Below are 230686 nucleotides of genomic sequence, written 5' to 3'. Positions count from 1 at the left end.
CCGCTGTGAAGAGGTCTGCCCGACCCGCGCGATTGTGCTGTCGCCAGAGTTTGAGTTGGCGGTGTTCAATAAAGCGGATTTATATCAACGCGCCACCTTTACGCTCACCTCTTGCCAGCAGTGCCAGAGACCTTTTGCGCCGAAAAAAGAGGTGGATTATGTCATGGCGCTGCTGATCCATTCAGGAGTGAGCGCGGAGGATGTCGAGCGGCAACGCCCCCATTTTGAAACCTGCCCTGAGTGTAAGCGCCAACACAATATCATCGGCAATAGCAATATCGCCATGAAGAGCAGTATCTCCATGAGTAACAGTATTTCCATAAATAACAGTATTTCCATAAATAACAGTATGATACCGAATCACCAGTGCGAAGGGGGGAGCCATCCATGAGCCAGCCACATTCATCAAAACCGGCTTGGGGGCATCATGTTAGCCAGCCGGTTGCGCTTGATCCTGCTATCGCGCAGTTAAAAAGTAAATTGCTGAAAGATATCAAACGCTCCGCCTATGTCTATCGGGTGGATTGCGGCGGCTGCAACGGCTGTGAAATTGAGATTTTCTCCTCGATTACACCGCTATTCGACACCGAGCGTTTTGGTATCAAGGTCGTCGCCTCGCCGCGTCATGCGGATATCTTGCTGTTCACTGGAGCGGTCACCCGCGCTATGCGCAGCCCCGCGCTGCGCGCCTATCAATCGGCACCAGATCCTAAAATCTGCATCTCTTACGGTGCTTGTGGCTGCGGCGGTGGCATCTTCCACGACCTCTATTGTGTCTGGGGCGGCAGCGATACCATTGTACCAATTGATGTTTATATCCCCGGTTGCCCGCCGACACCGGCCGCCACCCTTTATGGCTTTGCGGTGGCGCTCGGCCTGCTGGAGCAAAAACTCAAGGGGGAAGAGAGTCAGGAGGCCGCTGACGAGCGGGTCGCCCTAATTCACCCTGATGCGCCGCTGACACTACGTGTGCTGCTGGAGCGTGAAGCACGCCGCATGGCCGGTTATCGCCACGGGCGGGAGATCACTGACCGCTTTTTGTCACTGCTGGTCAATCAGCCCTTGCCCGGGCTAGAGCAGCGCTGCCAGCACTATCTCAGTCAGCAAGATGATCCGCGCCTGAGCGAGATATTTGCCAGCCTGCAACAGATCACGTTAATGCAACTGGCAGGGGGCCTCAGCTATGAGCGCTAAGGTGATTTTTTATGCGCTGAACCAGAAGTTTCTCGACAGTGACGATCAGATGCCCGAACAGGCGCAGCAGGTGATCTATTACTCACTGGCGATCGGCCACCATGTGGGGGTAATTGATTGCCTGAAAGCGATAATGGAGTGCCCGCTGGCCGAGTATGAGCAGTGGTTCAGCCAGTTGCCTGAGGGCGAAGCGCGCCGCAAAATGGCCGGCCTGCTGAAGTTTGGTGAAATCACCATCGACAGCACCCACACCCAGTTGCTGGCGAAGGCTTTTGCGCCACTGGCGGAAGATGCCGCCTCACTCCATCGGCCCTGGAGCCAACAACTGCTGCAAACCCTGTACGATATCGAGCAGGAACCGGCCATCTACTTAATGGTGAAACGCCGCCCATGAGCCATCTCAATGCAGTCACGAATCTAGTCTTAACCGTCGGCAACAGCATGATGGGTGATGATGGCGCAGGCCCATTGCTGGCTGAGCGCATGAGCCAGCAGCCCTTAGCGAATTGGCAGGTGATTGATGGCGGTTCAGCGCCGGAAAATGTGGTACATAGTATCCGCGCCTTACACCCCACGCGGCTGATTATCGTGGATGCGGCGGATATGGCGTTAGCCCCGGGGGAGATTCGAATCATTGAACCCGAGCGAATTGCTGAAATGTTCATCATGAGCACCCATAATCTGCCGCTCAATTTTCTGATCGATCAGCTCAAGGAGGATATTAGTGAAGTGATTTTCGTTGGCATCCAGCCGACACTGGTCGCGTTCTACTTTCCGATGAGCGATATCGTCAAACAAGCCGTAGAAACACTCTATCAACAGCTGCCCCACTGGCAAGGTGACGGCGGTTTTACCCATCTTTAATTGAGTGACGGTGTGACGTCGTCAAATTTGCCGACGTCACACCCACCGACAGTTTCCCGCATTTCGCCCAACCGCATAAAATCCCAACAAATTCCTTATAAAACAAATAGATTTATTCACTTTCACTTCACTCATTCAACTTGGCATAAACCATGCAATATGTAGGTGAATATCGCGGTAGGGCCATGTGTCCAGACTGCTCAATTTATACCCCATCGATTTCAAGGTGCACCAACACACCTGCAACTTGAAAGATGAAGGGTAAGGAGATTACACAATGAACCGGTTCATAATCGCCGACCCCAAAAAGTGCATTGGCTGCCGCACCTGTGAGGTCGCCTGTGTGCTGGCACACAATGGTGGCCGACTGGAGGCCATGACCAAGGCCAATTTCGCTCCACGGCTGAAAGTGGTTAAAGGGTTGAATGTCAGTACCGCCATTATGTGCCGTCACTGCGAAGACGCGCCTTGTGCCAATGTTTGCCCGAACGGCGCGATTGTGCGAGCGGCTGATAGCATTCAGGTGCTGCAAGAGAAGTGCATTGGCTGCAAAACCTGCGTCGTTGCCTGCCCGTACGGTGCCATGACAGTGGTGACCAAACAGGTCGAAGTGATGTTCAACGGCCTCTCGCAGGGCTTTTGTCTCAAAGCCGAAGCGCAGAAATGTGACCTGTGCGAAGGGCGTGCTGCAGGGCCGGCCTGTATTTCTGTTTGCCCAACTCAAGCGCTACATATGATTGGCCGCGACACCCTGCAAGCCATGCTGCGCAAAAAACAGATGCGCGCCGCGCTGGATGAAGCCAACGAGATGAACTTCTAAGCCGATACTGCGGCGACAAGAACGAGGGTAATTAATTATGCACAAAGCACTCACTGTCTGTCCTTACTGCGGCTCTGGCTGCAAAATCAACTTATTGGTTGAAAACGGCAAAGTCGTCGGCGCACAGGGCGCTAATGGGGTCACCAATCAAGGTGAACTCTGCCTAAAAGGCTACTACGGCTGGGATTTTCTCAATGATACCAAGCTACTGACGCCACGCCTGAAACAGCCGATGATCCGTCGCCAAAAAGGCGGCACACTGGAAGCGGTCTCTTGGGATGAGGCCATTGAGTTCGCCAGTAGCAAGTTGCGGGCAATTAAAGAGAAATATGGCCCGGAAGCCATTATGCACACCGGTTCATCCCGTGGGCCGGGCAATGAAACCAACTATGTGATGCAAAAATTTGCCCGCGCAGTGACCGGCAGCAACAACATTGACTGCTGCGCCCGTGTTTGTCACGGCCCGTCAGTGGCAGGCTTGCAAGTGACACTGGGCAATGGCGCGATGAGCAACTCAATCTGCGAGATTGAAGAGACCAAGTGCATTTTGGTCTTTGGCTACAACGCCGCCGACTCCCACCCAATCGTCGCCCGCCGGATCCTCAAAGCCAAGGAGAAAGGGGCGAAAGTGATTGTTTGTGATCCGCGCCATATCGAAACGGCACGTATAGCTGATCTGTGGCTACCACTGAACAACGGTTCAAATATGGCGCTGGTTAATGCCTTTGCCAACGTATTGATTAGCGAAGAGTTATACGATAAAGATTATGTCTCGCGCTATACCGAAGGTTTCGACGAATATCGCGAAATTGTCGCCAAATACACCCCTGAGTATGTCGAAGGTATCACTGGCCTGCCAGCGCAGACTATTCGCGAAGCAATGCGCATCTATGCCGCCGCGCCATCTGCCACCATTTTGTGGGGCATGGGCGTGACTCAATGGGGCCAAGGTGTGGATGTAGTTAAGGGATTATCAGGATTGGCGCTGCTGACCGGCAACCTCGGCCGCCCTAATGTGGGTGTCGGCCCGGTTCGTGGGCAGAATAACGTGCAAGGTGCCTGTGACATGGGCGCTCTGCCCAATATGTATCCCGGCTACCAGCCCGTTACCGATCCCGCCACACTGGAGAAGTTTGCCAAAGCCTGGGGCGTCCCTTCCCTATCCGGAAAAATCGGCTACTCACTGACCGATGTACCACACAAAGTGAAAGAGGGCAAAATCAAAGCCAACTACGTGATGGGCGAAGATCCGCTGCAAACTGAGCCAGACCTTTCAATGATGCGCGAAGCTTTCAGCGAGTTGGAGCTGCTGATTGTGCAGGATATCTTTATGACCAAAACCGCCGCCGAGGCGGATGTGATTTTCCCTGCCACTTCATGGGGCGAACATGAGGGGGTCTACTCCGCCGCCGACCGGGGTTTCCAGCGCTTTGAAAAAGCGGTTGATGCCCAGGGTGACGTGAAACCGGATTGGGAGATCATCAGTCTGATGGCGACCGCCCTCGGCTATCCGATGAAATATCACAATACCAAAGAGATTTGGGACGAGCTGCGCGAACTCTGCCCGCTCTATTACGGCGCAACCTACGAGAAAATGGCTGGATTGGGCTATATCCCGTGGCCATGTACTACCGAGGATAGCCCCGGTACGCCGTGGTTATATGCCGATAATAAGTTTGACCGCCCCGGCGGTAAAGGATTGCTGTTTGCCAGCGAGTGGCGGGCGCCAATGGAGCAGGTGGATGAGGATTACCCACTGGTGCTCTGTACCGTGCGTGAAGTGGGCCACTACTCTTGCCGCTCAATGACCGGTAACTGTTCGGCGCTGCAAACATTAGCCGATGAGCCGGGTTATGTGCAAATCAGTCCGCAGGATGCAGAGAAACTGCATTTGCGGGATCAACAGCTGGTCTGGGTTGAGTCGCGGCGCGGCAAGGTGATCACGCGGGTTTCCGTCAGTGAGCGCATTAATGTCGGCGCGGTATATATGACTTACCAGTGGTGGATTGGGGCCTGTAATGAGCTGACGTTAGACCATCTTGATCCCATCTCTAAAACACCAGAGTACAAATATTGCGCGGTGAAACTGGAGGCGATACCGGATCAGGGCTGGGCGGAGAACTATGTCCAACAGGAGTATAGCCAGTTAAAAGCACGGTTAAGTAGAGCAGCCGCCGTTAATTGAAATAGTGATGACTCACTACACGGCGTATAAGCTGTAGTGAGTCAAGATTGACCACGCCCTGGGGCAGTTCGGTGACTTACGCCGCTACAATCCCAACGGCGTGTTTCCCCTTGATTCAACTCTATTGGTAATCAGCACTGACAAAAACAGATTTACTCAGCTATCCCATCCTCTTCTTCAATACTTTTTACTGATATTCCTAATCGTTGCATACGAGATAACAAGGTGGTGCGTTTTAACCCCAGCTTAATTGCCGCTCCTTTTGCGCCAGCGACCACACCATTGGTCTCACGTAATACGCGAATAATGCGTGCGCGTTCAGATTCTGAAAATTCCGGCTCTTCGCTTTCAGGTAACAACGCTTTACGAACGACCCGTTCCGCTGCCGGTTTGGCGACCTCTAACGGCGATAAGTGATATTCCAACTCTTGTAACTGCAAATTCAGTGTTGTGCCCCGGCTGAGAATGACCGCTCGCTCAATTACATTCTCCAGTTCGCGAATATTCCCCGGCCAGGGTAAACGACTCAGTAAACGTAATGTTTCACTGGGAATAGTATCGATGACGCGATTCATGCGTTTGGCTATTTTCTTAGTGAAAAATTTCACCAGCAGGGGGATATCTTCTGGCCGCTCGCGAAGGGGGGGGATCACAATAGGAAAAACATTGAGTCGATAGTAGAGATCACTGCGATATTCGCGATTGACCATCATCAATTTTAAGTCACGATTGGTTGCTGCAATCAGCCGAACATCCACCGGAATAATTTTACTGCCCCCCAAACGCTCTATTTCCCGCTCTTGTAATACCCGCAGGAGTTTCGGTTGCAGCTCCAGGGGAATATCCCCAACTTCATCGAGAAAGAGTGTACCGCCATCGGCCATCTCAAATCGGCCAATACGCTGTGATGACGCACCGGTATATGCCCCCTTTTCATGACCAAACAGATCACTCTCCATTAATCCGGAGGGGATCGCCGCACAGTTCATTTTCACCATGCGCTTATTCTTACGCTGACTTAAATTATGGATCGCGCGGGCAATTAACTCTTTACCGGTGCCAGTTTCGCCGAGGATCAGTACCGTGCAATCACTGGACGCCACCATTTCGACCTGTTCCAGCACCGCTTTAATGCCAGCACTATGACCAATTATTTCGCCGAACTCCTCATTATGAATAATCTGATCCGTTAGATAGAGATTCTCATTTACCAGTGAGTCTTTCAGACGGCTAATTTCGTTATAAGCTAAGGCATTGTCCACAGCAATGGCAATGCGGGCGGCAATTTGCCGTAACAGTTTGAGATTACTGTCGGTGAAAATATCACTCTGACATTGCGCCAGTGTTAATATACCCAGCATCTTATGGCCGAAAAAGAGTGGTAACAGGCAAACTACCTGCAAACCATCATCCAACATATTCGCCAATTGTTTATCTTCAGGGGCCAAGAGAGAAATATCCGCCAAATTAACTAGCAATAATTCCCGGCTGTGTAAAACTTGCCCCGCTAAGGTGCCGGTGATATCCATCCTGGCTTGCTGATGCTGCACTGTTTTACCCGTTTGGTAGCGGGCCGAAAAGAGATGCAGTTTATTTTTATCGTTTTGGCTGCCGCATATCGCCAGACTGATATAATCGATATTGAAAAAGCGGTGTATCTCTTTCGAAACCTCGGCCGCTAAGACATCCAATTCTAGTTTAGAAATAACCGTATTAGTGACATCCACTAATATCCGGTAGTGATCCCGTTCAAAGCGCAGTTTTTCACGTTCAGAAAATGCCCGATCTATTTCAGCGATATTATCCACCGCAATAGCGACTACATCGGCCAATAATCCCAGAAAGGTCATCGCCTGCTCATCGAACTCACTGTCGTCAGTCTTAATAAACTCAACACAACCTGACCAGTGATTATCATGGCCCAAGGGAAAATGGCAGCCTGAATGTAGCCGCTGATAAGGCCCCAAATTACAGACAGACGCAAATTCCCTTTGCATACGCGGATGATCACTCTGCAAAGGTATTTGTTGCTGCCATGCCAGAGCGCCCGGGCCTTCAGCAAATAGGATATTTTGCGACCCTGTGACTGTATCGGTGACATCATCATGGGTATAAAGAGTTATTTGGTTATACAGCGGATTAAGCAGCAATAAATTGACACGTTGAAAACGCACTACCGAAAAAGAGATCTTGCTGAGCTCATTAACTAACTCGGTGATATCTCGGAGTAATAATAATTTTTTCGATACCGTGAGTAGTGTGTCTTGCCAAACCTGAGCCAATGTGGGACGGGGTAGTTTTTTTGCGCTATCCATATATTCCCAAAGTCATTAAGCTCAAAAATAGATGGTGGATACTTTAAGGCATTGAAATAAAGAAATATATATTAACCCGCGATAAGCTTGATCTGGGTTAATAAACAATTTAATCAAAATTTAGTGATCTCCCCGCCTATTGAAATCACTTCTCATTTACATCAAAAAGTAAAAACCAGTCAGGATATTCCCAGACTGGTTTTCATTTTTATCGTGGCTTTACGGCCAATAACTGATTATTTCTTCTTCGCGTATTTCAGTGAGTCCAGTGCTACCGCAAAGATAATGATCGCACCCTTGATAATGTATTGCCAGTAAGGGTTCACGCCGATATAAGTCAGCCCGTAGTTAATGACGGTAAAGATAATAACCCCAGTCACCACGCCGATAACCGTACCGACACCACCACTAAAGGAGACCCCGCCTACCACACAAGCCGCGATCGCATCTAGCTCATACATAAACCCGAGGTTGTTGGTCGCACTACCAATACGGCCAGCTTCCAACATCCCGCCGAATGCATAGAATACACCGGACAAGGCATAAATCATGATTAAGTTCAGTGGCACATTAACACCAGAAACTTTTGCCGCTTCTGGGTTGCCGCCGATGGCGAAGATATTTTTGCCAAAGCGAGTTTTATTCCACAATACCCAAACAAAGCCGATAGCAATGAGCGCATAGAAAGTAATGTAGGAGAGTTTGAAATCACCAAACCGTAAAAATCCTTGCGCAAAGGTTGAGAATGCAGGGTCAAAACCAGCAATTGGTGATGCGCCAACAAAGTCGTAATACAGGGAGTTAATACCGTAAACAATAATCATCGTACCCAATGTGGTAATAAATGGAGTCACATTCAGATAAGCGATGATAATACCGTTGATCAGACCAATAATCGCACCAATCAGACAGACGGTTAAGATAACAATTGGAATAGGCACAGTCTGTAAATCAGGGAAAACTTTATTAACGTTGTCCATGGCTTGCAGCATGGTTGCGGCAACTACCGCCGCCAAACCTACCTGACGACCGGCTGACAGATCCGTCCCTTGAGTCACAATCAGACCCGCTACACCCAGTGCGATAATAATACGCACGGAAGATTGGGTTAGAATATTACTTAAGTTCATCAGGCTTAAAAATGTCGGGTCCTTGACAATAATTATTGCCAGCAATACGAATAACACGACGTAAATCCCGCTCTCTTTAAGGTAAGTGAGCATACTTTTCTTATTTAACGCATTCATAATAAGAACCTTCGACTAGATTAGAGATGCAAGGATGCAAGGCGTAATATTTCATTTTGCGTGGTTTGTTTGGTTTCAACAATTCCTGCAACCTGACCATTACTCATTACCAAAATTCTGTCAGTGATCCCTAATAGCTCAGGCATTTCAGAGGAGATAATAATGATCCCTTTGTTTTTCTTCGCTAGTTCAGTCATTAACTGATAGATTTCAAACTTCGCACCGACATCAATTCCCCGAGTCGGCTCATCCAACATTAATATTTCTGGTTGAGTCAGTAGCCAACGGCCAATAATTACTTTCTGCTGATTACCACCTGATAATGAACCGATACTGGTACGGTGACCCGGCGTTTTTACTCGCATCGCATCGATAACCCATTGGGTATCGCTCTTCATGCGCGTATTATCCAGCAGCCCAAATTTATTTTTATAGTTACGAATATTAGATATTAGGGAATTAAAACCCACATCGAGATAAGCGTAAATTCCGGTTGAGCGGCGCTCTTCAGTCACCAGTGCAAATCCATGATTAATGGCTTCATTAGCACTGTGGTTATTAATACTTTTGCCGTGTAATTTAATGGTTCCGGAGACTTTTTCGCGGATACCAAATAAGGTTTCAACGATATCAGTACGTTTTGCTCCCACCAGCCCGGCAATACCCAAGATCTCGCCTTTATGTAAATCAAAGGAGATATCGCGGATAGAGGGTTGGCGCAGCGAGGTCAAATTCTTCACTTCCAGAATAACCTCACCGGGTGTATTCAGGCGGTCAGGAAAACGTTGGCTCAGTGAGCGCCCCACCATCATAGAAATTATCTGATCCATGGTCAGCCCTTCCAGCGGCTGAGTGGCAATCCACTGACCATCACGTAATATCGTGATTTCGTCGCACAGCTGGAATATCTCTTCCATTTTGTGGGAGATATAAACAATTCCGCAGCCACGCTCTTTTAATTTGCGGATAATCGTAAAAAGATGATTAACTTCTTTCTCGGTTAATGAAGAGGTCGGCTCATCCATAATGACGATCTTGGCATTGTAAGAAAATGCCTTGGCTATCTCGATCATTTGCATTTGCGATACTGATAACGTGGCAACTTTGTCACGAGGATCAATATCAATATCCAATTCATCGAAGATGGCTTTGGTATCTTTGTACATTTTATCTTGATCGACAAAAAAACCTTTGGTTGGGTAGCGGCCCAGCCACATGTTGTCCATCACTGTACGTTGTAACACCAGGTTTAATTCCTGATGCACCATAGAGACACCATGCTCTAATGCTTCTTTCGAACTTTTAAACTCTATTTCTTGCCCCTGAAAGATAATACTTCCGGAGTCTTTTTTATAGATACCAAACAGACATTTTAATAACGTTGACTTACCGGCACCATTTTCTCCCATTAAGGCATGGATCGAATTTGGCCGCACTTTAAGATTTACGTTATCTAACGCCTTTACACCCGGAAATGATTTATTGATATTACTCATTTCCAGCAACCACTCGCGGGGTTGTGCTGTATTAATATCGGCCATAATTATACCTGGCTAAGAACCGCCACCGACTTGCTGGATATATAGCCACCCACCAATAAGCGCGCGCTCTAAAATAGGGATCAATGCAACAAAAAAACCTTCAGCCCCGGTGCCAGGCTCCGTGTACCGAATTCTCGGTGCCGGGGCTAGAAGGTTAATGACTTTCTACCCTTAATACTTGGGTGTAAATCGTGTTTCGCCTGTTATTTAGTAAATTCAGCCAGGTTATCTTTATCGACGCCTACATACGGGATACGTACGATTTTGTTGTCGATTTTCCAGGTTGTGCCTTCAGCAGCAGGTTTACCGGCAGCCAGGTTTTTAGCCAGATCAAAGGTCGCTTTGGCCTGATTGTTGGCATCATTCAACACTGTACCGGCCATTTGACCTGATTTCACCATCGCTAACGCTTCTGGCAAGGCATCAACACCGAACACTGGAACGCTGGTTTTATTGTGTGCTTTCAATGCTTCTACTGCACCCATTGCCATCGCATCATTGTTGGCAATAACCACTTCGATTTTGTTTGCGTTAGGGCCAGATAACCATGCATCCATCTTATCTTTGGCCTGCGCGGTATCCCACATTGCGGTATCTAACTGCAATTGTTGAGTTGGAATACCTTTTTCATTCAATGTCTTAATCACGTAAGTGGTACGTGCTTCAGCATCTGGATGACCCGGTTCACCTTTCAGCAACACAAATTGAATTTTACCGTCTTTATTCAGATCCCATGCTGGGTTGGCTTGCCAATGTTTAGCAATCAGCTCACCCTGAATAACACCGGACTCTTTAGAGTCTGTGCCCACATAGTAAGCTTTGTCATAGCTATCCAAGGCTTTACGTGAAGGTTCTTTGTTATAAAACACAATCGGTACATCGTTTGCGCGGGCTTTATCGATAACCACTGGCGCTGCTGCTGGGTCAACCAGGTTAATTGCCAGCGCTTTTACCCCCTTAGCCAACAATACGTCGATTTGATCGTTTTGCTTGGATTGATCATTCTGGGAGTCATTCATCAGTAGGGTAACGTCAGGAGATGCTTTAGCATCTTTCTCTATCGCTTTACGGACCACGGACATAAAGTTGTCATCATATTTATAGATGGTGACACCAATACGGGTATCAGCTTGAGCAGCCGCGCCAAACAACATGCTGGCAGCCAAGGTTGCTAATGTGAAAACCTTCTTATTCATTTGTATCTCCGGGTTTATGTAGGGTAGTACAGGGTGATAACACCATCGCCTAACGAGAGAAAACTGTCGTAAAGCGGCTGACACTGAATATATATCGTCCTTGAGCGCACTCCACTCCGAAAAAGCCGCCTGAGTCGTCATAAACCATGTCATTTACAAACAAGTTGTTTGCGGAACACATGTCTGTAAATCGCTATTCTAAAACCCGCTACCGTCTGTTTTTTTATCCGGCAACCGATGACATATTGATACATTCAGGTAGAAAACAGCTAGAGCATAGACGGCTCGTTGTTAAGAATCTGTGAATTTTCTCACAGATTGAAAACGGTTACACAAGAATAAATATCTAACTAGTGAGCGCCGCCACAAATTGCGACAGAGTGCCGTGGCACCAGCGTCGGTGTAAAGCAGTAGGTCGCCTGAGGATCTAGGGGGTGATTTGCACCGGCCAGAGCCAATTCTGTGGCTAAAGTTGCCATAGAAACAATTGGATAGCGGATTGTGCTGAGTTTGGGGCTGGTATAGCGCGCAATGGGGATGTCATCAAAGCCCACCAGCGAGAACTGCTCAGGGACACTGATACCGTTCTCTTTCAGCGCAGCCAATGCGCCAGCAGCCATTGAGTCGTTATAGGCGAACACCGCACTGAGCTGTAAATTGCGCCCCAACAAATCAATCATAGCGCGCTCCCCCCCTGCCAGGTCTGGCGTGCCATAGGCGCGCCAACTATCGAGAGCAGTGATACCGGCAGCCTCAAGTGCATTCCGGTAGCCGGTCTGGCGCTGCATGACATCATCAATAGGGTGATTTGAACCGAGGAAACCAATACGTTGATGGCCCTGTTTGAGCAACAACCGGCACGCCATTTGCGCACCGCTAACATTGTCTAATCCTACACAGCGATGCTCAAACCCAGGAATAATTCGATTAATCAGAACCATACCGGGAACTTGCTCTAAAAAGCCGATTAACTCGCCGTCACTCAATGCCTTAGCGTGCACAACCAACGAGTTACACCGCTGACGGAGTAGCACCTCAATAGCATGACGCTCTTTGTCGGCCTGATGGTAACTATTGCCGATCAGCACGTATTTTTGGTGCCGTTGAGCAACAGTGTCTACCGCTTTCACCAAGGCACCAAAAAAGGGATCTGAAACATCCATCACCACCACACCAACCGTGTCACTAGTTTGTGTCGCCAGCGCCTGCGCATTGGCATTCGGGCGGTAACCCAGTTCAGACACCGCTTTCAGCACTGCGGCACGGGTTTCTGGCCGGATAGCCGCGCTATTATTGAGAACTCGCGATACCGTCGCCAACGAAACGCCAGCCCGTGAGGCCACATCGCGAATAGTAATACTGTTGCCAGATGAATGCAGAGCGGCCATGACCTTACCCTATCAATAAGTCACCATGCGCTTGGTGATCCACTGGGCATGGCAGGTGGCCTATCCTACCCAGTTTGTTGAATTTGCCACGTGAAATACGTCACAAGAAAGAAAACGTTTACATACAAATTTGTAACCCGCTCATCATTTTTATCTTGTGGACGTATTCAGGGCTTAGTGTTGCGAGGTTGTAACGATTGACCACAGGCATATGCAGTCAATTTTCGCCATAGCCATTCGACCGGCCCTTGGGAAAAATAACCTAGCCAAAACAGAGAGAAGAGAATGTTACACAGCCAGACCAGCGGCACTACTGCCAGCAACTGCAAGCGGTCAAGTTGCTGGTATAAGCCGAAGTGATAGAAGAGCAGCGTGCATATCAATGTTTGCAGCAAATAGTTGCTTAGCGCCATTCGGCCAACCTGTGACAGCCAATGGCTAACACGCAAGCCGGACAATGTCGGCCAGAAGCCATAGAGTAGTGCCAGATACCCCAGCGCCTGTAATGGCGCACCTAACTCACGGGGGACTTGCAGCAAAAAGCCCGTCCAGCGGTAATCCCAGCCGACAGCCCATTGCAGCGCCACTCCCGGTATCTGGATCAGCAATGAAAGCGGTATCAACCATGCTGCAATCAGCCGGTAGTGGTGTAAGCTGAACTCGCCGCGCAGCCAGCCGGAGCGCATTAATCCTGCACCAAATAGCATGGAGCCTGCCAGTTCCCAGCCATATTGCGCGCCGATGGCGATCAAATTGGATGACAACAGATCCAGCCGATTCTTCCACGCCTCCATCCCCCCTTGCAGCTTCCAGAATTGCTCATATTGCAGATCTGCTGGCCCCGGTTGCCAGAAGCGGCCCGGCTCTCCGCTGGTGACAAATCCCAGTAGCAATAGTACCGCGACCCCGAGCAGGTAAAGCACCGCACCAGTACGCAGTAAGCTGGCGGCATCTTTAGCATCACGGATCATTCGCCAACACACCAGGCCAATCAAACCATAAGCAAATAAGATGTCTCCATCCCAGAAGAAGATGCCGTGAATCAATCCCAGTAAGAGCAGCAAGGAGAGGCGCGCCCGTATCCAGCCCTTACCCCGCTTAAGCAGCAGTTCAAGGCCCGCGCCAAATAAAATGGCAAAAATGGACAAAAACTTCGCCTGCGCCACAATATCGAGAATGGCCCAACTCCAGCTATCAGACAGTGAGGGGAGACCCAGATAAGCGGGATTTAGATAAGCGGCCTTTGGCAGGCCAAAGGCGCTGATATTGAGCAGCAGAATGCCAAGAATGGCCAGCCCGCGCGCACTGTCTAACGTTGCGATGCGTTGACGCATACCCGACATCCTGTGCATGGGCACCCATTGGTGCCCGCTGTGACAAAAGGCTAATTAGCCGTGGTGATATTAGCTATTATGACGAACAGCGCGCAGGAATTCCTGGCGAGTATTCTGGCTGGATTTGAATAATCCGCCTAATGATGTGGTGGTGGTGGCACTGGTTGCATCACGGATGCCCCGTGCTTTGACACAATAATGCACCGCATCAATCGAAACAGCGACATTATTTGTGCCCAATAGCGTCTGTAACGCCAGCAGAATTTGCTGCGTCAATCGCTCCTGCACTTGCGGGCGCTGGGCGAAGAACTGCACGATGCGGTTGATTTTGGATAACCCAATCACGCTATCTTTAGGAATATACGCCACCGTGGCTTTACCATCGATAGTCACAAAATGATGTTCGCAGGTGCTGGTGAGGGTGATATCCCGTACCGTGACCATCTCATCGACCTTCATTTTATTCTCAATCAAGGTGATTTTGGGGAAATTTTCGTAATCCAGTCCGGAGAAAATCTCATCAACATACATTTTGGCAATACGTCTTGGCGTATCAGCCAAGCTGTCGTCAGTTAAATCCAGATTCAATAATTGCATGACTTGGGTCATATGCTCTTGAATCAAAGTCTTGCGCGTTTCGGCATCTAACTCTTGCTTGCGCAATGGGGTTTCGAGGCCACGAGCCAGCAGCGCTTCATGAACCAGCTCAGCTTCTTTACTTAGCGATGACATTCTTTTCTCCAACAGGCTACGCGTCCGGACGAGATAAACATGATGCAGATCACACCCAGATTTTGCACCACACTGTAGTTGAGAGCAAAATGATTATCCAGTGATTGTTATTCATATCCAATGGTTCTCTCTGTCATGATGAGCGCCAGTCTCGGCTTATCCCTTAGCCGCCAATCATCCCACCACCACCGCTTCACGGGCGCGAGCCGGGGTTTTAATCACCAGTGCACCGGCAATCACCAGCGCGACCACCGCCACATAGAGCGCCGGTTCCAGCCGATGGGTTAATGCGGTTGAGATAGCCGACAGTATCGGGCCGACCAACTGCCCAATGGCATAACCCGTGGTCAACAACCCAGCCATATAGCGGGTATGTTCTGGTGCCAACTCACGGCCATGCTGCAATGAGAGCTGAACCACACTGAGGAAGCCGCCGCCGGTCAATAGTGCGCCTAATGCCAACCCACTGACTCCAGGAACTAACTCGGCACAGAGTACGCCCAGCGCCTGAACCCATAATGTCAGCGCCAGACGCGTCTGTGCGGTCAAACAGTGGCGAGTCAGAATACCGATAGTGATCCCGATGACTGCCGCCCCGCCGAACACCGGCCAAACGAACTGAGCAAATAGGCTGTCGGGAAAACGCGCGCTGGCCATTTGTGACAGAAAAGTGGCGGGCAGAATATAGCCAAATCCCGCCAGACTGTAGCTCCAAACCAGACGTTTTAGCGCCGGGGTTAAGATCAGCGGAACCGCAGCAATATGGGGGCGATGCAGCTCCCCACTCCGTGGCAGATTGATACTTATGGCGGCAATAATAACCAGTGCCAATACGCCATACAGGATCCAGGCCTGTGCCGCTGATAACTCATAACTATGGATAAGCACAGCGAGCATACCGCTGATGAATATACCGGCCCCCGGCCCGGCAAATACGGCGGCGCTAAGTGCGGGGCGACCAAAATGCGCCAGACGTTCATTGGTCCAGGCCGCGATCAGCACCATCGACCAACCACTGGCCCAACCAATGGCAAACCGCACCACCCCATGCCACCACGGCCCGTCAACTACCGCCGACAGTAGCGTCAGGGCTACTGCCCCCCACAGCCCCAACCATAAGCGCCGTTCAACATGGCGACTGGCCCGCATAGCATCAAAGGCACCAAACAGATAGCCCAGATAATTAAAGGCCGCAACTAACCCCGCGCCGGTCAAAGTAAATTGATGCTCTGCAATCATCAGTGGCACTTGTGGCGTAAAAGCAAACCGCCCAATCCCCATTGCAACGACTAATGCCAGAAAGCCACTTATTGCGATTCTTAATGCCATCCACCCCACCTATTCATTACTCTGCCAGCGGATCACTCTGCCAGTCCGTTAAAAGAGAGTTGCCAATATCATGCCTGAGCATTAGAATCACAAAAAATGAATAATACTCATTAAGTTCATCACAAAAAGAGAATACATATGGATCTGACCCAGCTACGCATGTTTTGCTGCGTGGCGGAAACCGGTTCCGTTGCCAGAGCAGCGGAGCAGATGCACCGCGTTCCTTCAAATTTAACCACACGCCTGCGTCAGCTTGAAATTGAGCTGGGCGCAGACCTGTTTATCCGCGAAAAGCAGCGCCTGCGCTTGTCCCCCATGGGCCACAACTTTCTCTGCTACGCCAACCGAATTCTGGCGCTGAGCGAAGAGGCGATGCGCATTACCCATGCGGGTGAACCGGCAGGCAACTTCCCGCTAGGCTCAATGGAGAGCACTGCGGCAACCCGCCTGCCCAATTTGTTGGCGGCTTATCACCAGCGCTATCCCAAGGTCTCTTTGTCGCTGACCACCGGGACTTCAGGTGAAATCATTGAGCAAGTCCGTGCCGGAACCCTGGCGACAGCCCTGGTCGATGGCCCTGTTCAGCACGATGAACTGCACGGCTGCCGCTCTTTCGAGGAGCAACTGGTGATCATTTCTTGTCTCGATCACCCACCTATTCTGCAAGCTCGTGATGCCGTGGATGAGACGCTCTTCGCCTTTCGCCCCAGCTGTTCTTACCGGCTGCGGCTGGAGAGTTGGTTCCGTCAGGCCGGTGTCCTGCCGGGCCATATTATGGAAATTCACTCCTACCATGCCATGCTAGCCTGTGTGGCAAGTGGTGCCGGGCTGGCGCTGATCCCACACGCCGTATTAGCGCTATTACCGGGCTATGAACGAGTGCAAGTCCATCAATTACCAGCGGATATTGCCGACACCGCCACCTGGCTTATTTGGCGTAAAGACGCCTTTAGCCCCAATGTCCGCGCACTGAAAGAGCTGATCATCGAACAGATTGAAACCCATTGATTGAGCAAGCAAAACTGAAGTTTCCGGTCATAATACATACAATATAAGTTGCAGTTTTCCCGCAAGAACACGCGCAACATATATGATACATAACGAATATATTTATATAACACACATCATAAAGAAGCTATAGGAGCAACACCATGGAGATGATTAAAACCCGCGCTGCAGTCGCATGGGGGCCAAACCAGCCGCTATCCGTTGAAGAAGTTGATTTGATGCCACCACAAAAAGGCGAAGTGCTTGTACGGATTGTCGCCAGTGGGGTTTGCCACACTGACGCCTACACCCTATCGGGCAAAGATCCTGAAGGGATATTCCCGGTGATCCTCGGTCATGAAGGTGGCGGGATTGTTGAAGCCGTGGGTGAAGGCGTGACCAGTGTTGCTGTCGGTGATCACGTGATCCCGCTCTACACGCCTGAGTGTGGCGAATGTAAATTCTGCCGCTCCGGTAAAACCAACTTGTGCCAGGCTATCCGCACTACACAGGGCAAGGGCTTGATGCCGGATGGCACCACCCGCTTCTCTAAAAATGGCCAGCCAATCTTCCATTACATGGGTACTTCAACCTTCTCTGAGCTGACAGTGGTGCCAGAAATATCACTGGCAAAAATAAATAAAGAAGCGCCATTAGAAGAAGTTTGCTTATTGGGCTGTGGCGTCACCACTGGTATGGGTGCGGTGATCAACACCGCCAAAGTCAAACCCGGCGATACCGTCGCTATCTTCGGTTTGGGTGGCATTGGTTTATCTGCCGTTATTGGCGCACAGATGGCCGGTGCTAGCCGAATTATCGGCATCGACCTTAATACCAGTAAATTCGAGCTGGCTCGCAAACTGGGCGCGACTGACCTGATCAACCCGAAAGATTATGATAAACCTATCCAGGATGTAATTGTCGAGCTGACCGATGGCGGTGTAGATTTCTCATTTGAATGCATTGGCAACGTCAATGTCATGCGTTCCGCGCTGGAGTGTTGCCATAAAGGCTGGGGCGAATCAGTCATCATTGGTGTCGCCGGTGCTGGTGAAGAGATCTCGACACGCCCATTCCAGTTGGTGACCGGCCGTGTATGGCGTGGCTCTGCATTTGGTGGCGTAAAAGGCCGCTCAGAGCTGCCGGGCATTGTGCAGCAATATCTGGATGGTAAGTTCGCTCTGAGTGATTTCATTACCCATACCATGGGCTTGGATCAGATCAACGAAGCTTTTGACTTAATGCATGAAGGCAAATCCATTCGTACCGTGATTCATTTTGATCAATCATCACAAACCCATTCTCTGCAAAACAGCTAGAGCAAGGAGGCAGACAACGCATGAATACGTCACTTGAACTTCTCGAAGAGCACCGGATGTTTGGTGGATGGCAGCAACGCTATCGCCATGCCGCCAGCAGCCTGAATTGCAATATGACTTTCAGCATCTATCTGCCACCACCACGGGATGATAACCCACCGCCAGTGCTCTACTGGCTGTCGGGGCTAACCTGTAATGATGAAAATTTCACACTGAAAGCTGGTGCACAGCGAATTGCCGCGGAACTGGGATTGGTGTTGGTAATGCCCGATACCAGCCCACGTGGCGAAGACGTTCCTAATGACGATGGTTATGACTTGGGTCAGGGGGCGGGGTTTTATCTGAATGCAACCCAAGCCCCTTGGTCGACACATTTTCGGATGTACGACTATATCAGCCAGGAGTTGCCCGCCCTGATCCGCCAGCACTTTAGTGTTAGTGAACGTCAATCTATTAGTGGCCACTCAATGGGTGGTCACGGAGCGCTGATGTTGGCGCTGCGCAACCCGCTGCAATATAAGTCAGCGTCTGCTTTTGCGCCGATAGTGAATCCGTGTCAGGTGCCTTGGGGCCGCAAAGCCTTTACTGCCTATCTGGGCCGTGATGAGAGCCAATGGCTAGAGTACGATAGTTGCCATTTACTGACCCATGCAGCAGTTCAGTTACCTATGTTGGTCGATCAAGGCGATGGCGATCAGTTCCTTGCCGAGCAGTTGCAACCAGCAAAATTAGCCGAACTGGCGCGCCAACGTGACTGGCCACTGACTCTGCGTATTCAGCCAGGTTATGATCATAGCTATTTTACCATAGCGACATTTATTGAAGATCATCTGCGTTTCCATGCAGAGCATTTACACCCCTAACAGGGGGTAACTGACCGGATTATCTATATATAAATACCTTAAGCCCCTGCGGGGCTTTTTATTTAATAGTGGATGTCGAAAGTTATTCTCGTTACGTTAATAACCAATAAGTATTCAATGCAATAATAAAATTAATTAAGCATTATAAAACTCACTGCAAAAAAACGTTGATAAAATGGTGAAAAAGAATTACAAATAACTGGCTCAATAGATACCAATATTGAGCAGCATCTAAAGGAAACTATTTAAATGGAGAATTATATGTATACTTCACACCACACAGATAGAAAAACAAGCAATAGTAACTTAATGGCATTAAAAGCTAAGTTAGAATCGTTAGACCAATCATTTAAAAGTAATTTACTCTCTATTAGTGACCATGAAATTGAAAATCTAAAAAATAACAATTTCAATAACGAAATAACGGCCTGGAGCTGGTCAAAAAGCTTTACACAACAATAAAGTAGCCAATGAAATCATTTAGTAAAAATAGATTAAGATGCTTTTATAAGCATCTTAATCTTAATAGCACTCTTTTGAGATATTAAGCCATTTAAAAATTATACCTCGATGAGGTGACAACAATTAGTATAACCATTAACGATAAATAACATCATCACTAAAATTTATTAAGGCCAATGGATAAATCCCATGCTAACAAGTGAATTTTTCAATGACCTGAAGCTAAGCCCGCTATCAAGCCTGTTAGCAATAGTAATAACGGCTATTGGATTGATATCATCTTTTTTGGTATTACTTCTTTACCTAACAGATTATCGTATTGAAAAACACAATAATAACTATAATAATATCTATAGGGTAGAGACCACATTTAATCTACCTAACGGGGAAGAAGTTAAATCAGCGCAAGTCCCTCTACCACTTATTTCAGTACTAAAAAGTGATAAAAATATTAAGCAAGTGGATTATATCGTACGGATACTTACCCGTTTGCAGGTTAATGATAAGGCGTACTCAAATGTTGATATCTATGCAGTTAGCACTAATCTTCTCAGCACCTTAAACCTATATCAACAAAAAATCCCCTATCTGGCGAAGAATGAAATCATCATCACCCCTGAATTTAATCAGCAATATCTACATTTGGATGCCCCTAAAGGGCAGATAATTACATTAGGGGATAAAGAGCAATATATCATTAAAGATGTCGTTGAACTCAACGCATCTAGCCGTTTTAAAACCACTGCAGTTATTGCCTTCTCCTCCGAGATAATGGAAGGTTACCATGATAAAAGGCATGACTGGTATGATACACACGCCTATGCTTTTATCACGATGAAATCAGCTATAAAGCCCACTCCTGAACAATTAAATTCGCACATTATCCAACACGCACCTCAACTCCCCGGCGCCCCCTTTAGCCCTGAAGAGTTCATTCAACTTTCCGCCAGAAACATTACCGACATTCATTACGACAATGCATTGCCAGATGAAATAAGCACAGTAATTTCAGTCTCCTACTTAAATACTCTCTACGCCTCAGGTTTGTTTGTTTTTTTTGCGACTATGATGAATTTCTTCAATATCAACAATGTAATCAATACAAACAAGAGAAGCAGCTTTTATATAAAGAAAGCAGTTGGCGCATCCCATTATCAGTTACTCACTGAATCATTCTTTATCGCGACATTACAAACAGCATTTATGCTGTTACTTGTTCTTTTTATTTTAATCTCTCTCACGCAACTTTCAGATAGCATCAGGGAGTTGATGTTCATTCAAGGTGAGCGCGATTTCTTAACCGCATTGACCATAACATCAGTAGCAACTTATGTTGCTATTTTACTCGCTCACTGTATTTTTCTGTGTGCTTTTATTTTCCCCAACAACACCTATGATATCAGCCTCTATGCTCAACAACCTCGCTTGCGCTATATACATAGCATCATGTTTTGTATACAAATTATTATTGCCGGCACCATCATATATTTATGGGCAGGTATAATGACACAGATGCGTTTTATGCAAAATGACAACTTTGGCTATGAAAAAGAAAATGTAGTGACATTTGCATTAAGTGATGAATTGAAATCAAAAACCGTCATAAATAGTTTACAAGATGAATTAAGAAGCGCCATTGGAGTTGATAATATCGCCATGAGTAGCTGGCGACCATTTGATATGTCGCGAACTAATACCTCGGTATTCCATCACAATCAGCAAGAGAAAGACAAACTAAGTACAGTTAACTCACTCACCGCAGATAAGAATTTCATTAATACCTGGGGAGTAAAAATAGTGGCAGGTAAAGAGAACCCACTATTACCCAGCGACAACAACAATGTGTATCATGCTATTGTCACAAAATCGTTTATAACTTTAATGGGATTACGCTCCTATGATCAGGTACTGAACAATCTATTTTATATTAACGAAAATGGTTCCCAACAAGCAGTCAGAGTACTGAAAGTGATAGATGACTTTTATCTGGCAGATCGAGAGGATGCTCCCTCTCCCTTACTTATTTTCATTAAAAACAGCGCCCAGCGCTATGCAGCAGTGAAACTAAAAAATATACAAGACATGGTGGAGTTAGAGAGAATATTAGAGCGCTACAATATCAATACCACGCAGATAAAATCAGTTAACAACCTACATAAAGAGCACTTCAATAATAGTATACTAATGCAAGAAACAATTAACATCGTCACTTTACTCTCGGTAACATTGATATTTATAAGCACAGTAATTACGGGCATTTCAGAAACAAAACGACTTGATAGTACATTAAAAATAATGGAGTCCATTGGCGGCTCTATTTACACCAATATAATTTTCTTTATACAAGAAAATATTACACCTATCATTATAGCAATGGCAATATCACTCCCCATAAGTTTTTTGTTATTACAACGGTGGCTGAACCAATACAGCTTGGTTAAAGGGTTATCCTATATCCATGGAGCAGGTGCACTTATCACTTTCATTTTAAGCATCATTATAGTCATGGCTATCACACTCATTTTCAGCATCAACGTACTGAATAGAGAATCAAAGAAATAAAGATTATGGATATAAACATTGAGAAGAAGAGCATTGTGAACAAAACTGTTAAATTAATCATCTTTTGTATCTTACTTCTATTTATTGCTTGCTTTTATTATTTATCTACAACACAACGCACTTTACTTATTTCTCGAGATGATGCGATTTTCCATACTATTCAACCAGAAGTATATCAAGATTTATTGATTACTCGAGCCATCACAGTACCAAAAGAGAGCATAATTGTATCAAGTGAACGAGGTGGAAAAGTGACTGAAATCGTCAAGCAAGCTTTTGATACTGTTGCTAAAGGTGATGTCATCGCCCGTTTATCTAACTATGAGTTTATGCTAGAAACGACATCCAGAATAGCGAGCATTACCGAACAAATAAATAATCTACGTAATATGAAAATGCAGATGGAACAAGATAACCGAGACACGAAAATCAGTTTACAAGAGGCTCAACATCAAATAACCATCATTTCTAAAGGATTAATGAGACATCAAGTACTTGATAGAAAATCCATGATTGCAAAGTCAGAACTAGAATACCAAACAGACATGTTAAGAAATTGGAAAATAAAAAGCAATATATTAATGGAACACAACAATAAAAATAACGATTCACTCCCTTTACAACTTATAAATATAGATAATTCTATTTTATTACTTGAGAAAATGTTGGGGGTAATTGAAAAAGGTATGGAGCAATTAGTTATTACTGCATCTATTGATGGAACTTTATCCGTCTTGGATATTGAATTAGGTCAGCAAATAAAACCTGGCGAAAAAATTGCAGTGATAGACAACTTAGCATCATATTATTTCAATGTTTACTTCAGTGAGTATTATCTCGACAAAATCAAGCCACAAAGCCATATTACCTCTCCTATAAATGGTCAAGATACGCCACTACTTATTGAGTCGGTATCTACTATTGTTGAAAATGGAAAGTTCAAAGCAAAACTGATCCCACTGAAAGAAAGCAGCATACAACTTAAGAGAGGACAATCTATTGAAATACAAATCCCATTACAAGAAGAGAGTAATAATGTGTTACTAGCGCCCATTGAGAGTATTTTCTCAGATAAGCAAGGAGATAGTTTTGTCTATATTTATCAACCAGAACATGATCACGCGATTAAATCTAAAGTGGCCGTAAAACATCGCAATGCGATGAAAGTAGAAATCACATCTGGAGTGAGGGCAGGACAAATAATTGTAACGCCTCCTGCGGCCAATAATAATGAATATGATATCATTGAGTTCAAATAACATGCTAAACATGCAAAATGCTGAAAAATGTTACACCACCAAAACGATTAAAACCAAAGTTCTTAGAGATCTCAACTTTAGGGTAGAAAAAGGTGATTTTGTTTCGATCATGGGGCCATCCGGATCGGGTAAATCAACACTACTTAATATCATTGGTATGTTTGATAGCCTTGATAGTGGGTTCTTCTCCCTGGCTGGAGAGAATATTATCGGCATGAGCCAGTCGCAAAAAATAGCGTTAAGAAGAGTGCTAGTAGGCTATATATTTCAATCATTTAACTTAATTCCTCATCTGTCCATTTTTGACAATGTTGCATTACCACTTAAGTATCGTGGTGTGGCAAAAAAGGAGCGGGTTGAACGAGTAAATCAAGCGTTAAATCTTTTTAATATTGATAATCGGCGAAATCATAAACCTATGCAACTATCCGGAGGCCAACAACAGCGAGTGGCCATTGCCAGAGCAATGGTTTCAGAACCTGGATTATTACTGGCTGATGAACCTACCGGAAATTTGGATAGTAAAAATGCCCATCTGGTTCTTCAGCAATTAAAATATATAAATCAAAAAGGAACCACTGTCATTATGGTTACGCACTCAGATGATGCTTCAACATACGGAAACAGAATAATAAACATAAAAGATGGTAAACTCACATGACAAAATAGGAGTATATTATGGGGAGTGCAATACCGATAAAAAATATTGATTGCGTTCAAATAGCCGATGTAAATCCACAGGAATTGGAAAGACTCGAAAAATGTGAATACAAGGAACTATCAGCTTACCTTATTGGTAAAGTACCAGCAGAACAATTACTCGACACTATTGAATTGGATATCTTCAATGAAGAAATAAATAAAAATATTTCAGCAAAAACCATTAAAGCAAAAAAACTCGTCATTGTATTGAAAGCAACTCGACTATGTAACCTTCGTTGCACCTATTGTCATTCATGGGCTGAAGGTCCAAATCAAACAGTTTCATTTCAAACACTCGTGCGGACAGTTCGACAAATACTTGCCATTCCTAATATTAATAGATTTGAGTTTGTTTGGCATGGAGGGGAAATTACACTATTGAAACCCGCTTTTTTCAAAAAACTTATTTGGCTGCAACAGCAATTTAAGCGACCTGAGCAATATATAACTAATACCATGCAATCAAACTTAGTCAACGTCTCAGATGAGTGGTTAATATTTATCAAAGGCATTGGTATGAATGTCGGAATTAGTCTTGATGGCGTACCCACTGTGAATGATAAACGGCGCATTGACTATCGAGGGAGGGGGACATCCGATCGAATTGCAAAAGGGATAAAAAAACTTCGCCAACACAACATCTTATATGGTGCGCTCATTGTTGTTGACCGAGAAGTTTATCAAACTAATATGAAGGAGATGTTAGACTACTTTATCTCAATAGAGCTAACCAATATTGAATTCTTGAATATCGTCCCCGATAATAGGTTAGCTAAAGGTGATCGCATAGATAATAGCTTTATCAGCTATAGTGATTTTATCCAGTTCCTATCAAACTTGTTTAATATTTGGGTAAATGGCTACCAGGGGAGGATAAACATTGCGGTTTTTGACGATTTTATGAAAGTACTGAAAAACCCAAAAAACAAACCGGCGGCATGTTATTGGTCTGGTAATTGCTCACAAGAGATAATCACCTTAGAACCCAATGGTGATATCTCTCCCTGTGACAAATATGTCGGTGATAAAGACAGCATCTATGGCTCACTATTAGATACTGATTTGGCCGATTTATTAGCTTATTCATCACACAACCAACAAGCCATCAATGAGGAGATCGAGGCGACAGAAAAAATGCGCCATTGTAAGTGGTTTTCTATTTGCCACGGGGGGTGCCCCCATGATCGGGTGATTAATCGACGACATACCGAAGGATATAATGATACATGTTGCGGGACTGGAAAATTACTGGCAACCATTCAGCATTATTTAGTCAATGCTCACTAAGGCTATATGCATTGTGGCTATCGAATACAGCAGAAATTATTATTAACCGCATTCCACCTGTCAATTAAGAGGTGGAATGCCCGTTATGTTGACCTTTTTAAGCTGGCCTTTTCAGATTAAAACGCCGACCCCGGCTGTAATAGAAAAGCTTGCTCCTCAGCACTGGATACTCGCCCGAGAATATGATTGCGGTGCGGGTAACGGCCAAAACGATCAATAATTGCTTTATGGCGCAATTCATAATCTAGTTGGAGCTTATTGCCTAATTCGGTATATAACGTCAACGCTTGCTGGTAAATTAATGCTGATTCTGAATGCATAAAGGGCATATACAAAAAACCACGTTGTATATCAGATAGCAGACCGGCCTGACCACTGCTAACAGCCTCTTGTGCCAGCACTAACGCCATGCCATCACAGGAGAAAGATGCGGGAAGATCACGAAACATATTTCGGCTGAACTGATCTAATACCAGTATTTCAGCCAAACGCCCTTCGATATTTTGCCGCCAATGGGCCAGTTCCCCCTTTGATGCAGCCTGCCAGGCAGAACCAAAATGTTGGCGTAGATGGGCATCAAAATCCTCATCCTTTTTAAACCATAACGCCGAGTCCATTTCACTAAACCAGAATTTAAGAATTTTTTGATAGTCCATATTATCCCCCTGTTTTGTCAGACGACGATAAATGCCAATGAAAAAGAGCCGCGCCGATCAAGACAGTCTCAGTCTGTGGCCTCCATCCATTCACCCACTATACATTCTCTGCCATAATGGCTCTCTTATTTGGTAGCTCTGCATCCGCCATACCCTTAGCAGGGTGCACACAGACCACGGAGTTCAGCATGGATCACTGTAATACCTCGGATTTACTCTCTCTGGAACAAGCACTGACAAAAATGCTGTCACAGGTCACGCCATTGCAAGCAACAGAAATTGTCCCGTTAACCGATGCTGCGGGGCGTATCACAGCCCGTGCAATAACTTCCCCCATTGCTGTTCCCCCTTTCGCCAATTCGGCTATGGACGGTTATGCTGTGCGCTGTAATGAGCTTAGCAGCGGACTGCCATTACCGGTGGCTGGCAAGGCTTTTGCGGGGGCGCCCTTTAAAGATTCGTGGCCTGCCAATACCTGTGTCCGCATTATGACCGGTGCCCCTATTCCTGCGGGGGCTGATGCCGTCATCATGCAAGAGCAGGCCATGGTGAGCGAACAAGGTGTCACATTTAATGGCAGTGTGCATATCGGGCAAAATATCCGTTTAGCGGGGGAAGATATCGAACAAGGTGCGCCAGTGTTCCCCGCGGGCGTAAAATTAGGCGCAGCGCAACTCCCCTTGCTGGCATCATTGGGGATTGCCGAAGTCACGGTTTTCCGCACCTTGAAGGTCGCCATTTTCTCTACTGGCGATGAGTTACAGCCGATCGGGCAGCCGTTGGGCGAAGGGCAGATTTACGATACTAATCGCTTTGCGGTGCGCTTAATGTTGCAACAGTTAGGATGCCAAATCATTGACCTCGGCGTCATCCCTGATGATCAGCAGGCATTGCGTAAGGCATTTGAGCAAGCCGATGGTACTGCAGATCTGGTTATTAGCAGTGGCGGCGTCTCAGTCGGTGAAGCGGATTACACCAAACAGATGCTGGAGGAGTTAGGTGATATCGGTTTCTGGAAATTGGCAATCAAGCCCGGCAAACCTTTTGCTTTTGGCAAATTAGAGAATGCTTGGTTCTGTGGCTTACCGGGTAACCCGGTCTCAGCGGCCCTAACCTTCTATCAGTTAGTGCAACCGCTAATTGCCAAGCTCTCCGGCCACTCTGAGTGGCATCCGCCAGTGCGCCTGAAGGCAAAAGCAGTGACTAAATTGAAAAAATCTCCAGGTCGTTTGGATTTCCAGCGCGGGATTTTCTCTACCAACGCCAACGGCGAGCTGGAAGTGCGTACCACTGGCCATCAGGGGTCCCATATATTTAGCTCATTTAGTCAGGGGAATTGTTTTATCGTACTTGAGCGGGAGCGTGGTTCAGTTGAAATTGGCGAAATCGTTGAGATAGAGTTATTTAATGCGCTGCTAGGGAGCTGAGATGTTGCCTGAACTTTCCGATGCACAAACTCTGCGTTACAACCGGCAAATCGTCCTGCGCGATTTTGATTTTGACGGTCAGGAAAAGCTTAACGCAGCTAAGGTGCTGATCGTTGGATTAGGTGGCCTGGGGTGTGCGGCGGCACAATATTTGGCAGTGGCCGGGGTGGGCCATCTTAGCCTGCTGGATTTTGATAGGGTTTCTCTGTCCAACTTGCAACGGCAGATTCTGCATCGCGATAGCCGTATCGGGATGTCTAAAGTGGCCTCTGCGGCGCTGACACTATCAGAGATGAACCCCCATCTGACACTGAAAACAGTTGATGCCCAGTTAGATGATGAGCAACTCGCTACCACCATTGCTGAACACCAATTAGTGTTGGATTGCACGGATAATGTCGCCAGCCGCGAACAATTGAATCGTCTGTGCCATGCACAACGTAAACCCCTGGTTTCAGGCGCTGCCATTCGGATGGAGGGGCAAATCACTGTCTTCACCTATCAGGAGAATCAGCCCTGTTATCGCTGCCTTAGTCGATTGTTCGGCAATAATGCGCTCACCTGCGTTGAAGCTGGGGTGATGGCCCCATTAGTGGGTATTATTGGTAACTTGCAAGCAATGGAAGCGATAAAATTACTGGCCAATTATGGTCAGGTGATATCCGGCCGTATATTGATGTACGACGCCATGACCGCAGAATTTCGCAGTTTAAAACTAGCAAAAGATCTCAATTGCGAGGTTTGCAGCAAGATTTAGCGGAGTTCAGTGCAAAAAAAAGCTGATGCAATGCATCAGCTCTCTTATTATCACCCGATCAGATAATCAGGACTGGATACCCTGGCTACGCAGATAATCTTCGTAATTGCCGGTAAAGTCGATCAATTTGCTTGGTGTCATTTCAATCACTCGGCTCGCCAATGAACTGACGAACTCACGGTCATGGGAAACGAAGATTAACGTGCCTTCGTACATTTCCAGTGCCATGTTAAGCGCTTCAATGGATTCCATATCCAAATGGTTGGTTGGCTCATCCATTACCAGAATGTTAGGCCGCTGCATCATCAACTTACCAAATAACATCCGCCCTTTCTCACCACCAGACAAGACCTGTACTTTCTTCTTGATATCATCCTGGCTAAACAGTAAACGGCCCAGCACACTGCGCACAGCCTGCTCGTCATCTTTTTCCTGTTTCCACTGACTCATCCAGTCAAATACCGTCAGATCGATCTCAAAATCGCTGGCGTGATCCTGCGCGTAGTAACCTATCTTACTGTTTTCAGACCATTTTACGCTGCCAGAATCTGGCTCATAATCCCCTACCAAGGTTTTCAGCAAAGTAGATTTACCGATACCATTTGGCCCGAGGATAGCCACTTTCTCACCCACTTCCAGACGCAGATCCAGTTTTTTAAACAGTGGGCCGTTATCAAAACCTTTCGTCAGCAATTCAACTTCCAGCGCATTGCGGAACAACTTTTTATCCTGATCAAAGCGGATAAACGGGTTCTGACGGCTAGAAGCTTTTACTTCATCAAGCTGAATTTTATCAATCTGGCGGGCGCGCGAAGTGGCCTGCTTGGATTTAGAGGCGTTGGCACTAAAGCGACTTACAAAGGATTGCAGCTCAGAGATCTGGGCTTTTTTCTTGGCGTTATCAGAGAGCAGACGATCGCGAGCTTGAGTCGCAGCCGTCATGTATTCATCATAGTTACCCGGATAAACACGCAATTCGCCGTAATCCAGATCCGCCATGTGGGTGCACACCATGTTCAGGAAGTGACGGTCATGGGAAATAATGATCATGGTGCTGCTACGTTCGTTCAGCACTTGTTCCAACCAGCGGATAGTATCGATATCCAGGTTGTTGGTAGGTTCGTCGAGTAACAAGATTTCTGGGTCTGAGAACAGGGCCTGCGCCAACAAGACACGCAATTTGAAGCCGGGAGCGATTTCGCTCATCAAACCATAATGTTGCTCAACCGGAATACCGACACCGAGCAGCAATTCACCGGCACGGGCTTCTGCGCTGTAACCATCCATTTCACCATAGGCAACTTCCAGATCAGCCACTTTATAGCCGTCTGCTTCACTCATTTCAGGCATGGCGTAAATGCGGTCGCGCTCTTCTTTTACTTCCCACAATTCGCCGTGACCCATAATAACGGTGTCCAGCACTGTGTTGTTTTCAAAGGCGAATTGGTCCTGACGCAATTTACCCAAGCGCTCATTTGGGTCAAGGAATACGTTGCCGCCGCTTGGTGCCAGATCACCACCAAGGATTTTCATGAATGTGGATTTACCACACCCATTAGCGCCAATCAGGCCATAGCGATTACCGCCACCGAATTTTACTGAAATGTTCTCAAACAGCGGCTTGCTGCCGAATTGCATGGTGATATTGTTAGTACTTAGCACAGAGCTCGCTCTCGATTGGATTACTGAATAGGGATATTCAAGAATTATAGAAAATGTGATTCGGCGCGCATTATGCCACAAGATGGCAAGAGTATCGCCTGCAGTTTTGCACGAAATCTCAGCAGGGGGGATAAATCCGAAGATGAACCACGGTTTTAGCCGAGGTTGTTGCGAACTATCTACAGTAAAAAGAGGCGAAAACGCCCCTAAAGTCACCTCAATGGAGACCTAAGCTATCAGTGCTATGCCCCATCAATACATTGCAATGCGCGCTGCTTATCCAGCAAAAAAGGTCGCAAATAGCCCACCGCATTCGACATCGGTAACACCTCTTCGCTGAGACGAATATTCAGCACATGACAAATATAGTGACGCCGATGCACTATTCTTTGCCAAACCTCTGGGTAATGGGTCGCAAGGTCATGACGCAGTTGTTGATCCGCCAGCGCAATACACTCCTCAGCACTCACGCCGGCATAACCTTTTACCGCAGGAATAATATCAATTTGGAATAGCATACCACTGCTGATTATCTCTTCCGAATCACTATAAATAGGTGAACACAACCACTCTTCATCAGCCACTAAATGACCGGGATTTAATGACCAGTGATATTGCGATTTAGGGAGTACTGCCTCAACGAGCGAATAGATCTCTTTGCCCAACATGCCAATACGAATATTTTCTAACCAGGCCACTACAGTGGTGTAATAAGGGATTGCGACTCTATCGAGATAATCCCTTTCCGCTAAAGGCAGTTCATCTGCGTGATGGACAGCATAACCAGTTCGGCTACTCAGGCCGCCTTTAAACCCAGTGGTCAATGAAATCTTATCGCCAAGTTGCACCGCTTTATCTCCGGGATACAAATTAGCTTGTTCAAAACGAGCACCCGTCGCTGCAATCATCACCACGGTATTCGGTTGCCCTTCGTCAGCAAGATAACTGCCCAGCTGTTTTTCTGTTTTACCAATCTCTACCGCAGCCAGTGCCTTAAGAATACAATTAGATGCCAGATTCGCCCCATATTCATAATGAGCCAATTCATTAGCATTATTGGTGACTCTGGCCGCTGTATCACTGCCAATAAAAAGCGCGGTAGCATTAATCACCGCCGTGGTTGGTGAAACGGATTGCTTAATCGCATCCACAATAAAATAGGGAAGATCAAACAGCTGGCTATTATCGTCCCGTTTGCTGGTAAAGAGTTTCCATCCCGCCACCCCGACCTTTTTAGCTTGCTTAATACCGCTATCAGCCAATAACTCAACCAATGTTTTGCTGTTTTCCATTGGCTGATTTGGCAAAGAGAAATAGGGAACATGAATTCCGATATTCTCCACTCTGGCATATTGCGATAACTTTAAATTCTCGTTGCCCAGTAATAAATAAGTCTCCCCTGAGACATGCAGCACCATCGCTGCTTCTTCAAAGCGGGGGATAAACCCGGCAAGATACTCAAAGTTGCCACCATGCTCTTTGTCAGCATAAACGAATAGGTAATCGAGATCAGCCCGCACCATATTGCTGATAATTTTGGCTTTACGAGCAGCAATGGTGCTATCACTAATTGCGACCTTGGATACAGCGTTAAATCTTGATGGTGCGTCAATAGAGTTAAGTTTTACCTGGCGCTTAACAATCATCTTTTCCATAACCATCATGATCCTCGTTAGTTAATTTAAAATCAGCTGCCCGGTTATCTCCTTTGCGCTATAACCACTTAGCATCGCGGGTAAAGGAGATAGTTAACCAGCGATGGGGGCCGGACTCACCAATTGCATGGGAGATTTCATCACGTATTTTGTCAAAATAAGGTACACCACTATTTTCCATTTCAGGCGGTATAACAACATGAATTTCAACAAATAAGCCTCGACCAATACGAGTGGCGTAATGTGAATAGTCAATAAATTTATATTTCGCCATCAGCTCATCCATTAAGTTTTCCATGGACGAATCTAACGTATCTGGTGTCATTTGTAATACTTCGCGCACTGCCGCAATCACCGTTTTTATCGGAACAGGTATCAGTATCAAGGTTAACAGTGCTAATACGCTGGGGTCGGTATAAACAATTAAGTGCTCATAACGGGTGCCTTCCATGCTCCAGGAGAGTAAAAAGGCCACCAATAAAGCAGAACTAATGCAAGCTGACATCAGCCAGCTCTTGGTATCCAGCGCTATTAGCTCAGACTTAACGCGCTTATTCAAACGATGCTGTTTTAAGAAGATGGTGAAACAGAAAATGCTAACAACCAGAGCATAAACAATCGCCCAGCCGAGTTCTAACTCTCGACCACCATCAATAATACCTTTAATAGCATTAACAAATGCATACAGACAGAGGAAAGCCAATAAGCTGCCATTAAAAGCCAATACCAGCGGCTCTACATGCCAGAAACCATATTGAAAACGCCGGCTATTCGGTTGGCCTAGCAGTCGTGAAACCAATAAGGATAAACTGCACATGCCGGCATCTAAGGCGGAGAACATGCCATCAAAAATAATCGACATCGAACCACAAACAATACCGAAAACAATCCCCATGGTGGCAATAATCAAAGTACAAAAAATCGATCGCCGTAAAATCTGCTGTTCAAGTTTAGTGTCATGTAGCATAAGTGGAGCCTGCTCATTGAGTGTCGTCATGATTACAACCTACTGTTTATTATAATCTATTACTTTTATTTTAATGCAGCTTGATATGTGAATCACGATAAGAGCAGTGAAGGTAAATCAGAGCTAATAGTAGTTTGTCATATTATTCTATTTTTACCAGTAAATTAGTCTGCCATTTTCAACATGAGATCTTGTTAATCCCTTGTTTTTATTTATTTTAACTTTTATGCTTTTTGTTATCAGCGATTTTATGCCGTCAACTCTCATGCTGATAGTCTTAATAAAGGTTTCATTTTCATCTTTATCCTAGAGCCACCAGCCAGTAGTTCTTTATACTTAAAGTCTAATAACAGAGTTCATTAATTCTAATAACATACCTATCGGATTAGAAAAATAATTAGCACCAGTAAATGAGTAGAAGTTGTTATTCGTCAAGAATGCTATTTCTGCATGTAGATATTATCCAAGGTTTCGGTAATACCCGCTTCGGGGGAAATATGGCGACTAAGCTTAATATCCTATTAGTACATGGTGCCTGGGCTGATGGCTCACAATGGCGGCATATTATTCCAGCACTGCATGCCATGGGTCACCGGGTGATTGCCATTCAAAATCCGCTAACTTCATTGGCAGATGATGTAGAGTGTACTATTAAGCTAACTACCGCATTATATGGCCCAACACTATTAGTTGGCCACTCTTATGGCGGCATGGTGATTACTCAGGTCGGGCATCTGCAAAATGTGGTTGGGATGGTCTATCTCGCTGCTTTCGCTCCCGATGCCGGTGAAAGCTTATCCAGCCTCTTTGCCTTACGTAAACCCCCCATTGGCGCTGCTTACATTCGCCCCGATGATAATGGTTTTTTGTGGATCGACACTGATAGGTTCCATGAAAACATGTGTCAGGATATTGATGAAAACGAAGCATTGGTGATGGCTTTGGTGCAAAAACCCTTAGCAGCACGTGCTTTTACTGATAAATCTGCCCAGCCAGCCTGGCGGGTGAAGCCTTGCTGGTATCAGGTTTCGACCGAAGACCGGATGTTGCCGGTAGAAACACAGCGCGGATTTGCCGAACGAATTCAGGCACAAATTGTGATTGAATTGCCTGCCAGCCACGCCTCACATATCTCTCATCCACAGCAGATCATTGACCTGATTGCCGCTGCGGCAAACGCAGTGAGATAATCTTTGCGCTGAACTCATACTGAAATGAGTGCGGGTGCAAGGACAAAACGCATCACTGCCCCATGCCAATAGACGCAAAAAATCCGCCCGAGAGCGGATTTTTATCAAACACAGCATTTCAACATTAAAGCTGGATGCTGATACTCCTAAGCAGTTGCTTAGAAAGTATAACCTACGCCAGCAACCCAAGTACCAACATCAACATTGCGGATACGGCTCTGCTCGTAAGAGACGTCCAAAGCAACGTTTTGGATTGGGTTGAACTGCATACCCGCACCATAGGTGAAGCCGTAATCGCTGGTGCTGTTTTTGTCGTTAGCAGAAGTTGGGAAGTTCTGGCTGAAACGGCCATAACCCACACCAACCAGGCCATAGATGCTAGCCCAATCATTGATACGGTAAGCTGGACCAGCGGTGATCGCGTTATATTGCGCTTTGTTGTAAACAGAGGCGCTGTCACCGAAGCTGCTTTTTTCAGTGTGAGTGAAAGAAGTGATGTAGCCCAGTTGGGAATCGCTCCACTCATAACGGTATTTCAGGTTGAAACCTGAAGATTTGTTAGCAACACCTTGGTAATCGCTCTGGGCATAACCACCAGAAACGGTGCTTTGACCTGCAAAAGCTGAACCTGCAGATACTGCTAATACACAAGCTGCTACCGCTGAAAGACATGTAATTTTAATCATAACCACCTCGAAAGACGCAAATTTTTAGATGAAACAAGAACACCATGAAATTATAACAACAAATAGTAGGAAACTCTGCTTACTAATGATTGTCTAATCATTTATTTGGTGTAACAAACAATTTCAAGTATCTTCCATCTTACTAATACGCTTACGATTTTGCCCTATTCTACACCTTTATGTGACAGCCATCACCAAAAGCCATTTCAGACGACTCTTAATTTTCAAGCTCAAATAAGCAGCAAAAATAGCGTTAAAAAACAACAAGCGCAGAAATAATTATTTTTTTATCGCTTTTGGCGAGGTGTTGGTGATTTTCAAACACTCTGCTGACATTTCATTTACACTGCCAATGACTGATACCTAATACTTTTCTTTGAGGCTCAAAAGGATGTCTTTGTCTCCTCCATCTAAACATTCACTCCCGCTGCTCCCTATTTTCTTGCTGGTGATCGCCATGATCTCAATCCAGAGTGGCGCATCGCTAGCGAAAAGTTTGTTCCCGCTGGTTGGCGCTCAGGGGATAACCTCGCTGCGACTCGGCATCGGCACACTGATTCTATTTGTTATTTTTAAGCCCTGGCGGATGCGGTTTGAAGCCGGTAGCCGTTTGCCCCTGCTGGTCTATGGCGTGACACTCGGTGGAATGAACTTTCTGTTTTACCTGTCACTGAAAACAGTGCCACTGGGCATTGCTGTCGCGTTAGAATTCACCGGCCCTTTGGCCCTGGCGATGCTCTCCTCTCGCCGGCCGGTAGATTTTATCTGGGTAGGATTAGCCGTTCTGGGCCTCTGGTTCCTGCTACCACTAGGGCATAACGTCGGCACCATCGACCTATTCGGCGCCGCATGTGCACTGGGTGCGGGTGCCTGCTGGGCGCTCTATATTATTTCCGGGCAGAAAGCGGGCGGTGATCATGGCGCGGGGACTGTTGCTATTGGCTCGCTAATCGCTGCACTGGTTTTCTGCCCCATTGGGGTGGCGTATAACGGCATGGCGCTGTTCGACCCCGCCATTTTGCCAATTGCCTTGGCCGTCGCCATTTTGTCCACCGCACTGCCCTACTCACTTGAGATGGTTGCGCTAACCAATCTCCCTACTCGCACATTCGGCACATTAATGAGTCTGGAACCTGCATTGGCGGCAATTTCAGGATTAGTGTTCTTAAACGAGCATCTGACATTGATTCAATGGATGGCACTGGCATCAATCATCTGTGCCTCTATAGGCGCAACACTGACTATCAGACCCAAGCCACAGCTTGATAACATTACCTGAGAAGGGGCATAAGGTGGAGATTAGAGCTGCAACAACCGCAGATTTTGCTGAAATTTGGCCACTATTTCAGGCCGTGGTGAGTGGCGGGGATACCTATGTATTCAGCCCCGAGACACCGGAACAAGATGCCTACGACTACTGGTTTGGTGCGGGTGTCCGCTGTTTTGTCGCAGTACATCAGCAGCGTATTGTGGGGATGTATAAACTCATCAATAACCAGCGCGATTTAGGTGCCCATGTGGCGAATGCTTCATTTATGGTTGACGGGCAAGCGCGTGGCTTGGGGGTCGGCAAAGCACTCGGCCTTCATTGCATTGAGCAGGCGACTGCGCTGGGCTACCGGGCAATGCAGTTTAACTTTGTCGTCAGCACCAATACTCTGGCCGTCGCGTTATGGCAAAAACTAGGTTTTAAGATTATTGCCACCCTGCCAAAAGCCTTTAACCACCGCCAACTCGGTTATGTCGATGCCTATGTGATGCATCGGGTATTGGAAGCAAACCCGCACTAATTGCCCTTGTTACCCCCCAATATTATTTTTATTTATTGCACGCCAACCCAGTCATTTCGCGGGTTGGCGTTTTTTATAGCTTATTTTTCATTTTATTTGCATCCAAAACCACAAGCTGATTCGTATAGGTAGATGTGAGGCAAGACTTCACCTCAACCATCCTAAAAGGAATACATTATGAAAACGCTTATTCGTACCGCTATCTGTGCTTCCTTACTGTTCAGCACTGTTTCTATGGCCGCTATGATGTCCGAAACTGTCATGGTGGGTGGCGCTTCAATGTTCCCCAGCAAAAATATTATTGAGAATGCGGTGAACTCAAAAGATCACACCACCTTAGTGGCTGCGGTTAAAGCGGCGGGATTGGTTGATACCCTACAAGGCCCAGGGCCATTTACCGTGTTCGCGCCCACCGATGCCGCGTTTGCAAAATTGCCCGCAGGTACGGTTGAAAGTTTGGTCAAACCAGAAAATAAGGCCATGCTCACCCAAATCCTGACCTATCACGTGGTGTCGGGTAAGTACGATATGAAACAGTTAGAGAGTAAAATTAAAGCCGGTGGCGGGAGTGCCGAGCTGAAAACAGTCAACGGCCAATCACTATGGATTATGAATAATGGGCCGCATAACATTCAGCTTAAAGATGGCAAAGGTAACATCGCCAATATCAGCACCTATGATGTACAACAGAAAAATGGCGTTATCGATGTGATTGATACTGTTCTGATGCCTAAATAAAACCCGTCTATACTGGGTGCAGTGTCTCACTACACCTGACGGATTTTTAGGGATTGGCGCATGAATGAATGTTCTGTGGAACAACAAGTCGGACTGATAGATGCCATTGCTAAAGGCGATCAGTCCGCCTTTGAAAAACTTTACCGTTTGACCTCCCCCCGATTATTCGCGGTCGCCGTACGTATGCTACGCAACCACGCCCGTGCAGAAGAAGTTTTACATGACAGTTTTCTCACCGTCTGGAACCGGGCTGATAATTACAACGCTCAACTCAGCGCCCCACTAACTTGGTTGACCCATATCGTACGCAACCGGGCAATAGATCTGATGCGCGGCAGTGATAATCGTCTGCAAACACTCGACGACGATGCAACTGATACACTGACCGATAGCGCGCTGACACCACTGGCACAATTACAGCAAGATGGCGAGACTAAACAGCTGGCAGACTGCTTAGCACATCTGCCCGCAGATCAACGTCAAAGTATTATGCTGGCTTATTATCAAGGGCTTTCTCATGGGGAGATCGCGGTTCATTTACAGCAACCCCTTGGTACGATAAAAAGCTGGATACGTCGTGCACTGGACCACCTAAAGGGCTGTGTAGGCTTATGAAAAACAGACGCGAATATGACTCAGCACTGGCCGCAGAGTATGCACTAGGCACCTTGCGTGGCCTGGCACGGATGCGTTTTGAACGCCGCTTCCGTCGTGACCCACGGCTGGCGGCAGATGTTGCCAGTTGGCAGAGCCTGTTTACTCAACTGGACAATCAGCTCGCCCCTTTAGAGCCACCTGAGCGCGTTTGGAAACGCTTAGCGCTGGAGCTACCACAGGAAAATGTGCGCCACATCAAACGTCATCGCTGGTCGTATGCCGGTTGGGCGGTCGCCGCAGGCCTGGCGGCACTCCTCATCGTGCCGCGTCTATTGGTGGAACCCCCTACCGCGATACCGGTAGCCGTGCTATCAAATAGCCAGCAAAATAGCCAATGGGTGGTCAGTTTGGAAAAATCGACCCGCAATTTGACCTTAACGCCACTGAATCCAGTCGCGGTAAGCCGCAATAATAGCCTTGAGCTGTGGAGTATTCCTGCCGGTGAAAAGCCGCACTCACTGGGGTTGCTCAATAGCAGCGGGCCGACACAACTGATATTGGCTGAAAACCAGCTAACCGATAACTCACTGCTGGCGATTAGCCTTGAGCCTCACGGGGGTTCCCCGACCGGTCAGCCAACCGGGGCGGTGTTGTTTAGCGGGCCATTGCAGAATCTGTAACATGCCCTTTTATCTGGCGCGGCAACTCCACTGAATTGCTGCACCAGCGCTCTCCCCACGCCCAGCTTGTCGGCATTGATAACTCGATAGCAATGTTGGCGAGCGCGCAACAGCGCCTCCCTGATTGCGCTTTTCTTGAGGCAGATATCCGCCACTCATTGATGGCCGGCGTTTACTGGCATTTCCGCGCTTATTTATCATCGCCCGCGCCCGCCCATAATCCCACAATAAATGCCGGTTAATTTAATTAGCCGGTATATCGCACTGATAAAACAACAATAAAATAGTCAATGGTGAGAACTATTTATTTTCATAAATAATATCTCACCTTAGCGTCAGCATAAAATACTTAGCCAAGATATTGAAAAACATTTAAATAATAAAACAGATATAAATCACAGCGATAGTTATTATCAATTAGACATGAAAATAAAAGTGACACTATTTTATCAATGAAACACCAAATTACATTTTCAAACACTTTCGGCAGTTGGCTATTTAATTGATAGGCGCTATCTGACCTGCAAAATTAAATATCTTTGTTATACTTATTGCGGTGAAGAAATTGGCAATCAACTCAATAAAGGGATACCTATTATGAGTACAGCAAAACTGGTAAAAGCAAAATCTTCTGAACTAATCTATACCCGTAATGACGTTGATGAACATGATAAAACGCTGACGATTAAGCTATTAAACCAGCTGGTTATTCAGTTTATCGACCTGTCGCTGATCACCAAACAGGCTCACTGGAATATGCGCGGTGCGAACTTTATCGCAGTCCACGAAATGTTGGATGGCTTCCGCACGGCCATTAATGATCATCTGGATACTTTTGCCGAGCGCGCGGTTCAATTAGGTGGCGTAGCACTCGGGACTGCACAGCTAGTTACCGATAAAACCCCACTGAAGAGCTATCCGACCCATATTCATAGTGTGCAAGAGCACCTGAAAGAGTTGGCCGATCGCTATGGGGTGGTCGCAAACTTTATCCGCAAAGCCATCGCTGAGGTCGATGATGAGGCGAGCGCCGACATGTTTACTGCTGCATCTCGTGATCTGGATAAATTCCTGTGGTTCCTTGAGGCAAATATTGAGTAATCACCCCCATTGCTCTCCAACATACCGGCTATTTGTAAGATGAGCGGTATTTGAAAGATGACAGACAGGGCCGGTTAATCGGCCCTATTAGCGGAGGTCATATGGCAAGTGGATGGGCCGGAGACGGCGCAGTACAAGATCAAATTGACTCCACCCTTGAAGATGCGGTTCAGCGCGCCCGACAGGCTCTTGGCAAAGGCGAGAGTGAAATCTACTGCCTGGCGTGTGGAGCAGCCATTCCCGAGGCACGACGTACAGCACTGGCTGGTGTGAAGTATTGTCTGGCCTGCCAAAACCAATTAGATAAGCATCAGGCAAACCATGCCGGCTACAACCGCCGTGGTAGCAAAGATAGCCAACTTAGATAGCCCCCGCACGACTCACTCCCAAGCTGCACCCTTTTCAAGCAAAAACTCGATACAGTTAACAAGATTGTTGCATAAGTGTTATTTATCGATTGTTTCTTATTGATTGGCGAGTTAATAATAAGTAAATATATAGCTTGTTGCACCACAATGATAATCACGCACCATTTTGGTGAGTCAGAATGGTGCAATAAAAGCTTGCTAAGTAGTTTCAGGCTAACTACCCGCAGCAAACTCTTTATTTTTAAATAAGTTGCATTTCTGGCACGATCTTTTCATATTGCTCCCTGAAATATAAAAATGGATCTCTTTGCCCCAAGTTATTGCATCGCAGGTTAACTGCGGTGTCGGTACAAAAGGTATATCCACAAAAGCACAAAGGAACACCCACTTATGAAGTCACTTGTTAAAGTTTCATTGGCCGCACTCGCACTGGCCTTTGCCGTTAGCTCCCACGCCGCAGAAAAAGAGTTGATTGTTGCTACAGATACCGCTTTCGTTCCATTTGAGTTCAAACAAGGGGATAAATACGTCGGTTTTGATATCGACTTATGGGATGCCATCGCGAAAAAACTGGATGTGAAATACACCCTGAAACCAATGGATTTCAGTGGCATCATTCCTGCACTGCAAACTAAGAACGTAGATCTGGCACTGGCGGGTATCACCATCACCGACGAACGTAAAAAAGCGGTCGATTTCTCTGACGGCTACTACAACAGCGGTCTGCTGGTCATGGTCAAAGCGGACAACAACGACATCAAAGGCGAAGCGGATCTGCAAGGCAAAGTGGTAGCAGTAAAAAGTGGCACCGGTTCTGTTGATTATGCTAAAGCCAACATCAAAACCAAAGACTTACGTCAATTCCCGAATATCGATAACGCCTATCTGGAGTTAGGAACTGGCCGTGCTGATGCCGTATTGCATGACACCCCCAACATCCTGTACTTCATCAAAACGGCCGGCAATGGTCAGTTTAAAGCGGTGGGCGACTCCATTAAAGCTCAGCAGTACGGCGTAGCATTCCCGCAAGGTAGTGACCTGCGTGATAAAGTCAACGTAGCTCTGAAATCTCTGAAAGAAGACGGCACTTACGCTGCAATTTATAAAAAATGGTTCGGCGTAGAACCTAAATAATTAATTTTTTGCCGTTTTTAGACCAGGAGAATATCCATGCAGTTTGAATGGAGCGCTATTTGGCCCGCCATCCCAATCCTGCTTGAAGGCGCCAAGTTAACCCTATGGATTTCGGTCCTCGGGTTGCTTGGCGGCCTGATTATTGGGGTTATAGCCGGTTTTGCCCGCGCTTACGGTGGCTGGCTGAGCAGAAATATCGCATTAGTATTTATTGAGCTGATCCGTGGCACGCCAATTGTGGTGCAGGTGATGTTTATTTACTTTGCCTTGCCGATGATGATGCCAGTGCGCATCGATCCTTTCTCCGCCGCCGTTGTGACGATTATTATTAACTCAGGGGCTTATATCGCGGAGATCACCCGTGGTGCGGTGCTGTCAATCCACAATGGCTTCCGTGAAGCGGGTCTGGCGCTAGGTTTATCCAAACGCGACACTCTGCGTTACGTGATTGCCCCTCTGGCCCTGCGCCGTATGCTGCCGCCACTGGGTAACCAATGGATCGTCAGTATCAAAGACACCTCACTGTTTATCGTGATTGGCGTAGCAGAACTGACTCGTCAGGGTCAGGAAATTATCGCCGGTAACTTCCGCGCCATGGAGATATGGAGTGCGGTGGCGGTGATCTACCTGATAATCACCCTGGCTCTGAGCTTTGTTCTGCGCCGGTTAGAAAGAAAGCTGAAAATAATATGATTGAATTCAAAAACGTCTCCAAACACTTTGGCAAAACCCAGGTGCTCCACGACATCAATCTGAATATCACCAAGGGAGAAGTGGTGGTGATTATTGGCCCTTCCGGCTCGGGTAAATCTACCCTGTTGCGCTGTATCAATAAGCTGGAAGTGATTACCAGTGGTCAATTGATTGTCGATGGCCTGGATGTAAATGACCCCAAAGTTGATGAACGCCTGATCCGTCAGGAAGCTGGCATGGTGTTCCAACAGTTTTATCTGTTCCCGCATCTGACCGCGCTGGAAAACGTGGCCTTTGGCCCAGTCCGGGTCCGTGGGGCCTCGAAAGAGGCGGCGAATCAGCTAGCGATGGAGTTATTGACCAAGGTTGGGCTGGCAGATCGTGCTCACCACTTCCCGGCAGAGTTGTCGGGCGGTCAACAGCAGCGGGTGGCGATCGCCCGCGCTCTGGCGGTAAAACCCAAGCTGATGCTGTTTGATGAGCCGACCTCCGCGCTGGACCCGGAATTACGTCATGAAGTCTTGACCGTAATGAAAGATTTAGCCGAAGAGGGCATGACGATGGTCATCGTCACCCATGAAGTGGGCTTTGCCCAAAAAGTGGCATCGCGCCTGATCTTTATCGATAAAGGCCGGGTGGCACAAGATGGTGAACCAGACAGTCTGATCTCCAATCCGCCAAGTGAACGTTTGCGGGAGTTCCTGCAACACGTCTCCTGATGTGCGGTTTAGTATTAGCCTAAAATAAAATGGGCGGGCATCTTAGGATCCCGCCCATTTTTTATCTGATAAACCGCTCATAGATGGGGTTGCTGATTCTTGACCTGCGCAAATGCGGTCTTGAGCAATTGCCAGTGACGGCGATAGCCACCGCTAAGCACATATTGCGGATCACAAAACAGTAGTAGCCTCAAGGACGAAGGGTCAACCCAAAGTTATTGGAGTTGCAGCTAGGCAGCAAGCGAGCGAATCCCGATGAGCTTACACCAGTAAGTGATTCGGGTAAGTGAATGCAGCTAACACCCCTGCAGCCTCAAGGACGAAGGGTCAACCCAAAGTTATTGGAGTTGCAGGTAGGCAGCAAGCGAGCGAATCCCGATGAGCTTACACCAGTAAGTGATTCGGGTAAGTGAACGCAGCTAACACCCCTGCAGCTTCAAGAACGAAGGGTCCAGCGCTCAGACCTCCAAACAGCCTGCTCCTCTGGCGTCAGAAAAGTCCATGCTACAAAACGACTCACTTTCTGACCCTGTGCCATATCAATGGTGCGAACTTCAACTGCATTGGCGTAGCGCAGAGCATGATAGATAGCGGGTAACGTCGTTTTCTTGGAGATCAATGAGGTAAACCAGAAACAACTCTTCGCTTTAGTGGCGCTTTCCACCACCATGCGGCTGACAAAACCCTCTTCGCCGCCCTCACACCACAACTCGCTATTTTTGCCACCAAAGTTTTGCACCGGCTTGGCGGCAACCTCGCCTTTACCTAATTTGTGCAGCTTACGGCGTGTAGTGGCTGCGGCCTCTTCTGCCGAGCCGTGGAACGGCGGATTACACAATGTGGCATCGTAGCGCTCATTCGCCGCCAGAACCCCCTCGAAAATGGCCTGCGGATCTTTTTGATGTTTCAAACGCAGGGTATTTCTTAGGGTCGGGTTCATGGATACCACCATTTTTGCCGCGCTCAGTGCTTGCGGATCAATGTCAGTACCGGTAAAACGCCAGCCATATTCACGCTGACCAATAATCGGGTAGATGCAATTAGCACCGACACCAATATCCAGCAGCGCAATATTTTTACCTGCCGGGATCACTCCATCATTGCAACTGGCTAATAGATCAGCCAAATGATGAATATAATCAGCGCGGCCAGGGATCGGTGGGCATAAAAAGTCCGCGGGGATGTCCCAATATTCAATACCGTAAAAATGTTTTAGTAATGCCCGATTCAGCATTTTCACTGCCAAAGGATCGGCAAAATCGACAGAAATATCACCATAGGCATTAGGGGCCAAAAAAGGGATTAACTCTGGGCAACTCACTGAAAGCGCATCAAAGTCATAACGCGAGCGATGACGATTCCGGGGATGCAATCCACTTTTTTCTTTGGGGAATACTTTTTTGTTTTCCATCGTACTGACTCTCTAATCGGCATTTTCTGGCGCGTAAGATAGCATAAATCGCCCTAAAGCGGGTGTCATCCCGTGAGTGGGGCAACTGAGATGAGTTGAATGGCATTATGTGCCGCCCTCTCAACCAATATCAGCGGGCTACGTTCATCAACCACCTGCGGTTATCAACCGAACACTTAATGTCATTATCCCTCTCCATCATCTCTCCCTATGCTCACTCAGACGACCTAGACACGGCACCTGCAAAAGTGCATCGGTCTGGGGCGACCTTTTTTCCCTTCAGGAGAAACCAAAATGACCAATACTCACTTGTCTGCCCATCCCGGAGAGCCTGACAGCCGGCTTGATACTACTCTGCCGGCACCCGGACTGCGCGAATCCGCCGGGGGGCCATTCAGCTTAGCGAGCTCGGCACGAAAAAAACCGTCAATGTGGATATTCTTCCCTGGCCCGGAATGGCCGGAGGTCAGTATGTCACTCTGCGCTGGTGGGGGGTTCTACCCGACATCAATCTGTTGGGGCCCAACTATAATAAAGGCAAAGCCGTGTCGGCAGGCACCGTGGATAAAGTCATCACTTTCCCGGTCGATATCGCCACTTATCTGAAGCCCTATGCCGATGGAGGTACATTGTACCTGAGCTACGATGTAGATGGTGTCTACTCAGAGGAAGAGCACATTGGGGTGGATGTCCCGCCGGTGAGTCAACTGGCCGCCCCGGAGATTGAAGAAGCGCTGGCGGGTGAAATTGACCCGCTGGAGCCGGAACTCCTCACCCTGACCGTCCCACCCTGGCCAGGAATGGCAGCAAAAGACAAACTGAGTTACCTCTGGCGGGGTAGCCCCCCGTCGGGCGACCCGGTGACCCTGACGGACAGTATGCCTGTACCAAGGGCGCTGGTCGGTGAGCCAGTCAGTTTTGACTGCGAGGCGGCAGAGGGCGCGCAGCCGTTTGATGGCGGGACGGTAGAGGTCTGGTACGAGGTGGAGCCGGTGGCCGGTGGCGACACACAGGTGTCATTACATCAGACTTATCGGGTGGGCGAAGCCGCCCCATTGACTGCCCCGGTGATAGAGGAGGCAGACGGTGACCAGCTTGACCCGGAAAGACTGATCGGCGGGGCCCAGGTGCGTATCAGCTACCCGCTGATAGCCGCCGGAGACAGAGTACAGCTGGAGTGGATGCCCGTTGATGCGGTGGGGACTCCGGGGCAGGTATACAAGTCACCGGCCAATTTGGTGAGCACAGTGGACGTTGCCCAGGGATATATCCGCGTCCAGGTGCCGACCGCACAGATTGACCCCTATCTGGGGGGCTCGGTGGACCTGCGCTACGCGGTCAACGACGACAGGCTGTCGGCCATAACGCACTACGGTATCCAAAAACTGGTTCATGTCGGCAATCTGTGGGTGGTGGGGGCCAGAGGTAGTTCGGCCTCCTATCATCAGGGTTCGGGCTGTCTGGTGGCCCAGGACCAGACCACCCGGGCGCTGCTCAAGGCGCACTGGCAGTATGAGGGGCTGCCCGAGGTGAGCACTGACGTGCGCTTTATCGATACCCACCCAGAGCTGGAACTGGTCGTCAGCGTCGGCACCGAGGTGGTGCGGTTACGACCGCAGAACATAGCCCTGTCTAGTGGTGCCTGTGCGGTGGTGCTCAATGACGGTAGCGTGGCGGCCTGGGGGGGTTACGATTACCCGGGCGACGCAGCCACGGTGGCCAGCCTGCGCGATATTGTCCAGGTGGTCGGGGGTCAGTCTACCTTTGAGGCACTGGGCGCCAACGGCAGCGTGGCAGCCTGGGGGTATGACTTCGCCGGGGGCAAAGTACCACCAGCGGTAGCTAACCTGCGCAATATCGTCCAGGTGGTCGCGGGGGGGAGTGCCTTAGCGGCACGGTGTGCGGACGGCAGCGTGGTGGCTTGGGCGAAGGATGCCAATAATGGGGGCACAGTGCCGCCGGCGGTGGCGGGCCTGCGCGATATTGTGCAGGTGGTCGGGGGCTTGTCGGCCTTTGCGGCGCTGCGGGCAGATGGCAGCTTGGTGGCCTGGGGAAATCCCGACGATGGGGGTACTGTATCGCCGGCGGTGGCGGGCTTGCGCGATATCGTGCAGGTGGTCGGGGGTGATTATGCCTTTGCGGCGCTGCGCGCCAACGGCAGCGTGGTGGCCTATCCCTACTACGCGTTCGGTGGCGACACGAGCTCAGTGGCGGGCCTGACCGATATTGTGCAGGTGGTCGCAGGGGAGACTGCCTTTGCGGCGCTGCGCGCCAACGGCAGCGTGGTGGCCTGGGGGAGCTCAGACAGTGGGGGCACGGTATCGTCGGAAGTGGCAGGCCTGAGCGATATTGTCCAACTGGTCGGGAGTGGGAGTGCCTTTGCGGCGCTGCGGGCGGATGGCAGCGTGGTGGCCTGGGGGATCCTGCCCGTGGGGGGACGGTTTCCAAGGAGGTGGCTGGCCTGAGCGATATTGTCCTACTGGTCGGGAGCTCGTATGCTTTTGCGGCTCTGCGCGCCAACGGCAGCGTGGTGGCTTGGGGGAATCCTGACCTTGGCGGCACAGTGCCGACCGAGATTACCGCACTGCATAACCTACGGGCAGTCTACGGCGGTTACGGAGTCCTTGCCGTACTGGATGATGCCGGTGTTCCAACCTCCTGGTCGTCCGTGACGGGCAGCCCCCCAGCCGGGGTGGCGGGTAATGTAAGTTACACCCTACCGGAGCGGCCGAAACTGCGCCAACTGAAGTAACTGCTCTACAAGCGGGGGACAGCGGAAGTCCCCCGCTTTATCAGGGCCGTGGGTATATTCACTCAATAACCACACCGCTACCGTGACAGAGGCTGTAACGGTCAGTGATTACCAAACACGGTAAATTTTACCGCTCTCGATCCCTTCAATACTGCGCTGATACGCCATGGCCACCCGGCTGCCCGGAACACTTTCAAATCCCGGGAAGAAGGGGCCGTAGCTCTCTTCAGCTTCGGTCAGTATGGTTGGGCTAACCGCGTTAATCCGTAATCCCGGCAGCTCATTGGCTACCGCGCTGACAAAACCTTCCAATGCGGCATTCACTGTGGTGGCATTCACCCCATCGCGGATGGCATTCTGCGCCAGTATTCCGGTGGTTAGGGTAAAGGAACCCCCAGGATTCAGGTAGTCCTTGCCGATCATCACCAGTTGTACCTGCCCCATGAGTTTATCATGCAGCCCAGATTGAAACTGTGTAGCCGTCATCTCGCGAAATGGCCCAAAGTGAACATTTCCTGTGGCAGCCACAATGGCATCAACATGGCCGCTTTGCTTAAACAGGGCACGCACACTCTCCTCATCCCTGATATCAACCTGCAAATCGCCCTGCGTTTTTCCAACACAGATGATGTCATGCCTGCTCTTCAACTTTTCTACTATTGCACGCCCAATGGTTCCACTGGCCCCGATAATCATCACTTTCATTTTGATTTTTCCTGTTGTTAAGTTAGATGAAGAGAGTCAAAGAGTCCCCCCTCAGTCTGGCACTATCAGATCAGACAACAAACCACGAGCAGATCAGACAACCACGAGAAAAACTAGATCTTTTCAATCTGTTGCAGCGCTTGCTCAACAGAGTCAGCCCGCCCTGCCGCCACTAAGCAGCACGCCAGCTGTTTTTGAATCGCGTCAGGGATTGGAACCTCGCCCGCCAGACAGCGCTCAATCCAACCTGCGGTTACCGCCGCCTCTTTCGACGCGGGCAGCTCAGATTCCGTCAGCTCTGGTTGGCGATCGAGTAAAATCTGCTGTTCGCCCCCATTGATATAATGAATCGGCGAGCTACGTAATGGGCTGGCATAAACCTCCCCTTCAGTGCCTTGCTGCAACAGCGCGGGTGCATTGATCGCCTGGAAGAATCCCCCGACTTTTTGCATATATTCAGGGTGGGACACACTGGCTAGCCGCAGTGCTTCATCATGAATGAATGGCGTGGCCAGTTTTGCCAACGTGTGGCTACTGTTTCTCACCCCCATACGCCAGCGTTGCTGTAATTGATTATCCAACGGCGCGGAGAGTGCGGACACCGGGATAAACACGGGCAATCCGCTATCTAGCCGCTGTTGGGCTTCTGCTGCGGTGAGTGACCACGGGATATTCAGCTGTTGGAAAATCTCGGCACTGGTCACCCGGCTGCTGTCTTCGGTCACACCGTGTACCACCACCGGCAGACCAAGACGCGAGAGTAACAGCGCCAGTAAGGGGGTTAGATTGGCTTGCTTGCGAGCGCCGTTATAGCTTGGGATCACCACCGGTAACGGGTGGCCCGCCGGTGCGCGCAGTGCCATCACCTGCTCTTGCATCGCCTGATAAAAGCCCAAAATCTCCTGTTCAGATTCACCTTTGATCCGAAAGGCGATCAGGATGCCACCCAACTCCAGCGCCGGGACTTGCTCTGCCAACATGGCTTTGTACAGTTCATAAGCCGTCGGTTGATCCAGATCGCGGGCATGGTTCTTACCGCGCCCAATCTCTTTGATAATTTTGCTGTAATCCATGGTGCGGTATTACCCCTGTCATGATCTGTTAAATATAAATCAGGTTAAATATTAGCGAAACTCTATCACTGATAGTAATAGATATAGCCCAATAGTTACCACTCGGTTGTGATGTAACAGCCGCAACCAATGCATCAAGGATATCAATCGGCTATGTTGCTTTTAGTGACCTGTCACTGGTGGGTTTATGAGGGGGGTGACGTGAGAGCAGGCCACTGCTGAGATAATTACAGCAGTGGCCTGAAGATTAGTGCGGCTTACTCAGCTCTTCCGGTGGGCTGAACAGAACACGATAGATGGCACCGCCCAGCGCTCCCCCCACCAAAGGGGCGAGCCAGAATACCCATAATTGTTGTAAGGCAACCCCCCCGGCAAAGATCGCCACGCCGGTGCTACGTGCAGGATTTACCGAGGTATTATCCACCGGGATGCTAATTAAATGAATAAGTGTGAGACATAACCCGATAGCCAGTGGGGCCGCAGCAGCCGGAGAACGTGTATCGGTCGCCCCCATAATAACCATCACAAACCCCATGGTCAGCACCACCTCGGCCACCAGCACCGCTTGTAAGCTATACCCCCCCGGTGAGCGCTCACCAAAACCATTGCTGGCGAATCCGGCAGTGACATCAAAACCCGCTTTACCACTGGCGATTAAGTACAAAATTGTCGCACCCGCTAGCCCGCCTAGCACCTGCGCCACGATATAGGGGATCAATTGCGAACCAGAGAAGCGGCCACCGACCCATAAGCCCAGTGATACCGCCGGGTTAAAATGCGCGCCAGAGACATGCCCCAATGCATAAGCCATGGTGACCACCGTCAGGCCAAATGCCAGTGCCACCCCGAGAAATCCAATCCCCGCCACCGGGAACATAGCCGCCAAAACTGCGCTACCACACCCGCCTAACACCAACCAGAAAGTGCCAATAAACTCTGCCATTAGCTGTTTCATGCTGCTTCACCCCTGCCTGATAAATATGTCGATAGCAGTTAGCGCAACCGCTAACCCACCACCCGCTATTTACGCCGAAGGTACTACCAGACTTAACTTGTTAGGGTCAGCTCCCCAGCGGCTTATTTAATCTTAGTCACTGATTTTATGCCGATAGGGAAAGATTTCAGATGAAATGACTTTTTATATAAATAATTAGGTAAAAAGAGGGTTAGTGAGCCAAAAACCAAACTTTACCCCCGTTTCTTACGCCCTCTCTTCCCCGCTGGCTTAGCTGGCGGCGCTAACATAGGGGTAATTTCCCCCTCCGGCATATCGGGTTGCTCAATGGGGAAGATCGGTAGCGCGGCCAGTAGTCGTGACCCATAACCTTTGGTTAATAAACGCCGATCATAAATTACAATTTCACCGTGGCACTGATTACTACGGATCAGCCGCCCGACCTGCTGAATCAGGTTAAACGAGGCGCTTGGCAAACTTTGCACCTCAAATGGGTAGCGCTTCAGTGACTTCAGCCACTCCCCCTCCGTGAGGATCACTGGGCTGTCGATAGGCGGGAACGATATTTTGTGGATATGAACTTGAGTCAGTAATTCACCCTTCAAATCCAATCCCTCGGCGAATGATTGCAAGCCAATCAATACACTGGCAGTGCCACTATTGACCCGTTTACGGTGCTCCTCGACCAGCCGATAGCGCGGTTGATCGCCCTGTACCAGCAGCATCAGACGTAAATCCGTCACATGGCTGAGGAAAGTTTGCATTGCCCGGTGGCTACTGAACAGAATCAGCATCCCCTTATGCCGCCCACTGGCCTGCTGGGCGCGGAAAAAGTGCGCCATTTCAGCTAAATGTTCAGCCTCATGGGCCATGGTCGGCTCAAAGCGCATTTTGGGAATAATCAGCTTCCCTTGCTCAATATGGTTAAACGGCGATGACAGCGCGGCAAAGCGATCTCCAGCCTTTTCGCTCAAGCCACTCAGCTCTTGCAACCGTGCAAAGCTATTTAGCGAGCGCAAGGTCGCGGAGGTCACAATCACATGAGGCACTTTACGCCACAGCATTTTATCGAGTTGATCGCTGACCCGTATCCCCACGCAGTGAAAATAGAGGTGCGTTTGGTTTTCGCGATAATCGCGGGTGATCCATTTGGAAATAGGCGCATTCGAGGCTTTGGCCATCGCCGCCAGCCGCCAAAGCTTGCTCATGGCCTCCAGATAGCCCAACGTTCGGCTCATTTGAATAATCGCCCGATGCAAACGGACAATGTCGTGCTTACCGGTCTGTTCGCTCAAATCATTGAGCACAAACTCGGCCAAACCGCGTAAGGCATCTGTCAGCTTAAATAATTTGGCGCAATCCTCCGTCAAACTGCCCGGTAGCTCGCCCATCTCAAAACGGTACACCGCCGGGCTGCCATCGGCGGGTAGCAGTTGATTTACCTGCTGTTCGACACTCAACATCAGCTCGCGCAACTGCTCACAATGATCTTTTAGGCGCTCCGGATTCGATAAACTGGGGGGGCTTTTTGGCCGATACTGCACCATACATTGATCCACCAGTCGCACAATCATATCCAACTGCATATTGGCAAAAACGGCGGTAATTTCACCTTCAATTTCAAGGGCATCCCGCGCCACATCCGGCAAATGGTGGCCTTCATCCAACACCAATAGCAGCTCTTTGGGACTAGGCAACACCGATTCCGTTTCCAGCGCCGCCATCACCAATGCATGGTTGGCGACCACCACATCAGCGCTCTCTATCTCTTTGCGGGCAATAAAAAACGGGCATTCACGAAAATAGTGACAATTACGCCCCAGGCAGTTGGCTTTATCAGTGCTCAATTTGGCCCACAAGCTGTCACTGAGTGACAACTGATGATGGTCGCGCAGCCCGTCCCAGAGATGGCTATTCAGTGATTTAGTGAGCGCCAGACAGGTAGCTTGCTCTTCACCATTGGCGGGGGCCAGTTCATCACCGAGAAACAGCGAGAGATCCCCCTGCCCGGAAACATCGGTGCACATTGCCGCCAGATTACGCGGACACACATAACGCCCACGGCCAAAAGCACCGGTGAATTTAAGATCGGGAATAATTTTCTTCAGCAGCGGCAGATCCTTGCTGTAAATCTGATCCTGTAGTGCCACGTTAGCGGTACTGACCACCAACGGCTTGCTTTCTGCCCGACCAATCGCAATGCCGGGGATCAGATAGGATAAGGTTTTGCCGACACCGGTCGGTGCCTCAATGGCCAAATGGCGGCCAGCATCCCCCGCCAGTGTTTTCGCCACTTCGGCTATCATCTGGCGCTGTGGCGCGCGGGAAATAAAATCGGGGATCTGCTGCGAAAGCGCCTTATACCACTGACTTATTTGCTCTTTTACTGCTGGGGACAACGCCATGCATATCTTATCTAAACTGAGTGTTGCCCCATTGTCCCACACCATAACGCCCACGTCAGCCTGAAAGCACAGCAGCAGTAGTTGAAATCCGCGACTTGTGCCAATGACGGTGGAATAAAATTTACGCAATGTCGCAGTTATTTATGATTTGTCATAAATAGATCACACAGATGCGGTAAAAATTCTGCGCTGGACGAATTCAGACAGATATTGGATACAGCAAAAAATTTCACCATTCGTGTCTTTTCAAATAAGAGAAACAGGGCAAAATATGAAACGTAATATTCTGGCAATCCTGGTACCGGCTTTATTAGTTGCCACTACGTCACACGCAGCAGAAATTTATAATAAAGACGGCAACAAACTTGATTTATACGGAAAAGTAAAAGCATTGCATTACTTCTCTGACAATAATAAAAGTGATGGCGACAAATCTTATGTCCGTTTTGGTTTTAAAGGTGCTACCAAAATTACTGACGATCTGACCGGTTACGGCCAATGGGAATATAACATTGCGGCTAACTATGCTGAAAGCCAGGAAACAAAAGATAACAAAACACGTCTAGCTTTTGCTGGTTTACGTTACGGTAAATTAGGCTCCATCGATTATGGTCGTAACTACGGCGTATTATATGACGTCGCCGCCTGGACCGATATGCTGCCTGAGTTCGGCAATGACAGCTACACCAGAACCGATAACTTTATGACTGGCCGTACCACGGGCGTAGCAACATACCGCAATACAGATTTCTTCGGTCTGGTTGATGGCCTGAAATTTTCTCTGCAATATCAAGGCAAAAATGGCAGCGAAGCAGAAAGCAATAATGGCCGTGCCGATGCGACCAAACAAAATGGCGACGGCTTCGGCATCTCCTCTAGCTATGAAATTGGTGCGGGTGTGAGTGTTGGTGCGGCCTATGCCTCATCTAACCGTACCACCGCACAGAAGAACGGCACCTTTGGTAAAGGCGATAAAGCTGATGCCTGGACTACCGGTCTGAAATATGATGACAACGGCGTTTATCTGGCAGCAACTTATGCCGAAACCCGTAATATGACACCTATTTCTGGCACTGCGGTGATTAATAGTGTATCAACCAGCGTAAGTGGTTTTGCTAATAAAACCCAAAACGTGGAATTAGTCGCTCAATACCTGTTCGATTTCGGTTTAAAACCTTCATTGGCTTATGTTCAATCTAAAGGCAAAGATATCGAAGGTATCGGCGATACTGATTTAGTAAAATATGTTGATATCGGTGCTTCTTATTACTTCAATAAAAACATGTCCACCTATGTGGATTATAAAATCAACCAACTGAGTGACGATAATAAGCTGAAGCTGAATACCGATAACGTTGTGGCTGTCGGCCTGGTTTATCAGTTCTAATTACCCTATACCGGTATTATCCTCATTGCTTTACTGTTTGAATGCTTCATTGTGATTGGTAAGTTTAATTTGTTACTTGTCATTATGCCGGGATAATTCCCGGCTTTTTTATTTATCGGCAAACGACTATTTTATGTGCCAACAACCCTTTGCGAATGGACGATTAATCTGCGCTCACTGCCAATAGCCTTAGCGGGCATGGCGGTGAATGTAAATAGCAGTATTAGGCCGGCGAAGAAAGCGCCAAAAATGAGGGAGTTAATACCAAACTGCCGCCCTTTGCATAAAGAGATCACAGCCATAAATCATTCACCTTGTCTGATAATCAGAAATAACGGCAAAAACCATACCTAAAATAGGGATCTAACTTTATGCATCATGCCTGAAGCATTTTTAGCTTTCATGGGAAAGATAGATTTTGTCACTGCTTATGAAGCCAATCGCCACCAATTTCAAGAATAACCCCCTGTTTTAGCGTAAAATTTAGGCGAAAATTTAAAACATAAAAAAACGATAAAAACCTTTGCTAACCAACACTGTTCTCATGTTTACTGATGCATCTCTGTTTTACTGCCCTTTTCCTATTGAATAACTATGCTAAAGCAAAATAGCCGTAATCTGTGGTTGCTGGTCGGTTCACTCTTCACCCTATATTTCGTTTGGGGTTCAACTTATCTGGTCATCCGCATCGGGGTGGAGAGCTGGCCACCGCTGATGATGGCGGGCTTACGCTACCTGATCGCCGGAGTGTTACTGTTCAGTTTCCTTGCCATTCGAGGCCATGCTCTACCCACGTTACGTCAATGGATGGGTGCCAGTGCCATCGGCATCTTATTATTGGCCATCGGCAATGGGCTAGTTACCATCGCCGAACACCAGCACGTCCCTTCCGGCATTGCCGCCGTCATGGTCGCCACCGTACCACTATTCACTTTATGTTTCAGCATGTTATGGGGTATGCGCAATACAAAACTGGAGTGGTCTGGGATTGCTCTCGGTCTGGTCGGCATCATACTGCTAAATACCGGCAGCAACTTATTGGGTAACCCAATGGGTGCGGCCCTGATATTGCTCGCTTCTGCTAGCTGGGCATTTGGCTCGGTCTGGAGTTCACGTCTGGCATTGCCAAGTGGTGCGATGTCCGGCGCGGCACAGATGTTGGTTGCCGGGGTGGTGCTGTTAGTTGCCAGTACATTAAGTGGCGAAGAGCTAAATCAAATGCCAAGTATGAGCGGCATTCTTTCATTACTTTATTTGATTGTTTTCGGCTCAATGCTCGCCATCAGCGCCTATATGTATTTGCTGAAGAGTGTCCGTCCGGCGGTGGCAACCAGCTACGCTTATGTGAATCCGGTAGTTGCTGTGTTGCTGGGTATCGGCTTTGCCGGTGAAAGTTTATCGACCACTGAATGGTGTGCATTAGCCGTGATTGTTTCTGCGGTGGTATTGGTCACGCTGGGGAAATTTCTGTTTAAGTCGCGTTAATCTTTTCGCATCAAGAGTGCAACACAGTTGTTTCATTGAGTGAACAGGCTATAATTCCCGTTGGTTAGATAAAAGTGAAAATAATTATGCTAAGAAAAGCACTCATTATCCTGATTGCGATAATGGCTCTGAGTTCATTAGGTGGCGTTTTTCTGGCCGGGCTGAACATTTATACCCGTTCAACCACGCCACATGAAACTGAAACCACAGAATCCTCCCCACTGTCTGATATCGGCCCTGCGGGCTTATCCAACAATGGTCAAGAGTCCCCGTAGCACCCATTAATCACAGGGTATAATCACTCCCCTGTGATTAATAATCAAACACAGTCACAACGACTGCTTCAACACCCAGATAGAGTAGCACCCATCTTTCTGCTCGGAACCTTCCAAAATCTTCTCGAATCCGGGGAAATGCCGGCCCCAATCAGCAAGGCTTCGGATGTAGCGCAACCACGGCTCATCATCGCGCCCAAAACTCTCCCCCGGCATCACAATAGGAATACCCGGAGGGTAAGGAATGACGCCGACAGCAGAGATGCGCTCTGCCAACTTGTCTAGTGGTAGCAACTCACAACGCCCAGCCATATGTTCTTGAAAAGCCTGACGCGGTAAGGTTACCGGAGTGGGTAAATGACCGAATGCCTGCGCCTGCAACTTATCCATCTCACTGGTTTTCATATAAGCAAACATGGTGTCACACAGCTGTTTCAGACCAATATGCCCATATTGCTGCGGATAACCTTTAGCCAGATTAGGCAGACAGGTCGATACTGGCGTATTGCTGTCATAGTGCTGCTTGAACTCCAGCAGTACATTGATTAGCGTGCCCCACTTCCCTTTGGTCACCCCAACCGAAAACAGGCACAACACCATAAAGTCAGTGGTTCGCGAAGGCACAATCCCCCGCTGCCCGAGGAATTCCGTCACCACCGCCGCGGGGATCCCCTCGGCAAGCAATCTGCCATCATCCCCCATGCCCGGCACCATAATCCCAGCCTTGATGGGATCAAGCATGCACCAATCATCCTCCAATTGATCAAAACCATGCCACGACTCACCGGGTTTGAGCACCCAGCAGCCAGGATCGGTGGTTAACTGCTCTCTTGACGCTTGTGCAAAAGGAACCCGCTTACCACTTTTACGCTCCGTGATCTCCGGCGCATTCCAGGGTTTAAAGAACCACTCACCTTGTTGGGCAAAAGCGTCATGGGCGCGTGCTAGCGCTAAGCGAAAATCGACCGCTTCATCAATAACCTCTTGCGTTAACGCCCGGCCTTGATCCCCCTCCATCATCGCCGCTCCCACTTCATTGGCGGCAATAATGGCGTAGAGCGGCGAGGTGGTGGATTGCAACATATAGGATTCATTAAAACGTGAGTGCTCAATGGGTTTTTTACCATTTCTCACGTGAATATAAGAAGCTTGAGATAGTGCTGCCAGCAATTTATGTGTTGATTGCGTGGCAAAAACAGTCGGCCCCTGCGGATCATGATCTGTGGGGGCGCCGCGCATGGCGAAACGATCACGGTAAAGAGGATTAAAGCGCGCGTAGGCATACCACGCCTCATCGAAATGAATCTGATCGACACTTTTGGCCAATAGATCTTGTGCTTGTTTCGCGTTATAGCACATGCCGTCATAGGTACAATTGGTGATCACTGCATAGACAGGTTTAGCCTCTGAAATCAATGCCTTTAGCGGATTCTGCGCAACTCTCTCGGTAATGGCGGCGGGCTGAAATTGGGCTTTGGGAATAGGGCCAATAATGCCATAACGGTTGCGGGTTGGGATAAAAAATACTGGTAATGCCCCGGTTAACACCAACCCCTGCTCAATGGACTTATGGCAGTTACGGTCACATAACGCGATCTGCTTATCACCCACCACCGCCGTCATAATGGCGCGGTTAGAACCGGAAGTGCCATTGAGCATTGAGTAACTGATATGTGCACCAAAGATTTGTGCCGCATAGGCCTCGGACTCTTTTATTGGCCCGCTGTGGTCAAGTAACGAACCCAATGATGCCCGCTCGATCCCGGTATCTGAACGAAACAGATTTTCGCCAAAGAAATCCAGAAACTCACGCCCCACGGCACTCTTACTGAACGCCACTCCCCCCTGATGGCCCGGTGCGGCCCAGGAGTATTCAGGATTATCTTGCGTGTACTGCAACAGGGCTTTGGTAAAGGGGGGGAATAACTGCTGATAATATTTGCTAATCAATGCATTGGCGCGGGCAGCAATAAACTCAGCTGTATCTTCATGCATCCAGACAAACTCATTGACCAGCTTCATGGTATCTAAGTTCAGGCTATCAATACATGAATGCTCCGCCATCAATAACACCGGAATAGATTTATTACGGTGGCGAATATCTTGCAACAGAGCAAATGCCTGGCTGTGGGATTCATCATCGTTACCACCGGAAGTCCAATCGACAAAAATACAGCACAATGAAGCATCCGACACCACTGTTGCCCGGCCATCTTCAAATGTCGCGGCAGCAATGACATTGAAGTTGATATCATCCAACGCAATAATAAGTTCATTCACCGCCCGACCATTAGCCGTATTGAAATCACGAATATTACTGTCGACGACTAAAACGTTACGTTTTTTGTGGCTACTTAAGTCAATCATCGTATTGGTCCTTATTCGCTATGATTATCGCATCATAACAATGATGCCCAATCAATTAGCAGGTAACCCCATGATTACGAAGAACTCCTAGCAGAGGAGTCGAGTGGGAATGGGTTTTTATGGGTACGGTTATAATTGAATGTGTATAGGGCAGTGATAACCATTAGAGTGACGAATGACCACATCACCTCTTCTGCCCCCGAACCGACGACAGCCCAAATACAATAGACAAAAGCGATCAGTGTAATGCCGACATAGGTGTTTGCTCTTGATCCTAAATGACCATGCCCCACCAGCAATAACGCGGCGCAGGTATACAAATAGGGAACTAACGTAAAAATAACGGAGACAGAAGAGACTAAACCAAACTCTTTAGCGGCATTGGGCGAGATACTGCTGATTTGGAAGATCGTCATCAGAACCCCCAGGATCAGCAGCCCTGCAACCGGTGTCCCGGACTGATTAACCTTCCCAAATATCGGCGGGAATAATCCATCATCAGCGGCCGCTTTAGCCGTTTGCCCGGCAACCAGTGTCCAGCCCCCTAGCGAGCCTAAGCAACCTATTGCCGCACAGAGTGAAACTATTGCGCCAGCGGTGTCCCCTAAGGCAAGACGTGCCGCATCACCAAAAGGTGATGCTGAAACACGTAACTCCGCATTAGGAATCATACCCATGATGGCGCTACTGGAGAGGAGGTAGCAGACGGCAGCAATCAGCACGCCCCCGACAGTGGCAATCGGCACATTGCGCTTGGGATTCTTCACTACACCGGCAGCTACCGAGGCCGTTTCTACCCCAATAAATGACCATAACGTGACATTTAGCGTACTTTGAATTGCGCCAAAGGTGCCCAAACCGCTGACATTCCAGGCGGCCATATAAATTTCGCCTTTGAACCAGAACCAGCCAAATAGTGCGATACCAACAATAGGTATCAATGCTAGCGACGTGGCAATAGCTTGTACTCGGGTAATCATTTTAGGCCCAACAATATTTAGCCCAACAAATATCCATAGAACCACGACACAGGTAATAGTTAATACCATTGGCTCTTTCAATATTGGGAAGAAATAGCTGAGATAACCGACACCAATCACTACCATCGCAATATTGCCAATCCAGCAGGCTAACCAGTAGAGAACATTGGTCTGATAACCTAAAAATGGGCCAAAAGCTCGCCGCGCATAAGCATAGGAGCCACCCGGGCTATCATCTAAAGATGACATTTTGGCATAAACCATTGAAAGTGCTAAGGCACCAATAATTGTCACCAACCACCCCCAGATGGCTATTCCACCCGTTGAGGCTAAACTAGCCGGTAATAAGAAGACACCAGACCCCATTATATTCCCTGCAACCATAAGTGTTACCGGAATAAGCCCGACCTTTTGATCATCTGTAGACATAGGTAATCCTTACAAACGCCTATATAAGAGTAAAAATGAGAATAGATATTTTGTGCAACTATAAATGTAGCTGATATAAGGTATAAATAAAGAAAGTTTACAGTATGTAATAATGACATTTATATAATCTGACGCATTTAAATTATTATTTGACAAATTATTTATGATATAAATTATTTAATATGAAAACCCAACCCATATATTAACCATCAATATAATTACATGCATTGTGAATATATATTATCAAAGCATTTCTGCGCCCAATGTAAAAGCTGTGGCCTACATCTGCTTAATGATGCTCTAAGCCGCTCAAGATAATAAGCGGCTTTACTCAATATTTTATCTTTAGCTAACACGGCCTCAGACCCATTGAACACATCCATATATCGGGAGTGAAATCAGCATAACTTCCTGCTGCTCATGAGGACTATCAAAAATAGTCAGTCGTGCTTCACTACGGGAAACGTTGGTCATTCGCGCCAACCTGACAACCGCCGACTCAAACGTGAAAATAACATATCTGTAATTATCGCCAATAGTGCGACAACAACCGCCCCCTGAATAACATAGGCGGTATTAAAGCCACTTAGGCCAATAATGATGGGAGAACCCAGTGTTTTAGTCCCGACGGTCGAAGCAATAGCGGCAGTACCAATATTGATAATGACCGATGTTCGAATACCCGCCACAATAACCGGGGCGGCTAGAGGTAATTCAACCCGCCACAAAATCTGCCGGCTACTCATTCCCACCCCTTGTGCCACCTCGCGGATACCTCGCGAAACAGACTCAATACCGGTGATCGTTCCTTGTAAAATGGGCAATAGGCCATACAGCACTAGAGCGATAATTGCGGGTTTCTCACTAAACCCCATCACAGGTACTGCAATGGCAAGTACGGCGACAGGTGGAAAAGTCTGCCCCATCGCGACAACAGTTTCCACCACTGAACGAAACTCTTTCCCTGCTGGACGAGTCACTGCCACACCAGCACTAACGCCGATCAAAACAGCGATAATACTGGAGGCCACTACCAGCATGACGTGAGCGACGACCAGTGACCAGAAGGTATCTTGCAGATAAACGGGCCTATCAAGACTGGGAAATAGAGCAGCAAAAAAATCGTGTAGGGAGGTCATGCCAAAAACCAGCCCTGCGAGCAGAAGCACCGCCCAACAGAGCGGGTCTGTTAACCCATTCAGTAGCCAAAATGCTCCGCGCTTAGAGGTGGCTCTCTTTATATCACTGCTGTTGGTCGCCCCAAATTTCACACGCCCCCCTTATCTGCTATCAAATCAGCAAAATAGAGCACACCTAATGGCTGGCCATGTTCGTCGATTACAGGCAATTTATCTGTCTGACGTGACACAAATAGGGAGAGTGCTTCACGCAGACTGGTTGTGCCGAGTATCGGCAACCCAATCAGTGTTTCACCGCGCCTAACCCGTTGTTCAGCCCAGCCGAGTGATAGCAACTTGATACCGAGGTCACTACGACCAAAGAAATCACGGACAAAATCATTGGCGGGTTGAGTCAACATTTCAAGTGGTGTTCCTTGCTGGATAACTCGCCCCTCATCCATCAGGACAATGCGGTCAGCCAGGCTCAGCGCCTCATCAATATCATGGGTGACCAACACGATAGTCCGCCCCGATAGTTGGTGGATACGGCTAATCTCGACCTGTAATGCTGAACGCGTCACCGGATCTAACGCGCCAAATGGCTCATCCATCAATAAAACTTCCGGATCAGCGGCCAAAGCTCGCGCAACACCAACCCGCTGCTGCTGCCCACCAGAGAGCTGATGGGGGTAGCGATGGAGAAATTGTTCTGGCTCCAGATGTAATAACTCAAGTAACTCTTTCACCCGCTGGCGGATACGATCCTGTGGCCATTTTAGTAACTGCGGCACAGTGGCGATATTGCGCTCCACAGTCCAGTGCGGAAATAAACCTATGGATTGAATGGCATACCCCATCCGCCGCCGTATCTCTTCCGGCTTATAATTGCGGATCTCTTCACCGGCAAAATGAATCTCCCCTTCATCATGCTCAATAAGCCGGTTAATCATCTTCAATGTGGTCGACTTACCAGAGCCAGAAGTCCCAATCAATACGGTGAACTCCCCCCTGGCAATCTGTAACGTCAGGTTGTCTACCGCCCGTTTGCCGGCAAAATATTTACTTACCTGATGGAAATGAATCATCGATTTGAAGTATCCATAAAAATAACGATGAATTTAAACAGTGAGTCAACCATGACTGCCATCACTATCACCGGTATCACGCCCAGTAGCACTAAGTCCAATGCGCTACTCAGCAAACCTTGAAACATAATCGCCCCTAGCCCGCCGGCACCAATTAATGCAGCCACGACAGCAAGCCCTACCGTTTGCACCGCAATAATTCGAATACCGGACAAAATAAGTGGCATCGCAATGGGTATTTGTACCCAAAAGAATAGCTGGCTACGGGTCATCCCCATACCTTGGGCTGACTCGACAACACTGTCCGGAACAGACTCTAGCCCCGCAACCACACTGCGCACTAGCGGTAACAACGCATAAAGCACCAGTGCGATAATCGCTGGTGCCAGACCGATACCGCTAACACCGTGATCTGCTAACCATGGGATGATCGCAGCCAATCCCGCCAAAGGTGCAATGAGCAAGCCAAACAAGGCAATTGATGGGATAGTTTGGATAATGTTCAAGGTTGAAAAAATAGTGTTTTGAAAGCGGCGAGAGCGAAAACAGAGTAAGCCAAGAGGGATACCAATAACTACCGCAGGGAGTAGCGTAGCCAATAGAATCTGAATGTGTTGCCAGAGGGCATCATCAAATACGTCCTGGCGATTAACGTACTCTTTCATTAAAGATAGTTGATCAAGTTGCCCCGTAGCCAGCAATACCACGACCGGTAAAACCAGCAAGAGATTAGCTAAACTGCGCCAGAGAGGATTGGCAATGGCGCGGGACAAGCTATCCACCGCAATCAATATAGTTAACCCACTCATTAGCCAAAACCCACCGCCAAGTGAGGTGCGAGCAAGGCTATCTTCCCCCCCCGTAAGCTGTGTGGCCGTTCTCCCCGCTAGCAGCAGCAAGCCAAATAGCAGCAGTTCGGCAAATAAGAGTGTTGACCCATACAACACAATATTTTGTTTACAAAAAGCACAGGCAAACAGTAGCAATATAGGAGCTAACAGCCACCAAACCGAACCTGTTATCAACGACATTAGCGCGATCCCCTGTCCGGAAATCAGCCTATTCGGTGCGTGACTGACAAAAGAGAGCCCTAGCCCAGATAAAACTAGCAAAATAACCAGTGCTAGCAGGACTCGGTTTTTAACGGCCATAAAAATCCATCTCCATGACAGGTAACCTTAATCACAATAACGGATTAGCTGTGTATTTGAATGGCACTACAGATTGCAGCTATAGCACCATCCCTAACACACGCGGTTATCCTTTAATGAAACCTTTTTCTTTCAGGTAATTAGCCGCCACTCTCTTCGCATCCTGACCCTCAACCGCGATACGCGCATTCAGTTTTTGTAACGTCGGGCCATCCAGAGTGGCAAATACTGGGTTGAGTAACGCAGGTATCGTTGGATGTTCTTTCAGTGTGGCCTCACGAATAATCGGTGTTGGCGCGTAAATAGGTTGCACCCCTTTAGGGTCTTCCAGCGTTTGTAACCCTAAAGCCGCGACAGGGCCATCTGTGCCATAAGCCATCGCCGCATTAACACCTGAGGTTTGCTCAGCAGCGGCTTTAATGGTCACTGCTGTATCGCCACCCGCCAGTGATAACAGCTGGTCTTGATCCAATTTAAAACCATAGGCTTGCTGGAAAGCAGGTAAGGCATCAGGACGCTCAATAAACTCGGCAGAGGCCGCCAGTTTGAATTTACCCCCCGCATTAATCCATTTACCCAGATCATCCAAGGTTTTCAAATTATTCGCTTGAGCTAAATCCTGACGCACTGCAATGGTCCAGGTATTATTTGCTGGCGCGGGCGAGAGCCATACCAATTTATTTTTCTCATAATCCAGCGCTTTTACTTTCTCATAGCCCGCTTTGCTATCCTTCCAGGCAGGATCTTTCTCATCAGAGAAGAAAAAAGCACCATTACCGGTATATTCAGGATAGATATCAATCTCACCGGCAGTGATGGCACCACGCACCACTTTGGTAGTACCTAACTGTGATTTATTGGTGGTTTTTATCCCATTGGCATCTAGCACCTGCACAATAATATTGCCTAACAATGAGCCTTCGGTATCAATTTTTGAACCAACACGAACCGTATCTGCTGCGTGAGATACGCCACTGAATGCTGCCACCATCACGGCAAGCAGCGCAAAAATCCCGCTACGGGGTAGGGTCTTTGCCATGTTTACCTCTATATGCTTAAGGGTTAGTAAAAGTTCAAACGTGAATGTTTCCAGCAACTGACCGTCTGAAAGCATGAAGAACAACTGCCATTAACAAATCAGTAACCATATTAGATTTAGTCTAAAACAACCCAAATAACCAATTGATATTCAATATATTATTACTGCACACCAATCTAACGGGCTAATCTATCTTAGATACAACAGTATGATTGCTAAGTATTTAAGCAAAATTTTGTTACTCAGGATCATGAGTAAGATTACATTAATGACTGTATATAACAACAGTTAATTTTCAGTGACGAGAGAGATTGACAAGAGTTCACGGCCAAGACGTTAAATTGATGAGCCGCTTTCAATTGGCGAGCAATGACGGCCAATATGTAGGGTACTGGCGCAATAACTGGCGTGTCGGCAGTGATGGAGGGGCCGCCTGTTCCCGCGTCAGTGACTCTAAAAGGAGAGTTAACGAGTCAAATTTTAGACTTGTGCATTAATTCACTGCTGTATTATATGCACCAAAAAGCAATGCAGGGAAAGGCCCTACCAGTAAGCGGCCTTTCCCGAATGGCATCCTAACAACAGTGTTACAGCTCTTCACCGTTACTGGAGATCACTTTCTTATACCAATCAAAGCTTAATTTACGTGAGCGCGCCATGGTGCCGGTGCCGTCATCGTTTTTATCCACATAGATAAAACCATAACGTTTGCTGTATTCACCGGTGGTAAATGATACACAATCAATGCAGCCCCACGGGGTGTACCCCATTAAGTCAACACCATCTTCAAATACCGCTTTCTTCATCTGTTCAATATGCGCTTTCAGATAAGCAATGCGATAATCATCATGCACCATGCCGTCATCGGCCACTTTGTCGATCGCACCAAAACCGTTTTCAACAATAAACAGCGGTTTTTGATAGCGCTCATACAATACGCTCAGTGAATAACGTAAACCAACCGGGTCAATCTGCCATCCCCAGTCTGACGCCTTGACGTGCGGGTTAGGGACACTGCCTTCAAAGCCAGAAAGTGAGTTGCCACTCCCTGGATTGACCGCAGAAACCGCATTACTCATGTAATAGCTCAGCCCCATGTAGTCAGCACAGCCCTCACGCAGAGCCTCGAGATCGCCCTCTTCCATATGGATAGTGAATCCACGGCGCTCCCACTCATTTAGGATATATGACGGGTAGTAACCGCGCATATGGACGTCACCGAATAGATAACGCTCACGCATGGCTTCCACGGAGTACATCATGTCATCTGGATGGCAGGAGAAGGGATAGAGCGGCACCATCGCGACCATACAGCCAATTTTGAACTCTGGATTAATGGCATGACCGAGTTTTACCACTTTAGCACTGGCAACAAACTGATGATGCAGCACTTGGTACATGGTCTCTTCCGGGTTCTCCTGCTCGGTGAATATCACGCCCGAGCAGCAATAGCCGAACAATGGATATTTCCAGTTGCGCTGGTTATTGATCTCGTTGAAGGTCATCCAATATTTCACTTTGCTTTTATAGCGCTCCATCACCACTTCGCTGAATTTCACGAAGAAGTCGACCACTTGCCGGTTTTTCCAGCCGCCATACTCTTTCACCAAATGCCACGGCATCTCGAAGTGAGATAAGGTAATAACCGGCTCGATGCCATATTTCAGCAACTCATCAAACATGTCGTCGTAGAATTGCAGGCCCGCTTCATTCGGTTGCTGCTCATCGCCGTTCGGGAAGATGCGCGTCCAGGCAATGGAGGTGCGGAAACACTTAAAGCCCATCTCAGCAAATAACGCGATATCTTCTTTGTAATGACCATAGAAATCAACGGCTTCATGGTTTGGATAGCGGTAACCCTCCTGCACGCCATCAGTCATAACACGATCAATACCGTGCGCGCCGCCGGAGAGCACATCGGCAATACTCACGCCTTTGCCGCCTTTATCCCAGCCACCTTCAACCTGATGTGCGGCGACTGCGCCACCCCATAAGAAATCTTGCGGTAATTGTTTGTGACTCATAACTTTCTCCCTTAGTGCTACGGGCAACTATGCACCCTGAAAATGGAAATCAACGGCGGGTAATTGCCCGCCGGAAGATGAAAATGACTTTAGCCCTGATTCATCTGCGCCTGAGCAATCGGCATTTCTGGTGCTTTGCCGCTTTTCTCCGCACTTTCTGGCTCATCAGTAAAACCAACCAACCAGGTAAAAACGGCACCTAATACGAATGCCACCGTGATAGAGAGCAGGAACCCGAGGAACTGTGTCATATGCCCCTCTTTAAAGAAGACCGGCAGTACCGCGATCCCCGGTAAACAGTAACTCCACGACACGGCATTAAATGAACCGGCAACCGCCCCGCCAATCCCACCGGCGGCACAACTGCACAAGAAAGGTTTTTTCAACCGTAAAGCGACGCCATAAATTGCCGGCTCGGTAATCCCGAACAGTGCAGTGATACCTGCCGACAGTGAAATACCTTTCATTTCGCGGTTACGGGTTTTTAAGTAAACGCCAAACATAGTACCCGCCATGGCAAAGACCGCAGAAGCCTGCAGACCGGTAAAGGTGTCATAACCCAGAGTCGCGTAGTTACCGACCGTGACCGGCGTAATCCCCCAATGAACACCTAAGGTGACCAGTGGCTGCCAGAAAGCCCCGACCATAAAGCCTGCAATAGCTGGGCTAAGGTTATACAGCGTGTTGTAAACTCCACCAATAGCCCCGCCAATCAGATTACCGACCGGGCCGAAAACCAGCAGTGTTAATGGCACCATGATGGCGATACAGAACATCGGGGTAAACAGATTACGCACCACCATCGGTAAGATGCGCTCGAAGAAACGCTGCACATAAGACATCGCCCAGACCATTAAAATGATCGGGATAACCGAGGCGGTATAACTCAGGTATTGCACGGGAATGCCGAAGAAATCCAAGGTCGGGGATGATAAAGGAATGCCAGCAATGGTATTCAGAATATGGGCAACCTGCGGATTATTCACCGCTTCATGCATCAGTTGCTGAACAGCTGGATCAGCTGAATTCACCGTGGTGATTTTATTGGCCGTCAGCATATTCATATAATCAGGGCTGATCAGCGCACAGGCGGTAATAACGGCGGTAAAGGGATTAACATTGAATTTTTTCGCGGCGGTAAAGGCTACCATCACTGGCAAGAAGGTAAAACCAGTCCATGAAACAAAATTCAAAATACGGTAGGTTCCGCTCGCCGCATCCATCCAACCGATCGCGGCAAGAAAAGAGATGATCCCCTGCAAGATACCGCAGGCAGCCAGCGGGTAAAGAAAGGGGGCGAAGATACTGGAGATGATATCCATCAGGCGGCTAACAATACCCACCTTTGGTGCAGCAACCGGGGCGCTTTCATCGATACTTATCAAACGGGTAACGTGCTGATAGGCATCACCGACGTGATTGCCGATCACCACCTGCATTTGTCCGCCCGCTTCAATAACGGTAATAACACCCTTAACGCGATTTAACCGCTCTTTGTCGACAATTTTATTATCTTTCAATATAAAACGTAAACGTGTCGCACAATGTGTGACAGTAATCACATTATTATCACCGCCAATATATTTAATAATTTCCTGAGCGGCCAATGCATAATCAATTGCCATTATTAATCTCCTGTCGCGAGTACTGAGTATAAGGTAACAGAACGTTATTAACTTATTATTAGTATTTTTATTTGATGCAGAGTGGAGTTTAGCAAAAAGAAAAATGAAGTCACGATATAACAAAAATCGCGATTTGGAATATGTCACATGTAAAAAACACCCTGTTTTAGGGTGCTTTTTTATGCGTTATTTGCGGGAGTTTCTTACCAATGGTTTCAATAATATATAACACCGGAATTTGAGTGGTAATATTATAATGCCCTTCAAGGACAATAGGTGGCATATGGTAAGAGATATTAAGGTCGGCCATTTTAGCCAACGTCGAGTTTTCACTATTGGTCAGACTAATTATTTTACATTTATGTAGACTAAACTGATTGGCTATGCGAATAATCTCTTCTGTTTCACCGGATACCGAGAGAATGATAGCAATGGCATCCTGATACATATCACTGTTAATAGGGTAATAGGGATCATCAATATAAGTGCTGAACTTACCAATATTAGAGAAGAAACGCGCGCTATATTTCCCCAGCGCACCAGAGGTGCCAATGCCAACAAATATAATTCTATTTGATGCAGCTATTTGGGCTGCTGCCGTATCAAGTAACTCATCAAACTCACTATTATTTATACTCTTAAAATAACTAATTATTTCACTAATACCAAAACTGACCGGCGGTTTATCATCGTGTTCTAAATAGAGCTTAAAACGAATTCGAAATTCAGAGTAACCATCACAATTCATCTTCTTGCAGAAACGTAACACTGTGGTGGTAGAGACACCCGCAGCATCCGCCAGTTCTCTGATGGTCATATACATCACTTTGTCGGTATTTTTTATGATGTAGTTATAAACAATCAATTCCAGTTCGTTAAGCGCTGATATTTCTTTATATGTAAACATATGATACCTAAAACGATGTATTGACCTTAGATACGCGAATTTAGCATGAAACGAAGAGACTAACGAGGGGGGTGGTTGTAGGGCGACAATCACGTTGTTTTATTTTAAAATTAACTGTATATTTAAACAGTTGTTTGTTCATTTAGGAAAAACCCATGCGTGTTGAATTGATTTATGACAAACGGAATGTCGCCGGCCTTACCAATGCTGGTGAAATGATTAAGGTTGAACTGACTAAACGTGTGCATCGTGTGTTTCCAGGTGCCGAGGTTAAAGTCAAAGCAATGCAAGCTAACGGCATCAATACAGATGCCAACAAGCAAGAGAAATCAGTACTCAATCGCCTGGTCGAAGAGATGTTTGATGAAGCAGACGAATGGCTCGTTACTGAGTTTTGATATGAAGTCACCCGGGTGATCCCGCCCGGAATAGACTGTTTTTTGTGCTATTCTAACAAAGTTAGTGCCGATTAATATTTTTAATATTCTTTTAATTTTTAATTTAAAAAATTAAATCTGTATCAATGTTATTTTTCATTATCGATATTTAAGAAAATTAAAGGTCAGTAATGAAATACAGTACATTGGTAAAAAAAAGCGCATGTACGTTAGCACTACTTATGACATGTCATGCTGCCGCTGCCAGTTATCATTCGGGCAGCACAGATAATGTCACTATTAGCACCTCGCTGGGATTACTCAATGCACAATCGCAAGAGTTTGCTTATCATCCCGGAAATAATAATCATAAGCTGAGCCAATTAGATTGGGAAGCGAAGAACACTCCAATTATCAAGATGGATATTTCATGGGATCTCTTATCCAGCTTAACATTAACCGCTCGAGGTTGGAGTACATTATCATCTGGTGATGGGGTAATGGATGATTATGATTGGTTAAACAAAAATGAGACTCAGTGGTCTCAGTGGTCTCACCATGAAAAAACCAATTTAAGCTATGCCAACGAAATTGATCTTAATGCTAAATTTTGGCTTTTGAATGAGCAAAACTATCGTATTGGGGTAATGTCAGGCTATCAACGGAGTAATCATAGTTGGGCGGCTTATGGCGGAGAGATTAAATCTCGCAATAAGTTGATTAAACTCCCCGATAATATAATTTTCATTGGTTATAAACAGAAATTTGATATGCCCTATCTTGGCCTGGCAGGCAGTTATCGTTACCAAGATTTCGAGTTGACGACTTTATTGAAGTACAGCCGTTGGGTTAATGCTAATAGCAGTGACGAACACTATCAACGAAACCAATCATTCAAAGATAGTAGTAAGAACTCCCGCTATTATGCGGTCACCCTTGGTGCAGGTTATTACCTGACCCCAAATACCAAACTATTTGTTGAAGCGGCCTGGAATCGCTATACCGAAGGCAGAGGAAAGGCACAAATTCTCAGCCATACCACGGGTATGTCAACAGCTATTTCCGATGGCGCGGGTATCGCTCACCAAAGCCAAACAGTCTCTTTGGGTTTACAGTATAAATTTTAATTGTGTCGATACCTTTTAATTACATCAATAAACTGTAATCACCCCATCCCAGCATCAATGCGCCGTGTACACACCCGCTATACCCGCATTGATGCTGAATTAGCACTTTAAATATCACTATTTTTTTCAACATTTTTTTCATTTTTATCATTAATTTTTAAGCTATCTAATTAGCAAGCTGATGTTTTTATTAGATATCAATAGCAACAAAATCCCCCATAGCTGTCACTGTTACATAAAGAAGCATTAACAATGGCGCACTTATTGTCATTTATTACTGTGACTCAGCTCAAGTTTTTCCCTGCCAAGCCGTTATTTGAATCATGCCTTCCCATCTATTTAGGACGCTCTATGCTTGATTCCATTCGTTCACGTATCTTGGCAGCCTGCATCATCATCGTGGCAGGCTCTCTCGCCATTAACACTTATTTTAACTACTCAGTTGCCAACAAATATAACAGCAGCGCAATCGATAACACTCTCACCGCCGTGACGGCGAGTCATGGTGTTGGGATCGCAGAGTGGGTGGCGACTAAAACACAAATGATTGTGTCGCTGAAAGATAGCGCACTAACAGCTGATCCGACGGCAGCACTGCGTCAGGTGGCTGCGGCGGGCAACTTTATTAACGTTTATATTGGTTACGCCAATAAGACAGCCACTTTTTCTAATCCCGATGGTATCCCCGCAGGTTACGACCCCACTGGGCGGCCATGGTATTTACAAGCGGTTAAAGCCGATAAACCCGTGGTAACACCGCCATATGTTGATGCGGGAACCAACCAATTAGTGGTGACCTTTGCCTTACCTATTATTCAGGATGGGAGTGTGAAAGGGGTATTAGCCGCTGATGTGACTATGGATAGCGTAATTGCAAACGTGAAATCTATACATCCGACGGATGACAGCTTCGGCATGTTAATTGATGCCGATGGCACCATTATCGCGCATCCCGATGCACAGTTAACTCTTAAGCCGCTGAGTGAAATCGCGCCGACATTAGAGCTTAAGACTCTATTGAGCGCGACTGATCCTATTGTTGCCAACATTGGTGACCAGAGTAAATTGCTGCTCGCGCAGTCTGTACCTGGCACTCAATGGTTTACCGTGGTGGCACTGGATAAAACCCATGCCACCGCCGGTATGCGCTCATTGCTGACAACATCACTGGTCACGCTAGTCGTCATTATTTTAATCGCCGTGGTGATTATTAGCTTAATTACCCAGCGCGCCCTACTCCCCCTGAACCATGTGCATAAGGCGATGGATGCTATCAGCTCTGGTGCAGAGGATTTAACCCGACGTTTACCGGTCGAAGGCCGTGATGAAGTGGCGAAAATCGCCCAGTCATTCAACCAATTTGCCGACAAACTCAGCGCCGTGATGGCACAAATCCGCGATACCAGTGAGTCGGTGCGGATTGCCGCTAACGAAATTGCGGCGGGGAATCAGGATTTATCAGGACGAACAGAGTCCGCCGCTGCCAGCTTGCAGCAAACCTCGGCCGCATTAGAGCAGATTTCATCCACCGTGGCCCAGTCGGCTAGTGCCGCAAGGCAAGCAAACACCGCCGTGCTCTCTGCTGCGAATGATGCTTCCCGTGGCGGCGAGGTGATCGCCAAAGTGATTACCACCATGGAGTCGATTGAGGCCGCATCGGGAAAAATCGGCGATATTACCAGTGTCATCGATGGCATCGCTTTCCAAACCAATATCCTGGCACTAAATGCAGCGGTAGAGGCGGCGCGCGCCGGTGAGCAAGGACGCGGTTTTGCTGTGGTGGCGGGTGAAGTTCGCACACTGGCACAGCGCAGTGCGCAGGCGGCAAAAGAGATCAAAACTCTGATTGAATCCACCGTCAGCAGCGTCTCCTCCGGCTCGGGTCAAGTCCGCCTGGCCAGTAACACCATGACCGAGATTGTCAGCAGCGTGTCTGATGTCACGACCATTATGTCGGAAATCACCAACGCGGCAGATGAACAAATGCGTGGCATCCATGAGATCAATAGTGCAGTCGCGCAATTGGATACCATGGTGCAGCAAAATGCGGCACTGGTTCAGGAGTCGACGGCGGCATCTGCGGCATTACAGTCTCAGGCGGGCGATTTGACCGAGGCAGTGAATCAATTCAGGATCTAGTTCGACACCCAGCATTCGAATCATTATCTTTGGGTTTCAGCGGGTTATCTCGCCCGCTGAAACGCCTTTAGCCCAGTAAGATCCGCGCACCAATTTTAATCGGCGCAAAATTATCATTCGTCACACCCGCGGCAGATAGCGCCAGTTTGAGCTGCTGTGGTGGCTCATCTAATGATTCATCTGCTAACTCAAACACCCCCCAATGAATCGGCACTGTTATCGGTTGCTGCAATTGCTGGAATAACTGCACCGATTGCTGCGGGTCCATATGTTGCGCCTGCATAAACCAGCGCGGGGCATAAGCGCCAATGGGCAAAGCGGCATAATTGAATGGCCCTAACCTTTCACCAATGGTCAGTAGTTGCGGGCAATACCCGGTATCGCCGGTGAAATAGAAGTTAATCTCACCACGTTTGACCACCCAACCCGACCACAGAGTGTGGTTGCGATCCCAAGGTGTGCGCATGCTCCAATGACGGGCTGGTACACAGTGAAACTCAAATTCGGCGGCAAGCTGTGTCTCCCACCAATCCAGTTCGTGAACATGGCGAGCACCGTGTTGCAGCAGCCAATTTTTTAACCCCAGCGGGGCCAGAAAGGTAATTTCAGGAAAGCGACGCAGTAATTGTGTGATGGTCGTCACATCCAAATGGTCGTAGTGATTGTGGGAAATCACCACCACATCAATCGGCGGCAGTGCCTTTACCCGCGTGGGGACCGGTGTTTTGCGCGCTGGCCCATAAAAATTCAGTGGTGAAGCGCGGCTGGAGAGCACCGGATCAAACAGCACGGTTTTTCCACTGACCCGCAGCAAGAGCGAAGCATGACCCAGCCACCATAAGGCATCTTGCTGATCACTGAAATCGGCCTCTTGCCACCAGTCGCTGACAAATTGTGCATACCCCTGCTGAGGCGGTTTGGGCAGTGATTGGCGTTTTCGCTCTTCACGCCAGCGCTTTAAATCTTGCGGATGATGAATGACTGGTTCCAGATTCTGGAAGCCAAACTCAGTGTGGTGTGGCTTATTAGCATCATAATACGGGTTTTTTTTCGCCATTTTACATCCTTCACTGCTAGCCACGACGGTAGCCAGCACTCATTCATGGGCTATGCCCGTAATAATTCATTGGTGCTCAATATTGATACTCTACCACGCTGAGCAGTAGACCTAATGCTAGTGATGATATTTCACTCTGCTGATTAAAATCTTGCCACACTTGTCACGGTCATGATTGGCGTAAAAAGGCATTATCACTTAATCGTATTCTTATAGATATTTCATTTTTTACCGAAAATCGCCACCCACCACGAAATTGATTCATATCAATTTTTACTTTAATTCGTGCCATTTCAGGCCGCAAAACCCTTTTTCGTGATCAAACACTCATTTTTAAAAACGCCATGCCTATATAAAGAAAACGATTATCCATTATTAATAAAACATTGTTTCAATTTGAGGTGGCGGTAAAAATGAGTAAACAGATTTCAACAAGGCATACGTTGGCGTACGGGAGTGCCAACTTGTTGGGCAGTGGAGCGCTGGCAATCAGCGGTGCCTGGCTAATGTATTTCTACACCACCTTTTGTGGGCTATCTGTCGTAGAGGCAGCCACTATCTTTTCAATCGCCAGTATTCTTGATGCCATTAGTAACCCAGTGATGGGTTATATCACCGATAACTTCTACAATACCCGTCTGGGTCGCATATTTGGCCGTCGCCGCTTCTTTATCTTGCTGGGTATCCCGCTGGTATTGGTCTATCCCATGCTCTGGATGAGCGGCTTCGGATTCTGGTATTACCTGCTAACCTATGCGCTATTTGAACTGATTTACACCTCCATCATGGTGCCTTACGAAACGTTAGCCACTGAGATGACTACTGATTTTGCCAAGCGCTCTAAGTTAACCGGCTCCAAAGCGATTTTCGGCAAAGTGGCTAACTTTTTGGCCGCCTTTATTCCCGGCCAGTTTATTGCTATTTATGGCAAAGACTCCGCGACCCCCTTCCTTTATACCGGTATCGCCTACGGTCTGATTATGTGCTGCGCGATGATTTGGCTCTACAGCTCCTCTTGGGAGCGTCCGGCCAGCGAAGTGGTGCGGGAAACCACCAGCAGCTTAGGTCAGGCACTGAAAAAACTCTGTGTGGATATGGCGTCAACCTTCCATCTGCGTATTTTCCGCAAACATCTGGGCATGTATCTGTTTGGTTTCGGTGCTGAATGGTTGTTCGCCTCCGCATTTACCTACTTTATTATTTTTGGTCTCGGTCAGGATGCCGCGCTGGTTTCTCAGCTCAATAGTTTCAGCTCAATCATGCAGTTGATCTCTACCGCCATCTTTATCGGCATCTGCGTCAAGATGGGCTTTGCTCGCCCATTCCGTATTGCCCTGCAAGTGGTGATAGTCAGTGTGATTGCCTATGCCGCGCTCTATTTCACCGGTTGGTCTCAAACCACAACCGTAATTGTGCTGTTCTGCATCACTGCTGTTTTCGGCTTAAGCACTGGCGGCATTTATTACATTCCGTGGACGGTCTATACCTTCCTGGCGGATGTCGACGAAGTATTAACTGGCCGTCGCCGCGAAGGGATCTACGCTGGGGCGATGACCTTCGCCGGTAAAATGGTGCGCTCGATTATTGTCTTCGCCATGGGTTGGACGTTAAGCCGCTTTGGCTTTGTCTCTGGGCAATCGAGCCAGCCAGAAGTGGCGGTGCAAGCGATCGTTGGCGTATTTGCCATCGGGGTGGTCTCACTGGCGCTAGTCGCTATTTACTACACCACCCAGATGAAGCTAGATCGCAAAAATCATAAAATTCTGCTGGAGGAGATTGAGCGCATCAAAGGTGGCGGGGCTATGGCGGATATTCCAGCCCATGCCCGAGTGGTTGCTGAGGAGCTAACCGGCTGGAAATATGAGCAGTGCTGGGGAAATAACCCACTGGGCATGAAGGAATCAACAACAGTGATCCCTAAACCGGTGACTGAAAGTTAATTGTTACCTATCATAATCCACCGCATCGGCGCTCTCCGATGCGGTTTTTTTTTGGTCTAAGATGTGGTTTTTTTTGATCTAAATAGCTTGATTGGTCAGTTTCCGCGCTTTTCTGCCGCGATGCCCTTCCCGGTAATGTAAATTATTCGCCTACAAGATAATTTCAGAATGTTTTATTTAGATATCCGATTACTATAACTCCACGACCACTTATTTTGCTTTCTGAACATGGATAAAAGAGTGCTGAAATATTTCTCCTCCTCACTGCTGGCCGCAGCCCTATTCACCATCCCCTTGTATAGCCAGGCTAAAACTGAGCTGTTGGCCTCACAAGTTGTTGATCAACATGCCGAACACATTTTCTATAACAGTGGTGCCATGGGGATGGCACTGGTGGTTATCGATAATAATCAAGTGGTCAACCGCAGTTTTGGTGAAACTAAGCCCGGTAACAACCTACGCCCACGTCCAGACTCATTAATTCGCATTGCATCAATTACTAAGCTGATGACCAGCGAAGTGATGGTCAAACTGGCCGATGATGGCACGGTGAAACTGACCGATCCGTTGCGGAAATACGCGCCTAAGGGCGCCATAGTCCCCTCTTATAATGCAAAGCAGCCGATAACCTTGCTGAATCTGGCGAGCCATACCAGTGGTCTGCCACGTGAGCAACCCGGCGGCCCGCAAAAAAGACCGGTGTTCACCTGGCCGACCAAAGATAATCGCTGGCAGTGGCTAAAACAGGCCAATGTGACCGTGCCGCCGGGTGTCAGAGCCGCGTATTCCAATTTGGCCTACGACTTGCTGGCCGATGCATTATCACGAGCCTCAGGGAAGCCTTATACCAGCCTGCTACGAGATAAAATCACTGCTCCGCTGGGCATGAAAAATACCACCCTCACCCCGACGGCAGAGCAATGTAACCGGCTGATGGTGGGCGTTGGTAGCAGCCGCTGTGAAAATACTACCGCGGCCGCGGGCAGTGGCGGAGTCTACTCAACGCCAGAGGATATGCAGCGCTGGATGCAGCAATTCTTATCTTCCGATAACAGTGCGCGCAAAAGCTCAGCCAAACGTGAGCAGGCACTCTATTTCCAGCGCCGTGATCTGACCTCACTGAAGGGTATGGATGTTGCGGGTCAGGCCGATGCATTGGGTCTGGGCTGGGTTTACATGGCACCGAATGCAGATCTGCCGGGTATCATGCAAAAAACCGGTGGTGGCGGTGGATTTATTACCTATATGGCGATGATTCCAGAGAAGAACATTGGCGTATTTGTGGTGGTGACCCGCACTCAGTTGACGAAATTTAGCAATATGAGTGATGGCGTTAATCAGCTGGTTGCGCAGTTGGCGAAGAATGGCTGACTTGATGGGCGGCAGTGGTAACCCTGCTGCCGCAGTGACAAGGTGAAAAGCAAAAACCCTGTTATCTTATTCAGATAACAGGGTTTTTTATTGGTGCCGGCACCAAGAGTCGAACTCGGGACCTACTGATTACAAGTCAGTTGCTCTACCAACTGAGCTATGCCGGCGTAATTTGGCGGAAGGATAGAGATTCGAACTCTAGGACCTGTTACAGTCGACGGTTTTCAAGACCGTTGCCTTAAACCACTCGGCCATCCTTCCAATGAGCGGGATTATGATCTATAGCGTGATGATATGTCTAGTGTTTCATTTAAAAAAATTTGAAATTTGATTCGTTTGGTTAAACTTCATGCCGAAAATGGTCAAAAAAAGCCAATTTGTTCAAAAAGTGGGCGAGTAAGAATTCAGTCGCGATAGCTCTTTGCCCGCACCAGAAACAATAAATATCCTCCGGCATAGCCGGAGGTTTTTCATATGCGCCTATAAGGCTCTCTTACCTGCCGCGCCCTAACAGGCGCATCGCGATCTGACATTTGCATCACAATTCGTTACTTACGGCCCGTAAACGGGCTACCCGGATAGGGGATCGACAACTGCTCACCCATTTTATCCTCTTCCAGTTGGTGTTTTATGTATTCTTGTATCCTGGCTGTATTTTTACCCACCGTATCAACGTAATACCCTCGACACCAAAACTCCCGGTTACGATATTTGAACTTCAAATCGCCAAACTGCTCATAAAGCATCAGGCTACTCTTTCCCTTTAGGTATCCCATAAAGCCCGACACACTCATCTTGGGTGGGATTTCCAGAAGCATATGGATGTGATCCACACAACATTCCGCTTCCAGAATATTCACGTTCTTCCATTCGCACAGCTTTCTTAAAATACTGCCAATCGCTTTGCGCTTTTCCCCGTAGAACACCTGTCTTCGGTACTTCGGCGCAAATACTATGTGATATTTACAGTTCCATCGCGTGTGCGCTAAGCTCTTTTCGTCCCTCATAGGGACCCCCTTTTGATTTCTTGTTGAACGTTTGCAGTTGCCAGACCGCAAACTGTTTTAACAAATCAAAAGGGGTTTTTATAACTGACTCAAAGCTGAAAGCTTTACGGAACCCCCAGCCTAGCTGGGGGTTTTCTGTGCACAAAAAAACGCGGCCAAATGACCGCGTTTTGTCTCAGTACTTATCCTGCTAGCAGAATTAGAACTGGTAAACCAAACCAACTGCTACGATATCATCAGTGTTGATACCGGCATTTTTGGTAAATTCATTTTCATCCAGCAGGTTGATTTTGTAATCAACGTAGGTGGACATGTTTTTGTTGAAGAAGTAAGTTGCACCGACATCAACGTATTGCACCAGATCCTGGTCGCCGTAACCATTGCCCAAGTCTTTACCTTTGGATTGCAGGTAAGCCACAGATGGGCGCAGACCGAAATCAAATTGGTATTGAGCTACTAACTCAATGTTTTGCGCTTTGTTAGCAAAACCTGAATTGTTATTCTGGAAATTACCGAAGCGAGTCAGGTTGTATGTTTGGGCATAAGTCGCCGCCAGATAGACGTTATTGGCGTCATATTTCAGGCCACCACTGTAGGCATCAGCACGATCACCATTACCAAACAGCAGCTGATTTTGCTCAGTAGTACGCTTAGAGCTAGACATCGCCGCAGCCGCACTCACCCCCCAGCCCAGGTCATAAGATAGTGACATACCGTAGCCGTCGCCATTCTGACCCTTAACATCACGACCATTGTTGCTTTCAGTCGGGCTGCCATTTTTACCCTGATATTGCAGGGCAAAGTTTAGGCCATCAACCAGACCAAAGAAGTTGGTGTTACGGTAAGTCGCCAAACCGTTAGCACGTTGCGACATGAAGTTATCCGCGCCGTAGGTATCACCACCGAACTCTGGCAGTACGTCAGTCCATGAGGTGACGTCGTACAGCACACCGTAATTACGGCCATAATCCAGAGAGCCGTAATCAGCAAATTTCAAGCCAGCAAAGCCAAGACGAGTAAAGTTGCCTTGGTCTTGATCTTCTGCTTTATTCAGGTTTGCCTGATATTCCCACTGACCGTAACCGGTCAGTTGGTCACTGATCTGTGTTTCGCCTTTCAGGCCAAAACGCATATAGGACTGGTCGCCATCTTTGCTCTTGTCATCAGAGAAATAGTGCAAACCATCGACTTTGCCATACAGATCCAGTTTGTTACCGTCTTTGTGGTAAATTTCAGCCGCGCCTGCACTACCTGCAACTAATAAAGCGGGAACAAGCAGGGAAAGAACTCGAAGTTTCATCGTTATTATCCTCTATTATTAGATCTAACTATGCCACTGCTCTTGCGAGCATATAATCCCAACGGGGTTATTCTATTGTGGTAACAATATTTGGATTAATCCATACAGAAAATGCTACCAAGTTGGAGATAATGTTTCATATAGCCCAAAAAGCATTTCAAAATGTAAATATCAGCGAACTTTCACAAAAACAAGAAACACGTAAAATATAGCACCAACTGCTAAAGACAAATATTATACTTATATAAAACAGTAATATACAAAAATACTTGCGCAGCACAAATTGACAAGTAATATACTTAACCTTGGAGATACAATAGCTCTGCTATCATCATTATTTTTTATATTACTTTCATTGTGGCTCTCGCAGCCAGATAATTCGTTAGTTGACGGCCGGTCTTTTGACCGGCTTTTTTATTGCCTGAGATATAGATAGGGAAGTATATTTATAATGCGAAGCATATTAACAAAATGAAACAATACCATTATAATATAATTTCGAAATTATATTTAAGCACGAATAGCTTAACTAGCGATGCTAATAATTTGACTGATCGCTTAACTATTGCTCAGCTATTTATTTGTATTGCTTTACATTTATTAGTTAATAATTACCACTCTACCGCCAATGGTAAGGTGCCATAGCGGTAGAGTGGTAGCCGGTGATATTAGCGCTCCCGCAGTGACTCCTTCACTTTATTCAGGGGTTTTATCAGGTAATCCAAAACTGTTTTTTGGCCCGTTTTAATTTCTACGCTAGCGACCATGCCAGGTAATATCGGAAATGATTTACCGGCTTTATTCATCAGTTCAGCTCTATCAGTGTGAACGTAGATACGATAGTAAAATTGGTCGCGCTTAACCTCATCTTGCAGCGTGTCCGGCGAGACCGTCTCCAGCACGCCCTCCAGATTGCCGTAGATAGATGAGTCATAAGCCGCTATCTTTACCGTCACGGTAATCCGGGCCGGATATAGGCGTAATTAGATTGAAAACGGGTGGGGTCGAGGCGCGCAAGAATTTGCCCTTTATTGATAATGGCCCCTCATGGCAGTAACTCATTGACTATCCCCCCATCAAGACTCTCTATCAGCTGTGCGCGGCTCGACGGCGTGACCTTCCCTGTTCCGACGGTGGCCTCATCTAAGATGGCGAAGTAAGCCCACACCAACATCACTATCATTCCCACCAGTGTTAGCCAGACGATAAGTGACATCCGCTGCTTTATGCCGACGGCGGCACTCACCTCGTGCGTTTGCTCCCATTGGCGCTGGAAATAGGGTTCGGCCTGTAGCGCTTTGATATCTTCGATGCCTTCAATGGTTTTGACCAATATGGCATTGCGCAGCGCACCTTCACGCATCCCCTCTTTCGCCAACTTCGCCATCGGGAATTGAATCAATAGACCGGGGATAACAATTAGCGGGATGACCACCAGCGGGCCGGTTGATTTCGGGCGCGCTTCGTTTTTGATGGCCATCGCGCGGACAAACAGCATTGACAGTAGATATTTCAAAAACTGTACAATAAAATTTTTCATTTAACTTACAATCATTAAGATGAATAAATGATAATACGCTGATAAAAATATGCCTAAAATGGCGAAAGATATATCGCATAATATAATGATAAATAACGACATTAATCACTTTAGTGCAAAGTGTGCCACTGAGCATCAATCAAGAGGTCCGCGCTCTCCCTACCATAAGTTACATTATTAAATTTAATGATTGATGCTACATTTCCGTAACATTGAATGTGTCGATAGTTTAACTTTCGAATATTATTAACTTGAATCACTATGGTGTACAAAATTTGAGCAAAAACGAGACCAAAGGGGCAATCCTATGCATTAGACCGCCAAATATTCTGCTAATCAGATAAATCCCTTCGACCCGCATTTCGCTTTATGATAGAAACGTCTATCTATCTTGATCGTTCATAATAATCACAGACTCTAATACCTCATGAGCTCCGAATTACGCCAACAAACCATAGGTCAACAATCAAATCAGCCCGGTGTTGCACAGCAAATTTCGACCCGACTGGCTTTCTTTATCGCCGGATTGGGCATGGCCGCCTGGGCACCACTGGTGCCTTTTGCCAAGGAGCGTATTGGCCTGAATGATGCTTCGCTGGGTTTGCTGCTGCTGTGCATTGGTGTCGGCTCAATGCTGGCCATGCCTCTGACCGGCGTGCTGACGGCAAGATGGGGCTGCCGGGCAGTGATTTTACTGGCGGGCGCGGTATTGTGCCTCGATCTCCCCTTGCTGGTACTTATGCATACCCCGATGACCATGGCCCTTGCCCTGCTAATCTTCGGTGCCGCGATGGGGATAATAGATGTCGCGATGAATATTCAGGCTGTCATTGTTGAAAAAGCCAGTGGCCGAGCCATGATGTCCGGCTTTCACGGGCTGTTCAGTGTCGGCGGGATTGCCGGGGCTGGTGGCGTGAGTGCACTATTGTGGCTGGGCCTCACACCACTAATGGCGATTATGGTGACAGTGGTATTAATGATAATCCTACTGCTGACCGCCAATAAAAACCTGTTACATGGCAGTGGTGAATCCCATGATGGCCCACTATTTGTTTGGCCGCGTGGTTGGGTCATGTTTATCGGTTTTTTATGTTTTGTGATGTTTCTCGCCGAAGGTTCAATGCTTGATTGGAGTGCCCTCTTCCTGACGACGCTACGGGGCATGGATCCCTCACAGGCGGGGATGGGCTATGCCGTATTTGCGATAGCCATGACACTGGGCCGCTTAAATGGTGATCGGATTGTCAACGCCTTGGGTCGATACAAGGTACTATTCGGCGGCAGTCTGTGCGCCGCGATTGGGATTATGACGGCGATATGTGTTGATAGCTCAATTGCCGCTATTATTGGTTTTATGCTCGTGGGGCTGGGCGCATCAAATGTGGTGCCCATTTTGTTCACCGCCGCTGGTAACCAAAGTGTGATGCCCGCCAATCTGGCGGTGGCGTCCATTACCACCATCGGTTACGCCGGTATTCTGGCCGGCCCGGCGGCAATTGGTTTTGTCGCACAACTGAGTAACTTATCGGTCGCTTTTGGCTGTGTGGCATTGCTGTTACTGGCAGTCACCGCCAGCGCCAGAGCCGTCACGCGCTAACCCAGGAATATGCAGTCTCTCTATGCAAAATAACTCGTTATCTACCAGTTCAGCTAAGATCACCCGCTGCTTCTGGCTGTTTATCGTATTGCTGCTCATTACCATCGGGCTGTATGGCTACAACTATACCAATGCTTATCTGACAGAAAAAAAGCACGCCCTAACCTATATCGCCAGTGGTTTGCAGCAACGCATTGATGATTATCGCTATCACACCTACCAACTCTATGATTTAGCGAATAACCCGGATGTCGCTGAGAAGGTCATTCTCTCAGCGCAAGAGATCCGCCTGCGCCCTGACATTTACTATATTGAGAAGCCGCGCAGAAAAACGGATGCGGTCATTTTTGGCAATCACGAGCCAGCGACCCTGCCGATGGCATTGCAGATGTCCGACTACCTCGATAGCCACTGGGGGGCACAGTATGATACCTACTCAATGTATTATCTTAACGGGCAGGATAATAGCCTGACGCTGATTACCACTCAGGCGCTGAAAGAGGTCACCTCGCGCTTTAAAGAGAGCTACCTGACGGCCTCGGCTGAATCCCGGCGGGCAGAGATGCTACAACAGGCCAATACCTTAGATGAGCGCGAGAGCTTCTCGCCGCTGCGCAAATTACGTTTCCAGAACGCCTACTACTTCACCCTAAGAACCACCTTTAATCACCCAGGGCATCTGGCGACCGTTATCGCTTTTGATTTACCGATCAATGACTTAATTCCACCGAATATGGCGCGATCTAACTTCCTGCTGCAAAAAGATAAGACGCCCATTAATGAAGGCATGGCACCTGAAGATGTCGCCGCCGCCAGTGTGACACTCAATGGCTACTGGGTTGAGTTCTCCGCCCCTTTGGCTAATGCCACACAAAAAATCGTTTATCGTGTGCCGATTAATCTGTTAGCCATTGATTTACTGAGGAATAACTTCTGGCTAATTCTGACCAATATCTTGCTCTTGGCATCAGCAGTGTTAGGTATCTATTTCGTTCGCCGCCAATACGTTCATCCAAGTGCGGATGTGGTCGAAAAATTAGAGATGCAGAAATCACTGAGTCAGGAAATTATAGCCAACCTACCCCAAGGGTTACTGGTCTATAACTTCAGCAATAACACCGTCGTCGCCAGTAACCAGATTGCCGATAATCTAATGCCACACCTTAATATGCAAAAAATTGCGCATATGGCGGAGCAGCACCACGGGGTGATTCAGGGCACCGTGAATAATGAAGTTTATGAAATTCGCATGTTCCGTAGCCAAATATCACCGGAAACCTATCTATTCCTGCTTCATGATCAGGATAAAGAAGTGTTGGTGAATAAAAAGCTGCAACAGGCGAGGCGTGAATACGACAAGAGTCTGCAAGCGCGTAAACTGATGCTGCACAATCTGGGGATTGAGCTGAATCAACCCGTCAATACCCTCAATCAAATTGCCCATCAGTTACAAAACAGCACTGACTTACAGCAACAACAAGAGCTGACGGCCAAATTAATTGCGCAATCAGATACCATTATTGAATTGATTGAGAACATCACCCTACTCACGCGTCTGGAAACACAAGATTGGCAACCTGAACAGCGCAGCTTCTCACTGTCGGCATTAATTGATGCCCTGCTGTTAGAGATTCTGCCCGCCATTAATCAAAAAGGCTTAACACTCTTTAATCACTATCGTGCCGATATTGATCAAAATTACACGGGTGATGAAAATGTATTACGCAAAATACTTTCGCTACTGCTGCACTACTCCATCATCACAACGGATTACGGCAAAATCACACTCAATGTTGACCACGAACCAGGTCATCCAGAACAGCTGATTATTCAGATAACGGATACTGGTGTCGGTATATCTGATGAAGAGATCAGTAATCTTAATTATCCTTTCCTCAGCCAAACTTTGGTCGACAGATACAATCACGGATCGGGGTTAACCTTCTTTTTATGTAACCAATTATGTAGGAAATTAAACGGCCAATTAGAGATTCGTAGCAAAATCGATATAGGTACTCGTTATACCATTCGCTTAACTATACCTATCGAAAATGAGCAACAAGAAGAGCAAGAGAAATTATTAGATGGAGTGACGGCGTTATTAGATATAACCTCGGAAGAAGTACGCTCAATCATCACCACATTATTGGGTTCATTCGGTGCAAACTGCATTATTACCGATGATCGCCTGCCAGGCCGAGATTACGACGTCACCTTAACTGACAATCCTCAACACTATGATAATTTTACCTTATTACTGACTTCAGATGAGGTGGGATTACAACAATTACAAGATAACTATATCCGGGTAAATTATAATTTAGGCAGTGCAGTTATTGATGCAATGCTACTATTAATTGAACAACGGATCTTATCAGATGAATCTCAGGAAGAGTCTGAATCTATTGCTGAAGATGATATAAGCACCTATGAACAACAACTAAAATCCAGCGACTATTATTCCTTATTCGTTGAGACAGTACCGATAGATCTGAAGAAACTGTATACTGAACTTCAGCAACGTGATTTCATATCGCTTTCGCAGACTGCACATCGATTGAAAGGCGTATTTGCTATGTTGAACCTGGTACTCGGCAAGCAGCTATGTGAAACATTAGAACAGCATATCGCAGATGGCGATCGGTTGAAGATCGAAAATAGCATCAGTCAAATTGATTCTTTCGTCACCAGACTGTTGCAGCAAGGTAACCCATAACCATGAACAACCTTAATGTAATTATTGCTGATGACCATCCAATTGTTCTGTTTGGCATCCGAAAGTCGCTTGAACAAATTGAATGGGTCAACGTTGTTGGGGAATTTGAAGACTCAACATCGCTTATTAACAACTTATCTAAACTAGATGCCAACGTGTTAATTACTGACCTCTCCATGCCTGGAGACAAGTATGGTGATGGCATCACACTGATAAAATATATAAAACGTCATTACCCAGACTTAGCCATAATTGTTCTAACAATGAATAATAATCCGGCTATTCTTAGTTCTGTTTTGGACTTGGACATCGACGGGATCGTATTAAAGCAAGGCGCACCAGCTGACCTGCCTAAGGCATTGGCAGCATTACAAAAAGGGAAGAAATTCACCCCTGAAAGTGTAGCTAAATTGCTGGAAAAAATCAGTGCCAATGGCTACGGTGATAAGCGCTTGTCACCAAAAGAGAGTGAAGTTTTGCGATTATTTGCTGAAGGTTTCCTGGTGACAGAGATCGCCAGAAAGCTTAATCGCAGCATTAAAACTATCAGTAGCCAGAAGAAATCGGCGATGCTGAAACTGGGTGTGGATAATGATATCGCCCTACTAAACTATCTTTCTTCAGTAACTATCAGTCAGGTCAATAAAGAAGAAGAATAGCTGTTTTCAGGCCCGGTATTGCTCAGCAGCACCGGGTCTATTTATCCCCTCTCCTATCCATCCAGATTATTCATTAATTTTCTCTATTACTAAATTTTTCTTTATTCCTAACTTTATAACCCAAAGTCATTGGCGTTACAGCAAGGCAGCAAATGAGCGAATCCCGCTAACACAGCTGTAGCGTCAAGGACGAAGGGTTTAGCGTGAGCGCCGCACCTTATCACTGTAATAGCGCAGCATCTGCCGCAATGTATCCAGTGTTACCGGCTTAGATAAACAGTTATCCATGCCCGCTTCAATACAGCGCTGCTTGCTTTCAGCCAGTGCATTCGCGGTGACACCAATGACCGGGAAGTGATGATTCAATTGCCGCAAACGCTGAGTTAAACGATAACCATCCATATTCGGCATATTGACGTCAGTCAGCACAATATCAACACTATTGGCACTCAGCACCGCCAGTGCATCCAGCCCATCATTCGCCGTCATCACTTGATAGCCCAATGCAGTGAGCTGATCGGCCAATAACCGACGATTAATCGGATGGTCATCCACCACCAGAATTTGCAGATCGGCATTATCATCTTGATTGGCTTTCGGCGCAGCTAGCTGTAATGGCGTATTGTCGGCCACCGACAGAGGTTCCAGCAAGATCCGATCCAATAACGGGATAATCTCTAGCAGCGTAGATGTGCTCAACAACCAATAACCTGGACGCGTTTCTTGCGGCAAACCGATATGTTCGATAGAGAGCTGAATCCAGGTCGAAAGTGGCGCGCTGATTTGTGGCAAATAATCACAAATCAATACTTGATCATTCAGGGGCTGATCGAGACTATAGCGCCGCGCGGTGGCACCAAAATGCCCCAGAAGATCAAATAAATAGCGCTCAAGACGCGCATTACGAATATCTAACCACAGGGTTTTCCCTTGCCAGCGATCACTCTGTGGCAGCACAAAATTATTAGCTTCATCTCTGTTTTCGGCTAGAAAGAGTGGAATGCGGATAGCAAAAATACTGCCCATCCCTAACTCAGAGATCACCTCAACATCCCCATCCATCAAGTTGACCAACTTCTCGCAGATAGCCAAACCTAAACCTGTGCCCTGGAAATGGCGCTGCACGCCAGTGCCTACCTGGAAGAAGGGATCAAAGAGCTGGTTTATCTCACGTGAATTAATGCCAACCCCGGTATCGCGTACTCGGAATTCCAAATAATCGCCGCGCACCCGAACTTGCAGGATGATGCAGCCGGTATCGGTGAATTTAATAGCGTTATTCAATAAGTTAGAGATCACCTGTTGCAGGCGAACAGGATCCCCCATCATCACTCGCGGAACCTCCGGCTCAATAAAGCAGTACAGCCCTAGTCGTTTTTTAACCACTAGCGGCAGATAGTTAGCAGAGATGTGCGTGATCACTTCGACAGTAGAGAACTCGCTTGGCTCAATTTTCAGTTGTTCAGACTCGATTTTAGAAAAGTCGAGTATGTCACTGATAATTTTGAGTAATAAGCCAGATGAGTTGTTCATCGCCGTCACCAGGCGGTCAACACCGTGCGGCAGCTCTTTAGTTTGCAATAAATCGAGATTACCAATAATCCCATACAGTGGGGTACGCAACTCATGGCTGACAGTGGCCAAAAACATCGATTTGGATTGGCTGGCCTGCTCTGCTGCTGCGGCCATCTCTTGCAGTGACTCTTCCATTTTTACCCGCGAACTGACATCCACCAGCACGCAAATAGCCACATCTTCATTACGGTAGCGAGAGTGAACAAAGCTGATTTGCAGATTATTGTTATTACTGGTCATCACATCGACAAAGTTCGCCTGCTGTTCACAGATAATACGTGTAATGCGTTCGCGGTCTTCGTTCGTCAGCAAATTAATATAGTTATGCGCTAACTCATTACTGAGGATATTGGTTCCATCACTGATGCGCAGGATGGAGATACCCACCGGAGCAGAGGCCACAATTTTGCGGTTAAACTGCTCATGCTCCTCCAGTCTCAAGGCGTTATCTTCAGCCGGGTGGAACATTTTTCTTTCAAACAACCAGGCTAAGGTAAATATCACTACCGCAGAGAGTATATTCAGCAGTAACGCATTAAAAATAAAGAGTTTGAATGTTTCAATTATTGTTCTAACGGGTAAGGAGTAAGCAATACTGAGGGTCGATGGTAGCAAACTTTTTTTCAGCAGAAGATTATTATAATCATCGACATAACCGAAATAAGATGGAGAATCAGGGTAGTTATCCAGCATTGATGCATGACGCTCCCCGGTTGCCAGCCGCAATACCGGTTCATTGTCCTGATCCAACAAGGTCACGCCAATGGGTAGCGGCCCAGAGGAGATAAAATCCTCCAGACGAATCGTTTGCTCAGTACCAACCAATGCCTCTAATTTGTTACCCACATACAATGGGCTAAGCACATACAGCGTACCAATATCTGGGCGCACGCCAGGAACGACCCAATACAGTGCGCTATCTTTATCCTGACCATTGGCGTCACGATATTTTAAAATGTGTTCGTTCAGTGACTTAAGCAGATTTTCCTGATCCATTGGTGTGTTGCGGATATCGAAATCCACCATGCACAATGTGTCGCTACCAATAAAGAAGATGCGGTTGAGGTCATAAGCGGCAGCGAAATTCTCCTTCCAGTACAGAATAAGATTACTGAGCGAATTGAGTGACGAGTGGCGAGAGGTGCTAAGCGCGGCGCAATCAGCATCTGGATTGAGCGGATAATATTTGGGCGCAGTCTTGTTTTTGATGAAGGCACCCGCGGCGATATCACTGCTCGCCGAGCTGTGACTTAACCTATTCTCCGCCATGTATTTGATATCGCGGATAATGTCGGAAGAGTGCCGGATGTAACTCTGCGCCAACTCAAAGTTAGTATTATATTCCTGACGAATATCAGATTTTTTCTCATTAAGAATATTCAGGATATAAAACGTCGTTAGCAACGCGCCAAGTGACCATAACATAATGGCCAATACCCGAAATAGGTAGCGGGAGATTTTCAGTGTCGTGCGAAATGAAGAGAGATATTTCAATCTGATACCTGGTGAAAGCATCGCCACAGAGGCTGCATGATTTACAGAATACACTACCCATAACACATAAAAAAGCCAGCACGCGGCTGGCTTTTGTTTTCATCGAGTCGCCCTGCGGCTGATAAGCTCATCGGAGCAATTAACTGCTCCGTATGCCCTATCAGCGCATTATAGGTTCTCGTCTGCTACATCATCGTCTTCCGCTTCATCATCTGCTGCGTCGTCTTCAGCATCATCTTCCGGTGCATTCAGTGCGGCGTTTTCATCGCCCCCCTCTTCACCGTCCAATGACTCGCCATCAAGGATGTCATCATCCTCTTCCGGCTCTGCGACACGTTGCAGACCGACCACATGCTCATCTTCAGCTGTGCGGATCAGTGTCACGCCCTGGGTGTTACGACCCACAACGCTCACCTCTGAAACTCGGGTACGCACCAAAGTACCGGCATCAGTAATCATCATGATTTGATCAGTTGGTGCAACCTGAACAGCACCGACGACCTTACCATTACGCTCACTGACTTTAATGGAGATAACCCCCTGAGTCGCGCGGGACTTGGTTGGATACTCTTCCACTGCGGTACGTTTACCGTAACCATTTTCAGTCACAGTCAGGATTTCGCCATCACCACGCGGAATAATCAGAGAGATAACCCGATCATCGCCATTGAGGTTGATACCACGGACACCGGTGGCGGTACGACCCATCGAGCGGACCTGCGTTTCTGGGAAGCGAACCACTTTACCCAATGCGGAGAACAGCATAACTTCATTGCTGCCATCAGTCAGATCCACACCGATCAGCTCATCACCTTCATTCAGATTGACGGCAATAATACCGGCACTGCGTGGGCGGCTGAACTCGGTCAATGCTGTTTTCTTCACCGTACCGCTAGCGGTTGCCATAAAGACATGACGGCCCTCTTCATACTCCCGCACCGGCAGAATGGCGGTAATACGCTCATTCGGCTCAAGCGGCAATAAGTTGACGATTGGGCGACCACGGGCTCCACGGCTGGCTTCTGGCAACTGATAGACTTTCATCCAGTAGAGACGGCCACGGCTGGAGAAGCACAAAATAGTGTCGTGGGTATTGGCAACCAACAAGCGATCAATGAAGTCCTCTTCTTTGATGCGCGCAGCTGACTTACCTTTACCACCACGGCGCTGAGCTTCGTAATCCGTCAGCGGTTGGTATTTGACGTAGCCCTGATGGGACAGTGTCACAACCACATCTTCCTGATTAATCAGATCTTCGATGTTGATATCAGAGGTGTTGGCCGTGATTTCAGTACGACGAGCATCACTATATTGCTCTTTAATCGCCACTAACTCTTCGCGGATCACTTCCATCAAGCGCTCTGGGTTTTCCAGAATAAAGATCAGCTCCGCGATGGCGGTCAGCAGCTCTTTATACTCATCCAGCAGTTTTTCATGCTCCAGACCGGTCAGTTTCTGCAAACGCAGATCCAAAATAGCCTGAGCTTGCTGCTCGGTGAGGTAATACTTGCCGTCACGGATACCGAACTCTGCTTCCAGCCATTCAGGGCGGGCGGCATCACCACCGGCACGTTCCAGCATAGCGGAAACGTTACCTAACTCCCACGGACTGGCAATCAAGCCGGCTTTCGCCTCCGCAGGGGTCGCCGCACGGCGAATCAATTCGATAATCGGATCGATGTTAGCCAAGGCAATGGCCAGCGCTTCAAGGATATGTGCGCGGTCACGTGCTTTACGCAGCTCAAAGATGGTTCGACGCGTCACCACTTCACGGCGGTGGCGCACAAAGGCAACCAAAATGTCTTTCAGGTTCAGTAATTTAGGTTGCCCTTGAGACAGAGCCACCATATTGATACCGAAAGTCACCTGCAATTGCGTCAGCGAGTAGAGGTTATTGAGCACCACCTCGCCGACTGCATCACGTTTGATCTCAATCACGATACGCATGCCGTCTTTATCAGACTCATCACGCAGCGCACTGATGCCTTCTACCCGTTTCTCTTTCACCAGCTCGGCGATTTTTTCAATCAACCGCGCCTTATTCACCTGATAGGGGATCTCGTGAATAATAATGGTTTCACGGCCTGTTTTAGCGTCCGCTTCCACTTCACCACGGGCACGGATATACACCTTGCCACGGCCAGTACGATAAGCTTCTTCAATACCACGGCGACCATTGATAATGGCGGCTGTTGGGAAGTCTGGCCCCGGAATATACTCCATCAGCCCTTCGATGCTGATGTTTTCATCTTCGATATAGGCCAAACAGCCATCAATAACCTCAGAAAGGTTATGTGGCGGAATATTGGTTGCCATCCCAACGGCAATACCTGACGAACCATTAACCAACAGGTTAGGGATGCGTGTTGGCATGACCGCAGGGATCTGCTCAGTGCCATCGTAGTTCGGCACGTAGTCGACGGTATCTTTTTCTAAATCCGCTAACAATTCGTGAGCAATTTTAGACATGCGGATTTCGGTATAACGCATCGCCGCAGCGGAGTCGCCATCAACGGAACCGAAGTTACCCTGCCCATCCACCAGCATATAGCGCAGTGAGAACGGCTGGGCCATACGCACTATAGTGTCGTAGACCGCGCTGTCACCATGCGGGTGATATTTACCGATAACGTCCCCAACTACACGGGCCGATTTTTTGTATGGTTTATTCCAGTCATTGCCCAGTACATTCATCGCGAACAGTACGCGACGGTGAACCGGCTTCAGTCCATCCCGGACATCTGGTAAAGCACGTCCGACAATAACGGACATCGCATAATCCAGATAGGAGCTTTTCAGCTCTTCCTCGATGTTGACCGGTGTTATTTCTCTGGCAAGGTCGCTCATTGAGCCGCTATCCCTCTACTAATTACCGGATTTAAAGGTACGAAACTATATCACAAAACCCCAATTTTGGCGAAACTACATTGCGCTTAACTCTTAGAGACAAAACTGCGCCAATTGATGGGGAACATGTATAATCCGCGCAAAGAAACAGAACAGTGAGAACTCTTCATGCGTGTAGATAGCATCGCCCCCCAACACAATGTCGACGAGCAAGAAATCGCTAAATTTGAAGCAGTTGCCTCCCGCTGGTGGGATTTGGAAGGTGAGTTTAAGCCTCTCCACCGCATTAATCCCCTGCGTCTCGATTATATTTTGCAGCGCTCAGGCGGCATTTTCGATAAAAACGTGCTGGACGTCGGTTGCGGCGGCGGCATTCTGGCAGAGAGCATGGCACATGAAGGTGCACAGGTCACCGGGCTGGATATGGGCTATGAGCCGCTACAAGTGGCGCGACTGCATGCGCTGGAGAGCGGTGTCAAACTGGATTATGTGCAGGAAACGGTTGAAAGCCATGCGCAAAAGTTGCCACAACATTACGACGTGGTGACCTGCATGGAGATGCTCGAACATGTTCCTGACCCGGCCTCCGTTATCCGCGCCTGTGCACAATTGGTCAAACCCGGCGGGCATGTTTTCTTCTCAACCATTAATCGCAATACCAAATCCTGGTTGATGGCGGTGGTCGGCGCGGAATATGTGCTGAAAATGGTGCCGAAAGGCACTCATGATTCGAAAAAATTTATTCGCCCATCAGAACTTATCGGCTGGGTCGATCAAACCCCACTGCAGGAACGCCACATTATCGGGCTGCATTACAATCCGATAACAGACCATTTCAAGCTGGGTCGCAACGTTGATGTAAATTATATGGTGCATACTCAACGGGAAGATAACAGCTCTCACCCGTGAAGTATAAAAATCAAATAATACTCGATAGATTTCGTGCTGTAGCAAGGCGGCAACATAACAACAAATCGGTGAGAACCGATTTGAACAGCATTTATGCTAGCCCGCAGGGTGAGCTGCTTAGAGGCTGATTAATCCCCAGGAGCTTAATCCACTAAGTGACTGGGGTGAGTTAGGGCAGCCAACACCGCTACGGCGTGAAAGATGAAGGGGATTTTTCTAATGTTTAATAAACCGGCAAACGATCAAATTTTTAAGATTTTCAGTAAAATCTTATCCCCTAGATTGACCGTAGGTAAGCCCCAGTAACGACGCCGCCTGAGGGCCATTTGTAACAATTCACCCCCAAGTTATCCACACAATTGTCCGATCTTGTTCACTTGCTAAAAGACGTAATACTCACTATCTTGTTATCTAACCAACACCCAACCCCTATATATTGTGTTTACATCCTGAGCAATGACACTACTCGCTGCCTGAAAATGCAGCGTGGCGTTTGCTTGGCTTACAGGGGATGAACACACGGAAGGTAAAAGATCACATGAACCAAAGCCTACTTGTTACTAAACGCGATGGCAGCAAAGAACGCATCAATCTGGATAAAATCCACCGGGTCATCGACTGGGCCGCTGAAGGTTTACATAACGTCTCGGTTTCTCAAGTAGAATTGCGTTCACACATTCAGTTTTATGATGGCATTAAAACTGCCGATATCCATGAAACCATCATCAAAGCCGCCGCTGACCTTATCTCCCGTGATGCGCCGGATTATCAATATTTAGCCGCTCGCCTGGCAATTTTCCATCTGCGAAAAAAAGCCTACGGTCAATTTGAACCACCAAAACTCTTCGCCCATGTGACGAAAATGGTGGAGATGGGTAAATACGACAAACATCTGCTGGAAGATTACACCGCAGAAGAGTTTGAACAGATGGACACTTTCATCGACCATTGGCGCGATATGAACTTCTCCTACGCGGCGGTTAAGCAGCTGGAAGGCAAATATCTGGTGCAGAACCGCGTGAGCGGCGAGATCTATGAAAGTGCCCAATTCCTGTACATACTGGTTTCCGCTTGCCTGTTCTCTAACTACCCGCGCGAAACCCGGATGGATTACATCAAACGTTTCTATGATGCCATTTCGACCTTTAAAATCTCACTGCCAACGCCGATTATGTCTGGTGTTCGTACCCCTACACGCCAGTTCAGCTCTTGTGTGTTGATCGAGTGTGGTGACAGTCTGGACTCAATCAATGCCACCTCCAGCGCCATTGTGAAATATGTGTCACAACGGGCCGGTATTGGTATCAACGCGGGCCGCATCCGTGCGCTGGGTAGCCCAATTCGTGGCGGCGAAGCCTTCCACACCGGCTGTATTCCGTTCTACAAACACTTCCAGACCGCGGTAAAATCCTGCTCACAGGGCGGCGTACGAGGCGGTGCGGCAACCTTATTCTACCCAATGTGGCATTTAGAAGTTGAAAGCCTGCTGGTGCTGAAAAACAACCGTGGCGTTGAAGGCAACCGCGTACGTCATATGGATTACGGCGTACAGATCAACAAACTGATGTATCAACGTCTGCTGAAAGGTGAAGATATCACCCTGTTCAGCCCGTCAGATGTGCCGGAATTGTATGATGCGTTCTTCGCCGATCAGGATGAATTTGAGCGCCTTTATGTCAAATATGAGCAAGATAGCAGCATCCGCAAACAGCGGGTAAAAGCAGTTGAGCTATTCTCTCTGATGATGCAAGAACGTGCTTCTACTGGCCGTATCTATATCCAGAACGTGGATCACTGCAACACCCATAGCCCATTTGACCCAACAGTGGCACCGGTACGTCAGTCAAATTTATGTCTGGAAATTGCGTTGCCAACCAAGCCGTTGAATGACATCAATGACGAAAATGGCGAAATCGCGCTCTGTACCTTGTCGGCGTTCAATCTGGGTGCCATTGATAGCCTTGATGATTTAGAAGATCTGGCAGTACTGGCGGTACGTGCGCTGGATGCTTTACTTGATTATCAAGATTATCCGATTGCTGCGGCACAGCGTGGCGCAATGGGCCGTCGTACCTTGGGTATTGGCGTGATTAACTTTGCTTATTATCTGGCAAAAAATGGTGTGCGTTACTCTGATGGCAGTGCTAACAATCTGACTCACCGCACTTTTGAAGCGATTCAATACTACTTATTGAAAGCCTCAAACGCGCTAGCCCGTGAGCAAGGTGCCTGCCCGTGGTTTAACGAAACCACCTATTCACAGGGTATTTTGCCGATCGACACCTATAAGAAAGATTTGGATGCTATCAGCAGCGAACCATTGCATTATGATTGGGAGACGCTACGTAAAGAGATTCAGACCCACGGCCTGCGTAACTCCACGCTCTCTGCGCTGATGCCTTCTGAGACATCATCGCAAATCTCCAATGCCACCAATGGTATTGAACCACCGCGCGGTTACGTCAGTATCAAAGCCTCTAAAGATGGTATCCTGCGTCAGGTTGTGCCTGAATATGAGCGCCTGAAAGATGCTTACGAACTGCTGTGGGATATGCCAAATAACGACGGTTACCTGCAACTGGTTGGTTTGATGCAGAAATTTGTCGATCAGGCGATATCGGCGAATACCAATTACGATCCGACCCGTTTCCCGTCAGGCAAAGTGCCAATGAAGCAGTTGCTGAAAGATTTGCTGACCACCTATAAACTTGGTGTGAAGACCCTTTACTATCAAAACACCCGTGACGGTGCTGATGATGTGCAGGAAGATATTCAAAGCCAGCCGGGTGATGATGACTGCGAAGGCGGTGCATGTAAGATCTGATTGAGTATTCAGGCCCTTGATGACTGCAAATGTGGTCATCAAAGGGCTTAGCTTTATTTGCCCGTTGCTTGTCCCCTGAGGAAATCATGGCCTATACCACTTTTTCACAAAATAAAAACAATCAGTTACTCGAACCAATGTTCTTTGGTCAATGCGTCAACGTGGCGCGTTTCGATCAGCAAAAACACGCTATTTTCGAAAAACTGATTGAGAAACAGCTCTCTTTCTTCTGGCGGCCAGAAGAGATCGACGTCTCACGGGATCGTATTGATTACAATGCATTGCCCGATCACGAAAAACACATTTTTATCAGCAATCTGAAGTACCAAACCTTGCTGGACTCCATTCAGGGCCGTAGCCCTAACGTCGCCTTGTTGCCGCTGATCTCTATTCCTGAGCTAGAAACCTGGGTCGAAACTTGGTCGTTTTCTGAAACCATTCACTCCCGCTCTTACACACATATCATCCGCAATATCGTTAATGACCCAGCGATTGTTTTCGATGATATCGTGACCAACGAAGAGATCCTTAAGCGGGCAAAAGATATCTCAGCGTATTATGACGATTTGATTGAAATGACCAGCTACTACCATCTGCTGGGAGAGGGTAGCCATCAGGTCAACGGTAAAACCGTCGTCGTCAACCTGCGTGAACTGAAAAAACAGCTCTATCTCTGTCTGATGAGCGTCAATGCGCTGGAGGCGATCCGCTTCTATGTCAGCTTCGCCTGCTCATTTGCATTTGCTGAACGCGAACTGATGGAGGGCAACGCCAAAATCATCAAAATGATCGCCCGTGATGAGGCGCTGCATCTGACCGGCACCCAACATATTCTTAATTTAATGCGCTCCGGTGAAGATGATCCGGAGATGGCTGAAATTGCTGAAGAGTGTCAGTCACAGTGCTACGACCTATTTGTTCTGGCCGCGCAACAGGAGAAAGAGTGGGCAGAGTACCTGTTCCGTGACGGCTCTATGATTGGCTTGAACAAAGAGATTTTATGCCAATACGTTGAATATATTACCAATATCCGTATGCAGGCTGTAGGTCTGGGTGTGCCGTTTAATACCCGCAGCAACCCAATCCCCTGGATCAACTCCTGGCTCGTCTCCGATAACGTGCAAGTGGCCCCGCAGGAAGTTGAAGTCAGCTCCTATCTGGTCGGTCAGATTGATTCCGAAATCAGTGCTGACGACCTGAGTGATTTTGAGCTGTAATTGATGAAGTCTATTGTGACGTTGAGCACCACCGGTGCTCAACTTAACCGCCCGGCCAATAGCCGCAATTTGCTGGAAACACTCGAACACCATCAGGTAGAGATTGAGTATCAATGCCGCTCGGGCTATTGTGGCTCTTGCCGCCTGCGCTTACTCAAGGGTGAAGTTTGCTATTCACAGCAGCCCCTGGCGTTTATTCAACCCAACGAAATCCTGCCCTGCTGCTGCCAACCGCTAGGTGATATTGAAATAGAGCTTTGATCAGAATTGATAAAGCCAAGCCTATATGAATCCACCTATAATCACCTTGCCAAATAGATGATATTTTACTTCCACTATCATAATCATAGGGAATAAAGATGAAAATAGTGCCAATCGCACTCAGCAGCCTGTTAATGGCAGCATCGGCCAGCGCTCTTGCAGCTACTGAGTCACCGCTTAATCAACAGCAGCCATTAGAAAAAATCGCGCCTTATCCTGCGGCTGAAAAAGGCATGACCCGTCAGGTGATTTTCCTTGATCCGCAAAAAGATGAATCACGTTTCAAAGTGGAACTGCTGATCGGTAAGACCCTAGAGGTTGACTGCAACCGCCATATGCTAGGCGGCAATCTGGAGACCAGAACCCTGTCTGGCTGGGGCTTTGACTATCTAGTGATGGATAAAATTTCACCACCCGCCTCCACCATGATGGCCTGCCCAGACAATAGCCGTCACCCACAATTTATCGCCGCCAATCTCGGTGACGCTGCCATGCGGCGCTATAACAGCCGCCTGCCGATTGTGGTTTATGTGCCACAAGGGGTAGAGGTGAAATATCGGATTTGGGAAGCAGGTGCAGAGGTCAGAAACGCGCAGCTGAAGTAGTGTCATGGTGGCTCAAAATTAAAACCATCTAAATACCCATTCAACTGAGTGGGTATTAAAATTCTTATCGTTAAGCAGCAGAAATAGTTATGCCAAATAGATCCCGATTAAAAGGGGCTTGCTGTCAATGTAGGGGCAAGGCGTTGCACTGTTTGTGGCGGTGAAAAAACACCTTCGTAGTCACGAACCTTGCGATCAAAATCCGCTGTAATATTAATCAGTTGGCTCATGTCGTCATGAACAAATGGGCTATCAGACAACATCACTGCCGTATCAGCAAAAATAAAATCCTGCGCATCGAGCTGCTCAACATCCAGCCCATCCAGATAGGCCAACTCGAGACTCTTACCCTCAAAGTCTAAAGCGGCGGATGTGATATCCACACCCTGAATCAGAGCCAACCCATTAATAACCATCGAACTCCGCTTTATCAGAGTTAATTCACTGAAATTACGAATACCCATGGCGCTTAAATCAATTTTATCAATACCGTGGCGGAAGCCCTGCACCGCATTACCATACCGCCACTCCCCCTGTTGCGGCGTCACGACAAAGATGCTGGGTTTGGCGTTTTCCCGCTGATAGACCTTACCCACCAATGAGGCGACCATTTTATTATCAACGAAAGATAAGCTGACACCACCGCCTCCCCCATTGAGTATGATCTCCGTTTGCTTGGCAGCGGCGGGTTTATCCAGCAGAGTTGGCTGTGACTGTGGATTATCTATCCTTATGCTGCTATCAAAGTAGCCAGCGGGAGGGGTAAAGGTATCCGCAAAGTGAAAATGGTGCGCTTTCAGTGTCGCCACCTCTCTGTCCTTGACAATAATATGTTGATTATCATTTAGTTGCACCCTCACGTCCTGCCCATCTTGCTTAAGCCGCAATGCCCTGAATCTCTTATCGGCAAAACCAATCAAATGAATCACCTCTCCTCTATCGGCATCAAAGTTCACAATCCAGTCACCGCCGCTAGCGCGTTTGCGCACTACAAAAATCTCTTTCCCTGCGCCGCCCGTCAGTACATTTAACCCACGTCCACCATCCAGCACACTATGCTGCCGCCCCGCGATTAAAATATCGTTACCATCACCACTTATCAGATTATGGATCCTCGCTGGCGAGCGCAGTGTCAGTTGGGCATCGCCAAGAGTCGCTTCACCAGTGAGCAAATTGACCTTCACATCAGCCGCTACCGCCGACATATTCAGCGTATTGCGCCCTCCCACAACCCCATCGTCACTGTCATGCAGAAATGCCCGCGTCGGCTCCTGCGCAACCAGCGCAGCAAATTCATCAGTATAAACGTAGGTATCATCACGGCTAATCGAGTTGCCAAATAGCCGTATTGACCAATTTTTTAGCTCAACCGGTTGCCCGTTTTTGGCATTTTTAACCACCAGTCGCCATTGACCACCTGAGTGTTCACCCCGTTGCAGGGTCGACATAAAGGTATGGTTAAAATCACCCGCAATCTCGCTACCCGTATCGACATCATCACCACTGTCGGCCATTTTTTTCTCTGCGCCATCAAGCAGGATACTTTGGGTGCCATTCGGCGAGATCAGTGTCACCGTCAGATCCCCCAGACGCCCCACATTGGCACTAAAATCAACTTCAACCTGCTCCACCTCAATCTCGCCCTTAAGAATAACGGATGCCGCCCTGGTCATCCCCGCCAGCAGTGATTCTCCTGTGGAAAACTGATGCTTTGCTTGCAAAACCTGCTGATTCGCATCACTCCTTTGGTGAGTCCAACTCTCCGCCAGACGCACTGCCGCCCGCGCATCTACCGCACCAAAACCATAATCATGACTCACCTGCATCCCGCCGCCATTCCAGCGGGTTGCACCATTAGTGCGCCATTCACTGGTCGGGTCTTTAACCCGCCGTGCCGATAGTGCGAGGATCGCCTGCACATCGCGATAACCGAGATTCGGATTGGCCTGCAACATCAGCGCGGCGATAGCGGAGACAATTGGCGCGGCAAAACTGGTGCCTTGTTCCGTGCTGTACTGCGCACCAAACACCGCACCGCGCTGTGCGGTGATCTGTTGGCTACTGGAGAGGATATGGCTGCCCGGCGCTGAAACCAGCAAACTGGAACCGGGGTTGGAGAAGGGCGCGCGGTGGGTCTGGAGAGTTGAAAGATCCGCTTTGCTATTCATGGCCGCCACCTGAATAGCAAAGCGGGAGTTGCTCATTAGCGACCCTTGGGTGCTGCCGCCCTGCGCCCGTTGATTACCACCACTGGTGACAATAATGGTGCCCAATCCCCCACGACCATTGGCTGCGGCATAGTGCAGTGTCAGATTGAGTGTATTAGCCAGATTAATCATGCCGCTGGAAACATTGCTGATGGCAAAGCCATGTTTGAAGCCCCAGCTGTGGTTCACGACATCATAGCTGGACATCTTACCTAGCGTGGTTAAATCCGCCCCATCATTGCTCAGATAGTGACCGCCCAGTGTCGCTTCATGGGCAACGCCCACCCCGCCCAGATGATTTTTTGCCGCCACCATCACGCCTGCCACCATAGTGGCATGATTGGAGACCTCCTCGGGCAGTACGCCGCTTCTCTTCTGTGTTGCCAGCCAGCTGGGATCAACATTGGCGGCTAAATCGGGGTGGTTAATATCAAAAATCATCGGGCCGGTGGCAAACTGACCGCCGGGTTCAAACTGACCAATGCGCACCCCTTTGCCGGTATACTCCTGCCAGATGGGGATCACATTGATCTCGTTGAGATAACTCTGCTTGATAAACTGGGGATCGCTGGGAATATCCGCGCTGCGCAAGAGCACCGTTGCCCGCATGGTCGCCGACTCTCCGCTGGAGAGATCAAGCACGGAAAGTGCCGGGTCCCCAGTCGCACTTTTCACTTCATATTTAAAACTCATCACCCCGGTAAATCGGCTATCCGGGGTGAATAGCACGTTACCATCATCCTTCAGCTGCACCGTGCCGCCCACGGCGTCACTCACCTTAGCGATGAGCAATTCCGCCTCAGGATCAAAGCAAAAATCATTACGCAGCAGCGCCTGCGCCGGAATATTCGTACTCTGCAAGCGGCTGATGGGGTTGCCATTGCCGTAAATTAAAACATCGTTAACCGGAATAATCGTCCACGCATCCAACTCTACCGCCGCAATATCGGCAAAATTCAGTTTTTGAATACGCTTCAGTGTCAGTGTGCCATCACGGCCCGCCACCTTATCCTTTAGCTGATAGCCGCTCTCCGTGCGGGTAATGGTGTAATCCGCATAGCTGCCGTGCAATGCCAGCACATTAATTCCCTCACCGCCATCAATCAGCGCATCCCCCTGACCGGCCACAATCACATCATTGCTCTTATTGCCATAAATGCGATCAGCGCCGCCCCCGGCATGGATAATACTGCCCTGCTCGGATGCATAAATTGTGTCGCCCTGCGGCCCGGCATAGATAACCGCTTTACCGCTACCGCCGATAATTTTATTTTTCCCACGGCCGCCACTCAGCACATCATTACCGCCCCCGCCGACCAGCGTACTATTGCCGTTACCGCCCTGAATAAACACGCTATTATTGCCGCCACTGATAATGATGTCATCACCATCCCCGCCCTGAGCAATAGTGATACCACTGCGGGCCATATTCAGCCCCACCCCTTGATCACCGGTGATCAGCACGGTATCTGTCCCACCTTTCCCCTGGATATAGCGGGTATCATCACTGGCGCTGATAACAAACACATCATTACCAGAATTCCCTGTATAGGTATTGCGACCGCCGCGCCCGACTAACCAACTGCCCTCAGGGCTGGCTATCAGGTCATCATCCCCCCGCGCACCATAGACATTCTTGGCCTGTAGCTGTGCGGCATTGAGTGTTTCACCCTCATGATTGAAACTGACGTAGGCGGTGGTGGTGACCTCATCGCTGCTTGAGGTTAACAGTGCGCCATCATCAAGTGGTGTCACCCGGTTGCTAACCGATGACCCGACAAAATTCACCGCCAAAACCTCTTGCTGCTTATCATTGATGGTGAACAGCCCGCGAGCGACAATCTGGTTCCCCTTACCATCATCACGGCCAACCAGAGTTGCAGCGACATCAATGCGCGAGATCCCCCACTCATCCAGCGTTTTCAGTTCGCCCTCATCAACCTGACCATTGTGGGAGATATCCTGCCAAACACGTAATTTCGCCCAAATGGGATCAGCAGAGTCTATAACGCCATTGCCATCACTATCATCTTCAGCCAGTGCGGCAAAACCATGCTCAAAAAGTTTCTGCCCCGGCAAGCCATCTATTCCCGCTGTACCGCCATAATATTCCGAATAGATCTGGCTGATATTATCAATCTTCCCACTGCCATTATCGATAACCAGCATACCGCTCTCCGGCCCGACCCAACCGGTGCGTTTTAAACTGCCGCTATTATCAATATCAAATAAGACCCCCTCCCTCAGGCCGCTCATCTTCACGCCGCGACCGGAGAGATCCAGTAATAGCGGATCAACATAGGTATTAAAGGTGGTTTGCGCGGATAAGCCATTGAGTGTCGCAGCATCAAACAGGCCGGTCTCCGGCAACATATATGCCGGCTGTTCAAGATAGTAATCAGATAAATAACGGCTGGGCTGCACATTGGGATCTAACTGAATTTCGCCGGGACGAACACCACCCGAGGCCATGCTGCCCATCTGCACCGAGGCAAAATCGGTTTTATCCAGCGTGCTATCGGTAAAGGAGAAACTGTGGGTCGGGTTATTCACCAGATAACCGTTAGTCACATCTCGCTGTAGCTGATCTTCATCGGCAATACGCCGGGTGGCTTGTGGCGTGGGGTTAATCTCAATTTCAATATTACACTGCGGTATAACAATCGAGGTCTCATCGTCAGCGCTAAAGAGTTGATTGGTAGCGGTTTTGCCTAAAGCCCAGTAGCCAGAGGGGGAGTCAATAATTGAAAACCATCGGCGGGAAGTTTTCCGGATAGCCTCGGGGGAAAACATGGAAGATTGGGCCATCATATTGTAGGTTTCAAAAGAGAGTTTTAATTCTTTAGCCGGTTTCCCTGCTGCATTAAGCACATGCTGCCAATAAGTTGGCCGGCTTGTCTCTTGGATAGCATTAAAAACCGGTTCTAATGTCCAGGTTTCTGGCGGGAGTCCATGTCTTTTAAATACTATTTCATGAAATTGCCCTGCCTCTTTATGATTAATATCACCATAAATAGTGCCAGTACTAATATCGAGTCTATTTTGCAAAGCATTAAGATATCCGCCCGCCATATCATAGCGAATATTCTTAAGACGAACTTCTGTTATTGGCTTATTATGCTCGGCAGCAGTGCGCTCCATATAGTAAATAGCCATGGCACCTGCGAAGGAGTCCCCCCTGACGACACCATTAGCCAATACGGCATAGCGATCGCCTTTGCTGGCCAAATAGTTATACATCGGGCCAGGATCTTTACTCTCCTTATGAGACTCTAATATCTCTCTGGCGCAGGCCAGCTCGGTGGCGGTAAGTTTTAATTCGCCTGCATTTCTATTTTGCTGTAACATAATTATCGTCCTTAATGTTTAATATGCGCCAAAAGAAACTGCTGGGTGCGGCTCACAATTTCCTTCCATTGTTTCAATTTTTCAGGTGTAAAAGAAACCTCAACCAATGAGCCTATTTCTGACATCACAAAATGCGCTTCACAGATATAATCTCTTTTCTCCAATGGGAGCCAGATACAATCAAAAATGACAGGTATTCGCCCATCAATCTCTTGCCAGTAATAACCATTAATATCTTCATCAAACCAATAAGGATCATTTTCATCCTGTGACTTTGACCTTATTAATTTTTGAGTTGCCTTAACAAAAAAAAGCCCCAAGTCATCTCTGTAAATCACAGGATCAAATGTTTTATCTTTTCGTTTTTTAAGATAAAAATCACGCCTATAGGTAATATCTGAATCGGGTCGTTTTAATGGCTCGACACTGATAGTTAATCCATTAAATCCTCGTTTTTCCTTATACCAGTTTGATTTATCACCAGGTTGCATATCTGGCCAACTGGTTATCATCGGCAAAACAACAAAATTAGCATCACAACCTTTTTTATTATTAATAAAATCGGGGTCCCAGGCACTAGCTCCCTCATACTCTGCCCAGTAAATAATATAACTCTGCGGCACCTCCATCACATGACCATTAAACTTACCACAGACAAATCCCGGCCGATTATCGGCATAACTTAGCGTGGATAGCATTAATAAAATAATTGCCAGATATAAATTATATATCAATAATCCATTGCCATTTGATTGATGGCACATTATTACCCCCTTATTTTTTAATATGCGATAAAAGAAACTGCTGGGTGCTGCTCACAATGGACTTCCACTGTGGTAAATTTTCCACTGTAAAAGTAACTTCAACAAGAGAGCCTATTTCCGACATCACAAATAGTGCATCACAGATATAATATTTCTTCTCCAACGGGAGCCAAATACAATCAAAAATGACGGGTATTCTCCCCTCAACCTCTTGCCAGTAATAACCATTAATATCTTCATCGAACCAATAATATAACTCAGGATCACCTTTGCTTGGACGCCCAGACCTATTCAACTCCTTAGTGACTTCAACGAAAAATAGCCCTAACTCCTCAATATAAGACACAGGACTATATTTCTTATTCTTTTCTATTCCAAGATAAAAATCACGCTTATAAGTAATATCGAGATCGGGTCGTTTTAATGGCTCCACACTTATTCTTAGCCCTCCAAATTCCTCTCCATGTTTATACCAGTTTGATTTATCACCAGGTTGCATATCTGGCCAACTGGTTATCATCGGCAAAACAACAAAATTAGCATCACAACCTTTTTTATTATTAATAAAATCGGGGTCCCAGGCACTGGCTCCCTCATACTCTGCCCAGTAAATAATATAGCTCTGCGGCACCTCCATCACATGACCATTAAACTTACCGCAGACAAACCCCGGCCGATTATCGGCAAAAACAACACTCATCGAGATAATAAGCAAAATAATAAAAACCAAAAATAATTTGCACGCCAATTTAAAATAGATATAAGACCAGAAAAATAAATTCAGCATAATAGCATCCTGATTAAAGATAAAAATGTATCTGGTATTTATCTATTACACAAGAAGCAGACTATAAATGAAATTCTTAAAAAACGGTCAGCGGAATATAATAATATATATATTCAAATGTTCGGGTAATTAGGGGAAATAATCGCATCTACAGGTTGAAAAAATGGCAGGTAAATATCCAAAGGGGATTCAGGCGCTTTTCTGCGCCTGAGGATAGATATTCGTCGTCTCTGTTTAACTATAAAATCTCAACCACTTCCAGCCAACCGTGCTGCCCGCAGACCGGGCTGCCTGTTAGCCAGCGGCGCAACATATCCAATGCCAGCATGGCGCTGCTCTCCTGCCGAGTCCGCAGACCATGGCGGCTGGCCTGATACCGCACCCGCTGAGCAAATGTTCCTTCCGGGGTATGCAGCACCACACTCAGGCAATCATTTTGCATCGCACTTACTGCCAATACTAGCTGGGCACCGCACAGCATCGATAGTGACTGGGCGCGGCTAGCAACCTCGGCTAATGTCTCCTGGCAATGGGCCGGTAGCAGCTCGCCGCCCACCAGCGGTACAGCCGCGCTCTGCAACTGCCAGTGCATTAATCCGCCGGTAAATTGCTCACTGACCGCCAATAATAGGCCGCGTTGTGTCAACTGCTCGGCCAGCAGTGCCGGTAAGCCCTGGGTGCCTTCAAATAGGGTGCTATCGCCCGCCACCGCCCTGACCTGCTGCCACAGCTGCTCCATCGCCGGGCGCGCCGCAGCAGGCCCGGTCAACTTCAATTCAATAATCGGGGCGGAGGAGCGATAACCCAGCACCACGCCCTCCGGCAGTGGCAGCGGATCTAGCTCTAGCGCCAGATCACTCTCTGAGCGGCCAAAGGTGGTCATCCGTAAGCACAATGGCGGTTCAGCGACATCAAAGTGCTGGCGTAAACGCGGCATAATCTGCTGTTCCACCATCACCTTAAATTCTGATGGCACGCCGGGGGTGAAAAACATCAAACATTTATTCAGCCGCAGCGCGAAGCCACAGGCCGTGCCGACCGGGTTATCCAGCATCTCCGCATTGGCCGGAATATGCGCCTGCTTGCGGTTGGTCGCCGACATCACCCGCCCGCGTTCGTGAAAGAAAGCCTCCATGCGCGCAATCCATTCCGGATGCTCAATCAGCTCCGTCCCGGCGGCGCGAGCGGCGGCCAATGCGCTCAAATCGTCACTGGTTGGCCCAAGTCCACCATTCACAATCAGCACATCCGCCACCTGGCTACGCTCTGTCAGCACCTCGATAAGTGCCGAGAGTGAGTCACCGACGGTCTCTCTGCTGCTGATCGGCAAACCCTGATTAAAAAAATAGTCCGCCAGCCAGGCGGCGTTGGTATCAATAATCTGCCCATGCAGCACTTCATCCCCGGTGCTCAACATCTCCACTCTGATCATTTTATTCTCCGTTGGTGCCCATGCGTTGCTACCCATAATCGTTACTTTATGAATCCCATCACTTAAACACAATCATTTCCCGCAGGGAGAGTCGATAACCACAATAGAGCGCTCTGCTTTTGCACTCGCAACGTCGTAACGATTTGTTTACACTGATCGTAACGTCGATTTGACACAAACAGGCCAATCCACTACCCTGCTGCACTCAATAATTCCAATAAATTGTCATTTAGTAGAGGAAAGCGTGAAGAATCGCACTCTGGGCAGTATATTTATCGTTGCAGGGACCACTATTGGTGCCGGCATGTTGGCAATGCCACTGGCGGCGGCCGGGGTCGGTTTTGGTGTCACCCTTGCCTTACTAATTTCTCTTTGGGTATTAATGTGTTACACCGCTCTGCTATTAGTTGAGGTGTATCAGCATGAGGCGGCTGATACCGGGCTTGGAACTTTAGCGAAGCGCTATTTAGGTCATCGGGGGCAATGGCTCACCGGTTTTAGCATGATGTTTTTGATGTATGCCCTGACCGCAGCCTATATCAGCGGTGCAGGTGAGTTGCTGGCTACCAGTATCAGCCAATGGACCCAGCAATCATTTCCCACCTCTCTTGGTGTCTTGCTGTTCACCTTAGTTGCCGGTGGCGTGGTTTGTATCGGCACACATTCAGTCGACCTATTCAATCGCATCCTATTTAGCGCCAAGATTATCTTTTTGATTGTGATGCTGGCCCTAATGATGCCGCATATCGAAAAAACCAACTTATTGACCTTGCCACTGGAACAGGGGCTAGCGCTCTCTGCAATCCCGGTGATTTTCACCTCATTTGGCTTCCACGGCAGTGTACCGAGCATCGTCAATTATATGGGTGGCAATATTCGTAAGCTGCGTTGGGTCTTTATTATCGGCAGCGCGATCCCGCTGATTGCTTATATCTTCTGGCAGTTGACCACCCTTGGGGCCATCTCCTCCCAGACCTTTGTCGGTATTCTGGCGCAGCAAGCTGGGTTGAATGGCTTATTACAGGCGGTGCGCGATGTTGTTGCCTCACCACATGTTGAGCTGGCGGTGCACCTGTTTGCCGATTTAGCGCTGGCCACCTCCTTCCTTGGCGTGGCGTTGGGGCTATTTGATTATCTGGCTGATCTGTTTAAGCGCCGTAACTCCGTGCGGGGCCGCCTGCAAACCGGCGCAATTACCTTTACGCCGCCTTTGCTGTTCGCGCTGTTTTACCCGCGCGGTTTTATTATGGCGCTGGGTTTTGCTGCCGTCGCTTTGTCGGTATTAGCTCTGATTCTGCCGGCGATGCTGGCGTGGAAAGCGCGTAATATCCATCAGGGAAGTTATCGAGTCTGGGGCGGGAAACCGGCACTGGCAGCGGTATTTGCCTGCGGCGTGGTGGTGATTGGTATTCAGGTAGGAATTGTCACCGGTGCATTACCGGCCGTCGGATAATTCAGGCCACAAATAAAAGGGCGCATATCCAGCAGGAGTGCGCCCTTTTATTTAATTAAAAATTAAGGCCAGCGCCGATATACACCCCATCCGCTACACGATTATCCCGCTTTCCTTCTTTGCCTTCCATATTGATGTAGCGATAGCCGACATCAACAGTCAGTGGGCGGAAGACATTCCAGCGCAGGCCGCCGTTGGCTTCGCTATAGGATTTCATGCCGCTGGTCAGCTCTTCCGGGGCGAAATAGCCCTCACCGTACAGGGTGAATGATTTGTTGATGGGGTAAGTTAGCCCGCCACCAATCGCGATGGCCCCGCCATTGCTGCCATCTTCCGGTGACATATAGATGCCTTTGCCGCCTACAGTCGCCATCATCGGGCCAATAGGGAGATTGAAGCCCAACCCCAGCCCATAGATATCACCGTCGTGATCACTGCGCGCCCAGTTACCACTGATCGCCAAACCACCGGTATTGGTTCCCATGCCAAAACCTAAATTGGTGTAATCACGGCCAGTTTCGGCGTTAAAACTCACAGCACTGGCGGAACCTGCCACTAACAGCAGGCTAGCTGCACACGCGATCAAATGCTTATTCATATTTTTCTCTCATTATTCGTGATGTCACCTGTGAGCAGATTGCCGCAAACAGGTCTCCCTACGTCGAGTTTAACCGAAAAAAACACCATAAATACACGTAAAAAACGATTAAATAACACAGTATTTCAAATGATTGTAAATACTCATTCAATTGAAGTCACCTATGTTGGCAATGGTAATGATAAGCCCCGCCTATTTGCTGAATGCGGTCAATAAGGCTACAACTAGTGTGGAGATCAAAGAATCACCCTCGGTTGTTGGTTAAATTATTATCTTGTCAATCAGGATTTTGGCGAAATCTAATGCTGTTAAACACCCGATAAATCAATCAATTCAATAGTGATAATGGAGAGGATGATGAGTAAAAAGAAAGGGTTAACTACCGCAGCGGGCGCGCCCGTTGTTGATAATAATAATGTCGTCACTGCTGGCCGTCGTGGCCCCATGTTACTGCAAGATGTCTGGTTCCTGGAAAAACTGGCCCATTTTGATCGTGAAGTGATCCCAGAGCGCCGCATGCATGCGAAAGGCTCCGGTGCCTACGGTACTTTTACCGTCACTCATGACATCAGCCAATATACCCGCGCCAAAATTTTCGCTGAGATAGGTAAACAGACTGAGATGTTTGTCCGCTTCTCCACCGTGGCCGGTGAGCGTGGTGCTGCCGATGCTGAACGTGATATTCGTGGCTTCGCCATGAAATATTATACCGAGGAGGGGAACTGGGATTTGGTGGGTAACGACACGCCGGTGTTCTATCTGCGTGATCCACTGAAATTCCCGGATCTGAATCACGTCGTGAAACGTGATCCGCGCACCAACCTGCGTAACCCTATCTATAAGTGGGATTTCTTCTCCCAGTTGCCCGAGTCCTTGCACCAACTCACCATCGATTTCAGTGACCGTGGCCTGCCAAAATCTTATCGCCATATGCACGGCTTCGGCAGCCATACCTTCAGTTTTATCAATGCCGACAATGAGCGTTTTTGGGTGAAATTCCATTTCCGCTGCCAGCAAGGCATTGAAAATCTTATGGATGATGAAGCTGAAAAACTGGTCGGCAGTGACCGGGAAAGCTCTCAGCGTGATCTGTACGAAGCCATTGATCGCGGTGATTTCCCCCGCTGGAATCTACAAATTCAGGTGATGCCAGAGCATGAAGCATCCCAGACCCCGTATAACCCATTTGATTTGACCAAAGTGTGGCCACACGGTGACTATCCGCTAATTGACGTGGGTTTCTTCGAGCTAAATCGCAATCCAGAAAACTACTTTGCTGAAGTGGAGCAATCCTCATTCAACCCAGCTAACGTGGTGCCGGGGGTGAGTTTCTCCCCTGACCGCATGTTGCAAGGCCGCCTGTTCTCTTACGGTGATGCAGCGCGCTATCGTTTAGGTGTGAACCATCATCAGATCCCGGTGAACAGCGCCAAATGTCCATTCCATAATTATCATCGTGATGGCGCGATGCGCGTTGATGGTAACAGCGGCAATGGCGCAACTTACGAGCCAAACAGTTTTGGTCTGTTCCAGGAGCAACCCGATTTCAGCGAACCGCCATTAACCCTGGAAGGGGCCGCAGATCACTGGAATCACCGCGAAGATAGTGATTACTTCTCACAGCCACGGGCGCTATTTAATCTGCTGAGTGCAGAAGAGCATCAGCGGATGTTTGCCCGCATTGCCGGTGAGTTGTCACAGGTTCCGGAGGAGATCCAACGCCGTCAGGTTGCATTGTTCAGTCAGGTGCATCCGGATTATGGTGATGGGGTGAGGAAGGCTCTGGGGTTAAATTAAGATTTTTTGTTTTGGTTGATAGTTGGTTTGGTGATCGATTAGGTGATTGGTTTGGTTGATAGTTGGTTTGGTGATCGGTTCGGTTGATAATCGATTAGCGGTCACCTCACCTCCGCAGCCTCAACCGAGTCGGGCCGCAGGGCGGCGGCCCAACACCCGCGCCTGGCGCGAAATATTGCCCTGCGGGTAAACCTCCCACGTCTTTCGGGCTGACGAGCCCGCGCGATGGGCATCCCTGCCCAAGCGCGCTTTTCGCGGGCGTCCTGCCCGCTCACTCTACCCTCCATCCTCGTCGGCAATATTCCTGATTGCGCTTAAGGTCAAAAAAGAAAGTCAAAATCAAAACCCTGTTTTTAGGTTTTGAAGTTAAAAGCACATTTGAGCTGCCGAGTGAAGAGAGTAGGCAAGGAAAACGGGCAGGACGCCCGTTTTAGGCGTCGCGCGGAGGGACCCGCGTAAAGCCGTCCGCCAGCCGAAACGATGATTGAGGGAACCCACGAAGTGGGCAAGCGATACGTGCGCTAGCGCACGGGTTCCAAGGGGGTTACGCGCTTGTAACCCCTTTGGCGGTTGAGGCGCGGGAGGCCAAGTGAACGCCGATTTCATGTCAACCGAACCGATCATCAAACCAATTATCAACCGAAACCAGATCCGATATCCAACAACCGAACCGATCATCAAACCGAATATCAACCGAAACCAGATCCAGCCACAAAATCAACCACCCCCCGCCTCGACACCTTAATCCCTCCCCCCTTCAGCGCCTCCGGCAGACGATAAAACGCCACTGGGCGCTGAAACACCGCCAATCGCGGCGCTAGCCAATCCGCCAAGGCCATATCATCCACGGTTTCATCGGCATCAATTACCGCCACTGGCCGGTGACCGAATTCACTGTCAGTGATAGGGACAACAAAGGCTTGCTGCACGCCGGGATACTGCAATAAAACCCGCTCGATATCCTCCGGCTGAATCCCCTCACCACCACTGAAAAACAGGTTATCCAGCCGCCCGATAATGTGTAGCTCGCCTTGCTGCCATTCACCACGATCACGAGTGTGAAACCAACCATCATCGTCGCATATTGGTCGTACCTGCCCCTGCTGCCAATAACCGGCGGCCAGGCAATCGGCTCTCACCCACACCTCATTTTCTACCAATTTGACCTCACGGCGCGCCAGTGCCGCCCCCACACCGGGCAGGCCGTCGGCGCGTTTGGCGCACACCGTAGAGGCCGCTTCAGTCAAACCATAACCGCACCAGCAGCGGATACCTCGAGCCTCGGCCTGTTGCGTCAGCTCGGTGGGGATCATCGCACCGCCCAGCAGCACCTCTTTTAGGGTTAACGCCGCGCCCTCACTCGCCAATAATCGCCATAACTGCGTGGGAACCAGCGAGGCGTGGCTGCATCCACTCAGTGCTGCTGCCAGCGGCACTCCCTCTGGCAGCACCAAGGTCGCACCAATACTTAACCAGCGCCACACAATACCCTGCCCTGAGACATGAAACAGCGGTAACGATAGCAGCCAGCTATCTGTTGGCGTGAAATCCATCAGCTGTAACACGCCATCCGCACTGGCTAAATGGGCCGCCGCGCTATGCAGTGCCGCTTTGGGTAGGCCAGAGGAGCCGGAGGTGAGTGTCATGGTCGCCAGCCGTTGGTTATCCCATGCCACGGGGTTAGCCCTACTCTGCGCCGCCGCACTATCCGTGCTCAGTGCCAGCGGTGTAAAAGCCAGGTGTGCCGATAAAGGAGCCGCCAGATTCAGCATAAAATCGATATTTAGCTGTGGTAACAGCTGTGCCAATAGCACCTCGGGGAGTTGCGGATTCAGCGGCAACACACGGGCGCCGCACTGTAACGCCGCCAGATACGCCAGCAACAGCGAGTAGCTGTTTTTACCCCGCACTACCACACCACTGCCGCAACTCACGCCCTGCTGTTGGAAAGTAGCGGCCCGATCATCAATTTCAGCCGCCAGTTGTTGCCAACTGATCGGCTGCGACCCCGCCCGTATGGCTATCCCTTGGGGGCGAAGATTGGCCCAATGTCGCCATGGAGAGACGGATTGCCACGGCCAATCATTCAGCTGCGCCATAGCACGTCCAGTTGATCCACTGTCATTAGCGGCAGGTTGCTCTGCGGCCATGGGCGCAACAACTGCGCTTGCATCAACTCCAGTGTATCCAGCCCCGGCACAGTGGATGGTGTCAGCCAGTGGGCCAGTCGCGCCAGTTGGGTCAGGCCCAGACTCGACTCAATGCTGGAGCTTATCACCGCGACCAAACCCGCCTGATGCGCTTGTTGCACCAGCTGTTGGCAGCGAGCAATGCTGCCCACCAGTGTCGGCTTGATCACAATTGCCACGACACCCGGCTCAGCTTCAACCTGAAAATCAGCTTCACGTACACTCTCATCCCAGGCAATGGCGATCCCGGTGTCGCGCGCAAATTCGCGGGATTCCGCGCGGCTCTTGCACGGCTCCTCCAGAAAGGCGATGCGCGAACGCAGCTCAGGATTGACATATTTGGCAAAGCCATCCGCTTTGGCGCGTGTCCAGCTACGATTAGCATCCAGCCGCAATTTCAGATCCGGCAGAGCTTCCAGCAGCACATTGACTATCATGCCGTCGCGCACCGCCTCATACAGCCCAACTTTTACCTTAGCGACTTTCTCACCCGGCAGCGCCTGTAGCACCGCGAACAGCTCATCGGGGTCCCCGGTACATAGCGGGGCTTTGCGGTAATCCGCCGCCAGTGGCAAGCTTTGATCCAGCTCCGCCAGTGCGCAGCTAAGACCGAAAGCCACACAAGGCAGCGCACCGAAATCCGGCACCTCGCCACTCACCCAGCTCTGTAGCCAGCTGGTTGCCGCCGTTTGTGCTTCAACCACGGTCTCCTGACTGAACTCCGGTAAAGGGGCTATCTCCCCCCAACCGATCTGCTCACCCTGCTGCAACTTCACCAGCAAACCATCGCGATTTTTCAGCCGCTGATGGCGCAGGATCACTCCCGCATCCATCGGTATGCTGTAGCGGTAAAGTGTGGCCGCGCGCATTACGGATTTCGCTTGAATTTGCTGAAGTCCGGCTGGCGTTTTTCGTTGAATGCGTTACGCCCCTCTTGACCCTCTTCGGTCATATAGAACAGCATGGTGGCGTTACCGGCTAGCTCTTGCAGGCCCGCCTGACCATCGCAATCCGCATTCAGTGCCGCTTTCAAGCAGCGCAGCGCCATTGGGCTGTTTTCCAGCATTTCACGGCACCAGCGCACCGTCTCTTTTTCCAAATCAGCGACCGGCACCACCGTGTTGACCAGCCCCATATCCAGGGCTTGTTTGGCATCGTATTGGCGACATAAGAACCAGATTTCGCGCGCTTTTTTCTGGCCAACAATGCGCGCCATATAAGCCGCACCCCAGCCGCCATCGAATGAGCCAACTTTTGGCCCGGTTTGACCGAAGATGGCGTTATCTGCCGCGACAGTCAGGTCACACATCATGTGCAGTACATGGCCGCCACCAATGGAGTAGCCAGCCACCATGGCGACTATCGGTTTCGGGCAGGTGCGGATTTGGCGCTGGAAATCCAGCACATTCAGGTGATGCGTGCCACTGGCATCCTGATAGCCGCCGTAGTCGCCACGAACCTTCTGATCGCCGCCGGAGCAGAAAGCTTTTTCGCCTTCGCCGGTCAAAATGATCACGCCGATATTGTCATCATAGCGGGCATCCGCCAGCGCCTGAATCATCTCTTTAACCGTCAGTGGGCGGAATGCGTTACGCACATGAGGGCGGTTAATGGTGATCTTGGCGATACCATCGCTGGATTTGTGATAGCGAATATCTTCAAACCCGGCGGAGCAATCTTGCCAATCGATGGCGGCATACAGTTGTTCTTCGCTCGGATAAAGCATAGTAAGCATTCCTTTAACGGGAGAGGGGTGAAAATGAAGATTGTGATAGAAACGAAAGAACCTGCGCGGCAAATGCACCGGGGTTAGCACGGTGAGCATTGTGTCCGGCGCGGGCCAGTGTGCGTAATGGCAACTTATGCTGTTCAGCCAATTGCTGGAATTTATGGTCGCGCTCCCCGCACAGATAGGTGTATGGGACGCGCAGGCGCTGCAAGGCGGGCAAGAGCCATGGCTGATGCCCCAATGAGGTCGCTTCGAGCATCTCAGCTACGGCGGGGCCGCTATTGTTGGCACGTAATAGCACCAATTGCTCGCGCTGTTGGGCGTCTAAATCCGCAAATACGGCTTGTTGATACCAGTCGGTTAGCACTTGCGGCAGAGGTTCCTGGCGAAAACGCTGCGCCCATTGGTGGTCGTTTTGTTGGCGCTGACGGCGCAACTCATCACTTTCCAATCCGAGGTTCCCCCCTTCGACCAATAGCCCCTGTAAGCCATGATGGCTACCATAGCAGGCGTGATACATCGCAATTCTGCCGCCTAAAGAGTAGCCTGCCAGCCAATATTCGCCAATGCCGTTAGCCTGCAATGTTTGCACTAACTGGCGGCTTATATCAGCAAAACCGCTGGTGGTCAGGGCGGCAGATTTGCCGTGACCCGGCAGGTCGACCAGCAGCGAGGGGGTGTCACCGCACAGCTCGGCAACGGGCAGCCAATCCTCACCACTGCCCAGCAGACCATGTAACCATACCAGCCACGGCCCGGCGTGTTGCTGTGTGGCAGATTGGGGATGAGCGGTGAGTTTACGGCAGGCAAGTGTCATAGCTGGGCCACCTGTTGCAGCAATTGTTGCACTGTTTCGGCCCCCTGACTTGGCGGCACCTCTATTTCGATCAGTGTCACACCACCTTGTAGCCAACACTGCTCGACCCGCTGCTGTAGCGCAAGCCAGCTCTCAGGGCGAGCATAATTTAGGCTGAACATAGCGGCGGCATGTTCAAAATTGACATTTTGCGGCATACAATAGAAACGCTGGCGATCAGCTTGTGGTGTCGGCAGCAGTGAGAAGATCTGCCCGCCATTGTTATTCACCACCAGCAGCACCATTGGCGCCGAACTTTGGCGCAATAACGCCAGCGCATTCAGGTCATAAAGGGCGGAGAGATCACCGACGATCGCCAGTGTCGGTTTGGCGGTGGCTCGCTGGACACCCGCCGCCGTCGATAGCAGACCATCAATGCCGCTGGCGCCACGGTTGCTGTAAACCGGATAGCCGACAGGCAGTTGGCCGAGCGCATCAATAAGGCGAACAATCAAACTGTTGCCGACAAACAGCTGGCCGTTTTCGGGCAATAGTGCCGCCAATTGATGCGCCACTGCCGCCTCGCTGAACTGATCGTTCAGCGCTTCTGCCACATGGAACTGCACTTTTTGCGACAATTCAATCAGTTCAGCAGCCCAAGGGAGACGGCGTTGCGCTGGATGCTGCTCCAACCACTCATTCACCGGTGAAATAATTCTGCGCCCACGGTGATTGGCCGGATCAAGGCGGCCCGGCAGATTATCCACCAGCCAATACTCTTGCGGCTGACACTGCGCCTGCCACTGCAACAGCCGTTTACCCGTCAGGCTGCTACCAAATTGCAGCACTACCTGTGCCTGATTCAGCACTTGCTGTGCATCCTGACGCCCTAGCCACAGATCTGCGCAGGGTAGCGGTTGGCCGGTTTGCGATAGTACATCGCCAATCAGCGGCCAGCCCAACAGCTCCGCCCACTGTGCCAGTTGTGCCCCCTCTTCTGCCGTCATGCGCCCGGCAATCACTACACCGCGTTTTTGCCGCCAGAAAAACCAATCAGGCTGCTGCATCTGCGGTTGATAGCGTGATTGTCGCAGCCACGGATGGCTATCTTGCCACCAGTCGCCCAGGGTGGCAGACCAATCGGCATAGCACTGCTCATCGCCGCCATAGAGCGGTTCAGCAAAGGGGCAGTTAATGTGCAGGCCGCCATGGTGTAATTGCGCCATCGCGCTATCGAGGGTCGCCACCAACCAGCTGGCGGCAATATCCGGCGTGGGTCGGGGCAGATTGATACTGACAGTGGGGTGGCTGGCAAACAGCCCTTGCTGGCGGATAGCCTGATTGGCACCGCAGTCGATCAATTCTGGTGGGCGATCGGCGGTCAGGAAGATCAGGCGCTCACCGGTTAGCCCCGCTTCGATCAGCGCCGGATAGAGATTGGCCGCCGCAGTGCCGGAAGTGACAATCACCGCCACCGGCTCAGTTGAGGCTTTCGCCAACCCGAGAGCCAGATGACCCAGACCGCGCTCATCAAAGTGGGTGTGGCAAACCAGCGCCGGATTCGCCGCCGCCGCCAAGGTTAGGGGTGTTGAGCGGGATCCGGGCGCAATACAGATATGACGCACGCCGTGGCGAGTTAACGCCTCCAGCAGCAATGCCGCCCAACGACGGTTAAAAATACTTGTCGACATGATTCGCCCAAAAGTCAGTTAACAGACACTACGACCCGACAGTCAGCATGAGGAGTGCTATCTATCCTCTGCAAGCCCGGAGTGGCTGAGTTAATGGTTAAAATCCTACCCTACGAGACCAAGAGATCGCCCTGAATAGCCTATTAGCCACAGTCTACACCTGGCATCAGGGGGCCACAATCCGCCCACATAACGAGTGCGGTTAATTGCGACATGTTAGGTTTTACTCTCTTGCTGACTATCGAGCAAGGTGCGCAATCCCGCCGATTTATGGTTAATCTCTTGCCACTCCAGCTCAGGGTCAGATCCCGCGACAATACCGGCACCGGCATACAGATTGACCCATTGATCCTCTAGCCATGCCGAGCGCAGGGTGACACTGAACTCTGACTGTTGCCGTGAAAGATAGCCCGCAGAACCGGCATACCAGCCACGGGAAAATGGCTCGTTCTCGGCAATAAACTGGCGGGCGATATTGCGCGGTAAACCAGCCACCGCTGCCGTCGGTTGCAGTCGTTGCAGGCAATCAGTATCACTGGCGCGATTGAGCTGCGCATGGATGCGGCGGCGCAGATGCTGCACTTTGCGCAATCGGATTATCTCTGGCGGCATAACATCCACCGCGACAACACCGCCTTGTAAGCGCTGGCAAATGTCATCAACCACCAGCAAATTCTCGCGCTGATTTTTTTCATCACCCATTAACCAGTCAGCCAGCGCCATAGCTTGCTGATGGTCATCATCATTAGAGGTCGTGCCCGCCAGAGCTTCCGTTTCCAGATGCCATTTCTGGCGCAAATAGAGGCGCTCAGGGCTGGAGCCTAAAAATGCCCGCTGAGTATCAAAGCGCAGCATAAAGTGGAAGCAGTGGTGGTTGACCTGGCGGCTAGCCGCCATAAAGGCGCAACAGGAGAGCGGTTTATCGAGAGTTAAGCGGGTGGCGCGCGCCAGAACCACCTTCTCCATCGCCTGCTGCTCAATGCTGCTCAGCGCCTGCTGAATCAGGCTGCGCCACTGTGGATACTCCGGTACATGGCTGGCATGTTGCACCTGAACATCCAGCGCGGGGAGCGGTTTGGCGGCGACCAGTTGATCGATAAAGGCGATAGCCAGTAGCGCATCTTGCTGTAGGGAGCAGTCGCTCACCAGATTGAGGGTCACGTGGGTACGGTTGCCACGGCGCAAAATTTCAATTCGTGGGAGAAACAGAAAACTGGTCTGCGTCTGTTGCAGCGCGCAAGCTTCGGTGACAGCGGAGGGGAGGACCAGGCTCACCGGCTCGAAGGCATTCAGCCCCCAAATCCGTAATCCCGTGGCATCACTGTTTTGCTTTATCAATTCATGCTGCTGGATAAAGGCATCCGCAGATTGCACATCGTTAAATTGGCGAGTTTGCCCACAGACCGCGGCCTCTTCATGGCCTTCACGATGGTGCCAATAGAATTGTGGGAAATGGCATTGTGCAGCCAGCCACTCCAAGAGTTGGCTCCCCACCTGACCCGATGCGGGCAAGATAATTTGCCGAATACCTGCCTGGTCAGGGAAACCGGCACGTAACTTCTGCCGTAATTCGCCCAACAAACCAGAAAGTTGTTTCACGACCACCTCGGCAAATCAACAGAAAGAGTGGGATTATACGGGCCGTGAATAATAATAAAAGTCTGATTCAATAGTTATTGTTAGTTATCACACTAATATTTGATATTGATGTTTTTATATACTCAACAAGGGGTATCAGCTGAGCATTGGTATTGGATGACTTATGCCCATGGTGGGATAAGCCCATCCGCTTAAGCCCCTATTGTGTTGCAATGGCGACATCACCAAGATCTTCGATATCCTGTGACTAGGAATATCACGAAGATATAGGTTACCTCCGTGATATTTGTCATATTAGTCATTTATTTACGTTATGCCGGAACAATACTCCATTGCTGCGTTTCGGTCAGCAATGCCACTAACGAATAGACATTTCCTGAGTATTTTAACTCACTCGCATTGGTCACGGTTTGGGCTAATACTTGCCCCATTTGAATACCCTGACCAGCGGCGATGAAATAGAGTGGTTCAGGTGTATAAATTTGGGTCGTATTGGTTAAGACTTGCTGCACAAAAGCCCCCTGCCCTGACATACCAATCCCCGTGGAATAGATATTGTTTGGCATGTTACTACCTTCAATAATCGTCAACTTGCCCGCTTGCCCACCACTCGACAGATTACTAAAGGTCGGGGTGTTATTTGCCGTGTCAAATGTCACCTGATTATTGCCTGTCGGATCAGCATTCAATACCGCGCCAGCCTCAAAAACTACCCCATCCGTCAGTGCACCCGTTCGCCCCCAGATAAATGAGTAATCAATTGACCATTTAAAAGTAAAAAAGCTATTAGGCGCAACTTTGAATGGCGAGGCCTGCCAGGCTAAAGAGAACACCTCCGAGGGTTGATTAGGCATTTTTTGATATAAATAGACAATCCAGGCCGATGGGGACTGATTAATAAATTTGACTTGGTAGGGGGTGCCATTAGATGAGTAGGTTGATAGATCGAGTGTATTACTCATAATAGATTCCTTATGATTTATATATTAACTATATTTAGCCACATTAAATAAAGGCTGTGTGAAGTCGATTCATTTATCATTAAGAATGAATCCCTATTTACTGAGTGAAAATAGCGCCATAGCGCCACAGCGGATATATCACTTCAAGTGCTAAATAAGATAAGACATTGAAAACAAACATTAGCTGACAAGGCACCTATGAGAGCACTTATGATTATCGCCGTCTAAATATGATAGAACATAAACAACCAAGTATTGTTACGCTACTGTTTATGGTTGGCGATATTATTAGAAGCGTGACTTACATCACGATATTTATTTGTTCGTTACACTTTCTCATTTAAATAAAATAGTATCATGTATATTAATTATAAATATTAGTTTATATACAATGACTACCTATATATTAAATTAAAAAACAATAATATTTTCACTATAAAAATGACCCACTAAATAGCCATTAATAATAAAGGGCAGAGATACCCCTGCCCTTTATATCGCGAGCGTGCTTGAGTTAGAACTCCCAGCGCAGACCGGCGTTCACCTGCCAGTTGGTATTGATGTCGCCGCCGGAAGATTTTTCCACATCAAGATAGAAGCGGGAGTTGTTATCTTCCGTTAACTGGATGTTGGTCCCCACACCGTAAGCTATCCAGCTATCTTTCCCATCTTGTTTAGAGACCAGTGTGGCATCTTTACCTTGAATAGTGACATTACGATCACCGGCAAACTCATGTAGCAAATCGGCTTTCAGATAAATATCATTATTGCTATTTTCGTCAAACCGATGACCTACCCGCACCCCAGCACGACCAATCACACTGTTGATATTATCCTGCTGGACTTTTAAGCCACTGCTCGTCGTGTAGTCGGCTTTATTAATGTGCGTGTAAACCAGTTGCCCTTGTGGTTCGATGAAATTACCACTACCGATTGAGAACTCACGACCATATTCCGCACTGGCACTCCAGGCCCCGTTACTGGCTGAACCATAGCCAGCAGTACCCAGTGTATTTTGGTAATCAAAGTTGCTCTTCAGGTGACTATATTTCAAGACCAAATCCACATAATCTTGTTTCTCTGGTCGATTCCATGAACCATAAATGCTCGCACCGTAGCTTTTGTTATCACCAGAACCCTGATCAAAGGTTGATTTACCATCCAGATAGTGGCCGGCCAAACCTGTTGTCCAAATGCCATTCTCATTTTCATCCTTATGGTCATAACCTAGCTGATAGAAATTGTAGCGGTTTTTAAAGTAGCTCCCCTCATGACTCTTTAACTCACCGCCTTTATAACGCAACCAGAGTCCATTCTCCTGTTGGTCACTCCTCAATTCACCTAATCGTTTGTTGAGATTATCAATTTCAATACGCGCAGTGGCTGTAGCATAGTTGACACTGGCATTCGCCAATGCGGTATCACTCCCGGCACTTAACTTTTTGTCAACGCCGGTGATATACCAGTTAGTACCGTACTGACTTACCGGGTCACCCTCTTTGATATCCGAACGAAGCAGAGGTTTATAGTCATAAACATATTCGTTGGTAATATCGATCTGATCGTATGCTTTAAAGCTGACATTATTGGCCGCATCTGCCACCCAAATATCTTCTCTCAGATCCGCCAATTTATTGACGTTCAAGGCTTCAATATAGTGAGTCCCACCGGTACTGCTGCTGACCACCTCAATAAAATCACTGCCATTCTTGCGTTGGTCATCAGTTTTGCTGGTATTGACATCAATCAGGAAAATACCGTCATTGCCTTTTAAGTCATAAATTTTGACACTTTCATTCTGACTTTTATTGGTATGAAGATTTAAACCATGCAAATTAACAACACCGTCTTTTTGCAGATTCAATGCACTGATCTCCGCATTTACCGCATCGGGTATCCACTGCGCTTTATTCATTAAAGTCACATCCAGTTTACCCGCCCAAGTATTAGTGGCTTCATTATAGGTATTGGCCTCAGTACCATGCCAATAGGAGTCACTGCCATTTAAGACGGCGGTAATGCTGCTGCCAGTCCCAAACTCACTCCCCAAGTCTAGGTTACCCAGTAAGTTAACTTGATAATTACCTGTTTCGTTAATGGTTACCTGACCGCCGCGCTTACCACTAACAGCATCACTTTTCGAACTACCACTGGGGTAAGTATCGTTTTGATTCAATGCCTCCAAAAAGTCTTTGGCGTAGGTGTTAATATAAACATCACCACTATTTGCAGTAATCGTTGAGCCGACCCCGGTCGCATACAGGCCATTATTGGCCACGGTGGTGTTGCCTGTCCCGCTGGTATCCATTTCGACAAGTGAATTAATATAAACTTTACCATTAATGGTCACCTCAGAGCCGTTAGAGACCATCAGCGCCGTACTATTGTGATGATGACCATCACCACCAATTTTCAGTTTATTGTCATAACTGAAGTTATTTAATGACACGGTGTTATTTTTATCGACAGCCAAACCAAAAAAAGCGGTATAGGGATTGTCGACAGTATTCTGTCCATTAATCTCGACGGAATAATCCCCAATATCGTATGCTTTATTGGCAGTCTCTGTTTGGCCAAGATAAATCTCAAGACTGCTACTGGGATTATCGACATTTACCGTGGCTTTATAATTGCCATCTCCTGATATAGCATCAGATAATGCCACAGATGACGGGCCGGAAATTGCAGATGAATAGGTATATTTACGTTCTTCCGCAATACTAAATCCAGGCAAAAGTATATTACTGATAATGGTTGATAAAAGTAATGGACGAAATAATTTAGATGCACACGACAAACTATGCATTTATATAACCTCCCATTATTAAAACATAATACAAACACCCCACTAACATTTATTAAATAATGAACTCATTCTACCTGCGACAAAGCAAATGGAATCAGAAACAAAATATAGATTAATAAATGTGCGGCTAGGATTATTTATAAAAAAAGCACCATGTCAATTACGCGCAATCGTTTATTTAAATAACTTTACACTTCTTAGCGTATTCCTAACACTTGCCGCCATTATATTATTTTTATTCACTTACCTTGCAGTTTATCTTTTACAAAATAAAAACGACCCATTTAAGGGCCGATAATAAAATTGAAATAATTTTAATTAAGTCGTTACGAAAATAGTTATTTCGCTAAAATAGTAACTCCTCGAAAATATTTTAGCGCCGCGCCAGTAATAGCCCGACAACCAAGCCGACAGTCGCGCCAATTCCCACGCTACACCAGGGTTTTTCGTGGACATAATCATCAGTACAGCACGCCAGTGCTTTCGCCCGTTTGATATAGCATTCATTGCGGCCACTCAAACGGCTCTTTACCTCCTTTAATGCTCTCTCCGCTCTGGCCTTGATCTCCTGATAGCTCTCATCTGCGGCATCGCCCGAGGCGCGCAGCACCTCCTCCAGGGTATCAGTCAGCATCGTCAGATCATCATCCAGCGAGGTTTGCTGTTCTTTATCTCGATTCATATGCGTACTCCATGAGTGAAAAAAGGGCATCTCATCAGTATAGTCGAAATGACTAAAAACGAATGCAGCACGCCCCCTGTTCTGCCCCAGTCACTTGTTCCCGTAGCGCGCCAAATAGCTCACGGCCACATCCCACATGGAACGCCGAGATATCCGGCAGTGTTGGGTGGCGTGCTGCCAATTCAGCTTCATTCACCAGCAAAGCAAGCTCGCCACTGACACCATCTACCCGCACTCGATCACCATTACGGATTTTTGCCAAGAGGCCACCACAATAGGCTTCAGGAGTCACATGAATGGCTGACGGCACTTTACCTGAGGCACCGGACAGTCGGCCATCAGTGACCAGCGCTACCTTAAAGCCGCGATCCAACAACACCCCTAAGGGGGGCATCAGTTTATGTAGCTCCGGCATACCAATGGCCCGTGGCCCTTGATAGCGCACCACCACCACACAGTCGCGGTTCAACTCGCCGGATTCAAAGGCGGCCCCGACATCATGTTGACTGTCAAACACCACCGCCGGCCCCTCAATAATCTGATGATCACAAGGAACCGCCGAGGTTTTCATCACTGCCCGCCCCAGATTACCGCTTAATACTTTGGTGCCACCGTGGGCCGAGAACGGCTGGGCGATACTGGCAATAACCGAGTCATCCAGTGAGTGCTGCGGCCCGCTGCGCCATTGCAACTGCCCATTATCCAGATATGGTTCCTGCGTATAACGATGTAGACCAAACCCCGCCACGGTGTGGACATCCTCATGCACTAAACCGCCTTGCAGCAGCTCTTTTATCAGTAGGGCAACCCCGCCGGCGGCTTGGAAATAGTTGATATCCGCCGGGCCATTGGGGTAGATCCGGCATAACTGTGGCACCACCTCCGATAACTCGGAGAAATCATCCCAATCAATAATAATGCCCGCCGAGCGCGCCATCGCCACCAGATGCATGGTGTGGTTGGTCGAACCACCGGTAGCCAATAGCGCCACCATGCCGTTGACCACCACTTTTTCATCCACCAATTGCCCCACTGGCAGATAATTACCACTGCTTTCAGTCAGTCGTGTCACTTGCCGCGCCGCGGCGGCAGTGAGCGCATCGCGCAGTGGGGTGTTGGGTTGGATAAAAGAGGAGCCGGGCAAATGTAGCCCCATCACCTCCATCACCATCTGATTGGAGTTGGCGGTGCCGTAAAAAGTACAGGTGCCAGCGCTATGATAAGAGGCGGATTCCGCCTCCAGCAAGGCGTGTCTGTCCACTTTACCCTCCGCAAACAGCTGGCGAACCCGCACTTTCTCTTTATTGGACAGCCCCGTAGCCATTGGCCCGGCGGGGACAAAAACTGCCGGTAAGTGGCCAAATGACAAGGCGGCCATCAGCAATCCTGGCACAATTTTGTCGCACACCCCGAGATAGAGTGCGCCATCAAACATATTGTGTGACAGGCCGATGGCCGCTGACATGGCGATAACATCGCGGCTCATCAGCGACAGCTCCATACCATCCTGCCCTTGTGTCACGCCGTCACACATCGCCGGGACACCACCCGCCACCTGCCCGACGGCACCGACCTCATGCAGTGCCTCTTTCAGTTGTTGCGGGTAATATTCATAAGGCTGATGAGCAGATAACATATCGTTATAGGAAGTAATAATGGCAATATCGCTGCGCACCATGCTCTTTAGCGCCGCTTTATCTTCCGGCTGACAGGCGGCGAAGCCGTGAGCCAGGTTGCCGCAGGCCAGCTGTGAGCGGTGGACTGTATTCTCTTTTGCCGCGCTGATACGTTGCAGATAGGCCGTGCGGGTCGGTGCAGATCGTGCAGTAATACGCTGCGTGACACGGGTGAGAGTCGGGTTCATCGCCACTCCTTATTCGCTCAGGGGAGCCAAAAGCTCAATACTGCCCGCAGGCAAGCCGATAAACTCCGCCAGTACCTGTAACAGTAAATTGTGATCATCCAAATGTGGCGCGCCGGAAACATTAACGCTGCCAATAATTCCCGCCGGTTTAACCTGTAGCGGAAAACCACCGCCCAGCGCGGCATAGTCCCGCAGGCTAACCCCATAGCGAGCTTCCAGCGAGGTTTGGCGCTGTTGTAGCATCAATCCTGCGGCATAGGAGCTGGTATTCAGCAGCTCCACCACATTGCGCTTACGCCGCAACCAGTCATGATTCTCGGCGCTGGTGCCGGGCATGGCATAGCTGAATAAGGTTTGGCGATTGACGGTGATATCGATAGCCAATGCCGCACCTTGCCGTTCCGCTTGCCGCTTTATTTTCTCACCTAACTGCCAGGCGATTTCGTGATCGAAATGCATCAGTTGTAATTGTTGCTGATGCTGTTGGCAGGCAATGAGTTGCTGCTGTAAATTCATGACACTCTCCGGTGATAGACCGCAGGCGGTAGCAGGGTATCCAGCCGATACCGCCTGGCGGATTTAAGCGCGTTTAGCCTTGACCAGCCCTTTACCCGCGATAGCCTTGCCCTGCGTTTTAACTTCAACATCGCACTCTTTTGGCAATGTCAGGGTAATCAACCCGGCAATAATCAAGGAGCCTGCTAACATGCAAACCGCCGCACTCTGGCCATAGAAGAAGATCATCACGCCGACCAGATAGGGGCCGCAAAATCCGCCGAGATTACCTAAGCCATTGATGACACCCCGTGCGCCACCGGCCACTTCTGGCACGGCAATGCGCCCTGGGATAGACCAGAATGGGCTGGTTGCGGCTTTGAGGAAGAAACCACACACCACCAGCGCCAGATAGGAGATCAACACGTTATGGCGGAAAATCACCGAGGTCACCAGACCGGCGGCGAAGCAGAACAGTGAAATCATAATCAGCAGGCGGCGTTTACCGGTTCTATCCGACAGGGTGGAGATGGCATAAATCCCAGCGGTAGTGGCAATAAACGGCAGAATCGCCAGAATACCGACCGAGGCCATATTACCGCCGGTCAGATTTTTCAAAATAGTTGGCAGCCACAGGGTGTAGCCATAATCCCCGGTTTGATAAAAGAAGTTCAGCGCCACCAGTTTCATCAGCCCTTTATTCAGGAACACGGCTTTTAATGGGGCATTGGTCACCGGCGCATCAAGCATCCGCTCTGCGCGTTCCCGTGACAACTCAGTGACCAGATAGTCGCGCTCTTTTGCCGATAGCCATTTCGCCTCTTCAGGGCGGTCACTGATAACAAACCACCACATCACCAGCACGATGGCGGACAGGGAGCCTTCAAGGAAGAACAGCCAGCGCCAGTCGAGTGCATTGATAATAAAGCCGGACAGTGGCGCGGTGAACATGCCACCGATGGGGGCGAACATCATGACGAAAGCATTGGCGCGGCCAATTTCACGCTCCGGGAACCAGTTACTCACCATGGTCAGGACCACCGGTAGCATACCGCCCTCAGAGACCCCCAGCACAAAGCGCAGGAATAACAGTTGATAATGGTTGGTGACAAAACCGGTCAGAATCGAAACAACAGCCCAGACCGCCAGAGAATAGGCAATGAATTTTCTGCCGCTGCCATGTACCGCAATACGGCCACCCGGCACTTGTAAAAATAGATAACCAATAAAGAAAATACCGCCCGCTAAGCCGGCCATTTGGCTGGTAATCGCCAGATCACTCTCCATACCGCCAGGTAGCGCAAAACTAATATTGACCCGGTCCATAAAAGAAATAATACAAGCAATCATTATTGGCACAATAACGCGGAACCAACGGGCATTAGGGATCTTACTGTCCATATAAACACGCCTCATGATAATAGCTAAGCATTACCCTGCATCGCGCATAAAGACGCAGGGAATATCGAAAGCAAATAAGGAATATTTGCAGCTGTTAATTAAACTTCACAAAATGTTGTTATTATTGCTATGACTTAATTTTTAATAAGTGATGGCCGTTGGTGCTGGTTGACCCGAGAAATGAGCATGAATATTAGAGAACACAATATCGCTCATTTGAATGCGCGTCTCTTTTGTGGCGCTGGCGATATGGGGCAGTAATACGACATTATCCATCTCAATTAATGCCTGTGGCACATTTGGCTCATCGGCAAATACATCCAGACCCGCACCACCAATATCTTGCTGTTGCAGCGCATGAATTAAATCATCCTGATTAACCATGCTGCCACGGGCAATATTGATCAGCATCCCATCATTGGGCATCGCCGCAAAAATAGCTTTATCGACCAGACCGGCACTCTCTTTCCCACCCGATATTGCCACTACCAGAATATCGCTCTGTTGCGCCAGGGTGATTAAATCTGGCACATATTGATATGGCAGACTCTCAATCTGTACCCTATCGGTATAGGCAATTGGCATATCGAAGCCAGCGGCACGGCGGGCAATAGCTTGACCAATACGCCCCATACCAAATATCCCCAGGCGTTTACCGGTCACTTTGGATGCTAATGGCAAACTGCTGTGTGGCCACTGACCCGCGCGCAGGAATTTATCGGCCTGACATAAGCGGCGCGAGGTAGCAATAATCAGCCCCAGTGCGGTGTCAGCCACATCATCTGTCAGCACACCCGGCGTGGTGGTCACAATGATTTTGCGCTCACGGGTATAATCCAGATCAACCGCATCAGTTCCGACACCGAAGATTGAGATAATCTCCACTTCAGGTAATAACGCCAGAACTTCGTTGGTCACGCCAATATCACCACGGGTCACAATACCTTTAATATTCTTGCCCTGCTCAGCCAGGAACTGCGCGTGATCCGCCATCTGGAAGAGTTTGTGAACAGTGAAGTTTTGTTCCAATTTTTCCGTCAGATAGTCCATTACTGGGGCGATGATTAATACGGCTTGTTTCGAGCTGGATTGCGTGCTGTTTTTCATTACGAGTACCTGACCTGTCAATAAATCAAAGAAACCAGAATGGCGAGAGGTCATCATCGGATGATGCAGCCATTCAGCGAATGTCGTTATGAGACCTGTTTTCAATGTTTTATTTTGTGATGTGGGTCACTGTAAATCATGTTAAGAAAACATGTTACCGGTAACGTGAGCCAGCTATCATTGTTCGAGCTGAATTGTTTCAGCTAATCAAATGAGCGTTAATCATTTATGTAAGGCATTTACTGAAATGTTATCAGCTGCGGTAATTTGTTATGGCGGGAATCAGGTAACAGCAAGGGAGAGTATGGGGAGTGAGTGACTGCCATTGCAGCAAACAATAGCAGCAAATGAGGGGTGACCATCCGTGCAGAGATAGCTGAAAGCTTAAATAGTGCCACCAAGGGAAATCCGATAATGCAGGTCAACCTGTTCAATTGTCGGGATTTTCTTAATTTTTTTAATCAAAATCTCAGCGGCAACTTTACCCATTTCAAAACGTGGCGTGGTGACACTGGCCAGCACCGGCGTGGTTGCCTGACCAATATCTAACCCATGAAAACCGGAAATTGCCATTGCCGCAGGTATCGCCATGCCCAATTTTAAGCACTCTTGTAACACCCCCACCGCCATATCATCATTGGTACAGAAAATAGCATCGATCTGCGGATACATTTGTCGTGCCAATGCCAACATCCCGGCCCCAATGGAGACCGAAGAGACTTTATTGGGGGTAATATGTAATGGCGTGAAACCTGCATCACTCATTGCCTGGCTATAACCTTGATAACGCTTGCGATCACGCATATCAGACATGGAACCGAAATAGACAATATTCTGTTTTCCACTGGCGAGCAGTGTTGCGGTCATATCGTAGGCGGCCTGATAATTATTGAACCCGACGGTGATGCGATTAAATTGTGGCTCCAGATCCATCACTTGTGCAATTGGAATTTCTGAAGCATTCAGATATTTATCAGCGCGTAAGGTATGTTCCGAGTCCGTGAGTATTAAGCCGGAAATCTGGCAGGAGAGTAGATTAATAATCTGCTCCTCTTCACGCTCTTTACTGTAGTTATAGTTAACCACCAGTGTCTGGTAACCACTGGCGGCCGTCACTGACTCAATACCGGCTAATAAATCGGAGAAAATCTGGTTATTAAAGGAGGGCACCAAGATTCCTATCCGTGGACTTTTTTGATTAACAGCCGTTTCCCCTTCAGAATCAGCACTGTAGTTAACTTCAGCCATCACCTGGGCAATGCGCTCACCGGTTTCTGCTGCCACTTTTTCCGGCGTACGCAAATAGCGACTGACGGTCATTTTGGTCACGCCGGCAAGTAACGCGATATCCTGTAACGTAACACGCTGGTTTTTCATGGCAAATACCTGGAGCAAAGGTGCGGGATGGGTAACGTGATTATGCACTGTTAGCTGGTGTAATGAAAAGCATGTTACCGGTTAAATATGCCATAACAACCATGCTGATCATTATTAAGTTATTTTATTATCAATAAGTTAATCTGCAAGCTGTTAATGAAATGGGCAAAGCCTCTGCTAACGGCGCTCTTTTTCTATCCTCAAGGCGATATTGCTCACGTAAGCGGTAACAAGTTGTCGTAACATGATTTAAAGTGATCTGCATCACAGTTTGCTACAGCAGAAAACGTTCTGATAGAGACATGTTTTCAGACGGTCAATTTAATTGGGAATACCGCTAATTGGATTTCCATCAGCTTAAAGCAATATTAGGGAATAATAACAACTTTATTATTTGTGATCTTATTGCCGAAATTGAATTTATTACTGTATTCACTCAGCAGTCATCACTCGTGACATCTATTTTACATGTCGCTTGATTAGCGCCATTAGGAATTAAAATGAAAAATCTATTTTCGTTAGAAAAACGCAAAGTATTGATTACAGGTTCAGCACAAGGCATCGGATTTTTATTGGCAAAAGGGTTGGCCGAATTTGGTGCGGAAATCATTATTAATGATATCACCGCCGAGCGGGCAGAAAAAGCCGTTGCAGAATTACGTGCTAGTGGATTTGTTGCTCATGCAGCGGCCTTTAATGTAACTGATCATGATGCAGTTAATGAGGCCATCGCACAAATAGAGAGCAGTATTGGCGCTATTGATATTTTAATTAATAATGCCGGTATTCAACGCCGCCATGCTTTTACTGAATTCCCAGAAAAAGATTGGGATGATGTTATTGCCGTAAACCAGAAATCAGTATTTTTGGTTTCACAAGCGGTCTCCCGTTATATGGTTAAGCGCCAACGTGGCAAAATTATCAATATTTGCTCCATGCAAAGTGAATTAGGTCGCGACACTATCACACCTTATGCCGCCTCTAAAGGCGCGGTCAAAATGCTGACTCGCGGTATGTGTGTCGAGCTGGCCCGTTACAACATTCAGGTCAATGGTATCGCCCCTGGTTATTTCAAAACCGAGATGACAAAAGCGCTAGTCGACGATCAAGCCTTTACTGATTGGTTGTGCAAACGTACGCCAGCGGCCCGCTGGGGGAACCCGGAAGAGCTAATTGGTGCTGCGGTGTATCTGTCATCCAAAGCCTCTGATTTCGTTAATGGTCATCTACTGTTTGTTGATGGCGGCATGTTAGTCGCAGTCTGATAGGCACAGAGGAAAGATATGTCTGGTAAATGCATTATTGTCATGGGTGTCTCCGGCACAGGTAAATCCTGTGTGGGTCAGGCGCTGGCGCAGGCCCTTAACGCCAAATTTATTGATGGCGATGACCTGCATCCCCGCGCCAATATTCAAAAAATGGCATCAGGGCAGCCGCTAAATGATCAAGACCGCGCCCCCTGGCTGGAGCGGCTAAGTGACGTGGCCTATAGCTTGCAACAAAAGAATGAAGTGGGTTTTTTGGTCTGTTCGGCACTGAAAAAACAGTATCGTGACCGTCTGCGCGAAGGGAACCACGGCATCCGTTTTTTGTGGCTGACCGGTGATTACGATTTAGTGCTGCACAGAATGCAGCAACGCGCCGGGCATTTTATGCCAGAGAGCCTGTTAAAGAGCCAGTTCGCGACATTGGAAGCCCCTGGGGCCAGCGAACCAGATGTCATCCAAATCGATATTTCGCCTGATGTAGCTGGGGTGGTTGAACTCTGTATTGCCGCGCTGGCAGATGAAAATAGCGTGAGTCATTGCGCATAAGCGCGGGCCACCGAAGCCTAGAGGAGTAGTTATGATACTTGATGAACTGAAAAGCGCGGTGAATAACCCGCTCTATCCGGATGCAATCCGCCGGACATTGGCAACCATCAGCCAGATGGATTTAGCTAATCTGCCTGCGGGCGAGCAAGAGATTGAGGGGCGTGAAATTTACCTAAATCATATTATTGCGGCATCCAAACCACTGTATGAACAGGCACCTGAATTGCATCGCTACTATATTGATATTCATATTCTGCTGGAGGGTAGCGAGGTGATTGGTGCTTCGCCCTCTGCTCAAGGCCAGCGCCCGACCATGGATTTTGATAGTGAGCGGGATTTCGGTCTGTTTGAGAGGATCAGTACAGAAACCTTGTTAACACTGGCCCCCGGTGATATCGCCCTATTGTTCCCCGGCGAGTTGCATCGCCCAATGGGGACGCTGGGGGAAGTTGCACCACTGCGCAAGATTGTGGTTAAAGTGGCGAATCACCTTATCTGATTTGGTGTTGTTGTGATTGGAGGCGGAAGTTTCGCTACCGCCCTAATCAGCATCTATGCTCACCGAGGGTTCCAAGGGGCTGCTCCCTTGGCGCTCTCTTCTCGCCGCCAGCCACAAGCCACTGTTCTTCATCCCATAACCAAACACCACGCCAACCAACAGTGAAGCTGTCACTAACTTCCAATTGCCATTACCGGCAAAGGTCGCGCAAGCACCGATAAAGGTGCCGGGGACGAAAGATAGCCACTGTTGGCAAGCCTGAATGCACATCAAAAACGCCACCATACCGGTCAGCACATAGCCGAGGATCGCCCACTCTGGCTGCAAGGCACTACCCTGAATAATCATCATCGCCCAAAATACCCCACTCAGGCAGGTTAACAGGGTAATCAGCAACCCTTTCAAGCCACCTTGCGGGCAGGCGAAATAGGCGGTACAGCCCAGAAAACCGGCCCAACTGATAAGCCCCAGGCTGACCGCAACCCAACCCCAGATACCTGAGAGAATGCCGGTGGTAATGGCAATCATCAGAATAATGTTCATCAGCATTTACCTGCGCGAAAGTGTTAAACGAAACGTGTATTGAGCGAAAGTCGCGCAGTTTACCTGAATTCATACCTTTTTTATCAACTCAGATCACATTAACAACCAAGTTATTACTATAGTTTCATCAAAAACGTGACTTAAATCACCAATGAATACAGAAAAATAGAACACGGATTGCTCTATTGTTTATTCCACCTTTTATCAACTTAGAAACCCATATAAAACAAAACCCCCTGCCAGTTTTGCTGACAGGGGGTTGGAATTACCGAGTTAACGATGGTTACATTAGCGGTTGCGCCAACTGCACCAGCGAAATCAATGGCTGCGGGTAGATACCCAGGAACAGCACCAAAATCGCGGAAATCAGCACCACCACACCACCGGCAGTCAATGCCCAGTTGTTTGGTGTATCACGCACCAATTTTTCCGGCGCACTGAGGTACAAACTCACCGTCACGCGCAGATAGTAGTACAGACCAATGGCACTGCCCAAAACCACGGCACCGGTCAACCACCACAGGTTGGCGCTGACACCCATTGCCACCACAAAGAATTTGCCGATAAAGCCCAGTGTCATGGGGATACCCGCCAGTGACAGCATCATCACTGTCATCACCGCAGAGAGAATGGGCTTATGCCAGAACAACCCGCGATAAGAGAACAGGGACTCCGCATCCGGGCCTTTGTACGGGCTGGACATCAGGCTGACGACACCAAAGGCACCCAGGCTGCTGAACAGGTAACCGGCCAGATAGACGCCGACGGTTTCCAGTGCCAGCTGATGGGTCTGCACCGCCACCAGCGCAATCAGCAAGTAGCCAAGGTGCGCGATAGAGGAGTAACCCAGCAGGCGCTTGATGTTGGTCTGGCTGATTGCCATCAAGTTACCAAACAGAATCGACGCCACGGCAATCAAGGAGAGCACTAAGCGCACCGCTTCACTGTCGGCGGCTGGCGCATACAGGAACAGGCGCATCACCACCGCAAAGATGGCAATCTTGCTGGCGGTGGCCAGGAAGGTGGATACCGGAGCAGGTGCACCCTGATAAACATCTGGCGTCCAGAGTTGGAACGGCACCAGTGATAGCTTAAAGCCAAGACCAACAATCATCATCCCGAGGCCTGCCAGGATCAGCGGCTGGTGGATAGTGGAGTCACTCAGGCTCTTGCCCAAACCGGCGAAAGATAAGCTACCAGACTCAGCATATAGCAGCGCCATACCAAACAGCAGGAATGACGACGCCGCCGCAGAGAGCAGCATATATTTGATGCTGGCTTCCAGTGAACGCTTCTGGCGATAGGCATAACCAATCAGCCCGAACAGCGGCAGCGAGATAAGTTCAATACCCAAAAATAGCGACGCCAAATGGTTAGCACTCGCCAGCAGAATGCCCCCCATGGTGGCAATTAGCACCAGCAGGTAGAACTCTTCGCGGTTATCCGGATAGCCATTTAGCCACGGATAGGCAAAGGTGCTGGTCGCCAGACTGGCAACAATCACCAACCCGGTATAGAACATGGCATAGCCGTCAACCCGCATCAGCGGAGTGACATCCATTGGCCCTACCTGCCCGACGAAATAGAGGGAGAGCAGCGCCAGGTTTAGCCCGATGACCGTCAGGGTGGCGTTGATAAAGTGATCGCGTCGCCACGCAATGGAGAGCATCACAACCACCACCGTCAATCCGACGATCAACAGCGGTAGCATTGCGATCAGTTGTTGAGGAGTTATTGTCATGGCGAATTACGGCCTTGTAGTTGTAATTGATGAAGCATTGAACCACTGCTGTACATTGCTCATCGCAGCATGGGAGGTGTCGAGAATCGGCTGCGGGTAAACCCCGAGCAGCACCAGTAACACCACTAACAGCAGGATGATAGAGAGTTCCCTTGCACTCATACCCGGTAACGCCTCTTCTGATTTTGGCGCACCGTAATAGGCACGTTGCATCATGATAAGCGCGTAAACCGAAGCAAAAACCAGCCCAAAAGTAGAGATCACGGTGATCACCGGAACGACCTGGAAGCTGCCGAACAGAATCATAAATTCGCCGACGAAGTTACCAGTACCCGGCATCCCCAGAGTGGCTACCGCGAAGAACAGCGACAGTGCTGGCAAATATTTAATCCGCCCCCACAGGCCGCCCATCTGGCGCATATCACGGGTATGCAGGCGCTCATACAACTGGCCACAGATGATGAACATACCGGCGGCTGATAGGCCGTGAGCAATCATCTGGATAACCGCCCCCTGATAGGCCAGTTGGCTGCCGGTGTAGATGGCAATCAACACAAAGCCCATGTGTGACACGCTGGTGTAAGCAATCAGGCGCTTGATGTCGGTCTGGCAGAAGGCCATCCATGCACCGTAGAAGATGCCGACAACACCTAACCACATGGCAATCGGCGCGAACTCAGCGGATGCATTCGGGAACAGTGGCAAGCTGAAACGCAGCAAACCGTAGGCCGCCGTTTTCAGCAAAATCCCGGCTAAGTCAACAGAACCCGCTGTTGGGGCCTGACTGTGCGCATCAGGCAACCAGCCATGCAGTGGTACTACCGGCATTTTGACCGCGAAGGCGATAAAGAAGCCCAGCATCAGCAGATATTCCACATTATGGGACATCGGCGTTTTCAGCAGATTTTCGTAGTTGAATGTCCAGACACCCGTGGCTTTGTAGTGCACAAACACCAGCCCCAGAATGGCAATCAACATAATCAGGCCGCTGGCTTGGGTATAGATGAAGAATTTGGTTGCCGCCGCGATGCGAGTTTTACCGTCTGATGCTTTGTGGCCCCACAAGGCGATCAGGAAGTACATCGGCACCAACATCATCTCCCAGAAGAAGAAGAATAGGAACATGTCGATGGCGAGGAACACGCCGATAACCCCACCCAGGATCCACAATAGATTCAGGTAGAAGAAGCCCTGATTGCGCTGAATTTCACGCCACGAACAGAGGATAGCCAAAGCACCGAGCAACCCCGTCAGCACCACCATCAGCAGTGATAGGCCATCCAGTGCCAGATGGAACTCAATGCCGAACCGTGGGATCCACGGCAGGGTGAACTCCGACTGCCACTGCGGGATACCCGCTGGATTAACCAGCGAATAGTTGCCCTGCCCCCACAATAGCAGGGAGAGCACCAATGTCAGCCCCATCGCGAACAGCGCTATCCAACGCGGTACTTTAGTCCCGAAGCGCTCACACTGCCAAGACAGCAGACCGCCGATAAAGGGGAGAAGAATTAGCCAAGGTAATAGCATGGCGTTTTGTGTCCCTAATTAAACGAAAAGCAACAGAGCCAGTACGACGACTGCACCCAAACCCATAGACGCGACATACCAACGCACCTGTCCATTTTCACTGACGGTCAGACCACGATTACTCCAGCGCGAAAGTATCGCCGGGGTATTCATCAGTGAGTTCAGCGGATCACGTTGTAGCAGTTTTGCAATCCACAGATACGGGCGAACAAATACATTATGGTACAACCAGTCGAAGCCCCACGCGTGGAACCACCAGAGCGTAAAGAAGCGGCCCGGCGCACTTTGCGCGATGCTATTGACCAACTGACGTTTGCCCAGATACAGCATTGCTGCCAACGCAATACCCACCACCACCAGCACACCGGAGAAGATTTCCAGCGGCATTTTGCCCTCTTCACCAAAGTGAAGCTCTGGCAACACGCCCGCCAGCGGTGGTGTTATCAGCGCGCCAACAAAGGTCGACAGCACCAGCAACACTATCAGCGGCAGGTTGTGGGTGATCCCTTTGACCGGATGCGCTTTGGTTTTTGGCTCGCCGTGGAACACAATGAAGATCATACGGAAGGTGTAGAGCGCCGTGAGGAGTGCCCCAACCAGCCCGGCGACCATCAGATTGATATGGCCACTGGCCAATGCGCCCCACAGAATTTCGTCTTTACTGTAGAAGCCGGCGGTGACGATTGGCAGTGCTGCCAGCGCCGCGCCGCCCACCAGGAAGCAGATATAGACCAATGGAATGGTTTTACGTAACCCACCCATTTTGAAAATATTTTGCTCGTGGTGACAGGCCAGAATCACTGAACCGGAAGAGAGGAACAGCAGTGCTTTAAAGAAAGCATGGGTCATCAGATGGAAGATAGCCGCATCCCACGCCTGCACGCCCAGCGCCAGGAACATGTAGCCAATTTGGCTCATGGTGGAGTAGGCCAGCACCCGTTTGATATCGGTTTGTACCAGTGCCGCGAAACCCGCCAGCACTAAGGTGACCGCCCCGATAATCCCCACCAGATGTAGCACTTCGGGTGCCATCAGGAACAGACCGTGGGTACGGGCAATCAGATACACACCCGCAGTGACCATGGTGGCCGCATGGATCAGCGCGGAAACCGGTGTCGGGCCAGCCATTGCATCTGCCAGCCAGGTTTGTAACGGCAACTGCGCCGATTTACCGACCGCACCACCGAGCAGCATTAGCGTCGCCCAGGTAATGGCGGTTCCGCCCATCTCCAGTTTTTGCGGCGCCAGAATCATCAGCTCACGAATGTTCAGCGTGCCCAGCTCTTGGTACAGAATGAACAGCGCGATAGCCAGGAACACGTCACCCACGCGGGTCACGATAAAGGCTTTCATCGCCGCCGCGCCGTTAGCCGGATTGGTGTAGTAGAAACCAATCAGCAGGTAACTGCACAGCCCCACGCCTTCCCAGCCCAGATACATCAGCATCAGGTTATCCGCCAGCACCAGCACTACCATGCTCGCGATAAACAGGTTGGTGTAGGCGAAGAAGCGGGAGTAGCCCTCCTCCCCACGCATATACCAGGAGGCATACATGTGGATCAGGAAGCCCACGCCAGTCACCACCGACAACATGGTGAGCGACAAGCCATCCAGCGTCAGGGTCAACGGAATGTTGAAGGTGCCGACCGACATCCAGTTCCACAGTGTTTGGTTAAACACCTGTACCCCAGTGGCCTTTTGGCTGAGGAAGTCCACCGCCACATAGAGTGTCACCAGCGCCGTCAGACCAATCGAACCCACCCCGACAGTGGCCGAGGTATTTTCAGACCAGCGCCCACGGGAGAATGCCAGCAGCAAGAAGCCCAGCAGTGGCAGCAGAATTGTTAAAAATAGTAGGTTCATCCGCGCATCTCACTGACTGTATCGATATTCAGAGTATGACGGCGACGATACAGCTGTAGCAGCAGTGCCAGACCAATACTGGCCTCCGCTGCCGCCAGCGTGATCGCCAGGATATACATCACCTGACCGTCAGCCTGCCCCCAATAACTGCCCGCCACCACGAAAGCGAGCGCGGCGGCATTGATCATCACTTCAAGGCTTATCAGCATAAACAGCAGGTTGCGACGGATCAGCAACCCCGTTAGCCCTAGCACAAACAGGATGGCCGCCAGAATCAGGCCATGTTGTAGAGGGATCATGCTTGTTCCTCCGTTTTTCTTTTCGCTGATTCGCTCGCGCCCAGCACTTCGCCCGGCTTATGCTCACGTCCGATATGGAAAGCAACCACCAGACCGGCCAATAGCAGCATTGACGCCAGTTCAACCGCCAACACATAAGGGCCAAACAGGCTGATACCCACCGCTTTGGCATCGACCATTTCGCCGCTGATACCGGAGTCTGTGACCGAGCTAATGGCATAGATCAATACCGACAGCAGCACCAGCGCCAGTAAGCCGGGGCCTATCCATAGGGTCGGTTTCAGCCAGTCGCGCTCTTGTTGCTCGACATTGCCCAGGTTCAGCATCATCACCACAAACACGAACAGCACCATAATGGCCCCCGCGTAAACAATGATCTCCAGCGCACCAGCAAAGTAAGCTCCCAGCGAGAAGAACACCGCTGAGATAGCCAGTAACGAAATAATCAGGTACAGCAGCGCATGTACCGGGTTGGTATGAGTGATAACGCGAATAGTCGCCACCACTGCCACCAATGCTGCAATATAAAATGCAAATTCCATGGAAGCTGGCTCCTAAGGCATCAGACCTTTAACGTCGATCGGTTTGGCTTCATTTTCGGCTTCGCCTTTCGGCTTACCGTCAACCGCCATACCGGACATCCGGTAGAAGTTATATTCCGGATACTTACCCGGACCCGAGATCAACAAATCCTCTTTCTCATACACCAGATCCTGACGCTTAAACTCGCCCATTTCGAAATCCGGCGTCAGCTGGATAGCGGTTGTCGGGCAAGCCTCTTCACACAAACCACAGAAAATGCAGCGGGAGAAGTTGATGCGGAAGAACTCCGGATACCAGCGGCCATCTTTATGCTCTGCTTTTTGCAAAGAGATACAGCCCACAGGGCAGGCGACGGCGCACAAGTTACAGGCCACGCAGCGCTCTTCACCGTCCGGATCGCGCGTCAGCACAATGCGGCCACGGTAGCGCGGTGGCAGATAAACCGGCTCTTCCGGATACATTTGGGTTTCGCGCTTGTGGAAGGCATGAAGGCCAATCATCCACAGGCTGCGCACTTGGGTGCCGAAACCAACCACTAACTCTTTCAACGTCATGGTTCATTCACCCCTTATTGAGCGTTGTACAAAATGACCGCGGCAGTCGCCAGCAGATTCAGCAGGGTCAACGGCAGGCAAACTTTCCAGCCGAATGACATCACCTGGTCATAACGTGGGCGCGGCAAGGAGGCACGGATCAGAATGAACATCACCATGAAGAAGGCCGTTTTCAGCGCAAACCAGATAAATGGCGGCAAGAACGGGCCTTGCCACCCCCCGAAGAACAAGGTGACGATTAGCGCAGAGACGGTCACGATACCAATGTATTCACCGACGAAGAACAGACCGAATTTCATGCCGGAATATTCAATGTGGTAACCATCAGCCAACTCTTGTTCCGCTTCTGGCTGGTCAAAGGGATGACGGTGACAGACGGCAACACCTGCAATGGCAAAGGTCAGGAAACCAAAGAATTGCGGGATCACATTCCAGACCTGCTCCTGAGAGTTAACAATATCCTGCATGTTAAACGAGCCAGCCTGTGCCACGACACCCATCAAGGATAAGCCGAGGAACACTTCATAGCTCAGGGTCTGCGCCGAAGCACGCATCGCCCCTAACAGAGAGTATTTGTTATTACTAGACCAACCGGCGAACAGCACGGCGTAAACCGCCAGCCCCGCCATCATCAGGAAGAATAAAATGCCGATATTGAGATCCGCAACCGCCCAGGTCGGGCTGACCGGGACGATGGCGAAAGAGAGTAGCAGCGAAGTAAAAGCAATCACCGGTGCCAGAGTAAAGATAGCCCGGTCGGAGAACTTCGGTACCCAGTCCTCTTTGAAGAACATTTTGATCATGTCAGCGACCAGTTGCAGTGACCCGCCCCAACCGACACGGTTTGGCCCGTAACGGTTCTGGAACAGGCCCAGCAGACGGCGTTCACCGAAGCTCATAAATGCGCCACAGGTCACTACCACCAACAGAATCACCACCGCTTTCAGGACAGAGATTAAAATCTCAATCAATTCAGGGGTAAACCAGCTCATAATCCTGCCTCCCGCAGATTCTCAACGCGCGCACCCACCATAATTGGCGGAATACCCGGTAAGCCAAGCGGCAAGCCGACCTGACCTTGAGCCAAGGTTTCACTCAAGCGCACTGGCAAGCGCAAAGTTTGGCCCGCACAGTTGAACTCCACCAGCGTACCGAGGTTAACCCCTAACTGCGCCGCATCGGCTGGATTGACCATCACATAAGGCTCTGGCATCCGTTGTTGAATCACATCCGCGCGTTGGGACATCTCTTCACTACCAAACAGATGGTAATAAGGGGCAATCTGCCAGCTTTCGGCATCGGCAGTAAAGGCCGCCGGCACGGAATCAAAGTAGCCGAGTGTACCCTCCCCTGCTTCAATCAGACGCACACCCGGATCACCAAAGCGCAGGTTGCCACCCACTTCCGCCTGGAATTTGTTCCATGCTTGCGGTGAGTTCCAGCCCGGCGCCCAGGCAAATGGGATCTGCTGACGATCAGCCAGTGGGCTGTTGTTCCCCTCCATTGAGAAGGCAAACGGCGTGTCGATATCCTGCGGCTGACGCGGTTCGTGCACACTGATATCTGCGCGCATCGCGGTACGGCCACTGTAACGGATAGGTGAACGGGCCAGTTTCTGCCCACGAATGCGGAAAGTCGCATCCGGTGCGGCGGCAACCATCCCTTCCAGCTGTGGCAATGCCGCCACACAAGCTTGGATCACGTGATCCAACTGGGTCCAGTCCACATGACGGCTGGTATAGGTTGAGTGCAGCGAGTGCAGCCAACGCCAGCTCTCCAGCATGATGCTGCGGCTTTCTGGTTTTTTCGGGTCGTCGTAATAGGTGGGATCATAAACCTGGAAGAAGCGCTGAGCGCGGCCCTCCTGATTGACCAGTGTACCGTCGCTTTCAGCGAAGCTGGCGGCAGACAGAATCAAGCTGGCTCTATCCATAATCGCGGTGCGTTGATGATCCACCACAATCAGATTGGTGGTTTTCTCCAGCGCGGCGTCCACTTTATCTTTCGCCCCATGGCGATAGAGGTCATTCTCCATCACGATGGCGGTATCGGCTTCACCGCTGGACAACTGCGCCAGTGCTTGATCCAGTGAACCGCCCCCCATCATGGTCAAACCCATGCTGTTAGCGGCACTGGCAACAAAGGTGATGCCGACATCAGCGCCACGGCCTTTCAGGGCTTTCGCCACGTTGGCTGCCGCTTCAATGATGGCATCACTACCTGCACTGCTACCGGTAATGATGAGTGGTTTTCTCGCCCCGGCCAGCGCCTGCACAATAATATCCACTTTGCCTTTCAGCTCTTTCGCCAAATCATCAACCGCAGGCGCAGAGTCATCCAGCGCGTGGGCGATGGCGAAGCCTAAACGGGCTTGATCGTCCACGGGCGCACGATAGTTCCATGCCGCGATATCATCCATGCGGGTGTTATCCACATTGGTGATAAACAGCGGATGTTTCGCGTGCTGACCAATATTCATGATGGCGGCAATCTGCCAGTCGGCCACTTTTTGTGCCGCCGCCATTTCGCGGGCTTTGCCTTTCACCGCTTGACGAACTGAGAGCGCAATACGCGCGCCAGTCTGGGTCAGGTCTTCACCCAGAATCAGCACCGCATCGTAGCTCTCAATCTCACGCAGTGACGGCGTGTAAACTCCACCTTCGCGCAGCACTTTAAGCATCAATTGCAGGCGCTGTTGCTCACCTGCGGCGATACCGGTGTAGAAGTTCTCCGCACCCACCAACTCACGTAGCGCGAAGTTGCTTTCCAAACTGGCGCGTGGTGAACCGATACCGATGGTTTTTTTCGCCTGACGCAGAATATCCGCCGCCCCCTGCATCGCCTGTTCGGCGTTGAGGTGGATCCAGTCATTGCCACGCAGTTGCTGCGGCTGACGTGGGCGGTCTTTGCGGTTGACGTAGCCGTAACCAAAGCGGCCGCGGTCACACATAAAGTAGTGGTTCACGCTGCCGTTATAGCGGTTTTCAATACGGCGCAATTCACCATAGCGTTCGCCTGGGCTGGTGTTACACCCCACACTGCACTGCTGGCAGATACTGGGCGCGAACTGCATATCCCATTTACGGTTATAGCGCTCGGAGTGGGTTTTATCGGTAAATACGCCGGTCGGGCACACCTCTACCAGGTTACCGGAGAACTCGCTTTCCAGCGTGCCGCTCTCAGTACGACCAAAGTAGACGTTATCATGGGCACCGTAGACACCTAGGTCTGTGCCATCAGCATAATCTTTGTAGTAGCGCACACAGCGATAACAGGCGATACAGCGGTTCATTTCATGGGAGATGAATGGGCCGAGATCCTGATTCTGGTGAGTACGTTTACTGAAGCGATAGCGGCGGAAACTGTGTCCGGTCATCACTGTCATATCTTGCAGGTGACAGTTACCCCCCTCTTCACAGACCGGGCAATCGTGCGGGTGGTTAGTCATCAACCATTCAACCACACTCTCACGGAACGCTTTGGCTTCGCCGTCATCAATGGAAATAAAGGTTCCATCAGTGGCCGGGGTCATACAGGACATGACCAAACGCCCACGGGTATCATCGGCGTTTTGGTATTGCTTTACCGCACATTGGCGGCAAGCGCCGACGCTTCCCAGCGCCGGATGCCAGCAAAAGTAAGGAATATCGAGTCCCAGGGAGAGACAAGCTTGTAACAGGTTGTCGGCCCCGTTTACGTCGTATTCTTTGCCGTCTACATGAATCGTAGCCATATGCATGCTTCCAAGTGACTTGTGCATAAGCCGATTTAATGTCTGCACGACGACATTAAGGCGGTTCATTTACAAGCGTTAATCAAAAATTCTGGCCCCTACGGCAAACCGCAAGGGCATCTATGCTACCAGCGCGCTTTAAGTAGGTTCGGTTGAATACCGGCTATGGCTCGGGTGTTGCCATAGTCCTTAGCTGCGATCCCGGCTTCGAACTCTTCCCGGAAATATTTGATCGCGCTTTGTAGTGGTTCAACCGCGCCCGGCGCGTGAGCACAGAAAGTTTTGCCTGGCCCTAAGAAGCGGCACAGCTGCTCTAGTGTCTCAATATCGCCCGGCTGACCTTCGCCGCGCTCCAGTGCGCGCAGGATCTTCACGCTCCATGGCAAACCATCGCGGCAAGGGGTACACCAGCCACAGGATTCGCGGGCAAAGAACTCTTCCAGATTGCGCACCAGTGGCACCATGCCAATTTCGTGGTCTACCGCCATCGCCAGCGCGGTGCCTAAACGGCTACCTGCTTTGGCGATATTCTCGAAGTCCATCGGCAGATCCAGATGGTCGGCGGTCAGGAAGTCAGTGCCCGCCCCGCCCGGCTGCCAGGCTTTGAATTTCAAGCCATCGCGCATGCCACCGGCGTAATCTTCCAGAATTTCACGGGCGGTGATACCAAAGGGTAGCTCCCACAGACCTGGGTTTTTCACCCGGCCAGAGAAGCCCATCAGTTTGGTCCCGGCATCGTTACTCTTACCGGCAGTGATCCCCTGATACCACTCAACACCATGCTCAAGAATGGCGGGCACGTTACACAGGGTTTCCACGTTATTCACGCACGTCGGCTTACCCCAAACACCCGAAGAAGCGGGGAACGGTGGCTTGGAACGTGGGTTGGCGCGGCGGCCTTCCAGCGAGTTAATCAGCGCGGTCTCTTCACCGCAGATATAGCGGCCAGCACCGGTATGGACTATCAGCTCAAAATCAAAGCCGCTGCCCATGATGTTTTTACCCAGCAAGCCGGCTTCGGTTGCCTCGGCAATAGCGCGGCGCAAATTCACCGCCGCTTCGATATATTCGCCACGCAGGAAGATGTAGCCACGATAGGCTTTCAGCGCAAAGGCGCTGATCAGCATCCCCTCCACCAGCAGATGCGGCAATTGCTCCATCAGCAAGCGGTCTTTATAGGTGCCCGGCTCCATCTCATCGGCATTGCACAGCAGATAGCGGATGTTCATGCTTTCGTCTTTCGGCATCAAGCTCCACTTCAAACCTGTGGAGAAACCTGCACCGCCACGGCCTTTCAAACCCGCGTCTTTGACTAAGTTAACAACATCAGGTGGTGCCATGCCTTTTAAGGCTTTTTCAGCGCCCAGGTAACCGGTTTTGCTGCGATATTCATCCAGCCACACTGGCTGTTTGTCATCACGCAAACGCCAGGTCAGCGGGTGCATCTCCGGTGTCCGGATAATCTCTTTATTAAACCCCGTGGCTTTGGTAATACCTGAGTTAGCTGTCATGGATATTGCTCCAGTAACTTCTCGATATCTTCAGGTTTCAGGTAGCTGTGGGTATCGTCGTCAATCATCATGGTGGGGCCACGATCGCAGTTACCTAAACAGCAGGTTGGCAGCAGTGTAAAACGGCCATCAAAGGTGGTTTGGCCCGGCTGAATGCTGAGTTTCTTCGAAATCGCGGCCTGAATCCCCTGATAACCGGTGATATGGCACACCACACTGTCACAGTAGCGGATCACATGACGCCCTACCGGTTGGCGGAAGATCTGGCTGTAGAATGTGGCGACCCCTTCAACATCACTGGCCGGGATACCCAGCACTTCAGCAATGGCGTGAATCGCCCCATCCGGCACCCAGCCACGCCCTTTCTGCACGATTTTCAGTGCTTCGATTGACGCGGCGCGGGCATCTTCGTAATGGTGCTTTTCATGTTCGATAGCATCACGTTCTTCAGCACTCAACTCGAAAACGTCAGTGGTGGTCGCCGGTTCAGCCGCATTGACTGCCTGATCCACCACATTTTGGCTTTCGTTACTCACCTGAGTATCTTTTTGGTCACTCATAATTAGCGGTCCACATCAGACATTACAAAATCGATACTGCCCAGATAGACAATCAAGTCAGATACCAGGCTGCCACGGATAACCGATGGGATCTGCTGCAAATGGGCATAGCTTGGTGTACGTATCCGGGTGCGATAGCTCATGGTGCTGGCGTCACTGGTCAGATAGTAGCTGTTGATCCCTTTGGTCGCTTCAACCATCTGGAATGATTCGTTGGCTGGCATCACCGGGCCCCATGATACTTGCAGGAAGTGGGTGATCAGCGTTTCGATATGTTGAAGCGTGCGCTCTTTCGGCGGCGGTGTGGTCAGTGGGTGGTCAGCCTTGAATGGCCCCTCTGGCATGTTTTTATAACACTGCTCGAGAATGCGCAGGCTTTGACGCAACTCCTCCACTTTCAACATCACGCGGTCATAGCAGTCGCCGTTATTACCGATCGGCACTTCAAAATCGAAGTTTTCATAACCGGAATATGGACGCCATTTACGCACGTCAAACTCAACACCCGTCGCCCGCAAACCAGCACCGGTAACGCCCCACTCCAACGCCTCTTTAGAATTATAGGCAGCGACACCTACAGAACGCCCTTTCAGGATGCTGTTCTGCAACGCCGCTTTGACGTAGGAGTCCAGACGTTTTGGCATCCAGTCGAGGAAGTCACGTAGCAGACGATCCCAGCCACGCGGCAGGTCATGTGCCACGCCACCAATCCGGAACCAGGCCGGATGCATACGGAAACCGGTAATCGCTTCCACCAAATCGTACACTTTCTGACGGTCGGTAAAGGCGAAGAACACCGGCGTCATGGCGCCAACGTCTTGGATAAAGGTACTGATGTAGAGTAAGTGACTGTTGATGCGGAAGAGTTCGGATAACATCACGCGAATGGTGTCGACCCGCTCTGGCACTTTGATACCCGCCAGTTTTTCCACTGCCAATACGTATGGCATTTCGTTGACGCAGCCGCCGAGGTACTCGATGCGGTCGGTGTACGGAATATAGCTGTGCCATGATTGGCGCTCGCCCATCTTTTCCGCGCCACGGTGGTGATAGCCCACATCCGGCACGCAATCGACAATTTCTTCACCATCAAGCTGCAACACGATACGGAACGCACCGTGTGAAGAGGGGTGGTTCGGGCCAAGGTTAAGGAACATAAAGTCCTCATTTTCGGTCCCGCGCTTCATACCCCAATCTTCCGGTTTGAAGGTCAGTGACTCCATCTCCAGATCCTCTTTCTGCTTAGTCAGCACAAAGGGATCGAACTCGGTAGCACGAGCTGGATAATCTTTACGTAGCGGGTGACCTTCCCAGCTCTGCGGCATCATGATGCGCGTCAGATGTGGATGGCCATCAAAGGTAATACCGAACATTTCCCAAGTTTCCCGCTCATACCAGTTGGCATTAGGAAAAATTTTGGTCGCTGTGGGCACGTGTAACTCTTTTTCAGACAGTGCCACTTTCAACATAATGTCGCGGTTGCGTTCGATGGAGAGCAGATGATAGAAAACAGAAAAATCCGCTTCAGGAAGACCCTGGCGGTGAGTACGCAGGCGCTCATCCACACCATGTAAGTCAAACAGCATGACATAGGGTTTAGGCTGTTTTCTTAAGAACGACATTATTTCCAGCAATTGTTCACGCTTCACCCATACCACGGGCATACCGGTACGGGTCGCTTGAACAACAAAGGCCTCAGGCCCAAAACGGTTCGACAGTTCACCAATCACCGGATCATCAAGATGTGAGCTGGTCTGCCATGCTGGCTGGGTGCTGTCGGACGTCGTTAAATCGGTCATTATTTATTCACCACACTGTTTTTTCACCACACTGAATGTGTCATTTTGTGGTCATTTGCCGCACACATGTTCTGGATAAAAACGGTTCCATCCAAAAACAAATCACTTACGCACAAAAAATCCAACACCGAAAGTCGGGTTAGATCTCGTCAGGTGTACGCAAGTTAGTTACTGCAATTCGTTCAGCATGCTTACGTTCTCTTTCTGGCTGCATATTGGCGCGGTAAACACCTTGATCACCCACAACCCAAGAGAGAGGACGGCGCTCTTTACCAATAGACTCCTGTAGCAATAACAGTGCTTGCATATAAGCTTCCGGGCGCGGTGGACAACCAGGAATATAGACGTCTACGGGTAGGAATTTATCCACGCCTTGTACCACGGAGTAGATATCGTACATGCCGCCTGAGTTGGCACAGGCCCCCATGGAGATAACCCATTTTGGCTCGAGCATCTGTTCATACAGACGCTGGATAACTGGGGCCATTTTGGTGAAGCACGTACCGGCCACCACCATGAAGTCGGCCTGACGCGGAGAAGCACGCAGGACTTCGGCACCAAAACGTGCCACGTCATGTACCGCAGTGAACGAGGTCACCATCTCGACATAACAGCAAGAGAGGCCGAAGTTATATGGCCAAAGAGAGTTCTTACGCCCCCAGTTCACCATGTCATGCATGGCGTTCTCAAGTTTACCCATGTAAACACTACGGTGGACATGTTGCTCGAGAGGATCGCCGCTGACGGTTTCCTGAGTTTGCAGGGGGTAACGGTCGTTCTCACCGTTAGGGTCTATGCGGGTGAGCGTATAGTCCATGTTAATGCCTCGCTGTATTTATTGGCGTATATCTGGATGACTGCTGGCGTATTTGACTATGCTCGGTTTGCTCACGCGGCGATTAGAGCGCACAGGAGTCCAATCTAGAGCGCCGATACGCACCAGATAAACCAAACCAGCCAAAAGCACCAAAATGAAAATGGTTGCTTCGATAAAGCCTACCCAGCCGCTCTCACGAATTGAGATTGACCACGCATACAGGTACAGGGCTTCAACATCGAAAATAACGAAAAACATGGCGACCAGGTAAAACTTGGCAGATAAGCGCATCCGCGCTGAACCTACCGAGTCAATACCAGACTCATAGGGGACGTTTTTGGCGCGGGCCCGAGCTCTCCCACCCAGGAAGAACGCACCCAACAGCATCAAACCGCACAGTCCGATTGCGCCAATCAGGAATACAGCGAACGCCCAATGATGAGCGATAACTTCAGTGGTTGTTGACATACGCATTGCTTACTCATCAAAAGTGGTGTCGGACATCCTGCTCTTGTATTGGCAGTTAGTGCACCACATCGATTCAAAGGGAAGGATAAAAACCACACAAAACACACTGTCTTTACAACTGTTTAGCCAGTGTTTTACTGTGGGCTTTTTACTCCTTTCAGTAACCTTTTGTCAACTTAGACAAAAGTAACTACAGATTAATTTACAATTGCACGATCTTAGTTAACATTTGGTGCGGACTTGTAAGCTAAATCGAGTCAGTAATTTGTTAAACCAGAACATACACATATAAGCCAACCAGTATAGTTCACATTAACTATACCATTGTCTCAGGAATAACCGGTTCTTCCACTCACTAGCTAGGGGTATTTTTTTGATCCAGAACACGTTTTAAGTGTTATTTAATAAATATTCACTATGAAAAGTTGCACTTTAATATTTATTAATAATGAAACAGCGTTCCGATTAAATTAATTCGCCAATAAATGAGAATGAATATTAATTACATTTATCTTTCGTTAACGCCATTTTTCTGATGCCAATAAACAGCCATAAGTAAATAAAACGACGTTCTGAGCATGAAATTAATATGAGACAGGAATAAATCTGATTTTTATTATCAATAAAATTAAAAAGCCCCTAAAATTAGGGGCTTATAATATAATGTTTGTGTTGAACTCTTAACTTATATCGTCTATTAGATAATCAGAATCCAGAACCCGATCTGAGTCAGACTGTAAACCATGTTGATGGCCCGTCTGCATGGCATCGAAAATGGCTAATGCCAATTCATTGTCACACTGACTACTTTTACAAAGTGAATAGTGAGTTTCAGGCAGGCGAGGTAGCCCTTCTGTTTCACCCAGCACCCGTAAATCAGGACTCATCATCTCTATCGGTCTGGCGGTCACCCCCAGCCCTGCCCTAACTGCCGCTCGAATGGCAGAAAGCGAAGAGGCAACATAGGCTATCCGCCATGCAATACCCGCTTTGGTGAGATGCTCTATTGCCATATCACGGAAAGGGCTTGGCTCATCCATCACCACTAAGGGAACTGACTCGCCGGGCTGAAACTGATAGTCGGCGGAACAGTACCAAAGTGTCGGTGATGTTCTCAAAATTACATGAGGATGAGTGTCAACCTTAGCCGTCGTAATAGCCAGATTCACCTCGCTAGTATTTAGCATATCGGCGATAAGCGGGCTGCGTTTTACCCGCACATCTATCGCCAACCGAGGATATAGCGTCGCCACCCGGTTCAGCAAAAAGGGTAACAGCGTATCGGCAGTATCATCAGATGCACCAATAACGAGCGACCCTTCTATATTGCTGTACATGAGTGACGTACAGGCTTCATCGTTAAAACGTAAAATTTTTCTGGCATAGCCGAGTAACTGGAGACCATGTTCAGTGAGTAATTTGTTACGCCCATGACGGGCAAATAACTCCTTACCAACTAACTGTTCTAACCGTTGCATTTGTTGGCTAACCGCTGACTGAGTTCGACAAACCGCTGCAGCAGCAGAGGCGAAAGTATTCAAGTCAGCAACAGCTACAAAGGTTCTAAGCAGATCGAGGTCGAGATTAATTATCGGACGATTTGCATTTGTCATAGTGTATTCTTCACTTTTTTGAATTCTAATTACAAACTACCCTGGTGTTTAAGTATTAGCGCCATCAATAAGGGACAACGCTAAGTATGACAGTACCCCACTCATTAGAGTAGGGCAAAAAATTTACTTATATTTCGTTACCGCTATCTCTTTTTAAAAAAAACTATTGGCTAAGTTATGCAGTTGTTTGTGAATAGGCTCATAAAAAACCACTAAATCTTCGATTACTGAAGATTTTTCTGCTTCAGTAATCTCACTATTCAAGATTGATTATAAGAGTTAGAAACCCATTTTAATTAAAAGACCAAGGCCCTAAAACTGAAATAATATCAAAAAATCTCAATGTATTACTCTGTGCTTTTTTTATCTAACTGAGGAAATTCAAGCAATAACGTTTGATAACCATTAAGAATCTCAAAGTTAACATTAATTATTCTTAATAGTTTTCCTATTTACAAATTTATGCTAACCCACACTGTAAGAATATGTATGATGATATAAACTGTTGAATTGAGACTCTTGCCTTTAAAAGGCAACATCAATGAAGAGGATTAACCACTATAACGACAACGCTTTGTCGCGAAGAGAATCCCCTTTACCCTGTAAAAGCTATTTTTTTGTTAACTATTGTGTGTATCCAAATCGGCCAGGATAAAACTTCAGATAAATTCATCAATCACGCATAACTGGCAAGGGTATAACGGTAAAACACCATTAATGTCACTCCCCGCTTTCGGCCAACCCTCATTTGAAATAAAAACAGCCATTCGCACTAAAGATGTGCATAGAACTTCAAAAAGCAGCGGCGTCGGAGTACATTAAATGCCTTGCAGTGTTCCACGCTGAGGACACGCTTTTACCAGAAAAAGGCTCAATTTTTTATGTCCCCTATTGAGAAATCCAACAAACTGGACAACGTTTGTTACGACATTCGTGGCCCCGTGCTAAAAGAAGCTAAGCGTCTTGAAGAGGAGGGTAATAAGGTTCTGAAACTGAACATCGGCAACCCTGCCCCGTTTGGTTTCGATGCACCAGATGAAATTCTGGTGGATGTGATCCGTAATTTGCCAACAGCACAAGGCTATTGCGACTCCAAAGGCCTATTTTCGGCGCGCAAAGCCATTATGCAGCACTATCAGGCCCGTGATGTGCGCGACCTGACAGTCGAGGATATCTACATTGGGAACGGTGTTTCTGAGCTGATCGTGCAATCCATGCAGGCATTGTTGAACATCGGCGATGAAATGTTAGTGCCAGCACCGGACTACCCGTTATGGACAGCGGCGGTTTCGCTTTCAAGCGGTAAAGCCGTGCACTATATGTGTGATGAAGAGTCAGGCTGGTTCCCTGATTTGGATGATATCCGCAGCAAAATCACCCCGCGCACCCGTGGGATTGTGATTATCAACCCGAACAACCCGACCGGCGCGGTATACAGCAAAGAGTTGTTACTGGAGATTGTCGAAATCGCCCGCCAGAACGACCTGATTATTTTCGCCGATGAGATCTACGATAAGATTTTATATGACGAAGCGCAGCATCACTCTATTGCGGCGCTGGCACCTGATTTACTGACCGTCACCTTCAATGGTTTGTCCAAGACTTACCGTGTTGCCGGTTTCCGTCAGGGCTGGATGGTGTTGAATGGGCCGAAGAAGCACGCCAAAGGTTATATCGAAGGCTTGGAAATGCTGGCGTCAATGCGGCTGTGTGCCAACGTGCCGATGCAACATGCGATTCAAACGGCACTGGGCGGCTATCAGAGCATCAGCGAGTTTATTCAGCCGGGTGGGCGTTTGTACGAACAGCGCGATCGCGCCTGGGAGTTAATCAACCAAATCCCTGGCGTTTCCTGCGTGAAACCTCAGGGGGCGCTCTATATGTTCCCGCGTATTGATCAGAAGCGTTTTAACCTGAAAGATGACCAGAAGCTGGTATTGGATCTGCTGTTACAAGAGAAAGTGTTGCTGGTACAAGGCAGCGCCTTTAACTGGCCATACCCGGATCATGTGCGGATTGTAACCTTACCCCGCGTGGACGAACTGGAAATGGCGGTTGGCAAACTGGGACGCTTCCTGGAAACCTATCACCAATAATTGCTATTATTATAGGTGTTTATGACAAATAATTTAATAAAAATATTATTTGTCATAAACACCTATCTAGCTGAATATACATTTTATATCATCTTGGAATATACCCATCATTGGGTGTGGAATAGCTAAGAAATTCATCTAACCTAATTAGGCTCATCCAGAAATGAGCCTAATAGACTTGAGTGGAATTAATAAAAATCCTATGGATTTTATATTTAGAATGTGAACGCAACATGAACACAATGCATATAAAATATAGAAAAGGTGACTATTATGAAATATATAAAATCGATATCGCTATGTGGTTGTTTACTCTCGGCTCTCCTTGTAATGGCTCCCATTACAGGGCAGGCCCAACTACTGAAACCTGATCATATACCGGCACCTGAATTTTGTACTAAACCGATACATAAATGGAATTTACATGATATTCTTATGGCCCCCCTTAGAGGTTTTTTGATTATATTTAATCGCTCATGTGACAAGCATATTTAATCGCTAATGCGACTAAGTAAGTCATAACCTCTCAGGGGTTAACATCTATTCAAGTCTATTTCTATTTATAGTTTTAAAAGTTATAACTTTTTCCAAAAAAACGATCGGTAATATAAGTCGCAATAGAATTTAATTACATACTTAGAAATAACGGCGTAGGAATAATCAGTTATATAATACTAAAAATTTAATAATTAATTAGTATTATCGGTTAAGAGTGTCAGCAAGTGAACTTAAACAATCAGTCAATTGGTTTAGATGCGCACAGCCACCGCACTGCAACTTCAAGCACGATGGGTATATAATGTCGCTACAGAGCCATCTCGGCATCCTTAGTTGCCGATAGAGAATTGAGATTAATATGAGCCACTTTTTTGCCCATCTATCCCGCCTGAAACTTATCAACCGTTGGCCGTTGATGCGCAATGTCCGCACTGAAAATGTGTCAGAGCACAGCTTGCAGGTGGCATTCGTCGCTCATGCGTTAGCCATCATTAAAAATCGTAAATTTAATGGCAATCTCAATGCTGATCGTATCGCGCTGCTGGCGATGTACCACGATGCCAGCGAAGTGATCACCGGGGATTTACCTACACCTATCAAGTATTACAACCCACAAATTGCCCATGAATACAAGAAGATAGAAAAAGTCGCACAGCAAAAACTGATCGAAATGCTGCCGGCAGAGTTGCAGCACGATTTTCGCTGTCTGCTTGATGAGCACTACTACAGCGAAGAAGAAAAAGCACTGGTTAAACAAGCCGATGCCCTGTGCGCTTACCTCAAATGTCTGGAGGAGCTATCCGCAGGCAACAACGAATTCATTCAAGCCAAAGCACGGTTAGAGAAAACCCTCGCCATGCGCCAAAGCCCAGAGATGGATTACTTTATGGAAGTCTTCGTCCCTAGCTTCAGCCTCTCACTCGATGAAATCAGCCTCGACTCACTGGATTGATCGTTATAGCCTGTTTATGCAGGCTATTTTTTATAAAAAACAATTAACAGTTTTTTCTAGCAATGTGCTCTTTCAGAATATATATAGGATGGGTAATACTCATCGAACCTATAAAACCACTTCTGGTTTTTATTGCTTTCCTCATACATTCGACACGATTCCTGTCCTGCACCAGTTTTTTATTTTGGGCAATAATTTCTTCAACAGTCATTGCATGAGCATATCCAATCGGCATGACACCAGAAAAAAATATGGCACAACACACTGAAAATAATGGTAATTTCATAAAAATCCTTAATCAAATTAAATAATTTTCATGTGATATAATAAATTAAATCAATATTAATTGAATGCAATCATATTACATAGAATATTTAAATTATCAAACCTAGCTAATAAAAAGAATATTATTTAATAGCTATTAATTTAATTAAGTGAATTATCGTTCAAATTAAAACGGAAATAGCACCGGCACCACCATCACACTCACAATCATCACTAATATCGTAAATGGCACCCCCATGCGGACAAAATCACCAAATTTATAGCCGCCAGGGCCTAAAACCAGTGTATTTACCGGCGAGGAGACCGGTGTCATAAATGCAGCCGACGCGGCGATACCAATAATCATGGCGAATGGATACGGGGAAAGTGACATCTCACGGGCCGCCGCAATCGCGATTGGGGCCATCAATACCGCCGTTGCGGTATTGGAGATAAATAAACCAATCGTGGCACAGAGCACAAACAAACACAGCAACATCACCCGCGGCCCCATCCCGCCGGCCACATCCATTAGCCCCTGCACAATCAAATCTACCCCACCGGTTTTCTGGAGGGCCTGCGCAAAGGGCATCATCCCAATAATCAGAATTAAGCTCGGCCAATGGATCGAGCGGTAAGCACTCTCCATATCAATACAACGGAACTGCCCCATCAACAGACAGGCCACCAATGCCGCAATCACATTTGGCACTTCATCAGTCAGCATCATCGCGACCATCAGCGCCAAGCAGAACAGCGCATGGGGCGCTTGGGAGATGGCAGGTGCCACTTCGTCAACTTCAGCAGGCAGATTCAGCACGATAAAATCGCGCGTTTTTTGCTGCAACTGGCGGATCAGTTTCCAATCGCCAATCACCAGTAAGATATCGCCAAAATGTAATTTTTCATCGACCAGTTTGCCCTCCAAAGTCTTACCATTGCGACGGATACCCACCACATTGAGGCCATAGCGGGTGCGGAAGGTGACCTCACGTAAGCTATTGCCCAATAAGGCGGAATCAGGAATAAGCGACACTTCAGCCATCCCGACGTTGCGGGCCTGCTCGGAGAAATATTCACCGCGCAGCACCAGTGGTTCTAGCATCTGCTCAGTACAAAATTGCCGCAAATCGACGTCGCAATCGGACATATCAATGAGCAGCACATCGTTTTCGTGCAGCTCCGATGAACTGGTGGCGCTGACCATCACACGCCGAAAGCGCTTCCAACGTTCGATCCCCACCACATTGGCACCATAGCGAGCGCGCAGATGCAGCTCATCGAGTGAGCGGCCAATCAACGGGGAGTTGTGGCGGATAGCCAGGCGGCGAGCGCGGCCAGTCAGCTTATAATCGCGGATAAGATCGCGAAAGGTGCGGCGCTTCCACTGATCTTTTTCTGAGTGCTCTTGTTTGCCCCCCAGCCAGCGGCGGGCCACTAACATATAAGCGACCCCCATCAGTAAAATGATGATGCCTATCGGGGTGACGCCGAAGAAACCAAATCCTTTAATCCCTTCCCGCAGCAATTCGCTGTTGACTACCATGTTTGGTGGCGTCGCGACCAGTGTCATCATGCCGCTAATCAGGCCAGCAAAACTCAGGGGCATCATTAATCGCCCCGGCGAGATTTTCATCCGGCTGGCAACACTCAGTACCACAGGGATAAATATCGCCACCACACCGGTCGAGCTCATAAAAGCGCCCAAACCGGCGACGGTCACCATCAATAACGCCAGCATTTTGGTTTCACTGTGGCCCGCGACTTTCACCAGCCAATCCCCGACCTGATAGGCAACACCGGTTCTAACTAACCCATCACCAATAACAAACAGCGCCGCGATCAATATCACATTGGGGTCGCTGAATCCGCTGGTGGCCTCAGCAAGAGACAAGGTGCCACTCATCACAAAGGCGATAATCACCAACAACGCCACGACATCCATTCGCAATTTATTGGTGGTAAACAGCACAATAGCTATCAGCAGTAGCGTCAACACCCACAATAGTTCGCTGTTCAAAATGGCCTCGTTGGCAAAAAGTGAAGGGAAATTTCCGGTTTTGGCAGTAAAGCATTAAATTCAGCAGCGACCGCTGTCCAAGATCAATAATGACCTGCTAATTTATGAGCTTACCACTCAATAAGTCTATTAATCGTACTTTTTTTCAGAAAAAACACTCATCAATTTGTGATGCACTATTCACCAGTAAAAAAAATGTCACTGAAACATTCAGATATTCAGGGGCATTTAACCGACTGACTATACTGATAATAGTCAATGGCGAGCAGTCATTGGATCCTCTGGGCGGGAGCAGTGAATGATTAATATTACAGATTATCCGATTGTCCTTTTTCTGCTGTCATGTGGGCTGTTGTATAGCGCCGCCTATATCGGTCAGGCTTTCTTTCGACGCGGGCGAGATCTGGACGATAATATCCGCGAAAATTTTACCGTTATTCAAGGGGCGACACTCACCCTGCTGGGCCTGATTATTGGTTTCAGTTTTTCGATGGCCATCAATCGCTACGATCAGCGTAAGAATTATGAGGAGGCGGAAGCCAATGCGATCGGCACTGAATATCTGCGTACCGATTATCTGCCTGCGGCATCTAGCGCCACCACCAAAGCGCTATTAGTGCATTATCTTGATCAACGGATACTTTTCTATACCACACGCAATGAAACCCATCTAACAGCGATTAATAACCAAACTAATCAACTGGAGAGCGCCCTGTGGGTTGAGTTGCTAGAACCGGTGAATCAGCGCCCTGATCCCGTCAGAGCTTTGGTGGTTTCTGGGATGAATGATGTTTTAAATTCAGCGGGTTACACGCAGGCCGCTTGGTGGAATAGAATTCCACACGCCGCCTGGTTGTTGATGCTGATTATTGCGGTTTGTAGCTGTACGCTGGTGGGATATGGTTCCAAACAGGGCAAAAATGGCAAGATCATGACCTTGATATTGCCGCTGGTGATTTCGTTCTCTTTTATGTTAATCGCCGATATTGATAGCCCACGCGGTGGGATTATTCGCGTGAAGCCGCAAAACCTGCACAGTCTGGAAGAGAGTTTGCCGCCTCTCATCCACCCGCAGCAATAAAGCAAAAGAGTGCCAGTTGGCGCTCTGAGGTTAATGACAAAGTGTCAGCGGCGGAGAGGACAGATAGATCGTAAAGACGCCGTAAATCCATCCATGGAGGCTCGAGCCGCGCCATCCTTGGCGCGGACGCTTTACTCTTCTATCTGCCCTCACCTCTTGAGATCGAGTCGTCGAGGTTTGTCAGCAATCTGAGATCGGTTAAGCAGTGAAACGATTAATCCACCCGGCGAACAATGGCCCCATTCGCGGTGGCTGCAACAGCAATTTGCTCAAGTGATGTGAGCACCAGATCAACCTGATCCAGTTTTGGCGTGTCAGCCGGTGCATTCACCGCAATCACTTTGCAGCCCGCCGCCAGCCCTGACAAAATCCCCGCTGGCGCATCTTCCACCACGATGCAATCCGCAGGTGCCAGTCCTAAACCCTCAGCCCCCAACAGATAGGCATCAGGCTTGGGTTTTCCGTGTTTCACCAGCTCGGCGGTGACAAAAACTTTAGGTTCCGGCAAATGGCCCGCTGCACGGCGCGCGGAGGCAACCGGCACCGAACCTGAGGTCACAATCGCCCAGGGAATCGACAGCCTGTTCAGCCGCTCCAACAGTGCGACAGCCCCCGGCAGGGCGGTCACACCATCAGTGTCGTTGGCCTCAATGTGCTCTAATGCCAAAAACTCGGCCTGAAGTTCAGCATCACTTGCGCCTGGCATAAAATGGCGAAGAGAGGTAATTGCTTGTTTGCCATGGATAAAATCTAGCACTTCCGATGGATTGATACCGCGACTTTGCGCCCAGCCAATCCATGCTCGTTCAACAGCAGGTAGTGAATCGACTAGAGTCCCGTCCAAATCAAAAAGAAAACCTTTACACTCCACAAGCACATCCTCATCTTTTTTGTAAACCAATCGCTTCAATCTGCCCTATCAGGCATTAATAATTTGCGAAATCTCAACGGCGCTCAAATGATATTGGCGTGGGCATGAGTGCCAGATAGCCAGCATACGTTGATATTTGTCCCACATTGGGGTTTGAGAATTAAAACCGTGGGTGCCGGAGTCAAAATGGGTATAGCGCCCTTCGGTGTTGACCATAAAACGCACATAACTCAGGTAGCGGGATTCGGTGGCAGCATCGAAACCGAGGAACGCGATACGGCGCTCATCCAAATCCTGCTTATCTTTCAGATTGCCCCAGGAGACTTGCAGCGCGTGGTGCATCTCCATGATATTAATGATGGTCCGGCAAGTCTCTTCGCTCATTTCACCAAAATCGCGGTCCAGTTCACGCATCTGCAAACCAAAGCCACGTTCGACAATCGTTTGCTGGCGGCGATAGCGCTCAGCGTTTTCTGGGTCCAGCATGGTCATCATCTTGTACTGATTCGACAGAATCAATCGTTGGGCGTTGGTCATATCCATCACTAAACTCCTAAGACATAAATAATGAGGAAATCATCGCACACAGGCTTAGCCCATACTTTGATTTGACAGGGGATTTTGCGCAGCTAATCCGGCTAGAGATCATCGAGAAACGTTTTATCCAGCTGTTTAAATGCGCGCTTCAGCACCTCTGCCAGCGACTGATACGTCGGCGTTTGTTCAACTGGCGCAACAGCCTGCCCGGCTTCAGCCAGCTTGTTACGTACTTCGTGGAACCACTGCAATAGGGTTGGCGGTAGCGGCGTAATCGCACGTTTACCTAACCACCATAACCCTTGCAGTGGTAAACCACAGGCGAACAGCGCCGTGGCGATGGCAGGGCCTAATTGACCACCGAGCGCTATCTGCCAGGTCAGGGTAAATATGGCCAGTGGCGGCATAAAGCGAATGCCAAAACGGGTCGCGGTTACCACCCGATTCTCCGGAAACATCGGAGCCAGGCGTTTGTCCGCGGGCCAGGTCTTCATATAGTGCTGACCACGTTGCAGTACTTGAAACCAATTTACGGTATCAGAGGGTTTTGTTGTCATGGCTCACCTCAACTTCACAAGCAAAAATTAAAATTTTTTTGTAATCCACAAACTAAAAATTAGTCTGTTAAATATATTTTGTTTTTAGGCGACGCTATCGGTATCCTAGCTCGGCCTTTTGGCCGCTAGAAGATGACGATAAATATGTCAACTTTTTGCAGCATTTAAATCAATTTTGTTAAATCGCGCGGGCTTTTGCCACCAGGCGTTAACGTTTGTTCTTAATACTAAATCGGCGATTTTTCCTTCATCATGCATTTTTCGCTATCGTATGATGTTAATCATTAATGTCGACGCCAATATGCGCTACGCTTTTGGACAGATTGACGTTTTATTAACCACGTGTTTTTCGCTGTTTTTGCAAAAACAGCTGTCGAACACGACCATAAATAGGTACTTCCATGTCGAGTAAGCTAGTACTGGTTCTTAACTGCGGTAGCTCTTCCCTAAAATTTGCTATCATCGACGCGACCAATGGTGAAGAACACCTCTCTGGTTTAGCCGAATGCTTCCATCTGCCGGAAGCCCGCATCAAATGGAAAATTGATGGTGGCAAACAGGAAGCAGCATTGGGTGCTGGTGCAGCACACAGCGAAGCACTGAATTTCATTGTTAATACTATTCTGGCACAAAAACCAGAGCTTTCTGCTCAACTGACTGCTATCGGTCACCGCATTGTTCATGGTGGCGAGAAATTCACTGCATCAGCAATTGTTACCGACGAAGTTATTCAGGGTATCAAAGATTCCATCCCGTTTGCACCACTGCATAACCCCGCTCACCTGATCGGTATTGCTGAGGCATTGAAATCCTTCCCGAATCTGACGAATAAAAATGTCGCGGTCTTTGACACGGCCTTCCATCAGACCATGCCGGAAGAGTCTTATCTCTACGCCCTGCCGTACAGCTTATACAAAGACCACGGTATCCGTCGCTATGGCGCACACGGCACCAGCCACTTCTATGTGAGCCAGGAAGCCGCTAAAACCCTGAACAAACCGCTGGAAGAACTGAACGTTATCACCTGCCATTTGGGCAACGGTGGTTCAGTCACTGCGGTACGTAACGGTAAATGTGTTGATACTTCTATGGGCCTGACGCCACTGGAAGGTCTGGTTATGGGCACCCGTAGTGGTGATATCGACCCAGCAATCATTTTCCACCTGCATGATTCAATGGGGATGAGTGTTGATCAAATCAACAAGCTGCTGACCAAAGAGTCAGGTCTGCTGGGTCTGACTGAAGTCACCAGTGACTGCCGCTATGTTGAAGACAACTATGAAACCAAAGCCGATGCGCGCCGTGCAATGGATGTGTTCTGTCACCGTCTGGCAAAATACATCGGTGCTTACACCGCGCTGATGGATGGCCGTCTGGATGCCGTTATCTTCACCGGTGGTATTGGTGAAAACGCAGCCATGGTACGTGAACTGACGCTGGACAAACTGGGCCTGCTGGGCTTTGAAATTGACCACGAACGTAACCTGGCCGCGCGCTTTGGCAAATCTGGCACCATCACCAAAGATGGTAGCCGTCTGGCGCTAGTTATCCCAACCAACGAAGAGTTGGTTATCGCACAAGACGCAGCCCGTCTAACTGCGTAAGTCTCCTCAACACCGCAGCCTTCTGGCTGCGGTGCTACTTTTGACTAACGAGCAATCGTATAAGAGGTTTAGCCGTGTCCCGTACAATAATGTTGATCCCTACCGGCACCAGCGTTGGTTTAACCAGCGTCAGCTTGGGTGTCATCCGCTCCATGGAGCAAAAAGGTGTGCGCCTGAGCGTATTCAAGCCCATCGCGCAGCCACGTGCTGGCGGTGATGCACCTGACCAAACCACTACCATCATTCGTGCCAACTCCAGCATCACTGCTGCTGAGCCACTGAACATGGGTTATGTGGAAACCTTGCTGAGCTCTAACCAGCAAGACGTGTTGATGGAAGAGATTGTTGCCCGTTATCACGAAAACACCAAAGATGCAGAAGTGGTGCTGGTTGAAGGTTTAGTGCCAACGCGCAAACATCAGTTTGCCAATGCGCTGAACTATGAGATCGCCAAAACCCTGAATGCAGAGATCGTGTTTGTTATTGCCTTGGGCAATGATTCACCTGATCAATTGAAAGAGCGTATCGAACTGGCCCGCTCCAGCTTCGGTGGCAGCAAGAACAAAAATATCACCGGCGTTATCATTAACAAACTGAATGCCCCGGTGGATGATCAAGGCCGTACCCGCCCTGACCTATCTGAAATCTTTGATGATTCCACCAAGGCCAGTGTCGCGAACATCGATCCAAAGCAGCTGTTTGCCAATAGCCCGCTGCCCGTTCTGGGCTGCGTGCCATGGAGCTTCGAGCTGATTGCGACCCGTGCTATCGATATGTGTAAGCACTTGAACGCGCGCATCATTAACGAAGGTGATATCAATACTCGCCGCGTTAAGTCTGTCACGTTCTGCGCCCGCAGTATCCCGCACATGCTGGAGCACTTCCGCCCGGGTTCTCTGCTGGTGACCTCCGCAGACCGCCCAGACGTGTTGGTTTCTGCTTGTCTGGCAGCAATGAATGGCGTTGAAATTGGTGCCATCCTACTGACTGGCGGTTATGACATTGATGATCGCATCAATAACCTGTGTGCGCGTGCCTTCCAGACTGGCTTGCCAGTATTTATGGTTGATACCAACACCTGGCAGACCTCGCTGAGCTTGCAAAGCTTCAATCTGGAAGTCCCTGCCGACGACCATGAACGTGTTGAGAAGCTGCAAAACTACGTTGCCAGCCATATCAGCAGCGAGTGGATCGACTCTCTGAGCGCCACCTCTGAGCGTTCACGTCGCCTCTCTCCACCGGCATTCCGTTATGAGCTGACCGAGTTAGCACGTAAAGCTGGTAAGCGTATCGTGCTGCCAGAAGGCGATGAGCCACGTACCGTTAAAGCAGCCTCTATCTGTGCTGAACGCGGTATCGCGACTTGTGTGCTGCTGGGTAACCCAGAAGAGATCCAACGTGTGGCCGCAGCTCAAGGTGTTGAGTTGGGTAAAGGCGTTGAAATCATCGATCCGGTTGCGGTGCGTGAGCAATACGTTCCGCGTCTGGTTGAGCTACGTAAGAGCAAGGGCATGACCGAAGTGGTCGCTCGCGAACAGCTGGAAGACAATGTGGTTCTCGGCACGCTGATGCTGGAGAAAGGCGAAGTTGACGGTCTGGTTTCCGGTGCGGTTCATACCACCGCGAACACCATCCGCCCGCCGTTACAGTTGATCAAAACCGCACCGGGCAGCTCACTGGTCTCTTCTGTGTTCTTCATGCTGCTGCCTGACCAGGTTCTGGTTTACGGTGACTGCGCGATCAATCCAGATCCAACTGCTGAGCAACTGTCTGAGATTGCTATTCAGTCCGCGGATTCTGCGGCAGCATTCGGTATCGAACCGCGTGTGGCGATGATCTCTTACTCTACCGGTAATTCCGGTGCGGGTAGTGATGTCGAGAAAGTGCGTGAAGCGACCCGTTTGGCACAGGAAAAACGCCCGGATCTGATCATTGATGGCCCGTTGCAGTATGATGCGGCAATCATGGCCGATGTGGCTAAATCCAAAGCGCCTAACTCACCTGTGGCGGGTAAAGCGACGGTGTTTATCTTCCCTGATCTGAACACCGGTAACACCACCTATAAAGCGGTACAACGTTCTGCTGACCTGATCTCTATCGGGCCGATGCTGCAAGGCATGCGTAAGCCAGTTAACGACCTGTCCCGTGGTGCCTTGGTTGACGATATCGTCTATACCGTGGCGCTGACGGCTATCCAGTCTGCACAGGCTGACGCCGCCTCTTAATCTCAGGATTGAGTGCCTCAGTGGTAAAAGAGACGCCAGCTTTGTGCTGGCGTTTTTATTTGTTATATCAAAAAGTTGATTCAGGTACTTTGCCGCAGTTCGAATTTATAGCTGAAACTCTGGCTTATGGGTTCATCCGCTTCGCTGGCGTCATCATTATCCAGCAGATCAATCAGCATCTTACCGGCTTCTTTACCCATCTTTTTGTAGTCAATGCGCATTGAGGTTAAGGTCGGATGGGTTTGATCACAGCTATCTGACCCGTCCAGACAGGCCACCGCGATACCTCCTGGGATTTTGAGTAGCCGCCGCTGGCACTCGAATAACACGCCGAGCGCAATATCTTCGTGGCTACATATCACCGCGTCCAATTCGGGTTGGCGCAACAGCATCTCCGTCAGCGCATAGCGGCCAAACTGCAAACTGGCCACCTCTGGCGTGGTGACGGTTTGATCCGCATTCTTATAGTGCTCCAGCATCGCTTTGTGCCATCCATTGAGCTGTTGGCGTTGCAAACGGTTATCCATATGCGCGCCAATATAGCCAATATGGTGATAGCCGCGCTCTAGCAGGTGGCGACTTAGCTCATAGGCAGACTCAAAAAAAGCCGCCTCAAGAGTGATTTTAGCCCCTTTGAAGTCGGAACCTACCACATTGACCGTTGGAATATTCGCCCGTTCGAGTAGTTGATAGGTTTTATCGGCCAGCTGTGAGCCGAATATCACCACTGCCGCTGGACTACTTTGCAGCAGTGTCATCAATATTTCCGCTTCTTTGCGCTGGTTATATTCATGGCAACCCAGCAATAACTGGAATTCATTTTTATTCAGAATTTGTTGTAGCGCCTGCATAAAGCGGGAGCTGGCTTTATCGGTTAATGACGGAATTAAAACGGCGATAGTGTCGCTGTGCCCTGATGCCAATGCGCCAGCAGCACGGTTAGGAATATAACCAAGAGTTTCAACCGCTTGCTCTATCTTCTCCCGTAATTTATCTGAAACCTGCTCCGGCGTTCGCAGCGCTCTGGAAACAGTCATCGACCCTACTCCGGCGTAGTTCGCCACGTCAGATAGAGTGACCCGCCCGGTATTACGGCGCTTGCGCGTTTTTTCCATGCTGATTTCCTGCCTGATTAAAATGTCTTGTCGGGTTAAAACCAGCCCTTCCTGACTGGCTTCGACAATACATTGCATTGTATATGGCTTATTCGGCGATAGCCAAAGCTCATAAAGTGGCAAATGATAGCGCTATCACAAATTTTGATAGCGCTATCAGGTAGCGCTATCAATTGCGATATCCATCACATTAATGACAGTGATAACTCTCTACTCTCAGGTTAACACTCATCGGGAGTCATCAATATCATGTTAAAAACCCTGTTAACGCCTGACGTCATTCAGGTGGTCAGCCAAGCCAGAGATTGGCGTGATGCCATCGCGATTTCATGTCAGCCGCTGATTGATAATGGCTCAATTGAAGCGCGTTATGTTGAGGCAATTTATCGCTCCCATGAAGCTATTGGCCCGTATTACGTGGTCGGGCCGGGGATTGCCATGCCACATGCCCGCCCGGAAGAGGGGGTAAATAAACTCTCTTTGGCATTAACCGTCATTACCGAGGGTGTCACTTTCAATGCACAAGAGAATGACCCGGTAAAACTGCTCATCGTGTTAGCCGCGACAGACAGTACCAGCCATATTGAGGCTATTTCTCAACTCGCTCAGTTGTTCGATAACGATAATGATGTACAAGCCTTACTAAATGCCAAAACGCAGCAGGATATTTTGTCGGTCATTGCGCGTTACTAATCATGGTATTGAGTTTGGATGATAATTTTAAGGGGAAAGAAAATGAAAATTACAGTGGTTTGCGGTAACGGTTTGGGCACCAGCCTGATGATGGAAATCAGCATCAAAAGTATTCTGAAAGAGTTGGCCGTCAGCGCGGAAGTGGATCATGTCGATCTAGGTTCAGCGAAAGGGACACCCAGTGATATTTTCATCGGCACCAAAGATATTGCTGAGCAATTAGTGGCGCAAGCCGTTGGCGGCAAGATAGTTGCGCTCGATAACATGATCGATAAGAAAGCCATGAAAGAACGTTTGTCTGTGGCATTAACTGAATTAGGCGCGCTGTAACTGGAGGCTGGCATGGATTTCTTTCGCTTTTTAATGAGTGATGTTCTCTCCGAACCGGCAGTACTGGTCGGTTTGATCGCTTTAATCGGCTTGATTGCCCAGAAAAAACCGGTGACCGAGTGCATTAAAGGCACCGTAAAAACCATCATGGGTTTTGTTATCCTGGGCGCAGGTGCGGGTCTGGTGGTTTCATCTCTGGGTGATTTTGCCAATATCTTCCAGCACGCTTTCGGTATCCAAGGCGTCGTGCCAAATAACGAAGCCATCGTCTCTGTGGCGCAGAAGAGTTTCGGTAAAGAGATGGCGATGATTATGTTCTTCGCTATGGTGATCAATATTCTGATCGCTCGCTTTACTCCATGGAAATTCATCTTCCTGACCGGTCACCACACCCTATTTATGTCAATGATGGTCGCCGTTATTCTGGCAACCGCCGGGATTAGTGGTGTGACACTGATTGTTATCGGTTCGCTGGTGGTTGGGGTGGCAATGGTGTTCTTCCCCGCGATTGCCCACCCTTACATGAAGAAGGTCACCGGCTCTGATGACGTGGCAATCGGCCACTTCTCTACCCTGTCTTATGTTCTGGCGGGCTTTATCGGCAGCAAATTCGGCAATAAAGAGCATTCAACCGAAGACATGAATGTGCCGAAAAGCCTGCTGTTCTTGCGTGATACACCGGTCGCTATCTCCTTTACCATGTGTATCATTTTCATCGTGACCTGCCTGTTTGCCGGGCCGGAAGTGGTGAAAAGCCTGAGCGGTGGCAAAAACTGGTTTATGTTCTCGCTGATGCAATCCATTACCTTTGCTGCGGGCGTGTACATCATCCTGCAAGGTGTGCGAATGGTTATTGCCGAGATAGTCCCCGCGTTTAAAGGGATCTCCGACAAATTAGTGCCTAACGCTAAACCTGCGCTGGATTGCCCGGTAGTCTTCCCATACGCGCCAAATGCGGTATTGGTCGGCTTCCTGAGCAGCTTTGCCGCGGGCCTTATCGGGATGTTCGCGCTCTATTTGATGAATATGACCGTAATTATCCCCGGTGTCGTACCTCACTTCTTCGTCGGCGCAGCCGCCGGGGTGTTTGGTAATGCCACAGGTGGACGCCGTGGCGCTATTTTAGGGGCGTTCGCTCAAGGTTTGCTGATTACCTTCCTGCCAGTGTTCCTGCTGCCAGTGCTGGGTGATATCGGTTTTGCTAATACCACATTCAGCGATGCTGACTTCGGTGCTTTGGGTATTTTGCTGGGTATTATTGTTAGATAATCAGTGAAATAGCGGTAAGAAAGCGGCCCCCCAATGTTAGGTTGATATCCTATATTGGGGGGCCGTTCTGTTTATAGCCGCTTCTGTTTAGACGCTTAGTTTTTACGATTGAACGACACGCTTTTTATCTGCGCATATACCCACTGACCTGGTTTCAGCCCCAGTTCATCGCGCGCCCAAGGGGTAATCCGCGCCCATAACCATTGGTCGCCAATCGCGAGTTTGACATCCACCTGCCCATCGACCTCAAGACATTCGGCTATTTTTACCGGCAAGATATTGCGGATACTGCTGTTTTGCGGTGGCTGCAACACTAACGAGACATCCGCTGCATTGATGCGAATACGCATTGAGCTACCCTCTGGCGCATCCAGCTTACTGACCCACAAGCGCTGATCAGCTAATGCCAGTGCGGTCATGGCATAGCGCTCATGATGACCAATCACACTCACCCGCAATATGCTGCTCGGCTCCTCGCGCTGCAACCAAGGGCGCAGTGCACTACTGGCCCACACCTCCTCCAGCCCGCCGACAGCGCGAACTTTACCGGCATCCATTACCACCACCTGATCCGCCAGCCGCAGGATCTCATCCATGCTATGGCTGACATACAAAATGGGGGTGTTTACATCTTGCGCCAGGCGCTCAAGATAGGGCAGCAGTTCGCGTTTGCGCGGTAGATCCAGCGAGGCCAAAGGCTCATCCATCAGCAGCAACTCAGGGGCTGTAAGCAGTGCGCGACCAATGGCCACTCGCTGTTTCTCACCACCGGACAGGGTTAGCGGAAAGCGGGTTAATAAGGGTTCGATACCCAGCAGACCGACAATCGCGTCAAACTGCCCGCGCATCGAGGGGGCCATGCCGTACTGCAAGTTGCCCCGCACCCGATAATGGGGGAACAGGCGCGCATCCTGAAAAACATAACCTACCCGGCGTTTTTCTGGCGGCAGATAAATTTGCTGCTCCACATCCACCAGTACCCGGCCATTGAGCACCACTTTCCCTTGCTGCGGCCGCGTCAGCCCACCAATCACATTGATTAGCGATGTCTTACCCGCACCGGACAAGCCAAAAATCGCGGTAATGCCCTGCGCCGGTAAATCCGTGGCCACCTGCAGGTGCAAATCACCCAGCTGTTGACTGAAATCCAGCTCTAGCATGGTGCCCCCATGCGCTTTTTACCCCACCGGGCCAGCCACTCGGAGAGCAGCAGTGACACCAATGACAAAATAATGGCGATAACACACAGCCGCGCCGCCGCAGCTTCCGCCCCGGGCGTTTCAATCAGCGTGTACATCGCCAGCGGGATGGTGCGGGTTTCGCCGGGAATATTGGACACGAAGGTGATGGTTGCGCCAAATTCCCCCAGCGAGCGGGCAAAGGAGAGCACGGTGCCGGCAATCACCCCCGGTAAAGAGAGCGGCAGCGTAATAGTGAAAAACACCCGCCACGGATTAGCGCCTAAGGTGCGGGCCGCTAACTCCAAACGGGTATCGACCGCCTCCAGCGCCAGCCGGATCGCCCTGACCATCAACGGGAAAGCCACCACCGCCGAGGCCAATGCCGCACCGCGCCAACTGAAACTGAAATTAATACCAAACCAGCTATAGAGCCATTCGCCAATAAAGCCGCGCCGGCCCATGCTGATCAGCAGCAAATAACCAATCACCACCGGCGGTAGCACCAGTGGCAAGTGAATGACGCTGTCTAACAACGATTTACCGGGGAAACGGCAGCGCACTAAAATCCATGCCATTAAAATACCTAATGGCAAACTGCACACCACCGCTACACCAGAAACCTTCAGGCTAAGAATAATGGCCTGCCATTCATACTCACTCAATATCATTAGCGTAGGGTAAATCCATAATTTTTGAAAATAGTCGCCGCCGCAGGGCTTTTCAGGTAATTATAAAAAGCAGTGACGGTCGGATTTTCATGATCTTTAACTATCGCCATTGGGTATTCAACCGGCTTATGACTGGCTTCCGGGAATATCCCCACAACTTTAACTTTCTTACTGGCTATCGCATCAGAGCCATAGACAATACCCAGTGGCGCTTCTGCCCGCTCGACCAGCGCCATTGCGCTACGAACATTGTTAGCACGGGCCATTTCTGGGGCTAAAGTTGACCAGGCCCCTAAATTCTCCAGTGACTCTTTGGCATAAATCCCGGCAGGAACATGGTCAGGATCGCCCACCGCTAAACGGCCGCCATCCAACAATTTTTTCCAGTCGGTTTTTTTATCAATGACCACTTTATCAATTTTGCTCTCTTGTGGCGCGATCAATACCAACTCATTGCCTAATAAAGTATAGCGCGTATTGGCAACAATTTGCTGTTTATCAATAGCATAATCCATCCATTGCTGATCTGCAGAGATAAAGAGATCCGCGGGCGCGCCCTGCTCAATCTGGCGTGCCAGGGTGGAGGATGAGGCGAAAGAGGCGACCACATCCACCTGCTGCTCTTTTTTATACTGCGCGGCAATATCTTGCAGTGCATTGGTCAACGAGGCAGCCGCAAAAACAGTAATGTTCTCTGCAGCGAACGCGGTGCTGGAAAATGTTGCCAGCAGTGCCGCACTCGCGACCCATTTACTCACTTTACCATATTGATTTTTCATGTTGTTCTCCGCATTAATGAGGCCGTTATATAGATTGAAATATAACGTAACATCAGCAGCAGGTCATGCGGTTTATCGGCAAGATGTGAGGTAACTTGAGTTGCAACCAGATGGGGAGAGATGAAGCGAAGCATAAAAACGAAAATGCCCAGCATTGAGGTGCCGGGCATTAAAATTCGGAGATCAGATTAGGAGCGTTCTTTGCTGTGGCCTGTTTTAGAGATGATGTTAAACACCTCTCCCAGCCCATAGATCATACCCAAAATCACTGCCATCACCACAGGTACCATGACCACGGCAAAAAGCAGACTTTTCAATAAATCTAACATGCCAGCCTCTCATTACTGCTTATTGAGCGATAACCTAGATTACCACAATAACTACCATCTATCATTTGCTGTAAATTATATCAGCAATAAGTGAATCCTGTTATTTTAACTAACAGCAAAAAAATGTAACCTGCCAAACGTGCGATCTGCCTATAAACAGGTAGTTAGAGCACGATAACTCTTTCCCGCTGGAGCAAAATAGACATGCAGGCCGAAATCCTACTGACATTAAAACTTCAGCAACGGCTGTTTGCCGACCCTCGACGCATTGCCTTGCTGAAACAGATACAGCACAGCGGATCTATCAGTCAGGGGGCAAAACTCGCCGGTATTAGCTATAAAAGTGCCTGGGATGCCATCAATGAGATGAATACCTTGGCGGAAGAGATATTAGTGGAGCGGGCAACCGGTGGCAAAGGTGGCGGCGGTGCGCATCTGACCCGTTACGGCGAGCGCTTAATCCAGCTTTATGATTTGCTCGAGAAGATTCAGCAAAAAGCGTTCGATACGCTGAAAGATGATTCGATGCCACTCGATAGCTTACTGGCCGCTATTTCCCGCTTTTCACTGCAAACCAGCGCCCGCAATCAATTTTTTGGCGCCGTCATTGAGCGCGACCACCAGCAGGTTCAGCAACACATCAATATTCTGCTGTCAGACGGTAAAACTCGTCTATCCGCAGCGGTGACCCAGCAGAGCGCCGATCGGCTACAACTTTCAACCGGCAAAGAGGTATTGGCGCTGATAAAAGCGCCCTGGGTGAAACTGGTCATTGATCAGGCACTGGCGGGTGCCGCAGATAACTCCCTTTCGGGGAGAGTTGCCAGCATCGAACCGGGCCACGATCACAGTGAAGTCATAGTGACCTTAACGGGGGGAGCCAGCCTCTGTTCGACGCAAAACAACAGTGAGTTACACCAACTGAATTTACGTGTCGGCAGCCCTGTTATTGCTCAATTCAATGCTGATCGCGTCATTATCGCGACACTTTGCTAAATAATTCAGCTCAGTTATTAGCCGTGAGTGTGGTATTGCTTATTGACAATCCGGCCCTTTCCGCTTATCCCTAACACTCATATTGTGTTGCAGAATGTGGGAAGGGTGATGTCTGAGTTGCATATATCGCAAGGTTGTTTTCGCCTAAGTGACACTCGGACACTCATCGTGCCGGAGTTATCTATCTCTGTTAGTGATAAAGAGCTGCCGGGCGATCACCAGCAATCCGGCGATAGTTGGGCATTTGTTGGTGCTAATGGCAGCGGAAAATCAGCACTCGCCAAAGCATTATCAGGAGAGCTAACCCTGCTAAACGGCAGCCGCCAGAGTGATTTTCGCCATACGGTGCGGTTGTCATTCGAGCAGCTCCAGCAGTTAGTCAGCGAAGAGTGGCAGCGCAATAACACTGACCTGCTCAGCGCAGATGAAGATGATACCGGGCGCACCACCGCTGAAATTATTCAGGAAGAGTGCCAGGATCCGCAGCGCTGCCAGCAGTTAGCCGAGCAATTTGGTATCAGCCACCTACTCTCACGTCGATTTAAATATCTCTCTACCGGTGAAACCCGCAAAACAGTGTTGTGCCGCGCACTGATGCCACAACCGGACCTGTTGATTCTGGATGAACCCTTCGATGGGCTGGATGTCACCGCCCGCGCACAACTAGCGGGCATGTTATCCACCCTCTCTGCGCAAGGTGTCACACTGGTTCTGGTACTCAATCGCTTTGATGATATCCCTGTTTTTGTGCAGTATGTCGGCGTGCTGGCGGAGTGCCATCTGACCCATAGCGGCCCACGACAACAAATTCTATCAGAAGCCCTGATAGCCCAACTGGCCCACAGTGAAAATCTGGATGGCTTGTTGCTTCCCGAAACAGAACACCCGCAGCAGCGCGGCTTACCACAAGATAACCCGCTGATTATATTGCGTAATGGGGTGGTGGAGTACAATGACCGCCCTATTCTGCACAATCTGAGTTGGCAGGTGAATCCCGGCGAGCACTGGCAAATTATCGGCCAGAACGGCGCGGGGAAATCAACCTTGCTCAGCTTGATTACCGGTGACCATCCACAAGGCTACAGCAATGATTTGACACTGTTTGGCCGCCGCCGTGGCAGTGGCGAAACCATCTGGGATATCAAGCGCCATATTGGTTATGTCAGCAGTAGCCTGCATTTGGACTATCGGGTCAGCTCCAGTTTGCGTAACGTCATTTTGTCCGGCTTTTTCGACTCTATTGGTATTTATCAAGCTGTATCTGACCGCCAGCAACAGTTAGCCGATGAATGGCTGGCCCTGTTGGGCTTCTCTGCCTCCGCCGCTAATCAGCCTTTCCATAGCTTATCCTGGGGGCAACAACGACTGGCATTGATCGCACGGGCGCTGGTTAAACATCCGGCACTCCTGATTCTTGATGAGCCATTACAAGGTTTAGATCCGCTCAATCGCCTGTTAGTCCGCCGTTTTATTGATGTGATGATCGGCGAGGGGGAGACGCAACTCCTGTTCGTCTCTCACCATGCGGAAGATGCACCGCAGTGCATAACTCACCGTCTAACCTTTATTCCTGAGGGTGATATCTATCACTATCGTCAAGAGAAGTTACCCCGCTAAATCGCCTATGTTATGATCTCTAGCGCCAGCCATTATCAGTGCTGATTGTGGGTAATGAACCATTCAATAAAGGGATTATTTATGTGGGGTATCCTGGCGGCTTCGCTGCTTTTTTTATCTATTAACCGGGTTCTTGCCCTGTTTCTCCTGGCCTCGTCACTGTCGATTGCCTTTTATCACGGCGTCCTGACACTGCCCTCAGCCGCATTTTTGCTGGTGACCCTGATCGTTGCGCTGCTACTAAATAGATACCGTCCGCAAAAATGGCTAGCTGTCGGGCTGGAAACCCTGCTGGTATTGGCCTCCATCGCGCTCTTGCTGCATCTGGTGCCCGGCTTTAATAATCTCAAAGTGCTGGATAACGTCACGGTAGGGCCGCTCAGCGCGCTATTCACCATGTACTACAACCTTGATAAAGCGCTGATCCCCTTTATTTTGCTGGCTTGCCTGCCCACTCTGTTTGTTGCCAAAAATCATCCATCAATGAGCCGAATGGGCTGGATTGGATTGATTGTCAGCATGCCTGCATTGCTGCTGTTGGCCGTCGCCTTGGGTGGCCTGAAGATTGAATTGCACACCCCAGCATGGATTGGCTCCTTCGTGGTCGCCAATCTCTTTTTTGTTTGTTTGGCGGAAGAAGCACTATTCCGTGGCTATTTGCAGCAGCGTTTGAGTCAGTGGTTAGGGAGCTATCCGGCATTGATCATCACCGCCCTGCTCTTTGGCGCAGTACATTTTGCCGGCGGCCCACTGTTAATGATATTCGCCACGCTGGCTGGTTTGATTTACGGCCTGGCATGGCTGTGGAGTGGTCGTTTATGGGTAGCCGTGGCATTCCATTTCGCATTTAATCTGCTGCACTTACTCTTCTTCACCTATCCACTCTATTTGCCGCAGTAGCATTGATTGGTAGCTTCCTTCCGAGCCGATCTGCGCGTTCAGCGCGGTATCGGCTCATAACATCACTAACTGGACATTCCTGCTAAATTGATGGATGGGAACGCTACCATTTCAGATATCATTGTCACCACCGAGATTTTTGTGATTTTTTATCTAACCTTGTTCATTCCGCACTATTTATGCTGCAACAGAGAATAAACTTGGATAAAATTGAGTGTAAACGATTCCATTATTGAGCGCAGATCACCTTTTCGCAGATAATGGCATGCTATCTTTCTTAGACCAAAGTCATTCGAGGAGACTTTTATGTACGTTCTGGTAACAGGTGGTAGCGGTTACATTGGCAGCCATACCTGTGTGCAATTGATTAAAACTGGTCATAAACCAGTGATCCTCGACAACCTTTGCAATAGCAAATCCAGCGTGTTAGATCGGATAAACTGCCTGACCGGCTATACACCTCAACTTTATCAGGGTGATATCCGTGATCGCGCCCTGCTTGACAAAATATTTGCAGCTCATCCTATTAGTTCCGTCATTCATTTTGCGGGCCTGAAAGCCGTGGGTGAGTCGGTCAGTAAGCCATTGGAATATTACAATAATAATGTCTACGGCACTCTGGTCTTGCTGGAGGCGATGCGCGCCGCTCAAGTCAAAAACTTTATCTTCAGCTCATCTGCCACGGTCTATGGCGATCAGCCGAAAATACCTTACGTCGAAAGCTTCCCAACAGGCTCCCCATCCAGCCCCTATGGCCGCAGTAAATTGATGGTTGAGCAAATTTTGCAAGATGTGCAACTGGCTGATCCACAATGGAATATGACGATTCTGCGCTATTTCAATCCGGTCGGCGCCCATCCGTCAGGGCTGATGGGTGAAGACCCGCAGGGCATCCCAAATAATCTGATGCCATTTATTGCTCAGGTTGCCGTCGGCCGCCGTGAATCACTGGCGATATTCGGTAATGACTACCCCACCCCTGATGGCACTGGGGTGCGTGATTACATTCATGTGGTCGATTTAGCCGATGGTCATGTGGTGGCGATGAAAAAACTCCACAATCAGCCCGGCGTACATATTTTCAATCTGGGTGCCGGTGTCGGCAGCAGTGTCCTGCAAGTGGTCGAGGCGTTTACCAAAGCTTGTGGCAAGCCGCTGGCCTACCACTTTGCCCCACGTCGCGAGGGCGATCTGCCCGCTTACTGGGCTGATTCGACCAAAGCCGCAGAACAGTTGGGCTGGCGCACCAGCCGCTCACTTGACGAAATGGCAGCCGATACCTGGCGCTGGCAATCCAACAATCCGCAGGGCTACCCCGATTAAGGTATTGTTATGACTGATTTTAACCCTGTGGATCATCCACATCGCAGATATAACCCACTGAGTGATCAGTGGGTGTTAGTCTCGCCCCATCGGGCCAAACGCCCATGGCAAGGCCAGCAAGAAGCCGCGGCGACGGAGAGCTTACCTGCGCACGATCCTGACTGTTTCTTATGTCCTGGTAATACCCGGGTGACGGGGGATGTCAATCCTGACTACACCTCCACCTATGTGTTTACCAATGATTTTGCCGCGCTAATGCCCGAGACCCCCGATGCGCCGCAGAGCGAAGATCCCCTGATGCGTAGCCAAAGCGCTCGTGGCACCAGCCGTGTTATTTGCTTCTCACCGGATCACAGTAAAACCCTGCCACAGCTGACCCTGCCGGCACTGGAAGATGTGATTCAGAGCTGGCAACAGCAGAGTGCCGAGTTGGGTAAAATTTACCCGTGGGTGCAAGTATTTGAGAATAAAGGCGCGGCGATGGGCTGCTCGAACCCCCATCCCCATGGGCAAATTTGGGCTAATAGCTTCCTGCCGAATGAGGCCGCGCGCGAAGACCGCCTACAGCGGGACTATTTTCAGCAACATCGGTCGCCCATGCTACTTGATTATGCCGAACGTGAGCGCCGTGACGGCAGCAGAACGGTGGTTGAAACCGAGCACTGGTTAGCGGTGGTGCCCTATTGGGCGGCATGGCCATTTGAAACCTTGTTGCTGCCAAAGGTGCAGATATTGCGCTTAGAGGATATCTCGGCAGCGCAGCGCGCCGATCTGGCTATCGCGCTGAAAAAACTGACTAGCCGCTACGACAATCTCTTCTCGTGCTCCTTCCCCTACTCAATGGGATGGCACGGCGCGCCCTATAGCATTAGTGGCACTGATAGCAGCAATGGTACTGATAACAGCGACAACAACGCGCACTGGCAGTTACATGCTCACTTCTACCCACCACTACTGCGCTCGGCGTCGGTACGTAAATTTATGGTGGGTTATGAAATGCTGGCCGAGACCCAGCGCGACCTTACAGCAGAGCAGGCGGCTGAACAGCTGCGGGCAGTCAGTGATGTTCATTATCGGGAAGGCGGAGTCAAATAATGAGTTTAAAACAGCATACCCAGGCTATTTTCCGCCAACAGTTTAACCGCGACGCTGAGGTAACCATTAAAGCGCCGGGCCGCGTCAATCTCATTGGCGAACATACCGATTATAACGACGGTTTTGTGCTGCCCTGCGCCATTGATTATGAAACGGTGATCAGCTGCGGTAAGCGTGATGACCGTCAAGTTCGGGTGATTGCCGCAGATTATGACAATCAGCAGGATATTTTCTCCCTTGATGCCCCAATCATTCCACACCCGGAGTACCGCTGGGCAGATTATGTGCGCGGCGTGGTGAAGCATTTGCAACTACGCCATGCCGATTTTGGTGGCGCGGATTTGGTGATCAGCGGCAATGTACCGCAGGGCGCGGGCCTTAGCTCATCGGCATCATTGGAAGTGGCGGTCGGTCAGGCGCTGCAATCACTCTACCAGTTGCCGCTCAGTGGCGTGGAGCTGGCACTGAATGGCCAGGAGGCTGAAAACCAGTTTGTCGGCTGTAACTGCGGCATCATGGATCAGTTGATCTCCGCACTGGGTCAGCAAGATCACGCGCTCTTGATCGATTGCCGCACACTGGAAACCCGCGCAGTGCCGATGCCGGCCAATGTCGCGGTGGTGATTATTAACTCCAATGTGAAACGGGGTCTGGTTGATAGCGAATACAACACCCGCCGTCAGCAGTGTGAAACTGCCGCCCGCTTCTTTGGGGTCAAAGCGTTGCGCGACGTCGATCCTAATCTATTTTTCTCCATTCAGGATGAGCTAGATCCGGTGGTCGCTAAACGCGCTCGCCATGTGATTACCGAAAATGAGCGCACGCTGGCCGCCGCCACTGCACTGGCCGCTGGTGACTTGAAATTGATGGGGCAATTGATGCAGGAGTCTCATATTTCGATGCGTGATGATTTCGAGATCACAGTTCCACCGATCGATAGCCTGGTGGATATTGTTAAATCGGTGATTGGGGAGCAAGGTGGTGTTCGTATGACTGGCGGTGGTTTTGGCGGCTGTATTGTCGCGCTAATGCCAACATCGCTGGTCGAGCAAGTTCGAGCTACCGTCGCGCGCGAGTATCCGGCACATAGCGGCGGCAGGACAGAAACCTTCTACGTATGTCAGGCCTCACAAGGAGCGGGTTTATGCTGAAAAACGACGCTGCATCGCCAGGCAGTGTTGACCAGTTAGCACCGGATGGTCACCCCTTTGTCATGACCGAGTTGCGCAATAAGTCAGGTGTGAGCGTGACGCTGATGGACTGGGGTGCTACCTGGCTATCGGCGATACTGCCGCTGCCAGCGGGCGAAAAACGCGAACTGCTGCTGGGTTGCCAAACCCCCGCTGACTACTTGCAGCAGGCGGCATACCTCGGCGCCACGGTTGGTCGCTATGCAAATCGGATTGCTAACGCGCAAATCACCCTGGAGGGGCAAAACCTGCAACTGATACCGAATCAAGGCCCTCACCAGCTTCATGGTGGCCCAGAGGGGTTCCATGCCCGCCGCTGGCAAAAGGTTAAGCAGGATGAGAAGCAGGTCACCTACCAACTGCATTCGCCTGATGGTGATCAGGGTTTCCCCGGCAATCTGACCGCTGAAGTGCAGTATCTGTTAACCGAAGATAATCGATTGGAGATCCACTATCAGGCGCAGGTGGATAAGGCCTGTCCAGTGAATCTGACCAATCATGCTTACTTCAATCTTGATGGCGAAGGGCGTGATGTTCGCGCGCACCGTTTACAGCTGTTTGCCGACCGCTATTTACCCGTCGATAGTGATGGTATCCCAACAGGCGGGTTGGCGAATGTTGAGAAAACCGGCATGGATTTCCGTCAGCCGAAAACATTGGCGCGCGACTTCCTGCAAGATCGTTGCCAACAGCGGGTGAAAGGGTATGACCATGCTTACCTGTTACACCGCACCTGTGGTGCCACAGAGAGCCCGGCGGCCCATTTGTGGTCATCTGACCATCGCGTACAGATGAGTGTCTACACCACAGCTCCGGCGTTGCAGCTGTATAGCGGCAATTTCCTTTGTGGTACGCCATCACGCAATGGCGGAACTTACGCCAACTACACCGGTGTTGCACTAGAGAGTGAATTCCTGCCGGATAGCCCGAATCACCCCGAATGGCCACAACCAGATTGCTGGCTAAAACCGGGGAAAACCTATCGCGCGACCACTGTTTATCATTTTATCGCCTTGTAACTTTTTTTATATGCGGCCGCCAACTACGCTTAATGGCATCTGTCAGGCGGCCGGTTCCGCTGTTGCCTGCCCTTTCAGACGCCAAAATAGCTTATAACCCGTGGTTAAATAAAGGGAATCCCTATGCGTCTAACTACCTTATGGTTGCTCTCAGCAGGCTTGTTGCTAAATGCCAATGTAATAGCAGCAGATACGGCTAAGACGCCCTCACCCGCTCAAGCCGCGCAGCAACAGAAAATGACCGATTGTAATAAGCAGGCAGCCACAAAATCGCTAAAAGGGGATGAGCGGAAGAGCTTCATGAGTCAATGCCTGAAAGCACAGCCTGCGCCAGATGCAAAAGCTCTGACGCCACAACAGCAGAAAATGAAAAGCTGTAATGCCGAAGCCGCAACCAAAGCACTAACAGGCGATGAGCGCAAAACCTTTATGAGTACTTGCCTGAAAAAAGCGGCCTAACCCCTCGGATAACACTCACTATAGCCAAAGTCATTGGCATCGCAGGTAAACGTGCCCCTGCGGTTCCAAGGGCAGATTGTATTTCGCAGAATCGATTCAACTAACGCCCTTACGTTAACGCAAAAAATTGGTTATGGTTAAACACAAACGATTGCTGTTAGCGGCAATCCGGCAATATAATGATAATAGTTATCATTGAATCATTTGAGGAGTTCGAACTATGGCAGTAACAAAGCTGGTTCTGGTACGTCACGGCGAAAGTCAATGGAACAACGAAAACCGTTTCACCGGTTGGTATGACGTTGATTTATCTGAGAAGGGCCGTACTGAAGCAAAAGCAGCGGGCAAGCTGTTAAAAGACGAAGGCTTCGCTTTTGATTTCGCTTACACCTCAGTGCTCAAACGCGCTATCCACACTTTGTGGAGCATTCTGGATGAGTTGGATCAAGCCTGGTTGCCAACAGAAAAAACCTGGAAGCTGAATGAGCGTCATTACGGCGCGCTGCAAGGTTTGGATAAATCAGAAACTGCGGCTAAATACGGCGATGACCAAGTTAAACTGTGGCGTCGCGGCTTTGCTATCACGCCACCAGCACTGGACAAAAGTGATGAGCGCTTCCCAGGCCATGACCCACGTTATGCAAAATTAACCGATGCAGAGCTGCCGACCACTGAGAGTCTGGCGCTGACTATCGATCGCGTTATCCCTTATTGGGAAGAGGTGATCAAACCACGCATTGCCAGCGGCGAGCGCGTTATCATCGCCGCCCACGGTAACTCTCTGCGTGCTTTGGTAAAATATCTCGATGATCTGAATGAAGAAGAGATTCTTGAGCTGAACATCCCAACTGGCGTGCCATTGGTGTATGAGTTTGATGAAAACTTCAAACCAATCAAACACTACTATCTGGGCAATGCTGAAGAGATCGCAGCTAAAGCGGCTGCGGTTGCCAATCAGGGCAAAGCAAAGTAATTATCCCTGATTAGCGCCATTAAAAAACCCCCGTTCATCATTGATGCCGGGGGTTTTTATTTGCCTGCCTAATCATTTGCATCGGCGGTTTGTTTGACGGCAGACAGCGCTTACTGGCGGCGTGCCTTCACTGCGCTGGCCAGTTGGCGTAGTAACACTTCGGTATCTTCCCAGCCAATACAGGCATCGGTGACACTCTTGCCGTAAGTCAGTGGCTCACCACTTTCAAGATTCTGATTGCCTTCCACCAGATGGCTCTCAATCATCACGCCCATAATGGATTTCTCACCCTGAGCAATCTGGCGGCAAACATCAGTCCCGACTTCCATCTGCTTTTTGAATTGCTTACTGCTGTTGGCATGGCTGAAATCAATCATTATCTGTGGTTCAAGGCCCGCTTTGCTTAGCCCCTCTTTAACCGCCACAACATGTGCGCTGCTGTAGTTTGGCTCTTTACCGCCACGTAAAATGATATGGCAATCACCATTACCGGCGGTATTGACTATCGCTGAATGGCCCCATTTGGTCACAGACAGGAAGCAGTGTGGCGCACTGGCGGCATTAATTGCATCAATGGCGACTTTAATCGTGCCATCAGTGCCATTTTTAAATCCAACCGGGCAAGAGAGGCCCGACGCCAGCTCACGATGAACCTGAGACTCAGTAGTACGGGCGCCAATAGCCCCCCAGCTCATCAGGTCAGCCAGATATTGCGGGGTGATCATATCCAAAAACTCACCCGCCGCCGGTAAACCGCTATCGTTAATATCCAGCAGCAACTTACGGGCGATACGCAAACCGTCATTGATGTCGTAGCTACCATCCATATGCGGATCGTTAATCAGACCTTTCCAACCCACCGTGGTACGCGGTTTTTCAAAATAGACTCGCATCACCACTTCCAGCTCGCTTTGCAGCTCTTCGCGCAGCGCCAGCAAACGGGTGGCGTACTCTTTTGCCGCCTGAGTATCATGAATTGAGCATGGGCCAATCACCACCAACAGACGGTCATCATTTGCGCGCAAAATATTGTGAATCGCTGTGCGGGTCTTGGATACGGTTTCTGCGGCATTTTTGCTGGCAGGAAACTTCTCTAACAGGGCAACAGGGGGCAGGAGTTCCTTAATTTCATTAATCCGTAGGTCATCATTCAGGTAATTCATAGCTTTTCCATTAAGTCTTGTGACGATCATCGCACAACGTCTATCTGTACCAATATAGTTGAACCAATTTAGCTGGTGAATTGAACGCTGTAAATCTACTTTGTCGCTTTAAATGTTGAACACGGATTAACCTGAGTTAAAGCCAGTAAGGCAAACTCGCCCCTAAGACCTATACTCAACAACAATTTTATCGGCGTAGTTAATTCACAGCTTGAATCCAACTCTACCAGCGTTAACATAAACAAACTGTTACCAGCACCTATCTCATGGTCAAAGGATAAACATGGCAGCATCCTCACTTTTCCCACCAAACAGCAATAGCAAACGTCTGCTGATCGCCTTCACTGTCACTACCCTGTTTATGATAGTCGAAGCTATTGGTGGCTGGTTATCCGGCTCTCTGGCGCTGCTGGCGGATGCGGGGCACATGCTGACTGACTCTGCTGCATTATTCATCGCGTTGATGGCCGTACACTTTTCGCAGCGAAAACCCGACTCCCGCCATACCTTTGGCTATTTGCGACTGACGACGCTGGCCGCTTTTGTGAACGCCGCCGCATTACTCTTGATAGTCGTGCTGATTGTCTGGGAGGCCGTCCAACGCTTCGTCTCCCCCCATGAAGTCATGGGCGTGCCGATGTTAATCATCGCCATTGCAGGGCTACTGGCGAATATCTTCTGCTTCTGGATACTTCATCGGGGTGAGGAAGAGAAAAATATCAATGTGCGCGCTGCGGCCCTACATGTCTTGGGGGATTTATTAGGCTCAGTCGGGGCGATCATCGCCGCCATCGTGATCCTAACCACCGGCTGGACGCCAATCGACCCTATTTTGTCAGTATTGGTCTCTGCGTTAGTGCTACGTAGCGCCTGGCGGCTACTGAAAGAGAGTTTCCATGAATTGTTGGAAGGCGCGCCGCAGGAGATTGATATCGCGAAACTGCGCCAAGGCCTATGTACTGACATATATGAAGTGAGGGATGTCCATCACGTTCATCTATGGCAAGTCGGTGACCAGCGGCTTATGACGCTGCATGTGCAGGTGATCCCCCCAAGGGATAATGATGAATTGCTGCAACGTATTCAGCACCATTTATTGCATCACTACAATATTGGTCATGCCACCATTCAAATGGAGTATCAGGGCTGCGAAACCCCCGACTGCTCAATTAATCAGGCGACTCCGGCAGGGGGGCATCACCACCATCATCACTGAGGCCAACAGTCAGGCCGTAGGCTCCACACAGGGAAACCTACGGCCTGATTAATGCTACCCAGCAAAAAGCTATTGAACTGAAATATTACTTACCTTGGACCGACAGCGGGCGTGAATGATTTCGCGCCGCACTCTTCATCCACAACCACGAACCGTTCAGGGCAATCAGCGTCAGTATTACGTACTCCAGCGCCATGGCGTACACCCCTTGATAGGCGAATATTGCGACACTGATCACGTCAATCACCACCCAAATCAACCAGTTTTCAACATATTTGCGGGTCATCAGGATCATTGCCACAATGGACAAGACCATCATGGTGGAGTCCCAGAAGGGGAAAGCATCAGGTTGCAACTCAGGCATTTGCACATTGGCACCTAAGCTCTGCATCACCGTCACAGCCACCCGAGTCAACCAGGCAAATACGCTATCAATATGCAGTGTCATCAAGGTGATACCGGCGATGCAGACCGCCGCCCAACCCAATGCCTTGGGCAAAGATAGCCAGCGGATCTTCAACTCAGCCTGATTATCGGGGGTCTGTTTGCTCCAGGCATACCAGCCGTAAATATTGGCGACGAAGAAGAACAGCTGCAATAACAAGCTGGCATAGAGCTGGATCTGGAAGAAAATCACCGCGAACAGTGTCACGTTAATCAAACCAAACAGATAGTTGATGATCTTCTCTTTGCTGGCAAACCAGATGCACAGCAACCCAAACAGCGTACCAATCGCCTCAATCCATGAAAGGTCATAACCGCCCGCACCCAGCGGAATATGCACCAATATATTGCTTGTACTGAAGAGATCCATTTGGCGTCCTTTTAGCTGTCACCCATCGTATTTGAAGTTGCAGGGGTGTTGACCACGCGCCCTCACCCGAATCACTTACTGATGTAAACTCATCGGGATTCTCTTGTTGCCGCCTACCTGCAACGCCAAATTTTTTGGGTATAAATAATTTTTGGTATAAATAATAAGTGTTAAGGCCATTTAATCGAATTCACAACTTAAGCATTGCCTTTGATTTGCAACTTCAATTGGTTGGCAAAATCCAACATACGATTTAGCGGTATCAGCGCCTGCTGACGCAACGCTTCATCAACATCTATCTCATGCATCACCCCGCCCTGCTCCAGCCCTTCAGCAATGGCTCTGAGGCCGTTCATCGCCATCCACGGACAATGGGCGCATGTTCTGCATGTCGCGCCTTCGCCTGCGGTTGGCGCTTCAAATAACTCTTTATCCGGGCAAGCCTGCTGCATCTTGTAAAAAATGCCGCGATCGGTTGCGACGATCAATTTCTGCTGCGGCAAGGTTTTTGCCGCCTGAATCAGTTGGCTGGTTGAACCAACAGCATCCGCCATATCGACGATCGCCTGAGGAGACTCCGGATGGACCAGCACCGCCGCGTCAGGGTGCAGGGCTTTCATACGGGCCAGTGCCTGGGTTTTAAACTCGTCATGGACGATACAGGCCCCCTGCCAGCATAAGATATCTGCCCCACTCCTCTTCTGCACGTAGTTGCCCAAATGGCGGTCGGGCGCCCAGAGGATTTTCTCGCCCAAGCTATCGAGATGCTCGATCAACTCAACAGCAATACTCGAGGTGACCACCCAGTCAGCTCTGGCCTTTACTGCCGCCGAGGTATTGGCATAGACCACCACGGTGCGATCTGGGTGGCTATCACAGAAGGCGGCAAATTCATCAATCGGGCAACCTAAATCCAGCGAGCACTCGGCATTCAGGGTGGGCATCAATACTCGCTTCTCTGGATTGAGAATTTTGGCCGTCTCCCCCATAAAGCGCACGCCGGCGACCAATAGGGTCGAAGCCGGATGAGTATTGCCAAAGCGCGCCATTTCGAGGGAATCAGCGACGCAGCCACCGGTCTCTTCTGCCAATGCCTGAATTTCGGGATCGGTATAATAGTGAGCGACTAACACAGCATCGCGTTGCTTCAGCAGTGTTTTGATTTTCTCACGGTAAAAGGCTTTTTCATCCGCATCCAGAGGGACTGGACGTGGTGGGAAAGGGTAAATAGCCGCATTCACATCAAAAATTTCGCTCATCGCTCACATCTCTGTTGCCAATCATTCCGACGCCACCAACCATTGCTGACTGCCAGTAGAATTGGTTTGTTTTTTATCCTAAACAAAATAACCAATATTTAGCGAAAAGTCGCTCGATATTGTCCGATAATGGCAAAAATGTTTAATGGAGTTAAAAGTGAGGTGAAAAATAGAGTGATAGAAGAGCGGTAGGAAGATTATAGAGATGATATTTGGGGGCTGGAAGTAAAAATATAAATTGGGAGCTTGGGAGGAGTATGGTTCAGGCGACATAAACATAATGGTGGGCCGTGCGGGATTCGAACCTGCGACCAATTGATTAAAAGTCAACTGCTCTACCAACTGAGCTAACGGCCCATTATGTTTTGTTACTGACTAACAATTCGATGCTCATCGTGCGGGATTACTCGTCCTGCGGACTCGCCCTTCGGGTCAACGCTAGCGCGTTGCTGTCTCGCTTCGCTCGGCTCGAACCTGCGACCAATTGATTAAAAGTCAACTGCTCTACCAACTGAGCTAACGGCCCATTATGTACTTACTGCTTAATGACAATTCGGTATTCGTGGTGCGGGATAACTGTGCTGCTACATAATGGTGGGTCGTGCGGGATTCGAACCTGCGACCAATTGATTAAAAGTCAACTGCTCTACCAACTGAGCTAACGACCCATTATGTATTTACTGCTTAATGACAATTCGATATTCGTGGTGCGGGATAACTATGCTGCTACATAATGGTGGGTCGTGCGGGATTCGAACCTGCGACCAATTGATTAAAAGTCAACTGCTCTACCAACTGAGCTAACGACCCATTATGTATTATTACTTGATGACAACGCGGAGTCTGTCGTGCGGAACTGCTCGTCTTGCAAAGGTAATGGTGGGTCGTGCGGGATTCGAACCTGCGACCAATTGATTAAAAGTCAACTGCTCTACCAACTGAGCTAACGACCCATTACCGGTACTACTGACGATAATTTCCTGCTGCCTTAACGTTTTACAAGTTGTCTTGGCAACGGCGGCATATATTACTAATTTCTCTTCACAGTGCAACTTAAATTTCTGTTGAGGCGTCTAACTGCTTGTTCTTCGCTCGCCAAAGCCCAGAAATTAGTCAATATGACCAATTCCTGGACTCGAAAAAGGCTAAAGAGCAGATAAACGTTTCTGTGCCTGTTTAGCAGCATCAGTATTAGGATATTGCTTGATCACTTGTTGATAAACCGCCTTCGCTTTATCGCTTTGGCCTTTATCCTGCATGATCACCCCAACTTTAAACATCGCTTCTGAACTTTTTGGAGACTTGGGATAATTTTTCACTACAACAGCATAATAATATGCAGCATCGTCTTTCTTACCTTTGTTGTAATACAACTGCCCTAGCCAGTAGTTGGCATTAGGCTGGTAAGTCGACTTTGGATACTGTTTCACAAAACCTTGGAAAGCAGTGATCGCTTGATCGTATTGCTTTTTCTCAAGAGCCAAGGAAACAGCCGCATTATAATCGCTGTTTTCATCACCAGTACTTGCCGCAGGAGCCGCTGTAGTAGCTATTGTCCCTGCCGCAGCAGTATCGGAACTTCCAGTCGCTGCATTAGCTGACGCAGCAGCATCAGCCGCAGGCGCGGCTGTTGAAGCCCCCTGACCACCACTCAGACTATCCATCTGCTGGTAGATCTGTTTTTGCCGCTCAACAATTTGATTGAGCTGGTACTGATTTTCTTGGATCTGACCGCGTAAACTATCAACATCGCGTTGCGAATCAGACAGTTGTTGCTGAAGTTGAGTTAATAGCTGGCTGTGAGCGTTGGAAATACGCTCAAGTTGAGTGACCCGATCTTCTACCGAGCCGGAGCCGACATTACTGATTGGCGCTTGGGCAGTAGCGGCCCATGGGACCGCTACGCCAACCAGTAACGACAGACCCACCAAGTGACGTCTGAAGTTACTGTTCATGCGATTCTCTTAGTAAACCAGAACTGCACGACGGTTTTTAGCGAACGCTGCTTCGTCATGGCCCAGTACTGCTGGTTTCTCTTTACCGTAAGAAACGATAGAGATCTGGTCAGCAGAAACGCCTTTACCTTGCAGATACATCTTCACTGCATTAGCACGACGCTCGCCCAACGCGATGTTGTATTCTGGCGTACCGCGTTCATCCGCGTGGCCTTCAACAACAACTTTGTAAGATGGGTTGCTACGCAGGAATGCAGCATGTGCATCCAGCATTTGAGCGAAGTCAGAACCGATATCGTATTTATCGAAACCGAAGTAAACGATATTGTTCTTTTGCAGTTCTTGCATCTGAAGACGTGCTTGCTCTTCGGAAGACAGGTTGCTGCCGTTTTCTGTACCAGTGCCAGCGCCCATGCCAGATTGGTCATTATTTGCGCTTTTGTTAGAACTACACGCAGCTACAGCCAGAACTGGCAAAGCCAACATTAGCCCTTTTAGCACTTTGTTCAGTTGCATCTCTTTGATCCTTTTATAGTTTGCCATACATACGTATTTACACATGCATCACAGATACGGCGACCAGGCAGGAAATTTGACCTGTCCATCAGTTGCCGGAAGACGCGCTTTGAAACGCCCATCAGTCGAGACCAGCTGTAACACGGCTCCCAGCCCTTGTGTCGAGCTATAGATAACCATGGTGCCGTTAGGCGCGATACTAGGCGTTTCATCCAGGAACGTGTCCGTTAATACTTGAACGGCTCCCGTTACTAGATCCTGTTTGGCGATGTGTTGCGCCCCACCATTGGAACTAACCAATACCAGGAACTTACCATCAGGACTCACATCTGCGTTCTGGTTCTGAGAACCTTCCCACGTGATTCGCTGTGGCGCACCGCCATTAATATTCACTTTATACACTTGTGGACGACCGCCCTGATCCGAGGTATAGGCCAGATTTTGGCTATCCGGGAACCAGCTTGGTTCTGTGTTATTGCTACGGCCATCAGTAACCTGGCTGATTTGGCCAGAAGCTAAGTCCATAACATACAAGTTCAGGCTACCGCTTTTAGATAACGCGAAGGCCAGTTTAGTCCCGTCCGGTGAGAAGGCTGGTGCGCCATTATGACGTGGGAATGAAGCCACTTGTCTGATTGCACCATTTGCCAGCGTCTGGATAACCAGTGCTGATTTACCACTCTCGAAAGTGACATAAGCAATTTTGCTACCATCTGGAGACCAGGCTGGTGACATCAAAGGTTCAGGAGAGCGGTGAACCACAAACTGGTTGTAGCCATCGTAATCAGAAACCCGCAATTCATGTGGGAATTTACCGCCGTTCGTCTGCACGACATAAGCAATACGGGTGCGGAAAGCACCTTTAATCCCGGTCAGTTTTTCAAATACTTCATCACTGGCAGTATGCGCGGCATAACGTAACCATTGCTTGGTTACTTTATACTGGTTTTGCGCCAAAACGCTACCTGCAGCACCAGAAGTATCGACTAACTGGTAAGAAACGACATAACTGCCATCGGCACTCGGTTGAACCTGACCAACAACAACGGCATCAATACCCAATGCCGTCCAGGCCGCAGGCGTGACTTCAGCCGCAGTGGAGGGCTGTTGTGGCATGCGAGCTGCGTCAATAGGGTTAAACTTACCACTGTTACGTAAATCCGCGCCAACAATAGCGCCAATCTCTTCAGGTGGTGTGCCCGGCCCCATCCATTTGAATGGAACGACTCCAATTGGGCGCGCAGAGTCTACCCCTTGGGTAATCTCAATTCGAACTTCTGCGTGTAATACAGACGCCCATAAAACTAAAAAGCCTAGCGCTACTCGAAATGCCTGCTTCATCTTGTCTCCCTTATCCGAGCGGGATGCCCGCGATAATTAGCAGAATTTTAACAAACCAACGCAAACAAAACTACATAATCCACTGGTCGATTAACACTATTATCCACTGCCAATCAAACTTTATTGCGGTTTAAAATCAAGTGGAACATTCTTAAACACTTCATAAACATCCTGGCTTGGCGGTTTAGGTATTTTAGCCAGTTTTGCCGCGGCAATAGCAGCCTGACACAGTGCCGGGTCGCCACCTTCCGCTTTAACATCAATTAATAGACCATCTGGTGCTAATTTAATTCGCAGATTACAGGTACGGCCTTTGTAAAGATCTGCATCATAAAATTTACTTTGGATTGCAGCGGTTACCTGGCCCAGATAGCCACTGATATCACCCGCTGATGCCCCACTCTTCTTGCCACCACCTTTACCTGCGGCGGCAGCACCTGCGCCTGAACCACTTTTCGGTGCATTCTTGGAGTTTGCCAGGCCACCAAACAGATCATCTACGTCTGTTGTGGCAGCCGCAGCTTCTGCGGCAGCTTTTTTCTCAGCATCTGCGGCCGCTTTCTTTTCAGCAGCATCGGTTGCGGCTTTTTCAGCAGCTTCTGCGGCCTTCTTCGCATCAGCATCGGCTTGTTTCTTCGCCGCGGCCGCTACAGCAGCCTCTTTTTTGGCTTCAGCTTCCGCTTTTTTCTGCGCGTCAGCCTGCGCTTTCACGATTTTGTCTGCTTCCGCTTTGGCCTGAGCCGCTGCGGCCTCAGCCTGTTTCTGCTCTTCTTTCGCTTTTGCAGCAGCGGCGGCGGCAACTTTCTGTTGCTCAGCGGCCTGTTTTTGCTGCTCAGCGGCTTGTTTTTTCTGTTCTTCAGCCGCCTGCTTGGCATCTTCTTGCGCTTGCAGACGCTCTTTTTCCAACTCTTTCAGGCGCTGTTGTTCTGTGGCCTGTTTTTGCTGTAACTCTTCCGCTTGTTGTTCGGCTTTCTTCTGGCGTTGCTGTTCTGCGCGTTTAGCATCCGTCTGCTGCTGTTGCTGACGGTTATACTGTTCTGTCACCGCGCCCGGATCGACCATGACGGCGTCGATAACTTCGCCACCAGCACCACCGCCGCCCATTTCAGTCGTCTGCGTCAGAGAGCCCCAAATCAACAGGGCAATCAATACGATATGCAGAACCACCGAAACTATAATGGCGCGATTCAGCTTATCATTTTGCTCGGTTGCCTTACCCACGCTCGATTTCCACACTCGATGTCCGCGCTCTATTTCTAAAAAACGGAACTGCTAAAAACAGGGTATCTACTGACTGGATTCACTAGCAATCTAGCCAATATCAACACAAATTTATATCGGTTGAGTCATTAAGCCCACCGATGTCACGCCAGCCTGATGCAGCATATTCAGGGCCTTGATGATTTCATCATAAGGGACCTCTTTTGCGCCGCCAATCAGGAATACGGTTTTCGGATTCGATTTCAATCTCGCCTGAGCTTCCGCCACCACTTGTTCTGAGGGCAGTTGCTCCATCCGCTGATGATCAATCACCAGCGAATATTGCCCCACACCTGACACTTCGACAATCACCGGTGGATTATCATCACTTGAGACGGTTTTTGAATCCGTCGCATCAGGCAGGTCCACTTCAACGCTTTGCGTGATAATCGGCGCTGTCGCCATAAAAATCAGCAATAGCACCAGCAAGACGTCAAGCAAGGGAACAATGTTAATTTCAGACTTAAGCTCGCGACGTTTACGACCACGTACTCGCGCCATACAACCCCCTACTTATTTGCTATCAGCGCTGGCAAAAGCCTGACGATGCAGAATAGCAATGAACTCTTCCATGAAGTTGTCATAGTTTTGTTCAAGTTTATTCACGCGCTGATTCAGACGGTTATAAGCCATAACCGCAGGGATGGCTGCAAACAGACCGATTGCCGTAGCAATCAGTGCTTCAGCAATACCCGGTGCGACCATCTGCAATGTTGCCTGCTTTACCGCACCCAGAGAAATAAAGGCGTGCATAATCCCCCATACTGTACCAAACAGGCCAATATACGGACTGATGGAACCGACAGTACCAAGGAATGGAATATGAGTTTCCAGCGCTTCTAATTCACGGTTCATTGAGATGCGCATCGCACGGGAAGCGCCGTCAATCACGGCCTCAGGTGCGTGGCTGTTTGCACGGTGCAAACGGGCAAACTCTTTAAAACCAGAATGGAAGATCTGCTCGGAGCCGCCAAGCGTATCGCGGCGGGCCTGGCTTTCCTGATACAGGCGAGATAACTCAATGCCGGACCAAAATTTATCTTCGAAGGCTTCCGCATCGCGGGTGGCAGCATTCAGAATACGCGTTCGCTGAATGATGATCGCCCATGAAGCAATAGAAAAGCCCATCAAAACCAGCATGATAAGCTTAACAAATAGGCTTGCCTGCAGGAATAAATCCAGAATGTTCATGTCAGCCACTACTTAAACTCCGCGACAATAGACTTAGGAAGCGCTCTTGGCTTCATTTGGTGTGGATCGATACATGCGATCAATACTTCTGCACTACTCAGAAGATTGCCATGTGAGTCGAGAATTCGTTGAGCAAACGTGAGAGAAGCCCCACGCATTGCGGTAATTTCACTCTGAACTTCCAGCATATCATCAAGACGTGCAGGTGCCAGATATTCTACCGTCATGCGGCGGACAGCGAAAGCGACATGCTCACTGAGCAATTGCTGCTGGTGGAAATTGCGTTGGCGCAACATTTCTGTGCGCGCCCTTTCGTAAAAGGCAACGTAGCGTGCATGGTAAACCACGCCACCAGCATCGGTGTCTTCAAAATAGACACGTACTGGCCATCGAAACAACGTATTACTCACTCTACTTCCCAGTAATGCAATTAACGGACACACTATACTGAAGAGCGTTACGCTTTGGAATCACTTGCGAGAATAGAACGAAAATAATTATGGGCCAGGCGGCCCATAAGGAGAGATTTTGTGCAGATTAGGCGATATAGGTTGAGATTAAGCGAAAAAGTAGAATAATCCCGCGCCCAAGATCACAATTGCTGGAAGTGGTGAGAAAAAAGCGCGCAGCCACACCCGTTTAGGGCGAAAACCTACACCATGAATCACACCAGTACACACTGCCCACACGATAAACACCTCTTGCCACACTTCAAGTGAGCTGGTTGCCGCCGCGAAACGCGAAGGGTCCCAAAACACACAGAAAGCCACAGCAAACGCGAGCAGCAGTGAAAGGGCCCTAAGCGGGCCCTTATCCATTAACTCATATAACTTATCGGACAACATCGTCTTCGCCATTTTTAGCGGCTTTCTCGGCTGCATTGGCTTCACTCTGCTCCAGCGCCAGAGCAGTAATGATACCAAAGGAGCAGGCCAGAAGTGTCCCTAGAATCCAGGCAAAATACCACATGCTTTATGCTCCTTAGTACAGTGAATGCTTGTTGTTTTCGATAAAGTCTTTATCAATGCGCCCGAACATTTTGTAGTAGCACCAGCTGGTGTACAGCAAGATGATAGGCACAAAGATGATTGCAACAATGGTCATCACTTGTAGTGTCAACAGGCTGGATGTCGCATCCCACATTGTCAGACTGATATTTGGCACTGTGCTTGACGGCATAACAAATGGGAACATGGTGACCCCGGCAGTCAAAATCACACAGGCAATGGTCAGTGATGAGAACAGGAAGGCCCAAGCCCCTTTTTCAAAGCGCGACAGCAAGATAGTAAACAGTGGCAGAATCACCCCAAGAGCAGGCAGCGCCCACAGGCTTGGGTACTTGTTGAAGTTAATCAACCACGCACCGGCCTGATGTGCCACTTCTTTGCGCATCGGGTTAGATTGAGCTGCTGTATCTAACGCTGAGGTAATAACAAAACCATCAATGCCATTAACTAACCAGATACCGGCCAGCAGGAAGGCAACCGCCATCACCAAGGCAGAGATCTGCGCGGCAGCGCGGGAACGCAGATGCAGCTCGCCGCGGGTACGCATTTGCAGATAGGTTGCCCCTTGCGTGACCAGCATGGTTAAGCTGACCACCCCCGCCAGTAGGCCAAACGGGTTCAGCAACTGGAAGAAGTTACCGGTGTAGAACAGGCGCATGTAGCTATCCATATGGAAGGGCACGCCTTGCAGCAAGTTACCGAACGCCACACCGAACACCACCGCAGGGACGAAGCTACCCGCAAAGATGCCCCAGTCCCACATGTTGCGCCAGCGGTTATCTTCCACCTTGGAGCGGTAGTCAAAACCGACCGGGCGGAAGAATAACGCAGCCAACACCAGAATCATCGCAATATAGAAGCCGGAGAATGCGGCGGCATACACCATTGGCCAGGCGGCAAACAGCGCCCCACCTGCGGTTATCAACCAAACCTGATTACCATCCCAGTGGGGGGCAATCGAGTTAATCATAATCCGACGTTCTGTATCATTCTTACCGATGATCCGCAGCAGAATACCGACACCCATATCGAAACCATCGGTGACTGCGAAACCAATCAGCAGCACACCGATCAGCAGCCACCAGATAAATCGTAATACTTCATAATCAAACATAAGTGGACTCCTGTTTACCGTGCTTCCTGCACTGGTGCAGTCGGCTGTTCAAAATGATAGCGGCCAGTTTTCAGGCTGCTAGGCCCAAGACGCGCGAATTTGAACATCAGGTACATTTCTGCAACCAGGAACAGCGTGTACAGACCGCAAATCAGCCCCATGGAGAATAGGATATCCCCAGCAGTGACGGATGAGTTTGCAATTGCTGTCGGTAGCACTTCACCAATGGCCCATGGTTGACGGCCATATTCCGCCACAAACCAACCGGCTTCTACTGCAATCCACGGCAACGGGATACCGTACAACGCAGCACGCAATAGCCATTTTTTCTGACCAATCTGACCACGAACGACGTTATAGAACGACAAACCAATGATCAGCAACATCAAGAAGCCACAGGCCACCATGATGCGGAAGGCAAAGTACAGCGGCAGAACGCGCGGGATTGAGTCTTTAGCGGCTAACTGAATTTGTTCTTCAGTCGCATCAGTCACGTTTTGCGTATAGCGCTTCAGTAACAGACCGTAGCCCAGATCTTGCTTAGTTTGACTGAAAGCTTCACGTACGGCTGGATCAGTATTACCGGCGCGTAATTTTTCTAACAAACTATAAGCCTGAATACCATTACGGATGCGCACTTCATGTTGAGACATCAAATCACGTAAGCCGATAACCGGAGTGTCCAGTGAACGGGTGGCGATGATGCCCAGCGCGAATGGAATCTGAACAGCAAAGCGGTTCTCCATTGTTTCCTGATTAGGGATCGCAAACAGCGTAAAGGCAGCTGGAGGCGGTTGGGTTTCCCATTCAGCTTCAATGGCAGCCAGTTTGGTTTTCTGCACGTCGCCCATCTCATAACCGGATTCATCACCCAGTACAATAACAGACAGCGTAGCGGCCAAACCAAAGCTCGCAGCAATCGCAAAGGAGCGCTTGGCGAACGGAATATCACGGCCTTTCAGCAAATAGTAGGAGCTGATACCCAGAACAAACATCGCACCGGTAACATAACCGGCTGCCACTGTGTGAACGAATTTCACCTGAGCGACAGGGTTCAGAACCAGTTCTGAGAAGCTCAGCATCTCCATCCGCATGGTTTCAAAGTTGAAATCAGAGGCAATCGGGTTTTGCATCCAACCATTGGCAACCAAGATCCACAGCGCAGAGAAGTTAGAGCCTAATGCAACCAGCCAGGTTACGGCCAAATGCTGATGCTTACTCAGACGATCCCAACCGAAGAAGAATAGACCGACGAAAGTAGATTCCAGGAAGAACGCCATTAAACCTTCGATTGCCAGAGGGGCACCGAAGATATCGCCGACGTAATGTGAGAAATATGACCAGTTAGTCCCGAACTGGAACTCCATAGTCAAACCAGTAGCAACCCCCAGAGCAAAGTTAATAGCAAATAACTTGCCCCAGAATTTGGTCATATCTTTATAGATTTGTTTACCGGACAGCACATAGACCGATTCCATAATTGCCAACAAAAACGCCATACCCAGCGTGAGTGGGACAAATAGGAAATGGTACATTGCCGTTAAGGCAAACTGTAACCGTGACAGTTCGACAATATCAAACATCTTGACTCCTTGCTCCTCGCAGGAAGACTCCGACTTGCGGCAACTAGACTTCCCAATAAATCAGAAGTCCCATAATAGCCCGCAGTGAATGCCCAAAAAAACACAACAAAAATAACAATATCAACTACCCAGTATTACACCGCGGTAATAGTACGCTTCTAATCCCACACAATAAATAGGATTTTACGTGACCCAGCGTTGAGTTCTGGATACAGGTCAACAAATAGGCCATTTACCCATTATGCCGTAGTTTGATCTAGAACAATTTAAGCGTATCTGAACATTATTGCCATATTCAAAAGTTGATTTAGAACAATTAATTATTTTTCATGTTAATAAAAAGTTCGATTGTTTTTATATAAGCTCGAACTGTTAATGAGATGTAATTTTATAGTTTAGTTAATGCATTATTACTTCGTTATTATGCGATCTAGATTAACTTTTAAATTTATTAGATTCAGAGTGAGTTAAATCACAATTCCGAGTTTTATATAAATATATTAGCCCATCCTGAGAGAAGCGTTCGCAAGTGTTGCCATTTTGTTGCATGATAAAATGCTATTACTTGATAAAATATTGAATCCTCTCAATGAAAAAAATAGCCATCACCACATTACTCTGTGTCAGTACCGCCTCTATTGCCGCGGAACAAGTTGATATTACTATCCTTGGCACCTCTGATCTCCATGGCACTTTTGTGCCGTGGGACTATGCCAGTGACAGTGAAAATTTGGCTGGCAGCCTCAGTCAAATTGCCACCAAAGTGCAGAAAATACGCGCCGAACAGCCAAATATCATTCTGGTGGACGCCGGTGATACCATCCAAGGCAACTTTGTTGAAACCTTTAAAAATGAACCCATCAGCCCAATGATCCTCGGCTTTAATGCCTTGAAATATGATGCCTGGGTGATGGGTAACCATGAATTCGATTTCGGTCTGAAAGTACTGGGCACCTCATTAAAGCAATTTAATGGTACTGCACTGGCTGGCAATATTTTCTGGGACTCAGGTAAACCTTACCTGCCCTCTTATAAGATCATCGAGCGTCAGGGCGTTAAAATCGGCATTATCGGGATGGATACCCCAATGACCGCTGAATTTGCTCAGGGCACAGACCGTATTAATGGTATCCATTTCACTGATCCGGTACAGGAAGTGAAAAAAGTCATTCAGCAAATCCAACCACAAGTTGACGCCATTGTTCTGGTCGCTCATATGGGGATCGATAATGAGAACCAGCGGCCTGGAACTGGCGTTGGAGATATTGCCAGGGCTAATCCAGAGTTGGCCGCCATCGTCGCGGGTCATATGCATGTGAAGATTGATAAAGCCGTGGTTAACGGCGTCATTATCACTGAACCGGATAAGTATGGTCGTGCCCTTTCCCGTATTGACCTGAAATTTGAGCAGCGTGATGGTAAATATCAGTTAATCAATAAAGAGAGCTACGCCTATCCGATCAAAGGGGTCGAGTCAGATAAAAGTCTGGAAGCCATTTATCTGCCTTACCATGATATTTTGCGCGCCAATGCGAACCGGGTGATTGCTAAGTTGAGTGGCAGCAATCTGGTGCCTGCCGATGAGATTAAAGGTATTCCTCAAGTCCATGTGCAAGACACCGGTATCAGCGCGCTGTATCAAGAAGCCGCGCATTATTACGCCCCTCAGGCCCAAATCATCGCCCTACAAATTGATAATGACCGACCAAAGCTAAACGTGGGTGATATCACTGCGAAAGACATTGCATTTAACTATCAATATGCCGGCGGTGAAATCACGGTTTACGCCCTGACGGGCAAAGAATTAAAGCAGTATATGGAGTGGTCGGCTGACTACTTTAATCAGGTTAAGCCCGGTGATGTCACTTACAGCTTTAATCCACAACGCCGCGCCTCAAAATATTCAACCAATGACTTCTTTGATGGCGTAACCTACACCATTGATTTAAGCAAACCGATGGGGGCGAGAATTACCGATTTACGCCTCAATGACGGCACACCCGTGATTGATATCACGCCAATTCATCTGGGCATGAATAGCTATCGAATGGGCCATCTCACGCAAAAAGGTGGCGTGCTTGAGGGGCAGGAATTCTTGATACTGTCTGACAGTAAAGCCGAGTATGGTGAAGAGGCAGGCACCATCCGTAATCTGACCATTCGCTATCTGACTGATGTTAAAGCAGGGAAATATGAGGGTAAACCTCAGCAGCGCTGGCAATTAGTTGGGTTGGAAGGTTATGAAAAAGAACGGAAAATAGTTAAAGATCTGATTAATAAAGGTACAATTTCAGTGCCGACAACAGCTGATGGCCGCTACACCAATATTGCGTCAATCAATGTCAAAGATAAGTTATTTAAGGACAAGGCCAGCTACGATGCCGCACTCACCACCTTGCGACAGCAACTCGCTAACGCCAGCGATGAGCAGACTAAGCAACAGCTGCAAACGGATATTGCATTAATCACCGCGTTGAATAAATTCTAATCGGCCATTGAAAAGGCCACCGAAAGGTGGCCTCCATCGACTGCCGTTTTATTGATTACTGCGGCAAGATAGCTTTAACCGCATCACCAATTTCAGCCAAGCTACGTACTGTTTTCACGCCAGCAGCTTCCAGTGCCGCGAATTTGTCATCTGCCGTACCTTTACCGCCAGCAATGATGGCACCTGCGTGCCCCATACGTTTACCTTTTGGCGCAGTGACACCGGCAATGTAACCGACAACAGGTTTAGTCACGTGCTCTTTGATATAAGCTGCCGCTTCTTCTTCTGCATTACCGCCGATTTCACCTATCATCACGATGACTTCAGTTTGTGGGTCTTCCTGGAACAACTTCAGAATATCAATAAAGTTGGAACCAGGGATAGGGTCACCACCAATACCAACACATGTCGATTGACCAAAACCGATGTCAGTGGTCTGTTTTACCGCTTCATAGGTCAATGTACCTGAGCGGGAAACGATACCGACTTTACCTGGCAAGTGAATATGGCCCGGCATGATACCAATTTTACACTCGCCCGGGGTGATAACACCTGGGCAGTTCGGGCCGATCATGCGCGCATCAGACTGTTCTAATTTGACTTTTACCACCAGCATATCCAGCGTTGGGATGCCTTCAGTAATACAGATAATCAGTTTGATACCAGCGTCGATAGCTTCCAGAATCGAATCTTTGCAAAACGGTGCTGGCACATAGATAACAGATGCGGTCGCACCGGTAGTCTCTACAGCTTCACGCACGGTATTGAAAACCGGCAGACCCAGATGTTGAGTGCCGCCTTTGCCAGGCGTGACACCGCCAACCATTTTTGTGCCGTAGGCGATAGCTTGTTCAGAGTGGAAAGTCCCCTGGCTACCGGTAAAACCCTGGCAAATAACTTTGGTATTTTTATTAATTAAAATTGACATTATTTAGCCCCCACTGCCGCTACAACTTGCTGAGCCGCATCTGTCAGGCTGGTCGCAGCAATGATATTCAAACCGCTGTCTGCCAGCTTTTTGGCACCCAGTTCGGCATTATTCCCTTCCAGACGAACCACCACTGGCACGCTAACACCCACTTCTTCAACGGCACCAATAATGCCGTCAGCGATCAGATCGCAACGCACAATGCCGCCGAAGATGTTAACGAAAACTGCTTTCACTTTGTCGTCAGACAAAATGATTTTGAAAGCTTCAGTCACACGCTCTTTGGTTGCGCCACCGCCCACATCAAGGAAGTTAGCCGGTTCACCACCGTGCAGTTTCACGATGTCCATGGTACCCATTGCCAAACCAGCACCATTGACCATACAACCGATGTTGCCATCCAGCGCCACATAGTTCAGTTCCCACTGCGCAGCTTGTGCTTCACGGGCATCTTCCTGCGACTGGTCGCGCATTTCGCGCAGTTCTGGTTGGCGGAACAGAGCATTACCGTCCGCACCCAATTTGCCATCCAGGCAGACCAAATCGCCCTGTTTGGTGATAACCAGCGGGTTGATCTCAACCATCGCCAGATCACGCTCTAGGAACAGTGTTGCCAGACCCATAAAGATCTTGGTGAACTGAGCCACTTGCTTACCCGTCAGCCCCAGTTTAAAGGCCAACTCGCGCCCCTGATAAGGCTGCGGGCCAGTCAATGGATCCAGTGCAATTTTATGGATCAGTTCTGGCGTCTCTTCGGCCACTTTCTCAATTTCAACACCGCCTTCGGTGGATGCCATAAACACCACACGACGGGAGCTGCGATCAATAACCGCGCCCAGATACAACTCTTTGTCGATATCAGTTGCTGCTTCAACCAGAATCTGATGAACCGGCTGACCATGCGCATCTGTCTGGTAAGTCACCAGTTTTTTACCTAACCACTGTTCAGCGAAAGCACGAATATCTTCTTTGCTGTTAACCAGTTTCACGCCGCCCGCTTTACCGCGACCGCCCGCATGAACCTGACATTTAACCACCCACGGGCCAGCACCGATTTTAGATGCGGCTTCTTCTGCTTCACGCGGTGTGCTACAGGCGTAGCCAGTTGGAGCTGGCATGCCATACCGAGCAAACAGTTGTTTTGCCTGATATTCGTGTAAATTCATGATGTTCTATCCATATAAGGTCTGAGATGGGCCGAAGCCTACTAGGCTGCCTGATTGCGCGGAGGCAGGTAATCAACACCTTGCAATCAGGCTAACCTTGTCATTTATCTTTTTTATACGTCGAGCAGCAAGCGAGCTGGATCTTCCAGCATCTCTTTCACCGTCACCAAATAACCCACAGACTCGCGGCCATCGATTAAGCGGTGATCGTAGGAGAGTGCCAGATACATCATCGGCAGAATCACTACCTGACCATCTACCGCCATTGGACGATCTTTGATGGCGTGCATGCCAAGGATCGCGCTTTGTGGTGGGTTAATGATCGGAGTCGACATCAGGGAGCCAAATACACCGCCGTTAGTAATGGTGAAATTACCGCCGGTCAGCTCTTCAACTTTCAGTTTGCCATCACGGCCTTTTACAGCCAGCTCTTTGATTTTCTTCTCAATATCTGCCATGCCCATGGTATCTACATCACGCAAGACCGGGGTCACCAGGCCGCGCGGGGTAGAAACAGCAATGCTGATATCGAAGTAGTTGTGGTAAACCACGTCTTCGCCATCAAGGGAGGCATTCACTTCAGGATAGCGTTTCAGTGCTTCAACAACCGCTTTGATATAGAAGGACATAAAGCCCAAGCGGACACCGTGACGTTTCTCAAAAGCTTCACCATACTGCTTACGCAGATCCATGATTGGCTTCATGTTGATTTCGTTGAACGTGGTCAACATCGCGGTGCTGTTTTTCGCCTCTAACAGTCGCTCAGCAACACGTTTACGCAGGCGAGTCATTGGCACCCGCTTTTCACTGCGGCCCGCCAACGCGGCTGGCGCGGCGGCTTCAACTTTAGCGGCAACCGCTACTGGCGCAGCTTTACGGTTTGCCAAATGGCTATCAACGTCTTCACGTGTGATTCGACCGCCAACACCGCTACCTTTAATGGCAGTGGCATCTAGGTCATGCTCAGCAATCAGGCGGCGAATAGCCGGGCTGAGGCTATCGTTGCTCTCTTCTTCCAGGCTGGCAGTCTGGCGCTGAGCCGGAGTGGACTCAGTGCTTTGGCTCTTCTCTTCTGTCGGCTTGCCTGAGCTATCACTTGGACGGATACGGCCCAGAACCTGACGTGAGGTGACGGTTGCCCCTTCATCTTCCAAAATGGCGTCCAAAATACCGTCCTGACTAGCCGGAACTTCCAGAATCACTTTGTCTGTTTCAATCTCAACCAGCACTTCATCACGCTTAACGCTGTCACCCGGTTTTTTGTGCCAGGTTGCGACTGAGCCATCGGCGACAGACTCAGGGAGGTCAGGAACATTAATATCTACGCTACTCATTCTCTATCCTTTATGTGTTAACCGATTCGCTATTCAACGGTCAGCGCGTCATTAACCAGAGCTTGTTGTTGTTTCTGGTGTACGGAAATGTATCCCACTGCCGGTGAAGCGGACGCCGGGCGGCCTGCATAGCGCAAGGAAGCACCAAATGGAATCACTTCGCGGAAGTTGTGTTGGCTGCAATACCATGCACCCTGATTAAGCGGCTCTTCCTGACACCAGACGAAATCATGCACGTGAGCAAATTGCTCCAATACAGCCTGGACGGCATGGTGTGGGAACGGATAAAGCTGCTCGATACGCACGATAGCAACATCGGTTTGCCCATTCTTACGGCGCTGTTCCAACAGATCATAATAGACCTTGCCAGAGCACATCACGACCCGCTTAACGCCTTTCGGGTCCATTTCGTCAACTTCACCGATAGCAGGCAAGAAGCTCCCATTCGCCAACTCATCCAGAGATGATATTGCTAATGGATGACGCAACAGTGACTTCGGTGACATCACCACCAGCGGACGGCGCATCCCACGCAGCGCCTGACGGCGAATCATGTGGTAAACTTGTGCCGGCGTTGATGGGATACACACTTGCATATTTTGTTCAGCACAAAGTTGCAGGTAGCGTTCCAACCGCGCAGAGGAGTGCTCCGGGCCTTGGCCTTCGTAGCCATGTGGCAACAGCATCACCAGACCACACATCCGGCCCCATTTCTGCTCACCGGAGCTGATGAACTGGTCGATAACCACCTGTGCACCGTTGGCAAAGTCACCGAACTGCGCTTCCCAGATAGTCAGGGTGCGAGGTTCTGCGGTGGCGTAGCCATATTCGAATGCCAAGACCGCTTCTTCCGACAGCACAGAGTCCCAAACCTGGAAATCGCCCTGCCCGCTGTGCACATTCGACAGTGGTACATAAACTGAGCCATTTTTCTGGTTATGGATCACAGCATGACGATGGAAGAAGGTTCCGCGCCCCGCATCTTCACCCGACAGGCGGATTGGAATGCCTTCATCAACCAGTGTGGCGTAGGCCAGTGTTTCAGCCCCACCCCAGTCGAATGGCTTCTCACCACTGGCCATCAAAGCGCGGTCACCATAAATTTTGGCAACACGGGATTGCATTTCAATAGCTTCCGGCGCATGGCTGATACGGCGCGCCAAATCTTGCAGGCGTTTCATTTCAACTTTGCTTGGGTACTCTTCATCCCATTCATGGTTCAGATACGGCGACCAGGTGAAGGATTGCAGATTCATCGGACGCCACTCTTCCACCACACACTCGCCACCATCCAATGCATCACGGTACAAATTGACCATTTCCGTGGCATCTTCCAGGGTCGCGATGTTTTGCTCAGTCAGCTTATCAGCATAGATTTTGCGCGGTGTCGGATGTTTTTTGATCTTCTGATACATCACTGGCTGCGTGGCACTTGGCTCATCGGCTTCGTTATGCCCATGGCGACGGTAGCAAACCAGATCGATCATCACGTCACGTTTAAAGGTGTTACGGAAATCCAACGCCAGACGCGTCACAAACGCCACAGCTTCAGGGTCATCCGCATTCACGTGGAAAATCGGTGCCTGTACCATTTTAGCGATGTCGGTACAGTACTGAGTAGAACGTGCATCCAGCGGGTTCGAGGTGGTAAACCCAATCTGGTTGTTGATAACAATGCGCACAGTCCCGCCGACTTCATAGCCGCGAGCTTGTGACATGTTCAAGGTCTCTTGCACCACACCCTGACCGGCAATCGCCGCATCACCATGAATGGTGATTGGCAATACCATATTGCTGCGGGCTTCATCCAGGCGGTCACGGCGTGCGCGCACAGAACCGATAACCACCGGGCTGACAATCTCCAGGTGAGATGGGTTGAAGGCCAGCGCCAGGTGAACCAGACCGCCTTCCGTTTCCACATCAGACGAGAAGCCCTGATGGTATTTGACGTCCCCCGTCCCCAGATGCTCTTTATGCTTACCGGCGAACTCATCAAACAGATCTTCCGGTTTCTTACCCAGCACGTTAATCAATACGTTCAGGCGGCCACGGTGCGCCATCCCCAGCACCACTTCGCGTGTGCCATTTTTACCGGCATGGCGAATCATCTCTTTGAGCATGGTGACCAGCGAATCGCCCCCCTCCAGCGAGAAGCGCTTAGCACCGGGGAATTTGGCCCCCAGATAACGTTCCAGACCTTCAGCGGCGGTCAGTTCGCTCAGGAAGCGACGCTTCTCTTCTTCGCTGAATGTCGGCTTCCCGACCACCGACTCAATACGCTGTTGCAGCCAGCGTTTCTCGTCGGTGTTGGTGATGTGCATATATTCAGCGCCGATAGGGCCGCAGTAAGTCTGCTTCAGGGCTGCATACAGGTCAGACAGCTTCATGGTCTCTTTGCCGATAGCAAAAGAGCCTACATTGAAGGTGTTCTGGAAATCGGCCTCAGTCAGGTTGTGGTAGGAAGGCTCGAGGTCTGGAACAGACTCCTGCTTCCACAAACCAAGTGGGTCAAGGTTGGCATGTTGATGGCCGCGGAAGCGGAAGGCGTTGATTAACTGCAACACCTTGACTTGCTTGGCATCATTTTCAGGATCGCTGATGGATGAGTTATAACGCGAGGGGTCCTTCGCCAGGCGACGGAAATACTCACGCGTTTGAGAGTGGAACTGATCAGGTTTTACACCCGTCGTTGGTAGTTGTTGAAAAATTGAACGCCAACTATCATCAACGGAACCAGGATCAGTTAAAAAGTCTTCATAGAGCTGCTCTATGTAGGACTGGTTCGCGCCCGCCAGATAGGAGGAATCCAGCCAGGCCTTCATTGCGCCGTTCTGCATCATGATCCCTTAAGCTTTGAAGCTTCAGTTTTCGCCGTGGTTAACATATACACCGTAATATCAACGGTTTGCCGTAAAAACGGTTCACTCGACATGCTCAATGCACGTTCTGTTATGGACCTTAACGGTCCCGTTCAAGGAACCTCTAAAAACGGACAGCGCGCCGGCTTTTAGAGATTCCCTACCTTGAAGCTACCTGGGGAAAACACTCCCCAGGTTAATAAACTCACATCACGCACTATGTTGCAACAGTCATTCGCTATGCTGTAGCAGCCATTCGCTACGCTGCGCAACACTTTGGTTATCATGCGCTACGCTGTAGCAGCATAGATTTAATGTGGCCAATCGCCTGGGTCGGGTTAAGGCCCTTAGGACAAACACTGACACAATTCATGATGCTATGGCAGCGGAAAACACTAAAAGCGTCGTCCAGATCATCCAAACGTGCTGTTGTTTCAGTATCACGGCTATCTATCAGGAAGCGATAGGCAGCCAATAACCCCGCTGGGCCGACAAACTTATCCGGATTCCACCAGAATGACGGGCAAGAGGTTGAGCAGCAAGCACACATGATGCACTCATACAGACCATCCAGCTTCTCGCGCTGTTCCGGCGACTGTAAATGCTCACGTGCTGGCGGATTTTTGCCGTCATTTAATAGGTAAGGTTTGATTTTCTCGTACTGAGTATAAAACTGCCCCATATCGACCACTAAATCCCGCACCACCGGTAGCCCCGGCAATGGGCGAATCACAATCTTCTTATTACCCTTCTGCAAAGCTGAAATTGGCGTGATGCAGGCCAGGCCATTTTTGCCATTCATATTCAGGCCATCGGAACCGCAAACCCCCTCACGGCATGAGCGGCGGAACGATAGCGTCGGATCTTTTTCTTTCAGCTGGATTAGCGCATCCAGCAACATCATGTCCCGGCCCTCTTCCGCTTCCAGCGTATACTCTTGCATGTGCGGCGCATCATCGACGTCCGGGTTGTAGCGATAAATTGAAAACTCAAGCTTCATGATCTAATCCTCCGCAACGGGTTAGGGTTTAACCCTATCAGCACAACACATGTCTTAATAAGAACGCACTTTCGGCGGGAAGGCCGCGCGTAACTTAGGTTGCATGTTTACCTCACGGCGGGTCATGCTTTCGGTATCTGGCAAATAGAGCGAGTGACACAGCCAGTTCGCATCATCACGTTCCGGGAAGTCGAAGCGGCTATGCGCGCCACGGCTTTCGGTACGGAAGTTTGCTGATACGGCGGTGGAAAACGCAGTTTCCATCAAGTTGTCCAACTCTAGGCATTCAATACGCTGGGTATTGAACTCACTAGATGTGTCATCCAGACGGGCATTTTGCAGACGTTCGCGGATAGTTTTCAGTTCTTCCAAGCCGTTTGCCATAGCATCACCTTCACGGAAGACCGAGAAGTTATTCTGCATACAGGCCTGTAATGCTTTGCGGATCTCAACCGGATCTTCACCTGAACGGGTGTTATTCCAGCGATTCATGCGGTCCAGCGAAGCTTCAATATCTGAGTCGCTGGCATCGCGGCTAGTACCCTGCTCCATCAATGACTCTTGCAGATGCATACCGGCTGCGCGACCAAAGACCACCAGGTCCAGTAGTGAGTTGCCACCCAGACGGTTTGCGCCGTGGACAGAAACACAGGCAATTTCACCCACTGCAAATAGACCAGGGATGACAACGTCTTCGCCCTTTTCATTTACGGTGATAGCTTGACCGGTCACTTTAGTTGGAATCCCCCCCATCATATAATGGCAGGTTGGGATCACTGGGATAGGTTCTTTGATTGGGTCAACGTGAGCAAAGGTACGTGATAACTCAAGAATACCCGGCAGGCGGGACTCCAACACATCTTTACCCAAATGATCCAGTTTCAGTTTGGCGTGTGGCCCCCACGGCCCCTCACAGCCACGGCCTTCACGGATTTCGATCATAATGGAACGTGCCACTACGTCACGACCCGCCAAATCCTTAGCGTTCGGGGCATAACGTTCCATAAAGCGCTCACCGTGTTTATTCAGCAGATACCCGCCTTCACCACGGCAACCTTCCGTCACCAATACCCCCGCGCCGGCGATACCCGTCGGGTGGAATTGCCACATTTCCATATCCTGCACCGGGACTCCGGCACGCAGAGCCATGCCGACACCGTCACCGGTATTAATGTGCGCATTGGTGGTGGATTGATAAATACGCCCGGCACCGCCGGTCGCCAGGATTGTCGCCCGCGCTTTGAAATAGACCACTTCACCGGTTTCGATACAGATGGCAGTACAGCCAACAAAAGCACCATCCTGATTCTTCACCAAATCCAACGCATACCACTCGGAAAAAATGGTGGTGTGGTTTTTCAGGTTCTGCTGATAAAGGGTGTGCAACAGCGCATGTCCCGTGCGGTCAGCTGCTGCCGCGGTACGCGCAGCTTGCCCACCGCCGAAGTTTAACGACTGCCCACCAAATGGCCGCTGATAAATGCTGCCATCATCCAAACGGGAGAAAGGTAACCCCATATGTTCCAGTTCCAGCACCGCTTCTGGGCCGGTTTTGCACATATATTCAATGGCATCCTGGTCACCGATATAATCGGAGCCTTTTACCGTGTCATACATATGCCATTCCCAGTTATCTTCGTGGGTATTACCCAGCGCGACGGTAATACCGCCCTGTGCTGACACCGTATGGGAACGGGTTGGGAAAACTTTTGATATCAGGGCGCAAGATAGCCCCATTTGTGAAATTTGCAGCGCGGCGCGCATACCAGCACCACCCGCACCGACAACAACAGCATCAAACTCTCTGACCGGCAGTTTCATTTAAGCACCCCACACCACAATTGTTCCATACAAGAGATAAACCAGCAGCGTAATCACGACAGCAAGCTGTAACACCAGTCGTATCGCTAGCGGCTTTATATAGTCCGTTAATACCTGCCACAGACCAATCCAGGCGTGAACCAGAATCGACAGTAAAGTCAGCAGGGTAAATACTTTTGTGATGTGCGAAGCGAAGAAGCCACGCCAGATTTCATAGGTGATATCTGGGACGATAATCACGAAGCCCAGAATATAAAGAATATATAGAGTGATGACGATTGCAGAAGCACGCAGTAACAGCCAGTCGTGTACTCCATTACGCCCTAACGCAGAAGCATTGCTTACCATACAAGGACTCCAGCTAAAACTGACAGCACCAGGGTTAACACCATTGTGACTTGGGCGGAGCGGGTCCCCGCAGCCAAGCTCTCTTCGATATAGCCGAAATCCATTAGCAAGTGACGAATGCCACCGCAAACGTGATAGGCCAGCGCAGTGAGTATTCCCCAGAAGATGAATTTAACAATAAAGCTATTCATGATCGCCGCAGCCTGCATGAATCCATCTTGCGAGGAGACAGACAAACCTAACAGCCAGAGGAGGATACCAACGGCAACGAAAGTCATTACGCCAGAGACGCGGTGTAAAATGGACGCTATCGCAGTAACAGGAAATCGGATCGTTTGCAGATCCAAATTGACAGGTCTTTGTTTTTTCACGTTTTTGCCCACACAGCTCTTATTAATTTCCATCCTCCGGGCCTGGGTGGGGATCAGACAGCGTTAAGGGTTTAAACCCTTCACATCGCACCTTTAACCATAACATCCTGAATGCTTAAAAGGCGTGCTCTTTATAACGCTGGGTGCTCCAACTTCAGGGTAATCCGGAGACCTGGCGGCAGTATAGGGGGTTCACATTCTTATTACAATTCCCACACAATCTGATTGGGAACATTTCCCCTGAACAGTGATTACGATCACGATTTACATAATTTACATAAAATTAATTATCTGATTTGACAAAGAATAAACATTTAAATTACAACTAAAGTAGAAATATGCCATATCATTCACCAAAGGTCTGCGTATACACTTCCCCATAAGCGCTAGTTATGTAACAGTGTAATGAGTGAATATCCCCATAGAAATCGTAGGCAATGAATTATAAAAGATAAGAACCTGACAAATCATTAACAACTTTGTAACTCCACCTGTCGATCCAGTACCTCGGATCACGGGCTGCATTGGCAAGATACTCTGTACCCTAAATCACGTTCTTGACCTAAAGAACTTGACGTAGCAGCGAGACAGCAAGCAAACGAATAGCGAGGCCCTTACACCGGTAAGTTATTCGGGAGAGAGAGGCCGGCTACTCACGCTGCAACAGCGAGTCAGAAGGATAAGCGATGAAAAAACAGAGCAGTGCTGCCTTACAGACATGTAAGCTATTTTAGTTGTTAGAGGTTTTAAAATAAGCGCTAAGGAGACTGTAAATGGCTAACAAAAAGGCGACGCTGAATCTGGAAGGCGAAGCTGCGATCGAACTGGGCGTGCTATCCCCAACCCTCGGCACTGACGTTATTGACGTCCGCACCTTGGGTTCTAAAGGTTATTTCACCTTTGATCCCGGTTTTACCTCTACCGCATCCTGCGAATCAAAAATCACTTACATTGATGGTGATGAAGGTATTCTGCTGCACCGTGGCTTCCCGATTGCCCAATTGGCAAAAGATTCGACCTATTTAGAAGTTTGCTACATTCTGCTGTATGGCGAAACGCCAACCGCAGAAGAGTATGAAACGTTCAGAACCACGGTGACCCGCCATACCATGATCCATGAGCAGATTACCCGTCTGTTCCACGGTTTCCGCCGCGACTCACACCCAATGGCCGTATTGTGCGGGGTCACCGGCGCACTGGCAGCCTTCTACCATGATGCGCTGGATGTAAATAACGAACGCCACCGTGAAATCACCGCCTTCCGTCTGTTGTCCAAAATGCCGACCGTCGCCGCGATGTGCTACAAATACTCACTTGGTCAGCCATTTGTTTATCCGCGCAATGACCTCTCTTACGCGGGCAACTTCCTGCACATGATGTTCTCCACGCCATGTGAGAAATATGAAGTTAACCCAGTGCTCGAGCGCGCTATGGATCGTATTTTCATCCTGCATGCCGACCATGAACAAAACGCCTCTACCTCTACTGTACGTACCGCCGGCTCTTCTGGCGCAAACCCATTTGCCTGCATCGCCGCAGGTATCGCCTCCCTGTGGGGGCCAGCTCACGGTGGCGCGAACGAAGCTTGCCTGAAGATGCTGGAAGAGATTAAAACCGTAGAGCACATTCCTGAATTTATCCGCCGTGCGAAAGATAAAAATGACTCTTTCCGCCTGATGGGCTTCGGTCACCGGGTGTATAAAAACCACGACCCGCGCGCCACCGTGATGCGTGAAACCTGTCATGAAGTGCTGAAAGAGCTGAATCTGAACGACAACCTGCTGGAAGTCGCGATGGAGCTGGAACGTATCGCGCTGAACGACCCGTACTTCATTGAGAAGAAACTCTATCCGAACGTGGACTTCTATTCAGGTATCATCCTGAAAGCCATGGGCATTCCATCTTCAATGTTTACGGTGATGTTCGCTATCGCCCGAACCATCGGCTGGATTGCTCACTGGAATGAAATGCACGATGACGGCATCAAAATCGCCCGTCCACGTCAGCTTTATACCGGCTATGCAGAGCGTGATTTTAAAAGCCAGCTGAATAAATAAGCTGATTTCTCGTTCTGCTCAGTCTGACAAACCCCGATGACGCGATCTGGAACGGAGAGGACGGGTAGAAGAGTAAAGCGTCCGCGCCAGGGATGGCGCGGCTCGAGCCTCCAGGGACGGATTGACGGCGTCTTTACGATCTAGCTGTTCTCTCCGCAACCGGCACTTTGTCAATAACCTCACGCCACCCTTAGGTGGCGTTTTTTTATCCCCAGAGAGTGGGAGTTATAAGCAACATCAATGAATCGCGCCACCAGAGATATGCAAATCATGCTCAATTTGCAACGCGATCGAAATGGCTAACTCCAACGCAATCAATACCGAATGAGTCGACATACTCGGCGCACCAGGGTGATTGACCGCCTGCTCAGGCAGATAAGGGATATGGATAAATCCACCCTTTACCTCACTATTAAGCTGGTTTAACCGATGCAATAGGCCATACATCACATGGTTGCAGACATAGGTTCCCGCCGTCTGGGAAACCGAGGCTGGAATACCCGCCTCACGCATCCCCTGCACCATCGCCTTAATCGGTAAACGGGTAAAGTAAGCTGCGGGGCCATTTTCAACGATGGGTTGATCTACCGGCTGATGGCCCAAATTATCGGGAATTCGCGCATCATCGACGTTAATCGCCACCCGTTCGATGGTGATATCCGCACGCCCTCCCGCCTGCCCAATGGCTAACACCAAAATCGGCTGAATATCATCTATCGCAGCATTCAGCGCAGTGAGTGCCTCCCCGAAGGCGCAAGGTAGCTGACGGGTCACCACTCTGACCCCGCCCAGCATTAAATCATTCAGCTGCTTAACCACTTCCCACGACGGATTGACACGCTCCCCGCCAAAGGGTTCAAACCCGGTAATGAGTACGCTTTTCATCGCCTCTCCTAGAGGAACATCAGAAAATAGAGTAAAAATACGTTAACTATCAAAAGCGTAATACCGGTTGGAATTTGTGCTTTGATTACCGCATTTTTGTCCGGCAGCTCCAATAATGCTGCGGGAACAATATTAAAGTTAGCTGCCATTGGTGTCATCAATGTACCGCAGTAACCGGAAAACATCCCGATAGCCGCCATCACCGCCGGATTACCACCGTGTTGCAACACCAAAATGGGAATACCAATACCAGCAGTCACGATTGGGAAAGCAGCAAAAGCATTGCCCATAATCATAGTTAATACTGCCATGCCAATAGCATAGACCGCCACGGCAACAAAGCGATGATCAACCGCCAGGTACTCTTGCGTCAGGTGTGCAATGGCCACACCGACACCGGCGGTGGTAAACAGCAGGCCCAGTGTTGCCAAAATTTGCGGCAAGATAAATGCCCAACCGATTGAGTCCAGCAGCCGCCGCGCTTCTTGTACCGGCTGTGCTGCCGTTTCATGGGTCATCACCACCGCAATAATCAAGCCAACGACACAACCAACAGTCATCGAAAACAGGGTGACCAGGGTGGCGTGATTACCCGAACCAAATAGCCATTGATCCAGTGCCGGAATATTATTAAACAGTAACACGCCAATTACCGTCACCACCGGAATAGCCAGGGCGGGAATAAACAGCCGATTACCCAAGCGCTTAGCGCTCACTTCGCGCTCTTGCGCTGTGCGCTGATGATAACTGCCCAGTTTTACACCGCCGAAACCTGCAATCAGCGCCATTATCACCACCACCACACCGACGGTAATATTCAGGATGCGCTTCTCATCCGGCCCCTCGCCTGCCAGCGTATTGGCCAGTCGATAGCTCCAATCGCCCACCAGAAAAATCAGCCCGTACAGCCCCCAGAATAGACCCGTCGTGATGCGGCGCGGGTTGGCCTTATCACGAAACGACATCACCGAGACAATCAGTAACACGGCACCGGCCAGCCAGTACAAATATTGTTGTTGGACAATCATTTGGCGTCTCCCTTAGTTGCCAGGGCAGAGCGGTTCAGCGCGGTTAATTCAGCAGCGAGTTGCTTATCTAAACGTTGCAGACGGAAAGCATGGATCAAGAAAGCACAAATCGCGGTCGGAATTCCCCACAGCGCGATGTGTAGTGGCTCGGTTTGAATGCCCCCCGACTCCAACATAAAGTTGTGCATGAAGATAATGGCACCGAAGGCGACAAAAATATCTTCACCGAAGAACAGGCCGACGTTATCCGTGGCGGCCGACATGGCGCGCAAACGATAGCGCACTTTTTCCGGCAGCTCACCATAACGGGTTTCCGCAGCCCCTTCCGCCATCGGTGCCAGCAATGGCCGCACCATTTGTGGATGACCGCCAAGACTGGTGAGACCCATTGCTGCCGTGGCTTCGCGCACAAACAGGTAGACAATCAGTAAACGGCCAGAGGTGGCACTCTTAATTTGCGCAATCCACGCCTGCGCACGCTCTTTCAAGCCGTGGCGCTCAAGCAAGCCGATAACGGCCAGTGGCAATAGCAGGATTAGTGGTAGGTTACGGGTGTTGAGAAAGCCCTCCCCCAACTTTTCCAAAATAGTAGCGAGGGGCATCAATGCCGCCACACCGGTGATGATCCCGGCGGTAATCACCACTAACACCGCGTTGATACGCAGTAAAAAGCCAATTACGATCGCCGCGATACCAATCAGCGGCCAAAGATTTACTGTTTGTTCCAAGGTGACTCTCCTGTCTTAAAATGCATTTAATGGGTGAATCTATTCCACCTGGGCCAAGCGGTTATGATTGTGATTGCCCAACAATTACCCCGTCACGGCCTCACTACTGCGCGGTGACCGCAATATTCTCCTGCTGAAAACTGTCCCGTAAGCGGCGGGCGAACGCCAAAGCATGGGCACCATCACCGTGCACGCAAACCGTATCGGCCTGCACCGCGACCCAACAGCCATCACGAGCCTGAACCTGATGACGCTGCACCATGGCTAAGGTTTGTGACAGCGCCAAATCGTCACTCTCAATGAGGGCATCGGGTTGGCTGCGCGGCACTAAGGTGCCATCGGGTTGATAGCGGCGATCAGCGAACACCTCCTGCCGCGTGACGAGACCGGCCCGCTGACCGGCGCGGATCAACTCACTGCCCGCTAGCCCGACGAGGTGCAAGGAGGAGTCGACCGCTTTCACTGCCTGAGCAATAGCATCTGCCAGCGCAGGATCAACGGCGGCCTGGTTGTACAACATGCCGTGGGGTTTTACATGCTGCATCACTCCCCCTTCCGCCTTGACGATAGCCGCCAGCGCACCCAACTGATAAATCACTTGGGCATAGACGGTTTCAACTGGGAGCTGCATCGCGGTGCGGCCAAAATTCTCGCGATCAGGGAAGCTGGGATGTGCGCCGATAGCTACGCCATATTCGATGGCCCAGCGCACTGATTGGCGCATAGTCTGCGCGTCGCCAGCATGAAAACCACAGGCGATATTGGCCGAACTGACCAACTGCAACAGCGCCTGATCATTGGCGCAGCCTTCACCTAAATCGGCATTTAAATCAATCTTCATTTGGCCTCCACGGCATCGAAACCTTTCTGCAAGCCCCACTCAATTTGTTGCAGGAAATGCTGCTGTTCTGATTTTGCCCGCAGCGCCTCTTCGACGGTACATGGCACAAAATGCACCGGTTCACCGAGTCTAATTTGCGCTAAATGGTAGAGATCAGCCTCGATCACGCAGGCAATACGCGGGTAACCACCAGTGGTCTGCGCATCCGCCATCAGCACAATCGGCTGGCCGTTATGGGGCACCTGCACCACACCGGGCAATAAGCCGTGGGACAACATTTCGCGGGAGGTTGTGCGGGCTAATTCACGGCCCGTCAGACGATAGCCCATCCGGTTGCTTTGCGGGCTAAGCTGCCAGGCCTCACGCCAGAAAGCGCCCTGCGCAATATCGTCGAATTGATGATATTCCGGCCCCGGCACTGCGCGAACACGGTTACCGAACAGCAGTTGTTTGATGCCCACAGATTCACGGGGCAACCGTGTCGGCTTCCCCAATGGCAGGGCATCGCCCTCTTTAATCAATCGCCCTTGATAACCGCCAAAACCCGCTTTCAAATCAGTGCTGCGCGATCCCAACATCTCCGGCACATCAATGCCGCCAGAGATAGCCAGATAGCTGCGCATCCCACGGTGTGGCACACTGAGTTTGAGCTGTTGCCCCGGCTTGACCGGATAACGCCAGCCAGTCCACAGCAGTTGGTCATCAAGCCGCGCATCACAACCGGCCCCCGTCACCGCTAGCCAACCCGCCTGAGTAAATTCAGCGGCAAATTGTCCTAGGGTGATCTCCAGCCCGGCAGCATCAGTCTCATTGCCCACCAACATATTGGCCATTTTCAGCGCCGGTAAATCGAGCGCCCCGCCCTGACTGATCCCTAATCGGCGGAAACCGCCACGGCCACTGTCTTGCACCGTGGTGTAAATACCGGAACGAATAATCTTCAGCATACGCCCCCCTTTAGCGGCAGAAAGCGCACATTATCCCCTGGGCGTAGCAAGGTTGGCGGCATCTCCAGTGGGTTAAATAGTGCCAGCGAGGTGCGGCCGATAAGCTGCCAGCCGCCGGGGGTCGCCAGCGGATAGATGCCCGTTTGGCTGCCACCAATCCCGACAGAACCGGGGGCGACCACCAGCCGTGGCTCCGCGCGCCGTGGGGTAGCGAGCTGTTCCGGCATCCCACCTAAGTATGAGAAACCCGGCTGGAAACCGAGGAAGTAGACGATATAGCTCGCCCCGGCATGGCACTCGACCACCTGACGCTCAGTCATGCCGGTATGGCGCGCCACTTCAGCCAGATCAGGGCCAGCCTCGCCGCCATAGATCACCGGAATAGTGATATCGCGGGACTCAGGGAGTAATGACTCACTCTCTTCCCACCAGCGCTGGAGTTTTTCGATAGCGTCCAGCGCCCTGTTTTGCGGATCAGCTAGCAATAAGGTGAGATTATTCATGCCGGGGATCGCCTCAAGGACGTCGGGATGATGAATCAGTCGATCAGCCAAACCCCAAATTCGTTGCTGGCTTGCTAAGGTTACCGGCGGTTCCAGCTCCAGAACTACCGCACTTTCTCCTAGTAAATAGCATCGTGCTCGTTGCACTCACATTCCCCTGATTAATTTAGAATTTCTATTTTCATTTTCGTTGGATAACTAACAGTAATAAGTACATATTTATGCGTTAGCGCCTGGCCGCTGTCAATAGAGCCTAATTAGCCGCTAGTGGCAAATAACCACCAGGCACAGCATAAAGAGTAAAATTAACCGCTGATAACGGCAGGTTTTCTAGTTTTTTGATGCGGGTAGACAGCAGAAACTGATTTTTTTCTTATTTAGAATCAGTATCAAACGAGAAAATCTTCTTAAAAATTGCAGACTTAACACTAAGTTGCGATGAGATGACTGTTTTAAACGCGCTGAAACAGGATAAAACCTTATTCCATGAGTGGTTAACTACGCGATTAAGTGAGATAAATGCATCAATAACAGCAATGCACCGATGAAAATCATCAGTGCATTCTGCATAAGAGGGCAAAAATGAGGTCAGGCGGGGTTGGGAATATCAATAAAGATAACCTCAAGTTTATACTCTGAGGCTAACCATTCACCCAGCGCCTTGATGCCATAGCGCTCAGTGGCATGATGCCCTGCCGCATAGAAATTCACCCCCATCTCTCGGGCAATATGAATGGTTTGTTCAGAAACTTCGCCCGTTATAAATGCATCCACCCCAAACTCAGCGGCTTGCTGAATGTATCCCTGCCCGCCACCACTACACCAGGCAATACGACGGATCTCTGCTGGTGCATGATCGCCACAATGCAGCACCTCACGGTTCAAGATTTTTTCCAGACGCTCACGTAAAATCACCGCATTTAGCGGCTGATCAAACTCGCCATAGGGCAGCAAGGGGTCAATTTCACCCATCACCCGAATGCCGAGTAACTGCGCCAGCTGTGCGTTATTGCCCAACTCAGGGTGGGCATCCAGCGGTAAGTGGTAGCCATACAGGTTGATGTCGTGGGTAAGCAATGTTTTCAAACGGTTACGTTTCATTCCGCGCACCACCACCGGTTCGTTCTTCCAGAAGTAGCCGTGGTGCACTAAAATAGCATCCGCCTGTTGCCCCACTGCCGCATCCAGCAGCGCCTGACTGGCGGTAACACCGGTCACGATGCGCCGTACATCTTGACGCCCCTCAACCTGCAACCCATTGGGCGCATAATCCTGAAAAGCCGCCGTATTAAGTTTGTTATTGAGCTGCATTTCTAATTCAGTATTACGCATGATGTCACTCTCCTTAAAGATAAAAAATGGCTAGAACTGCTGGCGATCCCCTTGCGCCATCAAAATAAAATTCACCCCCATATCATTGCCTTGCTGCAACTCACTGGCGATGGATTGCCGTACATCCTGCCCCTGCTGGAGTGAGGGTTTTATATGGCTAATCACCACCGGCAGACCTTTTAAGGGCTGACCTTCGCCGCTCTGCTTTTCCAGATTTTTCAACTCTTTTAGCAACCATTTTGGGGTCATATGGCCGTACAGCTTGCCGTCACTTACCGCGTTCGGGTAGGAGACTTCAATAATCATCCCTTTCAGTTGCTGCTGTTTGACCTTCTCAGCCAGCTTGCGCCACACCGTATCCAGATTTTTTGACTTCTCTATCTCATCCGGGCCGGTATCGCCAAAATAGGCAAAAGCGGCATTATTACTGCTAATCAGCAGCATCGAAGAGGGCGACTTATCATGGCTCAGCGGGTACATCTCACCGGTTAAGCGCGTAAGTCCGAGGCTCACCGGCTGGGCTGGGCGCACCATTTGCATCCGGTAAGTGCCCAAACGGGTGCCACTGCCACTGTCGGTAAAATTGGGCCAGACGCGCCAGTTAAAATAGTAGTTCCTCAGCACATCAATGGTATCAGCCGAGGCATAAATGGTTTTTTTGCTGTCCTCCGGTGAACCAATAATCAGGCCGGATACATGGTCAAGATGGGCGTGGCTGATGAAATAGCTATTAATGCGTTGGCGGAAGAGATAGCCCTGCCGGGTCAATGGCGCGGCCATTTCATCGGTAATATCAGGGAAACTGCCCTTCTCCAACGCCTTGGCAATGCCCGGTAACACTGAACCGGCATCCAGCGCCAAATAGAGTGGCTGGCTATCATCACGAATCAGATAGGAGGTCAGGTTGCCATCGGTGACGCCACCATCGACGCCAAGTGCTACCACCTCAAAGCCCGCCGCAGCCAGTGAGCTATACAGGCTAAGGGATAAAACCAGCCCCGTGTTAAGCGCCATTTTGGCCCTATTATGGCGGCATAACATGGCGTTAGCCGAAGAATTTAACAAAAACATGAAGGCTCCTTGTGATTAGGCTTCCTTGCTGCCATCCCGCTTAGCGGCGTCAAATGCCGCGAGTGTCGCCAATCTAGCCAGCTTATGATCCACCAGCGGTGGTGGGTAATTCAGATGTTGCTGCTGCCGCTGCGCCCAGCGCCAGGGCTGATGAATATCACTGTCTGGCACCGCCGCCAGTTCCGGCAACCAACGGCGAATAAAGGTGCCCTCTTTATCAAAACGCTCTCCTTGCGTGGTGGGATTGAAAATACGAAAATAGGGGGCCGCATCCGTACCCGTCGAGGCCGCCCACTGCCAGCCACCATTATTAGCTGCCAAATCGCCATCCAATAATTGAGACATAAAATAGCGCTCGCCGTGCCGCCAATCGATCAGCAGATCTTTGACCAGAAAACTGGCGCTAATCATACGCAGGCGGTTATGCATCCAGCCGGTTTCATTCAGTTGCCGCATTGCGGCATCGACAATAGGATAACCCGTCTGCCCCTGCTGCCAGGCGATTAATTGCTGTTCTGAGTGATTCCATCTTACTGCATCAGTCCAGCCAATAAAGGGATGATGCTGACATAAACGGGGATAGGCCACTAATAAATGACGATAAAACTCACGCCAGATCAACTCATTAAGCCAGGTAAAAGCCCCACTGTCACTCCTCTCCAGCAGATCAGGGCACTCGGCCCGCAGGCGGTTAAAGCATTGACGGGGTGAAACTATGCCTAGCGCTAAATAAGGAGACAAACAGCTAGTTCCGGCAATGGCGGGCCGATCACGCTGTTGCAGATAGTCCTGAACCTGCTCACGGCAGAAACTGCGCAGGCGCTGCAATGCCGCCTCCTCACCTGCCGGGAATAATGAGTTGTCGGCCGAGTGCTGCGGATAATCAAATGGCTCAAGCGGCGATAATTCGACAGCGCCTGAGTTTTGCCGCGCTTGCGGTGCGGGTACACAACGGCAATCACTCATCATCAGCCGCTGAATAAAGGCGCGGCGGAACGGGGTAAATATTTTGTACATCTCATGGTTGCCGGTCTGGACACTCCCCGGCGGCAATAGCACACTGTCATGGAAACTATGGCAAGCAATTGACTGACGATTTAGTTGCGCCGTGAATGCCTCATCCCGCCGCCGCTCGTTCAACTCATACTGTTGATTGTAAAACAGCGCATCAACTTGCTGCTGCTGACAAAAATTATCCAGCCAGACAATAGAATCCTGAAAATCATCACACTGGTGATAGTGCAGCGGTATCCCGCGACTGGCCAGTGCCCCCTGTAACAGTTGCAGATTCTGTCGCAAAAATGCCGCCTGCCGCGGTGCCATATCATGTGCCGCCCACTGCTTAGGTGTGGCGATAAATACCGCTATCACCCTGGCGTGCTCATCCTGACAGGCCGCATATAGGGCTAGATTATCAGTGACGCGTAAATCATTACGCAACCAAACCAAATGGGTAGCCATGCCCTATCCTTGCGGTGAATAAAAGCTAAAGTAGTGCTGCCCGGAGAGATAATCATTCGGGAACTCAATCAGATAAGCCATTAGTTGGGTGACAGGGGTACTCAGGGGCAATTCACCCAGCCGATATTGGTCGATAAGCTGTGCCAGCGCCTGCCGTTGGGGTGAATTGAGGTGAGGCCGGAAATAGCCCTGCACATGCATGAGCACATTGGTGTGATTAGCGGTGGTGGGCTGATGAGAGAGTAAATGCAGCAATCGCTGGCGATACTCAGCGGTGAAATCAATAAGTGAAGACCATTTATCCATTGAGGCAATAAAAGGGCCAATTTCGCGGTATTCAGGCTGCGAATGTGCCAGCAACACCAACTTGTAGCGGCTATGAAATGCCATCAACTTGCCACGGGTCATACCCGCCACACAGAGTGCATCAAGTTCATCGCGCGCATAACAATATTCACTACTGTGCACCACCTGATTGCTTTGCGGCATCCTATTCTCCATCAACCTTTGTTGTCTTGTGCCTCACTTGATTGATTTCATCATAACAGTTGTTGCCAAAGAAGCAGGGATTGGTTGATCGCGTTACTCATCTGCCCCTGGCGCAGGCAATAATAAATATCCTCCGGCATAGCCGGAGGTTTTTCATATGCGCCTATAAGGCTCTCTTACCTGCCGCGCCCTAACAGGCGCATCGCGATCTGACATTTGCATCACAATTCGTTACTTACGGCCCGTAAACGGGCTACCCGGATAGGGGATCGACAACTGCTCACCCATTTTATCCTCTTCCAGTTGGTGTTTTATGTATTCTTGTATCCTGGCTGTATTTTTACCCACCGTATCAACGTAATACCCTCGACACCAAAACTCCCGGTTACGATATTTGAACTTCAAATCGCCAAACTGCTCATAAAGCATCAGGCTACTCTTTCCCTTTAGGTATCCCATAAAGCCCGACACACTCATCTTGGGTGGGATTTCCAGAAGCATATGGATGTGATCCACACAACATTCCGCTTCCAGAATATTCACGTTCTTCCATTCGCACAGCTTTCTTAAAATACTGCCAATCGCTTTGCGCTTTTCCCCGTAGAACACCTGTCTTCGGTACTTCGGCGCAAATACTATGTGATATTTACAGTTCCATCGCGTGTGCGCTAAGCTCTTTTCGTCCCTCATAGGGACCCCCTTTTGATTTCTTGTTGAACGTTTGCAGTTGCCAGACCGCAAACTGTTTTAACAAATCAAAAGGGGTTTTTATAACTGACTCAAAGCTGAAAGCTTTACGGAACCCCCAGCCTAGCTGGGGGTTTTCTGTGCACAATAAATATCCTCCGGCATAGCCGGAGGTTTTTCATATGCGCCTATAAGGCTCTCTTACCTGCCGCGCCCTAACAGGCGCATCGCGATCTGACATTTGCATCACAATTCGTTACTTACGGCCCGTAAACGGGCTACCCGGATAGGGGATCGACAACTGCTCACCCATTTTATCCTCTTCCAGTTGGTGTTTTATGTATTCTTGTATCCTGGCTGTATTTTTACCCACCGTATCAACGTAATACCCTCGACACCAAAACTCCCGGTTACGATATTTGAACTTCAAATCGCCAAACTGCTCATAAAGCATCAGGCTACTCTTTCCCTTTAGGTATCCCATAAAGCCCGACACACTCATCTTGGGTGGGATTTCCAGAAGCATATGGATGTGATCCACACAACATTCCGCTTCCAGAATATTCACGTTCTTCCATTCGCACAGCTTTCTTAAAATACTGCCAATCGCTTTGCGCTTTTCCCCGTAGAACACCTGTCTTCGGTACTTCGGCGCAAATACTATGTGATATTTACAGTTCCATCGCGTGTGCGCTAAGCTCTTTTCGTCCCTCATAGGGACCCCCTTTTGATTTCTTGTTGAACGTTTGCAGTTGCCAGACCGCAAACTGTTTTAACAAATCAAAAGGGGTTTTTATAACTGACTCAAAGCTGAAAGCTTTACGGAACCCCCAGCCTAGCTGGGGGTTTTCTGTGCACAAAAAACCCGCGAGCATTAACTCGCGGGCTATTCACTTTACAGTACGTTTATCGTCGCAAAGCCTGCTGGCTCAGCCATCAATAAAAATCTTGTGCCGCCATTTCAGACTGTGCTAACCAGACCGGCTTATCACTGGTTTTCGCCCAGACACGGTGCAGGTAGCTGTAGAAACGGGCGCGATCTTTGCGGAAAAGCATCACTGGCAGCGCCAGTAAGCCCGCCAGAATCACGGCGCTGCGGCGCAAGAGAACCTGATGTAATGGGTATGCATTGTACATGGACATAACGATCCTCCTCTAAAAACGCCTTCGTATCATGGATGGCCAACTGTTCGCTAGGCCAATTTACCGCGAGGCGCTGAAAGTTAAATAAGATAATTGGTAACTGGACAAAATTTTACCGCATTGATTGAAACTTTACCACTCATCCGACCACTAATAGCGCATAAAAATCGATAGAAATTGTCACTTCTGTAATTTTGTTACATCAAGGTTAATTTAAAGCCACTTACTCGTTGCATTATCGTTATGCGCTATCTGGTTATTAGCAATTGGCTATCATCTTTTTCAAGCTGAATAAATTACACCCACTTGATGTACTTTTTTTGACCATTTTTATACTTTTTTTACACCCCACCCCACTTTTTTATCAAGAACTTTTCGCCCAACTTCCTAAGCTGCTGTTATCAAATCGTGAGTGACCAAAACTGGGTTATCAAAACATGCGCTGTGGAGGTGTATTGTGAGTTTCAGCATCATGGGTGGTGCGCTGCTGGTTCTGCTGCTTCTGGGCTATCTGGTTTATGCCCTGTTTAATGCGGAGGACTTTTAAATGGCGGCATCAGGATTTCTGCTTATCGCCAGTTTCATGCTGGTGTTGTTGGTGCTCTCCCGTCCGTTGGGGGGCGTTTTGGCACGCCTTATCGAAGGCGAACCTTTTGCGCCATTACAAAAAATCGAGGCCGCTTTATGGCGCTGTAGCGGCGTAAAAAATACAGAGATGAACGGCTGGCAATATGCGCTGGCGATCCTCAGCTTTAACTTGCTGGGCATTGTGCTGCTCTTTGCACTGCTTATGGCGCAAGGCTCACTGCCGCTGAATCCTGAAAATATGTCGGGTATGTCGTGGCATCTGGCACTGAACACCGCGGTCAGCTTCGTCACCAACACCAACTGGCAAGCCTATAGCGGCGAAAATACACTCAGTTATCTGAGCCAAATGGCGGGGCTGACGGTACAAAACTTCCTCTCTGCCGCCACCGGTATTGCTGTCGCTTTTGCGCTGATTCGGGCTTTTGCCCGCCATTCTGCGGCCACACTCGGCAATGCCTGGGTCGATCTGGTGCGCATCACTCTATATGTCTTACTGCCGATTGCGCTGATCATCGCACTGATTTTTGTCAGTCAGGGCGTGTTGCAAAATCTGGATAGCTACCTGCACATCACCACCCTGGAGGGGGTAAAACAGACCTTGCCGATGGGGCCGGTGGCCTCACAGGAAGCTATCAAGATGCTGGGGACCAATGGCGGCGGCTTCTTTGGTGCTAACTCGGCACATCCGTTTGAGAACCCAACCGCGTTCAGCAACTTTGTGCAGATGTTGGCGATTTTCCTGATCCCTTGCGCACTCTGCTTCGCCTTCGGCCAGGTGGTCGGGGATAACCGTCAGGGCCATGCGCTGATCTGGGCCATGTCGCTAATCTTTGTCGTCGCCGTGGTGGTGGTGATGTATGCCGAGCTGGCCGGTAACCCGCACTTAACTCAACTGGGTGCCAACAGCAATATCAATATGGAGGGCAAAGAGTCCCGCTTCGGTATTCTCGCCAGCAGCATGTATGCCGTGGTGACGACCGCCGCCTCTTGCGGAGCGGTTAACGCCATGCACGACTCCTTTACCGCCCTCGGTGGCATGGTGCCGATGTGGCTGATGCAGATTGGTGAGGTGGTGTTCGGCGGCGTCGGTTCAGGTTTGTACGGCATGTTGCTATTCGTGCTGCTGACCGTGTTTATTGCTGGCTTGATGATTGGCCGCACCCCTGAATATCTCGGCAAGAAAATTGACGTTTTTGATATGAAAATGACCGCGCTGGCGATTCTGGTCACCCCTGCTGTCGTGCTGCTGGGCACCGCACTGGCGCTCTGTACCGATGCCGGCCGCGCCGGGATCCTCAACCCCGGTGCCCACGGTTTTAGCGAAGTGCTCTACGCCCTCTCCTCTGCGGCCAACAACAACGGCAGCGCCTTTGCCGGCCTGAGTGTTAACACGCCGTTTTATAACCTGCTGCTCGCCGCGGCAATGTTCCTGGGGCGATTTGGGGTGATTCTGCCGGTATTGGCGATTGCCAGTTCGCTGGTGGCGAAAAAGCGCCAACCTGCGGGTAACGGCACCCTGCCGACTGCCGGGCCACTGTTTATCGGTTTGCTAGTCGGTACGGTGTTATTGGTCGGCGCATTGACCTTTATCCCCGCGCTGGCCTTAGGCCCGGTCGCTGAGCATCTGCAAATCTGGTTACCACATTGAATAGGTTACTCAAGCCAGTGATTCGGGGTCGCGAGCATCGCTACCCCCTGCGGCTTCAGTGCCAAGAGTATTGCTAAGAGAGAATAACGATGACTCACAAACAACGCGCGATTTTTGAACCAGCACTGGTTCGTACAGCGCTGCTTGATGCAATGAAGAAGCTGGACCCGCGCGTCCAGTGGCGTAATCCGGTGATGTTCGTGGTCTATCTGGGCAGTTGGCTGACTACCCTGATCTGGCTGGCGATATTGAGCGGGCAAACCGCCGGTAGCGCCACCTTTACCGGCAGTGTCGCCCTGTGGCTGTGGTTTACCGTGCTGTTTGCCAACTTTGCCGAAGCACTGGCCGAGGGGCGCAGCAAAGCGCAGGCTGAGAGTCTGCGTGGGGTGAAAAAAACCAGTTGGGCCAAAAAACTCTCGGCAGCCCGCTTTGATGCACCACATGAGAGTGTTTCTGCCGACAGTCTACGCAAGGGTGACCTGGTGCTGATCGAGGCCGGTGACACTGTGCCCTGCGATGGCGAAGTGCTGGAGGGCGGCGCATCGGTGGATGAGAGCGCCATTACCGGTGAATCTGCCCCGGTTATCCGCGAATCTGGCGGCGACTTCTCCTCCGTCACCGGCGGCACGCGCGTGCTGTCCGACTGGCTGGTAGTCGAGTGCAGTGCGAATCCGGGTGAAACCTTCCTCGACCGCATGATAGCCATGGTCGAAGGGGCAAAACGTCGCAAGACGCCAAACGAAGTGGCGCTGACCATCTTACTGATCGCGCTAACCATCGTCTTTTTACTGGCGACAGCGACACTCTATCCATTCTCCGTGTTCAGCGTCGAGGCAAACCAAGCCGGTCATCCCGTGACCATCACCGTGCTGGTGGCACTGCTGGTCTGTCTTATCCCCACCACCATTGGCGGCTTGTTATCCGCGATTGGCGTGGCGGGGATGAGCCGGATGTTGGGGGCCAACGTGATAGCCACCAGTGGGCGCGCGGTGGAAGCTGCCGGTGACGTTGATGTGCTGCTGCTGGATAAAACCGGCACCATCACTCTGGGTAATCGTCAGGCGTCAGAGTTCTTGCCCGCGCCGGGGGTCACCGAGCAGCAACTGGCGGATGCCGCGCAGCTCTCTTCGTTAGCTGACGAAACACCGGAAGGCCGCAGTATCGTGGTACTGGCTAAACAGCGGTTTAACTTGCGTGAGCGGGACCTGCACAGCCTGAATGCCACCTTTGTGCCCTTCTCGGCGCAAACCCGCATGAGCGGTGTTAACGTGCAGGATCGGATGATCCGCAAAGGGGCGGTCGATGCAATTCGCCGCCATGTGGAGTCTAATCAGGGCCACTTCCCGCGCGCCGTGGATGATGCGGTAGAGTATGTTGCCCGCACCGGCGGTACACCGCTGGTGGTGGCGGATGGGCCACGGGTGCTGGGGGTGGTGGCGCTAAAAGATATCGTGAAAGGCGGCATTAAAGAGCGTTTTGCAGAACTGCGCAAAATGGGCATTAAAACCGTGATGATCACCGGTGATAACCGCCTGACGGCCGCCGCCATTGCCGCAGAAGCGGGCGTGGATGATTTTCTGGCAGAAGCTACGCCGGAAGCTAAATTGGCATTGATTCGTCAGTATCAGGCAGAGGGTCGGCTGGTGGCGATGACGGGCGACGGCACCAACGACGCGCCAGCACTGGCACAAGCAGATGTGGCGGTGGCGATGAACTCCGGGACTCAGGCGGCCAAAGAGGCGGGCAACATGGTGGATTTAGACTCCAATCCGACCAAGCTGATTGAGGTGGTGCATATTGGCAAACAGATGCTGATGACCCGTGGCTCCCTGACCACCTTCAGTATCGCCAACGACGTCGCCAAATATTTCGCCATCATCCCGGCGGCCTTTGCCGCGACCTATCCGCAGCTCAACGCCCTGAATGTGATGCAGTTGCACTCCCCCGCCTCGGCAATCCTGTCGGCGGTGATCTTTAACGCACTGGTGATTGTATTTCTGATCCCACTGGCGCTAAAAGGGGTCAGCTATAAGGCGATGAGTGCCGCCGCCCTGCTGCGCCGCAACCTGTGGATCTATGGTCTGGGGGGGCTGCTGGTGCCCTTTGTCGGTATCAAAGTGATCGACCTGGTGCTAACAGCATTAAATTTGGGCTAGGAAAATCACGTTTTCGTCAAGGCCACTGTCACCGTTGATGGTGGCCCGTTTAAAGCGCTAAATTGAGGTAATAAAAGATGTCATCGACCACAAATATGTCATCAATAGCCCGCCACTCATATCTACGGCCAGCCTTGGTGCTACTGCTATTACTGACACTGATCACCGGCATCGCCTACCCGCTACTGACCACCGGGCTGGCTAAATTAATGTTTTCCCAGCAAGCTAAGGGGTCGCTGGTCATGTTGGGTGATGAGGTGATAGGTTCCGGTTTGATCGGCCAGAACTTTACTCAGCCGGGTTATTTTAGCGGCCGCCCATCAGTCACCGCAGAGATGCCTTATAATCCAATGGCCTCAGGTGGCAGTAATTTAGCGATCAGCAATCCGGCGCTGGAGCAGGCTATCAGTGAGCGGGTTAAATTACAGCGTCAGGCCAATCCTACGCAAACAGGCCCAGTACCGGTTGATCTGGTCACCGCGTCTGGCAGTGGTTTGGACCCCAGTATTTCGCTGGAAGCCGCCTATTATCAAGCGCCCCGCATTGCGGCCCTGCGCCAAATGCCGCTGTCTGAGGTGAAACAATTGATTGATAGCAGCACACAGAAAGCGACACCCAATTTCTTCGGTGAATCAGTGGTCAATGTGCTGAATCTGAATATGGCACTGGATGCTCAGAGTCACGTATCGGCAAAACCTTAAGGATCTAATCATCATGGATGCAGAACCAACCCGCCCAGACCCCGACAGCCTGCTCGCGGCCGCCAATGAGAAGCCCCGTGGCCGGTTGAAAGTCTTTTTTGGTGCCTGTGCCGGGGTGGGTAAAACCTACGCCATGCTGCAAGAGGCCCAGCGCCTGCGTGCTCAGGGGCTGGATCTGCTGGTCGGGGTGGTGGAGACACACGGGCGCAGCGAAACCGCCGCGTTGCTAGAGGGGCTAACCATTCTGCCGCAAAAGCGCATCCCTCACCGCAACCGTCAGATCCGTGAGTTTGATTTAGATGCCGCACTGGCCCGCCATCCGGCACTGATTTTGATGGATGAGCTGGCCCACAGTAATGCCCAGGGTTCCCGTCATCCCAAACGCTGGCAAGATGTGGAAGAGCTGCTGGATGCCGGTATTGATGTGCTGACCACCGTGAATGTGCAGCATCTGGAGAGCCTGAATGATGTAGTCGGCGGCGTGACAGGTATCCGCGTGCGGGAAACCGTGCCCGATCATATGTTTGATGAGGCCACGGAGGTGGTCTTGGTGGATCTCCCCCCCGATGATCTGCGCCAGCGCCTAAATGAGGGCAAAGTGTACATTTCCGGTCAGGCAGAGCGGGCCATTGAACATTTTTTCCGCAAAGGCAACCTAATCGCCCTACGCGAACTGGCCCTACGCCGTACTGCTGATCGGGTTGATGACCAGATGCGGGCCTTCCGTGACACCCAGGGGCGCGAGCGCGTCTGGCACACCCGCGACGCTATCTTATTATGTATCGGTCACAACAGCGGCAATGAAAAACTGGTGCGCACCGCCGCCCGACTGGCGGCTCGATTGGGCTGTATCTGGCATGCGGTGTATGTGGAAACCCCACGTCTACATGGCCTGCCGGAAGCCCGGCGGCGGGCTATCTTGCGCACACTGAAGCTGGCGCAAGATCTGGGGGCGGAGACCGCCACACTCTCGGAACCCAGTGAAGAGAAGGCCATACTGCGCTACGCCCGTGAGCATAATCTGGGCAAAATCATTATTGGCCGCCGAGTAGAGAAACAGTGGAAACTGCGCGGCAGCTTTGCCGACCGCCTCGGTAAGTTAGGGCCGGATTTAGATCTGGTGATCATCGCGCTGGAGGATGATGATCGTGTCGCCAGTGTCGCGAAAGAGAGTGACTCACGCCCCTTCACGGAGAAGTGGCGTATGCAGCTACGTGGCTGTATTGCGGCCATCGGCTTATGTGCCGTGATCACTCTATTATCACAATGGTTAATGCCCGGATTCGATCAGGCCAATCTGGTGATGGTTTACTTGCTCGGCGTGGTCATTATTGCGCTGTTCTATGGTCGCTGGCCCTCGGTATTGGCGGCATTTATTAATGTGGCCAGTTTCGATCTGTTTTTTGTGCAGCCACATGGCTCGCTGGCGGTCACTGATGTGCAATATCTGGTGACTTTTGGTGTGATGCTCATTGTCGGGATCGTGGTGGGTAATCTGACCGCCGGAGTGCGCTATCAGGCCAGAATTGCCCGTTATCGTGAGCAACGCGCCCGCCATCTGTACGAAATGTCACGTGAGTTAAGCCGCGCTCTCACCCCGGCTGATATCGCCAAAACCAGCCGTCATTTTCTCTCCAGCAGTTTTCAGGCCAAAACGGGCCTGTTGCTACCACAGGAGGAGGGGCGCTTACAACAAATTGCCACCGATGATGGCGGCACTCTCTCCGTTGACGAGGCCATTGCGCGCTGGAGTTTTAACAAAGGTGCGCCGGCTGGCGCGGGCACAGATACCCTGCCGGGGGTGCCCTATCAACTGCTACCGCTCACCGCGTCCAAACAGACCTTCGGTGTACTGGCGATTGAACCGGCTAACTTGCGCCAATTGATGGTGCCGGAGCAGCAGCGCTTGCTACAAACCTTTACCAGCCTGATTGCCAACGCGCTGGAGAGGCTGCATCTGGCGCGCAGCGCCGAACTGGCAAAACTGGATGCCGAGCGGGAGCAACTGCGCAACTCACTGCTGGCGGCACTCTCCCACGATTTGCGCACTCCACTGACCGTGCTATTCGGTCAGGCGGAGATACTGACGCTAGATCTGGCCGCTGAGGGTTCGCCCCATGCTCCACAGGCTAACCAGATCCGTCAGCAAGTGCTCAGCACCACCCGACTGGTCAATAATTTACTGGATATGGCGCGCATTCAGTCTGGCGGTTTTAATCTGCGCAAAGAGTGGCAGTCACTTGAGGAGATAGTCGGCAGTGCACTGCATATGCTGGAAACCACCCTCAGCCATCATCAGATTCGTGTCGAGCTGCCAGATAAGATGGTGCTGATCAATTGTGACGGCAGCTTACTAGAGCGGGTGTTTATTAACCTGCTGGAGAATGCCCATAAATATGCCGGGAATGTCGCGCTACTGGGCATTCGTGCGGTGGTGCAAGGTGAATGGCTGAATGTGGAAGTGTGGGATAACGGCCCTGGTGTCACTCCTGGGCAAGAGCAGCTTATTTTTGATAAATTTTCCCGTGGAAACAAAGAGTCGGCCATTCCTGGTGTCGGCTTGGGATTAGCCATTTGTCGTGCCATCATTGATGTGCACGGCGGGCGGATCTGGGTTGAGAAAAGCCAGGATGGCGGTGCCAGCTTCCACTTTACTTTACCGCTGGAAGCCGCACCTGATATTGATGCCGATAACGTTGATATCGAGTACATTGATACAGCAAATGACAATACCAATACCAATACCAATAACAGTGGCAAAAACAAGCTATTGAGCTAGCCGTAAGGAGAAGCGACCATTTCCACCACCAATATCCTGATTGTTGAAGATGAAAAAGAGATCCGCCGCTTTGTACGTATTGCGCTGGAGAGTGAAGGCTGGCGGGTATTTGAGAGTGATACTCTGCAACGGGGCCTGATTGAAGCGGGCACCCGTAAACCTGATCTGATCATTTTGGATTTGGGGCTGCCCGATGGCGACGGCCTGACCTATATTCAGGATCTCCGTCAGTGGAGTGCTATTCCAATTATTGTGCTATCAGCCCGCAATAGCGAGGAGGATAAAGTGGCCGCGCTGGATGCCGGTGCTGATGACTATCTGAGTAAACCTTTTGGTATCAGTGAATTACTTGCACGAGTGCGGGTGGCATTGCGCCGCCATAGTGGTGGCAGCCAAGAGAGCCCGTTGGTGAATTTTGCTGATATCAGCGTCGATTTAATCAACCGCCAGGTCACCCGTGCCGGCGAAAACCTGCACCTGACCCCCATTGAGTTCCGCCTGCTCTCAGCCCTGCTCGCTAATGCCGGCAAGGTGATAACCCAACGCCAGCTACTCAGCCAAGTCTGGGGGCCTAATTATGTCGAACACAGCCATTACCTGCGCATTTATATGGGTCACTTACGCCAGAAATTAGAAGCAGACCCTACCCGCCCCAAACACCTGCTCACTGAAACCGGTGTCGGCTATCGCTTTATTCTTTAGCTCAAAAATCTATATTAGTTACAGCGCCCATACTCTCCATTCATTCGCGGCGCGCATTAAATCACACCATTAATAATAGATTTAAAGATAAATCTAATGATTATTAATTTAAAAAAAATCAATCATAGGATAATAATATAAAAACACACCAAAGGAAAACATCATGACTGACATAATCCACGAACAAAAAATATATGAAATAAGCCCTAATCATCACTCTGATAAATACAAGAAAATAACTAAATCAATCGATAATAAGAATAATATCACGTTAAAATTTTACAATATAAACTCAAATGAATTATCTATTGACAAAAAAGAAAATGAACACTTTATTCACATCATGGACAGCACTATAACTACAGGCAACAACATCACTGACACACTTAAATTAAATGAACTCATAGCAAGTGAAGTCAAAGAAATAGAGTCTATCACATTCATATTCTGTGATCTTAACGGAAAAGAGGAGGATTCATTAGAAATAGGCGTTAGCATTGATGGACATAAATTAAAAAATTTTACTCCAAAAACAAAAAGAATGTTCATGTTAGGAGGTGGCAGTCAACATGACGATAGCAATATTTATTATAGATACCAACTTATCAATTTCTCTAGCAGTACCAAAAACACAATAATCCTCGGCGAAAATTACCGTAATCAAATTCTAGGTGGCAGCCAAGATGACATTATTAATACCTACGATGGCAATGACTCAATAAATAGTGGCGCTGGTGATGATATTATTTCTGCAGGTGGTGGCAATGATTATATTACTGGTGGTGCCGGAAATGACACAATACACGGCGGGCAAGGTGATGACACTATCGATGGAGATGAGGGAAATGACACAATACACGGCGAGCAAGGTGATGACACTATCTATGGAGGTGAGGGAAATGACACAATACACGGCGAGCAAGGTGATGACACTATCTATGGAGGTGAGGGAAATGACACAATACACGGCGGGCAAGGTAACAATGTTATTCACGGGGATGACGGAGATGATGTAATATATGCTGAACAAGGTAATAATACTATTTATGGTGGAAATGGAAATGATACAATACACGGCGGACAAGGTCAATATATTATTCACGGGGGGAGCGGAGATGATATAATACATGGTGAACAAGGGCAGGGTACTATTTATGGGAACGATGGGGATGATACTATTTATGTGGGCGCAGGGCGTTGGGGAAGTATTATTAAAGCGGGGACAGGTAATGATTATATTGTTGGTAGTATCCAAAGTGATAAAATAAGCGGTGGAGAGGGTAATGATACTATTTTTGGGGGTGATGGTGCAGACACAATTTCAGGTGGCGCAGGCACAGACATTATACATGGCGGCGATGAAATGGATTATCTGATGGGCGACGACGGTAACGACTATATTTCTGGCGATGCCGGTGGTGAACATTTTTCCACTGGTAATCATCTTTTTGGCGGTAGTGGTAACGACATGATTTTTGCTGGCGATGGCGGTGACCAGATAGAGGGCGATGGAAATAATCCTAAAGATAATGGGCGAAATAATATAGGTGACGACCATCTGTTTGGCGGTAAAGGTAATGATGAGTTAATCGGGGGGAGAGGCAATGATTTCTTAGCTGGCGGTCATGGGGATGATACATATCATTTCTTTGTTGGCGATGGCGTCAACATAATAAATGAGGAGTCAGGCGGGAATAATATCCTTAAATTTGACCATCACTTTTTCCACGAATTAAAAACAGAACGATATGGTTCACATATGTTAATTACCAGCAATAAAAATGGTGATAATCTACGTGTATTAGTTAAGAACCAGCTAAGTGATAAGGGGCCAAAGACTCAATGGTTAGTAACAAAACAGTACCCCGGTAGTAATTCACCCGATAATTTTCGTATGGAAATACCTAGTTTTTTTGCTGTGCAATCTACTGATTTAGGTCAGATTACAGATTCAAAAGTCAATGACATGCTAAATAAAGAACGTGAATATGGCATTAACAAAGTATCCTCTATTTTTAATCCAAAACACACAAAGTGTCGTGAACAAAACCTCGCTATGCTGACACAGGCAATATCACAACAACAAGAGCCGCAATCAACTAGTGAATTTTTACCCCCCCATTTTATACCAAAGAATGTCGTCAATTTTCTCACCTTCCTGGATAAGTAATAACTCTCGTTTATTGCTGAAAAGAAGATGGGCAAATAGTGTTTCAGGGCGTAGTATCGGCCTTTTGCTATAAAACAGGTGTTATACGTGATGAGTACCTGGTTAATCTATGCGCTGCTATCTGCCCTCACCGCCTCTCTGGTGGCAATATTGGGTAAAATAGGTCTGCAACATTTAGATGCTAATACCGCCACCGCCATACGTGCGGTAGTAATGGCACTGTTTTTAGTGGGCGTGGTGGTAGTTCAGGGCAAATTCAATCTGGTCGGTGCCATTTTGGCCGATAAAAAAGCCCTGCTATTTGTGGTATTGAGTGGCGTCGCCGGTGCACTATCCTGGCTATTCTATTTTATGGCCATTAAAAATGGCAATGTTTCGCAAGTCGCCCCCATAGATAAACTGAGTGTCGTTTTCGCCGTGATTCTGGCCTTTATTCTCTTTGGTGAAAAAATCTCGCTCATTGCTGGATTGGGGGTCGCGTTGATTACCGCCGGCGCTTTGATGGTGGCATTGGGCTGATTGGCTATATTGAACACAGTAAAAAGGCAGCGCTTAGGCTGCCTTTTCCATTATGGATATTGCCCGCTATTTAGCGCCAGCCAATACATCGCTGACAATATCAACGGCTTCCTGCTCTATCTTTTCGCGGTGTTCTGCGCCAAGGAAGCTTTCACAGTAAATTTTATACGCCTCTTCGGTGCCAGATGGGCGGGCGGCGAACCAGCCGTTGTCAGTCATCACCTTCAGCCCGCCAATCGAGGCGCCATTACCCGGTGCGCTGGTTAAACGCGCAGTGATAGGATCACCTGCCAACATACTCGCGGTCACCATTTCAGGTGACAACTTAGCCAGCGCATTTTTCTGCGCCTGGGTTGCCGGAGCTTGAATACGGTTATAACTTGGTGCACCAAAACGTTGCGCTAACTCATCATAGTGATGCTGTGGATTCTTGCCGGTCACTGCCGTGATTTCCGCCGCCAGCAGACACATGATGATGCCATCTTTGTCAGTGGACCAGGGGGTGCCGTCAAAGCGCAGGAAGGATGCCCCGGCACTCTCTTCGCCACCAAAACCAAAACTGCCATCGTGCAATCCATCGACAAACCACTTGAAGCCGACGGGCACCTCCACCAGCTTGCGGCCTAAATCAGCCACCACTCGGTCAATCATCGCACTGGAAACCAGCGTCTTACCCACAGCCACATCAGCGCCCCATTGCGGGCGATGCTGGAACAGGTAGTTGATCGATACTGCAAGGTAATGGTTCGGATTCATCAATCCGGCCGGCGTGACAATGCCATGGCGGTCATAATCGGGATCATTAGCAAAGGCTAAATCAAATTTGTCGCGCAGCGCCAGCAGCCCCGCCATCGCCGATTCTGATGAGCAATCCATGCGGATCACACCATCATGGTCAAGATGCATAAAGCGGAAAGTCTGATCGATAGAGTCGTTAACTAGCGTCAGATCCAACTTATAGTGCTCACCAATGCGTTGCCAGTAGGCAATACCTGAGCCACCGAGCGGATCGACCCCCAATTTCAAACCCGCGCGCTGAATGGCAGGGATATCCACCACATCGCCCAAGCCCTCAACATAGGGTTGGATCAAATCTTGTTCACACAGATGATTGCCGCGCCAGGCTCTATCCAGCGTCTGACGTTTCACCCCTTCTAAATGCAGGCTAAGTAACTGGTTAGCGCGCTTTTCAATCACTGAGGTCAGATTGGTATCTGCCGGGCCACCATTGGGTGGATTGTACTTGATACCACCATCTTCAGGCGGGTTGTGGGAGGGCGTGATAACAATGCCGTCAGCTAGCGCTTTACCCTGTAGGTTATGGCAAAGAATGGCGTGTGAGATTGCGGGGGTCGGGGTGAAACCATTCTCTTGTTGCACCACCACATCCACGCCATTCGCCGTCAGCACTTCCAGCACCGAAATAAAGGCCGGTTCCGACAATGCGTGGGTATCTTTACCCACATAACAGGGGCCAGTTATGCCGTGTTGATGGCGAACTTCCGCAATCGCCTGCGCGATAGCCAGAATGTGCGCTTCATTAAAACTGTGACGTAATGAACTGCCACGGTGCCCAGAGGTGCCAAATTTGACCGCATGGGCTGGGTTTTCTGCATCCGGCTGCAATACATAGTATTGCGACGTCAACTGAGCAACATTAATCAAATCGCTTTGCTGAGCTGCTTGCCCAGCACGAGGGTGGTTAGCCACAATAACGACTCCTATATACCCGTTATCTTTCAAGCTACAGATATCCTGGCCGCGCTTGCTTACGGCCCTCCTGCATATTGAAATCTATTGGGCACAGTTTCAACGAAATTAGATAGTTCCGCACACTTTATCAGTCAGATCCGGCGGGAACTGCATTGCCAACATGATGTGTTGCACCATGCTGCGTTTACGCTCGGTATTGGTATTGGTAATCACCCAGTATGGCGTACCGGGGAGATGTTTGGGCTTGGTATGTGTCCCATTTTGCAATAACGTCTGCTGATCACCCGCAAAATAGACCCGAGTGCGGCCATGTAGTGATTCAGTCGCCTCAGTAAAGGCGTGAGCATCCAGTGTGTAGAGCGTTGATAGCACTAACATAAAGCGGTTAACCGCCCTATTTTGCTCGGCATATTCATCGGATAGCAGCAGTTCGCGCACCGCACGAACCCGATCCCGTGGTGCTGGAGCCGCCGCCACTTTCGCCGCATCATCAGTGGTTGCTGAACTCACTACCGGCTGACCTGCGGTAAATTTCAACATACGCCGTAAAATATCGGACGCACTTTCGCCAATGTGTTGCGTATGACTGGCAATATAGCGATAAAGCTCTTCGTCGAGTTCAATAGTTTTCATCATTATCCAGTACGGTTTTCTACTTTCTTATGCATATCCAAGGATTATAAAGTCAAAGTGCGCTAACGAGTACCTTTATCATGGCATTATTGGGATAATAACCCGCACCGCCAGTAGCCACTCAACAATCCACATCTATTTGATAAGCATATCTCTATAAACATATGTCTGATAAACATATGCCTGATAAAATCGTGGCGCAGCACACCTTCGCTCAGTCATGATACCCTAACCAGAATATCTCTCAGCATGAACTTCGCCATGAAATTAAACTTCCGCTTACAAAACGCACTTTCTCCCACCCCGTCACTGCCAATCATTCTGATCCATGGATTATTTGGTAACCTTGATAACTTGGGGGTATTGGCCCGCGACCTGCAAAAAGAGCATAACGTTATTCAGGTTGATCTGCGCGATCACGGTTTATCACCCCGTTCGCCTCAGGTGAACTACCCGGATATGGCGCAAGATGTGCTGGAGTTGATGGACCAGCTTGCGATAGAGAAAGCGATAATTATTGGTCATTCGATGGGTGGAAAAGTCGCAATGGCACTGACGGCAATAGCTCCGGATCGCATTGCAAAAGTGGTCGCGATTGATGTCGCCCCGGTCAATTATCAGGTGCGCCGCCACGACTCTATTTTTACAGCGCTCAATGCCGTAAGTGCCGCCGGTATCACTCAGCGTCAGGAGGCCGCTCAACTGATGCGTGAGTCAATAAAGGAGGAGGGGGTTATCCAGTTTTTGCTGAAGTCATTTCAGAATGGCGAGTGGCGGTTTAACGTGCCTGCGCTGTGGGACCAATATAACAATATTGTCGGCTGGCAGCCCATCCCACCCTGGCCCCACCCTATTTTGTTTATTCGTGGTGAATTATCGCCCTATATCCAGGATAGCCATCGCGATGATATTGCCCGCCAATTCCCGCAAGCCCGCGCCCATGTCGTCGCCGGAACCGGTCACTGGGTACATGCTGAAAAACCTGACTCTGTCTTGCGAGCTATCCACCGCTTTATTGATGATAATCCAGCGGCCAAACAGCACACTGAATAAAAAAAACAGAGCGCGCCTTGGATGTTGATTAAAAATTATACCCTGGGGAAAAGAAATGTATTTCCTGTGGAAAAATTGTGCAAAAAAGAGCGAATTAGCCCAATCTAATCACAGTAAAGCATTGTCGTTGCTCGGTTGGCTGGGGTATTATGGCGCGCTATAAATTTGCTGCGGTGTTTGGCAGCAAATGCAAATTCAGGCTGCTGACATAGAGGTTATTCAATGCGTTCTATCTATGTTCTAAGCTTGGAATGTGTAAACCAAATCATCAAGAAAGGCTACGCCACGCTTTCTGATGTCACTCCCTTGTAGTACCGCGACCTATGGCAAAAGAACAAACGGATCGCACGACGCTGGATCTGT

Annotated in this window: 194 protein-coding genes, 6 tRNA genes, 1 other RNA gene and 2 pseudogenes (2 of these 203 cut by a window edge); 82 read left to right on the top strand and 121 right to left on the bottom strand. The window is 49.3% G+C overall.

Annotated elements, in window-relative coordinates; translation table 11 throughout:
• From hyfH to fdhF, 6 genes are all read left to right on the top strand, one after another.
• Window positions 1–391, top strand: partial view of a hydrogenase 4 subunit H gene (gene hyfH / locus HRK25_RS13220; RefSeq protein WP_005273809.1) — the 3' portion only. 236 nt of this gene lie to the left of the window's left edge; the window shows 391 of its 627 coding nt (coding positions 237–627); the start codon falls outside the window, past its left edge; the stop codon is at window positions 389–391.
• Window positions 388–1194 carry an NADH-quinone oxidoreductase subunit B family protein gene (locus tag HRK25_RS13215; RefSeq protein ID WP_032897692.1) on the top strand — a complete coding sequence of 269 codons (807 nt, stop codon included), beginning with the start codon at window positions 388–390 and terminating at the stop codon, window positions 1192–1194. The genes hyfH and HRK25_RS13215 overlap by 4 nt, the downstream gene beginning before the upstream one ends.
• Window positions 1184–1588 (top strand): formate hydrogenlyase maturation HycH family protein, encoded by a 405-nt coding sequence (locus tag HRK25_RS13210; protein WP_032897695.1) that lies wholly within the window; start codon window positions 1184–1186, stop codon window positions 1586–1588. Before HRK25_RS13215 ends, HRK25_RS13210 begins: the two co-directional genes overlap by 11 nt.
• Window positions 1585–2058 (top strand): hydrogenase maturation peptidase HycI, encoded by a 474-nt coding sequence (gene hycI / locus HRK25_RS13205; RefSeq protein ID WP_032897698.1) that lies wholly within the window; start codon window positions 1585–1587, stop codon window positions 2056–2058. Before HRK25_RS13210 ends, hycI begins: the two co-directional genes overlap by 4 nt.
• Window positions 2059–2335: 277 nt before the next feature.
• Window positions 2336–2878, top strand: a complete 543-nt coding sequence (locus HRK25_RS13200; protein ID WP_032897700.1) for a 4Fe-4S binding protein — start codon at window positions 2336–2338, stop codon at window positions 2876–2878.
• A 37-nt stretch (window positions 2879–2915) separates the two neighbouring features.
• Window positions 2916–5063, top strand: coding sequence for a formate dehydrogenase subunit alpha (gene fdhF / locus HRK25_RS13195; protein WP_005273825.1), 2148 nt, complete (start codon window positions 2916–2918; stop codon window positions 5061–5063).
• Window positions 5064–5215: 152 nt separating this feature from the next.
• Here fdhF and flhA read toward each other — a convergent pair whose 3' ends face one another.
• The 8 genes from flhA to HRK25_RS13155 all read right to left on the bottom strand — a co-directional run bounded on the left by flhA (window position 5216) and on the right by HRK25_RS13155 (window position 16145).
• Entirely contained in the window at window positions 5216–7378 is a 2163-nt protein-coding gene (flhA, locus tag HRK25_RS13190) for a formate hydrogenlyase transcriptional activator FlhA (protein ID WP_005273828.1), read from the bottom strand.
• 236 nt (window positions 7379–7614) lie between these two features.
• Entirely contained in the window at window positions 7615–8625 is a 1011-nt protein-coding gene (mglC, locus tag HRK25_RS13185) for a galactose/methyl galactoside ABC transporter permease MglC (RefSeq protein ID WP_005273832.1), read from the bottom strand.
• 20 nt (window positions 8626–8645) lie between these two features.
• Window positions 8646–10166, bottom strand: coding sequence for a galactose/methyl galactoside ABC transporter ATP-binding protein MglA (gene mglA, locus HRK25_RS13180; protein WP_005273834.1), 1521 nt, complete (start codon window positions 10164–10166; stop codon window positions 8646–8648).
• A 203-nt stretch (window positions 10167–10369) separates the two neighbouring features.
• Window positions 10370–11362: a galactose/glucose ABC transporter substrate-binding protein MglB gene (gene mglB / locus HRK25_RS13175; RefSeq protein WP_005273836.1), complete on the bottom strand. Its 993-nt coding sequence runs from the start codon at window positions 11360–11362 to the stop codon at window positions 10370–10372.
• Window positions 11363–11712: 350 nt separating this feature from the next.
• Window positions 11713–12750, bottom strand: coding sequence for an HTH-type transcriptional regulator GalS (gene galS, locus HRK25_RS13170; protein WP_005273838.1), 1038 nt, complete (start codon window positions 12748–12750; stop codon window positions 11713–11715).
• 167 nt (window positions 12751–12917) lie between these two features.
• Window positions 12918–14084 (bottom strand): DUF418 domain-containing protein YeiB, encoded by a 1167-nt coding sequence (yeiB, locus tag HRK25_RS13165; RefSeq protein ID WP_099460593.1) that lies wholly within the window; start codon window positions 14082–14084, stop codon window positions 12918–12920.
• A gap of 69 nt (window positions 14085–14153) precedes the next feature.
• On the bottom strand, window positions 14154–14816 hold the full coding sequence (folE, locus tag HRK25_RS13160; RefSeq protein ID WP_005273844.1) for a GTP cyclohydrolase I FolE: 663 nt from the start codon (window positions 14814–14816) through the stop codon (window positions 14154–14156).
• 174 nt (window positions 14817–14990) lie between these two features.
• Window positions 14991–16145, bottom strand: coding sequence for a YbfB/YjiJ family MFS transporter (locus tag HRK25_RS13155; RefSeq protein ID WP_005273847.1), 1155 nt, complete (start codon window positions 16143–16145; stop codon window positions 14991–14993).
• A gap of 138 nt (window positions 16146–16283) precedes the next feature.
• Here HRK25_RS13155 and ptrR point away from each other — a divergent pair, with 138 nt between their 5' ends.
• The 8 genes from ptrR (at window position 16284) to darE (ending at window position 25586) form a co-directional block, all read left to right on the top strand.
• A complete protein-coding gene (gene ptrR, locus HRK25_RS13150; RefSeq protein ID WP_005273851.1) occupies window positions 16284–17153 on the top strand; it encodes a putrescine utilization regulator PtrR in 870 nt (289 codons plus the stop codon).
• A 143-nt stretch (window positions 17154–17296) separates the two neighbouring features.
• On the top strand, window positions 17297–18451 hold the full coding sequence (locus tag HRK25_RS13145) for an S-(hydroxymethyl)glutathione dehydrogenase/class III alcohol dehydrogenase (protein WP_005273855.1): 1155 nt from the start codon (window positions 17297–17299) through the stop codon (window positions 18449–18451).
• Between the two features lie 20 nt (window positions 18452–18471).
• Window positions 18472–19314, top strand: a complete 843-nt coding sequence (gene fghA / locus HRK25_RS13140) for an S-formylglutathione hydrolase (protein WP_032897705.1) — start codon at window positions 18472–18474, stop codon at window positions 19312–19314.
• 261 nt (window positions 19315–19575) lie between these two features.
• Entirely contained in the window at window positions 19576–19776 is a 201-nt protein-coding gene (gene darA-e / locus HRK25_RS13135; RefSeq protein ID WP_032897738.1) for a peptide antibiotic darobactin E, read from the top strand.
• A gap of 189 nt (window positions 19777–19965) precedes the next feature.
• Window positions 19966–22338: a darobactin export ABC transporter permease subunit gene (gene darB / locus HRK25_RS13130; protein WP_032897708.1), complete on the top strand. Its 2373-nt coding sequence runs from the start codon at window positions 19966–19968 to the stop codon at window positions 22336–22338.
• Window positions 22339–22343: 5 nt separating this feature from the next.
• Complete coding sequence (darC, locus tag HRK25_RS13125) at window positions 22344–23597, top strand: darobactin export ABC transporter periplasmic adaptor subunit (RefSeq protein WP_005273866.1); 1254 nt, start codon at window positions 22344–22346, stop codon at window positions 23595–23597.
• Between the two features lies 1 nt (window position 23598).
• The gene (gene darD / locus HRK25_RS13120) at window positions 23599–24258 is read left to right on the top strand and encodes a darobactin export ABC transporter ATP-binding protein (protein WP_005273869.1); all 660 of its coding nucleotides are present in this window, start codon (window positions 23599–23601) and stop codon (window positions 24256–24258) included.
• A gap of 17 nt (window positions 24259–24275) precedes the next feature.
• Complete coding sequence (gene darE, locus HRK25_RS13115) at window positions 24276–25586, top strand: darobactin maturation radical SAM/SPASM protein DarE (protein ID WP_005273871.1); 1311 nt, start codon at window positions 24276–24278, stop codon at window positions 25584–25586.
• Between the two features lie 116 nt (window positions 25587–25702).
• Here darE and HRK25_RS13110 read toward each other — a convergent pair whose 3' ends face one another.
• Window positions 25703–26242 carry a DUF924 family protein gene (locus HRK25_RS13110; RefSeq protein WP_005273873.1) on the bottom strand — a complete coding sequence of 180 codons (540 nt, stop codon included), beginning with the start codon at window positions 26240–26242 and terminating at the stop codon, window positions 25703–25705.
• Between the two features lie 188 nt (window positions 26243–26430).
• Between HRK25_RS13110 and moeA the strand changes: the two genes are divergently transcribed.
• Complete coding sequence (moeA, locus tag HRK25_RS13105) at window positions 26431–27669, top strand: molybdopterin molybdotransferase MoeA (protein WP_005273876.1); 1239 nt, start codon at window positions 26431–26433, stop codon at window positions 27667–27669.
• A 1-nt stretch (window position 27670) separates the two neighbouring features.
• Window positions 27671–28426 (top strand): molybdopterin-synthase adenylyltransferase MoeB, encoded by a 756-nt coding sequence (gene moeB, locus HRK25_RS13100; RefSeq protein WP_005273878.1) that lies wholly within the window; start codon window positions 27671–27673, stop codon window positions 28424–28426.
• A gap of 66 nt (window positions 28427–28492) precedes the next feature.
• On the opposite strand, the gene HRK25_RS13095 is transcribed toward moeB, so the two are convergent.
• The 3 genes from HRK25_RS13095 to HRK25_RS13085 all read right to left on the bottom strand — a co-directional run bounded on the left by HRK25_RS13095 (window position 28493) and on the right by HRK25_RS13085 (window position 32740).
• Entirely contained in the window at window positions 28493–30088 is a 1596-nt protein-coding gene (locus HRK25_RS13095; protein WP_071984904.1) for an ABC-F family ATPase, read from the bottom strand.
• 242 nt (window positions 30089–30330) lie between these two features.
• Window positions 30331–31743 carry a M24 family metallopeptidase gene (locus HRK25_RS13090; RefSeq protein WP_032897740.1) on the bottom strand — a complete coding sequence of 471 codons (1413 nt, stop codon included), beginning with the start codon at window positions 31741–31743 and terminating at the stop codon, window positions 30331–30333.
• Between the two features lie 58 nt (window positions 31744–31801).
• Window positions 31802–32740: a cation diffusion facilitator family transporter gene (locus HRK25_RS13085; RefSeq protein ID WP_032897711.1), complete on the bottom strand. Its 939-nt coding sequence runs from the start codon at window positions 32738–32740 to the stop codon at window positions 31802–31804.
• 467 nt (window positions 32741–33207) lie between these two features.
• On the opposite strand from HRK25_RS13085, the gene HRK25_RS13080 reads away from it, so the two are divergent.
• The gene (locus HRK25_RS13080) at window positions 33208–33900 is read left to right on the top strand and encodes an alpha/beta fold hydrolase (protein ID WP_032897742.1); all 693 of its coding nucleotides are present in this window, start codon (window positions 33208–33210) and stop codon (window positions 33898–33900) included.
• Window positions 33901–34058: 158 nt separating this feature from the next.
• Here the strand turns inward: HRK25_RS13080 and ompX are convergent, their stop codons facing one another.
• Entirely contained in the window at window positions 34059–34586 is a 528-nt protein-coding gene (gene ompX / locus HRK25_RS13075) for an outer membrane protein OmpX (protein WP_005273890.1), read from the bottom strand.
• Window positions 34587–34977: 391 nt separating this feature from the next.
• Here ompX and rhtA point away from each other — a divergent pair, with 391 nt between their 5' ends.
• From rhtA to glnQ, 11 genes and pseudogenes are all read left to right on the top strand, one after another.
• Window positions 34978–35865 carry a threonine/homoserine exporter RhtA gene (gene rhtA, locus HRK25_RS13070; RefSeq protein ID WP_032897714.1) on the top strand — a complete coding sequence of 296 codons (888 nt, stop codon included), beginning with the start codon at window positions 34978–34980 and terminating at the stop codon, window positions 35863–35865.
• Window positions 35866–35878: 13 nt separating this feature from the next.
• Window positions 35879–36376, top strand: coding sequence for a GNAT family N-acetyltransferase (locus HRK25_RS13065; protein WP_005273895.1), 498 nt, complete (start codon window positions 35879–35881; stop codon window positions 36374–36376).
• Between the two features lie 177 nt (window positions 36377–36553).
• Window positions 36554–37114 carry a fasciclin domain-containing protein gene (locus HRK25_RS13060; RefSeq protein ID WP_005273898.1) on the top strand — a complete coding sequence of 187 codons (561 nt, stop codon included), beginning with the start codon at window positions 36554–36556 and terminating at the stop codon, window positions 37112–37114.
• A gap of 60 nt (window positions 37115–37174) precedes the next feature.
• On the top strand, window positions 37175–37729 hold the full coding sequence (locus tag HRK25_RS13055) for an RNA polymerase sigma factor (protein WP_032897716.1): 555 nt from the start codon (window positions 37175–37177) through the stop codon (window positions 37727–37729).
• The gene (locus HRK25_RS13050; RefSeq protein ID WP_032897719.1) at window positions 37726–38391 is read left to right on the top strand and encodes an anti-sigma factor; all 666 of its coding nucleotides are present in this window, start codon (window positions 37726–37728) and stop codon (window positions 38389–38391) included. Before HRK25_RS13055 ends, HRK25_RS13050 begins: the two co-directional genes overlap by 4 nt.
• Before the next feature lie 20 nt (window positions 38392–38411).
• A pseudogene (locus HRK25_RS13045) lies at window positions 38412–38573 on the top strand (hypothetical protein); the annotation flags it as partial.
• Window positions 38574–38988: 415 nt separating this feature from the next.
• A complete protein-coding gene (dps, locus tag HRK25_RS13040) occupies window positions 38989–39492 on the top strand; it encodes a DNA starvation/stationary phase protection protein Dps (RefSeq protein WP_005273908.1) in 504 nt (167 codons plus the stop codon).
• A 101-nt stretch (window positions 39493–39593) separates the two neighbouring features.
• Window positions 39594–39860 (top strand): DksA/TraR family C4-type zinc finger protein, encoded by a 267-nt coding sequence (locus HRK25_RS13035; RefSeq protein WP_005273910.1) that lies wholly within the window; start codon window positions 39594–39596, stop codon window positions 39858–39860.
• 390 nt (window positions 39861–40250) lie between these two features.
• The gene (gene glnH / locus HRK25_RS13030; RefSeq protein ID WP_005273914.1) at window positions 40251–40994 is read left to right on the top strand and encodes a glutamine ABC transporter substrate-binding protein GlnH; all 744 of its coding nucleotides are present in this window, start codon (window positions 40251–40253) and stop codon (window positions 40992–40994) included.
• Between the two features lie 36 nt (window positions 40995–41030).
• Complete coding sequence (gene glnP / locus HRK25_RS13025; RefSeq protein ID WP_004709093.1) at window positions 41031–41687, top strand: glutamine ABC transporter permease GlnP; 657 nt, start codon at window positions 41031–41033, stop codon at window positions 41685–41687.
• Window positions 41684–42406: a glutamine ABC transporter ATP-binding protein GlnQ gene (glnQ, locus tag HRK25_RS13020; protein WP_032897722.1), complete on the top strand. Its 723-nt coding sequence runs from the start codon at window positions 41684–41686 to the stop codon at window positions 42404–42406. The genes glnP and glnQ overlap by 4 nt, the downstream gene beginning before the upstream one ends.
• A gap of 436 nt (window positions 42407–42842) precedes the next feature.
• Here the strand turns inward: glnQ and rlmF are convergent, their stop codons facing one another.
• On the bottom strand, window positions 42843–43817 hold the full coding sequence (gene rlmF / locus HRK25_RS13015) for a 23S rRNA (adenine(1618)-N(6))-methyltransferase RlmF (RefSeq protein ID WP_005273919.1): 975 nt from the start codon (window positions 43815–43817) through the stop codon (window positions 42843–42845).
• A gap of 431 nt (window positions 43818–44248) precedes the next feature.
• Between rlmF and HRK25_RS13010 the strand changes: the two genes are divergently transcribed.
• Both HRK25_RS13010 and HRK25_RS13005 read left to right on the top strand, forming a co-directional pair.
• Complete coding sequence (locus HRK25_RS13010; protein ID WP_173361771.1) at window positions 44249–46282, top strand: RCC1 domain-containing protein; 2034 nt, start codon at window positions 44249–44251, stop codon at window positions 46280–46282.
• On the top strand, window positions 46270–46569 hold the full coding sequence (locus HRK25_RS13005; protein ID WP_173361770.1) for an RCC1 domain-containing protein: 300 nt from the start codon (window positions 46270–46272) through the stop codon (window positions 46567–46569). The genes HRK25_RS13010 and HRK25_RS13005 overlap by 13 nt, the downstream gene beginning before the upstream one ends.
• Window positions 46570–46677: 108 nt before the next feature.
• Here HRK25_RS13005 and HRK25_RS13000 read toward each other — a convergent pair whose 3' ends face one another.
• The 4 genes from HRK25_RS13000 to dinG all read right to left on the bottom strand — a co-directional run bounded on the left by HRK25_RS13000 (window position 46678) and on the right by dinG (window position 51707).
• Window positions 46678–47274 (bottom strand): short chain dehydrogenase, encoded by a 597-nt coding sequence (locus tag HRK25_RS13000; RefSeq protein ID WP_005273923.1) that lies wholly within the window; start codon window positions 47272–47274, stop codon window positions 46678–46680.
• A gap of 113 nt (window positions 47275–47387) precedes the next feature.
• The gene (gene ybiB, locus HRK25_RS12995; protein ID WP_005273926.1) at window positions 47388–48347 is read right to left on the bottom strand and encodes a DNA-binding protein YbiB; all 960 of its coding nucleotides are present in this window, start codon (window positions 48345–48347) and stop codon (window positions 47388–47390) included.
• A 247-nt stretch (window positions 48348–48594) separates the two neighbouring features.
• The gene (aqpZ, locus tag HRK25_RS12990) at window positions 48595–49302 is read right to left on the bottom strand and encodes an aquaporin Z (RefSeq protein WP_005273929.1); all 708 of its coding nucleotides are present in this window, start codon (window positions 49300–49302) and stop codon (window positions 48595–48597) included.
• A 233-nt stretch (window positions 49303–49535) separates the two neighbouring features.
• Window positions 49536–51707, bottom strand: a complete 2172-nt coding sequence (gene dinG / locus HRK25_RS12985) for an ATP-dependent DNA helicase DinG (protein WP_049599295.1) — start codon at window positions 51705–51707, stop codon at window positions 49536–49538.
• A 271-nt stretch (window positions 51708–51978) separates the two neighbouring features.
• Here dinG and ompF2 point away from each other — a divergent pair, with 271 nt between their 5' ends.
• From ompF2 to HRK25_RS12970, 3 genes are all read left to right on the top strand, one after another.
• Window positions 51979–53094 (top strand): porin OmpF2, encoded by a 1116-nt coding sequence (gene ompF2, locus HRK25_RS12980; RefSeq protein WP_005273934.1) that lies wholly within the window; start codon window positions 51979–51981, stop codon window positions 53092–53094.
• A 594-nt stretch (window positions 53095–53688) separates the two neighbouring features.
• Entirely contained in the window at window positions 53689–54579 is an 891-nt protein-coding gene (gene yedA, locus HRK25_RS12975; RefSeq protein WP_005273938.1) for a drug/metabolite exporter YedA, read from the top strand.
• A gap of 86 nt (window positions 54580–54665) precedes the next feature.
• Window positions 54666–54854: a hypothetical protein gene (locus HRK25_RS12970; protein ID WP_032815427.1), complete on the top strand. Its 189-nt coding sequence runs from the start codon at window positions 54666–54668 to the stop codon at window positions 54852–54854.
• Window positions 54855–54908: 54 nt separating this feature from the next.
• On the opposite strand, the gene HRK25_RS12965 is transcribed toward HRK25_RS12970, so the two are convergent.
• From HRK25_RS12965 to HRK25_RS12925, 9 genes are all read right to left on the bottom strand, one after another.
• Complete coding sequence (locus tag HRK25_RS12965) at window positions 54909–57221, bottom strand: Orn/Lys/Arg family decarboxylase (RefSeq protein ID WP_005273940.1); 2313 nt, start codon at window positions 57219–57221, stop codon at window positions 54909–54911.
• Window positions 57222–57295: 74 nt separating this feature from the next.
• Window positions 57296–58630 (bottom strand): arginine/agmatine antiporter, encoded by a 1335-nt coding sequence (gene adiC / locus HRK25_RS12960; protein ID WP_005273945.1) that lies wholly within the window; start codon window positions 58628–58630, stop codon window positions 57296–57298.
• Window positions 58631–59100: 470 nt separating this feature from the next.
• On the bottom strand, window positions 59101–59769 hold the full coding sequence (locus tag HRK25_RS12955; RefSeq protein ID WP_161598530.1) for an ABC transporter permease: 669 nt from the start codon (window positions 59767–59769) through the stop codon (window positions 59101–59103).
• A 128-nt stretch (window positions 59770–59897) separates the two neighbouring features.
• Entirely contained in the window at window positions 59898–60836 is a 939-nt protein-coding gene (locus tag HRK25_RS12950; protein WP_032897727.1) for an ABC transporter ATP-binding protein, read from the bottom strand.
• A complete protein-coding gene (locus HRK25_RS12945; protein WP_005273956.1) occupies window positions 60833–61987 on the bottom strand; it encodes an ABC transporter permease in 1155 nt (384 codons plus the stop codon). Before HRK25_RS12945 ends, HRK25_RS12950 begins: the two co-directional genes overlap by 4 nt.
• Window positions 61988–62093: 106 nt before the next feature.
• Window positions 62094–63026 carry a glycine betaine ABC transporter substrate-binding protein OsmF gene (gene osmF, locus HRK25_RS12940; protein ID WP_005273957.1) on the bottom strand — a complete coding sequence of 311 codons (933 nt, stop codon included), beginning with the start codon at window positions 63024–63026 and terminating at the stop codon, window positions 62094–62096.
• A 587-nt stretch (window positions 63027–63613) separates the two neighbouring features.
• The gene (locus HRK25_RS12935) at window positions 63614–65050 is read right to left on the bottom strand and encodes a 6-phospho-beta-glucosidase (RefSeq protein WP_099460591.1); all 1437 of its coding nucleotides are present in this window, start codon (window positions 65048–65050) and stop codon (window positions 63614–63616) included.
• A gap of 89 nt (window positions 65051–65139) precedes the next feature.
• On the bottom strand, window positions 65140–66675 hold the full coding sequence (locus tag HRK25_RS12930) for a PTS transporter subunit EIIC (RefSeq protein ID WP_005279547.1): 1536 nt from the start codon (window positions 66673–66675) through the stop codon (window positions 65140–65142).
• Between the two features lie 166 nt (window positions 66676–66841).
• The gene (locus HRK25_RS12925; RefSeq protein ID WP_005279545.1) at window positions 66842–67582 is read right to left on the bottom strand and encodes a MurR/RpiR family transcriptional regulator; all 741 of its coding nucleotides are present in this window, start codon (window positions 67580–67582) and stop codon (window positions 66842–66844) included.
• A 155-nt stretch (window positions 67583–67737) separates the two neighbouring features.
• Between HRK25_RS12925 and HRK25_RS12920 the strand changes: the two genes are divergently transcribed.
• The 3 genes from HRK25_RS12920 (at window position 67738) to HRK25_RS12910 (ending at window position 71225) form a co-directional block, all read left to right on the top strand.
• Complete coding sequence (locus HRK25_RS12920) at window positions 67738–67980, top strand: DinI-like family protein (RefSeq protein ID WP_005279543.1); 243 nt, start codon at window positions 67738–67740, stop codon at window positions 67978–67980.
• Window positions 67981–68150: 170 nt separating this feature from the next.
• Window positions 68151–69086 carry an omptin family outer membrane protease gene (locus HRK25_RS12915; protein ID WP_057647027.1) on the top strand — a complete coding sequence of 312 codons (936 nt, stop codon included), beginning with the start codon at window positions 68151–68153 and terminating at the stop codon, window positions 69084–69086.
• 351 nt (window positions 69087–69437) lie between these two features.
• On the top strand, window positions 69438–71225 hold the full coding sequence (locus HRK25_RS12910) for a methyl-accepting chemotaxis protein (RefSeq protein WP_005279536.1): 1788 nt from the start codon (window positions 69438–69440) through the stop codon (window positions 71223–71225).
• Window positions 71226–71292: 67 nt separating this feature from the next.
• Here the strand turns inward: HRK25_RS12910 and HRK25_RS12905 are convergent, their stop codons facing one another.
• Window positions 71293–72282, bottom strand: a complete 990-nt coding sequence (locus HRK25_RS12905) for an MBL fold metallo-hydrolase (RefSeq protein ID WP_054872880.1) — start codon at window positions 72280–72282, stop codon at window positions 71293–71295.
• Between the two features lie 413 nt (window positions 72283–72695).
• Here HRK25_RS12905 and HRK25_RS12900 point away from each other — a divergent pair, with 413 nt between their 5' ends.
• Window positions 72696–74222 (top strand): MFS transporter, encoded by a 1527-nt coding sequence (locus HRK25_RS12900; RefSeq protein ID WP_032899079.1) that lies wholly within the window; start codon window positions 72696–72698, stop codon window positions 74220–74222.
• 228 nt (window positions 74223–74450) lie between these two features.
• Window positions 74451–75593: a D-alanyl-D-alanine-carboxypeptidase/endopeptidase AmpH gene (gene ampH / locus HRK25_RS12895; protein ID WP_005279525.1), complete on the top strand. Its 1143-nt coding sequence runs from the start codon at window positions 74451–74453 to the stop codon at window positions 75591–75593.
• Window positions 75594–75684: 91 nt separating this feature from the next.
• Here the strand turns inward: ampH and HRK25_RS12890 are convergent.
• The 5 genes and pseudogenes from HRK25_RS12890 to HRK25_RS20215 all read right to left on the bottom strand — a co-directional run bounded on the left by HRK25_RS12890 (window position 75685) and on the right by HRK25_RS20215 (window position 79116).
• Window positions 75685–75760, bottom strand: a tRNA-Thr gene (locus HRK25_RS12890).
• 6 nt (window positions 75761–75766) lie between these two features.
• Window positions 75767–75854 (bottom strand) — tRNA-Ser (locus HRK25_RS12885).
• 287 nt (window positions 75855–76141) lie between these two features.
• Window positions 76142–76600 (bottom strand): IS200/IS605-like element IS1541B family transposase, encoded by a 459-nt coding sequence (tnpA, locus tag HRK25_RS12880; protein ID WP_032899290.1) that lies wholly within the window; start codon window positions 76598–76600, stop codon window positions 76142–76144.
• A 199-nt stretch (window positions 76601–76799) separates the two neighbouring features.
• Entirely contained in the window at window positions 76800–77900 is a 1101-nt protein-coding gene (locus HRK25_RS12875; protein ID WP_005277966.1) for a porin OmpC, read from the bottom strand.
• A 668-nt stretch (window positions 77901–78568) separates the two neighbouring features.
• Window positions 78569–79116, bottom strand: a pseudogene (locus HRK25_RS20215) (beta-barrel domain-containing protein).
• A gap of 751 nt (window positions 79117–79867) precedes the next feature.
• Here HRK25_RS20215 and HRK25_RS12855 point away from each other — a divergent pair.
• Genes HRK25_RS12855 through rcsB form a run of 3 tightly spaced genes read left to right on the top strand, consistent with a single transcriptional unit; the run spans window position 79868 to window position 84412 of the window.
• On the top strand, window positions 79868–81037 hold the full coding sequence (locus HRK25_RS12855) for an MFS transporter (protein WP_005277976.1): 1170 nt from the start codon (window positions 79868–79870) through the stop codon (window positions 81035–81037).
• A 22-nt stretch (window positions 81038–81059) separates the two neighbouring features.
• Window positions 81060–83753 (top strand): phosphotransferase RcsD, encoded by a 2694-nt coding sequence (gene rcsD / locus HRK25_RS12850; protein WP_005277980.1) that lies wholly within the window; start codon window positions 81060–81062, stop codon window positions 83751–83753.
• Between the two features lie 2 nt (window positions 83754–83755).
• Entirely contained in the window at window positions 83756–84412 is a 657-nt protein-coding gene (gene rcsB / locus HRK25_RS12845; protein WP_004875319.1) for a response regulator transcription factor RcsB, read from the top strand.
• A gap of 198 nt (window positions 84413–84610) precedes the next feature.
• Here rcsB and rcsC read toward each other — a convergent pair whose 3' ends face one another.
• The gene (rcsC, locus tag HRK25_RS12840) at window positions 84611–87481 is read right to left on the bottom strand and encodes a two-component system sensor histidine kinase RcsC (RefSeq protein WP_032898658.1); all 2871 of its coding nucleotides are present in this window, start codon (window positions 87479–87481) and stop codon (window positions 84611–84613) included.
• Between the two features lie 168 nt (window positions 87482–87649).
• A complete protein-coding gene (gene gyrA, locus HRK25_RS12835; RefSeq protein WP_005277987.1) occupies window positions 87650–90328 on the bottom strand; it encodes a DNA topoisomerase (ATP-hydrolyzing) subunit A in 2679 nt (892 codons plus the stop codon).
• Window positions 90329–90496: 168 nt separating this feature from the next.
• Between gyrA and ubiG the strand changes: the two genes are divergently transcribed.
• The 5 genes from ubiG (at window position 90497) to eco (ending at window position 96144) form a co-directional block, all read left to right on the top strand.
• Window positions 90497–91237 (top strand): bifunctional 2-polyprenyl-6-hydroxyphenol methylase/3-demethylubiquinol 3-O-methyltransferase UbiG, encoded by a 741-nt coding sequence (gene ubiG, locus HRK25_RS12830; protein WP_005277991.1) that lies wholly within the window; start codon window positions 90497–90499, stop codon window positions 91235–91237.
• A 538-nt stretch (window positions 91238–91775) separates the two neighbouring features.
• Window positions 91776–94061: a class 1a ribonucleoside-diphosphate reductase subunit alpha gene (nrdA, locus tag HRK25_RS12825; protein WP_005277995.1), complete on the top strand. Its 2286-nt coding sequence runs from the start codon at window positions 91776–91778 to the stop codon at window positions 94059–94061.
• An 86-nt stretch (window positions 94062–94147) separates the two neighbouring features.
• The gene (nrdB, locus tag HRK25_RS12820; protein ID WP_005278000.1) at window positions 94148–95278 is read left to right on the top strand and encodes a class Ia ribonucleoside-diphosphate reductase subunit beta; all 1131 of its coding nucleotides are present in this window, start codon (window positions 94148–94150) and stop codon (window positions 95276–95278) included.
• Between the two features lie 3 nt (window positions 95279–95281).
• The gene (yfaE, locus tag HRK25_RS12815; RefSeq protein ID WP_005278004.1) at window positions 95282–95539 is read left to right on the top strand and encodes a class I ribonucleotide reductase maintenance protein YfaE; all 258 of its coding nucleotides are present in this window, start codon (window positions 95282–95284) and stop codon (window positions 95537–95539) included.
• 98 nt (window positions 95540–95637) lie between these two features.
• The gene (gene eco / locus HRK25_RS12810) at window positions 95638–96144 is read left to right on the top strand and encodes a serine protease inhibitor ecotin (protein WP_005278006.1); all 507 of its coding nucleotides are present in this window, start codon (window positions 95638–95640) and stop codon (window positions 96142–96144) included.
• A gap of 107 nt (window positions 96145–96251) precedes the next feature.
• Here the strand turns inward: eco and HRK25_RS12805 are convergent, their stop codons facing one another.
• The 4 genes from HRK25_RS12805 to HRK25_RS12790 all read right to left on the bottom strand — a co-directional run bounded on the left by HRK25_RS12805 (window position 96252) and on the right by HRK25_RS12790 (window position 104682).
• Window positions 96252–101699 carry a S8 family serine peptidase gene (locus tag HRK25_RS12805; RefSeq protein ID WP_005278009.1) on the bottom strand — a complete coding sequence of 1816 codons (5448 nt, stop codon included), beginning with the start codon at window positions 101697–101699 and terminating at the stop codon, window positions 96252–96254.
• A gap of 11 nt (window positions 101700–101710) precedes the next feature.
• Entirely contained in the window at window positions 101711–102463 is a 753-nt protein-coding gene (locus HRK25_RS12800) for a hypothetical protein (RefSeq protein WP_099460651.1), read from the bottom strand.
• 10 nt (window positions 102464–102473) lie between these two features.
• Window positions 102474–103163, bottom strand: a complete 690-nt coding sequence (locus HRK25_RS12795) for a hypothetical protein (protein ID WP_254451384.1) — start codon at window positions 103161–103163, stop codon at window positions 102474–102476.
• 325 nt (window positions 103164–103488) lie between these two features.
• Complete coding sequence (locus tag HRK25_RS12790) at window positions 103489–104682, bottom strand: nicotinamide mononucleotide deamidase-related protein YfaY (protein WP_005279741.1); 1194 nt, start codon at window positions 104680–104682, stop codon at window positions 103489–103491.
• A gap of 244 nt (window positions 104683–104926) precedes the next feature.
• Here HRK25_RS12790 and tyrP point away from each other — a divergent pair, with 244 nt between their 5' ends.
• The gene (gene tyrP, locus HRK25_RS12785) at window positions 104927–106135 is read left to right on the top strand and encodes a tyrosine transporter TyrP (protein ID WP_005279743.1); all 1209 of its coding nucleotides are present in this window, start codon (window positions 104927–104929) and stop codon (window positions 106133–106135) included.
• A gap of 55 nt (window positions 106136–106190) precedes the next feature.
• On the opposite strand, the gene HRK25_RS12780 is transcribed toward tyrP, so the two are convergent.
• Window positions 106191–106733 carry a YfaZ family protein gene (locus HRK25_RS12780; RefSeq protein ID WP_005279745.1) on the bottom strand — a complete coding sequence of 181 codons (543 nt, stop codon included), beginning with the start codon at window positions 106731–106733 and terminating at the stop codon, window positions 106191–106193.
• Window positions 106734–107090: 357 nt separating this feature from the next.
• On the opposite strand from HRK25_RS12780, the gene HRK25_RS12775 reads away from it, so the two are divergent.
• The gene (locus tag HRK25_RS12775) at window positions 107091–108530 is read left to right on the top strand and encodes a catalase (protein WP_173361781.1); all 1440 of its coding nucleotides are present in this window, start codon (window positions 107091–107093) and stop codon (window positions 108528–108530) included.
• Window positions 108531–109219: 689 nt separating this feature from the next.
• Here HRK25_RS12775 and menE read toward each other — a convergent pair.
• From menE to HRK25_RS12705, 14 genes are all read right to left on the bottom strand, one after another.
• Window positions 109220–110629 (bottom strand): o-succinylbenzoate--CoA ligase, encoded by a 1410-nt coding sequence (gene menE / locus HRK25_RS12770; protein WP_032898280.1) that lies wholly within the window; start codon window positions 110627–110629, stop codon window positions 109220–109222.
• Entirely contained in the window at window positions 110617–111588 is a 972-nt protein-coding gene (menC, locus tag HRK25_RS12765; protein WP_005276345.1) for an o-succinylbenzoate synthase, read from the bottom strand. Before menC ends, menE begins: the two co-directional genes overlap by 13 nt.
• Window positions 111588–112445, bottom strand: coding sequence for a 1,4-dihydroxy-2-naphthoyl-CoA synthase (menB, locus tag HRK25_RS12760; protein ID WP_032898281.1), 858 nt, complete (start codon window positions 112443–112445; stop codon window positions 111588–111590). Before menB ends, menC begins: the two co-directional genes overlap by 1 nt.
• Before the next feature lie 13 nt (window positions 112446–112458).
• Window positions 112459–113265, bottom strand: coding sequence for a 2-succinyl-6-hydroxy-2,4-cyclohexadiene-1-carboxylate synthase (menH, locus tag HRK25_RS12755; RefSeq protein WP_032898282.1), 807 nt, complete (start codon window positions 113263–113265; stop codon window positions 112459–112461).
• Window positions 113262–114935 carry a 2-succinyl-5-enolpyruvyl-6-hydroxy-3-cyclohexene-1-carboxylic-acid synthase gene (menD, locus tag HRK25_RS12750; RefSeq protein WP_005276348.1) on the bottom strand — a complete coding sequence of 558 codons (1674 nt, stop codon included), beginning with the start codon at window positions 114933–114935 and terminating at the stop codon, window positions 113262–113264. Before menD ends, menH begins: the two co-directional genes overlap by 4 nt.
• A gap of 216 nt (window positions 114936–115151) precedes the next feature.
• Window positions 115152–116534: an isochorismate synthase MenF gene (gene menF / locus HRK25_RS12745; protein WP_005276350.1), complete on the bottom strand. Its 1383-nt coding sequence runs from the start codon at window positions 116532–116534 to the stop codon at window positions 115152–115154.
• A gap of 311 nt (window positions 116535–116845) precedes the next feature.
• A complete protein-coding gene (locus HRK25_RS12740) occupies window positions 116846–117496 on the bottom strand; it encodes a hypothetical protein (protein ID WP_005276351.1) in 651 nt (216 codons plus the stop codon).
• 514 nt (window positions 117497–118010) lie between these two features.
• Entirely contained in the window at window positions 118011–120302 is a 2292-nt protein-coding gene (locus tag HRK25_RS12735; RefSeq protein ID WP_005276352.1) for an autotransporter family protein, read from the bottom strand.
• Between the two features lie 373 nt (window positions 120303–120675).
• A complete protein-coding gene (elaB, locus tag HRK25_RS12730) occupies window positions 120676–120984 on the bottom strand; it encodes a stress response protein ElaB (RefSeq protein WP_005276354.1) in 309 nt (102 codons plus the stop codon).
• Between the two features lie 52 nt (window positions 120985–121036).
• Window positions 121037–122848, bottom strand: a complete 1812-nt coding sequence (gene edd, locus HRK25_RS12725) for a phosphogluconate dehydratase (protein WP_032898284.1) — start codon at window positions 122846–122848, stop codon at window positions 121037–121039.
• Between the two features lie 9 nt (window positions 122849–122857).
• Window positions 122858–123364 carry a heme-degrading domain-containing protein gene (locus tag HRK25_RS12720; protein ID WP_005276360.1) on the bottom strand — a complete coding sequence of 169 codons (507 nt, stop codon included), beginning with the start codon at window positions 123362–123364 and terminating at the stop codon, window positions 122858–122860.
• A gap of 63 nt (window positions 123365–123427) precedes the next feature.
• Window positions 123428–124744, bottom strand: a complete 1317-nt coding sequence (locus HRK25_RS12715; RefSeq protein ID WP_005276362.1) for an MFS transporter — start codon at window positions 124742–124744, stop codon at window positions 123428–123430.
• Window positions 124745–124885: 141 nt separating this feature from the next.
• The gene (locus tag HRK25_RS12710) at window positions 124886–125851 is read right to left on the bottom strand and encodes a 2-hydroxyacid dehydrogenase (RefSeq protein ID WP_032898285.1); all 966 of its coding nucleotides are present in this window, start codon (window positions 125849–125851) and stop codon (window positions 124886–124888) included.
• 384 nt (window positions 125852–126235) lie between these two features.
• Window positions 126236–127228: a substrate-binding domain-containing protein gene (locus tag HRK25_RS12705; protein WP_005276369.1), complete on the bottom strand. Its 993-nt coding sequence runs from the start codon at window positions 127226–127228 to the stop codon at window positions 126236–126238.
• Between the two features lie 500 nt (window positions 127229–127728).
• Between HRK25_RS12705 and idnO the strand changes: the two genes are divergently transcribed.
• The 3 genes from idnO to HRK25_RS12690 are packed head-to-tail and all read left to right on the top strand — an operon-like array spanning window position 127729 to window position 129541.
• A complete protein-coding gene (gene idnO, locus HRK25_RS12700; RefSeq protein WP_005276374.1) occupies window positions 127729–128493 on the top strand; it encodes a gluconate 5-dehydrogenase in 765 nt (254 codons plus the stop codon).
• 18 nt (window positions 128494–128511) lie between these two features.
• Entirely contained in the window at window positions 128512–129042 is a 531-nt protein-coding gene (locus tag HRK25_RS12695; RefSeq protein ID WP_005276376.1) for a gluconokinase, read from the top strand.
• Between the two features lie 31 nt (window positions 129043–129073).
• Window positions 129074–129541, top strand: coding sequence for a NanQ anomerase/TabA/YiaL family protein (locus tag HRK25_RS12690; protein WP_005276377.1), 468 nt, complete (start codon window positions 129074–129076; stop codon window positions 129539–129541).
• A 42-nt stretch (window positions 129542–129583) separates the two neighbouring features.
• On the opposite strand, the gene HRK25_RS12685 is transcribed toward HRK25_RS12690, so the two are convergent.
• The 15 genes from HRK25_RS12685 to rovM all read right to left on the bottom strand — a co-directional run bounded on the left by HRK25_RS12685 (window position 129584) and on the right by rovM (window position 147115).
• Window positions 129584–130084, bottom strand: coding sequence for a DUF1097 domain-containing protein (locus tag HRK25_RS12685; protein WP_032898286.1), 501 nt, complete (start codon window positions 130082–130084; stop codon window positions 129584–129586).
• A 283-nt stretch (window positions 130085–130367) separates the two neighbouring features.
• Complete coding sequence (gene nuoN / locus HRK25_RS12680) at window positions 130368–131825, bottom strand: NADH-quinone oxidoreductase subunit NuoN (protein WP_032898288.1); 1458 nt, start codon at window positions 131823–131825, stop codon at window positions 130368–130370.
• 6 nt (window positions 131826–131831) lie between these two features.
• On the bottom strand, window positions 131832–133355 hold the full coding sequence (nuoM, locus tag HRK25_RS12675; RefSeq protein WP_005276382.1) for an NADH-quinone oxidoreductase subunit M: 1524 nt from the start codon (window positions 133353–133355) through the stop codon (window positions 131832–131834).
• Between the two features lie 18 nt (window positions 133356–133373).
• Window positions 133374–135218, bottom strand: coding sequence for an NADH-quinone oxidoreductase subunit L (gene nuoL / locus HRK25_RS12670; protein WP_032898289.1), 1845 nt, complete (start codon window positions 135216–135218; stop codon window positions 133374–133376).
• On the bottom strand, window positions 135215–135517 hold the full coding sequence (nuoK, locus tag HRK25_RS12665) for an NADH-quinone oxidoreductase subunit NuoK (protein WP_032815102.1): 303 nt from the start codon (window positions 135515–135517) through the stop codon (window positions 135215–135217). Before nuoK ends, nuoL begins: the two co-directional genes overlap by 4 nt.
• Complete coding sequence (gene nuoJ / locus HRK25_RS12660) at window positions 135514–136059, bottom strand: NADH-quinone oxidoreductase subunit J (protein WP_005276386.1); 546 nt, start codon at window positions 136057–136059, stop codon at window positions 135514–135516. The genes nuoK and nuoJ overlap by 4 nt, the downstream gene beginning before the upstream one ends.
• 12 nt (window positions 136060–136071) lie before the next feature.
• The gene (gene nuoI / locus HRK25_RS12655) at window positions 136072–136614 is read right to left on the bottom strand and encodes an NADH-quinone oxidoreductase subunit NuoI (protein WP_004391656.1); all 543 of its coding nucleotides are present in this window, start codon (window positions 136612–136614) and stop codon (window positions 136072–136074) included.
• A 14-nt stretch (window positions 136615–136628) separates the two neighbouring features.
• Window positions 136629–137606 carry an NADH-quinone oxidoreductase subunit NuoH gene (nuoH, locus tag HRK25_RS12650; RefSeq protein WP_032898290.1) on the bottom strand — a complete coding sequence of 326 codons (978 nt, stop codon included), beginning with the start codon at window positions 137604–137606 and terminating at the stop codon, window positions 136629–136631.
• A complete protein-coding gene (nuoG, locus tag HRK25_RS12645) occupies window positions 137603–140347 on the bottom strand; it encodes an NADH-quinone oxidoreductase subunit NuoG (RefSeq protein ID WP_032898291.1) in 2745 nt (914 codons plus the stop codon). The genes nuoH and nuoG overlap by 4 nt, the downstream gene beginning before the upstream one ends.
• Before the next feature lie 125 nt (window positions 140348–140472).
• Entirely contained in the window at window positions 140473–141858 is a 1386-nt protein-coding gene (nuoF, locus tag HRK25_RS12640) for an NADH-quinone oxidoreductase subunit NuoF (protein WP_071984921.1), read from the bottom strand.
• A complete protein-coding gene (gene nuoE / locus HRK25_RS12635) occupies window positions 141855–142418 on the bottom strand; it encodes an NADH-quinone oxidoreductase subunit NuoE (RefSeq protein ID WP_005276394.1) in 564 nt (187 codons plus the stop codon). The genes nuoF and nuoE overlap by 4 nt, the downstream gene beginning before the upstream one ends.
• A 2-nt stretch (window positions 142419–142420) precedes the next feature.
• Window positions 142421–144217: an NADH-quinone oxidoreductase subunit C/D gene (gene nuoC, locus HRK25_RS12630; protein ID WP_005276396.1), complete on the bottom strand. Its 1797-nt coding sequence runs from the start codon at window positions 144215–144217 to the stop codon at window positions 142421–142423.
• A 139-nt stretch (window positions 144218–144356) separates the two neighbouring features.
• Window positions 144357–145034 (bottom strand): NuoB/complex I 20 kDa subunit family protein, encoded by a 678-nt coding sequence (locus tag HRK25_RS12625; RefSeq protein ID WP_002210278.1) that lies wholly within the window; start codon window positions 145032–145034, stop codon window positions 144357–144359.
• Between the two features lie 18 nt (window positions 145035–145052).
• Entirely contained in the window at window positions 145053–145508 is a 456-nt protein-coding gene (gene nuoA, locus HRK25_RS12620; RefSeq protein ID WP_032898292.1) for an NADH-quinone oxidoreductase subunit NuoA, read from the bottom strand.
• 674 nt (window positions 145509–146182) lie between these two features.
• Complete coding sequence (rovM, locus tag HRK25_RS12615; RefSeq protein ID WP_005276400.1) at window positions 146183–147115, bottom strand: virulence transcriptional regulator RovM; 933 nt, start codon at window positions 147113–147115, stop codon at window positions 146183–146185.
• A gap of 881 nt (window positions 147116–147996) precedes the next feature.
• Here rovM and HRK25_RS12610 point away from each other — a divergent pair.
• On the top strand, window positions 147997–149211 hold the full coding sequence (locus HRK25_RS12610) for a pyridoxal phosphate-dependent aminotransferase (protein WP_005276404.1): 1215 nt from the start codon (window positions 147997–147999) through the stop codon (window positions 149209–149211).
• Between the two features lie 856 nt (window positions 149212–150067).
• Window positions 150068–150661: a 5'-deoxynucleotidase gene (gene yfbR, locus HRK25_RS12605; protein ID WP_005276407.1), complete on the top strand. Its 594-nt coding sequence runs from the start codon at window positions 150068–150070 to the stop codon at window positions 150659–150661.
• Window positions 150662–150704: 43 nt separating this feature from the next.
• Here the strand turns inward: yfbR and HRK25_RS12600 are convergent, their stop codons facing one another.
• Together HRK25_RS12600 and HRK25_RS12595 are read right to left on the bottom strand one after the other, a co-directional pair.
• Window positions 150705–150947 carry a hypothetical protein gene (locus tag HRK25_RS12600; protein ID WP_099460618.1) on the bottom strand — a complete coding sequence of 81 codons (243 nt, stop codon included), beginning with the start codon at window positions 150945–150947 and terminating at the stop codon, window positions 150705–150707.
• 165 nt (window positions 150948–151112) lie between these two features.
• Window positions 151113–152945: an SLC13 family permease gene (locus HRK25_RS12595; protein WP_005276412.1), complete on the bottom strand. Its 1833-nt coding sequence runs from the start codon at window positions 152943–152945 to the stop codon at window positions 151113–151115.
• Between the two features lie 298 nt (window positions 152946–153243).
• Between HRK25_RS12595 and HRK25_RS12590 the strand changes: the two genes are divergently transcribed.
• Window positions 153244–154026, top strand: a complete 783-nt coding sequence (locus tag HRK25_RS12590) for a bestrophin-like domain (protein ID WP_032898293.1) — start codon at window positions 153244–153246, stop codon at window positions 154024–154026.
• 214 nt (window positions 154027–154240) lie between these two features.
• On the opposite strand, the gene HRK25_RS12585 is transcribed toward HRK25_RS12590, so the two are convergent.
• The 3 genes from HRK25_RS12585 to yfbV all read right to left on the bottom strand — a co-directional run bounded on the left by HRK25_RS12585 (window position 154241) and on the right by yfbV (window position 155991).
• On the bottom strand, window positions 154241–154897 hold the full coding sequence (locus HRK25_RS12585) for a sugar phosphatase (protein ID WP_005277881.1): 657 nt from the start codon (window positions 154895–154897) through the stop codon (window positions 154241–154243).
• Window positions 154898–154945: 48 nt separating this feature from the next.
• On the bottom strand, window positions 154946–155440 hold the full coding sequence (locus HRK25_RS12580; RefSeq protein WP_005277883.1) for a YfbU family protein: 495 nt from the start codon (window positions 155438–155440) through the stop codon (window positions 154946–154948).
• 95 nt (window positions 155441–155535) lie between these two features.
• Window positions 155536–155991 (bottom strand): terminus macrodomain insulation protein YfbV, encoded by a 456-nt coding sequence (yfbV, locus tag HRK25_RS12575; RefSeq protein WP_005277886.1) that lies wholly within the window; start codon window positions 155989–155991, stop codon window positions 155536–155538.
• A gap of 401 nt (window positions 155992–156392) precedes the next feature.
• Between yfbV and ackA the strand changes: the two genes are divergently transcribed.
• Together ackA and pta are read left to right on the top strand one after the other, a co-directional pair.
• Window positions 156393–157595 carry an acetate kinase gene (gene ackA / locus HRK25_RS12570; protein ID WP_004878179.1) on the top strand — a complete coding sequence of 401 codons (1203 nt, stop codon included), beginning with the start codon at window positions 156393–156395 and terminating at the stop codon, window positions 157593–157595.
• A gap of 89 nt (window positions 157596–157684) precedes the next feature.
• Complete coding sequence (gene pta, locus HRK25_RS12565) at window positions 157685–159820, top strand: phosphate acetyltransferase (protein ID WP_005277890.1); 2136 nt, start codon at window positions 157685–157687, stop codon at window positions 159818–159820.
• Between the two features lie 80 nt (window positions 159821–159900).
• Here the strand turns inward: pta and HRK25_RS12560 are convergent, their stop codons facing one another.
• Entirely contained in the window at window positions 159901–160935 is a 1035-nt protein-coding gene (locus tag HRK25_RS12560) for a LacI family DNA-binding transcriptional regulator (protein ID WP_032898634.1), read from the bottom strand.
• A gap of 249 nt (window positions 160936–161184) precedes the next feature.
• On the opposite strand from HRK25_RS12560, the gene HRK25_RS12555 reads away from it, so the two are divergent.
• Genes HRK25_RS12555 through HRK25_RS12545 form a run of 3 tightly spaced genes read left to right on the top strand, consistent with a single transcriptional unit; the run spans window position 161185 to window position 163227 of the window.
• Entirely contained in the window at window positions 161185–161628 is a 444-nt protein-coding gene (locus tag HRK25_RS12555) for a PTS sugar transporter subunit IIA (protein ID WP_005277896.1), read from the top strand.
• 42 nt (window positions 161629–161670) lie between these two features.
• Window positions 161671–161958 carry a PTS sugar transporter subunit IIB gene (locus tag HRK25_RS12550; protein WP_004877260.1) on the top strand — a complete coding sequence of 96 codons (288 nt, stop codon included), beginning with the start codon at window positions 161671–161673 and terminating at the stop codon, window positions 161956–161958.
• A gap of 12 nt (window positions 161959–161970) precedes the next feature.
• Window positions 161971–163227: a PTS ascorbate transporter subunit IIC gene (locus HRK25_RS12545; RefSeq protein ID WP_005277900.1), complete on the top strand. Its 1257-nt coding sequence runs from the start codon at window positions 161971–161973 to the stop codon at window positions 163225–163227.
• Between the two features lie 95 nt (window positions 163228–163322).
• On the opposite strand, the gene modC is transcribed toward HRK25_RS12545, so the two are convergent.
• From modC to HRK25_RS12525, 4 genes are all read right to left on the bottom strand, one after another.
• Complete coding sequence (modC, locus tag HRK25_RS12540) at window positions 163323–164387, bottom strand: molybdenum ABC transporter ATP-binding protein ModC (RefSeq protein WP_032898636.1); 1065 nt, start codon at window positions 164385–164387, stop codon at window positions 163323–163325.
• Window positions 164381–165076, bottom strand: a complete 696-nt coding sequence (gene modB, locus HRK25_RS12535) for a molybdate ABC transporter permease subunit (protein ID WP_032898637.1) — start codon at window positions 165074–165076, stop codon at window positions 164381–164383. Before modB ends, modC begins: the two co-directional genes overlap by 7 nt.
• Complete coding sequence (gene modA / locus HRK25_RS12530; RefSeq protein ID WP_005277908.1) at window positions 165076–165855, bottom strand: molybdate ABC transporter substrate-binding protein; 780 nt, start codon at window positions 165853–165855, stop codon at window positions 165076–165078. The genes modB and modA overlap by 1 nt, the downstream gene beginning before the upstream one ends.
• A 188-nt stretch (window positions 165856–166043) precedes the next feature.
• Window positions 166044–166184 (bottom strand): AcrZ family multidrug efflux pump-associated protein, encoded by a 141-nt coding sequence (locus tag HRK25_RS12525; RefSeq protein WP_005277911.1) that lies wholly within the window; start codon window positions 166182–166184, stop codon window positions 166044–166046.
• A gap of 204 nt (window positions 166185–166388) precedes the next feature.
• Here HRK25_RS12525 and modE point away from each other — a divergent pair, with 204 nt between their 5' ends.
• The 9 genes from modE to gpmA all read left to right on the top strand — a co-directional run bounded on the left by modE (window position 166389) and on the right by gpmA (window position 175756).
• The gene (gene modE / locus HRK25_RS12520) at window positions 166389–167180 is read left to right on the top strand and encodes a molybdenum-dependent transcriptional regulator (RefSeq protein ID WP_005277914.1); all 792 of its coding nucleotides are present in this window, start codon (window positions 166389–166391) and stop codon (window positions 167178–167180) included.
• 108 nt (window positions 167181–167288) lie between these two features.
• Complete coding sequence (gene modF, locus HRK25_RS12515) at window positions 167289–168797, top strand: molybdate ABC transporter ATP-binding protein ModF (protein ID WP_032898640.1); 1509 nt, start codon at window positions 167289–167291, stop codon at window positions 168795–168797.
• A gap of 81 nt (window positions 168798–168878) precedes the next feature.
• The gene (locus HRK25_RS12510; RefSeq protein WP_032898642.1) at window positions 168879–169697 is read left to right on the top strand and encodes a CPBP family intramembrane glutamic endopeptidase; all 819 of its coding nucleotides are present in this window, start codon (window positions 168879–168881) and stop codon (window positions 169695–169697) included.
• A 306-nt stretch (window positions 169698–170003) separates the two neighbouring features.
• Window positions 170004–171020, top strand: coding sequence for a UDP-glucose 4-epimerase GalE (gene galE, locus HRK25_RS12505; protein WP_005277924.1), 1017 nt, complete (start codon window positions 170004–170006; stop codon window positions 171018–171020).
• Window positions 171021–171029: 9 nt separating this feature from the next.
• On the top strand, window positions 171030–172115 hold the full coding sequence (gene galT / locus HRK25_RS12500) for a galactose-1-phosphate uridylyltransferase (protein ID WP_032898644.1): 1086 nt from the start codon (window positions 171030–171032) through the stop codon (window positions 172113–172115).
• Complete coding sequence (gene galK, locus HRK25_RS12495; RefSeq protein WP_005277927.1) at window positions 172115–173266, top strand: galactokinase; 1152 nt, start codon at window positions 172115–172117, stop codon at window positions 173264–173266. The genes galT and galK overlap by 1 nt, the downstream gene beginning before the upstream one ends.
• Entirely contained in the window at window positions 173260–174324 is a 1065-nt protein-coding gene (gene galM, locus HRK25_RS12490) for a galactose-1-epimerase (RefSeq protein WP_032898646.1), read from the top strand. The genes galK and galM overlap by 7 nt, the downstream gene beginning before the upstream one ends.
• Before the next feature lie 123 nt (window positions 174325–174447).
• The gene (locus tag HRK25_RS12485) at window positions 174448–174783 is read left to right on the top strand and encodes a PsiF family protein (RefSeq protein ID WP_032898648.1); all 336 of its coding nucleotides are present in this window, start codon (window positions 174448–174450) and stop codon (window positions 174781–174783) included.
• 220 nt (window positions 174784–175003) lie between these two features.
• Window positions 175004–175756 carry a 2,3-diphosphoglycerate-dependent phosphoglycerate mutase gene (gene gpmA, locus HRK25_RS12480; protein ID WP_004877283.1) on the top strand — a complete coding sequence of 251 codons (753 nt, stop codon included), beginning with the start codon at window positions 175004–175006 and terminating at the stop codon, window positions 175754–175756.
• Between the two features lie 110 nt (window positions 175757–175866).
• Here gpmA and aroG read toward each other — a convergent pair whose 3' ends face one another.
• Complete coding sequence (aroG, locus tag HRK25_RS12475; protein WP_005277937.1) at window positions 175867–176919, bottom strand: 3-deoxy-7-phosphoheptulonate synthase AroG; 1053 nt, start codon at window positions 176917–176919, stop codon at window positions 175867–175869.
• 283 nt (window positions 176920–177202) lie between these two features.
• Between aroG and zitB the strand changes: the two genes are divergently transcribed.
• Entirely contained in the window at window positions 177203–178135 is a 933-nt protein-coding gene (gene zitB, locus HRK25_RS12470) for a CDF family zinc transporter ZitB (protein WP_005277939.1), read from the top strand.
• An 85-nt stretch (window positions 178136–178220) separates the two neighbouring features.
• Here the strand turns inward: zitB and pnuC are convergent, their stop codons facing one another.
• The 18 genes from pnuC to cydA all read right to left on the bottom strand — a co-directional run bounded on the left by pnuC (window position 178221) and on the right by cydA (window position 190175).
• Window positions 178221–178949, bottom strand: coding sequence for a nicotinamide riboside transporter PnuC (gene pnuC, locus HRK25_RS12465; RefSeq protein ID WP_032898651.1), 729 nt, complete (start codon window positions 178947–178949; stop codon window positions 178221–178223).
• Between the two features lie 197 nt (window positions 178950–179146).
• A complete protein-coding gene (gene nadA / locus HRK25_RS12460; RefSeq protein WP_005277946.1) occupies window positions 179147–180208 on the bottom strand; it encodes a quinolinate synthase NadA in 1062 nt (353 codons plus the stop codon).
• A 281-nt stretch (window positions 180209–180489) separates the two neighbouring features.
• Window positions 180490–180565, bottom strand: a tRNA-Lys gene (locus tag HRK25_RS12455).
• Window positions 180566–180594: 29 nt separating this feature from the next.
• A non-coding RNA gene (locus tag HRK25_RS12450) (RtT sRNA) lies at window positions 180595–180727 on the bottom strand.
• Window positions 180728–180800: 73 nt separating this feature from the next.
• Window positions 180801–180876, bottom strand: a tRNA-Lys gene (locus tag HRK25_RS12445).
• A gap of 66 nt (window positions 180877–180942) precedes the next feature.
• Window positions 180943–181018, bottom strand: a tRNA-Lys gene (locus tag HRK25_RS12440).
• 67 nt (window positions 181019–181085) lie between these two features.
• Window positions 181086–181161 (bottom strand) — tRNA-Lys (locus HRK25_RS12435).
• A 192-nt stretch (window positions 181162–181353) separates the two neighbouring features.
• A complete protein-coding gene (gene cpoB, locus HRK25_RS12430; RefSeq protein WP_032898745.1) occupies window positions 181354–182163 on the bottom strand; it encodes a cell division protein CpoB in 810 nt (269 codons plus the stop codon).
• A gap of 9 nt (window positions 182164–182172) precedes the next feature.
• Window positions 182173–182679: a peptidoglycan-associated lipoprotein Pal gene (pal, locus tag HRK25_RS12425; RefSeq protein ID WP_005278500.1), complete on the bottom strand. Its 507-nt coding sequence runs from the start codon at window positions 182677–182679 to the stop codon at window positions 182173–182175.
• A gap of 48 nt (window positions 182680–182727) precedes the next feature.
• On the bottom strand, window positions 182728–184020 hold the full coding sequence (tolB, locus tag HRK25_RS12420) for a Tol-Pal system beta propeller repeat protein TolB (protein ID WP_005278498.1): 1293 nt from the start codon (window positions 184018–184020) through the stop codon (window positions 182728–182730).
• Between the two features lie 120 nt (window positions 184021–184140).
• On the bottom strand, window positions 184141–185241 hold the full coding sequence (gene tolA, locus HRK25_RS12415) for a cell envelope integrity protein TolA (RefSeq protein WP_005278494.1): 1101 nt from the start codon (window positions 185239–185241) through the stop codon (window positions 184141–184143).
• A gap of 111 nt (window positions 185242–185352) precedes the next feature.
• Window positions 185353–185781 (bottom strand): colicin uptake protein TolR, encoded by a 429-nt coding sequence (gene tolR / locus HRK25_RS12410; protein ID WP_004393306.1) that lies wholly within the window; start codon window positions 185779–185781, stop codon window positions 185353–185355.
• A gap of 12 nt (window positions 185782–185793) precedes the next feature.
• Window positions 185794–186480, bottom strand: coding sequence for a Tol-Pal system protein TolQ (gene tolQ / locus HRK25_RS12405; protein WP_004715787.1), 687 nt, complete (start codon window positions 186478–186480; stop codon window positions 185794–185796).
• Complete coding sequence (gene ybgC, locus HRK25_RS12400) at window positions 186480–186881, bottom strand: tol-pal system-associated acyl-CoA thioesterase (protein WP_005165498.1); 402 nt, start codon at window positions 186879–186881, stop codon at window positions 186480–186482. The genes tolQ and ybgC overlap by 1 nt, the downstream gene beginning before the upstream one ends.
• Window positions 186882–187028: 147 nt before the next feature.
• Window positions 187029–187316, bottom strand: coding sequence for a cyd operon protein YbgE (ybgE, locus tag HRK25_RS12395; RefSeq protein WP_049599449.1), 288 nt, complete (start codon window positions 187314–187316; stop codon window positions 187029–187031).
• Window positions 187303–187440, bottom strand: a complete 138-nt coding sequence (gene cydX / locus HRK25_RS12390) for a cytochrome bd-I oxidase subunit CydX (RefSeq protein ID WP_005278488.1) — start codon at window positions 187438–187440, stop codon at window positions 187303–187305. Before cydX ends, ybgE begins: the two co-directional genes overlap by 14 nt.
• 12 nt (window positions 187441–187452) lie before the next feature.
• The gene (gene cydB, locus HRK25_RS12385) at window positions 187453–188592 is read right to left on the bottom strand and encodes a cytochrome d ubiquinol oxidase subunit II (protein ID WP_005278486.1); all 1140 of its coding nucleotides are present in this window, start codon (window positions 188590–188592) and stop codon (window positions 187453–187455) included.
• 14 nt (window positions 188593–188606) lie between these two features.
• A complete protein-coding gene (gene cydA, locus HRK25_RS12380) occupies window positions 188607–190175 on the bottom strand; it encodes a cytochrome ubiquinol oxidase subunit I (RefSeq protein WP_005278483.1) in 1569 nt (522 codons plus the stop codon).
• A gap of 589 nt (window positions 190176–190764) precedes the next feature.
• Here cydA and HRK25_RS12375 point away from each other — a divergent pair.
• Window positions 190765–192663 carry a bifunctional metallophosphatase/5'-nucleotidase gene (locus HRK25_RS12375; RefSeq protein ID WP_005278481.1) on the top strand — a complete coding sequence of 633 codons (1899 nt, stop codon included), beginning with the start codon at window positions 190765–190767 and terminating at the stop codon, window positions 192661–192663.
• Window positions 192664–192718: 55 nt separating this feature from the next.
• On the opposite strand, the gene sucD is transcribed toward HRK25_RS12375, so the two are convergent.
• From sucD to sdhC, 8 genes are all read right to left on the bottom strand, one after another.
• Window positions 192719–193591, bottom strand: coding sequence for a succinate--CoA ligase subunit alpha (gene sucD, locus HRK25_RS12370; protein ID WP_032898742.1), 873 nt, complete (start codon window positions 193589–193591; stop codon window positions 192719–192721).
• A complete protein-coding gene (gene sucC, locus HRK25_RS12365; protein ID WP_005278478.1) occupies window positions 193591–194757 on the bottom strand; it encodes an ADP-forming succinate--CoA ligase subunit beta in 1167 nt (388 codons plus the stop codon). Before sucC ends, sucD begins: the two co-directional genes overlap by 1 nt.
• 113 nt (window positions 194758–194870) lie before the next feature.
• Window positions 194871–196091: a 2-oxoglutarate dehydrogenase complex dihydrolipoyllysine-residue succinyltransferase gene (gene odhB / locus HRK25_RS12360; RefSeq protein ID WP_005278475.1), complete on the bottom strand. Its 1221-nt coding sequence runs from the start codon at window positions 196089–196091 to the stop codon at window positions 194871–194873.
• A 29-nt stretch (window positions 196092–196120) separates the two neighbouring features.
• Window positions 196121–198928, bottom strand: coding sequence for a 2-oxoglutarate dehydrogenase E1 component (gene sucA / locus HRK25_RS12355; RefSeq protein ID WP_032898740.1), 2808 nt, complete (start codon window positions 198926–198928; stop codon window positions 196121–196123).
• Between the two features lie 304 nt (window positions 198929–199232).
• On the bottom strand, window positions 199233–199949 hold the full coding sequence (locus HRK25_RS12350) for a succinate dehydrogenase iron-sulfur subunit (protein WP_004875590.1): 717 nt from the start codon (window positions 199947–199949) through the stop codon (window positions 199233–199235).
• Window positions 199950–200003: 54 nt separating this feature from the next.
• Window positions 200004–201770, bottom strand: coding sequence for a succinate dehydrogenase flavoprotein subunit (gene sdhA, locus HRK25_RS12345; RefSeq protein WP_005278468.1), 1767 nt, complete (start codon window positions 201768–201770; stop codon window positions 200004–200006).
• The gene (gene sdhD / locus HRK25_RS12340; protein ID WP_032898739.1) at window positions 201771–202118 is read right to left on the bottom strand and encodes a succinate dehydrogenase membrane anchor subunit; all 348 of its coding nucleotides are present in this window, start codon (window positions 202116–202118) and stop codon (window positions 201771–201773) included. It abuts the gene before it with no gap.
• Window positions 202112–202522, bottom strand: coding sequence for a succinate dehydrogenase cytochrome b556 subunit (gene sdhC, locus HRK25_RS12335; protein WP_172666406.1), 411 nt, complete (start codon window positions 202520–202522; stop codon window positions 202112–202114). Before sdhC ends, sdhD begins: the two co-directional genes overlap by 7 nt.
• A gap of 740 nt (window positions 202523–203262) precedes the next feature.
• Here sdhC and HRK25_RS12330 point away from each other — a divergent pair.
• Both HRK25_RS12330 and HRK25_RS20455 read left to right on the top strand, forming a co-directional pair.
• Window positions 203263–204546 (top strand): citrate synthase, encoded by a 1284-nt coding sequence (locus HRK25_RS12330; RefSeq protein WP_005278459.1) that lies wholly within the window; start codon window positions 203263–203265, stop codon window positions 204544–204546.
• A gap of 121 nt (window positions 204547–204667) precedes the next feature.
• On the top strand, window positions 204668–204790 hold the full coding sequence (locus HRK25_RS20455; protein ID WP_099460619.1) for a gluconate 5-dehydrogenase: 123 nt from the start codon (window positions 204668–204670) through the stop codon (window positions 204788–204790).
• On the opposite strand, the gene pcp is transcribed toward HRK25_RS20455, so the two are convergent.
• The 13 genes from pcp to HRK25_RS12265 all read right to left on the bottom strand — a co-directional run bounded on the left by pcp (window position 204784) and on the right by HRK25_RS12265 (window position 215661).
• Window positions 204784–205431, bottom strand: a complete 648-nt coding sequence (gene pcp / locus HRK25_RS12325) for a pyroglutamyl-peptidase I (RefSeq protein ID WP_005279653.1) — start codon at window positions 205429–205431, stop codon at window positions 204784–204786. The genes HRK25_RS20455 and pcp overlap by 7 nt on opposite strands.
• A gap of 8 nt (window positions 205432–205439) precedes the next feature.
• Complete coding sequence (locus tag HRK25_RS12320; protein WP_032899113.1) at window positions 205440–206459, bottom strand: DUF979 domain-containing protein; 1020 nt, start codon at window positions 206457–206459, stop codon at window positions 205440–205442.
• Window positions 206456–207187 carry a DUF969 domain-containing protein gene (locus HRK25_RS12315; RefSeq protein ID WP_005279651.1) on the bottom strand — a complete coding sequence of 244 codons (732 nt, stop codon included), beginning with the start codon at window positions 207185–207187 and terminating at the stop codon, window positions 206456–206458. The genes HRK25_RS12320 and HRK25_RS12315 overlap by 4 nt, the downstream gene beginning before the upstream one ends.
• A gap of 103 nt (window positions 207188–207290) precedes the next feature.
• A complete protein-coding gene (gene pxpA / locus HRK25_RS12310; RefSeq protein ID WP_032899111.1) occupies window positions 207291–208028 on the bottom strand; it encodes a 5-oxoprolinase subunit PxpA in 738 nt (245 codons plus the stop codon).
• Complete coding sequence (pxpC, locus tag HRK25_RS12305) at window positions 208025–208975, bottom strand: 5-oxoprolinase subunit PxpC (protein ID WP_032899109.1); 951 nt, start codon at window positions 208973–208975, stop codon at window positions 208025–208027. The genes pxpA and pxpC overlap by 4 nt, the downstream gene beginning before the upstream one ends.
• Window positions 208969–209625 (bottom strand): 5-oxoprolinase subunit PxpB, encoded by a 657-nt coding sequence (pxpB, locus tag HRK25_RS12300; protein ID WP_005279648.1) that lies wholly within the window; start codon window positions 209623–209625, stop codon window positions 208969–208971. The genes pxpC and pxpB overlap by 7 nt, the downstream gene beginning before the upstream one ends.
• A gap of 441 nt (window positions 209626–210066) precedes the next feature.
• On the bottom strand, window positions 210067–210810 hold the full coding sequence (locus HRK25_RS12295; RefSeq protein ID WP_005279647.1) for a type 2 GTP cyclohydrolase I: 744 nt from the start codon (window positions 210808–210810) through the stop codon (window positions 210067–210069).
• 30 nt (window positions 210811–210840) lie between these two features.
• Window positions 210841–211851 carry an MBL fold metallo-hydrolase gene (locus HRK25_RS12290; protein WP_161598540.1) on the bottom strand — a complete coding sequence of 337 codons (1011 nt, stop codon included), beginning with the start codon at window positions 211849–211851 and terminating at the stop codon, window positions 210841–210843.
• Window positions 211852–211896: 45 nt separating this feature from the next.
• A complete protein-coding gene (gene phrB, locus HRK25_RS12285; RefSeq protein WP_005279645.1) occupies window positions 211897–213342 on the bottom strand; it encodes a deoxyribodipyrimidine photo-lyase in 1446 nt (481 codons plus the stop codon).
• A gap of 3 nt (window positions 213343–213345) precedes the next feature.
• Entirely contained in the window at window positions 213346–213831 is a 486-nt protein-coding gene (locus tag HRK25_RS12280; RefSeq protein WP_005279644.1) for a YbgA family protein, read from the bottom strand.
• A gap of 231 nt (window positions 213832–214062) precedes the next feature.
• Window positions 214063–214521: an IS200/IS605-like element IS1541B family transposase gene (gene tnpA, locus HRK25_RS12275; protein WP_032899290.1), complete on the bottom strand. Its 459-nt coding sequence runs from the start codon at window positions 214519–214521 to the stop codon at window positions 214063–214065.
• A gap of 253 nt (window positions 214522–214774) precedes the next feature.
• Window positions 214775–215233, bottom strand: a complete 459-nt coding sequence (gene tnpA, locus HRK25_RS12270; protein ID WP_032899290.1) for an IS200/IS605-like element IS1541B family transposase — start codon at window positions 215231–215233, stop codon at window positions 214775–214777.
• Between the two features lie 221 nt (window positions 215234–215454).
• Window positions 215455–215661 carry a YbfA family protein gene (locus HRK25_RS12265; RefSeq protein WP_032898490.1) on the bottom strand — a complete coding sequence of 69 codons (207 nt, stop codon included), beginning with the start codon at window positions 215659–215661 and terminating at the stop codon, window positions 215455–215457.
• A gap of 457 nt (window positions 215662–216118) precedes the next feature.
• Here HRK25_RS12265 and HRK25_RS12260 point away from each other — a divergent pair, with 457 nt between their 5' ends.
• From HRK25_RS12260 to HRK25_RS12225, 8 genes are all read left to right on the top strand, one after another.
• Complete coding sequence (locus HRK25_RS12260) at window positions 216119–216208, top strand: K(+)-transporting ATPase subunit F (RefSeq protein WP_032898491.1); 90 nt, start codon at window positions 216119–216121, stop codon at window positions 216206–216208.
• Window positions 216209–217897, top strand: a complete 1689-nt coding sequence (gene kdpA, locus HRK25_RS12255; protein WP_005277093.1) for a potassium-transporting ATPase subunit KdpA — start codon at window positions 216209–216211, stop codon at window positions 217895–217897.
• Between the two features lie 89 nt (window positions 217898–217986).
• Window positions 217987–220053, top strand: coding sequence for a potassium-transporting ATPase subunit KdpB (gene kdpB, locus HRK25_RS12250; protein WP_005277095.1), 2067 nt, complete (start codon window positions 217987–217989; stop codon window positions 220051–220053).
• 77 nt (window positions 220054–220130) lie between these two features.
• Window positions 220131–220754: a potassium-transporting ATPase subunit KdpC gene (gene kdpC, locus HRK25_RS12245; protein WP_005277097.1), complete on the top strand. Its 624-nt coding sequence runs from the start codon at window positions 220131–220133 to the stop codon at window positions 220752–220754.
• 13 nt (window positions 220755–220767) lie between these two features.
• Complete coding sequence (kdpD, locus tag HRK25_RS12240; RefSeq protein WP_005277100.1) at window positions 220768–223533, top strand: two-component system sensor histidine kinase KdpD; 2766 nt, start codon at window positions 220768–220770, stop codon at window positions 223531–223533.
• A gap of 18 nt (window positions 223534–223551) precedes the next feature.
• Entirely contained in the window at window positions 223552–224235 is a 684-nt protein-coding gene (gene kdpE, locus HRK25_RS12235) for a two-component system response regulator KdpE (RefSeq protein ID WP_032898492.1), read from the top strand.
• Between the two features lie 163 nt (window positions 224236–224398).
• Window positions 224399–226405, top strand: coding sequence for a calcium-binding protein (locus HRK25_RS12230; protein WP_099460656.1), 2007 nt, complete (start codon window positions 224399–224401; stop codon window positions 226403–226405).
• Window positions 226406–226495: 90 nt separating this feature from the next.
• Window positions 226496–226924 carry an EamA family transporter gene (locus HRK25_RS12225; RefSeq protein ID WP_032898493.1) on the top strand — a complete coding sequence of 143 codons (429 nt, stop codon included), beginning with the start codon at window positions 226496–226498 and terminating at the stop codon, window positions 226922–226924.
• A 66-nt stretch (window positions 226925–226990) separates the two neighbouring features.
• Here HRK25_RS12225 and pgm read toward each other — a convergent pair whose 3' ends face one another.
• Both pgm and seqA read right to left on the bottom strand, forming a co-directional pair.
• Entirely contained in the window at window positions 226991–228634 is a 1644-nt protein-coding gene (gene pgm / locus HRK25_RS12220; protein WP_005277117.1) for a phosphoglucomutase (alpha-D-glucose-1,6-bisphosphate-dependent), read from the bottom strand.
• A gap of 108 nt (window positions 228635–228742) precedes the next feature.
• Window positions 228743–229270: a replication initiation negative regulator SeqA gene (gene seqA, locus HRK25_RS12215; protein WP_032898494.1), complete on the bottom strand. Its 528-nt coding sequence runs from the start codon at window positions 229268–229270 to the stop codon at window positions 228743–228745.
• 261 nt (window positions 229271–229531) lie between these two features.
• On the opposite strand from seqA, the gene ybfF reads away from it, so the two are divergent.
• Both ybfF and ybfE read left to right on the top strand, forming a co-directional pair.
• Window positions 229532–230323 carry an esterase gene (gene ybfF / locus HRK25_RS12210; RefSeq protein ID WP_032898495.1) on the top strand — a complete coding sequence of 264 codons (792 nt, stop codon included), beginning with the start codon at window positions 229532–229534 and terminating at the stop codon, window positions 230321–230323.
• 323 nt (window positions 230324–230646) lie between these two features.
• A protein-coding gene (ybfE, locus tag HRK25_RS12205; protein ID WP_005277127.1) for a LexA regulated protein crosses the window boundary here: on the top strand, window positions 230647–230686 show its start. The gene runs 248 nt beyond the window's last position; only the first 40 of its 288 coding nucleotides appear in the window; its start codon is at window positions 230647–230649; its stop codon lies beyond the right edge, outside the window.

Origin of the sequence: Yersinia bercovieri ATCC 43970 (assembly GCF_013282745.1) — a bacterium.
In the GTDB taxonomy this organism is placed as follows: Bacteria; Pseudomonadota; Gammaproteobacteria; order Enterobacterales; family Enterobacteriaceae; genus Yersinia; species Yersinia bercovieri.
The sequence above is the reverse complement of the archived record's forward strand: the minus strand, read 5'-3'. Positions and strand labels throughout refer to the sequence as shown.

Excerpts from the sequence above, each read along its gene's own strand:
- HRK25_RS12545 (WP_005277900.1), top strand. The coding sequence starts at position 161,971 with ATGGATTTCTTTCGCTTTTTAATGAGTGATGTTCTCTCCGAACCGGCA.
- mglB (WP_005273836.1), bottom strand. The coding sequence starts at position 11,362 with ATGAATAAGAAGGTTTTCACATTAGCAACCTTGGCTGCCAGCATGTTG.
- flhA (WP_005273828.1), bottom strand. The coding sequence starts at position 7,378 with ATGGATAGCGCAAAAAAACTACCCCGTCCCACATTGGCTCAGGTTTGG.
- mglA (WP_005273834.1), bottom strand. The coding sequence starts at position 10,166 with ATGGCCGATATTAATACAGCACAACCCCGCGAGTGGTTGCTGGAAATG.
- HRK25_RS12795 (WP_254451384.1), bottom strand. The coding sequence starts at position 103,163 with ATGAGTGTTGTTTTTGCCGATAATCGGCCGGGGTTTGTCTGCGGTAAG.
- HRK25_RS12740 (WP_005276351.1), bottom strand. The coding sequence starts at position 117,496 with ATGAGTAATACACTCGATCTATCAACCTACTCATCTAATGGCACCCCC.
- glnH (WP_005273914.1), top strand. The coding sequence starts at position 40,251 with ATGAAGTCACTTGTTAAAGTTTCATTGGCCGCACTCGCACTGGCCTTT.
- nuoC (WP_005276396.1), bottom strand. The coding sequence starts at position 144,217 with ATGACCGATTTAACGACGTCCGACAGCACCCAGCCAGCATGGCAGACC.
- modF (WP_032898640.1), top strand. The coding sequence starts at position 167,289 with ATGTCTGAGTTGCATATATCGCAAGGTTGTTTTCGCCTAAGTGACACT.
- HRK25_RS13000 (WP_005273923.1), bottom strand. The coding sequence starts at position 47,274 with ATGAAAGTGATGATTATCGGGGCCAGTGGAACCATTGGGCGTGCAATA.
- modE (WP_005277914.1), top strand. The coding sequence starts at position 166,389 with ATGCAGGCCGAAATCCTACTGACATTAAAACTTCAGCAACGGCTGTTT.
- HRK25_RS12320 (WP_032899113.1), bottom strand. The coding sequence starts at position 206,459 with ATGATTGTCCAACAACAATATTTGTACTGGCTGGCCGGTGCCGTGTTA.
- galK (WP_005277927.1), top strand. The coding sequence starts at position 172,115 with ATGAGTTTAAAACAGCATACCCAGGCTATTTTCCGCCAACAGTTTAAC.
- nuoJ (WP_005276386.1), bottom strand. The coding sequence starts at position 136,059 with ATGGAATTTGCATTTTATATTGCAGCATTGGTGGCAGTGGTGGCGACT.
- modB (WP_032898637.1), bottom strand. The coding sequence starts at position 165,076 with ATGATATTGAGTGAGTATGAATGGCAGGCCATTATTCTTAGCCTGAAG.
- folE (WP_005273844.1), bottom strand. The coding sequence starts at position 14,816 with ATGTCATCGCTAAGTAAAGAAGCTGAGCTGGTTCATGAAGCGCTGCTG.
- dps (WP_005273908.1), top strand. The coding sequence starts at position 38,989 with ATGAGTACAGCAAAACTGGTAAAAGCAAAATCTTCTGAACTAATCTAT.
- HRK25_RS12920 (WP_005279543.1), top strand. The coding sequence starts at position 67,738 with ATGCGTGTTGAATTGATTTATGACAAACGGAATGTCGCCGGCCTTACC.
- ybfF (WP_032898495.1), top strand. The coding sequence starts at position 229,532 with ATGAAATTAAACTTCCGCTTACAAAACGCACTTTCTCCCACCCCGTCA.
- pcp (WP_005279653.1), bottom strand. The coding sequence starts at position 205,431 with ATGAAAAGCGTACTCATTACCGGGTTTGAACCCTTTGGCGGGGAGCGT.
- HRK25_RS12800 (WP_099460651.1), bottom strand. The coding sequence starts at position 102,463 with ATGTGCCATCAATCAAATGGCAATGGATTATTGATATATAATTTATAT.
- darA-e (WP_032897738.1), top strand. The coding sequence starts at position 19,576 with ATGTATACTTCACACCACACAGATAGAAAAACAAGCAATAGTAACTTA.
- tolR (WP_004393306.1), bottom strand. The coding sequence starts at position 185,781 with ATGGCGCGAGTACGTGGTCGTAAACGTCGCGAGCTTAAGTCTGAAATT.
- nuoI (WP_004391656.1), bottom strand. The coding sequence starts at position 136,614 with ATGACGTTGAAAGAGTTAGTGGTTGGTTTCGGCACCCAAGTGCGCAGC.
- ybgE (WP_049599449.1), bottom strand. The coding sequence starts at position 187,316 with ATGTTGTCCGATAAGTTATATGAGTTAATGGATAAGGGCCCGCTTAGG.
- mglC (WP_005273832.1), bottom strand. The coding sequence starts at position 8,625 with ATGAATGCGTTAAATAAGAAAAGTATGCTCACTTACCTTAAAGAGAGC.
- HRK25_RS12525 (WP_005277911.1), bottom strand. The coding sequence starts at position 166,184 with ATGTTAGATTTATTGAAAAGTCTGCTTTTTGCCGTGGTCATGGTACCT.
- tnpA (WP_032899290.1), bottom strand. The coding sequence starts at position 76,600 with ATGAGGGACGAAAAGAGCTTAGCGCACACGCGATGGAACTGTAAATAT.
- ybiB (WP_005273926.1), bottom strand. The coding sequence starts at position 48,347 with ATGGATTACAGCAAAATTATCAAAGAGATTGGGCGCGGTAAGAACCAT.
- HRK25_RS12330 (WP_005278459.1), top strand. The coding sequence starts at position 203,263 with ATGGCTAACAAAAAGGCGACGCTGAATCTGGAAGGCGAAGCTGCGATC.
- kdpC (WP_005277097.1), top strand. The coding sequence starts at position 220,131 with ATGTCATCGACCACAAATATGTCATCAATAGCCCGCCACTCATATCTA.
- cydX (WP_005278488.1), bottom strand. The coding sequence starts at position 187,440 with ATGTGGTATTTTGCCTGGATTCTAGGGACACTTCTGGCCTGCTCCTTT.
- HRK25_RS12610 (WP_005276404.1), top strand. The coding sequence starts at position 147,997 with ATGTCCCCTATTGAGAAATCCAACAAACTGGACAACGTTTGTTACGAC.
- moeA (WP_005273876.1), top strand. The coding sequence starts at position 26,431 with ATGGATCACTGTAATACCTCGGATTTACTCTCTCTGGAACAAGCACTG.
- menD (WP_005276348.1), bottom strand. The coding sequence starts at position 114,935 with ATGTCGACAAGTATTTTTAACCGTCGTTGGGCGGCATTGCTGCTGGAG.
- nuoM (WP_005276382.1), bottom strand. The coding sequence starts at position 133,355 with ATGCTATTACCTTGGCTAATTCTTCTCCCCTTTATCGGCGGTCTGCTG.
- menH (WP_032898282.1), bottom strand. The coding sequence starts at position 113,265 with ATGACACTTGCCTGCCGTAAACTCACCGCTCATCCCCAATCTGCCACA.
- HRK25_RS12970 (WP_032815427.1), top strand. The coding sequence starts at position 54,666 with ATGCTAAGAAAAGCACTCATTATCCTGATTGCGATAATGGCTCTGAGT.
- tolB (WP_005278498.1), bottom strand. The coding sequence starts at position 184,020 with ATGAAGCAGGCATTTCGAGTAGCGCTAGGCTTTTTAGTTTTATGGGCG.
- HRK25_RS12900 (WP_032899079.1), top strand. The coding sequence starts at position 72,696 with ATGAGTAAACAGATTTCAACAAGGCATACGTTGGCGTACGGGAGTGCC.
- elaB (WP_005276354.1), bottom strand. The coding sequence starts at position 120,984 with ATGAATCGAGATAAAGAACAGCAAACCTCGCTGGATGATGATCTGACG.
- HRK25_RS12780 (WP_005279745.1), bottom strand. The coding sequence starts at position 106,733 with ATGAATAAGCATTTGATCGCGTGTGCAGCTAGCCTGCTGTTAGTGGCA.
- HRK25_RS12555 (WP_005277896.1), top strand. The coding sequence starts at position 161,185 with ATGTTAAAAACCCTGTTAACGCCTGACGTCATTCAGGTGGTCAGCCAA.
- HRK25_RS12930 (WP_005279547.1), bottom strand. The coding sequence starts at position 66,675 with ATGGCAATTGATTATGCATTGGCCGCTCAGGAAATTATTAAATATATT.
- cydA (WP_005278483.1), bottom strand. The coding sequence starts at position 190,175 with ATGTTTGATATTGTCGAACTGTCACGGTTACAGTTTGCCTTAACGGCA.
- modC (WP_032898636.1), bottom strand. The coding sequence starts at position 164,387 with ATGCTAGAGCTGGATTTCAGTCAACAGCTGGGTGATTTGCACCTGCAG.
- HRK25_RS12265 (WP_032898490.1), bottom strand. The coding sequence starts at position 215,661 with ATGTCCATGTACAATGCATACCCATTACATCAGGTTCTCTTGCGCCGC.
- HRK25_RS13035 (WP_005273910.1), top strand. The coding sequence starts at position 39,594 with ATGGCAAGTGGATGGGCCGGAGACGGCGCAGTACAAGATCAAATTGAC.
- HRK25_RS12915 (WP_057647027.1), top strand. The coding sequence starts at position 68,151 with ATGAAATACAGTACATTGGTAAAAAAAAGCGCATGTACGTTAGCACTA.
- odhB (WP_005278475.1), bottom strand. The coding sequence starts at position 196,091 with ATGAGTAGCGTAGATATTAATGTTCCTGACCTCCCTGAGTCTGTCGCC.
- HRK25_RS12560 (WP_032898634.1), bottom strand. The coding sequence starts at position 160,935 with ATGGAAAAAACGCGCAAGCGCCGTAATACCGGGCGGGTCACTCTATCT.
- HRK25_RS12510 (WP_032898642.1), top strand. The coding sequence starts at position 168,879 with ATGTGGGGTATCCTGGCGGCTTCGCTGCTTTTTTTATCTATTAACCGG.
- ackA (WP_004878179.1), top strand. The coding sequence starts at position 156,393 with ATGTCGAGTAAGCTAGTACTGGTTCTTAACTGCGGTAGCTCTTCCCTA.
- kdpD (WP_005277100.1), top strand. The coding sequence starts at position 220,768 with ATGGATGCAGAACCAACCCGCCCAGACCCCGACAGCCTGCTCGCGGCC.
- HRK25_RS12790 (WP_005279741.1), bottom strand. The coding sequence starts at position 104,682 with ATGATCAGAGTGGAGATGTTGAGCACCGGGGATGAAGTGCTGCATGGG.
- nuoN (WP_032898288.1), bottom strand. The coding sequence starts at position 131,825 with ATGACAATAACTCCTCAACAACTGATCGCAATGCTACCGCTGTTGATC.
- rcsB (WP_004875319.1), top strand. The coding sequence starts at position 83,756 with ATGAACAACCTTAATGTAATTATTGCTGATGACCATCCAATTGTTCTG.
- ubiG (WP_005277991.1), top strand. The coding sequence starts at position 90,497 with ATGCGTGTAGATAGCATCGCCCCCCAACACAATGTCGACGAGCAAGAA.
- nuoG (WP_032898291.1), bottom strand. The coding sequence starts at position 140,347 with ATGGCTACGATTCATGTAGACGGCAAAGAATACGACGTAAACGGGGCC.
- adiC (WP_005273945.1), bottom strand. The coding sequence starts at position 58,630 with ATGTCTACAGATGATCAAAAGGTCGGGCTTATTCCGGTAACACTTATG.
- HRK25_RS13060 (WP_005273898.1), top strand. The coding sequence starts at position 36,554 with ATGAAAACGCTTATTCGTACCGCTATCTGTGCTTCCTTACTGTTCAGC.
- moeB (WP_005273878.1), top strand. The coding sequence starts at position 27,671 with ATGTTGCCTGAACTTTCCGATGCACAAACTCTGCGTTACAACCGGCAA.
- HRK25_RS12910 (WP_005279536.1), top strand. The coding sequence starts at position 69,438 with ATGCTTGATTCCATTCGTTCACGTATCTTGGCAGCCTGCATCATCATC.
- galE (WP_005277924.1), top strand. The coding sequence starts at position 170,004 with ATGTACGTTCTGGTAACAGGTGGTAGCGGTTACATTGGCAGCCATACC.
- HRK25_RS12710 (WP_032898285.1), bottom strand. The coding sequence starts at position 125,851 with ATGAAAAACAGCACGCAATCCAGCTCGAAACAAGCCGTATTAATCATC.
- galS (WP_005273838.1), bottom strand. The coding sequence starts at position 12,750 with ATGGCCGCTCTGCATTCATCTGGCAACAGTATTACTATTCGCGATGTG.
- ptrR (WP_005273851.1), top strand. The coding sequence starts at position 16,284 with ATGGATCTGACCCAGCTACGCATGTTTTGCTGCGTGGCGGAAACCGGT.
- darB (WP_032897708.1), top strand. The coding sequence starts at position 19,966 with ATGCTAACAAGTGAATTTTTCAATGACCTGAAGCTAAGCCCGCTATCA.
- yfbV (WP_005277886.1), bottom strand. The coding sequence starts at position 155,991 with ATGACAACAAAACCCTCTGATACCGTAAATTGGTTTCAAGTACTGCAA.
- yfaE (WP_005278004.1), top strand. The coding sequence starts at position 95,282 with ATGAAGTCTATTGTGACGTTGAGCACCACCGGTGCTCAACTTAACCGC.
- glnQ (WP_032897722.1), top strand. The coding sequence starts at position 41,684 with ATGATTGAATTCAAAAACGTCTCCAAACACTTTGGCAAAACCCAGGTG.
- HRK25_RS12225 (WP_032898493.1), top strand. The coding sequence starts at position 226,496 with ATGAGTACCTGGTTAATCTATGCGCTGCTATCTGCCCTCACCGCCTCT.
- HRK25_RS12950 (WP_032897727.1), bottom strand. The coding sequence starts at position 60,836 with ATGATTCATTTCCATCAGGTAAGTAAATATTTTGCCGGCAAACGGGCG.
- tnpA (WP_032899290.1), bottom strand. The coding sequence starts at position 215,233 with ATGAGGGACGAAAAGAGCTTAGCGCACACGCGATGGAACTGTAAATAT.
- fdhF (WP_005273825.1), top strand. The coding sequence starts at position 2,916 with ATGCACAAAGCACTCACTGTCTGTCCTTACTGCGGCTCTGGCTGCAAA.
- sdhC (WP_172666406.1), bottom strand. The coding sequence starts at position 202,522 with ATGGAAATTAATAAGAGCTGTGTGGGCAAAAACGTGAAAAAACAAAGA.
- HRK25_RS12735 (WP_005276352.1), bottom strand. The coding sequence starts at position 120,302 with ATGCATAGTTTGTCGTGTGCATCTAAATTATTTCGTCCATTACTTTTA.
- HRK25_RS13215 (WP_032897692.1), top strand. The coding sequence starts at position 388 with ATGAGCCAGCCACATTCATCAAAACCGGCTTGGGGGCATCATGTTAGC.
- HRK25_RS13210 (WP_032897695.1), top strand. The coding sequence starts at position 1,184 with ATGAGCGCTAAGGTGATTTTTTATGCGCTGAACCAGAAGTTTCTCGAC.
- HRK25_RS12375 (WP_005278481.1), top strand. The coding sequence starts at position 190,765 with ATGAAAAAAATAGCCATCACCACATTACTCTGTGTCAGTACCGCCTCT.
- pnuC (WP_032898651.1), bottom strand. The coding sequence starts at position 178,949 with ATGGATCTCTTCAGTACAAGCAATATATTGGTGCATATTCCGCTGGGT.
- HRK25_RS12875 (WP_005277966.1), bottom strand. The coding sequence starts at position 77,900 with ATGAAACTTCGAGTTCTTTCCCTGCTTGTTCCCGCTTTATTAGTTGCA.
- HRK25_RS12935 (WP_099460591.1), bottom strand. The coding sequence starts at position 65,050 with ATGAGTCACAAACAATTACCGCAAGATTTCTTATGGGGTGGCGCAGTC.
- HRK25_RS12685 (WP_032898286.1), bottom strand. The coding sequence starts at position 130,084 with ATGAACATTATTCTGATGATTGCCATTACCACCGGCATTCTCTCAGGT.
- HRK25_RS13110 (WP_005273873.1), bottom strand. The coding sequence starts at position 26,242 with ATGGACTATCAAAAAATTCTTAAATTCTGGTTTAGTGAAATGGACTCG.
- zitB (WP_005277939.1), top strand. The coding sequence starts at position 177,203 with ATGGCAGCATCCTCACTTTTCCCACCAAACAGCAATAGCAAACGTCTG.
- HRK25_RS13050 (WP_032897719.1), top strand. The coding sequence starts at position 37,726 with ATGAAAAACAGACGCGAATATGACTCAGCACTGGCCGCAGAGTATGCA.
- HRK25_RS12855 (WP_005277976.1), top strand. The coding sequence starts at position 79,868 with ATGAGCTCCGAATTACGCCAACAAACCATAGGTCAACAATCAAATCAG.
- nuoK (WP_032815102.1), bottom strand. The coding sequence starts at position 135,517 with ATGATCCCTCTACAACATGGCCTGATTCTGGCGGCCATCCTGTTTGTG.
- cydB (WP_005278486.1), bottom strand. The coding sequence starts at position 188,592 with ATGTTTGATTATGAAGTATTACGATTTATCTGGTGGCTGCTGATCGGT.
- sucC (WP_005278478.1), bottom strand. The coding sequence starts at position 194,757 with ATGAATTTACACGAATATCAGGCAAAACAACTGTTTGCTCGGTATGGC.
- modA (WP_005277908.1), bottom strand. The coding sequence starts at position 165,855 with ATGAAAAATCAATATGGTAAAGTGAGTAAATGGGTCGCGAGTGCGGCA.
- rcsD (WP_005277980.1), top strand. The coding sequence starts at position 81,060 with ATGCAAAATAACTCGTTATCTACCAGTTCAGCTAAGATCACCCGCTGC.
- nuoE (WP_005276394.1), bottom strand. The coding sequence starts at position 142,418 with ATGAGTGACCAAAAAGATACTCAGGTGAGTAACGAAAGCCAAAATGTG.
- fghA (WP_032897705.1), top strand. The coding sequence starts at position 18,472 with ATGAATACGTCACTTGAACTTCTCGAAGAGCACCGGATGTTTGGTGGA.
- nuoF (WP_071984921.1), bottom strand. The coding sequence starts at position 141,858 with ATGACAGCTAACTCAGGTATTACCAAAGCCACGGGGTTTAATAAAGAG.
- dinG (WP_049599295.1), bottom strand. The coding sequence starts at position 51,707 with ATGGCGTTGTCCCCAGCAGTAAAAGAGCAAATAAGTCAGTGGTATAAG.
- HRK25_RS12925 (WP_005279545.1), bottom strand. The coding sequence starts at position 67,582 with ATGTTTACATATAAAGAAATATCAGCGCTTAACGAACTGGAATTGATT.
- rhtA (WP_032897714.1), top strand. The coding sequence starts at position 34,978 with ATGTCTTTGTCTCCTCCATCTAAACATTCACTCCCGCTGCTCCCTATT.
- HRK25_RS12280 (WP_005279644.1), bottom strand. The coding sequence starts at position 213,831 with ATGCCGCAAAGCAATCAGGTGGTGCACAGTAGTGAATATTGTTATGCG.
- sdhD (WP_032898739.1), bottom strand. The coding sequence starts at position 202,118 with ATGGTAAGCAATGCTTCTGCGTTAGGGCGTAATGGAGTACACGACTGG.
- cpoB (WP_032898745.1), bottom strand. The coding sequence starts at position 182,163 with ATGAACAGTAACTTCAGACGTCACTTGGTGGGTCTGTCGTTACTGGTT.
- pta (WP_005277890.1), top strand. The coding sequence starts at position 157,685 with ATGTTGATCCCTACCGGCACCAGCGTTGGTTTAACCAGCGTCAGCTTG.
- yedA (WP_005273938.1), top strand. The coding sequence starts at position 53,689 with ATGCTAAAGCAAAATAGCCGTAATCTGTGGTTGCTGGTCGGTTCACTC.
- HRK25_RS13055 (WP_032897716.1), top strand. The coding sequence starts at position 37,175 with ATGAATGAATGTTCTGTGGAACAACAAGTCGGACTGATAGATGCCATT.
- kdpA (WP_005277093.1), top strand. The coding sequence starts at position 216,209 with ATGGCGGCATCAGGATTTCTGCTTATCGCCAGTTTCATGCTGGTGTTG.
- HRK25_RS12600 (WP_099460618.1), bottom strand. The coding sequence starts at position 150,947 with ATGAAATTACCATTATTTTCAGTGTGTTGTGCCATATTTTTTTCTGGT.
- HRK25_RS13145 (WP_005273855.1), top strand. The coding sequence starts at position 17,297 with ATGGAGATGATTAAAACCCGCGCTGCAGTCGCATGGGGGCCAAACCAG.
- HRK25_RS12350 (WP_004875590.1), bottom strand. The coding sequence starts at position 199,949 with ATGAAGCTTGAGTTTTCAATTTATCGCTACAACCCGGACGTCGATGAT.
- HRK25_RS13090 (WP_032897740.1), bottom strand. The coding sequence starts at position 31,743 with ATGGAAAAGATGATTGTTAAGCGCCAGGTAAAACTTAACTCTATTGAC.
- yeiB (WP_099460593.1), bottom strand. The coding sequence starts at position 14,084 with ATGCGTCAACGCATCGCAACGTTAGACAGTGCGCGCGGGCTGGCCATT.
- pxpC (WP_032899109.1), bottom strand. The coding sequence starts at position 208,975 with ATGCTGAAGATTATTCGTTCCGGTATTTACACCACGGTGCAAGACAGT.
- idnO (WP_005276374.1), top strand. The coding sequence starts at position 127,729 with ATGAAAAATCTATTTTCGTTAGAAAAACGCAAAGTATTGATTACAGGT.
- HRK25_RS12905 (WP_054872880.1), bottom strand. The coding sequence starts at position 72,282 with ATGGCGAAAAAAAACCCGTATTATGATGCTAATAAGCCACACCACACT.
- sucD (WP_032898742.1), bottom strand. The coding sequence starts at position 193,591 with ATGTCAATTTTAATTAATAAAAATACCAAAGTTATTTGCCAGGGTTTT.
- gpmA (WP_004877283.1), top strand. The coding sequence starts at position 175,004 with ATGGCAGTAACAAAGCTGGTTCTGGTACGTCACGGCGAAAGTCAATGG.
- nrdB (WP_005278000.1), top strand. The coding sequence starts at position 94,148 with ATGGCCTATACCACTTTTTCACAAAATAAAAACAATCAGTTACTCGAA.
- phrB (WP_005279645.1), bottom strand. The coding sequence starts at position 213,342 with ATGGCTACCCATTTGGTTTGGTTGCGTAATGATTTACGCGTCACTGAT.
- kdpB (WP_005277095.1), top strand. The coding sequence starts at position 217,987 with ATGACTCACAAACAACGCGCGATTTTTGAACCAGCACTGGTTCGTACA.
- menC (WP_005276345.1), bottom strand. The coding sequence starts at position 111,588 with ATGCGCGCGGCCACACTTTACCGCTACAGCATACCGATGGATGCGGGA.
- HRK25_RS12290 (WP_161598540.1), bottom strand. The coding sequence starts at position 211,851 with ATGTTATGCCGCCATAATAGGGCCAAAATGGCGCTTAACACGGGGCTG.
- gyrA (WP_005277987.1), bottom strand. The coding sequence starts at position 90,328 with ATGAGCGACCTTGCCAGAGAAATAACACCGGTCAACATCGAGGAAGAG.
- HRK25_RS12705 (WP_005276369.1), bottom strand. The coding sequence starts at position 127,228 with ATGAAAAACCAGCGTGTTACGTTACAGGATATCGCGTTACTTGCCGGC.
- HRK25_RS12695 (WP_005276376.1), top strand. The coding sequence starts at position 128,512 with ATGTCTGGTAAATGCATTATTGTCATGGGTGTCTCCGGCACAGGTAAA.
- menE (WP_032898280.1), bottom strand. The coding sequence starts at position 110,629 with ATGGCGCAGCTGAATGATTGGCCGTGGCAATCCGTCTCTCCATGGCGA.
- yfbR (WP_005276407.1), top strand. The coding sequence starts at position 150,068 with ATGAGCCACTTTTTTGCCCATCTATCCCGCCTGAAACTTATCAACCGT.
- ampH (WP_005279525.1), top strand. The coding sequence starts at position 74,451 with ATGGATAAAAGAGTGCTGAAATATTTCTCCTCCTCACTGCTGGCCGCA.
- HRK25_RS12230 (WP_099460656.1), top strand. The coding sequence starts at position 224,399 with ATGACTGACATAATCCACGAACAAAAAATATATGAAATAAGCCCTAAT.
- HRK25_RS13200 (WP_032897700.1), top strand. The coding sequence starts at position 2,336 with ATGAACCGGTTCATAATCGCCGACCCCAAAAAGTGCATTGGCTGCCGC.
- edd (WP_032898284.1), bottom strand. The coding sequence starts at position 122,848 with ATGAACCCGACTCTCACCCGTGTCACGCAGCGTATTACTGCACGATCT.
- HRK25_RS13080 (WP_032897742.1), top strand. The coding sequence starts at position 33,208 with ATGGCGACTAAGCTTAATATCCTATTAGTACATGGTGCCTGGGCTGAT.
- galT (WP_032898644.1), top strand. The coding sequence starts at position 171,030 with ATGACTGATTTTAACCCTGTGGATCATCCACATCGCAGATATAACCCA.
- glnP (WP_004709093.1), top strand. The coding sequence starts at position 41,031 with ATGCAGTTTGAATGGAGCGCTATTTGGCCCGCCATCCCAATCCTGCTT.
- HRK25_RS12715 (WP_005276362.1), bottom strand. The coding sequence starts at position 124,744 with ATGGACAGTAAGATCCCTAATGCCCGTTGGTTCCGCGTTATTGTGCCA.
- nuoA (WP_032898292.1), bottom strand. The coding sequence starts at position 145,508 with ATGCGTATGTCAACAACCACTGAAGTTATCGCTCATCATTGGGCGTTC.
- HRK25_RS12720 (WP_005276360.1), bottom strand. The coding sequence starts at position 123,364 with ATGAATTTACAGCAGCAACTCATTGCCTGCCAACAGCATCAGCAACAA.
- tnpA (WP_032899290.1), bottom strand. The coding sequence starts at position 214,521 with ATGAGGGACGAAAAGAGCTTAGCGCACACGCGATGGAACTGTAAATAT.
- sdhA (WP_005278468.1), bottom strand. The coding sequence starts at position 201,770 with ATGAAACTGCCGGTCAGAGAGTTTGATGCTGTTGTTGTCGGTGCGGGT.
- HRK25_RS12590 (WP_032898293.1), top strand. The coding sequence starts at position 153,244 with ATGATTAATATTACAGATTATCCGATTGTCCTTTTTCTGCTGTCATGT.
- sucA (WP_032898740.1), bottom strand. The coding sequence starts at position 198,928 with ATGCAGAACGGCGCAATGAAGGCCTGGCTGGATTCCTCCTATCTGGCG.
- HRK25_RS13085 (WP_032897711.1), bottom strand. The coding sequence starts at position 32,740 with ATGACGACACTCAATGAGCAGGCTCCACTTATGCTACATGACACTAAA.
- HRK25_RS12550 (WP_004877260.1), top strand. The coding sequence starts at position 161,671 with ATGAAAATTACAGTGGTTTGCGGTAACGGTTTGGGCACCAGCCTGATG.
- aqpZ (WP_005273929.1), bottom strand. The coding sequence starts at position 49,302 with ATGAAACAGCTAATGGCAGAGTTTATTGGCACTTTCTGGTTGGTGTTA.
- HRK25_RS12580 (WP_005277883.1), bottom strand. The coding sequence starts at position 155,440 with ATGGATATGACCAACGCCCAACGATTGATTCTGTCGAATCAGTACAAG.
- nadA (WP_005277946.1), bottom strand. The coding sequence starts at position 180,208 with ATGAGCGAAATTTTTGATGTGAATGCGGCTATTTACCCTTTCCCACCA.
- galM (WP_032898646.1), top strand. The coding sequence starts at position 173,260 with ATGCTGAAAAACGACGCTGCATCGCCAGGCAGTGTTGACCAGTTAGCA.
- nrdA (WP_005277995.1), top strand. The coding sequence starts at position 91,776 with ATGAACCAAAGCCTACTTGTTACTAAACGCGATGGCAGCAAAGAACGC.
- osmF (WP_005273957.1), bottom strand. The coding sequence starts at position 63,026 with ATGGCAAAGACCCTACCCCGTAGCGGGATTTTTGCGCTGCTTGCCGTG.
- eco (WP_005278006.1), top strand. The coding sequence starts at position 95,638 with ATGAAAATAGTGCCAATCGCACTCAGCAGCCTGTTAATGGCAGCATCG.
- hycI (WP_032897698.1), top strand. The coding sequence starts at position 1,585 with ATGAGCCATCTCAATGCAGTCACGAATCTAGTCTTAACCGTCGGCAAC.
- HRK25_RS12690 (WP_005276377.1), top strand. The coding sequence starts at position 129,074 with ATGATACTTGATGAACTGAAAAGCGCGGTGAATAACCCGCTCTATCCG.
- HRK25_RS12945 (WP_005273956.1), bottom strand. The coding sequence starts at position 61,987 with ATGGCCGTTAAAAACCGAGTCCTGCTAGCACTGGTTATTTTGCTAGTT.
- HRK25_RS12775 (WP_173361781.1), top strand. The coding sequence starts at position 107,091 with ATGAGTAAAAAGAAAGGGTTAACTACCGCAGCGGGCGCGCCCGTTGTT.
- pal (WP_005278500.1), bottom strand. The coding sequence starts at position 182,679 with ATGCAACTGAACAAAGTGCTAAAAGGGCTAATGTTGGCTTTGCCAGTT.
- aroG (WP_005277937.1), bottom strand. The coding sequence starts at position 176,919 with ATGAATTACCTGAATGATGACCTACGGATTAATGAAATTAAGGAACTC.
- menB (WP_032898281.1), bottom strand. The coding sequence starts at position 112,445 with ATGCTTTATCCGAGCGAAGAACAACTGTATGCCGCCATCGATTGGCAA.
- nuoH (WP_032898290.1), bottom strand. The coding sequence starts at position 137,606 with ATGAGCTGGTTTACCCCTGAATTGATTGAGATTTTAATCTCTGTCCTG.
- ompF2 (WP_005273934.1), top strand. The coding sequence starts at position 51,979 with ATGAAACGTAATATTCTGGCAATCCTGGTACCGGCTTTATTAGTTGCC.
- darC (WP_005273866.1), top strand. The coding sequence starts at position 22,344 with ATGGATATAAACATTGAGAAGAAGAGCATTGTGAACAAAACTGTTAAA.
- ompX (WP_005273890.1), bottom strand. The coding sequence starts at position 34,586 with ATGATTAAAATTACATGTCTTTCAGCGGTAGCAGCTTGTGTATTAGCA.
- HRK25_RS13155 (WP_005273847.1), bottom strand. The coding sequence starts at position 16,145 with ATGGCATTAAGAATCGCAATAAGTGGCTTTCTGGCATTAGTCGTTGCA.
- HRK25_RS12485 (WP_032898648.1), top strand. The coding sequence starts at position 174,448 with ATGCGTCTAACTACCTTATGGTTGCTCTCAGCAGGCTTGTTGCTAAAT.
- rovM (WP_005276400.1), bottom strand. The coding sequence starts at position 147,115 with ATGACAAATGCAAATCGTCCGATAATTAATCTCGACCTCGATCTGCTT.
- HRK25_RS12625 (WP_002210278.1), bottom strand. The coding sequence starts at position 145,034 with ATGGACTATACGCTCACCCGCATAGACCCTAACGGTGAGAACGACCGT.
- rlmF (WP_005273919.1), bottom strand. The coding sequence starts at position 43,817 with ATGGAAAACAAAAAAGTATTCCCCAAAGAAAAAAGTGGATTGCATCCC.
- HRK25_RS12295 (WP_005279647.1), bottom strand. The coding sequence starts at position 210,810 with ATGCGTAATACTGAATTAGAAATGCAGCTCAATAACAAACTTAATACG.
- darE (WP_005273871.1), top strand. The coding sequence starts at position 24,276 with ATGGGGAGTGCAATACCGATAAAAAATATTGATTGCGTTCAAATAGCC.
- darD (WP_005273869.1), top strand. The coding sequence starts at position 23,599 with ATGCTAAACATGCAAAATGCTGAAAAATGTTACACCACCAAAACGATT.
- HRK25_RS12965 (WP_005273940.1), bottom strand. The coding sequence starts at position 57,221 with ATGATTGACTTAAGTAGCCACAAAAAACGTAACGTTTTAGTCGTCGAC.
- HRK25_RS12805 (WP_005278009.1), bottom strand. The coding sequence starts at position 101,699 with ATGTTACAGCAAAATAGAAATGCAGGCGAATTAAAACTTACCGCCACC.
- nuoL (WP_032898289.1), bottom strand. The coding sequence starts at position 135,218 with ATGAACCTACTATTTTTAACAATTCTGCTGCCACTGCTGGGCTTCTTG.
- seqA (WP_032898494.1), bottom strand. The coding sequence starts at position 229,270 with ATGAAAACTATTGAACTCGACGAAGAGCTTTATCGCTATATTGCCAGT.
- HRK25_RS12955 (WP_161598530.1), bottom strand. The coding sequence starts at position 59,769 with ATGACCTCCCTACACGATTTTTTTGCTGCTCTATTTCCCAGTCTTGAT.
- pxpA (WP_032899111.1), bottom strand. The coding sequence starts at position 208,028 with ATGAAGATTGATTTAAATGCCGATTTAGGTGAAGGCTGCGCCAATGAT.